Consider the following 213080-nt stretch of genomic DNA (forward strand, 5'->3'; position numbering starts at 1 on the left):
GGTCGGCAGGGCTCCGCCCTGCCGACCTCCTCCGCCTCGCGATGCACGGCACCGGACCCCGCTCCCTGATCCGGCCTGATCCAAACGAAAGACCCCAGCCGGTTCCGCCCCGGCCGGGCTCACGTCGGCCAACTTCCCTTTCCAGCCACGCGCTTTCCGTAAGCTACTCGCACGTAGAGGTGTTTGTGCCCTTGTGAAGGGCATATACCGGTCACCGCACAACTGCGCAGGCATGAAGGGAGCTTGCCGTGGCCAACGACGTCTCTGCGGGAAGCACCACGACCACCATCCTCGGCCGACTCGCCCTCGGTGTCACCCTGCTGGCCTTCGGCCTCGGGTACACCGAAGTCATCAACGGAGTGACGGCGAACGACTCGGTGACACTCGCTCACTATGTGGGCGGCGTCGCGCTGTTCGTCGCCGGACTGCTGGCCTTCCGCGATCGCGACACCGCGACCGGTACGGCCTACTGCGCGCTCGGCGCCCTCTGGTTCACCTGGGCCGTCTCGGCGGGCAGCCAGGTCTCCGGCAATGGCGCGGGGCTCTTCCTGCTCCTGTTCGCCCTCGTGGCCCTGACGTTGACGCTCGCCGGCGGCGACGTGCTCGGACAGGGCACCTACGGGCTGTTCTTCGTCTCCCTGGTGCTGCTCGCCATCGCGCTCTTCGCCGACAACGGCGGCTTGGCGAAGGTGGGCGGCTGGTTCGCCGTGGCGGCGGGAGCCGTCGCCTGGTACGCGGCCACGGCGGCGCTCGCCCACTGGCCCACGGAACTTCCGCGACGCGCTGCCGGCCGGGGGGTGACGGCCACCGGTTAGCCGCGCGGGCTGGGGGGGTTGGCATGCTCCCCGGCGACGGAGACGGACCCCCGCGTGATGGGTGGCACACGCGGGGGTCCGGTCTGTTGTTCTGCCCGTGCGGGTGCGTGGGGGCTGGTCGCGCCCCCATGGCGGAGCCGCATGTCGATGCGGCCCCGCGCCCTTTGGGGCGATCCGCTACTCCACCGTTACCGACTTGGCCAGGTTGCGGGGCTTGTCGATGTCCCGGCCCAGGGCCAGCGCCGTGTGGTAGGCGAGGAGTTGAAGGGGGAGGCCCATGAGGATCGGGTCCAGCTCGTCCTCGTTCTTGGGCACGACGATCGTCTGGTCGGCCTTCTCCTGCTCCTGGTGGGCGACGGCGAGGATCCTGCCGCTGCGGGCCTTGATCTCCTCCATGGCCGCGCGGTTCTTCTCCAGCAGGTCGTCGTCCGGCACGATCGCCACCGTCGGCAGGGCCGGCTCGATCAGGGCCAGCGGGCCGTGCTTGAGCTCGGAGGCCGGGTAGGCCTCGGCGTGGATGTAGGAGACCTCCTTGAGCTTCAGGGAGGCCTCACGGGCCACCGGGTAGCCCCGGACCCGGCCGATGAAGAGCATCGAGCGGGCGTCGGCGTAGTCCCGGGCCAGCCGCTCGATCTCCTCCTCCTGCTTCATGATCTCGGAGATCTGCGCCGGCAGCCTGCGCAGGCCCTCGATGATCCGCTTGCCGTCGCGCACCGACAGGTCGCGGATGCGGCCCAGGTGCAGGGCGAGCAGCGCGAAGGCGACGCAGGTGTTGGTGAAGCACTTGGTGGACACCACGCAGACCTCGGGCCCGGCGTGCACGTAGATGCCGCCGTCCGCCTCGCGGGCGATGGCGGAGCCCACCACGTTGACGACGCCGAGCACCCGCGCGCCCTTGCGCTTGAGCTCCTGCACGGCTGCCAGCACGTCGTACGTCTCACCGGACTGGGAGACCGCGATGTACAGCGTGTCGGGGTCGACCACCGCGTTGCGGTAGCGGAACTCGGAGGCCGGCTCGGCGTCGGCGGGGATGCGGGCCAGCTCCTCGATCATCTGGGCGCCGATCATGCCCGCGTGGTAGGAGGTGCCGCAGCCGAGGATCTTGACCCGGCGCACCGCGCGCGCCTCGCGGGCGTCGAGGTTGATGCCGCCGAGGTGCACGGTGGCGAACCGGTCGTCGATCCGGCCGCGCAGCACCCGGTCCACGGCCTCGGCCTGCTCGTGGATCTCCTTGTGCATGTAGGTGTCGTGGCCGCCCATGTCGTAGGAGGCGGCCTCCCACTCCACGGTGGTCGGCTCGGCGGTGGTGCGGGTGCCCTCGGTGGTGTACGTACGGAAGTCGTCGGCCTTGAGGGTGGCCATCTCGCCGTCGTCGAGGGTGACTATCTGGCGGGTGTGGGTGACCAGCGCCGCGATGTCGGAGGCGACGAACATCTCCTTCTCGCCGATGCCGAGCACGACCGGCGAGCCGTTGCGGGCCACCACGATGCGGTCGGTGAAGTCGGCGTGCAGGACGGCGATGCCGTAGGTGCCCTCGACCTGGCGGACGGCGGCGCGGACCCTCTCCTCCAGCGTCTCGGCCTCGGAGCGGGCGATGAGGTGGGTGAGCACCTCGGTGTCGGTCTCGGAGAGGAACTCCACGCCCTCCGCCTGGAGCTTGCGGCGCAGGTCGGAGGCGTTGTCGATGATGCCGTTGTGCACGACGGCGACCTTGTTGTCGGCCGACATGTGCGGGTGGGCGTTCACGTCGGAGGGGGCGCCGTGGGTGGCCCAGCGGGTGTGGGCGATGCCGGTGGTGCCCTTGAAGCGCGCCGGGACCTTGGCCTCCAGGTCGCGGACCCGGCCCTTGGCCTTGACCATCTTCAGGCCGGCCGTCTTCGGCGAGGTGACGGCGATGCCCGCGGAGTCGTAGCCGCGGTACTCCAGGCGCTGAAGGCCTTCCAGGAGCAGGGGGGCGACGTCACGCTTGCCGATGTATCCGACGATTCCGCACATACAGGTATCCCTCAGCCGTAGACGATCCGGCGCAGCTGCCGGAGGGAGAGTTCCGGCGGTGCCACCGCCCGGTATTTCAGGTCCGCCAAGATCCGTTCGAAGATCTCCGCGTTCACCTGGCCCTGGGCCTGGAGCTCGCGGTGGCGGCGACGGACGAACTCCTCGGTCGTCTCGTCGAAGTAGGCGAGCACGTCCTGGACCACCCGCAGCGCCTCGCCCCGGTTCAGGGGCGTGGACCGCGTCAGGTGATCAACAAGTTCGTCGTGCACCCGGTGGATTCTGGAGTAAGGGGCGGGCTTTCGCAAGAAACCTGCCCGATTTCGGGCAGGGGTATCGGTGGGAGGGGAGGGGCGAGGTGGCGGAGGCGCCCGGAGCGGTTCTCACATGCGTCTGAGGACCGCCTGCTTGGCCAGGGTGAACTCCTCGTCCGTGAGCACTCCTGTGCGGTGCAGTTCGCCCAGCTCGCGCAGCCGTCGCAGCAGGGCGTCGTGGTTCTCCCCGTCCCCGTCCGCGCCCTGGTCGGGGACCGCGGCCTCCACCGCGGCGGGCCCGCCGTCCACGGTCCCGTCCCATGGCGCGGACGGATGCGGCAGCCGGGCCTGCACGGCCGCCGCGACCAGCGCCATCAGCGGGTCCTTCTTGAAACCCCACAGTTCCACGGCGTTCGGGTCGTGCTTGGGCGGGACGCCGGCGGGCGCGCCCCGCACGCTGAGGCGCAGGAAGCCGTTCTCCAGCCCGGCGGCGGGCAGCCACTCCACCGCGGTGATGTCGGCGAGCGCTATCGTGCGGGCCCCGCCCGCGGCCTTGGCGTCCTCCGTCTTCCAGTTCCACTCCAGACGCACCCGCTCGCCGTCGAAGCTCGCCGTGCCGTCCCCGGCCGACACCGAGAGCGGCAGCGCGGGACCGGGCAGCAGGTACTCCGTCACCGGGACCGGGGGCACCTGCTCCAGCCGCAGGGCGTCACGGACCACGTCCACGAAGTATTCGGCGACCCCGTACCGCTCTGACTCGACCAGCAGCTGATAGGGGTCGTGCGGCTCGGTCAGCCGGCCCGCGGTCGCGTGCAGCAGCGGATCGGCGCCGTCGCGCAACCGCAGCCTGAGCCTCCCGGACCGCTTGCCCTGCTCGAACGAAACGCCCGCCAGAGCGGCGAGCGGTACGCGGATCTCACCCAGGGTCCGGCGCAGCAGACCGACGTTCTTGTCCCGTCCCGGGGTCAGTCTCAGGGCGTCGCCGTCCAGGACCCACGTGCCGTCGTTCTGGATGATTTCCGTCATGGGGAGATTGTTTCACCCCATCTGCGAGAGAGTGGTCTATACCGTCGGGGCTCATGGAGTCCCCGAGCCGAACGAAGGGAGCGCATGTGAGACGGCACCACAGCACGACTCCCCGCAGAATCCGGATGCCCAGGACGAGCCGGGCCCTGGGCGCGCTGCTGCTCGTGGCGGCCGCCGGAGCCTTCACCGTGGGCGCCGCGCCCGCCGGGAAGGCGGCGCCCGCAGCGGCCGCGACGCCGCTGGGCCAGGTGGTCCCGGCCCCCGCCTCCGTCCGGGCGGGCGGATCCCCGTACCGCATCACGGCGGGCACCCACATCCGCGTCGACGGCTCCCGTGGGGCGCGCCAGGTGGGGGAGTACCTCGCGGACGTCCTGCGGCCCTCCACCGGCTACCGCCTGCCGCTGACCACACAGGGCCAGGGCGGCATTCGGCTGCGGCTGGCCAAGGGGTCGTACGGCGCCGAGGGCTACCGGCTGGACAGCGCGGCGAGCGGGGTGACGATCACCGCCGGAAAGCCGGCCGGCCTCTTCCACGGTGTGCAGACCCTGCGGCAGCTGCTGCCCCCGGCCGTCGAGAAGAAATCCGTGCAGCCGGGCCCGTGGCTGGTCGCCGGCGGCACCATCAAGGACAGCCCGCGCTACGCCTACCGCGGCGCCATGCTCGACGTCTCCCGGCACTTCTTCACCGTCACGCAGGTCAAGCGCTACATCGACGAACTCGCCCTCTACAAGATCAACAAGCTGCATCTGCACCTGAGCGACGACCAGGGCTGGCGCATCGCCATCGACTCCTGGCCGCGCCTGGCGACCCACGGCGGCTCCACGCAGGTCGGCGGTGGCGGGGGCGGCCACTACACCAAGGCCGACTACAAGGAGATCGTCCGCTACGCCGCCTCCCGCCATCTGGAGGTCGTGCCCGAGATCGACATGCCCGGCCACACCAACGCGGCCCTCTCCTCCTACGCGGAGCTGAACTGCGACGGCGTGGCACCGCCGCTGTACACCGGCACCAACGTCGGGTTCAGCTCGCTGTGCGTGTCCAAGGACGTCACGTACGACTTCGTGGACGACGTCATCCGCGAGCTGGCCGCCCTCACCCCCGGCCGCTACCTGCACATCGGCGGCGACGAGGCGCACTCCACGAGCCACGACGACTACGTGAAGTTCATGAACCGGGTGCAGCCGATCGTCGCCAAGTACGGCAAGACGGTGATCGGCTGGCACCAGCTGACCGGCACCACCCCGGCCAAGGGCGCGCTCGCCCAGTACTGGGGCCTGGACTCCACCAGCGCCGCGGAGAAGGCCCAGGTCGCCCAGGCCGCGCAGAACGGCACCGGGCTGATCCTGTCCCCGGCCGACCGGGTGTACCTCGACATGAAGTACACCAAGGACACCCCGCTCGGACTGGCCTGGGCCGGCTACGTCGAGGTGCAGCGGTCCTACGACTGGGACCCGGGCAGCTACCTGCCGGGCGCGCCCGCCTCAGCGGTGCGCGGTGTCGAGGCCCCGCTGTGGTCGGAGACCCTGTCCACCTCCGCGCACATCGACGCCATGGCCTTCCCCCGGCTGCCCGGCGTCGCCGAACTCGGCTGGTCGCCCGCGGCCACGCACGACTGGAACACCTACAGGACGCGCCTGGCGGCCCAGGCGCCGCGCTGGGACGCGCTCGGGATCGGGTACTACCGCTCCCCGCAGGTGCCCTGGCCCGCGCAGTAGGAACAGCGGGGGAACACACGACGACGGGCACCCCGGAGGACCGTACTCCGGGGTGCCCGTCCGTCCGCGCCGGGGCTCACCGCCCCGCGAGGGGGTTCCGCAGGGTCCCGACCAGCTGGAGCGCCCCGGAGGGGTCCGCGAGGTCCACCATCTGCCGGTTGTCGCGCAGTTGGAGCCGGTTGAGGCAGGACAGCGCGAACTCGGGGGCGAACAGGTCGTACTGCCGGACCTTCCAGGCGAGTTCGGGCACCGACTCCTGGTACTCGCGGACCGTCTCGGCGACCGTCCGCCAGAAGCCGTCCTCCTCCAGGATCCCCTCGGTGGCGAGGCCCGCGGCCAGGAAGCGGAAGAAGCAGTCGAAGACGTCCGTGAAGAGGGACAGCAGCTTCTGGTCGTCCGGGACCTCCACCCGGATCCGCCGCACCTGGGGCGGCAGCGCGGCGTCCGGGTCCAGCACCGCGATCTCCTCAGCGATGTCCTTGAAGACCGCCCGCCGCACCTCGCCGTCCTCCAGCACCAGGATCACGTTCTCGCCGTGCGGCATGAACACCAGGTCGTAGGCGTAGAAGCTGTGCAGGAGAGGGGTGAGGTAGGCGCGCAGGTAGCCGCGCAGCCACTGCCGCGGGGACAGTCCGGAGCGCTCGATCAGGACACCCGCGAAGGACGCGCCCTCGTGATCGACGTGCAGCAGCGAGGCCATGGTGGCCAGGGACTCGTCCTCCCGCAGCGAGGGCACCGGGCTCTCGCGCCACAGCGCGGCCAGCATCTTCCGGTACGGCGAGTAGCGGTCCGTCGCCTCCTCGTACTCCAGGTGCCGGTAGCCGACGGCCGCCCGCTCGCGGATGATCGTCAGGCCGGTCGACTTCAGCACCGGGTCGTCGGCGATGAGCTGGGCCAGCCAGTCGTTGATGGCCGGGGTGGCCTCCATGTAGGCGGCCGACAGTCCGCGCATGAAGCCCATGTTGAGCACGGACAGCGCGGTCTTGACGTAGTGCCGGTGCGGGTTCGTGCGGTTGAAGAAGGTCCGGATGGACTGCTGGGCCAGGTACTCGTCGTCGCCCTCGCCCAGGCAGACCAGGTGCCGGCGGGCGATCTCGGCGGCGAAGGTGACGGTGAGCTTGTTCGACCACTGCCAGGGGTGGACGGGGATGAGCAGGTAGTCGGCGGGGTCGAGGCCCTGGCCGGTGAGGCGGGCGTGGAAACGCTCGACGGTCTCCGCGCCCAGCTCCTCGCGCAGGAAGGCCTCGTACTCGATGCCGACGCCCGCCGTGAAAGCCGCCCGTGAGCGGTGCGCGGCCAGCCACACCAGCCGGACGGGGCTCGCGGTCTCGGGGGCGTACGCCAGGTACTCGTGGCCCCCGAAGCCGAGCCGCCCGTTGTTGGCGACGAAGCAGGGGTGGCCCTCGGTCATGCCGCTCTCGATGTCCTGGAAGGAGCCCTTCGCCAGCTCGGCCGAGGTGACCCGCGGCTTGGCGAGCTTGTAGCAGGTGCTCGCCAGGGTGGAGGAGATCTCCTCCAGGTAGATCGGGAGGATCTCGTCGCTCAGCCCCAGTGACGCCTTGAACTCGATGAAGAAGTCCAGTGCGGCGAGCGGCAGTTCGGTGCCGTCGCGGTGGCGGGTGATCGAGTCCGGGTCCACCTGCCAGTGGTCGAGGGCGTGGCGGACGGCGGTGAAGCGGTAGCGGGTGAGGCCGTCGTCGGTGTGGACGGCCCAGTGGTCTCCGTCAGGCCGGGGAGCGAGCAGCCGCTCGTGCGTGAACTCGGCGAGCGCCTTGCGTATGAGCAGGCGGTTGGCGCTCTCCCAGCGTTCCGGGGAGAGGTGGGACACGGCGTCGGCGAGGGTCATGCCGTCACCCCCGTCGCCGCGGTGAAGTGCTCCCGGGTGCAGAAGCTCAGCAACGCCGTCTTCTCGGGTTTGCCGATCTCGCGCTCCGGCACGAACCCGACGGCCGTGTTCAGTCTCTGCACGGCCTTGTTGTGCACGTCGGGCTCCACCACGACCCGGCGCGTCGCCGGATCCTCGAACAGGTGCCGCAGCACGGCGGTGAGCACGGCCCGCGTGAACCCGTGCACCGGCGTGTCGGTCGGCGCGACCAGGAAGTGCATGCCGACGTCGCCCGGTTCCGGCTCGTACAGCCCCACCAGCTCGCGATGGGCCGGGTCGTACCTCTCCATCAGGAAGGCGGGCTCGCCGTCGTGCAGGCCGAGGAAGGCGTCGTGGTGGCGGTCGGCTGCGATCTCCACGTAGGCGCGCTCGACGTCCGTGAGCCTCGCGTCCTGCATCATCCAGAACGCCGCCTTGGGATGGGTGACCCAGCCGTGCAGCAGCTCGGCGTCCTTCAGCGGGTCGAGCGGACGGATCGTGAAGGTCATACGGCGAACTCCTGGAAAGCGATGGTCTTCTCGACCGGGTAGTGCTCGGTACCGAGCAGCTCGCGGATGATGCAGCTGTTGCGGTACGCGCCCATGCCCAGGTCGGGGCTGGTCACGCTGTGGGCGTGCACGCCGGCGTTCTGGAGGAAGACGCCCCGGCCGGTGACGTCGATGGCGTAGTTGCGGCCGATGTCGTGGTTGCCGTGGGAGTCGTAGCGCAGCCGGTCCCGGATCGGCTTCAGGAACTCCGGTTCGGCGTACCGGTAGCCGGTGGCCAGGACCAGGCCCTCGGAACGCAGCTCGAAGTCCTTCCCCTGCTCCTCCTGGCGGAAGGTGAGGGTGTACGCGCCGTCGTGGTGGGTCGCGCCGGTGAGCGCGGAGTTGGTGAGCAGGCGGGTGGGGACCGGGCCGCCGAGGTTCTTCTGGTAGAGCAGGTCGAAGATGTCGTCGATCAGGGTGCCGTCGATGCCCTTGAACAGGCCCTTCTGTTGCTCGGTGAGGCGGTAGCGGGTCTCCTCCGGCAGCGCGTGGTAGTAGTCGATGTACTCCGGGGAGGTCATCTCCAGCGTGAGCTTGGTGTACTCCAGCGGGAAGAAGCGCGGGGAGCGGGTGACCCAGGTCAGCCGGTAGCCGTGGACGTCGATCTCGCCGAGCAGGTCGTAGTAGATCTCGGCGGCGGACTGGCCGCTGCCCACCAGCGTGATCGACTCCTTGCGCTGGAGCGCCGCCTTGTGCTCCAGATAGCGGGAGTTGTGCAGGTGGTCGCCGGGCAGGTCGCGGCAGGCCTCGGGAAGGTACGGGGGTGTGCCCGTGCCGAGCACCAGCCGGCGGGCGCGGTACGCGGCTCCGGTGTGCGTCCGCACGGTGTACAGCTCGTCGCCGTCGTCGTACGTCACCTCGGTGACGGTCGTGCCGAAGCGGACGCTGCTCAGCCGGGACGCCGCCCAGCGGCAGTAGTCGTCGTACTCGACGCGCAGCGGGTAGAAGTTCTCCCGGATGTAGAACGAGTACAGGCGGCCCTTCTCCTTCAGGTAGTTGAGGAAGGAGAACGGGGAGGTCGGGTCGGCCAGGGTGACCAGGTCCGACATGAACGGGGTCTGGAGGTGGGCGCCGTCGAGGAACATTCCCGAGTGCCACTCGAAGTCGGGCTTGGACTCCAGGAAGACGCCGTTCAGTTCGGCGATCGGCTCGGTGAGGCAGGCCAGGCCGAGGTTGAAGGGGCCCAGGCCGATGCCCACGAAGTCGTAGGCGGTCTGGGGCTGTTCCGGGACCTCGGGGGCTTCGGTCGCTTCAGGACGCGCGGTCAAGGGACTCTCCCAGGTACTGCTCGGCGTGGCCGGCGATCAGGTCGAGGACGGCGGTGAGGTCGTCGGTGGTGGTCTCGGGGTTGAGCAGGGTGAACTTCAGGTAGTGGCGGCCGGCGACCTTGGTGCCCGCGACGGCCGCGGCGCCGGAGGCGAACAGGGCCTTGCGGGCGTAGAGGTTGGCGCGGTCGATCTCGGCCGGGTCGGTGACGGCCGCCGGGATGTAGCGGAAGACCAGGGTGGACAGCGCCGGCTCGACGACGACGTCGAAGCGCGGGTCGGAGGCGAGCAGTTTCCAGCCCGCGGCGGCCAGGTCGCACACCTCGTCGAAGAGCTGTCCGACGCCGTCGGCGCCCATCACGCGCAGGGTCATCCACAGTTTGAGGGCGTCGAAGCGGCGGGTGGTCTGGAGGGACTTGTCGACCTGGTTGGGGATGCGCTCGGTCACCGCGCGACGCGGGTTGAGGTAGTCCGCGTGATAGGTGGCGTGCCGCAGGACCGAGGCGTCACGGACCAGCACGGCGGAGGAACTCACCGGCTGGAAGAAGGACTTGTGGTAGTCGACGGTGACCGAGTCGGCGCGTTCGATGCCGGCGAGCAGGTCGCGCCGGGTGGGGGAGACCAGCAGGCCGCAGCCGTAGGCCGCGTCGACGTGCAGCCAGGTGCCGAACTGCCCGCACAGTTCCGCGATCTCGGGCAGCGGGTCGACGGAGCCGAAGTCGGTGGTGCCGGCGGTGGCGACCACGGCCATCGGGACCAGCCCGTCGCGGCGGCAGCGCTCCAGCTCGTGGGCGAGCGCGAGGGTCTGCATGCGCTGGTCGTGGTCGACGGGGACACAGACCACCGAATCGGGGCCCAGGCCCAGCAGCCGGGCTGACTTCCGCACGCTGAAGTGGCTTGCCTCGGAGGTGAGGATCCGCAGTTTGGAGACGGCGTCGCTCTTGGCCTCCTCACGGGCCAGCAGCAGCGCCTGGAGGTTGGACTGGGTGCCGCCGGAGGTGAACACGCCGTCGGCGTCGGGGCCGAGGCCGACGCGGGCGGCCGTCCAGTCGATGAGCTTGCGCTCGATCAGGGTGCCGCCCGCCGACTGGTCCCAGGTGTCGAGGGAGGAGTTGACGGCGGACAGGATGGCCTCGCCGAGCACCGCCGGGATGACGACCGGGCAGTTGAGGTGGGCGAGGTAGCGGGGGTGGTGGAAGTAGACGGCGTCCTGGAGGTAGACCTCCTCCAGCTCGTCGAGGGCCGCCGTGGTGTCGTTCAGGGGCCGGTCGAGGTCGATCCGCTCGATGCGGGGGGCGAGGGCGTCGGCGGTCACGCCCGTGAACGGCCGGTCGGTGGTGGCCAGTCGGGCGGCCACCCGCTCCACTCCTTCTTTCACGGACCGGCGGTAGTGCTCCGCGGTCAGGTCATTGAGCAGGTGTGAGCGCATGTGGGGGGTCCTCCGGTGGGTGGGGACGGTCCGAGCGGGACGGGAAAGCGGCGCCGTTCGTGCGCGACTCAACTTAGGTTAGCCTAACCTAAGTTGATCTAGGTCAAAGGCTGCCCCACCGTGACCGGTGTCACTCCTGCGCGCGCAACTGCTCCTCGCTCAGACCGTGCCGCCAGTAGCCCACGAAGGTGACGCGGCGCCGGTCGGTCCCGTGCTCGCCGACGAAGTGCCGGCGCAGCGCCCGGACGCACCCGGACTCGCCCGCGAGCCAGACGTAGGGCCGCGCGCCGGCCGGGAACCGGATGCCGCGCAGGGCGTCGAGCGCCATCGGGGGCCCCTCCGGGCGGCCCGACTCGCGCACCAGCCAGGTGACCTCGGCGTCGGCGTCGGTCACCACGTCCTGGATGTCGCCCATGTGCCCCACCTCCAGCCAGGCGCGCACCCGCGTGCCGGCCGGCAGGGACTCCAGGATCGCGGTCGCCGCGGGCACGGCGGTCTCGTCGCCCCACATCACCACCAGATCGGTGTCCTCGGGCGGGCGGAAGCGGATCGCCCGGTTGTCCGCGACCGCCGGACCGAGCAGCAGGACGCGGTCGCCCGGAGTGGCGCGGGCGGCCCAGCGGGAGGCGGGGCCGGCGGGCACCGCGGCGCCGGGCTCCATGCCGTGCAGGGCGAAGTCGATGTCGATCTCGTCGGGCCCGTCGGGTCCGCGGCGCAGGGACCGCAGGGTGTACGAGCGCATCACCGCCCGTACGTCGTCGGGGAGGTCGCGCCAGCCCTGCCACCACCCGTCCCCGAGTTCGAGCGGCACCACCGGCTCGGACTGGCCCGGGTGCGGCAGGAACAGGGAGAGGGACTGGTCGAGTCCATCGGAGTGGAAGGCGTGCAGGTCGGGCCCGGCGAAGGTGACCCGGACGAGAGACGGGCCGAGCCGCCTCGTCCGTACGACCTGGAGGGAGAAGAAACGGAACGGGGCGGCCACGGCCGTCGTCATGGGTGCTCCTGAGTCATCGTCAGGGTGCTTGTGTGTGGGGGGTGGTGGTGCGTGCCCGAGGGCGCGGGTCGGGTCAGGCGACCTTCTTCGCCGTCTCGATGGCCTTCGCGAGGTCCTCGAGCAGCGGGGCGCACTTGTCGTACGACAGGATCGGCTCGGGGTTGCGGGCGATGACCTGCTTCGCCTTGACCGCGGGCAGCTTCTTCCAGGTGCCCTGGGTGATGTCGGCGGGCTGGATCGCCGAGGTGCGGTTGTCCATCATGATGATGTCCGCCGTGTACTTGTTGGCGTTCTCCCAGCTCAGGGACTCGTACCAGCCGCCGCCCTGCTTCTTGGCGCTCTCCGGGGGCTCGACGAAGTTCACGCCGAGGGCCTTGAAGTACTCCAGGTCGACGGAGAGGTTGGTGCCGGAGACGTAGAACAGGTCCTGGCTCGCGGAGCCCGCCAGCACCTTGATGTCCGGCTTCGACCGGGCGGCGGCGCGCAGCCGGACGGCCGCGTCCTCGAACCGCTTCCTGGCCTGCTTCACCTTGTCGCCGGTGACGTCCGCGCCCAGCGACTCGGCCAGCGCGAGCATGCGCTCCAGCGGCTCCGTCAGCTGCCGGTCGTAGACGGAGATCCCCACGGTGGGGGCGCCGACGGCGAGGATCTTCTTCTTCGACTCCTCCGGGACGTACCAGAGGGTGCCCGCGTCGTCGAACATGGTGGAGACGAGCAGGTCGGGGGCGAGGGACGCGTACTTCTCGATGTTGAACTGGCCCCACTCGTTGCCGAGCACCGTCACCTTGCTGACGTCCATGTCGCCGGCCTGCACATCGGCCTTGCCGTCCTTGGTCGTCGTCGGGCCGAAGACGCCCTCGACCCGGACGCCGTAGTCGTGCAGCGCGGCGGCGACCCCGACGAAGGCGACGATCCGCGAGGGGGCCTTGCCGGTCTTCACGGTCTGCCCGCGGTCGTCCTTGAAGGCCCAGGGGCCGGACGCGCCGGCCGCCGCCTTGCCGCCCGAGCCGCCGCCTTTCGCGTCGCCGTCACCACAGGCTGCGAGTACGGCACCGAGGCCGAGGGCGCCGCCCGCGGCGAGGATGCCGCGGCGGGAGAGATGAGTGGCACGGGCGTTGGGCATGGGTGTGACTGCTTTCGAACGGGGCGGAGCGCCCGCCGGACAGGTTCGAAGGTAGGTTAGCCTAACCTCAGTTCCTGTCCAGGGGGCGGGTCGTCACGTCCGTGCCGGTCGGCGGCCCGTGCGCTGCCGGGGCGTCAGCTCGTCAGGCCCAGCTCCCTCGCGATCAGCATCCGCTGCACCTCGCTCGTGCCCTCGCCGATCTCGAGGATCTTGGAGTCGCGCCACATACGGGCCACCGGATACTCGTTCATGAAGCCGTAGCCACCGTGGACCTGGGTGGCGTCGCGGGCGTTGTCGACGGCGATCGTCGAGGAGTAGAGCTTGGCGAGCGCGGCCTCCTTCTTGAAGGGCTCGCCGGCCACCAGCCGGTAGGCGGCGTCGCGCCAGGCCAGGCGGGAGGTGTGGGCCTTCATCTCCATGTCGGCGATCTTGAACTGGATGGCCTGGTTGGAGCCGATGGGCTTGCCGAAGGCGTGCCGCTCCTTGGCGTACTTCACCGACTCGTCCACACAGCCCTGGGCCAGCCCGGTCGCCAGCGCCGCGATGGCGATCCGGCCCTCGTCGAGGATCCGCAGGAACTGCGCGTAGCCGCGGCCCTCCTCGCCCAGCAGGTTCGCCGCCGGCACCCGGACGTCGGCGAAGGACAGCTCACGGGTGTCGGACGCGTTCCAGCCGACCTTCGAGTAGGCGGGCGCCACCGTGAAGCCGGGCGTGCCGGAGGGGACGATGATCGCGGAGATCTGCGGGCGCCCGTCGGGCTTGTGGCCGGTCACCGCGGTCACGGTCACCAACCCGGTGATGTCCGTGCCCGAGTTGGTGATGAAGCACTTGGTGCCGTTGATCACCCACTCGTTGGTGTCCGGGTCCAGCCGGGCCGTCGTACGCGTCGCGCCCGCGTCCGAACCGCCGTCCGGCTCGGTGAGGCCGAAGGCGCCCAGCATCTCGCCGGAGCACAGCCGCGGCAGCCACTCGCGCTTCTGCTCCTCGGTGCCGAAGAGGTGGATCGGCATGGCGCCGAGCGAGACTCCGGCCTCCAGCGTGATGGCGACCGAGGAGTCCACCCGGGCCAGCTCCTCCAGCGCGATGCCCAGCGCCAGGTAGTCGCCGCCCATGCCGCCGTACTCCTCCGGGAACGGCAGCCCGAACAGGCCCATGCGGCCCATCTCCCGGACGATCTCGTACGGGAACTCGTGCCGCTCGTAGAAGTCGCCGATCTTCGGGGCGACGACGTCGTGGGCGAACTGCTCCACCGTGCGGCGGAGTTCCTCCAGCTCGGGGGAGAGACGGTGGTTCATCGTCGATCACTGCTCCTTGTGGGAGAGGGCACGGAGGGTGCGGGAGGGGCTGGGGCGGCCCAGCCGATCGGCCATCCACGCGCTGGTGGCGGTCAGGCGGCCGAGGTCGACTCCGGTCTCGATGCCGAGACCCTGCAACATCCACACGAGGTCCTCGGTGGCGAGGTTGCCGGTGGCGGACTTGGCGTACGGGCAGCCGCCGAGGCCGCCCGCGGAGGCGTCGACGGTGGTGACGCCGTGCTGGAGGGCGGCCAGGGTGTTGGCGAGGGCCTGGCCGTAGGTGTCGTGGAAGTGCACGCCGAGCGCGGAGGTCGGCACGTGCTGCTCGTTGAGCGTGGCCAGCACCTCCAGGACGTGCCCCGGGGTGGCGACGCCGATCGTGTCCCCGAGGCTCAGCTCGTCGCAGCCCATGTCCAGCAGCGCCCTGCACACGTGGGCGACCTGGTGGAGCGGGACGGCGCCCTCCCAGGGGTCGCCGAAGCACATGGAGACGTAGCCGCGGACGTGGGCGCCCTTCTCCTTCGCGCGGGTCACGACGGGTTCGAAGACCGCGAGCGACTCCTCCACCGTGCGGTTGAGGTTGGCCTTGGCGAAGGACTCGGTGGCGCTGGCGAAGACGGCGATGCGGTCCGCCCCCAGGGCGAGCGCGCGCTCCAGCCCGCGCGCATTGGGCACGAGGACCGGCAGACGCACCCCCTTCAGATCCTTGACCTGGGCGAACAGCGCCTCCGCGTCCGCCAGTTGGGGTACCCACTTCGGGTGGACGAAGCTGGTGGCCTCCACGGTGGTCAGGCCCGCGTCGGCGAGGCGGCGGATGAACTCCGCCTTGACCTCGGTCGGCACGGTCGCCTTCTCGTTCTGCAGTCCGTCGCGCGGTCCGACCTCGTGGATCCTGATCCGCGCGGGCAGGTCGGGGGCCGGGACCACCATCGGGAGGCCGGTGTCCGACGTGCTCAAGCGGTCCGAGGTACTCATGCCGTCTCCTCCTCCACGGGGGCGATGACCGCCAGGACCTGGTCCATGGCGACCGTCGTGCCCGGTGTGACGTCCAGCTCGGTGACGGTGCCGGCGTGCGGCGCGGAGATGACGTGCTCCATCTTCATCGCCTCGACGACCAGCAGGCTCTGCCCCGCGGCCACCTCGTCGCCGACCGCGACCTTCACCACCGTGACCGTGCCCGGCATGGGGGCGGTGAGCGAGTCGGCGCCGGAGTGGGCCGCGCGGCTGAGGGAGGCGGCCACCGGGTCGTGGTCGCGCACGTGCCAGGCGTCGCCGTCGCGGGCCAACCAGTCGGCGGCGCGGTGGAAGGTGTGGCGGACGCCGTCGAGAGTGACGGACACCGTGTCGTCGGTGACAGCGGCAGTGCCGCGCATCTGGTGAGTGACCGGTTCGAGTCCCGCCACGCGCAGCGGGAACGCCATCGGCTTCGGCTCCCCGCCCAGCCGCCAGCCGCTCGGCACGGAGAACGGGTCGGTCCAGCCCCCGCCCTTCGGCCGCAGGTCCTCCAGCCGTACGGCCGCGGCGGCCTCGTAGACCTCCTCCGGCACCTCCGCGGGGATCAGCTCGTCCGCCACCCGCTCCACCAGCCCGGTGTCCAACTCGCCCGCCACCACGTCCGGGTGGGCCAGCAGCCGGCGCAGGAACCCGGCGTTGGTCTGCACGCCCAGCGTGACCGTCCCGGCGAGGGCCGCCCGCAGTTTCCTGAGCGCGGTGGCGCGGTCCGGGCCGTGGGCGATCACCTTGGACAGCATCGGGTCGTACAGGCTGCCGACCTCCGTGCCCTCGCTGAGCCCGGAGTCGGTGCGCACGCCGTCTCCCTCCGGCTCGCGCAGCCCGAGCACCGTGCCGCCCGAGGGCAGGAACCCGCGGGCCGGGTCCTCCGCGCACAGGCGCGCCTCGATCGCGTGACCGGTCAGCCGGACGTCCTCCTGGGCGAACGCCAGCGGCTCGCCCGCCGCCACCCGCAGCTGCCACTCCACCAGGTCGAGCCCCGTGATCAGCTCGGTGACCGGGTGCTCCACCTGGAGGCGGGTGTTCATCTCCATGAAGAAGTACGACGCCGGGTCCTTGCCGGGGACGATGAACTCCACCGTGCCCGCACCCCGGTACCCGCAGGAGCGGGCCGCCTGGACCGCGGCCTCGCCCATCGCGGCCCTGGTCTCCTCGTCGAGGAGCACGCTCGGCGCCTCCTCGACGATCTTCTGATGGCGGCGCTGGAGGGAGCACTCGCGCTCGCCGAGGTGCACCACGTTGCCGTGGCCGTCGGCCAGGACCTGGATCTCGATGTGCCGGGGGCGGTCGACCCAGCGCTCGACCAGCAGGGTGTCGTCGCCGAAGGAGGCGCGGGCCTCACGGCGGGCGGCGGCGATCTCCTCGTCGATCAGGCCGGCGTCCCGCACCAGCCGCATGCCCTTGCCGCCGCCGCCGGCGGACGGCTTCAGCAGCACCGGCATACCGATCCCGCGGGCGGCTTCGGCGAGCTGGGCATCGGTGAGCCCGGAGCCGCTGGAACCGGGGACCACCGGCACCCCGGCGGCCTTCACCGTCTCCTTGGCGCGGATCTTGTCGCCCATGAGGGAGATCGCGTCGGCCGGAGGGCCGATGAAGACCAGCCCGGCCTCCTCGCAGGCGCGCGCGAACCCGGCGTTCTCCGCCAGGAAGCCGTACCCCGGGTGGACGGCCTGCGCGCCGGTACGGGCGGCGGCCTCCAGGATCCGCTCGACGGACAGATAGCTCTCGGCCGCGGGCGCCGGGCCGATCCGGACCGCCGTGTCGGCCTCCCGGACGTGCCGGGCGCCGGCGTCGGCGTCGGAGAAGACGGCCACCGAGCGCACGCCGAGCGCGCGCAGCGTACGGATGACCCGGACGGCGATCTCGCCCCGATTGGCCACCAGAACCGTTTCGAACATGGTCACGAGGTCCCCCCTCACATCCGGAAGACGCCGAACTGGGGGTCACCCAGCGGGGCGTTGGCGCACGCGGTCAGGGCCAGGCCCAGCACCTGGCGGGTCTCCAGCGGGTCGATCACGCCGTCGTCCCAGAGGCGGGCGGTGGCGTAGTAGGCGTTGCCCTGGTGCTCGTACTGGGCGCGGATGGGGGCCTTGAACGACTCCTCGTCCCGCGCCGGCCACTCCTCGCCGCGGGCTTCGAGCTGGTCCCGCTTGACGGTGGCGAGCACGGAGGCGGCCTGCTCGCCGCCCATGACGGAGATCTTGGCGTTCGGCCACATCCACAGGAAGCGGGGGGAGTAGGCCCGGCCGCACATGGAGTAGTTGCCCGCGCCGTACGAACCGCCGACCACGACGGTCAGCTTGGGCACGCGGGTGCAGGCGACCGCGGTGACCATCTTGGCGCCGTGCTTGGCGATGCCGCCCGCCTCGTAGTCCTTGCCCACCATGAAGCCCGAGATGTTCTGCAGGAACAGCAGCGGGATCCCGCGCTGGTCGCACAGCTCGATGAAGTGGGCGCCCTTCTGGGCGGACTCGGAGAACAGGATGCCGTTGTTGGCGACGATCCCGACCGGGTGGCCGTGGATCCGGGCGAAGCCGGTGACGAGGGTCTGCCCGAACTCGGCCTTGAACTCGGCGAAGCGGGAGCCGTCGACCACGCGCGCGATGATCTCGCGGACGTCGTAGGGGGTGCGGGGGTCGGCGGGCACCGCCCCGTACAGCCCGTGGGGGTCGATCTTGGGCTCGACCGCCTCGGTGATCTCCCAGGGCAGGGAACCGCGCGCGGGGAGGGTCGCCACGATGTTCCGCACGATGCGCAGGGCGTGGGCGTCGTCCTCGGCGAGGTGGTCGGTGACGCCGGAGATCCGGGAGTGGACCTCGCCGCCGCCGAGCTCCTCGGCGGTCACGACCTCGCCGGTGGCCGCCTTCACCAGCGGCGGCCCGCCCAGGAAGATCGTGCCCTGGTTGCGGACGATCACGGCCTCGTCGCTCATCGCCGGGACGTAGGCCCCGCCGGCCGTGCAGGAGCCGAGGACGGCGGCGATCTGCGGAATTCCGGCGCCCGACATCCGGGCCTGGTTGTAGAAGATCCGCCCGAAGTGCTCCCGGTCGGGGAAGACCTCGTCCTGCATGGGCAGGAAGGCGCCGCCGGAGTCGACCAGGTACAGGCAGGGCAGGCGGTTCTCCAGGGCCACCTCCTGGGCCCGCAGGTGCTTCTTCACCGTCATCGGGTAGTAGGTCCCGCCCTTGACGGTGGCGTCGTTGGCGACGATCACGCACTCGCGGCCGCCGACCCGTCCGATGCCGGCGATGACCCCGGCGGCCGGTGCCTGGTCCTCGTACATCCCGTCGGCGGCCAGCGGTGCCAGCTCCAGGAAGGGCGACCCGGCGTCGAGGAGGGTGTCCACGCGGTCGCGCGGCAGCAGCTTCCCGCGCGCGGTGTGCCGGGCGCGCGCCCTCTCGCCGCCGCCGAGCCGTGCGGCGGCGAGCTTGCCGCGCAGCTCCTCGGCGAGCGCGCGGTGTGCCTGTTCGTTGGCCCGCCAGGCCTCCGACGCGGGATCGGCCGCGCTCGTCAGCTCCGGTGCCTCGTGCATCCTTGCGGTCCCCTCACCCGGGTGGTCGGTGCGCCCGACTGTTAATGAGCGTTAACGTGTTTGCCTCCAGGTTAACGAGCGCTAACCTCCCTGTCTAGAATTACTTCCATGGCCACCCGAACCGATGCCCCCACCCGCCGCGAGCAGATCCTCAAGGAAGCCGCGAGGCTCTTCGCCGAACGCGGCTTCCACGGTGTCGGCGTCGACGAGATAGGCGCCGCCGTGGGCATCAGCGGGCCGGGTCTGTACCGGCACTTCGCGGGCAAGGACGCGATGCTCGCCGAGCTGCTGGTCGGCATCAGCGGTCAGCTCCTGACGGGGGCGAAGCGGCGTCTGGCCGAGGCCGACGGGGTGGCCGAGCCGGAGGCGGTGCTCGACTCCCTCATCGAGGGGCACATCGACTTCGCGCTCGACGACCGTCCCCTCATCACCTTGCACGACCGGGAGCTGGACCGCTTGCGGGAGAGCGACCGCAAGCTGGTGCGCCAGCTTCAGCGGCAGTACGTCGAGCTGTGGGTGGAGGTGGTCCGGCAGGTCCATCCGGATCTCGTCGAGCCGGCCGCGCGGTCGGCCGTGCACTCGGTGTTCGGGCTGCTGAACTCCACGCCGCATCTGGGGCGGGCGGGTGCCCTGCCGGGGCGGGGGGACACGGCGGAGTTGCTGCATCGGATGGCTCGGGGGGCGTTCGCGTCGGCGCCCGCGCCTGCGGCGGGCTGAGCGGTTTGCGGGTGCGGCCCGGCATGTGAGGGGGCTGTGCCCCATGCCCCCGGGGTGGAGGGGGGCGCCCCCGCCGCCCCTACCCGTCCCGTCCCGGGGGGCTTCACCCCCTGGACCCCCGTGGTTGCCTGCGGGTTCGTGGGGGCTGGGCGCGCGGTTCCCCGCGCCCCTGGTGGGCGAGGGGCTTCGCCCCCCGCCCGCTCCGGCTCGCCGCTTCCGTGACCTGTCTTACCCGGGCTGCTCTTTACGGCGTTGTGTACTCGCCGGTACGTTGGTGTGAGCAAGCGCTTAGACAGTCCGTGTGTGGAGGTGGCGGCGTGCGTCGTACGGTGTTCAGTGAGGATCACGAGGCGTTCCGGGAGACCCTCCGCGCCTTCATCGAGGCCGAGGTCGTACCGGTCTACGACGAGTGGTGCGCCGCCGGCCAGGTCCCGCGCGAGTTCTACCACCGGCTCGCCGAGCTCGGCCTGTTCGGCATCAACGTTCCCGAGGAGTACGGCGGCGCCGGACTCCAGACGCACCGGTTCGAGGCCGTCCAGTACGAGGAGACCGCCCGCGCGGGCGTCACCTTCGGCGGCTCCGGCGTCCACGTCCTGCTCGCGCTGCCCTACCTCAAGATGCTCGCCACCGACGAGCAGAAGAAGCGCTACCTGCCCAAGTTCGTCTCCGGCGAGGAGATGTGGGCCATCGCGATGACCGAGCCCGGCACCGGCTCCGACCTCGCGGGCATGAAGACCACCGCCCGGCTGAGCGAGGACGGCACGCACTACGTCCTCAACGGCGCCAAGACCTTCATCACCGGCGGCGTCCACGCCGACAAGGTCATCGTCTGCGCCCGCACCGCCGCCCCGACGGCCGAGGACCGCCGCCACGGCATCTCCCTGTTCGGCGTGGACACCCGGTCCGAGGGCTACTCGGTGGGCCGCAAGCTCGACAAGCTGGGCCTGAAGGCCTCCGACACCGCCGAGCTGGCGTTCGTCGATGTCAAGGTGCCGGTCGAGGACCTGCTCGGCGAGGAGAACAAGGGCTTCTCCTACCTCGGCGCCAACCTGCCCTCCGAGCGGTGGGGCATCGCCTTCGGCGCCTACGCGCAGGCCGGCGCCGCCGTCCGGTTCGCCAAGCAGTACGTGCAGGAGCGCACCGTCTTCGGCAAGCCGGTCGCCCACTTCCAGAACACCAAGTTCGAGCTGGCCGCCTGCCAGGCCGAGGTGGACGCGGCGCAGGCCGTCGCCGACCGCGCGCTGGACGCCCTCGACGCCGGTGAACTCACCCCCGCCGAGGCCGCCTCCGCCAAGCTGTTCTGCACCGAGGTGGCCCACCGCGTCATCGACCGCTGCCTCCAACTGCACGGCGGCTACGGCTACATGAACGAGTACCCGATCGCCCGCCTGTACGCGGACAACCGCGTCAACCGCATCTACGGCGGCACCAGCGAGATCATGAAGTCGATCATCGCCAAGGACATGGGCCTGTAAGGGCAGGACGGCGCATGAACCCAGCACTTCGGTCCCTGCTCGATCTGCTCGACCTGGAGCGGATCGAGCGGGACATCTTCCGCGGCCAGTCCCGCTACGCGGTCGTCCCGCGCGTCTTCGGCGGGCAGGTCGCGGCGCAGGCGCTGGTCGCAGCCGGGCGCACGGTCCCCGGGGACCGGCACGCGCACTCGCTGCACGCGTACTTCCTGCGCCCCGGCGACCCGGGCGCGCCCATCGTCTACACCGTGGACCGCATCCGCGACGGCCGCTCCTTCACCACCCGCCGGGTCGTCGCGGTCCAGCACGGGCAGCCCGTCTTCCACCTCTCGGCGTCCTTCCAGACGTACGAGGAGGGGCTGGAGCACCAGGCCCCCATGCCGCCCGCCCCGGACCCGGAGACCCTGCCCACCTCGCAGGAGCGGATGCGCGGCTACGACCACCTCCCGCGCCAGGTCGTGGAGCGGTTCCTGGAGGCCCGCGAGGCCGTCGACCTGCGCTACGCCGACGAGCCGCCGTACGGCAGGTTCGGCGAGGCGCGCGAGCCGCACTCCCAGGTGTGGTTCCGGGCCAACGGCAAGCTCGACGGCGACATCGACGAACCTCTCCTGCACGTCGTCCTCGCCACCTACGTCTCCGACATGACGCTGCTGGACTCCGTGCTGCTCGCGCACGGCCGCGGCGGCTGGGCGGTCGGCGACGTGGTCGGGGCCTCGCTGGACCACGCGATGTGGTTCCACCGGCCGTTCCGGGCCGACGAGTGGCTGCTGTACGACCAGGAGTCCCCCTCCGCGCACGGCGGCCGCGGCCTCGGCCAGGCCCGCATCTACACCCAGGACGGCCGGCTGGCGATCTCGGTGATCCAGGAGGGCGTGGTCCGCGTGCCCCGGTCCCAGACCCCTGACGGGTCCTAGCCCAGGCCCGCCCGGTCCAGCAGGTACGCCGTCATCGGGTCGTAGTACCGGGGGCTGACCACGTGGTCGTCGAGCGGCACGGTCACCTGGACGGTCCCCTCGGCCTCGGCGACGAACAGGGCCGGGTCGTTGCAGTCGGCGTAGCCGACCGAGTCCACGCCGTGCTGACCGGCGTATCCCGCCCAGCCGTGGTCGGCGACGACCAGGTCGGGCAGCGGGCGGCCCTCGCGCTCCAGGCCGGTGAGGACGGCCCGCATCGGCTCGCCGGAGTGGGTGTGCCACAGCGTGGCGCCGTGTTCCAGGACGGCCACGTCCGCGAACTGCATGACGTACCCCTCGTTCGTCTGGAGCCCGTCCGGGATCACCACGATCTCGCAGCCGGCGGCGTGCAGGGCGGCGGCGGTGGCGCGGTGCACGTCGAGCAGGCCGCCGGGGTGACCGGTGGCGAACAGGACCCGCTGACGGCTGTCGGCCGCCTTGCGCAGCCGGCCGGCCATCCGCTCCAGGGCGTCGACGGTCAGCTCGGGGTCGATGGTGTCCTGGCCGTAGCGGTGCTCCGGGTCGTCGTTGACGCCGACGCGCTCCGCCATCACCGCCAGCACGTCCTGCTCGTCGCTCCAGCGGTCGCCGAGCTCCAGACCGAGCCAGAAGTGGCGGTCGCCGTTCGCGAGCTTGCGGTAGTGGGAGAGGTTGTTCTCGCGAGGGGTGGCGACGTCCCCGGCGATACGGGTCCTCACGAGGTGGTCGACGAGCTCGGCGCGGCTGGGTGTCCCGGATATCGGCATGGCTCCCATTGTGGTGCAGCGCACTGCCCGCGTCGCCGGTGTCCCGGCCGCTGGGACGCGGGTCACGCCCGCCGCAGGGCGAACCACAGTTCCATGCGGACGTCGGGGTCGTCCAGGTCGGTGCCGAGGAGGGCGGCGCAGCGGGCGATGCGCTGGCGGACGGTGTTGCGGTGCACCGCCAGGGCGACCGCGGTGCGGTCCCAACTGCCGTGCAGGGACAGCCAGGTGCGCAGCGTCTCGATGAGCGCGGGAGCCGCGCGGAGCGGGGCGAGCAGCGCCTGGGCGTGGGCGTCGGCCTCGTCCCGCGGGAGCAGGTCGGTCAGGCCGGGGCGGGTGCCGTGGCCGACCAGGGCGGCGCGGGTGGCGCGGGCGCGGGCCAGGGCGCGGGCCGCCTGGGAGTCGGCCGTCGTCCAGTCGCCGGGGCCCACGGCGGTGCTCACCCCGAGGGCCCAGCCGGGCTGGGGGCCCGGCTCCCGCTCGGCGGGCAGGAGGACCCGTACGACCCCGTCGGCGAGGTCGACCAGCGCCGAGCCCAGCGCGGCGCCGAGCGCGGCGGCGGCCACGGCGTCGGCCGCCTGGGTCTCCGGCCGCGCGTGCACGACGACCCACCGTCCGGTCCCGAGCAGCGGCGCCACCTCCTCGGGCGCCGCGCCCAGCAGCACCCGCACCAGCGCCGAGGAGCGGGCCGCCCCCGTACCGCTGCGGTGCTCCCCGGTGAGCAGCGAGAGCAGCACGGCGGCCACGGACGCGATGGTGTGGTCCCCGGGTTCACGGCGCGGCGAGGACACCCCGAGCACGAAGCCCTGCCCGGCCCCGAGGGCGTAGGCGGCGAGATGGCTGCCGGCCACGGTGTCGGTGGCGGAGGAGGGCGCGGGCCGGCCCACGGGGGCGGCTGCCGGGGCGGGCCGGCCGGTCGGCAGCGGAGCCGGGGTCGCGGGCGTCCGGACGGGCGTGCCCGGCGGGGTCGTGGCCGCAGGCGCCGTGGTCGTCGGGGCCGGGCGGACCACGTCCGTCAGGTGGGCGAGCGCCTGGCGGGCCGCGTCGTGCGGGGCGCGGCCCGCCGAGGCGATCTCCGCGCCGTCCGGGCCGTACAGGGCCGCCCAGCCGGTCAGGCGCTGGGCCAGCTGACGCAGGACGGAGGGGACGGGGTCGGGGCGGGAGGCGGCGGCCGCGAGCCTCTGCTGCGCCTCCGTGACGCGGCGCAGTTCCGCCAGCCGGGCCTGCGCCATCAGCTGCCAGACGGCGCGGGCGACGCCGGAGAAGGTGGTCTGCGTCGGGACCTCCAGGAGCGGCAGGCCGTGGGCCTCGCAGGCCGCCACCAGAGTGCGCGGCACCGAGTCGTGCACCGGCGCCAGGCCGAAGCCGATGGCCGCGCCGCCCGCCGCGGCCACCCGGGAGACATAGGTGTCGAAGTACGGGCCGGTGGCGTCCGCCGGAGTGACGTGCACCCCGGCCGTCAGCAGCAGCTCGCCGCCCAGCAGATACGGGTAGGGGTCGGTCATCTCCGAGGTGTGCGCCCAGTGGATCACGGTGTCCCGGTCGGCCGGGCCGGCGATCAGGCGCAGCGCGAGGTCCTCCCGGGCCAGCAGCGCGGACAGCGGGATCGGTGGGGTCGGTGGGACCGCCGGGGGCAGTGACACGGATGCGTCCGGCACGATGTGCATTCCCTCCATACCGTCGCGACTCGAATGGATGAAAAGTACACTTCGCAGTCGCTTTTCGGCCACCTAGTGTCTAGGGGGCCGGCAGCCACGGGTACGGGCGATGTCCCCGCGAGCCCTTGCCGACGTCCACCCCCACATATCTGCACGACCCCATACATCTGCACGACACCGCCACCCGGATGTGCGCGAAGGAGGGCCCCACATGGCCGTCGACTACACAGTGATCGTCGTCTATCTCGCCGGCATGCTGGCCATGGGCTGGTGGGGCATGCGCCGCGCCAAGTCCAAGAGCGAGTTCCTGGTCGCGGGCCGCCGCCTGGGTCCCGCGATGTACTCCGGCACCATGGCGGCGATCGTCCTCGGCGGCGCGTCCACCATCGGCGGTGTCGGCCTCGGCTACAAGTACGGCCTCTCCGGTGCCTGGATGGTCTTCACCATCGGCCTCGGGATCCTCGCCCTCTCGGTCTTCTTCTCCGCGCGCATCGCGCGCCTGAAGGTCTACACCGTCTCCGAGATGCTCGACCTGCGCTACGGCGGCCGGGCCGGCGTCATCTCGGGCCTGGTGATGTGGGCGTACACCCTGATGCTGGCGGTGACCTCCACCATCGCGTACGCCACGATCTTCGACGTCCTGTTCGACCTGAACCGCACCGTCGCGATCATCCTCGGCGGCACGATCGTCGTCGCCTACTCCACCCTCGGCGGCATGTGGTCCATCACGCTGACCGACATGGTGCAGTTCGTGGTCAAGACGATCGGCGTGCTGCTCCTGCTGCTGCCCATCGCCGTCGTCAAGGCGGGCGGCTTCAGCGAGATGAAGGCCAAGCTGCCGACCTCGTACTTCGACCCGCTGGGCATCGGCGGCGAGACGATCTTCACCTACGTGCTGATCTACACCTTCGGCATGCTCATCGGCCAGGACATCTGGCAGCGCGTGTTCACCGCCCGCAGCGACACCACGGCCAAGTGGGGCGGCACCGTCGCCGGCACCTACTGCCTGGTCTACGCGATCGCCGGCGCGGTCATCGGCACCGCCGCCAAGGTGCTCTACCCCAACCTCGGCAGCCCCGACGACGCCTTCGCCACCATCGTCAAGGACGACCTGCCCATCGGCATCCGGGGCCTGGTGCTCGCCGCCGCCCTGGCCGCGGTGATGTCCACCTCCTCCGGCGCGCTGATCGCCTGCGCCACCGTCGCCAACAACGACATCTGGTCCCGGCTGCGCGGCGCGGTCCGCCGCGACGGGGATGCGCACGACGAGGTCAAGGGCAACCGCGCCTTCATCCTGATCATGGGCGTCGGCGTGATCTGCACCGCCATCGCGCTCAACAACGTCGTCGAGGCGCTGACCGTCGCCTACAACCTGCTCGTCGGCGGGCTGCTCGTGCCGATCCTCGGCGGACTGCTGTGGAAGCGCGGCACCGTGCAGGGCGCCCTCGCCTCCGTGATCGTCGGCGGCGCCGCGGTCATCGGCCTCATGGCGGCCTTCGGCATCCTCGCCAACGAGCCCGTCTACTACGGCCTGCTGTCCTCCCTGGCCGCCTACGTCGTCGTCTCCCTGGCGACGAAGCCGACCGACGAGGCCGTCCTCGCCGCCTGGCGCGAGCGGCTTGCCGGGCGCACCCCCGAACTCACGTCCGAGCCGGCCCCCGCTCACCAGTAGAGTCGATCACGAGCCAGTACATGCGCGACGAAGCGTAAGAAAGAAGGCATTTCAGTATGAGCAGCACCGAGACGCCCCGCGGTCCCGTCGACTCCTCCCGCGTTCCGCGGTACGCCGGCCTCGCGACTTTCGCCCGGCTGCCCCGCCTCGACGAGGTGGGCACCACCGACGTCGCCGTCGTGGGTGTGCCGTTCGACTCCGGCGTCTCGTACCGGCCGGGCGCCCGCTTCGGCGGCAACGCCATCCGTGAGGCGTCCCGGCTGCTGCGCCCCTACAACCCGGCGCAGGACGCCTCCCCGTTCGCCCTCGCCCAGGTCGCGGACGGCGGCGACATCGCCGTGAACCCGTTCAACATCAACGAGGCCGTCGAGACCATCGAGACCGCCGCCGACGACCTCCTCGGCACCGGCGCCCGGTTGATGACCCTCGGTGGCGACCACACCATCGCGCTGCCGCTGCTGCGGTCCGTCGCCAAGAAGCACGGCCCGGTCGCGCTGCTCCACTTCGACGCCCACCTCGACACCTGGGACACCTACTTCGGCGCCGAGTACACGCACGGCACCCCGTTCCGGCGGGCGGTGGAGGAGGGCATCCTCGACACCGAGGCCCTCTCCCACGTCGGCACCCGCGGCCCGCTGTACGGCAAGCAGGACCTCAGCGACGACGAGAAGATGGGCTTCGGCATCGTCACCTCCGCCGACGTCTACCGCCGCGGTGCCGACGAGGTGGCCGACCAGCTGCGGCAGCGCATCGGCGACCGCCCGCTGTACATCTCCATCGACATCGACTGCCTCGACCCCGCGCACGCCCCCGGCACCGGCACCCCCGAGGCCGGCGGCATGACCTCCCGCGAACTGCTGGAGATCCTGCGCGGCCTGGCCTCCTGCAACCTGGTGTCCGCCGACGTCGTCGAGGTGGCCCCGGCGTACGACCACGCCGAGATCACCTCGGTGGCCGCCTCCCACACGGCGTACGAACTGACCACGATCATGACCCGCCAGATCGCGGCGGCCCGGAAGGACGCGTAAGCGACGTGACGCACGACCACGACCTGGTACTCCGCCCGACACCCGCGCAGACGGAGGCCGCCCTCAACTCTCCCCCCGGCCGCAACGGCGGAGACCTGGTCGTGGAGACCCTGGCCGGGCTGGGCGCGACGACCGTCTTCGGCCTGCCCGGCCAGCACGCCCTCGGCATGTTCGACGCGCTGCGCCGCTCGGACCTCACGTACGTGGGCCTGCGGGTGGAGAACAACGCCGGCTTCGCCGCCGACGCCTACGGCCGGATCACCGGCGAGGCGGCACCGCTGCTGCTGTCGACCGGCCCGGGAGCGCTGACCTCGCTGGCCGCGCTCCAGGAGGCGGCGGCGGCCTCGGCCCCCGTGCTGGCCATCAGCAGCCAGATCCCGAGGGCGGGGCTCGGCGGCGGCCGTCACGGCTATCTGCACGAACTGCCCGACCAGGCCGCCTCGTTCCGCGGCGTGGTGAAGTCGGTCCACACGGTCCGTTCCCAGTCCCAGATCCCCTCCGCCATCGCGGCCGCCTGGAAGTCGGCGCTCACGGTCCCGCACGGGCCCGTGTGGGTGGAGATCCCGCAGGACGTGCTGCTGGACGCGACGAGCCTGCCCGTGGTCACGGCGCTGGACGCGACCCCGGAGGAGCTGGTCCCGCGTCCCGAACTGACCGCGGTGGCGGCCGACCTGCTGTCGAAGGCCGCGCGCCCGGCGGTCGTCGCGGGCGGGGGAGTGGTCCGCGCCGACGCGTCCGGCAAGCTGCTGGCCCTCGCGGAGCGGCTGAACGCCCCCGTCGTCACGACCTTCGGCGGCAAGGGAGCCTTCCCCTGGGAGCACCCGCTGTCCCTCCAGTCCTGGCTGGAGGACCGGCACACCACGGACTTCCTGGAGGACGCCGACGTCCTGCTGGTGGTCGGCTCGGGTCTCGGTGAACTCTCCTCCAACTACCACACGTTCAAGCCGCGCGGCCGGGTCATCCAGATCGAGGCCGACCTCGGCAAGCTGGAGTCCAACCACCCGGCGCTCGGCATCCACGCCGACGCCCGCCTGGCGCTCCAGGCCCTGCTGGAGACGGTGGACGAGCGCGCGGACGAGGGCGCCGCCGACCGCGTGCGCGAGGTCCTTGCCAAGGTCCGCGACCGGATCGCCGCCCAGGAACTCACCCTGGAGCAGGACGTGCTGGCGTCCGTCCGCCGCGCCCTGCCCGCCGGCTCGCCGTCCTTCTGGGACATGACGATCCTGGCGTACTGGGCCTGGTCGGCCTTCGACGCGAAGGCTCCCAACGCCATGCACTCGGCCCAGGGCGCCGGCGGCCTCGGCTACGGCTTCCCGGCGGCGCTGGGGGCAGCGGCCGCCGACCGCACCCGCCCGGTCCTGGCGGTGTCGGGCGACGGCGGCGCGCTGTACTCGATCGCGGAACTGGCCACCGCCCGCCAGTACGACCTGAACGTCACCTGGCTGATCGTCGACGACGGCGGCTACGGCATCCTCCGCGAGTACATGACCGACGCCTTCGGCCAGGCCACGGCGACGGAGCTCACCCGCCCCGACTACGTGGCCCTGGCCGAGTCCTTCGGGGTCCCGGGCGTCCGTACGACGCCCGAGAACCTGGAGACCGACCTGTCGAACGTCCTGGCCCAGCCGGGGCCCTCGGTGGTCGTCCTCCCGGCGGTGCTGCGGATGTTCGCGCCCACGCACCTGGCCTGAGAGGACGGCACACCCGCCCCGGAGGCGCTACTTCAGACGCAGCTCCTTCCACGTCTTCTTGCCGACGATGCCGTCGTACGGCTTGACGTGGTACTTCTTCTGGAACCAGACCACGGCGGCCTTGGTGTTCGTGCCGAAGTCGCCGTCGACCTTGAGCTTGGGCGTGTACGAGGTCGTCTGGTTGATCAGCGCCTGGACCTCCCGGGCCACGTCGCCCTTGCTGCCCTTGCGGACGGTGCCGTCGCCCTTGTAGTAGCCGCAGTAGTAGCCGAGGCTCTTCGTGTACGTGCACTTCTTCGCCGCGGCCGTGGTGGAGTGGGTGGTGACGCTCCCGGTCGCGTGGGCCGTGCCGGCGGTGGCCACGCCGCCCAGGAGGGCGAGCGTGGCGACGCCGATCCCGAGGGACCTGTGCGTTGCGCCGATGGTCATGGGTGTTCCCCGTTTCCTTGCTGGGTCCGGTTGTCGGCGCCGGGCGGGGACCGCGTCGTACGAACACGCCGCCCCGCCGGGCACCACCGACACTGCCCGCCGGCCGCGGGGGCGGGCCACAACCGCCGCCGGAATGCTGCCCACATGGGACGTCCCATGTCCTGACCTGCGGGGGCGTGCGGTGCGACGACGCAGTGGCGGGACGCGCGTCACGCCGGATGGCCGCTGAAAGCATCCTTTCGGGGGACGGTGCCGGGGAACCGGGCCGAGAACCCGCCGCATCTTCGGTAAAGAGTTGCTGGCAAACGGAAGAGATGTGGGGGACATGTCTCCTTGGAAGCAACTGCCGACCTCACTCGACCCCAGGACGCGCCAACTGGTCCTGCGACTCCGCCGGGTCAAGGACCACAGCGGACTCAGCCTGCAGGCACTGGCCGCCAGAACCGGGTACAGCCGTTCCTCCTGGGACCGGTACCTCAACGGCCGGGCCCTGCCTCCCCAGCGGGCCGTGGCCGCCTTCGCCCGCGCCTGTGCCGCCGACCCCGGCCGGCTGCTGGCCCTGCACGAGGTGGCCGCGGTGGCGCTGGACGGCGCCGCACGGGGCACGCGCGGCAAGGAGGCGGAGACACCCGAGGAGCCGGAGGAGCCGGCGGACGTGGGGAAGGGCACGCGGGACGGAGAGCCGGGGAGCGGTCGGCGGTCGTGGGTGGCCGTCCTGGCGGCGGCGTCCGTCACGGCCCTGCTGGCCCTGACCGCGCTGCTGGTGGCCGCCCCCTGGGACCACGGCGGGGCACCGGACCGGCCGGCGGCCGCGGCGGGGAGTTCCGCCACGGATCGGGACGGGCACCCGTTCGTGTTCCAGGCGGGCAAGGACTACTCGTGCCCGGTCCGGAGGGACAAGGACGGTCTGCTGTACGCCGGTTACAGCAACACCCGTACGGAGCTGCTCGGTGTGGGATCCGCGCAGTGGCCCGTCGTCGAGGCGCAGTGCCTGCTGCGGCACCACGGCTTCTCGCCGGGGCTCGCCGACGGGGCCTTCGGCAGCGGCACCGAGCGTGCGGTGCAGCGGCTCCAGCGGGACGCGCACATCGTCGTGGACGGGGTGGTCGGCGAGGACACCTGGGGAGTGCTGCGGCATGACGCCCGGTGACCGGCACCTGGAGTGCGACCGGCTGGCCGGGACGCTGCGCGGCCTGCGCGCCCGGACCGGTCTGAGCCTGGCCGGACTGGCGGACAAGACGCGGTACAGCAAGTCCTCCTGGGAGCGTTACCTCAACGGCAAGACGGTCCCGCCCCGGCAGGCCGTCGAGGCGCTGTGCGCCCTGGCGGGCGAGGATCCCGGCAGGCCGCTCGCCCTGTGGGAGCTGGCCGAGGCCGTGTGGAGCGGGCGTTCCGGGCGTCCGCCGCAGCCCGGACCGCCGACCGCCCGAGCCGAACTCCCCGCGCCCCGCCCGGCGTCACCTCCGGACCCCGCCGAGACCGGACCCACGAAGACAGGCGCGGCCCATTCCTCGGGAGACGACGCCGGGCCCGCCGAGGACGGCGCCGCGGCCCCGTCGGCGTCCCGTCGCGCCGCGTCCGGGGCGTCCGGTCGCGCGACTCGCCGGTTCCCGCACTCGCGTGTGCGCCGGGAGTTGGCCGTCGGAGGGCTCTGCGGTCTGGCCGCCGTCGCCGTCGCGGCGGCACTCGTGGTCGCCGGTGCCCTCGGAGCCGGTCACTGGCGGTCGGGCGGCTCTCCGGCGACGTCCGCCCTGACGGTTCCGGCGTCGCCGGGCTGCGAGGGCAGCGACTGCACGGGCAAGAACCCCGAGAGTTACGGGTGCGACGTCACACCCCCGCCGACGACGCTGCGACGGCAGGCCTTTCCCGGACGAACCGTGGTCAAGATCCGGCACGGTGCCGCCTGCCACGCGGTGTGGGCCCGTATCGATCTGGGGAGGGTCGGCGATCGGGTCGAGATCCGTATGCCGGGCCATGCTCCGCTGACGGCGGAGGTCAAGGACGAGTACGACGCGAAGGGTTCACTCTCCACTCCCATGATCGCCCTCGGACGCTCCGGCCCGGACGCCGCCAGCGCCTGCCTGGTACGCCGCCAGGAACGGCGCTGCTTCGGCCTGTACGACGCCGGCCCGCCCGGATGAGGGCGGCGACGGCCTGCCGCTGGTGGACGACGGCGGGTCAAATCTCGGGCAACTCGCACAACCATTCGCCGGATCCCGTACGTCAACTGGGCATGACTCACTCGACAACCCGACGCGCCAGAGTGCTCGCGGCGGGCGTGGGCGCCGGGATGCTGATTCCCTGCCTGGCCGCCGCGACGCCTGCCGCGGCCGCCGCACCCACGGTCAGCTGCACGTCCGGCAAGGCGGGCCTGGCAGCCAAGTTGGAGAAGGACATCACCGCGGCCATGAAGAGCCGCAAGGGCACCATCGCCGTCGGTCTGCGCGACCGCGGCACCAACACGACCTGCACGCTGCGCCAGTCGACCGCCTACGACTCGGCGAGCGTGGTCAAGGTCACCGTCCTCGCCACCCTGCTGTGGGACGCCAAGAAACACAACCGCTACCTCACCGCCCGCGAGACCGCGCTCGCCAAGGCCATGATCACCAAGTCGGACAACAACGCCACCTCCACCCTGTGGAAGCAGCTGGGCGTGACGAAGGTGAAGGGCTTCCTGACCGCGGCCGGCATGACCCAGACCAAGCCCGGCGCGAACGGCTACTGGGGACTGACCCAGATCACCGTGCGCGACGAGCAGAAGCTGCTCGCCCTGATCACGGCGAAGAACTCCGTGCTGAGCGACAACTCCCGCGCCTACATCCTCAAGCTCATGGGCCAGGTCGTCTCCTCCCAGCGCTGGGGCACGCCGGCCGGGGCGCCGTCCTCCGTCGCCGTGCACGTCAAGAACGGCTGGCTGTCGCGCTCCACCCACGGCTGGCGGGTGCACAGCGTCGGCACCTTCGACGGCGCCGGCCGCGACTACATGATCACGGTGCTCACCCAGGACAACAGCACCATGAACTACGGCGTCACCACCATCCAGAACATCGCCAAGGCCATCCACAAGGACCTCGTCCCCACGACCACGAACACGGTGCGCTACGCGCCGACCACCACACCGAAGGAGGCGTTCGTGGCGGTCCCCTCCGGCGGGTGACCCCTGGCCGCCGGGTGCGTTTGTCACGGAGGGATGAAATCCGCCGCCGCCCGCGTTGGTGTCTTCCGGAAGATCAGCTCTTGAGGGAGGCACCGACGTGGCAGCGCAGCCGGGGTGGGCGCGGAGACTGGCCGGGTACGCCTGGCGTTACCCCAAGGACGTCGTCCTCGCCCTCGGCGCCTCGCTCGGCGGCATGGCCGTCACGGCGCTCGTGCCGCTGATCACCAAGGTGATCATCGACGACGTGATAGGCGACCACAGCCGCCGTATGACCCCCTGGGCGGGCGCCCTGATCGCCGCCGCGCTCGTCGTCTACGTCCTCACCTACATCCGCCGCTACTACGGCGGCCGGCTCGCCCTCGACGTCCAGCACGACCTGCGGACGGAGATGTACGAGACGATCACCCGGCTCGACGGCAGACGCCAGGACGAGCTGTCCACCGGCCAGGTGGTCGGCCGCGCCACCAGCGACCTCCAGCTGATCCAGGGCCTGCTCTTCATGTTGCCGATGACCATCGGCAACGTACTGCTGTTCCTGATCTCCCTGGTGATCATGGCCTGGCTGTCGCTGCCGCTGACCCTGGTCGCCCTCGCCGTCGCCCCGGCCCTCGGCTGGATCGCCCGGCGCAGCCGCACCAAGCTCCACCCCGCCACCTGGTACGCCCAGGCACAGGCCGCCGCCGTGGCCGGCGTGGTCGACGGCGCGGTGAGCGGCGTCCGCGTGGTGAAGGGCTTCGGGCAGGAGGAGCAGGAGACCGCCAAGCTGCGCGAGGTCGGCCGCAGGCTGTTCGCCGGGCGGCTGCGCACCATCCGGCTGAACGCCCGGTTCACCCCCGCCCTCCAGGCCGTGCCCGCACTCGGCCAGGTCGCCATGCTGGCCCTCGGCGGCTGGCTCGCCGTGCGCGGGCACATCACGCTGGGCACGTTCGTCGCCTTCTCCGCCTACCTCGCCCAGCTCGTCGGCCCGGTCCGCATGCTCGCCATGGTGCTCACGGTCGGGCAGCAGGCCCGGGCCGGCACCGAACGCGTCCTGGAGCTGATCGACACCGAGCCCACCCTGACCGGGGGCACCAAGGAGCTGCCCGCCGACGCGCCCGCCACCGTCGAGTTCGACGACGTCTCCTTCGGCTACGCGGACGGCCACCCCGTCCTCCAGGGGCTGTCCTTCGGGATCCGCCCCGGCGAGACCCTGGCCGTCGTCGGCTCCTCCGGCTCCGGCAAGTCCACCGTCTCGCTGCTGCTGCCCCGCTTCTACGACGTCACCCACGGCGCTGTCCTCGTCGGCGGCCACGACGTGCGCGAGCTGACCCTGGACTCGCTCAGGGCCGCGATCGGCCTGGTGCCCGAGGACTCCTTCCTGTTCTCCGACACTGTCCGCGCCAACATCGCCTACGGCCGCCCCGACGCCACCCGGGAGCAGATCGAGGCCGCCGCCCGCGCCGCCCAGGCCGACCGTTTCATCTCGGAGCTGCCCGAGGGCTACGACACCAAGGTCGGCGAGCACGGTCTGACCCTCTCCGGCGGCCAGCGCCAGCGCGTCGCGTTGGCCCGCGCGATCCTCACCGACCCGCGCCTGCTCGTCCTGGACGACGCCACCTCCGCCGTGGACGCCCGAGTCGAGCACGAGATCCACGAGGCCCTGGCCCAGGTCATGGGGGGTCGCACGACCCTCCTCATCGCCCACCGCCGCTCCACCCTGAACCTCGCCGACCGCATCGCCGTCCTCGACCAGGGCCGCCTCGCCGACATCGGCACCCACGACGAACTCCAGGAGCGGTCCCCCCTCTACCGGCGCCTGCTCACCGACCCCGACGAGCTCGGCGGCGTCTCGCCCGGCCACGCCCAGCCCGCCGCTCCCCCGGAGGACGTCTCCGTAAGAGAGGAGCTGGACGCGGAGTTCGACGCCGAGCGAGGCATCACGCCCACGCTGTGGGCGGGGGACCGCGAGCCCCGGGACGCGGCGATGGCCGGCATGCCCGCCACCCCCGAACTGCTCGCCCAGGTCGCGGCGCTGCCGCCCGCCAGCGACATCCCCGACATCGACGAGCGGCGGGCCGTCAGCCCGGAGGACTCCTACGGCCTGCGCCGCCTGCTGCGCGGCTTCGGCCTGCCGCTCCTGGTCAGCCTGGGCCTGGTCGCCGTGGACGCCGGCATGGGCCTGCTGCTGCCGGTCATGATCCGGCACGGCATCGACCAGGGCGTCACACGGATGGCCCTGGGCGCCGTCTGGGCGGCCTCGCTGCTCGCCCTGCTCGCCGTGCTGGTGCAGTGGGCGGCGCAGATCGGCGAGACCCGGATGACCGGGCGGACCGGCGAGCGGGTGCTGTACTCGCTGCGCCTGAAGATCTTCTCCCAGCTCCAGCGGCTCGGCCTGGACTACTACGAGCGCGAGCTGACCGGCCGGATCATGACGCGGATGACGACGGACGTGGACGCGCTGTCGACATTCCTCCAGACCGGTCTGGTCACGGCGTTCGTCTCGGTCGTCACCTTCTTCGGCATCATGGTCGCCCTGCTGGTGATCGACGTACAGCTGGCGCTGGTCGTCTTCGCGACGCTGCCGCCGCTGGTCGTCGGCACGTTCTTCTTCCGCCGGGCGAGCGTGAAGGCGTACGAACTCGCCCGGGAGCGGGTGTCGGTGGTCAACGCCGACCTCCAGGAGTCGGTGGCCGGGCTGCGGATCGTGCAGGCCTTCCGGCGCGAGCGGGACGGCGGGCGGCGGTTCGCCGGGCGCAGCGACAGCTACCGCCAGGCGCGGATCCGCGGCCAGTGGCTGATCTCGGTCTACTTCCCGTTCGTGCAGCTGCTGTCCTCGGTCGCCGCGGCCTCGGTGCTGATCGCGGGCGCGGGCCGGGTGGAGGCGGCCACCCTGACCACGGGCGCCCTGGTGGCGTACCTGCTCTACATCGACCTGTTCTTCGCGCCCGTCCAGCAGCTCTCCCAGGTCTTCGACGGCTACCAGCAGGCCACCGTCTCCCTGGGGCGCATCCGGGAGCTGCTCCGGGAGCCGACGTCCACGAAGTCCGCCGCCGAGCCCCTCGACGTGCCCGCCCTGCGCGGCGAGATCGCCTTCGAGGACGTGCACTTCCGGTACGGTGCCGCCGACGCGGGCGAGGCGGCACTCACCGGCGTCGACCTGCGCGTCCCGGCCGGACAGACCGTGGCCTTCGTCGGCGAGACCGGCGCGGGCAAGTCGACCCTGGTGAAGCTGGTGGCCCGGTTCTACGACCCGACCGGTGGCCGGGTGACCGTCGACGGCACGGACGTCAGGGCGCTGGACCTCACCGCGTACCGGCACCGGCTCGGGGTCGTGCCGCAGGAGGCGTACCTCTTCCCGGGCACCGTCCGCGACGCCATCGCCTACGGCCGCCCCGACGCCACCGACGCCGAGGTGGAGGCCGCCGCGCGGGCGGTCGGCGCGCACGAGATGATCGCCACCCTTGAGGGCGGCTATCTGCACGAGGTCGCCGAGCGCGGACGCAATCTGTCGGCCGGTCAGCGTCAGCTGATCGCGCTGGCCCGCGCCGAACTCGTCGACCCCGACGTGCTGTTGCTCGACGAGGCGACCGCCGCGCTCGACCTGGCCACCGAGGCACAGGTCAACCAGGCCACCGACCGGCTCGCGGGTCGCCGTACGACACTGGTGGTCGCCCACCGGCTGACGACGGCCGCCCGCGCCGACCGGGTGGTGGTGATGGACCACGGCCGGGTCGCCGAGGACGGCACGCACGAGGAACTGCTGGCCCGCGACGGGCGGTACGCCGAGCTGTGGCGGACGTTCGTCGGCGCGGCCGAACCGGAGGAGCCGGTCAGCGCGACCCGCTGAGTCCGCGGGCGCAACCATCCGGCCCACGGGCCGCGTCCGTACATCCGTACACTTGTACGCTCGCGTCAGGGGGGACTGTGGACAGTGGTGTGACACGCCGGCGGCCGCTGGCGCTTGTGGCCGTGCTGACCGGGGCGGTGCTGCTGGCGTTCGCCGCGCCCGGCACCGCCCAGGCGGCCACCTCCTGCGCCGGCCGCGAGGTCAGAACGCTCTCCTTCGCCACCGGCACCGTCCACGTCCACAAGCGCGACGGTTACGTCTGCGCCCTCACCGTCGCCAGGAACCCCGGCCCCAAACGGCCGATGTCGGTGACGGTGCAGGCCCGCGGCAACCGTCCGGTCACCGACAAGGGCCGCTACTCCCGGCACGCCGGCCCGGTCACCGTGCACGCGGGCCACCGGTGCGTGCGGGTCGCCGGATCGGTGGGGTCGAAGTCGGTGCACACGGACTGGATCCTGTGCTGAACTCCTGAAACGCGTTCAGGTATTTTCCCTGCTGCCCTGGTGTGCACCCGAGTTGCTCCGATAGCTTCCGGCGAACATCTGTCTCATAGGGAGGGTGCATGCGCAAGGCGCTCAGATGGCTGCTCGCGCTCACAGTGTCCATCGGCACGCTGAGCACGGCGGGGGTGGCTACCGCGGCCCAGCCGGAGGCCACGAACGGCCCCGCAAGCAGCACGGAAGCCGACATACTGAACCAGCTCCTGGCCATTCCAGGCATGAGCCTGATCCAGGAGAAGCCCTACGCCGGCTACCGCTACTTCGTCCTCAACTACACCCAGCCGGTCGACCACCGCAATCCGTCGAAGGGCACCTTCCAGCAGCGGATCACCGTGCTGCACAAGGGAGCCGACCGCCCGACGGTCTTCTACACCGGCGGCTACAACGTCTCCACGACCCCCAGCCGCCGCGAGCCCACCCAGATCGTTGACGGCAACCAGGTCTCCATGGAGTACCGGTTCTTCACCCCGTCCCGGCCCGCCCCGGCCGACTGGTCCAAGCTCGACATCTGGCAGGCCGCCAGCGACCAGCACCGCATCTACCAGGCGCTGAAGCCGGTCTACTCCCACAACTGGATCGCCACCGGCGGCTCCAAGGGCGGTATGACGGCCACCTACTACAAGCGCTTCTACCCCGGTGACATGGACGGCGTGGTCGCCTACGTCGCGCCCAACGACGTGGTCGACAAGGAGGATTCCGCCTACGACCGCTTCTTCGCCACCGTCGGCACCAAGGAGTGCCGCGACCGGCTGAACGGCGTGCAGCGGGAGGCGCTGGTGCGCCGGTCCTCGCTGGAGAACAAGTACGCCGAGTTCGCCGCCGACAACGGTTACACCTTCACCACCATCGGCAACCTGGACAAGGCGTACGAGGCCGTCGTCCTCGACTACGTGTGGGGCTTTTGGCAGTACAGCCTGCTGAAGGACTGCGGCACCATCCCGGGTGACGCCAAGAACGCCACCGACCAGCAGATCTGGGACTCCGTCGACGCCATCTCCGGCTTCGACGCCTACACCGACCAGGGTCTCGAGACCTACACGCCGTACTACTACCAGGCCGGCACGCAGCTCGGCGCGCCGACCATCCAGTTCCCGCACATCGAGAAGAAGCTGATCCGCTACGGCTACCAGCCGCCGCGCAACTTCGTGCCGCGGTCCATCCCGATGAAGTTCCAGCCGTCGGCGATGCGTGACGTGGACACCTGGGTGCGCCAGCACGCGAACCACATGCTCTTCGTGTACGGGGAGAACGACCCGTGGGGCTCGGAGCGGTTCCGCCTCGGCAACGGGGCACGGGACTCGTACGTGTTCACGGCGCCCGGCATGAACCACGGGGCGAACGTCGCCGGTCTCGTGCCGGACGAGAAGGCGCTCTCCACGGCGAAGATCCTCGAGTGGGCCGGAGTCGCCACCCCGGCGGTCCAGGTGAACCCGTCGGTGGCCAAGCCGCTGGCCGGCTTCGACGCGAAGCTGGACGTGCGGGACGTGGAGCGCGAGCCGGCGCTCAGGCCGTGACGCGCCGGTCGGCACCCGCTGACACGCACGCGCTGACCGACCGACGCTGATCCATCGGTGGGCTGCGCCCGGAGTCACAGTTTCCGGGCGCAGCCCACCGGTTCGTCGCCGCCGATCCGGACGTACAGGGCGGTCGACGCCGGGCACTGGGCGCGGTCGCGCACCGCCCGTGTCACCCGGTACTCCGGCTTCCTCCCGCCCGTGCCGTCGCACGCGGTCTCCCGGACCTGGCCGCGGCCGGAGCCGTAGAGGCAGTCGCCGACGACGGTGCGCGGGCCGCCCCCGCCGCCGGGGTCGCCGGGGTGCGGCGGCTGGAGATTGCGCATGCAGGCGTAGCCCCGCGGGATCGCGCCGCCCTCCTGGCCGGCGGCGGCCGGCTGGGCGCCGATGTGCAGGACGAAGTCGGTGTCCGGCGGGCAGAGCGGGCCGTCGCCGGGCGGGCCGTCGTGGCGGGCGATCACCCGGGCCGCCGCCCGCTCCCCGGAGCACGGCACCTCGGTGAAGCTCGTCGTGCCGAAGGAACTGCACTCGCCCGGGCCGAGGAACACCGCGCCGTGACCGGAGGGCCGCGCGGAGGCCGGGACACCGCCCCGCTCCTGGCCGCCCGTGGACCCGGACGGCCGTCCGCAGCCCGTCAGCAGAGCCACGAGCAGCGCCGGCAGGGCGCACGCCACCCCCACGGACCATTTCCCGCGCATCGCCATCCCCCGGTCCACCCCCCCGGCCCAGCGTGGCCCGCCACAGCGGGGCCACGCCAGGCGTGCGGGGTGCTTCGGGCCGGTTGGCGGTGGCGCGCCGGGGGCGCGGCGTAAGCGCCGTACGCCCGACGCGCGAGGGCGGCTAGTACGACAGGCCGTACCCGATGGGGTACAGGACCCGCGCCGGGTCGTCCGCCCGCTGGACCGGCACCGGGAGCCTGCCGCGCGGCCGCACCTGCCCCGCGATCACCCGTGCGGCGGCGCGCAGTTCCACGTCGGTCCAGGAGTAGGCCGCCAAGTGGGCTGGAACCGTGGGGAGCTGGGCGATGTCGTAGGGGTTGCGGATCGCGACCGCGATCACCGGGCGGCCGGTGGCGACGAGCCGTTCCACCAGCGTCTTCTGGGAGCTGCCCGCCGTGACGTTGTACGTTCCGACCACGACCGCGTCCGCGTCCTGCGCCGCGGCCACCGCCTTGTCGGCGGTCGCCGCCGAAGGGGCGGTTCCCGTCGACAACGCCGTTGCCTGGAAACCGAGTTCGCTGAGGGCGGCGGCGAGCACTCCGGTGGGCGGGCCCGTGGTGCCCGACGGGGAGGCGGGGTCGGCGCCGACGACGAGCAGCTTCTTGTGGCTGCGGCGGGACAGCGGCAGCAGGCGGCCCTCGTTGGCCAGCAGGGTCGTGGTCCGCTCGGCGACGCGGTCGGCCGCCGCCAGGTGGGTGCCGATGCCCACGACACGGTCGACGTTCGCCTGGCTGACGTAGGGGTCGTCGAGCAGTCCCAGCTTCGCCTTCAGCCGCAGGACGCGCAGGATCGATTCGTCGAGCCGGGCCTCGGTCAGCTCGCCGGCGCGCACCGCGTTCAGCACCGCGTTCCAGGCCACGTCCAGCGAGGGCGGGTTGAGCAACTGGTCCACGCCCGCCTTCAGCGCCAGCACCGGCACCCGGTCGTCGCCGTACTTGGTGCGCACGCCGTCCATGCCGAGCGAGTCGGTCACCACGACGCCGTCGTAGCCGAGTTCGCCGCGCAGGATGCCGGTGAGGACCGGGTGGGAGAGGGTGGCCGGGTCGCCGGAGTCGTCCAGCGCCGGGAACTGGATGTGGGCGGTCATGATCGAGTCGATGCCGGCCTTGATCGCGGCCCGGAACGGCACCGCGTCCAGCTTCTCCCACAGTTCGCGGCTGTGCGTGATGACCGGGAAGCCGTAGTGGCTGTCGGTGGCGGTGTCCCCGTGCCCCGGGAAGTGCTTGGCGGTCGCCGCCACCTTGGAGCTCTGGTAGCCCTTCACCTCCGCGGCCACCAGCCCCGCCACCGCGTCCGGGTCGGCGCCGAAGGACCGTACGCCGATGACCGGGTTGGCCGGGTTGACGTTCACGTCGGCGTCGGGGGAGTAGTCCTGGTTGATGCCGAGGGCGCGCAGCTCCGCGCCCGAGATGCGGCCCAGGGTGTGGGCGTCCGCGGGCGAGCCGCCCGCGCCGATCGCCATGGCGCCCGGGAAGAGGGTCGCGGGCTTGCCCACGCGGCAGACGATGCCGTGCTCCTGGTCGGTGGCGACGAGCAGGGGCAGGCCGCGCGGCTGCCCGAGGGCCGCCTGCTGGATCCCGTTGGACAGGTCGGCGATCTGGTGCGGGTTCTGGGTGTTGTTGGCCCAGGCGAAGTAGATGATGCCGCCGACGCGGTACTTGGCGACCAGCTCGGCGGCCGTGCGGACGCCGATCTCCTTGAGGTTGGCGTCGATGTCGGCCTGCGTCGGGGCGGTGGCCGAGTGGCCGTAGACCCGCATCACGAAGAGCTGGCCGACCTTCTCCTCGAGCGTCATTCGGGAGATGAGGGCACGCAGCTTCTTGTCGTTGGAGGAAGCGGCGTGGGCGGTGCCGGTGCCCTGGACCGCCAGGGCGGCGGTGAGGCCGGCGGTGGCGGCGAGGAGGGTACGTCTGGAGGGAAGTGCGGTGGTTCCCGTGCTGGTGTCGTGCACGTGCGCCCCTTCCGGAGGAGATCCGCTGGAGTACCACTGAAGGAAACTTCCGAGGAGTCACCAATATCCGGGAAGTTTCTGCCAGTCAAGGGAGTGCACAGGAACCGGTGAGGGTCGCCGCCGGCGCTGCCGGAGGGGGCGCGCCGACGGCGGCGGGCTGCCGGCCGCGGTGCGGAGGAGAGGGTGGTCGGCGATCGCAGCCGTCGGCGAGGCCGACACCGCACCGCGCGGACTCCTCCGGCAGCCCACCGGTTGGACGGGCGGGAGCGGGGCCGGGTTCCCGGCCGGGCCCGGATTCGCGCAGGTCGGTGCGGGTGTGGCGGCGGGGCTCAGCGGGGCGTGTGGGCGGACACCTCGGGCCAGTGCTCCCGCAGGGTGCGCACCGTCTCCGCGATGGCCGGCCGGCGTGCGGCGCCCGTGCGCCACAGCGCGTACAACCGCCGTACGGGCATGGGGTCCAGCGGCACCTCCACGACCCCCTCGGGCAGCGGGCCCCGGCCCAGGCGCGGGATCAGCGCGACGCCCAGGCCCGCGGCGACCAGGGCGACCAGGGTCGGGTTCTCGTCGGCCTGGTGGACCACGTCCGGCTCGTGCCCCGCGGCGCGCAGGGTACGCAGCAGCCAGTCGCTGCACACCCGGCCCGGCGGCTGGCAGATCCACCGCTCGCCGCCCAGCTCCTCGCGCCGTACCCCCGTCCGCCCCGCGAACGGATGCCCGGCCGGCACCAGCAGGTCGCACAAGTCGTCCCCGATGACCGCCTGTTCCACTCCGGACGGCGCGGGCAGCGGGGCGATGTCCCAGTCGTGCGCGACGGCCAGGTCGACGGCGCCCTTGGCGACCAGGTCCACCGACAGATGCGGGTCGACCTCGCTGAGCCGGGCGTCCAGGGCCGGGTGCCGGCGGGCCAGGTCCGCGAGGACGCGGGGCATGAGCCCGCGCGCCGCCGAGGCGAACGCCGCCACCAGCAGCCGCCCGGCGGGGACCCCTCGCCGCTCCTCCAGCTCGGTCTCGGCCCGCTCCACGATCGCCAGCAACTCCCCAGCCGTGGTGACCAGTTGCTGTGCCTCGTCGGTGAGCCGCACCCCGCGCCCCTCGCGTTCGAGGAGTACGGTCCTGGTCTCCCGCTCCAGCTTGGCGATCTGCTGCGACACCGCCGACGAGGTGTACCCGAGCGCGGCGGCGGCCGCCCCGACGGTGCCGTGCACGGAGACGGCGTGCAGGGCACGCAGGCGCTGGAGATCGAGCACGGTTCCTCCGACGGGCCGAATGATTAGCGGTGCTTCACCCAATGGTGCAGCAATCATCGCTGGTGCTTCATGGTCCGTGGAAGTGATCCTCGGTACATGCGACCTTCCCATGTCCTGCTCGCCGTCCTCGTCGCCGCCGTCTGGGGGGTGAACTTCACCGTCATCGAGGTCGGCCTCGGCCACTTCCCGCCCCTGCTCTTCTCGGCCCTGCGCTTCCTGGCGGCCGCGCTCCCCGCCGTCTTCCTGGTGGGCCGGCCGAAGGTGGCGTGGAAATGGATCGTGGCGGTGGGACTGGTGCTCGGCGTCGCCAAGTTCGGGCTGCTGTTCGTCGGGATGGACGCCGGGATGCCCGCCGGGCTCTCCTCCCTGGTGCTCCAGATCCAGGCGGTGTTCACGGCCCTGTTCGCCTTCCTGGTGCTGGGCGAACGGCCCTCGGGCGTACGGGTGCTGGGCATGGGCGTTGCGCTCGGCGGCATCGGCGTCGCGGCCGTGGACGAGGGCACCGCGGGCCCCCTCGGCGCCTTCGTGCTCGTCGTCGCCGCGGCCGTCTGCTGGGGCGTCTCCAACGTCCTGACCCGCAAGGCCGCCTCACCGGACGCGCTGAACTTCATGGTCTGGGTGAGCACGGTCCCGGTCCTGCCACTGCTCGGCCTGTCGATGCTGCTGGAAGGCCCCTCCCGGGACCTGGCCGCGCTGCGCGCCCTGGACTGGCAGGGCGTGGGCACGGTCCTCTACGTCGCCTGGATCACCACGGTCTTCGGCTTCGGCGCCTGGGGCTGGCTGCTGCGCCGCCACCCGGCCTCCACGGTCGCGCCGTTCTCGCTGCTGGTCCCGGTCTTCGGCATGTCCTCGGCGGCGCTCTTCCTCGGTGAATCGGTGAGCCCCCTGCGCTGGTGCGCGGCGGCGCTGCTGGTCGGCGGGGTGGCGCTGACGTCGCTCGCACCGAGCCGCCGCCGCGAGCAGCCGCCGGCCCCGGCCCCGGCCCCGGCCCCGGCCCCGGAGGCCATCGTCCACGCCGAAGGCCCCGCGCCGTCGCACCCCGCAGGGCAGCCGCGGTGAGGCGACTTCGCGGGGCAGCCGCGGTGAGGCCGGCGGTGCCACCGGTGGCCGTCCGGCCCGGCCGAGGTCAGGCCGACTCGGTCAGCAGCCGGGCCAGATGCTCCCGCCCCGGACCGAGCAGGTCCGGCAACGGTGCCGCCGCCTCGTACCAGCGCTTCTCGTACTCCCAGCACAGCCAGCCGTCCCAGCCGTGGCGGGTGAGGACCTCCACGCACTCGGCGAGCGGCAGGGCGCCCGCGCCCAGGGGGAGGGGCGTCGTGTCGTCGGCCGAGGCGATGTCCTTGACCTGGACGTAGCCGAGGTACGGGGAGAGGGCGGCGAAGGTCTCCGGTGGCTGCTCGCCGCCCAGCCAGGTGTGCATCACGTCCCACAGGGCGCCGATCCAGCGGTGGCCGACCGGGCCGAGGACACGCAGGACGTCCGCGCCCGTGCGGTGCGAGTCGTGGGTCTCCAGCAGGACGCGGACGCCCAGGTCGGCGGCGTGTCCGGCGACGGCCGCCAGCCGCCGGGCGGCGACGGCGTCGCCCTCCGGGGCCGGCCGCCGCGGATCCGCGCCGGGAAACACCCGTACGAAGGAAGCGCCCAAGTCCCCGGCGAGTTCCAGGAGTTCGCGGATCTCACGGACCACGGCCGCGTCGTCGCCGGGCGCGGCGACCCGCGGGTACCCGGCGAGCCCCAGGATCTCGACCCCGCCCGCCTCGAACTCGGCGGCCACCTCGGCCCGTTCGGCGGCCCCGAGCCCGGGGTGCACCGGCTCCTCGGGATGGGCGCGCAGTTCGACACCGTGGTAGCCCTGCGCGGCGGCGAGCCGGACCACGTCCGGTACGGGCAGACCGGGCACACCCAGAGTGGAGAAGGCGAACTTCATGGGCACGGACCCTACTCCCTCTTCTCGTCTCGTCCTGCGCCCGGTTCGCCCAGATTCAGCCGCCAGTCCTGGCCCACCAGGTCCTTGCCGAAGGAGTGGTGCGGCTGCTCGGCGACCAGGGCGAAGCCGTGGCGCTGGTAGATGCGTCGGGCGCCGCCGAGCACGTCGTTGGTCCACAGCACCAGGTCCCGGTAGCCGGCCCCGCGCGCGAAGTCGACCACCGCACGCACCAGCCGGTCGCCGATGCCCAGTCCGCGCGCCTCGGGTCCGACGAGCAGCAGCCGCAGCCGGCCGGTGGCCGGAGCCTCGTCCCGTACGCACATCACGCACCCCACCGGCCGCCCGTCGAGCTCGGCGATCCACACCCGCTCCAGGGCCGGGTCGTGGTCCTCGGCGAAGCCGGCGACGATCCTCGCCACCAGGCCCTCGTAGTCGGCGTTCCAGCCGTACTCGGCGGCGTACACCGCGCCGTTGCGCTGCACGATCCAGCCCAGGTCGCCGGGTCCGGGCCCGCGCAGCACGACGTCCTCCGGCCGCGGCGCCCGCCCCTCCGACAGGATCTCCCGTACGGTGCGCATCGCGTCGGCCAGCCGCGGCCGGTCCGCCGGCGGTAGGCAGAGCAGCAGCCGGCCGACGGACTCCCGCGCCCGCTCCTCCAGCAGGCCGGCGGCGTCCCTGCCCCGCGGGGTGAGAGTGACGCTCCGGCGCCGGGGATCACGCTCGGACGGCCCGCGCTCGACCAGCCCCTCCCGCTCGAACTTGTTGAGGATCCGGCTCAGGTACCCGGCGTCCAGCGAGAGTTCGGCCCGCAGGTCGGCCGCGTCGGTCCGGGGCGCGTGCGCGAGCTCGTAGAGCACCCGGGACTCGGTGAGCGTGTAGGGGGCGTAGAGGTGGCGGCCGTAGTCGAGGGCGCCGATGGCGTTGGTGTAGAAGCGGTTGAACGCGCGGATGTCCTGGACGGTCATGTAGGGCCCCGTGGGTGAGGGGGTGGGAGACGGGCGCGGTTCCGCCGCCGGCCCGGACAGCACGGATACTTGACCCAGTCAGAGGAACCGCTCACCCCGAGGCTATCCCCGCGACGACCACCCGTCCACGACTCGCGCCCGCCTCACGCCCCCCGCGGTGCCCCCGTGGACCCCCGCACCATCAGCTCACCCGGGACGGTCGCGACCCCTCCGGACGGCGGCTCCTCGCGGCCCATCGCGATGCGGCCCGCGCGCGCCCCCGCTTCCGCGAGCGGGAGCCGGACCGTAGTGAGGGCGGGGACCGTGTCAACGCTGAAGGGCAGGTCGTCGAAGCCCGCCACCGAGACGTCCTGGGGGATGCGCAGACCGGACTCGCGCAGCGCGGCGCAGGCACCCAGGGCGACGGAGTCGTTCGCGGCGACGACCGCCGTGAGGGACGGGTCGCGGCGCAGCAGCTCCAGGGTGCCCTCGTGGCCGGAGGAGCGGTCGTACCGGCCGTGGACCGTACGGCCGGGGTCGTCCTCGATGCCCGCCGCCGCCAGCGCCTCCCGGTGGCCCTCCAGCCGGTGGCGGGTGGTCGTCCGCTCCTCGGGGCCCGCGATGTAGCCGAGTCGCCGGTGGCCCAGGGCGATCAGATGCTCCGTCAACCGCCGTCCGCCGCCCCGGTTGTCGAAGGCCAGCGCGATCGCCTGGGTGCCGGGCGCCGGCGGCCGCCCGCACAGCACCACGCGCGTCCCGGCGTCGGCCAGCTTGCGCAGCTTCGCCGAGACCGCCGCCGCGTGCGGCTCGTCCTCCACGGCCCCGCCGGTGAGCACCACCGCCGCCGCCCGCTGCCGTTGCAGCAGGGTCAGGTAGGTCAGCTCGCGGTCCGGTGAGCCGCCCGTGTTGCAGACCACCGCGAGCCGCTCCCCACCGGCCCGGCCGCCGGGGCCGCCGATCTCCGACTGGATGGCGCTCGCCATGATCCCGAAGAAGGGGTCGGCGATGTCGTTCACCAGGATGCCGACCAGGTCGGAGGTCGCGGCGGCCAGCGCGCTCGCGGGGCCGTTGAGCACGTAGTCCAGCTCGTCGACCGCCTTCAGCACCCGCTCCCGGGTGGAGGCGGCGACCGGGTAGTTGCCGTTCAGCACGCGCGACACCGTCGCGGGAGAGACCTGTGCGCGGGCCGCCACGTCCGCCAGGGTCACCGTCATCTCGTCGTCCTCCGGTCGCGCATCTCGTCGTCGTACGTGCCGTGCTCAGCCGGTACGTGCCACCTGCGGTCCGCCGCGGGGATGCGGCCGCTCAGGGTGTCGAGCAGACCTTACGGCCACCCGCCCCGCCCGTTCTCCCCCTCGAACGACCACGTCCTGGACGCGCTCTTGTCCGGACCGCTGTCCAGAGGCTAGCTTCTCTGTGTATAGAAAGCGCTTGCTGCAACGCTCACCAGTGCGACCACCGGGGGCGTACGCGGCGCGTGGACCGCGTACGAAGGGACTGACGTGACACGCAAGACGGTGCGGATCGCCATGAACGGCGTGACCGGTCGCATGGGGTACCGCCAGCATCTGGTCCGCTCGATCCTCGCCCTGCGCGAGCAGGGCGGACTCGACCTCGGCGACGGCACCGTGCTGTGGCCGGAACCGGTCCTGGTCGGCCGGCGCGAGCACGCCCTGCGGGCGCTCGCCGAGAAGCACGGCCTGGAACACGTCTCGACCGACCTGGACGCGGTCCTCGCCGACCCGGCGGTCGACATCTACTTCGACGCGCAGGTCACCTCGGCCCGCGAGGAGGCGATCAAGAGGGCGATCGCCGCCGGAAAGCACGTCTACACCGAGAAGCCCACCGCCACCGGCCTGGAGGGCGCCCTGGAGCTCGCCCGGCTCGCCCGCGAGGCCGGCGTCAAGCACGGCGTCGTCCAGGACAAGATCTTCCTGCCCGGACTGCTCAAGCTGAAGCGGCTGATCGACGGCGGCTTCTTCGGCCGGATCCTGTCCGTGCGCGGCGAGTTCGGCTACTGGGTCTTCGAGGGCGACTGGCAGGACGCCCAGCGCCCGTCCTGGAACTACCGTGCCGAGGACGGCGGCGGCATCGTCGTCGACATGTTCCCGCACTGGGAGTACGTGCTGCACGAGCTGTTCGGCCGGGTCACCTCCGTGCAGGCCCTCACCGCCACCCACATCCCCCAGCGCTGGGACGAGAACGGCAAGCCCTACGAGGCCACCGCCGACGACGCCGCCTACGGCGTCTTCGAGCTCGACGGCGGCGCGATCGCCCAGATCAACTCCTCCTGGGCGGTCCGCGTCAACCGCGACGAACTCGTCGAGTTCCAGGTGGACGGCACCGAGGGGTCGGCCGTCGCCGGCCTGCGCAACTGCCGCGTCCAGCACCGCTCCGCCACCCCCAAGCCGGTCTGGAACCCCGACATCCCCGCCACCGAGGCCTTCCGCGACCAGTGGCAGGAGGTGCCCGACAACCAGGACTTCGACAACGGCTTCAAGGCCCAGTGGGAGCTGTTCCTCAAGCACGTCTACGCGGACGCCCCCTACCACTGGGACCTGCTCGCCGGCGCCCGCGGCGTCCAGCTCGCCGAGCTGGGCCTGAAGTCCTCGGCCGAGGGCCGCCGCCTCGACGTACCGGAGATCCAGCTGTGACCGTCCGACTGCCCGGCGCGGGCGGGACGCTGCGGACCTACGAGCCCCGCACCGAGCCGCTCGCCCCCGCCCCGGGCACGCCCTTCACCTCCCGCACGGTCTTCTCGGCGGCGCACGTCGTCGCCGACCCGTTCGCGGATGTGTCGCCCGACTCGCCCGCCGCCGTCGACTGGGACGCCACCCTCGCCTTCCGCCGCCATCTGTGGGCCCACGGGCTCGGCGTCGCCGAGGCCATGGACACCGCGCAGCGCGGCATGGGCCTGGACTGGGCGGGCGCGGCCGAGCTGATCCGCCGGTCCGCGGCCGAGGCCCGCGGCGTCGGCGGGCGGATCGCCTGCGGCGTCGGCACCGACCAGCTCACCGGCGGCTCGCTCGCACGGATCCGGGCCGCGTACGAGGAGCAGCTCGCCGTCGTGGAGGAGGCGGGCGCCCAGGCGATCCTGATGGCCTCGCGCGCCCTGGCGGCCACGGCCGAGAGCCCGGAGGACTACCTGGAGGTCTACGGCCACCTGCTCCGCCAGGCCGCCGACCCGGTGATCCTGCACTGGCTCGGCCCCATGTTCGACCCGGCCCTGGAGGGCTACTGGGGCTCGGCCGACCTGGACGCGGCCACCGACACCTTCCTCGAGGTCATCGCCGCCCACCCCGACAAGGTCGACGGAGTGAAGATCTCGCTGCTGGACGCCCAGCGGGAGATCGACCTGCGCCGCCGCCTGCCGCAGGGCGTGCGCTGCTACACCGGCGACGACTTCAACTACCCGGAGCTGATCGCCGGCGACGAGCAGGGCTTCAGCCACGCGCTGCTCGGCATCTTCGACCCGCTCGGACCGCTGGCGGCCGAGGCGGTACGGGTTCTGGACACCGGGGACGTCAAGGGCTTCCGCGGCCTGCTCGACCCCACGGTCGAACTGTCCCGGCACCTCTTCCAGGCCCCCACCCGCTTCTACAAGACCGGCGTGGTGTTCCTGGCCTGGCTCGCCGGGCACCAGACGCACTTCACGATGGTCGGCGGCCTCCAGTCGGCCCGCTCCCTGCCGCACCTCGCCCGTGCCTACGAACTCGCCGACGGACTCGGCCTGTTCCCGGATCCGAAGCTCGCCGAGGAGCGGATGAAGAACCTGCTGTCGCTGTACGGGGTGAACCAATGAGCACGGGCCTGGAACGCTTCTCGATCAACCAGATGACGGTCAAGCAGCTGTCACTGCCGGAACTGGTGGACAACTGCCTGGAGTTGGGTGTGCCGGGCGTGGGCCTGTGGCGCGAACCGGTGCGGGCGTACGGGGTGGAGGCCGCCGCCAAGCTCGTACGGGACGCGGGCCTCACCGTCACCACCCTGTGCCGGGGCGGCTTCCTCACGGCGATCGACCCGGTCGAGCGGGCCGAGGCGCTGGGCGACAACCACGCGGCGATCGACGAGGCCGCGGCGCTCGGCACGGACACGCTGGTGCTGGTCTCCGGCGGACTGCCCGCCGGGAGCAAGGACCTGCGCGGGGCCCGTGAGCGCATCGCGGACGCCCTCGCCGTCCTCGGCCCGTACGCGGCCGAGCGCGGTGTCCGCCTGGCCATCGAGCCGCTGCACCCCATGTACGCCGCCGACCGCTGCGTGGTCTCCACCCTCGCCCAGGCGCTCGACCTCGCCGAGCGTTTCCCCGCCGACCAGGTCGGCGTCACCGTCGACACGTACCACATCTGGTGGGACGACACCGCTCCGGAGCAGATCGCGCGGGCGGGCACGGGCGGCCGCATCCACACCTTCCAGCTCGCCGACTGGACCACTCCGCTGCCCGAGGGCGTGCTCAACGGCCGCGGCCAGATCGGCGACGGCTCGATCGACATGCGGGAGTGGAAGCGGTACGTGGAGGCGGCCGGCTACACCGGCGCCATCGAAGTCGAGCTGTTCAACGATGAGTTGTGGGCCCGGGACGGACGGGAGGTACTGGCGGAGACGGCGGACCGGTTCGTGGCGCACGTGATCCAATGACCGTATGACGGAGAAGGACAGGAGCACGTCCCTGGGGCCGTTGGAACTGACCGACGGCCGCTGGGTGGTGGGGGACCCCAGTGGGCCGAAGGGCTACTGGGTCGAACTCCGCGCGGACGGGCTGTACCAGCACGAGCCGGACTCGGAGGGACAGCTGATCCCGTGGCCCAGGGTCATGCTGGGGATGCTCTTCACCCTGGGCGCCAAGTACCCGGCGAGGGGAAACTACTCCCCGATGGGAATGCTCGGCGGCCTGCCGGGACCCTGGAGGGGGCGGGGCAGCGGTTATCTGCACATGACGCTGCGACACCCCTACGAGGACTGGGTGGCCCGCTTCGACCGGCACCCGCGCTTCTACGGTGGCACCGAACTCGTTCTGTTTGAAGAACTGCTGAGACAGACCGTCCAGGCAGGCGAGGCGCACCTGTTCGGCGACCCGGCCTGGCTGGGCTCCGTGACCGGACAACTGGCCCTCCAGCGGCCCTGGTCGGCCCGCGCGATACGGGAGGCGGTGGCAGAGGCTCGGCAGGTCAGGCGGCGGCCGCGAGACGAAGAGGGAAGCCCCGGGAGCTCCTGACCACTGAGGACGCCGACCGGCTTGTTCCAAGGAAGGGGAGCAGTCAAAGGGCGTCGACCGCCGCCGCCGTGGGATAGGCCTCCTGTGCGCCCCTCCGGGTGACGGCGATCGCGCCGACCCGGGCCGCGTAGGCCGTCGCTTCCTCGAGGGTCGCGCCCGCGCCCAGCCGCCAGGCCAGCGCCGCGGTGAACGCGTCGCCCGCGCCGGTGGTGTCCACGGCGTCCACCTTCACCGACGGGACCCGGGCGACCCCGTCGGCGGACGCCACCAGCGCGCCCTCGCCGCCCAGGGTGATCACCACCGAGCGCGGGCCCAGGGCGAGCAGGTCCCGCGCCCAGCCCTCGGGGGTGTCGCCCGCCTCACTGCCGTCCAGGATCACCTGCGCCTCGTGCTCGTTCACGATCAGCGGGTCGCAGGCCGTCAGGAGCTCTGGCGGCAGGGGACGCGGCGGCGAGGGGTTCAGTACGAAACGGCTTCCCGGCGCCAGGTTCCGCACGACCTCCACGACCGTCTCCAGCGGGATCTCCAGCTGTGTCGAGATCACCCGGGAGGCCCGCAGGAGGGCGCCGGCCGCGCGGACGTCGTCGGGGGTGAGCCGGCCGTTGGCGCCCGGCGCGACCACGATGCTGTTGTCCCCGGACGGGTCCACCGTGATCAGCGCGACCCCGGTCGGCGCGCCGCCGACCAGCACGCCCACCGTGTCGACCCCGGCCGCGCGCTGGGAGTCGAGCAGCAGCCGGCCGTGGTCGTCGTCGCCGACCCGGGCCAGCAGGGCCGTGCGGGCCCCGAGCCGGGCGGCGGCCACCGCCTGGTTGGCGCCCTTGCCGCCCGGGTGGACGGCCAGGTCGGAGCCGAGCACCGTCTCCCCTGCCGCGGGCCGCCGCTCGACACGGGTCACCAGGTCGGCGTTGGCCGACCCGACGACCAGAAGGTCGTATTCGTACATGAGTGCTGCCTCCTCGCAGAGGGTGGTTCAGTGGTTCAGGGGGGTCGGCAGGTCAGCCGGTGAACCCGGCGGGCCTCGTCGGCGCGCTCACCGCGCCGATGACGACCTGCTGCCGGAGGACGGACAGCGGCAGCCACGGGCGGAGTCCTGTATGGCGGGGGTCCGTACGGCCGAGTCCTGTACGGCGGAGTCCAGCGCGGCGGCCGCCTCGCCGCACGAGCGGCGTACGACCAGCCGGGCGGGGAGCGTGACGGACCGCGCGGGCCGGCCCTCGATGCGGTCGACCAGGGCGCGTACGGCGGCCCGCCCCAGCTCGTCCGTGGGCTGGGCGATCGCGGTGATCGGCGGGTCGGTGTGCGGGAACCACGGGATGTCGTCGAACGCGGCCAGCGCGATGTCGTCGGGCACCCGCAGCCCACGCGCCCGGATGGCGTCCAACGCGCCGAGTGCCATCAGGTTGTCGGCGGCGAAGACGACCTCGGGAGGCACCGGCAGGTCCAGGAGGCGCTCGGTGACCCGCCGGCCGCTGCCGGCCTGGAAGTCGCCCTGGCCCGTGTACGCGTCCGGGAGAGGGATGCCGTAGGCGGCCAGCGCCTCGCGGAAGGCCTCCACGCGCTCGCGGCCGGTGGTGGTGGCCGCGGGCCCCGCGATGATCGCCAGCCGCCGGTGCCCGAGCCCGTGCAGGTGCGCGACGAGGTCCCGTACAGCCGCCCGGCCGTCCGCCCGGACCACGGGCACGTCCACGCCCTTGATCCACCGGTCCACGAACACCATCGGCGTGCCCGCGCGCGCCGCGTCCAGCATCAGCGGGGAGCCGCCGTCGGTGGGGGAGACCAGGAGGCCGTCGATACGCCGCTCGAGCAGGGTCCGTACGTGGTGGTCCTGGAGGTCGGGCCGCTCGTCGGCGTTCCCGATGATCACGCTGTAGCCGAGCGCGCGGGCCTCCTCCTCGACGGAGCGGGCCAGCTCGGTGAAGTACGGGTTGAGCACGTCGCTGATGACCAGGCCCAGGGTGCGGGTCTGGTCGGTGCGCAGGGACCGGGCGACGGCGTTCGGGCGGTAGCCGAGGGCCTCGACGGCGGCCAGCACGCGTGCGCGCGCGTCGGCGCTGACCGACGGGTGCTGGTTCAGGACGCGCGAGACCGTGGCGACGGACACGCCTGCCGCGGCGGCGACGTCCTTGATGCTCGCCATCGCCGTTCCACCTCCTCGTGGAATCGATTACACACTCGATTGGAAACGATTACACACGCGGCCGCAAGGGCCCGTTGCCGGATCGTTGCCCTGTGGGGCCCGGAAGTGGCGTGAAATCGCTCCCCGGCCGAGCGATGAGTCCACCCCCCGGCGTCAGTCATCACCCACGACAACGTCCGTCACAGGAAGGAATCCGCCATGACCGCCGCCGCCAAGGGCCCCGCGAGCTACTTCCCCTCCATCGAGAAGAAGTACGGCCGGCCGATCGCCGAGTGGAAGGGCCTCATCCGCTCCTCGCCGCTGACCAAGCACATGGAACTGGTCGACTGGCTCAAGTCCGAGCACGGCCTGGGGCACGGCCACGCGAACGCCCTGGTGGCCCACACCCTCGCCGAGGGCAGGGCCGGGTGAGCGGCGGGCTCCGCCGCCGGTCCGGGCGGCGGCCCCGTCGGCGCGGAGCAGGACCGCCCCGGCACGCCCGGCGGGGCTGTCACAGCCCGGCGGTACCGTCGGGTCATGACCACGGAGGCGAGTCGGAGCGGGCAGGCCGGTGCCGGCGAGCGGCGTCCGGCCGTGCTGGAGGGCGTGCTCGAGCGGATCACGTACGCCAACGAGGAGAACGGCTACACGGTGGCCCGCGTCGACACCGGGCGGGGCGCCGGTGATCTCCTCACGGTCGTCGGCGCGCTGCTCGGCGCCCAGGTCGGCGAGTCGCTGCGGATGGAGGGCCGCTGGGGCTCCCACCCGCAGTACGGCAAGCAGTTCCAGGTGGACAACTACACGACCCTGCTCCCGGCCACCGTCCAGGGCATCCGCCGCTATCTCGGCTCCGGCCTGGTCAAGGGCATCGGACCGGTCTTCGCCGACCGCATCACCCAGCACTTCGGCCTGGACACCCTGAAGGTCATCGAGGAGGAGCCCAAGCGCCTGATCGAGGTGCCCGGCCTCGGCCCCAAGCGGACCAGGAAGATCGCCGACGCCTGGGAGGAGCAGAAGGCGATCAAGGAGGTCATGCTCTTCCTCCAGACCGTCGAGGTCTCCACCTCGATCGCGGTGCGCATCTACAAGAAGTACGGCGACGCGTCGATCTCGGTGGTGAAGAACCAGCCGTACCGGCTGGCCGCCGACGTCTGGGGCATCGGCTTCCTGACCGCCGACAAGATCGCGCAGTCCGTCGGCATCCCGCACGACAGCCCGGAGCGGGTCAAGGCGGGCCTCCAGTACGCGCTGTCGCAGTCCACCGACCAGGGCCACTGCTTCCTGCCCGAGGAGCGGCTGATCACGGACGCGGTCAAGCTCCTCCAGGTGGACACCGGGCTCGTCATCGAGTGCCTCGCCGCACTGGCCGAGCCCCCCGAGGACGACGCCGACCCCGGCGTCGTACGGGAGAAGGTGCCCGGCCCGGACGGCGGTGAGGCGGTGACGGCGATCTACCTCGTGCCCTTCCACCGGGCAGAGCTGTCCCTGTCCGCCCAGCTGCTGCGCCTGCTGCGCGCCGACGCCGACCGGATGCCCGCCTTCCGGGACGTCGCCTGGGACAAGGCGCTGACCTGGCTGAAGGGCCGTACGGGGGCCGACCTCGCCCCCGAGCAGGAGGCGGCGGTCAGGCTGGCGCTGACCGAGAAGGTGGCCGTGCTGACCGGCGGCCCCGGCTGCGGCAAGTCCTTCACGGTGCGCTCGATCGTGGAGCTGGCGCGGGCCAGGAAGGCCAAGGTGGTGCTGGCCGCGCCCACCGGCCGGGCCGCCAAGCGCCTCTCGGAGCTCACCGGAGCCGAGGCCTCCACCGTGCACCGCCTGCTGGAGCTCAAGCCCGGCGGGGACGCGGCCTACGACCGGGACCGCCCGCTGGACGCCGACCTGGTGGTCGTGGACGAGGCGTCCATGCTGGACCTGCTGCTGGCCAACAAGCTGGTCAAGGCCGTGCCCCCGGGCGCGCACCTGCTGTTCGTCGGGGACGTGGACCAACTCCCCAGCGTGGGCGCCGGCGAGGTGCTGCGCGACCTGCTGGCCGACGGCAGCCCGGTGCCCGCCGTCCGCCTCACGCGCGTCTTCCGCCAGGCCCAGCAGTCGGGTGTGGTGACCAACGCGCACCGGATCAACGCCGGGCAGCACCCGCTGACCGACGGCATGAAGGACTTCTTCCTCTTCGTGGAGGACGACACCGAGGAGGCCGGCCGGCTCACCGTGGACGTGGCGGCGCGCCGGATCCCGGCCCGGTTCGGGCTCGACCCGCGCCGGGACGTGCAGGTGCTCGCGCCCATGCACCGGGGCCCGGCGGGCGCCGGCACGCTGAACGGCCTGCTCCAGCAGGCGGTCACCCCGGGCCGGCCCGACCTGCCGGAGAAGCGGTTCGGCGGCCGGGTCTTCCGCGTCGGAGACAAGGTCACCCAGATTCGCAACAATTACGAGAAGGGGAAGAACGGCGTCTTCAACGGCACCGTGGGCGTGGTCACCTCGCTCGACCCGGTCGACCAGCGCCTGACGGTGCTGACGGACGAGGACGAGGAGGTGCCGTACGAGTTCGACGAACTGGACGAACTGGCACACGCGTACGCGGTGACCATCCACCGCTCGCAGGGCAGCGAGTATCCGGCCGTGGTGATCCCGGTCACCACCGGCGCGTGGATGATGCTCCAGCGCAACCTGCTCTACACGGCGGTGACCAGGGCCAAGAAGCTGGTCGTCCTCGTCGGCTCGCGCAGGGCGATCGGCCAGGCGGTGCGCACGGTGTCGGCGGGGCGGCGCTGCACGGCGCTGGACTTCCGCCTCGGCGGCTGAAAACCGCCGTCCGGCGGGCCGGAAGCCGCTGTCTGACACCACGTCACAAAAAATGATCGATCAAATGAGTCGTAAAGGTCACACAGCACTTCCCGTGGCCGGAGCGAGGGGGCAGGATGAACAGGTTGACGGCACTGAGTGCCGTCAATGGGCCCAACGGTCGACCCCGAGTGCACTCTCCTGAGCCAAATGGGGGATGGTAGAGACAGTCAGGGCACCTCGAAGATGAGGCACTACGTCGGTGAGGGAAGACGTGAGCGACAACTCTGTAGTTCTGCGGTACGACGGCGGCGAGTACACCTACCCGGTGGTCGACAGCACCGTCGGCGACAAGGGCTTCGACATCGGGAAGCTGCGCGCCCAGACCGGTCTCGTGACCTTGGACAGCGGATACGGCAACACGGCCGCCTACAAATCCGCCATCACCTATCTCGACGGTGAGCAGGGCATCCTCCGGTACCGCGGCTACCCGATCGAGCAGCTGGCCGAGCGCTCCACCTTCCTGGAGGTGGCCTACCTGCTGATCAACGGTGAGCTGCCGACCGTCGACGAGCTCTCCTCGTTCAAGAACGAGGTCACGCAGCACACCCTGCTGCACGAGGACGTCAAGAACTTCTACACGGGCTTCCCGCGCGACGCCCACCCGATGGCGATGCTGTCGTCGGTCGTCTCGGCGCTGTCGACCTTCTACCAGGACAGCCACAACCCGTTCGACGAGAAGCAGCGCAACCTCTCCACGATCCGCCTGCTCGCCAAGCTCCCGACGATCGCGGCGTACGCGTACAAGAAGTCGATCGGTCACCCGTTCGTCTACCCGCGCAACGACCTCGGTTACGTCGAGAACTTCCTGCGCATGACCTTCTCGGTGCCCGCGCAGGAGTTCGAGCCGGACCCGGTCGTGGCCGCCGCGCTGGACAAGCTGCTGATCCTGCACGCCGACCACGAGCAGAACTGCTCGACCTCGACGGTCCGCCTGGTCGGCTCCTCGCAGGCCAACATGTTCGCGTCGATCTCGGCCGGCATCAGCGCCCTCTGGGGCCCGCTGCACGGCGGCGCCAACCAGTCCGTCCTGGAGATGCTCGAGGGTATCCGCGACTCGGGCAACGACGTCGACACCTTCATCCGCAAGGTGAAGAACAAGGAGGACGGCGTCCGCCTGATGGGCTTCGGCCACCGGGTCTACAAGAACTTCGACCCCCGCGCCAAGATCATCAAGGCCGCCGCGCACGACGTGCTCTCCGCGCTGGGCAAGGAGGACGAGCTCCTCGACATCGCCCTGAAGCTGGAGGAGCACGCCCTGTCCGACGACTACTTCGTCGAGCGCAAGCTCTACCCGAACGTCGACTTCTACACCGGCCTGATCTACCGGGCCATGGGCTTCCCGACCGAGATGTTCACGGTCCTGTTCGCCCTCGGCCGGCTGCCGGGCTGGATCGCCCAGTGGCACGAGATGATCAAGGAGCCGGGCTCCCGCATCGGCCGCCCGCGCCAGATCTACACGGGCGTGGTCGAGCGCGACTTCGTCCCGGTCGAGGAGCGCTGAGCCTCCCGGCGGCGCCACCGGCCCCGTAGCGTCACCGGCCCCGTATCCCGCGCGCGTGCGCGGGTGCGGGGCCTCGTGCTGTGCGGAGCGCCCCGGAGGCGTACCGGTACGGGAACGGACCACAGAGGAAACACGGCCCGGAAGGAGACCGCGGAAGCAAGGCTGCGAAAGAAGCGGAAGGCGCCCCGGCACGCCGGTCCCCCCACGGGCCGACGACCAGGGCGCCTTCCCATGTCCCGGTGCGGATTCCCCCCACGGGATCCGGCCGGGCGTTCAAGGACCAGCGCCTGAATCGCTGTGAGCACAACGAGCAGAACTCGTCGCACCTGGTGCTTGTGCGGTCTGCCGGGACGCGCACGCGCGGGAGGGCCGCTCAAAGCTCCCCGGTGTACGTGCCCCGGCAACGCACCTCTGAGGAAGTCCCCCAAGACATCCCCAGATGCCGGTCAGCGCCCCCCAAGACGCTGCCCGACATCGCCAACTTAGACCTTCGAACCCCTTCGATGGTTACGTTCACATCACTGTGATCTGCGTCTCTTGCATATGTCCGTTAGGTACGCAAGAGCCCAAGTATGGCGACAGGAACCCAAGCGTAAGGATGATGCGCGAGCCTTGTGAAGAGCTTATGTGAGGCGCGCGTTGGACTCTAGAGGGACTCTTACTTCGGTCTCGACTGCTTTTCATTCAGCGGAACGTGCGCAGCCGCAGACTGTTCGTCACCACGAACACCGACGAGAACGCCATCGCCGCTCCCGCGATCATCGGGTTGAGCAGTCCGGCGGCGGCCAGCGGCAGCGCGGCCACGTTGTAGCCGAAGGCCCACACGAGGTTGCCCTTGATGGTGGCCAGCGTCCTCCGGGACAGGCGGATGGCGTCCGCGGCCGCCCGGAGGTCCCCGCGCACCAGGGTCAGATCGCCCGCCTCGATGGCGGCGTCCGTCCCGGTTCCCATGGCCAGACCCAGGTCGGCGGTGGCGAGCGCGGCGGCGTCGTTGACCCCGTCGCCGACCATCGCCACCGTGCGCCCCTCGGCCCGCAGCCGCCTGACGGCCTCGACCTTCTCCTCGGGCAGCACCTCGGCGACCACGTCCTGCGGGTCGATTCCGACGGTCCGTGCCACGGCCTCGGCGACGGCACGGTTGTCGCCGGTCAGGAGGACCGGCCGCAGTCCCAGCGCGCGCAACTGCGCGACCGCCCGCGCGCTGGTCTCCTTGACCGCGTCCGCGACGGCGATGACACCGCGTGCCGCCCCGTCCCAGCCGACGACGACCGCCGTACGGCCCTCGCTCTCCGCCGCGCGCCGGGCACGGGCCACCTCCTCCGGCAGCTCGGCGGTGAGCTCGACGAGTCGTCCCACGGCCACGTCGTGGCCCTCCACGCGTCCGCGTACGCCGCGTCCGGGCACGTTCTCGAAGTGCTCGACCGAGGGCAGCGGTCCCACCCGTTCCTCGGCGCCGGCGGCCACGGCCCGCGCGATCGGGTGCTCGGAGGCGTGCTCCAGGGCGCCCGCGAGGCGCAGCAGCTGCTTCTCGTCGGTGCCCTCGGCGGCGTACACCTCCTGCAGGGTCATCCGGCCCGTGGTGACCGTTCCGGTCTTGTCCAGGACGACGGTGTCTACGCGGCGGGTGGACTCCAGCACCTCGGGACCCTTGATGAGGATGCCGAGCTGGGCACCCCGGCCGGTGCCGACCATCAGCGCGGTCGGCGTGGCCAGGCCCAGCGCGCACGGGCAGGCGATGATCAGCACCGCGACGGCCGCGGTGAACGCGGCGGTCACCTCACCGGTGGCGAACAGCCAGGCGAGCAGGGTGCCGACGGCGATGAGCAGGACGACCGGCACGAAGACCGCCGATATGCGGTCGGCCAGCCGCTGCACCTCGGCCTTGCCGCTCTGCGCGTCCTCGACGAGCTGCGCCATCCGCGCGAGCTGCGTGTCCGCGCCGATCCGGGTGGCCTCGACGACCAGCCGGCCGCCCGCGTTGACCGTGGCGCCGGTGACCGTGTCGCCGGGACCGACGTCGACGGGCACCGACTCGCCGGTGAGCATGGAGGCGTCGACCGCCGAGCTGCCCTCGACGACCGTGCCGTCGGTGGCGATCTTCTCACCGGGCCGCACGACGAACCGGTCCCCGACCGCCAGTGCGGTCACCGGGATCCTCGTCTCCACTCCGCCCCGCAGTACGGAGACGTCCTTCGCGCCCAGTTCCAGCAGCGCCCGCAGCGCCGCGCCCGCCCGCCGCTTGGAGCGGGCCTCCAGACAGCGGCCGAGCAGGATGAACGCGACGACCCCGGCGGCGACCTCCAGGTAGATCGTGGAGGCCGCGTCCACCCGGGAGACGGTGAGGCGGAACTCGTGGCGCATGCCCGGCATGCCCGCGTCGCCCAGGAACAGCGCCCACAGCGACCAGCCGAACGCGGCCAGGGTGCCGATCGAGACGAGGGTGTCCATGGTGGCCGCGCCGTGCCGGGCGTTGGTCAGGGCCGCCCGGTGGAACGGCAGCCCGCCCCAGACGACGACCGGCGCGGCGAGGGTGAGCGAGAGCCACTGCCAGTACGTGAACTGAAGGGCCGGGATCATCGCGAGCAGCACGACGGGGGCGGCGAGGAGCGCGGAGACGACCAGGCGTCCGCGCAGGGAGGCCGCTTCGGGATCCCGGGGCGCCCGCTCCGCGTCCGGCCGGGACTCCGCGTCCGCCGCCGGTTCGGGTGCCGGCGGCGGGGGCTCCTCCGCCGTGTAACCGGTCTTGACCACGGTGGCGATCAGATCGGCGACCGATACCCCGGTGGGGCAGGAGACCCTGGCCTTCTCCGTGGCGAAGTTGACCGTCGCGGTGACGCCGTCCATGCGGTTGAGCTTCTTCTCGACGCGGGCCGCGCAGGAGGCGCAGGTCATTCCCCCGATGAGCAGCTCGACCTCGGCGGCGCCCGGCCGGTCGGCCGTGGGCGTCTGCGGGGCGGCGTGGGTGTTCATCCTCGGAACTCCAGACGACGTACGGGCGGGTGGAGCGGCCCTCGTCAGGCCTCGCCGACGAGTTCGAAGCCGGCCTCGTCCACGGCGGCGCGCACCGCCTCCGTCTCCAGCGGGGAGGCGGAGACCACGGTGACCTCGCCGGTGGAGGCGACGGCCTTCACCGAGCTGACGCCGGGCAGTTCGGAGATCTCGGCGGACACGGAACCCTCGCAGTGTCCGCAGCTCATCCCGCTCACCTTGTAGACGGTGGTGACGGTGTCCGGGGTGCCGGTCTGGGCGGTCATGTCGTTCTCCTCGTCGTGGTGGGTGGGGCACAGGGGGCCACGGTGGCCCGCCATTTCTCAGACTATACCCCTAGGGGGTATGGATCCAAGGAACCGCGGCCGATGACCGAAGCCGGGTCGGGGCGGACCACCCGCCAGGCCGCCCGTGCCCGGGTTGTGCCCGCGTACTACGGTTTCGCCGGCGGCGGTGGGCCGCGGTGAACCGGACGGAAGGCGAGGCGGCGGGATGCGGGCTGTGGTGTTCGAGCGGTACGGGGAGCGGGCCGAGGTGCGCGAGGTGGCCGACCCGAGGCCCGCGGAGCACGGGGTCGTGGTGCGCGTCGAGGCGACCGGCCTGTGCCGCAGCGACTGGCACGGCTGGCAGGGCCACGACCCCGACGTCGCGCTGCCGCACGTGCCGGGGCACGAACTCGCCGGGACCGTCGAGGAGGTGGGCCCCCGGGTGACCCGCTGGCGGCCCGGCGACCGGGTGACCGTCCCCTTCGTCTGCGCCTGCGGCACCTGCCCCGCCTGCGCGGCCGGCGACCAGCAGGTGTGCGAGCGGCAGACCCAGCCGGGCTTCACGCACTGGGGCTCCTTCGCCCAGTACGTGGCGCTCGACCACGCCGACGTGAACCTGGTCGCCGTCCCCGAGGGCCTGTCCTTCGCCACGGCGGCCTCGCTCGGCTGCCGGTTCGCCACGGCGTACCGCGCGGTGGTCCAGCAGGGCCGGGCCGCCGCCGGCGACTGGGTCGCCGTGCACGGCTGCGGGGGCGTGGGCCTGTCGGCGGTGATGATCGCGGCGGCCGCGGGGGCGAGGGTGGTCGCGGTGGACGTGTCCGCCCGGGCCCTGGACCTGGCGCGAAGGTTCGGCGCCGCGCAGTGCGTGGACGCGTCCGACGGCGAGGACACGGCGGAGCGGGTGCGCGAGCTGACCGGTGGCGGCGCCCATCTCTCGCTCGACGCGCTCGGCTCACCCGCCACCTGCGCGGCCTCGGTGAACGGCCTGCGCCGCCGGGGCCGTCACGTCCAGGTCGGTCTGCTGCCCTCCACGACGGGCACCACCCCGGTGCCCATGGCGCGCGCGATCGCCCTGGAACTCGAACTCCTGGGCAGCCACGGCATGGCCGCGCACGCCTATCCGGAGATGCTGGAGCTGGTACGGGCCGGTGTGCTGCGCCCCGACCTGCTGGTGACGTCGGCCATCCCGCTGGCGGCCGTCCCGGACGCGCTCGCGGCGATGGGCACGGCACCGGGATCCGGGGTCACGGTCATCGAGCCGTGGAGCTGACATGACGGTGCCCCACCTCGCGTGGGGCACCGTCGGTCGAGGGGGCCGGGCCCGCGGCCCGGCGGCGTTTCAGTCGGCTCTGCGGCCGCGGTTGCCGGGCCGGGCGGCGACCCAGGCGCGGACGGTGTCGGCGTACCAGTAGGGCCTGCCGCTCTCCACGTGGTCGGGTGGCGGCAGCAGGCCGTGCTTGCGGTAGGACCGCACGGTGTCCGGCTGCACCCGGATGTGCGCCGCGATCTCCTTGTACGACCAGAGCCTTCGGTCGGTCATGACGTGCACCTCCCCGCGCGCACCACGGCGGCGGCCGGAGAGGCCGTCGGGGGAGCCGGGCGCCGCGCTGGCGATCTCCAAGCCTGTGATCGGTGAACGACCCGGAGTGCGCACCGGCAAGCGGCTGTCGGCCGGGTGTGACCGGGGGGCCGCGTACCCGCGACATGCGTGACACGGCGGAGGTTTTTGTGACAGAGCTGAAGCAAGAGACCTACCTGCCCGGGGGTTTACGCGACCGGATGGCGGACCCTGTCGTCCGTATGTCCGGACAAACCATTGACAGGGGTCCGTGCCCGGCACTAGAACCGGGGGAACCGGGGGAGTCGAGGCGAAGGGAAGCCGAGGGCAGCCGATGGCGTGCGACCTGATCACCGCGGGGCCGTACTCGCCGGCGCGCCCGGGACGGCCCGTCCGGCCAGGAGTTTCCCCACCCGGGCGGCGAGGCACGCCGGGTGCAGACCCGCACGCGCCCCGTGGCGCCCGGGCACGGTACGCCTCCGGCACAGAACGCCTCCGGCGCGGGACGCCGCTTCGCCCTGGCAGGAGCGAAGTGCGAGCGTCGACTCCCCGCCCGCTACGGCCCCGCGCCGGAGGTCCCGACAACCCGCCGCGGGGCGGCGGCCGCCCGCACTCCGCCGGACCGCGGAATCCGCATGCCGTCCTCAGCGGGGCGCGTGCGGCGGACACTCCCACATGTGTCTACGTGGAGACGGAAACCGCAGACACAGTGTCGGGCGCGTCCTGGGCGCGTGCCTGGTGGGATGTACCTGTGGCCGGGACCGCGACGCGCCCGTCGCCGGTCACGGCACACGAGCTCAACGAACGGCACGTTTCGACCCGTCGCCGCCATCTGTGAAGGAGTAACCGGGCATGACGAAGATCGTCAACCACTGGATCGGCGGGAAGACCGTCGAAGGCGCCTCGGGGACGTACGGGCCGGTCACGGACCCGGCGACCGGCGAGGTCACCACGAAGGTCGCGTTCGCCTCCGTGGAGGAGGTGGACGCCGCGGTCGCCGCCGCCAAGGACGCGTACCTGACCTGGGGCCAGTCCTCGCTGGCCCAGCGGACCTCGATCCTGTTCAAGTTCCGCGCGCTGTTGGACGCGCACCGCGACGAGATCGCCGAGCTGATCACCGCCGAGCACGGCAAGGTGCACTCCGACGCGCTCGGCGAGGTCGCGCGCGGCCTGGAGATCGTCGACCTGGCCTGCGGCATCAACGTCCAGCTCAAGGGCGAGCTGTCCACCCAGGTCGCCACCCGCGTCGACGTGGCCTCGATCCGGCAGCCGCTCGGCGTGGTCGCCGGCATCACGCCGTTCAACTTCCCGGCGATGGTCCCGATGTGGATGTTCCCCATCGCCATCGCGTGCGGCAACACCTTCGTGCTGAAGCCGAGCGAGAAGGACCCGTCGGCGTCCCTGAAGATCGCCGAGCTGCTGGCCGAGGCCGGGCTGCCCGACGGCGTCTTCAACGTCCTCCACGGCGACAAGGTGGCCGTGGACCGCCTCCTGGAGCACCCCGACGTCAAGGCGGTCTCCTTCGTCGGCTCCACCCCGATCGCGCGCTACATCCACACCACCGCCTCCGCGAACGGCAAGCGCGTGCAGGCCCTCGGCGGCGCCAAGAACCACATGCTGGTGCTGCCGGACGCCGACCTGGACGCGGCCGCCGACGCCGCCGTCTCGGCCGCGTACGGCTCGGCGGGCGAGCGCTGCATGGCCATCTCGGCCGTCGTCGCGGTCGGCGCGATCGGCGACGAGCTGGTGGAGAAGATCCGCGAGCGCGCCGAGAAGATCAAGATCGGTCCGGGCAGCGACCCGTCCTCCGAGATGGGCCCGCTGATCACCAAGGCGCACCGCGACAAGGTGGCCTCGTACGTGGAGAACGCCGCGGGCGAGGGCGCCGAGGTCGTCCTGGACGGCACCGGCTACACGGTCGAGGGCTTCGAGAACGGCCACTGGGTCGGCATCTCGCTGCTGGACAGGGTGTCGACCAGCGCCAAGGCCTACCAGGACGAGATCTTCGGCCCGGTGCTGTGCGTGCTGCGCGTGGACAGCTACGACGAGGGCGTGGCGCTCATCAACGCCTCGCCGTTCGGCAACGGCACCGCGATCTTCACCCGCGACGGCGGCGCCGCCCGCCGCTTCCAGCTGGAGATCGAGGCCGGCATGGTCGGCGTCAACGTGCCGATCCCGGTGCCGGTGGGCTACCACTCCTTCGGTGGCTGGAAGGACTCGCTCTTCGGCGACCACCACATCTACGGCAACGACGGCACGCACTTCTACACGCGCGGCAAGGTCGTCACCACCCGCTGGCCGGACCCGTCCGAGGCTCCGGCGGGCGTGGACCTCGGGTTCCCGCGCAACCACTGACCCCCGACCCCCGACCGTCGCCGCAGGCGATGACGAGGCCGTCCGCTATGCGGACGGCCTCATCTTTTTTCGGGTGCGCGCTACGGTTCCCGTACGCCCGTTAGGGCCCGAACAATGGGACCGTTCGACGAGTGAATCAGTTGTAGATCGCCGTTCCGCCGCGAATTCCGTAGGTTAACGGCCATTGACTCAGCGGTTTTCGTTGATGTTCGATATCCGGGCCGGGAGCGGACGAGAGTGCTTACGACCGCGAACCGCCGGAGGCGATAGCGCGCTCCCCGGCCCCCTCACCTGTTGCACAAGTCGATCGGAACCGCTGCATGACCGACATGCTCCGCTCTGTCGAGAACGCCGTCCCCGAAGTGGCCGGCAGTCCCACAGAGGCGACGGACAGCCCCACCAAGCTCAAGCGCTCCATCGGGGTCGTCGGCGGCACCCTCCTCACCCTCTCGTGCGTGACCCCCGCCTCCACGCTGTTCGTGGTCGTGCCCGACCTCCTCGGCACGCTCGGCACCGCCACCGCCCTCACCATCGCCATCGGCTCCCTGCTGTGCATCGCCGTGGCGTTCTGCTACTCGGAGCTGGGCACCCTCATCCCCAGCGCGGGCGGCGAGTACGCCATGGTCTCGACCATGGCCGGGCGGCTGGCGGGCTGGCTGGTCTTCGTGCTGTCCCTGCTCGTCGTCATGATCGTCCCGCCGGTGATCGCGATGGGCACCGCGGACTACCTGGCGCCGATCGTGCACCTCGACCCGGCCTGGACCGGCGCCGGGGTGATGCTGCTGGCCACCCTCGCCGGTCTGCTGGACCTGCGTGCCAACGCCTGGATCACCGGCATCTTCCTGGTCCTGGAGGTCATCGCGGCGGGCGTGGTCGCGCTGCTGGGCTTCGCGCACAGCCACCGGGGCGTCGGCAGCCTGGTCTCCATGCAGGTGGCCGGGGCGGACGGGCACACGGACGCCGTGACGGCCATGCTCGTCATCTCCGGGCTCGCCATCGCGCTCTTCGCCACCCAGGGCTTCTCCACCGCCGTCTACCTCTCCGAGGAGCTGGAGAACCCGCGCCGCAACGTCGCCCGCACGGTGCTCGCCACCCTCGCCATCTCCTCCGTGATCATCCTTGTGCCGGTCGTCGCCATCACCATGGGCGCCTCGGACATCAAGGAGCTGACCGACGGCAACCTGAGCTCGATGGTGATCGCCTGGTCCAACTCCGCGGTCGGCACCTTCGTCAGCCTCTGCGTGGCCCTGGCGATCATCAACGCCGGCATCGTCATGGTCATCCAGAACTCCCGTGTGCTGTTCGCCTCCGCCCGCGACAAGGCCTGGCCCTCGGCGGTGAACAACGTCTTCTCCCGGCTCGGCCGCTTCGGCTCCCCCTGGGTCGCCACCCTCGCGGTCGGTGTCCCCGGCGCGCTGCTGTGCTTCGTCAACCTGGACACCCTGTACGGCGTCACGGGCGTCTCGGTGACCGGCATGTACCTGCTCGTCGCGGTCGCCGCGCTGCTGTCCCGCCGCGGCTCCCACAAGCACACGGCCGCCTGGCGGATGCCGCTGTGGCCGGCCGTGCCCGTGCTGCTCATCGCGTTCCTCGCCTACATCCTCAGCCGGCAGGAGATCATCTACCTGCTGTGGACCGGCGGCATCATGGCGGTCGCCACCCTCTACTGGGCCTTCTACCTCCGCCCTCGCCGCGACACCCGCTGGCTGGTGTCGATCCCGGAGGACACCCAGCCGTAAGACGACGGGCCGCGTACCGCGTCCGCGGTACGCCACGGCGGCCCCGTACTCCCCGAGTAGGTGCCGAGGTTCGGTCCGGCGGCGGCTTCGGTTGCCGGTGGCGGACCGTACCGTGGAGGACATGGATCTTCGACTGCCCGGATTGCGCGGGCTGCCGCGGAGGCCCCGGCGCCTGCTGGCCGCCGGGGCCGCCGTCGTCGTCCTGGCCGGTGCCGGCACATGGACGGCGATCGCCTCCGACGACCCGCCCCCGGTGCACCGCACCGACCGGATGATGACCACGGGCGACGGGGTGCGGATCGACACCTCGTACTTCACCCCGGCCACGTCCGGCCGCCACCCCGCCGTCCTGCTCGGGCACGGCTTCGGAGGCAGCAAGGACGACGTACGGCGGCAGGCGCAGGACCTCGCCAGGGACGGATACGCGGTGCTGACCTGGTCGGCGCGCGGCTTCGGCAGATCCACCGGCAAGATCGGGCTGAACGACCCCGAGGGCGAGGTCGCCGACGTCTCCAAGCTGATCGACTGGCTCGCGCGGCAGCCCGAGGTGCTGCTCGACGGGCCCGGCGACCCGCGCGTGGGCGTGGCCGGAGCCTCCTACGGCGGAGCGATCTCCCTGCTCGCCGCCGGACACGACCGCAGGGTGGACGCCATCGCCCCGGCGATCACCTACTGGAACCTCGCGGACGCGCTCTTCCCGGGCGGCGTCTTCAAGAAGTTGTGGGCGGGCGCCTTCATCAACTCCGGCGGCGGATGCGCCAAGTTCGAGCCCGCGCTGTGCCGGATGTACGAGCGGGTCGCCGAGTCGGGCAAGCCGGACGCGGAGGCGCGCGCACTGCTCCAGGAGCGCTCGCCGTCCGCCGTCGCCGACCGCATCAAGGTGCCGACCCTGCTGGTGCAGGGCCAGACCGACTCCCTCTTCCCGCTCGGCCAGGCCGACGCCGCCGCCAGGGCGATCCGGGCGAACGGCGCCCCGGTCGACGTCGACTGGATCGCGGGCGGCCACGACGGCGGCGACATGGAGACCGGCCGGGTCCAGGCACGCGTGCAGAACTGGTTCGACCGGTACCTCAAGGGCGACAAGAACGCCGGCACGGGCCCCGCCTTCCGCATCACCCGCACCGGCGGGGTCGACTCCACCGACGGCCGGGCCCTGCTGCGGGGCGCGAGCGGCAGCGCGTATCCGGGGCTGGAGGGCGGGCAGCGGTCCATCGCCCTGCGCGGAGGCGAGCGGCGCTTCGAGAACCCCGCCGGAGCCAACCCGCCCGCCGTGTCCTCCCTGCCGGGCCTCGGCGGCTCCGGGGGCCTGGCCCAGCTGTCCTCGCTCGGCGTCGGGGTGTCCCTCGACTTCCCCGGCCAGTACGCGCGGTTCGACTCCGCGCCGCTCGGCGGCGGCCTGCGCATCACCGGTTCGCCCACGGTGACCGTCCACGTCACCTCGACCACCGACGACGCGGTGCTCTTCGCCAAGCTGTACGACGTCGGACCGGGCAAGGAGCAGCCGGTGCTGCCCGCCCAGCTGGTGGCCCCCGTGCGTGTCGACGGCGCCAAGGCCGGCAAGGACGTCACCCTCACCCTCCCGGCGATCGACCACGAGGTGCAGAAGGGCCACCGGCTCCGCCTGGTGCTCGCCTCCACCGACCTCGGCTACGCCTCACCGGCCGCCCCCGCGACGTACACCGTCGGCCTGAAGAGCGACCTGAAGGTGCCGACCGCACCGGGCGTGACCACCGCGGCGGCCCCGCTGCCCGGCTGGGTGTGGTGGCTGCCGGCGGCCGGTGCGGTGGTCGCGCTCGCCCTGCTGCTGACCTCCCGCCGCCGTACCGCCGCGCCCGCTCCCGACCCGGAGTCGGCCGACGTCCCGCTGCGGATCACGGGCCTGAGCAAGCGGTACGCGAGGTCGGCGGACCGGTACGCGGTACGGGACCTGTCGTTCCAGGTGGACAAGGGCCAGGTCCTCGGCCTGCTCGGGCCGAACGGCGCGGGCAAGACGACCACCCTGCGCATGCTGATGGGCCTGATCCAGCCGGACGCCGGCGAGATCCGCGTCTTCGGCCACGCCGTCCGGCCCGGAGCGCCCGTGCTGTCGCGGGTCGGCGCCTTCGTCGAGGGCGCCGGCTTCCTGCCCCATCTGTCCGGCCGGGAGAACCTGGAGCTGTACTGGCGGGCCACCGGCCGCCCGGCCGAGGACGCGCACCTGGACGAGGCCCTCCGGATCGCCGGCCTCGGCGACGCGCTGGCCCGCGCGGTACGCACCTACTCGCAGGGCATGCGCCAGCGCCTGGCGATCGCGCAGGCCATGCTGGGCCTGCCGGACCTGCTGATCCTGGACGAGCCGACCAACGGCCTCGACCCGCCCCAGATCCGCGAGATGCGCGAGGTGATGATCCGTTACGCGGCCGGCGGCCGCACGGTGATCGTCTCCAGCCATCTGCTCTCGGAGGTCGAACAGTCCTGCACGCACCTGGTCGTGATGGACCGGGGGCGGCTGGTGCAGGCGGGTCCGGTCGGCGAGATCGTCGGCTCCGGGGACACCCTGCTGGTCGGCACCGCCACCCCGGTGGAGGACCCGGTCGTGGAGAAGGTGTCCGCCCTGCCGGGCATCGCCTCGGCACTGCGGACCGAGGACGGCCTCCTGGTCCGGCTGGAGACCGGCGGCACGGCGCGGGACCTGGTCGTGGAGCTGGTGCGGCTGGAGGTGCCCGTCGTCTCGGTCGGCCCCCACCGCCGACTCGAAGACGCCTTCCTCACCCTGATCGGAGGTTCCGCATGAGCACGCTCGCCGAGAGCACCGAGGTCGCCTCCGGTTACCGGGCGGCCCGCACCCTGCCCCTGAGGGTGGAGCTGGTGCGGCAGTTCAAGCGGCGCCGCACGCTCGTCATGGGCGGCATCCTGGCCGCGCTGCCCTTCGTGCTGGCCGTCGCCTTCGCGATCGGCGGCGGTCCGGGCGGCCGCAGCGGCCGGGTGACGCTGATGGACACGGCCACCGCGTCCGGGGCCAACTTCGCCGCGGTGAACCTGTTCGTCTCGGCGGGCTTCCTGCTGGTGATCCCGGTGGCGCTGTTCTGCGGGGACACGGTGGCCTCGGAGGCGAGCTGGTCCTCCCTGCGCTACCTGCTCGCCGCGCCCGTGCCGCGGGCCCGGCTGCTGTGGTCCAAGCTCGTCGTCGGACTCGGGCTGAGCCTGGCGGCGATGCTGCTGCTGCCGCTGGTGGCGCTCGCCGTCGGCACGGCCGCCTACGGCTGGGGCCCGCTGGAGATCCCCACCGGCGGCGCGCTGGACGCGGGGACGGCGGCGCAGCGGCTGCTGGTGGTCGTGGCGTACATCTTCGTGTCGCAACTGGTCACCGCGGCGCTGGCGTTCTGGCTGTCCACCAGGACGGACGCGCCGCTCGGCGCCGTGGGCGGGGCGGTCGGCCTGACCATCGTGGGCAACGTCCTGGACGCCGTCACGGCCCTCGGGCACTGGCGCGACTTCCTGCCGGCGCACTGGCAGTACGCCTGGGCCGACGCCGTGCAGCCGCACCCCGAGTGGTCCGGGATGATCCAGGGCACGGCGGTCTCCGTCAGCTACGCGCTGGTGCTGTTCGCCCTGGCCTTCCGCGGGTTCGCCCGCAAGGACGTGGTGTCCTAACCGCAGACGTTGTCGCACTGCCGGTTCCGCCGGTTCTGCCGGTCCGGCAGGATCGGCGGAACCGGTATGTTCCGGACCTCGGCCACTTGGCTTTCCGAGGAAGCCCGTCGCACCGGAGTGCTGTGGTCAACTGCGCGGCCACACCCTGGTTTCTCCCCTTCACCCCGCCGGTCGGCGGCGCGGACTGCTTGTGTGTTTTTTGGACTCCGTGATTTTCCGGAGTTTTGAATGCGGTGGCGTCCAAGCGGGTGAACCCCCGCAACCAAACATGCGGCTCCGGGTTGATGAGGGCGTAGGACTTGCGTCGCTACGAGGAAAGGAACGCGCAGTGCTCAAGAAGGCAGAGGTCGCCGCGGCGGCCGCCGCTTCTGTCGGGCACTACGAGTCCGCCGTTCTCGCTGACCCGGGGGACGCTCGACAAGCTGTGCCTCGGCACGGGCGACACCAGCGCCGGCGTGCTGCGGGCCGTCAACTCGGACCAGCAGAACCAGCAGTGTTCGGACACCTCCACTCGGGCCGAGCGGAACGCCTTGCTTTCGCACCTCCTGGACAACCTGTCGGCTCTCTCCGCCAATACCGGGAGCTGAGCCGGGTCAGGTGGCCCATGGACCCTCGCCGATTCTGCCGAGGACTGCCCGTGCCTTTCCGAAGAACTCTTTCCGGCAATGCAGTCGAGGGTGAATCGTATGGTCGCGAGGGTCAATCGAGTGAAGTGCTCGGCGACTCACGTTCCACATTTTCCCATTACGGCTGTTCCTCGTTCAGCATCACGACCGTATCGGTTGTGTTCAATCGGTTTCTGACCGTCATCGGGGCCTCGTCCCCAAGAAGGGAACATTTCATGAAGAAGAGCGTTGCTGTCGTCACCGGCGCCCTCGTGGCCCTGGGCATGGCCGGCCCCGCCTTCGCCGACTCCGGGGCCACGGGTACCGCCGCGAACTCCCCGGGTGTGCTCTCGGGCAACGTCATCCAGGTTCCCGTGCACGTTCCGGTCAATGCCTGCGGCAACACCGTCAACGTCATCGCGCTGCTGAACCCGACGTTCGGCAACACCTGCGCCAACGGCTGACCGTCCGGCGCACCCAGCCGTACCGGCTGTGTCACGGCCGGCCTTGGACATCGATCTCCCGCCCAAGGCCGGCCTTCCCACTTCTTCAAGCCGCATCGACCGAGCGGCTGCAAGCAGGAAGACAACGAGATTGCGACAGACTCTGAGCAGGGGAGTGTTCGCGGCCGCCGCCGCGACGAGTTTGCTGACCCTGTGCGGCAGCTCCGCCCTGGCCGACTCGCAGGCCGACGGCGCCGCGTCCAACTCGCCCGGCGTGCTGTCCGGGAACACCATCCAGGCACCGGTCTCGGTGCCGGTGAACGTCTGCGGCAACACCGTGGACGTGGTGGCGGTGCTCAACCCGGCGTTCGGCAACAGCTGCGGCAACGGCTCACCGGCGGCCCCGCCGGTGACGGTGCCGGCACCACCCAGTGTCACGCCGTCGACCGACGACGGCTCCACGACGCTGCCTCCCGTGTCCACGCCCACGCCGGACTCCGGCACGTCGAGCACGGACACCCCGCCGCGCGTGGTGGACGAGGTGGTGGCCGAGCCGCAGCGTGCCCAGACCCTGCCGGCTCCGGCGGTCCTCGAGAACGCCACGCCTGACGCGGCCCCGCAGCTGGCCGAGACCGGCACCGGCGCCCTGCTGGCGTCCTCGGCCGCCAGCGCGGCCCTGATCGCGGGCGGCGTGATCCTCTACCGCCGCGGCCGGGCGGCGACGCACCGCTAGGGCTGGATCCCCGGGCCGGCGAAGCGGCCCCCTACGGGTGCCGGACATGCTGTCCGGCACCCGTTCTTGTCTTCCCTGACGACAGGCCCGCCCGTCGTGCCGACGTCGGTCGCGCTCGCCTTCCTGCCGGCAGGCGGGTTTGCCCTCCTGACGGCCGGTGGGCTCGCCTTCCCGCCGGCAGGCGTGCGCGTCTTGCTGACCGCCGGCGGGCTCAGGGCTCATCTTCTTGCCGGGCGTCGCACTCGCCCTTCTGGCGCCAGGTGGGTTCGCGCTTGTCCTCCTGAAGGCCGACGGGCTTGTCCGGCTGGGACCGGCGGGCGCGTCTTCCTGCCGGCCGTCGCGTTCGTCCTGCCGACGGCCACGCGCTCGCCTGCCTGGCGTCCGGGCGCACTTGTGTCGCCGCCGCCCGCCGCCCGCGGCCGGCCGACCGCCAGTCTCGGCCCCGCGCCGGTCCTGGCCCGCCGCCGGTCCTGCCTCGCCTCCGGCGCTGGCCGGCCCCCGGCCCCCGACCGCTGCGGGTCCTGTGTCTGCTGCTGGTCCTGGTTCGCCGCTGGTCGTCGCCCGCTCCCAGCCCGGCCCGCTCCCAGCCCCGGCCCGCCTCCCGTCCGGGCCTGCTTCCGGTATGGCCCGCCGCTGGCCCTGCCTCGCCTCTGGCGCTGGTCGGTCCCCGGCCCCCGACCGCTGCTGGTCCTGGCCTGCTTCCGGTCCTGGTCCGCCCCCGCCCTCGGCCGGCACCCGGTCATGGACCGTCCCCGCCCCCGGTCGGCACCCGGTCATGGGCCGTCCCCGCCCCCGGTCGGCACCCGGTCATGGACCGTCCCCGCCCCCGGCCGGCACCCGGTCGTGGTGCGCTCCCGGAGGCGGGGCGTGGACCGGCTCGCCGTGTGCGCGGAGACTTTTGAGATCACCCCTTTGGCGGCACAACTCGCGGGACTGCCACGCGTTGACACAACGCCGGGCATCCCCGCCCGGGTGTTTTTGCGTCAATCCAAGGAGCACTTCTCCATGTCGCGTATCGCCAAGGGCCTGGTCCTTACCTCCGTCGCCGCCGCGGCCGTCGCCGGTGGTGCCGGCATCGCCGCCGCCAGCAGCGGCGCGACCGGCGGCGCCGCCAACTCCCCGGGCGTGCTGTCGGGCAACGTCATCCAGCTTCCCGTGCACGTCCCGGTCAACGTCTGCGGCAACACCATCGACGTCATCGGCGTGCTGAACCCGACGTTCGGCAACGCCTGCGTCAACGGCTGACATCCGCGCGCGTTCCTCCGTCCGGCCGCCTTCCCCGGTTCCTCCGTGGGACGGCGGCCGGACGCGTAGCCGATCCCCCGTGTCGCAGATCCCGTATCAGAACGCGGCGAATTCGGGCCGCCGGGGTTTCCGGTCCGGCCGGGGCTCGTTGGGCAGGGCGACGCAATCCCCCGCGGTGACCGACGTCGCCGAAGAAAGGAACACGACGATGAAGTCCCTGAAGGCTGCCGCCGTCCTCGCCGGATCCCTGGCCCTCACCGGCGCCGCCGCGCCCGCGTTCGCCCAGAGTGCCGCCGACCTCACGCCCAACAGCCTCAACGGCGCCGTGAACACGCTCACCAAGGGCCCCGTCGACGTCATGCCGCTCCAGCACCAGTCCAACGCCCTCAACACCGAGAACCAGGACTCGCTGCTCCACACGGTGAACGGCGCCACCCAGACCCTGAACGCCCCCAAGCCGCTCCTCGGCGGCCTGGCGCTGCAGCGCTGAGCCGCGTGAGGCGTGAGCTCGGCGCCTCCGTACCGGCCGGACCCGTCGTACTACTGCGGCACTCGGGGGAAGCCCGTGCTGAAGGTGGCGTCAGGATCGTTGGGCGGTACGGACGTCGAGCCCCGAACCCGGAAAGGGACCGTACCTGACATGAAGTCGACCACTCGAGGAACCCTCGCCGCCCTCATCACGGGCGTCGCCGCAGCCATGGGCGCGGCAGCGACCCCCGCCGCCGCGGCCGGCACGGTTCCCGTCCCCGTCCCGCTGGAGGGCGCGGAGGCGGTCCTCGGCACGGAACTGCCCGAGGTCGGCGGACAGCTGCCGCTGCCCGCGGCGGGCGTGCCGGAGCCCCCGCGCTTCGTCCAGGGACGGCTCCTGCCCGAGCGCGCCGTGCCACGGCTGCCGGTCGACGGCGGGCTGCCCGGCGCGGAGCTGCGCGCCCCGCTGGCCCACACCCTCGACGACGGCTTCGACCACGTCGGCGTCGGCCTGCCCGCCTCCGACGTGCGGACCCTGACCCCGGGCCTCTCCCTGGACGCCCCCCTGACCGCCCCGACCCCCGGCGAACTGCCCGCCCTGAAGCAGCCGGAGCTGTCCGTCCTCGCCCCCGTACTGCGCACCGCCCCGGGAGCCGACCTGACGGCCAGTCCCGGCCTGTAGCGGCAACGGGGACGTCAGCCGTCCGACGTGGGCCGGCGTCCGCCGAGGCGCGCGGTGACCTGGGCGGCGGACTCGCGCACCGTCTCGCCCAGTACCGGAAGCCCTTCGGGGGAGACCCGGAACCGGGGCGCGGAGACCAGGACCGAGGCGACCGCCTCGCCGCGGTGGTCGAAGACCGGGGCGGCGACGCCCACTTCCTCCACCGAGGTCTCGCCGTAGTTGACGGCGTAGCCGCGCTCGGCGCTCTCCGCGAGGCGGAGCAGATAGGCGTCGACCGCCGCGTCGCTGAGCCCGGGGTGGACCACGGCCCCGCTGGTGACCAGGGCCCGTACGCGCTCGGAGGGCAGCCGGCTGAGGAACACCTGCACCGAGGAACTCGCCGCCGTCTGGTAGCGGGTCCCCAGCGGAGTGCTGTGCTTGACCTCGTGCCGGCTCGCCACCTGCTCCACGCAGACCGCCTCGGCGCCGTTCCACACCAGCAGCGCCGCGGTCTCCCCGGTGCGGTGACTCAGCTCCTGGAGCACCGGATACGCCGCCCGGCGCACATCGAGGTCGGCCAGCAGCGGACCCGCCATCGCGATCACGCCGAGCCCCAGCCGGAACCGCCGGGAGCCCGGGTCGCGCTCGACCAGGCCGTCCTGCTCCAGCGTGGCGAGGATGCGGGACACGGTGGACTTGTGCAGTCCGACCCGGGTGGCGATCTCGGTGACGCCCAGCTCGGGCTCGTCGACGCTGAAGGTGCGCAGCACCCCGATGCCGTTGCGCAGCACGGTCATACCGCGCCCGGAGCCGGCCGCGCCGTTGTCGGGGATCTCGTCCGTCGTATTGCCTGCCATGGTGCGCTCCATCATGCCCTTGCCGGAATGCCGACCGGGACACAGGGAGCAAAATGGAGGAGTGATCGCACAATCCCGTCGATCCCTCCGGCGCGGCGGGCGCGACAACTCGCCGACGCCGCCCACGGGGCGGCTGCGGTCACTGTTCAGGCCGCGCACCGTCGCGGGCCAGGTGTTCCTGCTGCAAGTGGTCATCGCGGTACTGATCGTCGCCGCGGCACTGGTCGCCCTCGTGCTCCAGGCCGGTGACGACAGCACCAAGGACGCCCGGGAACGCTCCCTGGGCATCGCCGAGACGCTGGCGTACGCGCCGGACACGCTGAAGGCCATGACCGGCCCCAACCCCAGCAAGGTGCTGCAGCCCGTCGCGCACAAGATCATGAAGGAGACCGACGTCGACCTCGTCGTCATCTACTCGAAGGACGGGATCCGCTACACCCACCCCAACCCGGCCTTCATCGGCAAACCGGTCCTCGGCGTCCGCAGGCCGCCGCCCTCCCCCGTCACCCAGACCATCCAGACCACCCAGGGACGCTCGGTGGTCTCGTACGTCCCCGTCATCAAGCCGGGCGGCGGGGCCGTCGGCACCGTCGCGGTCGCGATCACGGTCCAGAAGGTGGAGACCATGGCGGGCCGGCAGCTTCCGGTCCTGCTGGGGACGGCGGCCGGGGCGCTGGTCCTGGCCGCGGCCGGCACGGCGCTGGTGAGCCGGCGGCTGCTGCGCCAGACCCACGGCCTGGGACCGGCCGAGATGACGCGGATGTACGACCACCACGACGCCGTGCTGCACGCGGTGCGCGAGGGCGTGCTGATCGTCGGGGGCGACGGCCAGCTGCTGCTCGCCAACGACGAGGCGCTGCGGCTGCTGGATCTGCCGCCGGACGCGGAGGGGCACAAGGTCACCGACCTGCCCCTGGACGCCGGAATCGCCGAACTGCTGACGTCGGAGCGCACGGCCAGCGACGAGGTCCACCTCACAGCCGACCGCCTCCTCGCGGTCAACAAACGGCCCACCGCCCCGTACGGCGGGTACGAGGGGAGTGTGGTGACGCTCAGGGACACCACGGAACTGCGGGCGCTGTCGGGACGCGCCGAGGTGGCGCGCGAGCGCCTGAAGCTCCTCTACGACGCGGGCATGAAGATCGGCACCACCCTGGACGTGTCGCGCACCGCGCAGGAACTGGCGGACGTGGCCGTTCCCCGCTTCGCCGACGTCGTCACCGTCGAACTGGCCGAGGAGGTCCTGGGCGGCCAGGAGCCGACCGGGGCGATCAGCGGCGAGGTGCGCCGGGCCGCGGTGCGGGGCCGTCCCGGGTACCAGCCGCTGGTGGAGGTGGGCCGACGGCTCAGTTTCGCGCCCGGCTCACCGCAGGCCCGGTGCGTGGAGAGCGGCCGAGGGGTGCTCGAGACGGAGCTGACGCAAGCCCGGGAGTGGCAGGTGGCGGATCCCGATCGCGCGCGGCGCGTCCTGGAGCGCGGCTTCCACTCCCTGATCGCGGTGCCGCTGCGCGCCCGCGGCACGGTACTGGGGGTGGTGGACTTCTGGCGCTGCCGGGAGGAGGCCTTCGACGCGGAGGACGTACCGTTCGCCGAGGAACTGGCCGCCCGGGCCGCCGTCGCTCTCGACAACGCCCGCCGCTACACCCGCGAGCACACCATGGCGGTCACCCTGCAACGCAGCCTGCTGCCCCGTGGCCTGCCCGAATACAGCGCCCTGGAGGTGGCCTACCGCTATCTGCCGGCCCAGGCGGGGGTGGGCGGGGACTGGTTCGACGTGATCGAACTGTCCGGTGCCCGGGTGGCCCTGGTGGTCGGCGACGTGGTGGGACACGGGCTGCACGCGGCGGCCACCATGGGACGGCTGCGCACCGCTGTGCACAACTTCTCCTCCCTGGACCTCGCCCCGGACGAGCTGCTGGCCCGCCTGGACGACCTGGTGGCCCGGCTCGACCGGGACGGCGCGGCCGCGGGCGGTGAGGAGGGGCTCGCGGGGGCCACCTGCCTGTACGCCGTCTACGACCCGTCCTCGGGCACCTGCTCCCTGGCCAGGGCCGGCCACCCGCCGCCCGCACTCGTCGGCCCGGACGGCAGCGTGGCCTTCGCCGACCTGCCCGCGGGACCGCCCCTCGGCCTGGGCGGCCTGCCCTTCGAGGCCACCGAACTGCGGCTGCCCGAGGGGAGCCAGCTGGTCCTCTACACAGACGGGCTCGTCCAGGACCGCGAACGGGACATCGGCGCCGGCCTCGAACTCCTGCGTGCCGCGCTGGCCCATCCCGACCGGCCCCCGGAGCAGACCTGCCGGGCGGTGCTCGACGCCCTTCCCCCGGACCACGCCATCGACGACATCGCCCTGCTGGTGGCCCGTACCCGCGTACTCGATCCCGATCTGGTCGCCGACTGGGACGTGCCGGCCGATCCCGCGGCCGTCTCCCGCGTCCGCGCCGACGTCGCCCGGCAGCTGAAGGACTGGGGTCTGGAGGCCGCGAGCTTCACCACCGAACTCGTCCTCAGCGAACTGGTCACCAACGCCATCCGTTACGGCAGTGCCCCCATCCACGTCCGCCTGCTGCGCGACCGCAAGCTGATCTGCGAGGTCTCCGACGGCAGCAGCACCTCGCCCCACCTGCGGTACGCGGCGACGACGGACGAGGGCGGACGCGGTCTGTTCCTGGTCGCCCGATACGCCGAGCGCTGGGGAACCCGGTACACCCCCACCGGCAAGGTCATCTGGACCGAGCAGCCCCTGCACGGCGGGGCGGGGCCGGCCGACGGCCTCGGGGGCGACGAGCTGCTCGACCAGTGGGACGACGGCACGCTGTGACACGGCCCTGACCGCCCCCTGCCCGCCGGGCACCGGGTTCTTGTCCGCGGGGATGTCCGCCCCACGGGCGGCACCGGCGCACACCTGCGGAATCAGCGCCTGACGTGGTTGCTGTCCAGGGGTGACCTGGTGTCCCGCTGTGCCGGGATGGCGGCGAGCGTGCGCACCGACGCACCCGCCCGGTGTCCGTCGGTCACCGCGCACAGCGCGCGGGCCGCCTCGTTGAAGCGGACGGCGGACGGCGGATCGCTCGGGCCCAGCAGGTGCCGCTTGAGCTCGGCGCGGGCCTCGGCGTGGGTGTCCTTCTCGGGGTGGCGCACGGACTCCAGCAGGGCCGGTACGGCGGAGGCGTCCGGAGTGAGGACGGCGCCTGCCCGGACGGTGGGGAAGGTGTCGCGGAACTCCTGCTCCGGAAGGCCGCTGGTGTTGGCGACGGCGTACGGCTTCTCGCTCGCCAGATAGTCGGATATGACGCTGGAGACATCGCTGACCAGCAGGTCGACCACGTTGAAGCAGGCGTAGACGGTCGGCCGCGCCTCGGTGATGATGTGGTGCTCCCCCGCGGGGAACGAGGCCCAGTACGCGGTCTCCCAGGCGGCGGTCGCGGCGGCCACGGCCGCGGCCCGACCGGATTCCGGGACCGTCTGGAGCAGCATCCGCTCCGCGTTGTCCGCGCTCGCCCGGAACGAGGACGTGGTCAGCCGGTCGAGTTCGGCGGTCCGCCGGGCCAGCTCCGCCGCCGCGGAGGGCGTGGGCCGCTCATCGGCGTGTTCCGCGGCACGGAGGATGTTCGCGGCGCGGATCATCCCCTGGATCCGGGCGTTCGCGGTTGCCGCCCGGGGATCGACCGAGCCGGTCAGCGGGTGCGGTTTGTACAGGAGCCGGACCCCCGGGTCGGCCAGGAGGGCGCGGACGATGTTCTCGCCGGCCTCGACGACCGAGGTGTTGCCCGGGTTGCCGTCCCACCCCTCCCACGTGGGGGCGTAGAGAACCGTGGTGTACGGGCCCACGGGCGCACCGGCGTACGGCTCGATCGCGTCCAGCTGCGGGCGTCCGATCTCCACGACGTCGCCGTCGTCGACACCCACGTGCGCCAGGGCGTACCGCTCGCGCGCCGCGGGACCGGCCACCCACACCTCGTCGTACGCCTTCGCATACGGATTGCAGCTGGACGGCTTGTCGCTCTCGCCGTGGTTGACGAACGCGTGCTTGATGGTGGGGATGCGCAACACCTGCGAGGTCTTCCCGGAGTTCGACGGGTGGATCATCACCGTCAGGGTCGAGTGCTCCAGCCTCATCAGGTCGGCGACCTTCGGCAGACACACGATCGGGATGTCGGTGGACGCGATCTGGTTCACCATGAAGCGCTCACGCAGCACGATCAGCGGGCGGCCCTCCAGCCGGGCCAGCGGCTCCAGCCACATGTCCGCCTGATAGGCCGAGCTCGTGCTGCCGGAGAAGTACATGCCCACCGTCGGCCGGTACTCCGCGAGCCAGGCGTCGAACCACTCCAGCGCCTGCTCGCTCGTCACCGGCCTGCGTCCCGGGAGCAGCCGCAGCAGCAGTATGCCGATGGCCACCAGGGCGAGGGCGGCGGACAGGGCGATTCCCGCGACGGCCCACCAGACCGAGCCGCCCACCGCCGCGGCCAGCAGTCCGGCCGCCGAGGGCAGACCGAACGCGAGGAGCCGCTGCCCGGAGCGCTGCGTCAGCAGCGCCGGGGGAGCGGGGCTCAGCAGCAGTGGCGAGGCATCGATGTTCCGGGTCACCACGGGCAGGGCGCGGGTGCGGCGTACGAGGATCGCAAGCGCCTGGGACGCGAAATGCAGGGTGTAGAAGAGCAGCAGGCCGCAGACCAGAGCCAGGTATTTCGTCTCGTAGTCCTCGTCGCTGATGCGGATCAGGCCGGTCACCAGCAGAAGGTCCCGGAGGACTTGGCGCACGGTCACGGTCGCGTGCAGCTTCCCGAGGGCGGTGGTCACGTTCCGCTGCCACCGGTGCAGGGCCATGTCCGCCGCCAGCCCGGCAGCGGTGGAGGCCACGAGCAGGGGAACGCCGGGGAGGAGGGCACCCACTGCCTGAGCGGCGAACGACAGGGCGAGCACTGCGGGCAGGAGGAGGCGCGCGGCGGCGGTGCGCAACCGAGCGGGCGGGGGCATTGCTGACAACTTCGCGGGCTCCAGGCCAATCACCATCCCTGAGCACGGACTTGCTGACTTGCGCGCTCAGATGGCCGCGGGCCGGAAGCCGATGCGTACGGATGTTTTCCTTCAAATTTCAGCGGACTTTACCTACGCCGCATCCTTGACTCCAGGGAGGCCAGGAGGATTTTGTTTGAAGGAACAGTGCATCGATGTGCCCGATGTGACGCTCAAGTAACCGGGTGGAACTCCTCGCAAATTGCGTGGCGTGGCTGTGCGAAGCGCCTGCGGAAATGTGTAATGGAAAGAGTAAGGATCAAGGGGGCGAGGGTGGCGGCTCGGCGTCTTCGAACGCGCACGCCGCTGAGCTGCTCCGATGCTCCGTGTGGTGCCGAATCCGGGTGTCGTTCCTGTCTTCGAACCCGATGAATGGCGACTGTAGGGTGGATTTGCCGGTGCTGTGATCAGTCTTTGTATTCCTTGGTGGGCGAGACATCGAATACGCGGCGATCTCACCACAAGTGAAGATTTCACAACGGGCACATTCGGTCATTGCGTCGACGATCTGACTCCGGAATGCAGGAATGGGAGACCGCCTACTGCGGAGGCGACTTTCGACCGGCTGCGCAGGCCCCCTGCCGGCGGCGTTCGAGGAGGGTGAGGAGCGGGCCGGTCATGGCAGTGGTGACCAGGGCCATCACCACCGTGATCGAGTACAGGTCCTGGTCGAGCGACGGGGGGCACCTACGCCGCCGCACGGCTCGGCCGCCTGCCGGCCCGTTCGGCGGCCGTGCTCGCCATCCTGATGAACACCCGCGGCCTGACGGAGCTGGTGATGCTCTCCGTCGGCCTCCAACTGGGCCTGGCGGCCTTCTCCGCGACGGGCAGCCACTTCACCCACGTCTGCACGTCACCAGGAGCGAGTTCGACCAACTCCTGCTCGACAACGCCCGGAAGCTCGGCGCCACGGTCCACGAGGCGGCCCAGGTCACCGAGATCCTGCGCGACGAGACCGGCAGGGTGACTGGGGTGGCGTACACGCAGGACGGTGAGCCCCGTCGGGCCACCGGCCGCTTCGTGGTCGACGCCTCCGGACAGGGCCGTGTGCTGACCCGTCAGATGACGGAGAACCTGGCAGGAGGACCTGAGGGCCCGGTGGCAGCCGGACAGCCTCGGGGCCTCCCCGTGAGAACCTTGCCTTTCGGTTGGTCAGCCCGCTGCCGGGCTCTGCGGGACCTACGCTCGCGTGAACCCGTGGCTCCGCTCCACTTTCGCCACATGCAGCGTGTAGCTCTGGTACCACTCGGCTTGCCCGCGCTTCTGCGCCGCGCGGTGCTCGGCGTTGCTCCGCCACTGAGTGAGGGCGTCGGCGTCGCGGAAGTACCCGACGGTGATGCCCAGCCCGCCAGGAGTCTGCGCGTGGTCCATCCCCAGGAACCCGGGGACGTCCTTCACCAGGTCTTCCATGCGTGCGTTGGTCTCGCTGTAACCGCTCTGGTCCTGGGTTCGCACCGTAGTGAAGACAGCCACGTAGTAGGGCGGTTCATAGGCCTCGACGGGCGCGACAGGGGCTTCCGAGTGATCGCTCATGGCGCCACCGTAAAGCGGGACGCGCCCAACGATCCAGCGTCGTTCCTGAACGGGAGCCGTCATGAAGCATGCGATACGGCGATGCATCTTGCGGGCCACCCCCCTCCCCAAGTCCGCACCAGGCCGCGGCCCTCCTCGACTGGATCCGGCGCCGGCCGCCCGAAGGCAGGCGCCCGGAGGCAGGCGCCTGCACGCGTTTTTCGCCACGTTGTACTACTGCGGTCCGCGTCCCGAGGAAGCAGTGGCCATTCGGGTGAAAGATGTGACGTTGCCCCCTCCTTGCGCCGAGGACCAGTGGAGTGAACCTCGGATCCACGCGGCGACGCCGGAGGTCGGCAAGCAGTGGACCGGCACGGGGGAGCTTCCCGATCTCAAGAGGCGGCTCGAAGCCGCGGAGGATGCTGCCGGACGTCGGCTGACCGTCCCGGCTGAGAACTTCGACACGTATGCGACACGGCCACCCGCGAAAACCCGGTGACAGCCGGACAGCCCCGGAGTCTTCCCATGATCGTCGGAGGAGTGCCCGGGGCTTCTTCGTGTGCGGTGAAACCCGGCCTGACCAGCGAAAAGCCCTCCCACTGGGGAGGGCTGTCACAGGCGCCCCCGGCAGGACTCGAACCTGCGGCCAAGCGCTTAGAAGGCGCCTAGTGCATACCACTGCCTCCCTGTGCTGACCTGCTTGGACCTGCCCCTGAACCGTGGGGTTTGCGGAACTTCGACTCGCATTCGACAGACGATGGTGAAGCACTTCAGCTTGACTATGAGTCATGAAGCTTGAGCGGAAGAGCCCGTGGGCCGCAAACCATCATCGGGCGGGCGCGGCCTCCGCACGTGGCGAGTGCGCCTGGGGGCACCGTGCCCCAAACCAGCGGCGTGGAGCGTGTGGGTCACCGATGCCGGGGGCGAAACGTCGTGGGCTGTTTGTGCGGAGCATGCTGCCGCATCCGCTGTGTTGTCCACCGCGTCCGGAGCCGATTAGTCCACGGCTCCGGAGGGTGAGGGTCTACGACGAAGCCGGTGGTTCTCCCGAGCCATTGACTGCCCTGACTAGACGTGAGGTTGACTGCACTGTGCGAGGGGGGAAGGCTGTGGGCACCTACCGGCAGACGGTCGTGGACCCGGACGCCTCAGCGGAGGAGGCGGTTGCGCGGGGTCAACGTGGCAGGAACTGGTTGGAGGCGGAAGGCTTCATCCGCCCGGTGCCGTGGCAGGACGATGTGGCGTATCTGGCCGGGCCGCGCTTCACTGCTGGTGGCTGCGGCTCGTCTGTCACTGCCGGTCGCCGCTGGTCGGCCTCGGGCACCCTCGCACGGCCCAGGGACGGCCCAGCGGCCCCAAGGTCGACCGAGATCGGGCCGTGACTGTGGATGTCAGACAGTCCTGGGGACGATGCTCACCGCGCGGTAGTCGTACCCGTCCTGCTTGAAGCCGGGCGCTTCCCAGATGAGATCGACTTCTTGCCCTGGTGACAGCGTGCGAAAGCCGGGCCCCTGAATGTCGGAGTAGTGGCCGAAGCACCCTCCGGGAGTCTCGGGCGAGTCGAGCACGCCCCACCCCTCCTCGTCCCTCCACTCACGCACAGTCGCAGTCACGGCTGCGGGGACCTTACTGGTCCCTCTGCGGCGACGCATTTACCTCTCCCCTCACCTATTCCACAAGATCACAAAAGGCCTGACCTGTCAGACTCACACGGTCCTCCGCAGGATGCACTGTGCCACCAGCAAGTCAAGAGGCGCGAAAGATGTACCACCTGTGGTACAGACCTCCGCGCTGAGAACGAGCAAGCTGGTGCTCAGGTCGTCGGCGCCTCAAGGCCTAGCGATTTACCTTCCCTGGTAAAGACGCCAACTCTCGCAGGGGAGATCCTGGCGGGCGAAGCAAGGAGGCGGCCCATGTGCAGTGGATTCCGGAGACGGTCTCCCTGAAACGGCGCGATCACCGGCTGATCGGGATCTCGTAGACGATCTCGCAGTGTGCGGCGGGCACGACGATGTCCGCCGTCTCTACGGGCTGCCCCTGGTCGCTGTAGTACGTCCGCCGGATGTGTGTGACAAGTGCGGCCTTCTGGATGCCCAGGAGCGACGCTTCCTCGGCGGTCGCCTGTCGCGGCTCCGGCTGCTCCACGGTGTGGCTGACGGTGACGCCGATCGCGGCCATGCGGTTCACAACGCCCGCCCCCGCATGGGGGCCTCCCTCGGGGAGGACGACGAGAGTGCCCGCGGTGAGGTCGTACGGCTCCCAGCTCGTCGACAGCTGCACCGGTCTGCCGTCCGCCAGGAACTCGTACGTGGTCCGGACGCATAGCTCGCCCTCGGCGATGCCCAGTCGCGCCGCGATCTCTGCCGGTGCCGGCACCTTGGCGTCGGTCCGGCTCTCCCAATCCCCCTGCCTGCCCACGGCCTTCATGTCCGCCCGGAACGGCGACCCGTCGGGCCGCTCCCGCGCCGACGAACGGACCACCCGCACCCGCTGCCGGGGCTCGGCAACATACGTGCCCGAACCGGCGCGGCCCTCCAGTACGCCCTGGGAGATCAGCAACTCCTGTGCCCGGCGGACCACGTTCTCGCCCACGCCGCACTCCTGACCGATCTGGGCGCGGGAGGGCAGGCGGTCTCCCGGTTCCCACTCGTTCTCCGCGATCCGCCGCCGGAGTTCGTCGGCGATGCGGAGATAGGGCGGCTGCTCAGGCATATGGAAAATCTAGTCCACTAGCTCTAATCTAGTTAACTAACTTCACTCAAAGTGATCGCCGGTGACGGAGGCTGCCCTGTGCCCGCTTCGGGAGTTAGCGCGGCGGCCATCGCCGCCCGGCTGTCCGCCCTCGGGCTTCTCACGCGAGTGGAGGAACACCCCCGACACACGTCGGTCGAAGCGGAGGTGCCGGAATCGCTCTCCGCCGAGTCATGGCGGGAGGTCCTGGAAGTGGTGGCCGAGGCCGATCGGTTCGGGCTCCTCGCCACCAGCTTGAACGGCCGCACCCTCTGGGCGGTCGTACGCAAAGCGGTCCCCACGACGGGCGATGTCGGGGGACCGAGCCATCAGCGATAGGAGCTGAGCAGCGTGCTCAACCGTATCCGCCGTGCCGTCTGGCTCACCAGAGCGCGGTACATCCCCAAGGGCAGGCACCGCCGCCCCTTAACGCCCACCCGGCCGTCGGCCGCTCCCGCCCCCTCCGCGTCCGCTGTCGGGGCGACGGTCATCCTGGGGCGGGCCTCCGACAGCGCGAACCACCGGCACTCGCTCACGGGCGAGGACATCGCGCTCGTTCGCCCGTACGTGCTGGCCTGGGAGAAGCGCGTGCGGACGCGCTCAGTGGTCGTCGCTCTCCATCTGCCGGCCGATGCCTGGTCGGCCCTCGCGGGGGCCCACTGATGCCTCCTCGCCAACAGCTTTACATCACGGACGCCTCGGCCGCCCCCTACCGATCGACCGCATGCCGGATCGGCACGCACCTCGCTTGCGCGGAGTCCTCCCCGGCATCAGCGCCGGTCGACGTCCCGGTGATCTACGAGGCGTGCGACTGCCCGTGTCACTTGGCGTCCGACCGGTCCACGCCTGCGGAGGTGAAGCGGTGAGCGAACGGGTGCTCGGCGGCGTGCTGGTCTCCAACATCGAGGTCACCGCGACCACGGTGCAGCGTGGCGACATCATCCAGCTCGGCGGTCAAGCCTGCCGGGTGAGGGACCTCTTCCAACTTCCTCAAGGCGCCAAGCAACTCCTCTTCGAGTCGGGCGAGTTGCTGACCATACACACGCGAACTCGGCTCGCAGCCGTGCGGATGCTGAGAAGGCGGTGATCGGTACCGTGTCTTCTCGCCATCATGACATCGCCGACGATCTCCGGCACCAGATCACGACCGGTCGCATCAAGCCCGACGACCGCCTGCTGTCCGAGGCCGGCCTCGCCGACCGGTACAAGGTCAGTACGGTGACGCTACGGAGTGCCCTCGCGGTCCTCCAGGGTGAAGGCCTCGTCGAGAAGATCCACGGCAAGGGGAACTTCGTTCGTCGCCCACCCCGCAAGATCATGTACGTCGGGGGATGGGGAACGCTGGACCCGTGGACCGCCGCTGATGCGGCTCTGCGTGTCACCGTTCGCAGCACCACGGTTCAGGCAGACGGGTATCTGACCACCTTGCTGAAGGTGCCCACGGGCAGCCCTCTCGTCGAGTTCTTCTGCGTCAGCCACGAGGGAGAATCACCGCACGGCCTGGCCCGCATCTACATCCCGCGCGACCTGGCACCGGCCGGAGTGCTCGACGACGAATCCTCGTGCTGGGAGGCGGTCACGAGATTCGCCGTCCTCGGCCCGCCGCCGGCCGCTGTGCGGGAGACCATCTGTGCCCGCCCACCGACACCGGACGAAGCATCGACCCTCCGGACCAGCTCCGCAGCGGCAGTACTCGCGATCACACGCGTCGGGACCGATCTCACCGGGCGAGTCGTCGAGGCCGCGCTCCTGGTGTTCCCTGGGGATCGCGTCGAGGCGGTCTTCACCACCCACCACGTGACCGATGAGAGGCAGACGCAAGGATGACGGCACCGAACGAACTGCGCCTCCTCCCGTGGGCGGGACCAGAGGGAAAGCCCTGCTACCTGAGCACCGACGACAGGCACGGCTTCATGTCCCGCCTAGCGGACAACATTGAAGCGGTCCAACTCGGCACGGCGGCCGAACTGCTGGAGCAGGCCTCGGAAACCCTCGACGACCAGGACGCGGGCCCGGAGGACCTGCGACGGTTGGCGGAGGAACTGACCGGGGCTTTGCGGGACGTGCTCCGCATTGCGACCAGCCGCGGTCACCTCCTGCTGGGCGGCGAACCTCCCCGCTCCTGAAGCGGCGGCCGCAAACGGCGCCTGCCGACGACGACTTCCGTTCCACATCCACGGGGAGAGGAGCCCGGTCACCCGCCCGGGTTCCTCTCCCCGTCCCGTCATGTCGGCCATTGAGGTCTGGTGAGCTGGTCAGGCGGCCTTCGAGGGCCGTTGTCGGGTGGTTGCGAAACGGTGGTTGCTGTACCTGCCTGCTGTGCAGCAACTGCCTTGCCTGTCGGAAATCGGCGGTGCTCACTCGGTCTCGCTACTTGGGTCGCCTTCTACTGCTCCGGCCGATGAACTGACTGGGATGCCGCGTGGCGCGGGCGAGGAGCTCGTTCCTGCGGTTGTGATTGGAACTGTCGGGCGGGTATCTCCGTCACATGGACTCAGGGACAGCGGCAGTGGTTGGTGCGGCCATCGGCATGCTGGGTGGTGCCGGGGGTGGTTGGCTCACACTCGTTGGTCAAGCTCGACAGCAGGAACGCCAGCAGCGAATAGACCAGCAGCACCGGTTGGAGGAGGTGCGCCGGGAGGCATACAGCGCATGCCTCAGTGCGTCGAAACAGGTATCGGCCCGCTGGTGGAGGGTTGCGGTTCGGCTCCGCACAAATGGCACCACGATGGAGCAGTGGGAGACGGAAGCCGTGGAGGCGCATGCGGCATGGGCGCCGTTCAGCGCGGCGGTAGCCGCCGTTGCAGTCGCGGGCCCTGGCCCTGTGGCGGAGGCAGCTGAAGACCTGCGGCGCGCCATGTACGTGCTGGACCAAGCGGCAGTCGACTGGCACGAAGCCGCTCGCGTAGCAGGTCGCGGCAATCTCGCCGAGTTGGACGAGAAATACATGGAAGCGGTGGCAGCCAAACGAGTGCCCGGAAAGGTCTTCCAGCAGGCAGCCCGGAAGGCGCTCAACGCTGAAGCGTGAGTCGGATGGCGGCCCCTACCTCCACGGTCAGCACCCCGGATCGGCGCCCTCAGCTTGGGAAGCTGCGATCATTTGTGGCTGGTTCGAGCACTGACCTAGGTGAACGGCCGAGATGTGCCTCGTCGGACCCGGCTGCTTTCAGAGTCGTTCCCCGCTGCTCCCCGCTCGATCTGGTGCGGTTTGGGGGCGGTCGTGGACCGGCGCACTGGCAGCCAAGTATGGCGCCGCTGCCAGACGATCACAGTCTGACCCTTCCCAATCACCCTATGCGATCGGTACGGTGCTCCTTCCAGGGGCGAGCCTTGATCTTGGCATGCGGGGGGCGCATGAAAAAGCTGTGGGTCAGGCACATCAAGGATGCGCTACACACAGGTTTCGCGGATCACATTGATATGAGTGATTACGAGAAGGCTAGCTCTTCTATCCGCGAGAAGGCGTTCCTGAGTCGCTCCCTAGCAGCTCTAGCCGTTCAGAGGTTTACCGAGCTCTCAGCGGAGCAAGCGGCCGCCACCGTTGTGGATGGTAGTCATGACAACGGAATTGACGCCATTGCGATTGACGCTACACAACACAGGGTAATTCTTGTTCAGTCCAAATGGGACGGGTCTGGAGACGGCAGTCTTGGACTAGGTGATTCGAGGAACTTCATTGCCGGATTCAAGGACCTCCTCGACACGAAGTTTGATCGCTTCACCCCGCGACTGAGGGCCAACGAAGAGCAGATCACTGCCGCGCTCGACGATGTCGATGTCACGTTCGTCCTTGTCGTGGCCACGACCGGCCGAACAGAGTTGGCGAAACCGTCTACTGCGGTTTTTCAGGACGTGCTTGACGAGATGAACGAGACTCAGCAGCTAGTTGAGGTGGAGATGCTGGGCCTGACCGAGTTTCATTCTTTTGTCGCTGAGGGGCTGGGTGGCTCGCGAATTGATCTTCATGCCCAATTGGAGAATTGGGGAACTGTAAGTGAGCCGTATGAAGCTTATTACGGAGTTGTGGCGGCTTTAAATGTTGCCCAGTGGTATGAACGTTTTGGTGACCGATTGTTCTCACAGAACATCCGAAAGGCTCTTGGCAACACCAGTGTGAACGACGCCCTAGCGAATACCATCTTGGACCATCCTCACCATTTTTGGTATTTCAATAATGGCGTGACAGCTCTCTGTGAGAGCATCAAGAAGACGCCTCGCGGCGCGGCAACGCGCACTTTCGGTGATTTTTCGCTCACCGGGGTTAGCATCGTGAATGGTGCTCAGACTGTGGCCAGTATCCATAAGGCGTGGCAGAGGAGTGGGAGTTCACTCGACGGTGCAATGGTGTGGGTACGCTTCATTAATCTCGAAGCCTGCCCAGCTGGCTTTGCGACGGCAGTCACTAGGGCCACAAATACGCAAAACAGTGTGGAGACGCGAGACTTTGTGGCCTTGGACCCGCAGCAGGATCGCTTGCGTACCGAATTGGTGCTTTCACTGAAGAAGACGTATGCGATCAAACGCGGAGAGCCTGTACCCAGCGCCGAGAACGGCTGTACAGTGGTAGATGCCACCATTGCTCTGGCGTGCGCGAATCGTGAACCAAGTTTGGCAGTCCTTGCAAAGAGTAAGGTCGGAAGCCTTTGGGAGTCAACGGAAAAGCCCCCGTACCGCACGCTGTTTAACCCAACTGTGGGACCGTATCGTGTTTGGAGATGCGTTGAGGTCATGCGCTACGTCGACCTCGCGTTGTCTGATCTAAAAAGGAAGCTCGACGGGCGTCCGCGGTCCGTCTGTCTCCAGGGTAACCGTCTGGTACTTCACCTGGTTTTCCGAGAAATCGACTTGCAGCGCATCGATGACGCCGAGTACGACTGGTCTTCACAACTGAGGCGGGTTCCGGCACTCACTGAAAAAGCCCTCTCTTCTCTCGTGAAACATGTCGATGATGTCTATCCGAGCAGCTACGTGACAAGTCTCTTCAAGAACATCACGAAATGCCGTGACCTCGTTCATAGAGTTCGCGATGACTGGCCCAAAGACTCCGATGAAAGATGACCTGAGTAACAGGGCGACGATTCAGTGCCACAGCTGGGCTGGCCGTCAGTTCAGCCACAACTGATCACCGCCCGTGACCTGTGGCCGCATAAACGATCAGCCTCCTGATCTGCTGCTGAGCTGTCGGCTCCAGTCAACCAATCTTCAGGGGGGCGCATGCAGTGGTCGGCAGTTATGGTGACGGCTGTGGGAACGGTGCTTGGTGTGGTCAGCACTCTTGTTGCTGACCACGTCCGGTGGCGGTGCAATATGAGGAACTGGCCGCCGGCATTTCCGGGCTTGGGGAGGCTGTGCGCCTGCAAGGACGCACGCTGATGCTCGTCCGCGGCCACCTGATCTACCCCCTCCGCTACGCGAAGAGAGACGTGCCCGTCACGGCTGCACGTCTCCGCCGGGCCACAGGCTTCCGAGCAGACCTGATCTGTCGCCACGGTCCGCCACCCAGGCAGCAGGCATTCGACCTGGACTGGGGAGAACTCGATGCTTCCGAGGTGCATCCAGATCTGGAGCTGCTTCCCGAAGGCGTGCAGCTCGTCCTCGTCGCCTACACCTGCTCCATGGAGAAGGGCGTCATGCGCATCGAGTGGGGATCCGCGGAGCTGCGCCGCGAGGACCGGTACTTGATCGGCACCGTCACGAGCCGCTGCCCATCGCAGATTGACCCGGAGCGGTGAGCGGGCGAATACAAGCGTCAACGGCTCACGACGCCAGTTCTCCGGGCTTGGGCAGTCGCAGATCAACTTCGGTAGCCCAGGCCAGAGCGGGTTGGGGGCGGTCGCCGGTAGGTACCGACTGTCAGTGTTGGTCGGCCTCGGACGGCCCAGGGCGCTCACCTTTCGTGATCACCACTGCGTAAGGGCGGACGTGACTGGTGACACCCTCCCGAAGTCAGCGTGGCTGTACCGGGCCTCCACGTGGCCGCCCGCAGCCGTCCGTCGGCATCTACCGGCGCGTTGACTATGCCGAATGGTGATACGTCATGACGGTGGAACATAATGCAGGACACGACACCACGCGGTGTGGGATCATCATTTCCTCAGCGTCCACGCGATCTCCGGAAGAATGATGACTGCCGATAGCAACCCAGCGGACTCCCTGAAGCCAAATTCTCCATTGCTTGCCCTGGAGAAAAAAATCCAGGCGGAGGGCATCTCCTGCGAATGGGTGGCGATGTGGGACGAATCAGTATGCCTGCAGATTAACGTTGCGTCTGGAAGGAGCTCTCGCGCTGCGCTGATTTCTGAGAAAAATGCACTCATGTGCTTAGAGATGGATTTCACGAAAATTCGCGCCCTCGGCGAGTACGAAGCATTTGAGGCATTGGGTGAAGATCCCTGTATCGAAGTTGCCCTTTCGGCCAACAGCGGGCCAACTCACCGTCTGGTGGAGCGTATCCCTGGATGGGTAACTGCAGATCCTGCGAAGCCACGTGCCAGAAATATGGGATCCGTTACAATAACCGGCACTAGGGGCGAGGGTTGGTCTGCGGAGCTCAGTCCACCCTCCGAAAGATTCGATATTCTGTCCAGCTTTGGGGCCGTCACTCTCAAACTGAAGGGGCGACAGCACAGTACTTACAATGAGGCTTTGGCGTTTCTCGAAAGCGCGGGCAACGCCATCCTCTTCGAGCTCGATCTGAAGTATGGCCTTTCATTCACCTTCCGGCGAATGCGGCCCGTGGGTGCAATGAGATTTGGTCGGCGGACTCACCAAAATGCAAGCGCTCCTACGCTACCTAAGCTTCAGTACGCCGCTGAGCCTCTGAGTCTCTACCGGTACGCCCGGTCAGCGGTGGGCATGCCCTTGCTTGAGTTCCTCGCCTACTATCAGGTACTCGAATACTACTTCTCTCGTTACAGCCAGCGAGATCTTCTCGATAAGCTGCGCAACGAGTTGCGTGATCCAAACTTTAGAGCGGATGATGAGCGTCACTTGTCGCGCATCCTGCGGATTACACGTCAACCTGGAAGGGGGTATGGAGACGAGCGTAGCCAGCTGAAGGCAACGGTTAGGTATTGCGTTTCCGAAGATGCAATTGCAGATTTTTTCTCGGCGAATCCTGAAGTCCTTGGGCACTTTGGCGCTAAGAGGCAAGTAATTGTAGGGCTAGAGCCAGTAGACCCGAAACGGAAAAAGGGAGACCTAGCCGACTTGCTTTGCGAGAGGATCTATGAAATCAGGTGTCGAGTGGTTCACACGAAGGAAGACGGCGGAGGTCAGGTGGACTCACTACTGATGCCTTTCTCGCCTGAAGCCGAGTCTCTCCGTGCCGAGAATGTACTCATGCGGTTCCTGGCACAGAAGGTGCTCATTGCAGGCGCTGTCGATCTGCCCGCATGAAAGCTCCCAGGTCGGCGGAGCGGCTTTGGGCTGGAGTTTCAATGACCGAGTCAAGGGCGCATGCGGCACTCGATCAGTTCTTCTGGAAGGGCTAGGCCTCTGACCTGCGGCCGCGTGATCGCTCAACGCTGAGACCCGCCGCTTAGCTGCGGGCGGTTGTCAGCGTTGGTCGTCGTTGAGCGCCCTTCGACGGCCCCGACACGGCCCGGCGGCTAGCGGCGTCCGTAGTCCGACGGGGATTTCCCGAGGCGCCAGTCGCTTGGCTTCTGCGTCCGCATGGATTCCCTCGCCGCCGCGTCTGCACGCGCTAGGCGCTCAGCCCGCTCTACCTCGCGCTGTGGCTGGTTGTTGATGTTCTTGGCCCGCAGCTTGTGTAGGCAAGCCAGGTGGTATGTGCGCTGCTTGGGCGCCTTGGAAGTTGCCTGGCCGGGCTTTATGTACATGCTGCAGTAGGCACAACGCTGCATCTGTCCTACCCCCAGACTGCCTAGCTCCTTGCAGCCATCATGGTCTGGAAACAGGTATGACGCACGCGGTTCCGCGAAACGGCCGCCAAGAAACGAGGAGGCGCTCTGACCTGTGAGCGAGAGGTGCGTGACCACGCGGTCGGCGGAGTCTCAATGGGCGTGGCAAGCGCCGGCAACTGCGGTCAGTAGCCGGTCTACTGATCATCGGTCCGGCTGACCAGCAGGACCGAAGAAGCCCACGGCTCTGACCAGTTCAGATGCCGTGGGCTTCTGTCGTTGTCGGTCGGCGTCGGCTGGCCTTGGACGGCCCAGAGACGGCCCGGCGTCTCGTTCTCGTAGAGGGGGCTGCACCCAGCCCAGCGAGTGCCAAAGCGCTCACTTGGTTCGCCTCTGCGTTGGCCGGGCCTGGGAATGTGAGTCCGGGCGTTCCGACCACAGCCGGTCTGGGCGCGCCAGGGCAGTAGCGTCCACGGAACCTCCAGCATCGATAAACACACTGCGGCGCAGGGTACTTGGCAGTGCTGTACAGCAAGCCTGGGCTACAGCGGTGCAAGTGCTCGCTCTGATACAGACGGTGGCTGAGCGCTATGTGAGACCCGTAGGGTGGCTCTGGCTGCCAGAGCCGGCAGGTTGCCCCACCCTTGAGAGGACGCAGGTGTCACCTCGTACTCGCGCCAAACTCGTCGCCGTCCTTGCCGGTGCGGCTGCTGTCATCGTTGTGCTGCTGCCAGTCAGCTTCAACAGCGACGGCGTGAGGTACTCATGTGGATCAGCGGTCTCAGCGGCATTTCACAGATGGCCCGGTTGCCGGGACGCTGCCCCTCCTTATCTGATCGCTGCAGTCGTCATTGCTGCCGTTGGCGCCGTAGTTGCCCTCGCCATGGCGAATAAGGATCACTGAGCCACGCCGACTCGGGCTGGTGTATTCCACCCTCCGCATCCCCATCTGGCTCCGGCATGTGCGGCCTCTCTGTCCCGAAGCAACTTGAGCGGGTGGCTGATCTTGGGCTGCTACCCCTCTCGCCTGTTGCGGTGGTCCGCAGGCGTCCGTACCTGTCCGCCGCTGTTCTTCGGGTTGTCGCGCAGTTAGGCCGCCGTCCGGGTGAGGGCCTTTCAGCGAGCAACCATGAGAAGCGCCAGCGCTGAAGTGAGACGCGTGCCCGGACCACAGCCAGCACCACAAGCCTCCGACGCAGAACCCCACTGTTTGTGGAGCTGAGATGCTTGATCAGCCGCGATCAGATACTCAGCGTGACTGGGACGGCTGCTTAGTGGTGTCCTCGGCACTACGCTCCGTCGCTACGCTGCACCTACGGTGACGGAGCGTAGTGCCGAGGACCCGGGATGTTTGATTGCTTTGCGGGAAGATGGGGGATGCTTGGGTGAATCTTGACCTTTGTGGATCTGGAACGCCCAGGTCACGCGGGTTTGGGGATGTGGCAGATCCACAACCAACACCGCTAGGCTCACTTTGTGGATCTGACTGAGCTGGTTACCGTCATTGCCGATCTCCGAAGTGAAGGCAGCGACTTCGCGGAGGTCGAAGTCAAGCGTGCCGCTGACGGGTTTCCCCAGAGCGTTGCGCCGACCATCTCTGCGTTCGCCAATACTCCAGGTGGCGGGACCTTGATCTTCGGTCTGGATGAATCCGATAACTTTAGCTCTGTGGGCGTTTACGATTCAGCGGCTTGCAAAGCTGCGCTGGCGTCATTGTCGCGTAATGGGATCGAGCCAGCGGTAAATCCTCGTATGTGGGATTTCAACTTCGAGGGTAAGTCGATAGTTGCGGCACAAATTGACGAGCTTGCTAGCTCGGTTAAGCCTTGTCGCGTCAAGGGGACGGGGAAGGCTTATCTCCGCTCGTATGACGGGGACTATGAACTCTCTGAGCTGGAGGAGCAGGCTTTCATCGCGAATCGCGATACGCCGCGATTCGATCAGGCCGTAGCGGGTGACTCCAGCAAGGAGGATTTGGATGGCGCCCTAGTCGAGTCGTATATCGAGAACTGTCGGGCCACGTCTCCGGCCCTTGCCCGATTTGATCGAGATGAGATCCTGTTTCGTACCGGCGTTGTTGCGGGCCCTGATCGTCGGCCCACGGTAGCCGGCCTCCTTGCGTTGGGTATCTATCCGCAGCAATTTTTTCCGAACTTGGTGATCCAAGCTAGCGTAACTCCGGGTCCTAACGATCCCCCCGGTACGCGAGCTGTCGACGCTAAGAGGTTCGATGGGCCCATTCCTCTTATGCTTGAGCAGGCGTTGAGCTGGGTTCAGAGAAACACAAGGACTAGAGTGCGCTTTGGCTATGACGGTCATGGCAGGGATGAGTCGGAATATCCGGTTGAGGCTGTTCGTGAACTCTTGTCGAATGCTCTGATCCACCGAGATCTGGGCCCTTACGCGCTGGGCGAGGCCATTACCCTCAAGATTGACAACAGTCAGCTCATCCTGAGTAACCCTGGAGGGCTTTGGGGCCTGAGTGTAGATCGGTTGGGTCTTACCGGGGTGACCTCTGCGCGCAACGGATACCTTGTGCGGATTTGCCAGAACGTTCGCTATTCGCGAGGCCAGCGAGTGGTGGAAGCCCTCGCGTCGGGCATTCCTACAGTTCTTAGGTCCCTCCAGGAGGCTGGTATGGTGCCTCCGCGTTTTCACGATCAGGGTGTTAGGTTTACGGTGCGTGTACCCAACCACACCCTTTTGGCTCCTGCCGATCTTGAGTGGTTGGCTTCGCTCAATCCTTCCGCGCCTCTCAGTGATATTCAGAGGCACGCTCTTGTTGCGATGAGGCACGGCACGCGCTGGACAAATAAGACTCTTCGTGACGCCTTCCCCATGGACTCGCTCGAAGCGCGAAATACGCTCGCCGGGCTGGTTGATGCGCAAGTCGCGGAGGCTGTTGGTGAGCGAGGGGGAAGGATCTATCAACTCGCCTCAAACCTCACTGAAGGGCTGCGCTCCGAGCAACAGAGTATTCCGCTGGGGACCGAGGAGAGTGCGGCGCCAAGTGAGCCTGCTGATGATTCTGTGGGTGTTGAGGAAGATGTGACTCCGCGCTCGCGAGGTGCGCGACGCGAGAACGCAAGCAGAATTGCCGAATTTCTGATGAACGGTCCTTCATCGGTAAGTGACATTCGTGATGCTACGGGGCTTTCGATTCGGCAGGTCGAATATGCAATGGAACTGTTGAGGACGGAAGGGAAGGTCGTTCTGTTGGGGAAGCGTGGCGACCGGAGCAGCCGCTGGTCCTTGTCTCAGGTTGGACCCGTCGGGGAGAGCTAACAGAGGTCGGTGGAACGGCTTTGGGCTGGAGCTTCCGGCGCGTCGGGCAGTCTGTGGACCTGCCTGGCGGGCCTGGACCCGACCACCCTCGGCGACCTGCTGCGGGTGGCAACGCAGACCGGCCGGCTCTTCGACAAGGCGCCGAAGGCAGTGGCCGGGGTACGGGCCGTCTCCTTCCCGGCCGAGCTGCTCGCCGAGGTGACGCGCCACCTGGAGCAGTTCGCCGCTCCCGGCCGTGACGGTCACGTCTTCGTCGGGCCCCAGGGCGGGCAGTTGCGGCGGAGCAACTTCCGGGACGACTGGGTCAAGGCCCGGAAGGCTACGGGCGTCTCGGCCGAGCTGCAGCGGGCACTGAGCCCAGGTTGGCCGCTTGCTGGCCTCACGCTTTCTGGCCCTTGAGAACGCTTGCGGCAAGGTCGTCGACGGCCCGACGGAGGTCTCGCTCCGACAGTGAATCTTTGGGGCCGAACCGCTCGACGTAGAGCGTTGCTCCACCACCTATGTCAACGGTGAGCTGAGCCTTCCAGGCGTCGCCGTACATGACTTGGCGGGCAGCGGCACGCCCCTCGATCAGCAGCGGTTCCGCCTTCTCTGGGATTACGTCTGTACCATCCACCGTCTGCTGCAAAGACGCTGTGGTGGGGTAGAAGGCGACCACGAACCCAGCTGGTTCAGCGGCGCCGTCCTCCGTCATCATCAGATAGCAGGAGGCGCCACCCTTCTCCTCAGCCATAGGAGATGCCTCTCTGATGCTGAGCTGCTGTTGCGTCGCACCGCTCACGAGATTGCAGACAGTTTTCTTGCTGACCCCGGCAATGATCGGAGCGCTTCCAGGCGTCGAGGCGCTCGTAGACCTAGAGGAGTGCGCAATGGCATAGCCGAGGCCGGCGCCGACAGCAAGAGAGATCACTGCGGTGAGGGCCAACATGCTCGTTGCGGGGCTACGACGGCGCTGTGTGAGAGCCGAAGCTGCTTCCTTGGGGGAGCCCACGGCTGGGCCACTGTCGTGAGCTGAGGTGTCCTCGCTGGCCATGGCGAGAGCATCACATCGGCACCGTGGCCGATGCCGTGATGATGCCTGATCGTTACGGGTCGAACGGCGAGCCATCAGCTTGGGAAGCTGCGATCATTTGTCGCGGATTCGGACGCTGACCTGGGCGAACGGTCGGGCCAGTCGCCTCTTCGGGCTCGGTTGCTTTCACCGTGATTCCCCGGTGCTCCCCGCTTGATCTGGTGCGTTTGTGGCGCGCGCCCAGGTCATGTGCGTCGCGCTTCGGCTTTGCCTGCTTCAGTCAGCGTCCATGTGTCGCGCGGACTGCCGCGCTCAAGAAGGCCATCCCGAACAAGATCCTTACGTTCCCATGCAACGAGGTTCTGCCATCTCGGTTCAGGTCTGGTCCTGCAAGGTCGCCAGTCCTCTTCCGAGAGCCTGGACCCGTACAACTCCTCGATGCGCCGGATGGTGGCTTGCTTGGACGCGGTGCCACCGAGTTGGTAAAGGGCGACCAAGATCTGCGGCCGGAAGGCCTTCTGGGGAGTCTCTGCCATGGCTCGCAGGCTAGTGACTCACCGAGGTCGGCGGAGCCTCAATGGCCGAGTCAACTGGAGTCCGCCGTCCATCGGTTGAGGACGACGGACTCCGTCGGACACAAGTTTTGCGCTCCAGCCTCATCCTTATCAGGTCGATGACCTGGGGTACGCGATCTCCAAAACTTCCGTCTGTTGTCCTTGTCAGCCCGCCGCCAAGGTTCATCGGTGATCGGCAGGATCCGCCGCTGTTGGTGTCAGGCATTGATGTCATCGACCACCGTGAGGCTTGACAGCGCTCGCGTACTTCCGCCCTCAGGCTCTCAGAAGAGTCGTGGTTGATCACCGAAAGCCTTGAGCCAGTCGATTAGCTCTATGGAGCTACGGACGAAGGCCCGTGCCGCTTGGGCACTGACAACCTGCTCACCGTGGGCGGCGCGGTTCCGCAGCCTACTCATCTCCACGATGGAGTTCCTGATGTCCGGGGGGAGCGGCAAGGCCTCTACAAGCTGCCTGGTCGGCCGCCGGCGCTCTACGGTCGGCAGCTCCCTGTCTTCGAGACGCCGCAGCTCGCTCTCCACTCCGATGAACGCTGCAACGACGGCAGCATGAGGATTGTTGTCCGTCAACAAGATCAGAGCGTCGTCCTCGTCTGGAGCTGTCCGAAGATACCCGCGCACCAGATGATGTCGCGACTGGTCAGCAGCCTCTTCGGCGGGTGGTTCCGCGGCTCCGCCTGCACTGGGGCCTGACGGCTCGGGGCCTTCAAGCGCGTCGCCCGGCGGGTGGCTGAGGACAGCTACCTCTGCGCCCTCGCTCGCCTCCAATACTCGCTCGGAGAACTCGGCGTCGATCCCCGGGCCGCTCAGCAGCCTTATTCGCCGTATGAGGTCTTTGAACTGCCCGCGAAAGCCGTACACGATGGCCAACGTAGTGACGGGCCAGATCAGGACCTTCAGGTAGTCCAACACCATGCGGGCGACATCCACTTGCACATCATCTCGGACAAGCGGTCTCTGCGAAGCGGTTTGCCGTTACCTCTGTCATGAGACGCGCAGGCAAGAGCACAGCTAAACCACCACTCTCCCCAGCTCCCATCCCGTCCGCCGTCGACCCACACACCGTGGAGCGGGCGTGGTTCCTGGCGTCCAGGTGGAGCGCGCCACTGTACGAACGACCTGGACGCCAGGGGCCGCGTCTGCTCGGCTCTGCCTGGGTCGACGGTGGACGGGATGGGAGCCCTCAACGCACGCCACGCATGGGCCCGCGGTCGGGAACGGCGCCCCCTCCATCCCGGTGCCGGCCGATCCCCCGCCGGAGGCATGGTCTTGACCGTGGCGGCGTAGTTCAGTGCTCGACTCATGGCCCTTCGGCCCTATCCACATGTGGGCGCGCGTCGGCGGCGGCAGCGCCGAGCGGGCCGAAGGCAGGAGCGCGGGCGCAGCCAGAGCCGGGAAGCGCGCCCGGCGGAGCGGAGCGCAGCCGGGGCTTGATGAAGTAGGGAAAGTCTTATCCCTCGGCCGGATGGGCCTCTTGTCGGTACTCGTCGAACAGGCTGAAGAACAGCTCGACCGCAGGTACGCCGGCCTTTTGTGCCTCGCGTTCGATCTCGACAGCCCAGCTAAGGGAGCTGTGACGGCCGAGCCGCTGCCACAGCCACTCGGCGAAGGGGCCCTGAGTGCCGGGGCTCCAGAAGGCGAAGTCTTCCTCGGCACCGTGCACGGCCATCGCGGCTCGGTAGCCGACGAGCATGGAGTCCAAGTGCTGGAGTGAGCGGCCGCGTAGCCACATACCGGGGCGGAGGCGAATCTCATCGAGGAACTCATGGACGCTGGACAGTTCTGTGAGCTGCCTCGGTTGCCGACGTGCGTTGTCCGCTTCTGTCATCGGGTGAGCAACTGCCTGCCGTCATGGCTGCGTACGTGGGGGCCATTGCCGTCCAAGGCGTCCAAGAGCCTGACCGCGAAGGCCTCGGACATGCGCTCGCTGACCTCGTCGGGTGTGAGCCAGGAGACGGCCGTGGACTCGCTTGAGGTGCGTTCGGTGCCGCCGGAGGGCTTGCAGCGGAAGACCAGGGCGACGACGCCGCGGGTCATGTTCTTGTAGACGCCGGTGAGTTCGTCGACCTCGATGTGGATGCCGGTCTCCTCCAGGACCTCGCGGGCCACGCCGGCCTCGGGGGTCTCGTCGAGTTCGAGGATGCCGCCGGGGAGTTCCCAGGTGCCGTTGTCGGCTCGGCGGATCGCCAGGAGGCGGCCGTCCCCGCGCACCACTACTCCGGCCACGGACACGGAGTGTAGGGGGGACGGTGTCGCTTCCTGTGGTTGACTCATGTAGAGGAGCATAGGAGGCAGAGAAGGACTATGGGAACTGCGGCTGGAGGGGTCGGTTCCGGGCCTCGATATGTGCAGATCGCGGACGAGATCATGCAGCAGATCCGGGCGGGTGTCCTGAAGCCTGGCGACATGGTGCCGAGCGAGTCCGAGCTGGTGGAGCGCTATGGCGTGTCCGGCGGGACGATCCGTAAGGCCATGGTCGAGGTGCGGGCGAGCGGGCTGGTCGAGACCCGGCACGGCAAGGGCTCGATCGTGAAGAACCGGCCTCCCGTGCGGCACCGCTCCTCCGATCGCTTCCGGCGTTCGCTCCGGCAGGGCGGGAAAGCGGCCTACCTCGCCGAGTCCACGCAGTCCGGCGCCACCGCCAAAGTCAGCGTCCTCTACATCGGTCCCATGGAGGCGCCCGAGGGCGCCGCCGAGCGTTTGGGCGTCCCCGTCGGCACTCAGGTGCTCGCCCGCCGACGCCTCTACTTCCGCAACGGCACCCCTGTCGAGACCGCCACGTCCTACCTTCCCTGGGACGTCGTGAAGGAGATCCCGGAGTTGTTCGCCGAGAATCCCGGCGGCGGTGGCATCTATGCCCGACTCGAAGACCATGGGCATGAGTTCGCGGAGTTCGTGGAGACGCTCCAAGCGCGGCCGGCCTCCAAGGCGGAAGCCTCGGAGCTGGCATTGAGCCCGGGGGCGCCCGTCGTCCACCTGATCCGGGAGGCTCGTACGACCGCGGGTCTCGTGGTCGAGGTGTGCGACACCCTCATGGCCGCTGACCAGTTCGTTTTCGAGTACCGGATCCCTGCCGCCGACTGACACACCCTCAACTTCCCGCAGCCCGTCACGGGTTCTTCTTCGTGGCGGGTTGACTCATGTATAGGAGTCGGGCACTCTTCTTCATGTCACTCCTACACATGAGTGACGAAGTCCCGCATCTATAGAGGAGTGGTTTCCGTGCGTCAGATTCCCGTCGACACCTCCGGCGCGATCGTGATGGTCGCCAAGTCCCCGCAGGTCAAGGTGCGTGACCGTCGTACCGGCGAGATCGCCACCGACGCCGAGACCGGGGCGAAGCTGATGACGGTCGACGTGATGTTCGCGGCGAACGAGGAGGTGGAGATCCTTTCCGTCACGGTCCCGGAGCCCGGGATCAGCGGCGAGCTGTCCATGGGCACGCCGGTCGCGCTCACCGGCCTGATCGCCCGGCCCTGGGAGAACGACTTCAACGGCCAGAAGCGGCACGGCATCGCGTTCCGTGCGGTCGCGGTCACCTCGCTCGCCGACGTCGCCGCAAGGCCCGAGGCGGCCTGATCATGACCGGCTTCACGGTCGCCCTGGTGCTGGTCGCCGCCGCCGCGGGACTCCTGCGGTGGCGGCGCCCCGCCTGGTATTGGTTGACCTTCGGGGTCACGCTGGCCGTGGTGCGGGTCCTGGTCCGGTACGGCTCCGTCATGGACGCCTGCGGACTGACCGTCCCGCCCGCGCGGTGGCGGCTCGTCCTTGCCAGAGCCACCAACCGGCCGATACCGGAGTCCCGCCCGCCGCGCATCCTCCGGCTGCGGCCGACTCGTACCGGCCTGGTTCTCCGGCTCAAGCTCCGCCCCGGCCAGGACGCCTTCGACATCGCCGCCGCCTCGGACCGGCTCCGGCACTCGTTCTCGATGAACGGCGTGACCTCGCGGGAACTGCGCTCCGGCGTCGTAGAGGTGCGGATGACCGGCTACGACGTGCTCAAGCGGGTGCAGATGCCGGCCGAGACCGATTCCCGGCCCATGCGGGTGCCGGTCGCCCTGCGGCAGGACGGTTCGGTGCACTACCGCGACTACCGGGCGGTACCCCATGCCCTCACCCTCGGAGCCACGGAGTCCGGCAAGTCTGTCTACCAACGCAACCTGGTCGCCGGACTCGCACCGATGGACGTCGCCCTCGTCGGCATCGACTGCAAGCAGGGGGTCGAACTGTTCCCGCTGGCCCGCCGGTTCTCCGCGCTGGCCGACGACCCCGACACCGCCGCCGAAGTACTCGATGCGCTCGTGGCCCGGATGGAACGCGTCTATCAGCTCATCCGGGCTCAGCAACGCATCACCGCTGACGTGCCGGATGCGGAGATCGCCGCCGACATCTGGGATTTGCCGGCAGACGTGCGTCCAGTCCCGGTCGTGGTCCTGGTCGACGAGGTCGCCGAACTCGCCCTGTACGCCAACAAGGAGGAGGAGAGGCGCCGGGACCGCGTCATCACCGCCCTGGTCCGCCTCGCCCAACTCGGCCGCGCGGCCGGCATCTACCTCGAGATCTGCGGGCAGCGCTTCGGCTCCGAACTCGGCAAGGGCATCACGATGCTCCGCGCCCAACTCACCAGCCGTACCGCCCACCGCGTCAACGACGAGACATCCGCCAACATGGCTTTCGGCGACATCTCCCCGGACGCCGTCCTCGCCGCCATCCAGATCCCGGCCGAGATGCGAGGGCTCGCCATCGCGGGCGACTCCTCCGGAGGGTGGCACCGCATCCGCGCCCCGCACACCTCGCTCCGCCAAGCCGTGAACATCTGCAACCGGCACGCCGACCAGACCCCGGACCTGCCCGAACTGGCCTCTTTCCGGACCGCCTTCGGCTCCGAAGCCGTGCCCGTGCCGCTGGTCAAACCCTCCTCGGCCGCTGCCTGATCTCTCCGATCCTCACCGGTCGGCGTGACCGCCTTCGCGCCAGGTCCCTACCCCCGCCATGCCCAAAGAAGGGAGAACCCACCATGTGCCCGAACTGCGAGGACTTCGCCCGGACCGTGCTCCTGCTCGGCCAACTCGCCTTGTACGCCGACATGGCCGGCGCCGACCTCGACTTCGTGGAAGCCGTCAGTCCGTCCCTGGCCGTCTCGCTGCCCGAGCCGCCGCTCGACACGTTCCCGTCCGACGACGACCCCGACGGCGGCCCCGACCACTCGGGTGACTCCTGATGGGCGCCCGTCACGGTCTCCGGGTCGACGCGGTCCTGGTTCAGGCCGTGATCGCCGGTGCCCTGTCCTTCGCCCACCTGCACGACCTCGCCGCGGCTGCCGGACAGAACGGCTGGAAGGCGTGGGCCTACCCGGTCAGTGTCGACCTGCTCCTGGTCGCGGCCTGGCGGCGCCTGCGCAGTGAGGGCCCGTCCCGGCTGGCCTGGTGCTGGTTCGTCGTCGCGCTGTTCGCCTCGCTCGGTGCCAACGTCGCCACAGCCGGGTTCCTCGACCTCACCGACCCGCCCGCCCTGCTCCGCCTCGGCATCGCCGGATGGCCCGCAGTCGCCTTCCTCGGTGGAACGCTCCTCGCTCACTCGTCGGCTGCGGAGTCGGAGCCGGTTCCGCCGGCACCCGTCGCGGACACGCGGGACGCCGTGCCCCCGGCCGAGCAGCCGGTACCGGACACCGAACGCGCGACGGTCACGGAAGCTCTGCCTGTACCCGACACCGCAGCAGCCCAGGAAGCCCACGCCTCCTCCGCCCCGGTGCCTGCTCCTCCGGTCCCCGCCGTGCTGGTCGACCACGCCCGCAAGGTCGCCGACGAGTACCGCACCCGCACCGGATCCCCGATCGACCCCGACACCCTGCGCTCCCGCCTCGGCGTTCCGCCCCACCTCGCCGACGCCATCGCCGCCCACCTCGCCTGACCAGGAAGGAGACACCGCCATGTCCGCCCGGGACAACTTCCACTCCGTGATGCGGATCGGCCCCGTGCAGATCGGCACCCACCGCGACCGCAACGGCAGGACCACGCACGCCGCCGTCTGCACCGCCGACCGCTGCGGCTGGTCCACCGACTACTCCAGCCACACCGCCGCCCAGCTCGCCGCCCGCACCCACCGCTGCGCCGTCCGCTAGGAGACACAGCCCATGGACGTCCCCCTCTGGTTCGCCCTGCTGGCCGTCGGCTACCTCGGCGTCAAGCTCATCCGCCCGCCCTGGTGGCTCATCGCCGTGCTGCTCCTCGGCGGCTACCTCCTCGCCGACAGCCTCCTGGCCCCCGTCATCGACGCCGCTGTCAGGTAACCCGCCCGCGAAAGGAGATCCGCCCATGTTCCGGCCCAAGCTCCCGGTCATGCCGCAGCCCACCGGCCCGGCCACCCCGCCCACGGTCGTCGAGCCGACCAGCATCACCCCGGGCACCCCGGTCCCGCCGCCGGTGCCCGTCGCCCCCGCCTCGTCCCGCCCGGTCGTCCAGGTCACGCCCGGCACCGCGCTCGCCCTCGTCGGCGGTGGCACGGCCGTCGTCCTGGTCCTCGGCGCCGTCCTGGTCTCTCTGCTCCTGGCAGTCGCCATCACCGGCGCCTCGGTCGCCGTCTGCGCGGTCGTCCTGCGCTCCCTGCTCGCGTCCGACGCCAAGCGACGCTGACCGGCTCCCGGGCGGCCTCGATACCGCCAAGCATCCGCCGCCCGGGCGCCGTCCCTGTCCGATCTCGCAACCGGAAGGAACCCCCAGCATGGCCCACCGCGCCTCACCCGCGACACCGAGCGCGCCCACGCCAGACACATTGCTCGACCCCACCACCCTCCGGGACGTGCTCCGGGTGGCCTCGGCCTCCGACTACGCCCGCTGGGAAGACCAGGTCCGCCGCACCGGCGGCTGCGCCGACCCGATCCACCTCACCGGCTGGATCCTCCACAAGGACAAGACCACCGGCGAGACCCTGCACCACTACTCCACCGCGAACGAGCCGGGCGGACGCCTCCGCCTCGCCTGCGGCAACCGCCGCGCCTCCCGCTGCCCGGCTTGCGCCTGGACCTACGCGGGCGACACCTACCACCTGATCCGCGCCGGCCTGGCCGGGGACGCCCGCCGCGACATCCCCGCCGCCGTCCGGGATCACCCCCGCGTCTTCGCCACCCTCACCGCCCCCTCGTTCGGCCCGGTCCACAACCGCCCCGACCACGGCACCTGCCGCTGCGGCACCCGGCACGCTTCCGACGCCCCGGAGTTGGGCACCGCCCTCGACCCGGACACATACGACTACGCGGGCGCCGTGCTGTTCAACAACCACGCCGGACAGCTCTGGCAGCGCTTCACCACCCGGCTACGTCGCGAACTCGCCGCCCGTGTCGGCCTTCCTCGCCGAGAGCTCGCCGAACACCTTCGCGTCTCGTACGGCAAGGTCGCCGAGTTCCAGAAGCGCGGGGCCCTGCACTTCCACGCCGTCGTACGCCTCGATGGCCCGGAGGGTCCCGGGACGCCGCCGCCCGCCTGGGCCACGGTCGACCTCCTCACGGACGCGATGCGCGCCGCCGCCGCGCACTCGTACGCGTCCGTCTCGGTCCCGGCAGCCGGTGACCAGCCGACCAGGACGTTCCGATGGGGTCGACAGCTCGACGTCCGCCCGGTCAAGGCCTTCGGCGACGGCTCCGACATCACCGAACAGGCCGTCGCCTCGTACGTGGCCAAGTACGCCACCAAGGCCGCAGAGAACACCGGCACCCTGGACCGCCGCATCGGCGAACTCGCCGAACTCGACCGCCACCAAGTCCCCGACCACACCCGTCGGCTCATCACCGCGTGCCGCGACCTGGACGCCCTGTATCCGGACCGGCGCCTCTGGGCCTGGGCGCACATGCTCGGCTTCCGCGGGCACTTCTCGTCCAAGTCGCGCACCTACTCCACGACCCTCGGCGCCCTCCGCCAGGAACGCGCCGACTACCGCGCCGCCCAGGAAGCATCCGCCCTGGGCCTCGACGACCGGGAGCCGGACACGGTCCTCGTCCTGACGGACTGGCAGTACGCCGGTCACGGCCACACACCGGGCGAAGCCGCCCTCGCCGCGACCGTCGCGCGTGACCTCCAGACCAACCGTGAGACCGCTCGCGACGCCCTCCTGAGCGAAGGGAGCACGACATGACCACGGCCATCCGGTCACGCAGCATGCTCACCCTCGCGGAGGTCTGCGAGGAACTGGCCATCTCGCGCTCGACCTTCTACGACTGGCGAGCCAAGCGGCGTGCGCCGCGTTGCATCAAGCTCCCGAACGGTGACCTCAGGATCCGGCGGAGCGACCTCGAACACTGGCTCGACGACCGTGAGGACGCCGCCTGATGGAGACGACGTACGAGGTCAAGATCTACAAGATCCTCACGTACAAGGGCGCCCGGAAGTCCACCTACACGGTGCGCTGGATGGTGGCGGGCAAGCGCTGGCGTGAGCCGTTCGGCACTGTCGCGCTCGCCGAGGGCTTCCGCTCCGAACTCATCACGGCGACCGGCAAGGGGGAGGCGTTCGTCATCGCGACCGGCCTGCCGGTATCGCATCGCTCCAAGTCGGCCGCCATGAGCTGGTACAAGTTCGCCGTCGAGTACGTGGACGCGCGCTGGGCCCAACTCGGCGGCAACAGCCGGAAGAACCTCGCCAAGACCCTGACCGCGACCACCGTGGCGCTCCTGCGCGTCAAGCCCGCTCAGTTCGAACCCGCTGCGGTGCGTACCGCCCTGCGCGAATGGGCGTTCAACACGAACCGGCGCGGTGCGGCTCCCGGCGACGTCGAGAGCATCCTCAGGTGGGTGGAGCGGAACTCGCTTCCCGTCTCGGCCTGGGAGGACCCGGACAAGGTCGACGAGGTCTTACGAGCCCTCGACACACGCCTCGACGGCAGGCAGGCCGCCGCCTGGTCCCGCAAGCGGCATCGCCGGATCCTGAACGTCGCCATGAAGCACGCGATACGGCGGCGCATCCTGCGGGCCAACCCCCTTCCCAAGGGGAAGGACACGACCGCTGCCACCAGGACCACCAACGCCGTGGACAAGCGGTCCTTGATGAGCCCGGACCAGGCCGCGGCCCTCCTCGACTGGATCCGGCGTCGGCCGCGCGGTGGCAGACGCCTGCACGCGTTTTTCGCCACGCTGTACTACTGCGGTCCGCGTCCCGAGGAGGCAGTGGCCATCCGGGTGAAAGATGTGACCTTGTCCGCTCCTGATGCCGCAGACCAGTGGAGTGAACTTCTGTTCCACACGGCGACGCCGGAGGTCGGCAAGCAGTGGACCGACACGGGGGAGATCCACGAAGAGCGTGACCTGAAGGGCCGTGCCGAGGGGGAGACCCGCACCGTGCCGGGGCATCCCGCTCTGACGCGCATCCTGCGACAGCACATCGAGGACGAGCGGCTCCAGCCGGGTGACCTGCTCTTCCAGGGGGAGAACGGCGGCATCCTCGCGGGCTCCGTCATCCGCCGGGCCTGGCACGGCGCGCGCAAGACGGTGCTGGCTCCCCACGTCTTCGAATCGCCGACGGGCAAGCGCGTGTACGACAACCGGCACACGCGCCTGACGAAGTGGCTCAACGACGGGATGCCGCCCGCTCAGGTGGCGGACTGGGCCGGCAACAGCGTTCCGGTGCTTCTGGCCACGTACGCCCGCTGTGTCGAAGGGCAGCTTCCTGATCTCAAGAGGCGGCTCGAAGCCGCGGGGGACCTCCCCGATCCGCCGGACATCGGCTGACCGTCCCCGCCGAGAACTTCGACACGTATTCGACACGGCCACCCGCTAAAACCCGGTGACAGCCGGACAGCCCCGGAGCCTTCCCATGATCGTCGGGGGAGTGCCCGGGGTTTCGCGGTGCGCCGTGAAACCCGGTCTGACCAGCAAAAAGCCCTCCCGAGAGGGAGGGCTGTCACAGGCGCCCCCGGCAGGACTCGAACCTGCGGCCAAGCGCTTAGAAGGCGCCTGCTCTATCCACTGAGCTACGGGGGCCTGGTGTGGTGGCCTCTGTCGCGGTGCCCTGGTGGGGGCTGATCCGTGACATCGCCGGGGACAAGGATAGGGCTCCCGGATCCATGTCCCGGTTGCTTCGCCTCCGTGGCTCAATGTGGAGGTTCGGTGAAGCGGTCCTGATAATCGCAGGCGGGTACGAATCGTGCATCGCTTTTGACGTCCGGCGCACCTGGTGTTGTGCACTCGTTATGCCTGGACTGTACCCGCGTCCCAGTCGTCCCTTCCGTCCGTTGTGTCCAATCGGCGCGCAGACATGCTCATATGCTTCAGAATTCCCCTAAAATTGGGCATTCTTCGCATGTGGTGACCTTGGACGTACGGCCTCAGCTGCTCGACGCACTCTCCGCCCTGCGCGACCGTGTCGCCGCCGCACGCTTCCCGCTGCCCCTGGCGGGGGCTCCGCGCGCGCGTGCCAACCGCGACGAACTGCTCGCTCAACTCGACGACTACTTGGTGCCCCGGCTGAGAAGGCCCCAAGCGCCGTTGCTGGCGGTCATCGGGGGGTCGACAGGCGCCGGGAAGTCGACCCTCGTCAACTCGCTCGTCGGACGGCGGGTCAGCGAGGCGAGCGTGCTGCGGCCGACCACACGGACCCCGGTGCTGGTCTGTCATCCGGAGGACCACCACTGGTTCAGTGGGATGCGCGTCCTGCCGGACCTCACGCGCGTGTGGGTGCCCAGAGGCGACCCCGCCGGCGACGACCTCCTGATGAAGGAGAGCACCCCTTCCCGGGTGCTGCGCGTGGAGACCGTCGACACCCTGCCCCCCGGTCTCGCGCTCCTCGACGCGCCCGACGTCGACTCGCTGATCGCCGACAACCGCGTCCTGGCCGCCGAGCTGATCTGCGCGGCCGACATCTGGGTCATGGTCACCACGGCGTCCCGGTACGCCGACGCGGTCCCGTGGCACCTGCTGCGCGCGGCCAAGGAGTACGACGCCACGCTGGTGACCGTGCTGGACCGGGTGCCGCACCAGGTCGCCTCCGAGGTCTCCCGCCAGTACGGGGCGCTGCTCACCAAGGCCGGACTCGGCGAGGTACCGCGGTTCACCGTGCCCGAGCTGCCCGAGTCGGCCTGGGGCGGGGGCCTGCTGCCCGCCAGTGCCGTCGCGCAGCTGCGCACCTGGCTGGTCCACCAGACCCAGGACTCCGCGGCCCGGCAGTACGTCATGGCCCGCACGGCCCAGGGGCTCCTCGACTCGCTGAAGTCCCGGATGCCCGAGCTGGCCGGTGCCGCCGCCGCCCAGTACGCCGCCGCGCTGCGGCTCACCTCGGCCGTCGAGACCGCCTACGACAGCGAGCACACGCGCGTGCGTGGACGGCTCCAGGCCGGGGCGGTGCTCGCCGGGGACGCCCTGAAGAGGTGGCGCGCCTTCCCCCTGGACTGCTCCGCCGGGGAACTGCTCGACGCGCTCGTGGAGAGTCTGGGCTCCCTGCTGCTGTGCGCGGTCACCGCCGCCGACGAGCGCGTGGACGACGCCTGGCGGCACGAGCAGGCCGCCACGGCGCCGGGGCTCACCGACCGCGACCGCGCCGCGGAGAGCGCCGAGCAACGCATCGGGCTGGCCGTACGGCGCTGGCGGCGGGAGCTGGAGGAGCACGCCGAGGACGAGGTGCGCCGGCTGGACCGGAACGTCGCGCCGGACGCCGAGGCCGTCGCTGCCCTGGCCGCCACCGGACTGCTGGGAGGCCGCCGGGCGCGGTCGGCGGGGGAGGGCCTCGCCGAACGGATCGGCGCGCACGGAGCACTGCGGCTGCGCGACCGCGCCGGGCGGCTGCTCACCGAACACCTGGACCGGGTGATCCACGCCGAGCGCGAGCGCCGTCTGGCCCCGCTGGACGCTCTCGGCGTACACCCCGAGCCCCAGGCCGAACTCATCGCCGCGCTGTCCGTACTGCTGAAGGAGAGGTGACCGGTGACCGCCGTCACTGACCAGGACCGAACGGAACACACCGATCAGACGCAGGGCACCGTCCTCAGGGACGGAGAGACGGACGGAGGGCCGGGTGGGGAGAGGGCGAGCGGGGAGACCTGGATGCGCGACAGGGCGGCAGACGCCAGGGCCGAGGGCGGCCACGGCGCCGAAGGCGTGCCCGAGGCCGGAGACGCGACGTCCGGGGACGCCAGGGGCCACCGGGTCCCCGGGGCGGCCGCCTCCGACCACCTGGTGACCGGGCAGGTCACCATGATGAAAAAGGTCGCCGCCGCCCACGCGCGCGTGGAGCACGACGACTGCGACGCGCGCGGGACGGCCGACGGCACATGGAGGAGTACGGAGGCCGAGGGCGCCTGGGACGACGGGCTGATCGCGCGCCGTGCCGCCGAGACGGACACCACTGCCGAACTCGTACCCGCGGAGCCCCGGACCGCCCGGCAGCCGGGCGTGCCCCCGCTGGCGTACGACGGACCGCTGCGGTCCCGGCTCGACGCGCTGCGCGAGCTCGTGGGCCTGTCCCGCACCCGGCTCGACAGCCAGACCCTCGCGGAGGCGGGCCGTGTCCTCGACGAGGCCGCGGCGCGGCGCCGGCTCTCCGGGCAGCACACCGTCGTCGCCATCGCCGGCGCCACCGGGAGCGGCAAGTCCCAGCTGTTCAACGCCCTCGCCGGCGTCGCCATCTCGGAGACCGGAGTACGGCGGCCGACCACCGCGGCGCCCATCGCGTGCAGCTGGAGCGACGGGGCGGCCAGTCTCATCGACCGGCTCGGCATCCCGGGTCGGCTGCGCAGGCGCCCGGTGCAGGCCCCGGACGCCGACCCGCAGCTGCGCGGCCTGGTCCTGGTCGACCTGCCCGACCACGACTCGGCGGCCGTGCAGCACCGCGAGCACGTGGACCGCATCCTGCGGCTCGTCGACGCCGTCATCTGGGTCGTCGACCCGGAGAAGTACGGCGACGCCGTCCTCCACGAGCGCTACCTGCGGCCCATGGCCGGCCACGCGGAGGTCATGTTCGTCGTCCTCAACCAGGTCGACCGGCTGCCCGGCGAGGCCGCCGACCAGGTCCTCGACGATCTGCGACGGCTGCTCGACGAGGACGGGATCGCCCTCGGCGAGTACGGCGAGTCGGGCGCGACCGTGCTCGCGCTGTCCGCGCTCACCGGGCACGGCGTCGGTGAGCTGCGCGAGGCGCTCGGTCAGTTCGTGGCCGAGCGTGGAGCCGCCGTGCGGCGCATCTCGGCCGACGTGGACGCCGCGGCGCAGCGCCTGCGGCCCGTCTACGCCGCTCGGTCGAACGTCGGGCTCAGCGAGGAGGCGCGCGAGGAGTTCGCGGCCCGGCTCGCGGACGCGGTGGGCGCCACCGCCGCCGGCGAGGCGGCCGAGCGGGCCTGGCTGCGCAACGCCAACAAGGCCTGCGGCACGCCCTGGCTGCGGCTGTGGCGGTGGTGCCGGATCCGGCGCGAGGCGCCCACCGGACGGTTCCTGCTGCGCAACCAGCAGGACGAGGAGGCCACCGCGCGGCAGCGTGTCGAACACGCGGTGCGCACGGTGGCCGACCAGGCCTCGGCAGGCATGCCGGGGCCGTGGGCGCAGGCCGTGCGTGAGGCCGCCGTACGCGGTGCGCACGGGCTGCCCGAGGCGCTGGACCAGCTGGCGGCGCGGGCCGGGCTGCCCTCGGGGCGGCCGCCGCGCCCGGGCTGGTGGCCCCTCGCGGTGCTCGTGCAGGCGGCGATGACGATCCTTCAGGTCGCCGGTGGTCTGTGGCTGGTGGGCCAGATCGTCGGGGTGACGGTGCCGAACCTGGGGATGCCGGTGCTGCTCATGCTGGCCGGCATCGTGGGCGGGCCGCTCGTGGAGTGGAGCTGCCGGATCGCGGCGCGCGGACCCGCACGGCGGTACGGCCAGGATGCCGAGCGCCGACTACGGGAGGCGGCCTCGGGGTGCGGCCGGGCCCGGGTGCTGGATCCGGTGGCGGCGGAGCTCCTGCGGTACCGGGAAGTCCGGGAGCAGTACGCGCTGGTGCGGGGAGCGGGGGTCGGATGACGGGCGGTCATCGCCCGCGAGGGTGACGGAGTTTTCCCCAGGCAGGCGGTGGTCCACAGGGCTCGGCGGGCTCGGCCCGGACGGAGGCACTCTGGTTCCGCGGCGATCGCGACGGACGCGGTCGTCACGGCAGAGGCAGCCGTACGGGACGGGCCCGTACGCGTGTCCGCCCGGACCGAGCGGCCGGGCGAGGGAGGGGATTCGACGATGAACGAGACGATCGTGTGCACCGTGGGCAACGTGGCGACGCAGCCGGTGCACCGGGAGTTGCCCTCGGGCGCCTCGGCGCGGTTCCGACTGGCGGTGACCTCGCGCTACTGGGACCGGGAGAAGAGCGCCTGGACGGACGGCCACACCAACTTCTTCACGGTGTGGGCCAATCGCCAGCTCGCCGCCAACGCGGTGGCGTCGCTGACCGTGGGCGACCCCGTCATCGTGCAGGGCAGGCTGAAGGTGCGTACCGAGAGCCGCGACGGCACCAGCCGGACCTGGGCGGACATCGACGCCCTGGCGATCGGCCACGACCTGGCGCGGGGCACGTCGGCCTTCCGGCGCACGGCCAGGACGGAGCCGCAGACGGCGAGTCCGCCGCCGCGGCCGGAGCCCGCGTGGGAGGCGGCCGCCGCGGACTCGGAGGTTCCACGGGAGCCGGAGCCACAGCCGGTGCCGGAGCCACAGCCGGAGCCGGTCGCGGCGGTGTGCTGAAGGGAGTGTGCCGAGCCATCCGGCCGGACTGCCGGTCGTCATTGCCGCTCATCGGCGTACGCGCCCGGGATGCGCCCGGGAACTCCCCAGAGGACTCCTCGACGAGCCCCGCTCACAGGGGCCCGGTGATCTTGGCGATAACGATTGCGATTCGGATCGGCGATCTGACGATACGACAGCGAAGTCCTGGTGTGCGGGATCCATAGGATGCCGGACACAGCTCTCTGGGCTTGTCTCTGGGCTTTGAGGTTTCTGCCGGTGGGACCAGACCCCCACGTCAACGGGTCCTGCTCGAAGGGGAATTCTGTGTGTGCTTGGTACTCTGCGCCGCCCGCGCGCAGGCGGGGGGCGGCCCGGCTCGCCGCCGCCACCCTGGTCTCCGGATTCGTCGCAGCCGGTGTGCTGGCCGCCGCAGGCCCGGCCGTCGCCGACGACATGCCGCAGAGTCCGGGCGGTGCGACCGCCACCATCGGCGGCCTGAAGACCTACGGCACCGCCGTCATCCATGACGACGGCGGTGACCACCAGGTCTCGGCGGGCCTGTTCGAGATGTCCGTCGACGGCGGCGGGACCCTGCAGACCTACTGCATCGACGTGCACAACCCCACGCAGCGGGACGCCAAGTACCGGGAGACGCCCTGGAGCGGCACCTCGCTGGCCGCCAACAAGAACGCCGGGAAGATCCGCTGGATCCTGGAGAACTCCTACCCGCAGGTCAATGATCTCGCGGCGCTCGCCGCCAAGGCCGGCGTCGGGAACCTCACCGAGCAGGACGCGGCGGCCGGCACCCAGGTGGCCATATGGCGCTACTCCGACGGCGCGGACGTCGACGCGGCCGACCCACGGGCCGAGAAGCTCGCGGACTACCTGGAGGAGAGCGCCCGCGCCCTGCCCGAGCCGCGGGCCTCGCTCACCCTCGACCCGGCCGCCGTCTCCGGTCGTCCGGGCGAGCGGGTCGGCCCGGTGACCGTGCACACCAACGCGAGCAGCGTGACCCTGACACCTCCCGCGGGCGCCGCCACGAGCGGCGTGCGGATCGTCGGCAAGGACGGCAAGGAGATCACGTCCGCAAGGGACGGCAGCCAGGTGTTCTTCGACGTGCCCGAGGACGCCGGGGACGGCTCGGCGACGCTGACCGCGCAGGCCTCCACCTCCGTGCCGGTCGGACGTGCCTTCGCCTCCGACAGCCGCAGCCAGACCCAGATCCTGGCCGGTTCCAGCGAGTCAACGGTCGCCGCCACCAGCGGCGCGACCTGGGCCGCCGAGGGCGCGATACCCGCCCTGTCCGCGGTGAAGAACTGCGCCAAGGGCGCCCTGGACATCACCGCGGCCAACAAGGGCGACGAGCCGTTCACCTTCGAGCTGATGGACACCCGCTACAGCATCGCCGCGGGGGCGTCCGAGACGATCACCATCCCGCTCCAGGAGGACCAGGCCTACGACTTCACGATCAGGGGCCCGGGCGGCCACGCGGAGCGCTTCGCCGGCGTCCTCGACTGCCGGACCCAGGGCAGCCCGGGCGGCGCCGTGACCCAGACCGTCGGAGAACCGACCCCCGTCACGGCGGGCGGCGGCACCTCGCCCAACCCCAACCTCGCCGAGACCGGCGGCACCAGCACCACCCCGCTGATCGCCGCCACCGGCCTCAGCCTGCTGGTTCTGGGTGCCACGGCCCTGAGCATCGTCCACAAGAGGAAGGGCGCCGGGAACTGATCTAGCGTGGTGGGGGGACATCGAGCGGATGCCCGGCACCGGCCGTTGAACGGGGTGTGACATGACCGTGCGAGCGAGCAGGACGGACCCCGGTACGGCGGCTGCCGGCGCACCGGCTCCGATCACGAAGTCCCACGGCGCCCGCGCCGCGGCCGAGCGGGTCGTCTCGGGCGATTCGGTGAGCGTCTCCCTGGGCGGTCTCCGCTTCGAACTGCCGCCGCGGGACCAGCTCGCCTACCTCGCGGGCCTCGGCCTCCTCACGGCTTTCGACCTCATCGAATGGCCGGTCGCGCTCGCCATCGCCGTCGGCCACGAACTGGCCCGCAGCCATCGCGGCAAAACCCTGCGCGAGTTCGGCGACGCCCTGGAACAGGCCTGAGCGCGCACCCGCGTGCTGGATGTCCGAATGGTGATCAGGGCCGTGACCTGTGCGTACTCGGCAGGGAAGCCCTGATCACCGATCACTGCGGTTCGACCGTGCCAGTGAACGCGGGACGTTCACCAAGCGGGGCGCGGTCGTGATGTTCAAGGCAACCCCTCACCCCGTCACCCCAGGTACGGAAGACAAGATCACCGCCACTGCGGCCAGGGCCGCCGATACCGCCCTGCCTCCCGTCTCCGTCGGCCCCAGGCCGGCCGCCACCTCCGCCATGCGCGGGACCGTCTTCGCCGGGCCCTCGTCGGGGAGAGCCAGGTCGTGCAGGCCCGCGTGGTGGAGCAGGGTGATCAGTTCTGCCGCCCCCTGTGCCGGGGATGCTCCGGCCAGTACCACCGCGGCCAGTTCGCCATGCAGCGCGGCCGGTACCGACGGGTCCGTGACCGGGTAGCGGTGGGAGCCGAAGGCACCCAGTATCTTGCGGCCCTCCCGGCGAACCAGGCCCTTCGCCAGCAGGCCGTCGTAGGCGGCCGTCAAGGCCTGGTCGCGTACGGCCAGGAGCCATGCCTGGGGCTTCGCCTCCGGGTGCTGCCGAATCTGCCCGGTCACCGCCGACGCCAACGGATCTTCCTCCGAAGGCTGCTGTACGGCGACCAGCCGACCGTCGCGGTCCACCACCCCGCCGGACAGCACGAGCCGTAGCAGTGGTGCCGCCGCGACGGCGCATCCCACCCTCAACTGCTCCCGCGGCGTTCCGTCCCGCGTGTCCAGCCCGAGCAGCACGATCTGCTCGCTCACTGTCAGTCCCGCGTCCATCGGCCCCGCTTTCCCCTCACAACGCACGGCGTCCGCCGCACGGTTCCGCCCGTTCCGGCCCGCGCACGAACGCCCGGAGCCGGCGCTGGTTGCTGTACAGCAGCGGAGTACAGCAACCCCCAGGGCCAACCACAGCCAACCGCCGGCAGTCCGCCATGACCGCGCGACCAGCGTCCTGGACGTAGGTTGACCGTGACCGCTCAGAGCACAGCGGCTTACTTGGGGGCGCTCCGCGGACGAAAAGGATCAGCGTCCGAAACGCAGCTCCCCCAGCGGACCACCCGTCCTGCTGTGTGCAAAGTGATCGCCACCGGGCCGTCCGTGGGCCGTGCGAGGGTGCCCGAGGCTGATCAATGACGACCGGCAGTGACAGACCAGCGCCAGCCGCCAGCAGCGAAACCCCAGGTCAGAGCCCCCCGGCCGCACGGGTTTCCGCGTAGGGGTGGCGGTACGGCAAGATGGGGTGTATCTGCCCACTGCCTGATTTCAAGCTGCCGGACGGTTTCTCTTGGCTGAGTTCATTTACACCATGCGCAAGGCGCGCAAGGCGCACGGCGACAAGGTGATTCTCGACGACGTCACCCTGAACTTCCTGCCGGGTGCCAAGATCGGCGTCGTCGGCCCGAACGGTGCCGGTAAGTCGACCGTGCTGAAGATCATGGCGGGGCTGGAGCAGCCGTCCAACGGTGACGCGTACCTGTCGCCCGGCTACACCGTCGGCATCCTGCTGCAGGAGCCCCCGCTGACCGAGGGGAAGACGGTCCTGGAGAACGTCCAGGAGGGCGTGGCCGAGATCAAGGGCAAGCTCGACCGGTTCAACGAGATCGCCGAGCAGATGGCCACCGACTACTCGGACGCGCTGCTGGAGGAGATGGGCAAGCTCCAGGAGGAGCTCGACCACGCCAACGCGTGGGACCTCGACGCCCAGCTCGAGCAGGCCATGGACGCCCTGGGCTGCCCGCCCGGCGACTGGCCCGTCACCACCCTCTCCGGTGGTGAGCGCCGCCGTGTCGCGCTGTGCAAGCTGCTCCTCGAGCAGCCCGACCTGCTGCTCCTCGACGAGCCCACCAACCACCTCGACGCCGAGTCGGTGAACTGGCTGGAGCAGCACCTGGCCAAGTACGAGGGCACCGTCGTGGCCGTCACCCACGACCGGTACTTCCTGGACAACGTGGCCGGCTGGATCTGCGAGGTGGACCGCGGCCGGCTGCACGGCTACGAGGGCAACTACTCCAAGTACCTGGAGACGAAGGCCTCCCGTCTGAAGGTCGAGGGCCAGAAGGACGCCAAGCGGCAGAAGCGGCTCAAGGACGAGCTGGAGTGGGTGCGCTCCAACGCCAAGGGGCGGCAGGCCAAGTCCAAGGCGCGTCTGGCCCGCTACGAGGAGATGGCCGCCGAGGCCGAGAAGATGCGGAAGCTGGACTTCGAGGAGATCCAGATCCCGCCGGGCCCGCGCCTGGGCAGCATCGTCGTCGAGGTCAACAACCTCAGCAAGGCCTTCGGCGAGAAGGTCCTCATCGACGACCTCTCCTTCACGCTGCCCCGCAACGGCATCGTCGGCGTCATCGGTCCGAACGGCGCGGGCAAGACCACGCTGTTCAAGATGATCCAGGGCTTTGAGCAGCCGGACTCCGGCAGCATCAAGGTCGGCGAAACGGTCAAGATCTCCTACGTCGACCAGAGTCGCGGGAACATCGACCCGAAGAAGACGCTGTGGGCCGTCGTCTCCGACGAGCTGGACTACATCAACGTCGGCCAGGTCGAGATGCCGTCCCGGGCGTACGTGTCCGCGTTCGGCTTCAAGGGCCCGGACCAGCAGAAGCCCGCCGGTGTGCTCTCCGGCGGTGAGCGCAACCGCCTCAACCTGGCGCTCACCCTGAAGCAGGGCGGCAACCTGCTGCTCCTCGACGAGCCGACCAACGACCTCGACGTCGAGACCCTGTCCAGCCTGGAGAACGCGCTCCTCGAGTTCCCCGGCTGCGCCGTCGTCGTCTCCCACGACCGGTGGTTCCTGGACCGCGTGGCGACGCACATCCTCGCCTACGAGGGCGAGTCCAAGTGGTTCTGGTTCGAGGGCAACTTCGAGTCGTACGAGAAGAACAAGATCGAGCGGCTCGGCCCGGACGCCGCACGGCCGCACCGCGCCACCTACAAGAAGCTGACCCGGGGCTGATCGAAGCAGATGCGCCACATCTACCGCTGCCCGCTGCGCTGGGCGGACATGGACGCGTACGGCCACGTCAACAACGTGGTGTTCCTCCGCTACCTGGAGGAGGCACGCATCGATTTCCTGTTCCGCCCGGACAAGGAGTTCAAGCAGGGGTCCGTGGTGGCGCGTCACGAGATCGACTACAAGCGCCAGCTCGTCCACCGGCACGCGCCGGTGGACGTCGAGCTGTGGGTCACCGAGATCAGGGCGGCGTCCTTCACCCTCACCTACGAGGTCAAGGACGGCGACCAGATCTATGTCCGCGCCTCGACGGTGATCGTGCCGTTCGACTTCGAGGCGCAGCGTCCGCGCCGGATCACCGCGGAGGAGCGCGAGTTCCTCCAGGAGTACACCGACGACGCCGGCACCGGTGACGACGCCGCGGTCGCGGGCGACAAGGAGGAGGCCGTCGCCGCATGACGGCCCTCCACCTCGCCGATGAGACGGAGGCGGCCGACCTGGCCGCCTTCCTCTCCCGGCTGCTGCACTACGACCGTTCCGCCGCGGTGCGCCTCCAGGCGTCGGGCACGGCGCTCGCCGTCTTCGGACGGCCGGCGTCCTTCGAGGTGCTGGCGGTGCGCGCGGTGCGGCTCGCCGAGCCGTACCGGAACGACCCGGACGCCACCCTCGACGTGACCGTCTCCGCCGGTGAACTGCTGGAGTCCGTCGACGAGTCGGCGGCCACGGCCGCTGTCCCGGCGGCGGTGACCGGACCGCCGTGGGCGGGCGTGCTGCCGCCGCGCGGCGGCTGGCGGGCGGAGCCGGGGCTGCCCCCGGCCGGGGCCCTGGGTGCCATGGTGGCCGCCGCGGTCGCCGAGTTCCGCTCCCGTACGCGAGAGTTGGCGCAGGAGCAGCGCACGCGCGCCGAACTCGACCGGATCGGGCGGGAGATCTGGTCCCGGCTGGTCGGCGAGACCCAACTGCCCGTGCGCGCCGTGCACGCGGCACAGTCGCTGCGGTTCCTCAGGCCCCCCGTCGCCGTCGGCGAGGGGGACTCCGCGAGGCTCCCGGCGACCCCCGGCACGGAGGATCTCGCGCTGCTGTCGTCGGGGACGTGGCTGCGGCTGCGCACCCCCTACGGTTCGATCGCGGTACGGCGGCCGGAGGCCGGACTCGGCTCCCTGGACGTCAGCGTCCGCTGAACGCGGCGGCTCAGCTTCCCTCGCTGTCGTCCGGCCGCACCGCGATGTGGTCGGGCTCCAGCTCCAGCGCCACCCGGTCCCGCATCCTCAGGGCCTGGGTGTACTCGGCGGGCAGTTGCAGACGGCCGGCCCGGTCGAGCATGGCGTACTCGCGGCTCACCAGCTTCTCGTCGCCGGTCGCCGCGTCCACCTCGCTGCGGCGCAGCACCTCGGTGGAGGTGCGGCCGTCGCGGATGGCGACCGTGCGGCGGACCTCGCCGGCGACCGCCTGGTCGTGGGTGACGATGACGATGGTCGTGCCCAGATGCTCGTTGGCGGTGCGGAAGGCGGCGAAGACCTGCTCGCCGGTGTGGGAGTCCAGTTCACCGGTGGGCTCGTCGGCGAGCAGCACCGCGGGGTTGTTGGCGAGGGCCACCGCGATCGCCACGCGCTGCTGCTGGCCGCCCGACATCTGGTGCGGGCGGTGCTCCCGGCAGTGACCCATCTCCAGCAACTCCAGCAGTTCCAGGGCGCGTTCGGCCTTGGCGCGGCGGCTGCGCCCGCGGGTGCCGGACAACTGCATGGGCAGGGCAACGTTCTGCGCCGCCGTCAGGTAGGGGAGCAGGTTGCGGGAGGTCTGCTGCCAGACGAAGCCGACGACCTCGCGGCGGTAGCGCAGGCGGTCCTTCGCGGTCATGGCGAGCAGGTCGTGATCCCCGACCCGGGCCGCGCCGGCCGTGGGGGTGTCCAGCCCGGCGAGGATGTTCATCAGGGTGGACTTGCCGCTGCCGGACGCGCCGACGAGGGCCATCAGCTCGCCCTCGCGGACCAGCAGGTCCAGGCCCTGGAGAGCCTGGACCTCCACGCCGTCGGCGGTGAAGATGCGGACCAGACGGTCGCAGCTGATCAGCGCGTCGTGGCCGTAGGCCGGGCGGGTGCGGTTCGCGGTGGCCCGCTCGGCCAGGTCGGCCAGGGTGGGGTTCGTCGTCATCGGGGCTCTCCTGCGCGGCGGCTACGGCGACTGTGGCGGTCCGGTTGGTTCATCTCGCGTCCCCCGCTCTCAACTCCCGCACCGATCCCTTGCGTCCCGTCCACCACGCCTGGCTCACAGCGATCGCCACGGTCAGCAGCAGCACCGCCGTCGCCGGCAGGGCCAGCGAGAGCGGGTCGGTGCGCAGCGCGTTCCCACCGGTGGCCACTGTCGTCGACGGCAGTGCGATGGCCGTCAGGTCGATGCCGGGGGAGAGCAGCAGGACGGTCGCCCAGCCCGTCAGCGCTCCGCCCGCCGCGGCGAGCAGTGCCTGGGGCAGGGACTCCAGGACGAGCAGGCGGCGGCCCTGCGCGCGGGTGAGGCCCATGGTGCGCAGGCGGGCGAGGAGCGCGGCACGCTCGGGCGCGGCGCGCAGCAGGGCGAGCAGCAGGGCCAGGACGGCGTAGCCGGCGCCGGCGGCCACCGCCACCGCGTAGACGCGCTCGGCGCCGGACTGGAGAGGCGAGTCGACGTACTGGGCCCGTTCCTCGGAACGCAGGTGCAAGGACGCCGACTTGCCCACCGTCCGGCGCAGGGCGCCGGCGTCCGGGTGGCCGGTCAGGAGCAGCGTGTTCGTACGGGCCGTCTCGCGGCTCAGCCCGGCCCGGTCCACGACCAGGAAGCTGGTGCCGACCAGGGCCGGGGTCCGGTCCCGGACGGTGACGATCCGGACGGTGACGTCGGTGCCGTCGCCCAGCATCACGCTGAAGGGCTGCTTGCCGAACATCTCGGCGATGGTGGGGGAGGCCAGTGCCGGCAGCGGGTCCCGGGGGCCGTCGGCCGGCCGCCGCAACTGCCGCTCGGGAAAGGCGCCGAGCCCGGTGCTCCTGGCCAGGGATGCGTAGGACGCCGGGTCGACGCCCGCCAGGGACACCCGGGTCAGGTCCGTTCCCGCCTTGGCCTGGTAGTCCGCGCTCACTTCGGTGAGTTCCCGCACGCCCGGTGTCCGGCGGACCCGGTCGGACAGTCCGGCCGGCAGCGCTTCGGTTCCCTCGACGCGGGCCTCGGCGCCGACGGCGAGGAGAGCCGCTTGGTCGCGGGCACCGGCCACCCCGGCCAGTACGGAGCCTCCGAAGGCGGCGGTGGTGAGCGCGGTCAGCAGCGCCAGCAGGGGCAGCATCGCCGGGACGGACGTACGGCCCGCACGGGCCAGGGACAGATGACCCACCGCCCCGCGCAGCCGGCCGGCCGGACGCATCAGCCAGCGCAGCGGCAACGGGTACAGGCGGACCAGCAGCAGCGCCGCGATCACGCCCACCAGCACCGGGGCCAGGAACACCAGCTGGTCCCCCGACCCGCCCGAGGCACCGGCATCCTCCGACGGCCCCGAGACCCCGTACCGCCGCAGCGCCTCCACCGCTCCCGCCGCGATCACCAGCAGCGTCAACTCGGCGACCGTGCGGCGCTGGGAGGGACGTACGGACACCGTGTCCTCGCGCGGTCCGTGGACGCTGACCGCGCGGTGGACGACCAGAGCGCGCACGGGCAGCGCGGCACAGGCGACGGCGGTGACCGCGGCGGCCGCGAGGACCGCGTAACCCAGGCGGCCTTCGGGGACCGCGAGCAGGGCCGCACCGAGTCCGAGTGCGCCGGCGGGCACGGCGACCACCGCCGTCTCGGCGAGCAGCCGGCCGGCCAGACCGGGCAGGGAGGCGCCGCGGGCGCGCAGCAGGGTGAGTTCGAAGCGGCGGCGGTCGGCGGCCAGGCCACCGGCCATCAGCAGGACCACCGCGGCGACCGTCCCGCTGCCGAAGGCGGCGACCGCGACCAGCGGGGTGATGCCGGAACTCAGGCGGCCGTAGGAGATGAGGACGTCGTCGAGGTCCGTGTCCACCTGCGTGACCGGGTCGGTGGCCGCACGCACTTGTACCAGGCCCGGCCCGGACTTCAGGTTCGCGACCGCGGACTTCAGGCCCTCGAGGTCGTGGGCCTGGAGGGCGCGGGTCTCGGGAGCCACCTGCCAGTAGCGCAAGGGGGTTCCCACGGTGCCCAGCAGAGCGGGGGCGGCCTCGGACGGCAGGAGCAGTGCGCCGAGCCAGTACATCGGTGGTTCGGGCTCGTCCGAGGGCACCTGGACCAGGGCCGGGGTGCGCAGCAGCGGCGCGGTCGACCAGTAGGCGCCGTCGGGCTCGCGCGGGGTGACGATGCCGGTGACGCGGACCGCGAGCGACGGGCCGGACACGGCCGGTACGTGGATGACCGAACCGACCTCGATGTGCAGGCTCTTGGCCGTCGCGGCGCTCACGGCGGCCTCCACGTCCGGGGTCGAGGCCGTCACCCGCCCGGTCGCCCGCGGCATCCGGCCCGCGTGCAGCGAGGAGTGCTCGGCCAGTCCACTGGGTGCGACCAGGCGCACTTTCGCGGGCAGCCCGCTGGGCCTGGGGATCCAGCGGTCGGGGACGGGGAGGTCGGTGCCGTTCACCACCCCGTACAACGACTGGCCGGGGTCGGCGACGAGCGGGCGCGGAATGGCGCCGAGGACCTTGGTGTGCTGCCGGCCCAGGGCCGGCGGGAGCAGCGCCTGTTCCCGTTGCCGGTCCGGGGCCTCGGGCACCGGGGCGTACATCGTCAAGGTGGTGCGTGGCGGGGTGGCCCGATCGACGGCCTGGGCCAGACCGGCGTTCTCGTACCGGTCGAGCGCGCGGGGGAACGCGGCCGCAAGGCACGCGGTCAGCGCGACCAGCAGGGCGAGGGCGGCCGCGGCACCCGGCGCGGTGCGCAGGCGTACCCGGACCCAGGCGGGAGTGACGGCGTTCAGCTCACTCACCTCCGCGGTCTCGAAGGGACAGCGCCGGGTCGGGCCGGCGCAGGGTCAGCACCGCCGTGACGACGAGCGGCGCGGCGGCGACGGCCGCCAGCAGCAGGACCACCCGAGCGGCCGGCAGTTCGACCAGGACGGTCGGCAGCGGTTTCGCGGCCTGCCCGGTCAGCACGATCAGTGGGATCACCGTGCGGGCCAGTACGGTGCCCAGAACCACGCCGACCGCCAGCGCCAGGGCCACCAGCACGCCCTGCTCGGCCGCGAGTGTCCGGGCCAGTTGGCGGCGCGGGGCGCCCATCGCACGCAGGAGGGCGAACTCGGCGTCCCGCTCCCTCCGGGCCCCGACAGCCCCGACCAGGAAGCCGACGGCGGCCAGCGCCGCCGCGGCCGCGGCAGCCGCGGTGAAGGCGGCCGCGGGCCCGGCGCCGAACGGGTCGTCGTGCAACTGGGCGGCGATCTCGTCCCGCACGATCACTCGCGCCGGGTCGATGTCGGGCAGGGCCCGCAGGGCCGCGGCCACGGCCGCCGCCCGGTGGGCGTCGGCGTTCAGCCACCATTCGGTGGGCGCGGCCCGGTCGCCGGAGTGTGACTGGAGCAGCCGGTTGACCGACCGCAGGTCCATCAGCAGACCTCCGCCGTCGTGCGCGGCGTCCGGGGAACCGCCCTGATCGGCAGTGCCCGTGGTCGGCAGCGCCCGCACCGAACGCACGATCCGGACCGGAACGTTCTGGCCGCCGACGGTCACGTCCACCCGCTGCCCCTCGCGTGCGCCCGTGGAGTCCAGGAAGCGGTCGGTCGCCACGGCCGCGACCTCCGGCTGCGCGGGCTGCGCCACCTGGAGCCGCACGGTCACCGAGCCCGTCACCCAGGGCTGGTCGTGCGGCACGTAGCCGGTGCCGTAGGTGACGGTCAGCGGGCGGGTCGACGTCACGGCCGCCTTGGCCGGGGAGGTGCCGTCGTCGCCGTCGGGAGTGGAGGCGATGTTGTTGCCGATCGAGGTCGCCTTCCAGGCCGTCGGCGCACTCAGTCGCCGTACCGTCCCGTCGGTGCCGGTGGCGGTCACCTCGGAGACGGTGAGGCGGTGCCGCTCGGCGACGTCGACGGGCTGGTTGAGGGACAGGTCGAGACCGATCAGGGTCAGGCGGCCCGCGTCCGCGGGGAGGTCCAGGTCCAGGGGGTGGGAGCGGCCGTCGGCGGGCAGCGTGCCCAGCGGCATGCGGTACGGGACTCCGCGACCGTCCTCGACGGTGACTCCCATGTCCACCGGCATCCTCGTGCCGGAGCCGTGGATGCCCGCGGTCAGCCGCAGGCGGGCCGTCCCGGCGGGCAGCTTCAGCCCCGCCGTCGGGCTCTTGGGCGCGAGCCCCGCCAGCAGTGGCCGTACGGAATCGGACGCGAGGTCGGGGCGCAGCAGCATCGTGTCCGCCGCGTTCGCGGTGTCCAGCGCGAGCACGGTCGCGGCGCGGTTGCCGGACAGCGGCAGCGTGGCGCGGACGGCGGGGGCGGCGGCGCTCACGTGCGGGAGGCCCGCGTACTGCTCGGTGCGGCCGAGGTCCCCCTCCCCGGCGGCCAGTACGCGCACCGGCGCACCCGCCCGGAAGTCCGCCTGGTCGTCCTGCGAGCGGTCCCAGGAAGCTCCCTGACCGATCGCCAGCATGCCCAGCGCGATGGCGAGTACGAGCAGCAGCACCGGCCCGGCCCCGCGCATCGGGCGGCGGCTGAACTGCCAGCCCGCCAGCGCGGCCGGCAGTCCGCGGCCACCGGTCGCGCGACGCTCGGCCAGCCGGGCCACCGGCGGCAGCAGCCGCAGGGTCAGCACCGTTCCGGCCAGCAGGGCCAGTGCGGGCGCGATGACCAGGAGCGGGTCGATGCCGAGCGCGCCCGTGAGGTCGCCGCCGACCGCGCCGGAGGGCTGCCGGTTCAGCTGCCAGTACGCCACACCGGCCACCGCCAGCAGTCCCAGGTCCGCGCCGGCGCGCAGCGGCGCGGGCAGCGTACGGGCCCGCGAGCCGGTCGTGAACGACGAGGTCAGCGCGGGCAGCGTCACCGCCATCGCGCAGCCCAGCGCCACGGCCGCCGCCACCAGCCAGACCCCCGGCCGCCCGGTCGCGGAGACGTCCGGGTGCAGTCCGATCCGGGCCAGGGCGCCCTGCCCGGCCAGCAGCCTGGTCAGCGGTCCCGCCAGCAGCGGTGCGCAGGCCACGGCGGGCACGGCGAGCAGCAGCGCCTCGGTGGCGGCGAGGCCGGCGATCCGGGCGCGGGAGCCGCCGCGGGCCCGCAGCAGGCGGGTCTCCCCGCCGCGTTCGGTGCTCAGCAGCCGGGCGACCAGCAGCAGCGCGTAGCCGGCGAGCAGCGCCAGCTGGAGCACGGCGATCATCAGGGTGGAACGGGCCACGAGCAGGGAGCGGTCGATCCGGTCCAGGACGGCGGGCAGCGAGGACGTGACCTCCGGTGTGCCGCTCACCGCCGTGGACGTGCGCAGGGACGCGGCACTCTCGCGCACCGCGTCGCGCAGCGCCCCGATCCGTCCGGTCGTCAGCGTGGAGAAGTCCGCCGACGCCTGCCACGCGGTCTGTCCCGCGCTCACTCTGCCGCCGGTGACGACGGCGGGGTCGGTCAGCAGCGGCCCGTACATCGTGAAACCGACCTTGCGGACGCCGCGGCCGTCCAGATCGTCCAGCCGCCAGTACGGCGCGTCGGCGTGGACGGGGCGGTAGAGCCCGGTGATCCGCACCTGGGCCTTCCGGCCGTCGAGGCGGTCGGTGAGGTTGAGCCGGGCGCCGGGCTTCAGCCCGAGGCGCTGCGCGGCGGTCTGCGGCAGCGCGACCTCGAGGTCACCCGTCGCCGTCTCACCGGGGAGGCGTCCGGAGACGAGCCGCACCTGGGTGGGGTCCATCGCCGCGAGGTACGTCAGGTCCGGGTCGCCCGAGCGCTCCGCCGGGGGCCGCAGGGACAGGGGCAGGCCGTAGGGGCCGGAGCGCACCAGGGTGCGCACGGTGACCGGCAGTCCGTCGAAGGCCTTGCGGGCCTGCTCGCCTACGGCGGTGTCGGCGGCCGCGCGCTTCTCGGACGGTGTGTCGACGCGGACGACCAAGGTGGCGTCGGCGGCGTTGCGCGGGTCCCGCAGGGAGTGGCGCAACGCCGCGTCGCCGATCGCGCCGGAGTAGGCGGTGAGTGTCGCCAGTACCGCCGTGGTCAGCAGCACCGTGAGCAACGCGGCTGCCAGCAGCAACCGGTGCGCCCGCGCACGCAGCAGGACGAATCCAGTGAACCCCGCCACCCGGCTCCCCCTGCCGTTGTCCAGACCTTTTCGGTGATGTTGTCAGAGGGAGTGCGGCGCGGGTAACCGTTGGTGGGCCGAGCTTGACCGGATCGTGATCGGAATCCGGCGCCGGATGACCGGAATCCGGTACTCAGGTTTCTGTGTGGCGGCTCAGTCGGGTGTGTTCACCATCGACGCCGCCGCGTACGTCAGGTAGTTCCACAGCGTCTGCTCGTGCTCCTGCGACAGGCCGAGCTCGTCGACGGCCACCCGCATGTGCCGCAGCCAGGCGTCGTGCGCCGCCCGGTCGACCCGGAAGGGCGCGTGCCGCATCCGCAGCCGCGGATGGCCGCGCCGCTCGCCGTACGTCGTCGGACCGCCCCAGTACTGGATCAGGAACAGCCGCAGCCGCTCCTCGGCCGGTTCCAGATCCTCCTCGGGATACATCGCCCGCAACTCGGGATCCCCGGCCACCCCCTCGTAGAAACGGTGGACCAGCCGGCGGAAGGTCTCCTCGCCGCCGACCTGCTCGTAGAAGGTCTGCTCCTGAAGCGTGCCACGCCGAATCTCATTCACCCGTCCATGCTCTCAGACGGCCGGACGGAGGACCGGAGGCCTAGGACCTGCCCGGATGACAGGGCCTGGACTTCCGGGTTCCCGACGTGTTCCGGACGAGAGACCCTAGCCGCGCCTGATCGTGATCGTCGTCCAGGCGCCCACGTGCACGCGGTCGCCGTCCTGGAGGGGGACCGGCACGAAGGGCTGGATGGGGTCCTCCGAGCCGTTGACCGTGGTGCCGTTGGTCGAGTTCTGGTCGACCACCGCCCAGCTGCCGTCGGGCTGCTGGACCAGCACCGCGTGCTGGTGGGAGACGCCCGGGTCCTCCGGCGGGACCGACAGGTCGATGTCGGGGGTGTCGCCGGTGGAGTGCCGGCGGCGGCCGATGGTGACCTGGTTGCCGGTGAGCGTGCGCTGCTGCTCGGGCGAGTACGCGGGCAGGTTCAGACCCGCGGCCTCGGGGCCGGAGCGCTGCATCATCGCCATGAAGTAGTCGCGGTCCGGGCCGATCGTCGCCGTCCAGGTCGCGGGCTGCTGCGGCTGCTGCGGGAAGGCCGGTCCCGGCGGGGCCTGGGTGACACCCGGCTGCGGGTAGCCGTAGCCGTAGCCGCCCGCCTGGCCGGGGCCGGGACGGCCGGGGACGCCCGGACCGGAGGGGCCCGTGGACGACGGCGGGGAGATCACCCAGTCGTCGTCACCGCCGTGCTGCGGCCGACCGGTCTCCTGCGGGAACCCGGGCGGTGCCGGCGGGCCGGGCTGCTGGAACGCCTGCGGGGCACCACCGGGCGCTCCGGGGGCACCGGGCGGCGGCGGAACCGGCCGTGACGGGTCGCCGCCGAAGTTCGGTGGGCCGGGGCGGCCGGGGGGCTCGGTGCCGAAGTTCGGGGGTCCGGGGCGGCCGGGAGGCTCGGTGCCGAAGTGGGGCGGGCCGGGGCGGCCCGGGGGCTCGGTGCCGAAGGGCGGGGCGTGCGGGATCGGCTCGGCGGGCCGGTTCACCTGGGACGGCCGGGAGCCCTGGTACTCGAACGTGTCGCCGCCGAAGGCCTGACCGGGCGGCTGCGGGAAACGCGGGCCGGGACCGGGACCGGGCGGCGCGGCGGGCGTGTACGAGGTCGCCGTGTTCGTCAGGAAGTTCCACCGGCACTCCTCGCAGAACGGCGCGCCGCCCTCACGGGGCGTACGGCACTGCGGGCAGAGCTCCGGCTCGGGGTTCGGTACGGCGGACAGGTGCGGGCGCCCACCGGGCACGCCGGGCGCACCCGGCTGACCGGGGCCGCCGGGCCCCGGCGCGGGCGGGAAGCCGTAGCCCCCGACCGGAGGCGGCGGGGGAGGCGGAGGCACGGCACCGGCCATGCGGTGACCGCACACCTCGCACCAGTCGTCGGAACCCGACTGGTGTCCGTTCGGGCAGGTCGGCATGTCGGCGCTTCCCCCTCTCCTTCTCCGGCCGGTGCGGCCGGATTTCTCCCACCCCGAGGGGTCGGGCTCGCTGTCCTGGGCGGTCTTCCCGTGTCACTTCTTCACGCGAACGGTCTTGGTGGACCGGGTTTCGAGAGTCATCTCGTCGGCCTCGTCGACCTTCGCTTTCAGTCGCACAGTACCCGTCGCGGCGTCGACCACGTCCACCACCTTCGCAAGCAGTTTCGCAGTATCCGCGTTCCCCGAGGCTCCGGCGAGCTGAACAGCGCGGCCCAGCTTGGCCGTTGCTCCATCGAAATCGCCTGCTTTACGAAGGTCGAGGCCCTGCTGGATGGCCTGCGCCAGTTCGGCCTGCCCGGTGTAGTGGGCCACCTGCGGATTGATCGAGGTGGAGGCGGTCATGTCGTCGGTCCACACGGCCCGTACCAGGCCCTGGGCGCCGAGGTTCTGCACCGTGCCGTCCGGTTTGGGCACCACCAGGGAGATCCGGGCGGCGAGCATCTCCTGCCCGATGCCGGCCGCGGGCACCTCCACACAGAGGTGGTAGTCGCGGGACTCGTCCCCCCAGGATCCGGTGGGATAGTCCCCGGCGCGCGGGCCCGCCTCGGCCCGGCGGTCGGTCAACTCCTCAACGGATGGAGCGACTTGTTTGACGAACTTGATGGTCGTGCCCACCGGCGTCCATACCCGCAGCCAGACGTCCGCGACCTCCTTGCCCATCGCCGTCTCCATCATCCGCGTGAAGTCGGCGGCCAGGCCCGCCGGGTCGGCGACGATGTCGGCGGTGCCGAGCAGCGCGGAGGCGATCTGTGTGACTTCTTTCACTTCCCAGTCGGTGCCCACGCCCCGCGCGTCACATGTGAAGCGTCCCGCGCATGCGTCGAGTGTCCGCCGGAGGTCCTCGGGCGACTCGTGCTCGTTGCGGCCGTCGGTGAGCAGGATCCCGTGCCGGATGGCGACGTCGGCCGAGGACAGCAGCCGGTCGGCCAGCCGCAGCCAGGTGCCGATGGCCGTGCCGCCGCCCGCGCTGAGCCTGCGCAGCGCCTGCTTGGCCTGGTCGCGGGTGGTCACGTCGGCGACCGCGAGCCGGCCGCCGCCCGGATAGACCTCCTTGGCCACGTGCGTGCCGCCGATCACCGCGAAGTGCACACCGTCGCGCAGGGTGTCGATCGCGGCGGCCGTGGCGTCCCGGGCGTTGCGCATCTTGGTCGGCGGATAGTCCATCGAACCCGAGCAGTCGACCATGAGCGCCACCGCGGCGGACGGTCCCTGCCCGGGCGTGTACAGGTGCGGTGCCGCGACCGCGCTGCCGATCGTGCCGCCGCCGGTCGCGCTGACCGTGACGATCGAGTTGACCTCCCGGCCGCCCTCCGGCAGGTACTCGTTCTGGTACACGTCCACCGCGAACTGCGGCACGCTGGGCTTCGAGAAATTCGCCATGCTGTCCCAGATCCCCCTCTGGACCCCGTGAACGGGGACGACGACTGTGGACGGACCGGCCCCCGCCGGCCCGCGGAGCTTCCCCGCGCCGAGGGCTCGGCCGGGGGGTCTCGTCACGCGCCCCCGCGTACGTCCCTCAGGCCGATCCTGCCCCCTGCGGCGTGGCCGGGAACGGCAGGACGGCCACTGTTACGTTGTCGTGGCCCCCGCCGTCCAGGGCGTGGCCGACCAGGACCCGGGCGCTGTGCAGTGGGCGCACGGCGGCGTCGAGGGGGACGGCCTCGGCCATCTCCCGGGCCGTCTCGGCGTAGTTCCACAGCCCGTCCGTGCACACCACGACCACTCCCGGCCGGTCCGGCTTGAAGGAGGCGGTGTGCGGCTCCAGTTCGTAGGCGTCCGCGCCGAGCCAGCCGGTGATCGCGTGGGCGCGCTCGTCGGCGTACGCCTCCGCCTCGGACATCAGGCCCGCGGAGACCATCTGCGCGGCCCACGAGTCGTCCTCGGTGAGCCGGGCCGGGGGCGCGCCGCGGTCCACCGGGACCCAGTAGGCGCGGCTGTCGCCGACCCAGCCGACGACCAGCAGTCCGGAGGTGACCACCGCGCCGACGAACGTGCAGGCCGGCGCGTTCTGGTGGGCGGAGTGCCGGCCGGCCGGCGCGGGCTCCCCGGCGATCGCGTCGACCGCCTGCGCGGCGGCGACGATCGCGTCGTGCATGGCCTGCTGCGGGTGCGTGCCGCGGGGCAGCGCGGCCAGCAGCGACTTGCTCGCCGCTCGGGAGGCGGCCAGGGAGGCGTCGTCGGGGCGGGTCGCGGAGGACACGCCGTCGCAGACGATCGCCGCGAGGGCGGGAGAGCCGTCGGGCAGCGCGGTACGGCCGAGGGCGAAGGCGTCCTCGTTGCGGTGGTGGCGCAGGCCGCGGTCGCTGACGGCGGCGATCGGGCCCGACTCCTGTTCCATGTGGTCGCGTTCGCGCGGCTGGGCGTGCCCGCAGTTCTCGCAGTAGCCGTCGCTGTCGACCCGGCCGGCCCGGCAGGCCACGCACACCGTGGTGGCCTCGCCCGGGGCGCCGTCGCCCGGGCTGCCCTCGGCCGGAGCGGCGGTGTCGGAGTCGGCGGGCACGCGCGGGTCCGGCGCCTGCAGCGGGTACTCGTCGGGCTCCGCCGGCCGGTCGAACCGCACGCCCGAGGCGGACGCCCCTTGCTGCTGTGGCTGTCCCTGTGGCTGCGGACCTTGGCCTTGTGGCTGTCCCTGTGGCTGCGGACCTTGGCCTTGCGGCTGCGGCTGTGGCTGCGGACCCTGGCCTTGCGGCTGCTGCTGAACTGCGGCCTGTGCGTGGGCCTGCAGCTGCGGCTGCGGCTGCGGCTGCGGCCGGCCCGTCGCCCGGGCCTCGGCTGGTGGCTGTGGCTGCGGCTGGGGTTGACCCGTCTGTGGCTGCTGCGGGGACTGCGCCACCGGATGCGGCCGCTGCTGGACCGCCGCCTGCACTGCCGCCTGGGCCTGCGCCTGGGACTGGGCTTGAGCCTGCGCCTGTGCCTGCCGTGCCGGTGCCGGCAGCGGGGAGCCGCTCGAGTCCGTGCCCGGCAGGTCCGTCGGCAGATGCAGCCGTGGCGGGGCCTCGGACGCGTCCGGGTGCGGTGCGCGCGGCCATACGGCGTCGTCGGCACGCTCGCCGGGGCCGGCCGGGCGCGGCACCGCGCCGCGGTCCATGGTGAGCGTCGGCGTGTCGCCCGGTCCCTCGGCGGCCGCGGACAGGTCGTACCCGCACGCGCCGCAGAAGCGGTCACCCGATTCGAGCGGCTCCGCACAGCTCGGGCACTTCGGCAGCGCGGCCTGCTGGTGCATCTGCGACATCAACTACACCCACGTCCGGGGGCGGTAACGGTTGGCACGTTCCACCAGGTCGATCCTCTCCTCGCCACCGGGCGCCAGCCGGGCCAGCGTGCGGTACGAACGCTCCAGGCCGAAGCGGAGTCCCCGCTCGTCCAGATCGCTCCCGAGCAGCACCCGCCGGGCGGCCGGGTCGGTGGCCCGGCCCCCGGAGAGTACCCAGTCCAGGGCGCAGCCGAGGACTTCCGCCGACAACAGCTCGCGCCGCGCCGGGTCCAGACCGTAGGCCTGAAGTGCCTCGACCTGCCCGGAGGCGGCCGTCAGATCGTCCAGGAACGGCGTGTCGGACGCCGCCGCCGTACGGTGCCTCAGCCGTGCCCGTACGGCCGCCACGCGCGCCGCCGTGTAGTGGATCGAGGACTCCGGAACGGACTCCAGGGTCCGTACCGCGCCGGGCCGTTCGCCGGTGGCGAGCTGCACGCGGGCCAGCCCGAACGCGGCGCTGACCTGGCTCGGGTCGGTCGACCACACCAGGCGGTAGTACTCGGCGGCGTTGTCGAGCTGGCCGAGCACCTCGGCGCACAGACCGAGCGCCAGCTTCGGCGCGACCTCACCGGGGAAGGCGTCGTAGACCGCGTCGAAGGCGAGGGCCGCCTCCTCGTGGTCGCCGGTGACCAGGGAGGCCACGCCCCGGTACCAGACGACCCGCCAGTCGTCCGGGTTCCGCTGCTCCAGTTGGCGCAGGACCTCCAGCGCGGTGGCCGGTTCGCCGGTCTCCAGCCGGGCCCTGACCTGGCGCAGCCGGGTCTCGGCCGACTGCGAGGGCGCCGCCGCGAGCGCGTGCGCCAGTTCCCCGGGCGCGGACGTCAACAGGCCTGCCAGAAAACCCGCGTTCGGGTCACTCGGGTCGACGTGGGGGACCGGCAGGGCGAGCGCGGCGGCGGGCGTGTCGACGGGCTTGACGAGCGCCGGGAGAGCCGGGAGAGCCGGGGCGTTCGGCGTGTCCGGGACGCCGTGGCCGTGCGCGGTACCGGCCGCGAGGGCCGGGGCCGATCCGCGCGAGCGTGTCGCCCGCGCTCCCAGCCGGGACACGTCCCCGTCCAGCCTCGGGAACAACTCCGTGTCCGTCACCCGCAGTTCCGGGCCGAAAAGCGTCGAAAGAGCCGGCCGGGCCCGGCCGGTCTGGAGGGACACGACCTCCCGCAGCACGCCCGTGAGCTGCTCCGCCATCTCCTGCGCCGAGGCGAACCGGCGGGCCGGGTCGGGGTCGGTGGCACGGACCAGCAGGCGGTAGAAGGACTCGTACTGGCGGAAGACCTCGATGTTGTCGGGGTCGGGCAGGGAGTCCGCGAAGACGTTCGTGTAGCCCTGGAAGTCGAAGGTGAGGACGGCGAGCGTACGGCCCACCGTGTACAGGTCGCTGGCCACCGACGGGCCGACCTCGGCGACCTCGGGCGCCTGGTAGCCGACCGTGCCGTAGATGGCCGACTCGTCGTCGTCCATACGGCGCACCGCGCCCATGTCGATCAGCTTGAGCTGGTCCTCGGTCTGGATCGCGTTGTCGACCTTGAAGTCGCAGTACAGCAGGTTGCGGCTGTGCAGATGACCGAGCGCCTCCAGCGCCTCGATCCCGTACGCGCAGGCCTGCTCCACCGGCAGCGGGTCGCGTCTGCTCTCCGGGGTGCGACGGGAGTTGGCGATCTCCTTCAGCGACTTGCCGCCGACGTACTCCATCACGATGTAGCCGTCGAGGGAGCCGGTGCGCTGGTCGAGGTGCTCGACGAAGTTGTAGATCCGCACGATGTTGGCGTGCTCGATCTCCGCCAGGAACCGCCGCTCGGAGATCGCCGCCGCCATCGCGTCCTGGTCGCCGGTGTCCAGCAGGCCCTTGAGGACCACCCAGCGGTCGGACACGGCCCGGTCCACGGCGAGGTAGATCCAGCCCAGGCCGCCGTGCGCCAGACAGCCCACGACCTCGTACTGGCCGTGGACGATGTCCCCGGCCCTCAGCTTGGGCATGAAGGAGTACGGGTGCCCGCACTTGGTGCAGAAGCCCTCCGTACGGCCCGGGCGGTCCCCCCGCGCGCGCCCGACCGGCGCACCGCAGTCCGAGCGCGAGCAGAACCGCTTGCGCTCCGGCACCTCGGGGTTCTCCAGCACCATCGAACGCGGGTCCGGCCGCGGCACCTGCGGCACCTGCACCAGACCCGCGCCCAGCCGGCCGCGGCCGGAGGAGCCCGTCGTGGAGCCGGAGCTGCGCACCGACACCGACCGGCCGGTCGCCTTGCCCGACAGCGAGCGCGAGAGCCGTCCCGACACCGAGCGGCGCGATTTCGACGACTGCGACGACGTACGGGAACTGCGGGCGCTGGAGGCCGAGCCGCCGCTGCCCACCGAACCCCGCGAGTCCCCGCCGCCGGTGACGCCGGTGGGCGGCGAGCCCACCATGCCGGTCGTCGAGACGACCGGCGCGAGACCGCACGTGTCGCAGTACAGCTCGCCGCCGCCGACGTCCTCGTACGACCCGCCGCAGCCCGGCCGCTGACAGGTCTGCCCCGCCTGACTCATGACTCCCCCTACCGTCCCTCGGGCCCGCCCTGCTCCGGCACCCGCGAGCCGCCGAGCGACTCGGCCGCCGCCTGCTGGTAGCGCAGCACGGCCTGTTCGGCCACCCGCAGGTCGCAGGGCGCGCTCCACAGCATGCGGCGCGCCGCGTCGTACCGCTCGACCAGCAGCGGGTCCTCCGCCAGGCCGTGCCGGGCGACCTTCGCCTTGTACGCGTCCAGCCGCCCGCGCAGCTCGGCACGGACCGCCAGCGGCGCGGTGACCGCCGTCAACGACTCGCGGGCGCGCTGAAGTTCGTCCTCCGCCTTCTGCTCCAGCGACTCCAGCAGCGGCGACAGCCGGTGCCACCGGGCCTGCCTGCGGTACTCGGCGGCCGTCGCCAGCTGCTCCTGAAGGGCGGTCGGCGGACCGCTGACCACCGGTACCTCCGTGGCGGCGATCTTCGCCAGCACCTCACCGCGCGCGGTGCGCGCCTCGGCGAGCGTGCGGTCCGCGCGCGAGAGCACGTCCCGCAGCCTGATCAGCCGCTGCTCGGCATCCTGCCGGACCCCGAGCACGGCGTTGATCTCCCGGCGCACCTCGTCCAGCGCCCGCGCCTCCCGGTCGTACACCGTGGTGTCCGGCCGTCCGCCGCCCGGCGCCGAACTGCCCTGCGCGGGCACCCAGAAGGCGAGCGGATCGGAGATCACCTCCGCGCGCAGCCTCGTCAGCGTGCGCGTGACGCGCTCCAGGTCGTCGCCCGCCGGATGCTCGCCGGGGCGGACGCCGACCGAGTGCGCGAGCCGGCGGGTGCGCTGGAGCTCCGCGGCCAGCAGATCGATCCGCGCGGGCAGCGCCGACCACACCGCGTCGGCGGCGACCACCATGTCCAGACCGGTCGCGTACAGCTCGTTCATCCGGTCCACCAGCGTGGCCAGGGAGAAGCTCTGGCTGAGCCGGCCCGGACCGGGCAGGGCGGGCGCGCCCGCGGCGGCCGCGCCGGGGACGGTGACGGCCTCTCCGCGCAGCAGCCCGGTCAGCTCCACCAGGTCCTCGCGGCTGGACCAGCGGCGGCGGGCGCGGATCTCACGGGCGGTGCGCAGCGCGCCGCTGTAGGCGTCGAAGTACGCCCACAGCAGCGTGATCGACGCGTCGGTGGCCGCCCAGCGCTCCTCGGTGACGCCGGTCAGCTCGGCGCCTTCCAGGAGTCTGCGGCCCGCGTGGTCCTGAAGGGCGAGCAGCGAGGTCTCGATGGCCTCGTGCTCCGCGTCGAGCCGCGCCAGCGCACGGTCCACCTCGTCCCGGTCCATGACGGGCCCGGCGGGGTCCGTGACGCCCATCGATCACCTCTCGCTGCTGCGTGTCGCCTGTGTGCTGCCGGTTCTGCTGCTCCGTCGGTGCCGCGCCGGCCGGTGACCGGTCACCGGTAGCTCGGCGTCGGCGCGGTGGCCGACGGTGAGTCCTTACCCAGCGTGGCGGACAGCCACGTCCCGTACGACGCCTTCCAGCCTCCGTCCTTGCGGTAGTTCTCCAGTGTCCGGTTGACCTGGCGGACCAGGTCGTCGGCACCGAGCTTCATGGCCACACCGTAGAACTCCTTGGTGAAGGAGGCGCCCTTCAAGGCCACCGTGGGGTCCTGCGCGGCCTGGCTGGCGGCGAGCGCGCCGTCCGTCACCACCGCGTCCACCTCGCCGAGTTGGAGCCGCACCAGGCAGTCCAGCTGGTTGGGGACGGTGGTGGTGATGTCGGTGGACGCGGGGAGCCTGCCGTCCCTGGTGTCGGCGGACAGGTGGTCGTAGGCCGTGGAGCCGGTCGCCGAGCAGATCCTCTTCCCGGCGAGGGAACCGTCGTAGCCGGTGATGCCGGAGGTCTTGGGGGCCAGGACCTGCTGGCCGGTCAGGAAGTAGGGGGCGGAGAACGCCACCTGCTTCAGCCGGTCGCAGGTGATGGTCATGGTGCGCACCACCATGTCCACCCGGCCGCTGCGGATCGCGGGTATCCGCTCGTTGGTGGGGATGGCCTTGAACTGGACCTTGTTCGCGTCGCCGAGGATGTCCTCGGCGATGCGGTGCACGAGGTCGATGTCGAAGCCCTCCAGCGCGCCGGAGGCGTTGTTCGGGTTGCGGTAGCCCCAGCGGTAGCTGTTCTGGTCGACGCCGACCGACAGATAGCCGCGCGACCGGATGGCGCTCAGCGTGGGGCCGCCGGCGCCGGACGGGGACGGGCTCAGGTTCTGCGCCTGGCTGTCCTGGCAGTTGTCCGCCTTGGACTGCGTGCCCTGAGCGGCTCGGGAGCCGCTTGCGGCGGGGCCGCCGCCGCCCTGCGGCTGGGTGCGGGGCAGCAGGAGGACGAAGGCCAGTGCCAGGGCGCAGACGGCCGCCATCGCGCCGACACCGCCCCAGCCCTTCAGGCCGGCCCGCAGACGTCGTGCTCGCATCGCCACGCCCCCTTTCACCGCTGCCACGCTCCCTTTCACCGGTACTCCGAAAGCCTGCGCCCGATGCCCAGCACCGCGCCGGCCGCGCCGAACACCGCGAGCACCGCGGAGCCGACCGGCAGGCCCGTCATCGCGGCCCGGCCGTCCTCCGCGGCCTGCCGGAACCGGCCCGTCTCATGGGTGAGCGCCGACGCGAGGGAGGCGTCGACGTTGTCGAAGCACTCACCCGTCGACTCCGTCCGGTCCTTGGCGGTGGTGCCGATGACCCGGTCGCGTGCCTTCTGGTAGTCGCCGGAGTCGTTGGCCTGGCGGGCCAGTTCGTGTCGTTGCTTCCACACCTTCATCGACTCGTTCGCCGTGTCCACCGGCTTTCTGCCCCCCGGGTCCTCGGCGAGGGCGCCGGCCCGGGACAGCGTCCGGGCGAGGGTGCCGAGTTCCTGGTCGTACGCCCAGTCGTAGGCGTCCATGACCGTGCCGTCCTTCAGCGTCTTGGTCTCCGCGCCGCGGCTGACGAGGGTCAGGTTCTCGTCGCTGCGTGCCTTGAGGGAGGCGATACGGGCGTCGTGCAGCACGTTCAGCGAGCGCACGCCGTGCGTGTAGGAGCCGTTGAGTCCCGCGCGCGCGACGCTGTGGCCGATCACCAGCCACAGCAGGACGACGGTGGTGGCGGCGGTCGCGGCGACCAGGCCGTGGTTCAGCACCCGGTTCGTGCGCCGGTAGTTGCGCCGCTGGGCCCAGGCGAGGGCGGCCAGGGCGACGACGCCGAGGGCGATCGCGGCCCACGGGTACGGTGTCGCGTCCCCGTAGTCGGAGCGGAGCCGCTGGTTCTCCTTCTGGTACAGGTCCTCGGCCGCCGGGAGCATCTCGTCCTGCATGGTCTCGTTGGCGGCGCGCAGGTACGCGCCGCCCACCGGGAAGCCCTGGCGGTTGTTGGCGCGGGCGGACTCGACCAGGCCCTTGTAGCGCGGCAGGAGCTCGTTGAGCTTGGTGATGGTGGCCGCGGAGGGGCTGCCGGGGGCGGAGTTGGCGGCGGCGGTGACCAGCTTGGCGGCGGCCGTGCGGACATCGGACTCGTAGCGCTCGCGGGTGGCCTTCGTCTCCTGGAGACCGGCCAGGTAGCCACTGGTCGCCATGGTGTTGGCGTCGGCGAGCGAGCGGTAGATGTCCGCCGCGTCGGAGCTGAGCGGCTGGCTGCGGTGCAGGACGTCGTCGGCGGCCGAGGAGCGGTCGGTGGCCTGGAGGGCGGTGACGGCGCCGAAGGCCAGGACGAGAAGGGCGATGACGGCGCCGATGACGCGGAGGCGGCCGGGCTCCGTGGTGGCGGCGGCGCGCAGGCGTTCGGCGCCCTCCGCGAAGGCGGTGCGGCGCGGGGGCGCGGGGGGCCGCGCGGCGGGAGCGGGGACCGCGGGCTGCGGCGGAACCGCCGGCAGGGTGGGCAGGCCCGGGCCCGGCGGTGCCGAACTGCTCGTCGGCGGTTGTGTCACTGCTGACCTCCCCCGTGGTCATCCGTCGCCGCAAGTATCGCTGCCGGGACCGGCATCCGCACCGGCCTTCACCGGAACTCGGCCGGGCCGCAGTGCGCCCGCCCCGTACCACCCCTTGCCCATGAATACGCCGGGGGAACCAGTTCGGTTCCCCCGGCCGCGCTCGCGGGATGCCCACCGTCGGGATGCCCACCGTCCCTCACTGTTCGAAGTGGGCCCGCACCCTTTCCCGGGCCGCCGCCGGCGCTCCCACGTGGTCCAGGCCCAGGAGGGCGGCGCCCAGGACCGGACGGGCCGTGACGACCCGCGGCACCGCTTTGGGGGCGCGGGCGGCGAGCAGGTCGCGTACGGCGTCGTCGAGCCGGGGGTGGCGGGCGGCGAGGACACTGCCGCCGAGGAGGACCGGTGTCTCCTCGTCGAGCAGACCGAGGCGGGTCAGGGCGACCGTGGCCATGGCCACCACCTCCTCGGCCTGGCGGTCGACGATCGTGCGGGCGATCGGATCGCCCTGGTCGGCCGTGGTGAACAGGACCGGGGCCAGTTCGTGGCGGCGGTGATGGTCGACGTGCCCCAGGTGCAGCGCCTCGATGAGGGCGTACACGGAGGCCAGCCCGAAGTGGGCGGGGAGGGTGCGGGACAGGGCGGTGGGCGCGCCGCGGCCGTCCTCCGCGCGGGCCGCGTACCACAGGGCCTCCTCCGCCAGGCCCCAGCCGCCGCCCCAGTCGCCGGAGACGCGGCCGAGCGCGGGGAAGCGCGCGGTGCGGCCGTCCGGGAGCATGCCGACGCAGTTGATGCCGGCGCCGCAGACGACCGCGACCCCGCGCGGTTCGGCCACGCCCGCGCGCAGGATCGCGAACGTGTCGTTGCGGACCTCCACCGTCGTGCCCCACGCGCGCGCGTGCAGGGCGGACGCCAACTGCTCCTCCTCCACCGGGAGATCGGCGTTGGCCAGGCATGCCGAGACATGGCCGGCGGCGGTGACGCCGGCCTGCGCGTACGCCCGCCGGACCGTTTCCTCCAGGGCGTCCACCGCGGTCCCGACACCCACGGCCGGCGGCCGGAACCCGCCGCCGCGGGCCGTGGCGAGGACGTGCCCGTCGGCCGCCACCACCGCCACGTCGGTCTTGCTGTTGCCCGCGTCGATGGCGAGGACGCTTGCGGTCAGGCCCACGCGAGGTACTCCCGGTTGTGCGCGACGAGTTGGTCGGTGAGGGCCTCGGCGTAGGCGTACTGGCCGATCAGGGGGTGCGCGAGGAGGGCGCGGAAGACCCGGTCCCGGCCGCCGCGCAGGGCCGCCTCCAGGGCCAGGTCCTCGTACGCCGTCACGTCCGCCATCAGGCCCGCGTACAGCGGGTCCACGTCGGAGACGGGGAGGGGGACCGGGCCCTTGGAACCCACCGCCGCCTGCACCTCGATCACGGCGTCGTCCGGGAGGAAGGGCAGGGTGCCCTTGTTGTACGTGTTCACCACCTGGTACGGGTTGCCCCCTCCGCCCAGCAGGGCCGCCGCCAGGTCCACGGCCGCCTCCGAGTAGTAGGCGCCGCCCCGCCCGGCCAGCAGGGCAGGCTTCTCCACCAGGGCCGGGTCGCCGTACATCGCCAGCAGCTCCCGCTCCATCGCCGCCACTTCGGCCGCCCGGGACGGCTTGGTGCGCAGCTCCTCCACGACCTCGTCGTGCGCGTAGTAGTAGCGCAGGTAGTAGGAGGGCACCACGCCCAGGCGGTCCAGGAGCGGGCGGGGCAGGCGCAGGCCGCCGGCGATCGACTCGCCGTGCTCGGCCAGGAGCGCGGGCAGTACGTCCTCGCCCTCCGGGCCGCCCAGACGCACCCCCGTCTCCCAGGTGAGATGGTTCAGGCCCACGTGGTCCAGGTGGACGTCGGCGGGCGCGACGCCGAGCATCTGCGCGAACTTGCGCTGGAAGCCGATCGCCACGTTGCACAGGCCGACCGCCCGGTGGCCGGCCTGGAGCAGGGCGCGGGTGACGATGCCGACCGGGTTGGTGAAGTCGATGATCCAGGCGTTCGGGTTCGTGCGGCGGACCCGGTCGGCGATGTCCAGGACCACCGGGACCGTGCGCAGCGCCTTGGCCAGACCGCCCGCGCCGGTGGTCTCCTGGCCCACGCAGCCGCACTCCAGGGGCCATGTCTCGTCCTGCTGCCGGGCCGCCTGGCCGCCGACGCGCAGCTGGAGCAGTACCGCGTCGGCGCCGTCGACGGCCGCGTCCAGGTCGGAGGTGGTGACGACACGGCCGGGGTGGCCCTGGTGGGCGAAGATGCGGCGGGCCAGTCCGCCCACCAGCTCCAGCCGGTCCGTCGCCGGGTCCACGAGCACGAGTTCCTCGACGGGCAGGGTGTCCCTCAGACGCGCGAAACCGTCGACGAGTTCGGGGGTGTAGGTCGAGCCGCCGCCGACCACGGTGAGTTTCATGCTGTTCAACCCTTCACTCCGGTGAGTGTGACGCCCTCGACGAACGCCTTCTGGGCGAAGAAGAACACGAGGATCACTGGGGCCATGACCAGAACGGTCGCGGCCATGGTGAGGTTCCAGTCGGTGTGGTGGGCGCCCTTGAAGGACTCCAGTCCGTAGGACAGGGTCCAAGCGCCCGGGTTCTCCGAGGCGTAGATCTGCGGGCCGAAGTAGTCGTTCCAGGCGTAGAAGAACTGGAAGAGGGCGACGGCCGCGAGACCGGGTCTGGCCATGGGGACGACGACCTTCAGCAGGGTGCGCAGCTCGCCGCAGCCGTCGACCCTCGCCGCGTCCAGGTACTCGTTCGGAATGGTCGTCAGGAACTGCCGCAGCAGGAAGACGGAGAACGCGTCGCCGAACGCCATCGGGATGATCAGCGGCCACAGCGTGCCGGACAGGTCCAGCTGCTTGGCCCAGAACAGGTACATCGGGATGATGATCACCTGCGGGGGCAGCATCATCATCGAGATCACCAGCATGAGCGACAGGTTGCGGCCCCGGAAGCGGAACTTCGCCAGCGCGTACGCCACGGGCAGCGAGGACGCGACCGTCAGGACCGTGCCGAGACCGGCGTAGACCAGCGTGTTCCGCCACCAGGTCAGGAAGCCCGGGGTGTCGAGGACCCTCTTGTAGTTGCCCCACTCCCAGGTGTGCGGGACCAGGTCGCGGCTGAGGGCCTGGCTGTCGCTCATCAGCGAGGTCAGCAGGACGAACACGAAGGGCAGGACGAAGAACAGCGCGGCCGCCACGCCCAGCGAGTGGACCGCGATCCACTCCAGCACCGCCCTGCGGCGGGCCGTGCGCTCGGCGGGGGAGGGCCGTGCCTTCGACCCCACCGGCTTGTCGAGCACTTGGGCCATCGTCAGTCACCTGCCTGGATGAGACCGCCCCGGCGCCGCATCAGGAACGCGGTGAACACCATCGACAGGGCGAACAGCACCAGCGCCACCACGCAGGCCGAGCCGTAGTCGAAGCGCTGGAAGCCGAGGTTGTACACGAGCTGGGGGAGGGTGAGCGTGGACTTGTCCGGGTAGCCGGGCTCGAACTGGGTGCCCGCGCCCTGGATCACGCCCGAGGCGACCTTTCCGGCGATCAGCGGCTGGGTGTAGTACTGCATCGTCTGGATCACGCCCGTGACCACCGCGAACATCACGATCGGCGAGATGTTCGGCAGCGTGACGTACCGGAAGCGCTGCCAGGGCGAGGCGCCGTCCAGCTCCGCGGCCTCGTACTGCTCCGTGGGTACGTCGAGCAGCGCGGCCATGAAGATGACCATCAGGTCGCCCACGCCCCACAGGGCGAGCATCGTCAGGGCCGGTTTGGACCAGGCGGGGTCGTTGAACCAGCCGGGCGCGGAGATCCCGACCCCCTCCAGCAGGGAGTTGACCGGGCCCGTGCCGGGGTTGAGGAGGAAGGCGAAGGCCATGGTCGCCGCCACCGGCGGGGCCAGGTAGGGCAGGTAGAACAGGGTGCGGAAGACTCCCGTGCCCGTCCTGATCCTGGTGATCAGCAGGCCCACGCCGAGTCCGAAGACCACGCGCAGGCTCACCATCACCAGTACCAGCCACAGGGTGTTGCGCAGGGCCGGCCAGAACAGCGGGTAGTTCTGGAAGACGTACGTCCAGTTCCCGGTGCCGCGCCAGGTCGGCGGCTGGAAGCCGTCGTAGCGCACGAACGAGAAGTAGACGGTGGAGATCAGCGGATACGCGAAGAAGACCGCGAAGCCGATCAGCCACGGCGACATGAAGGCGAGGGTCTTCAGCGCCGAACGGCGGCGCTTGGACGCCAGGGTGACGGTGGTCATGCGCGCCTACTTCGCCTGCGCGATGTCCGTGTCGATCTGCTGGGCCGCCTTGCGCAGGCCGGCCTTGAGATCCTTCGCCCGGCCGCTCTCGTAGTCGTAGCCGAACTGCTGGATCGTCACCAGGTACTGGCCGCCGTTGACGGAGGCGGGCGTCGTGGTCGACTGCGGGTCGGCGGCGATGTCCAGGAAGGTCTTGAAGCGTGGGTCGTACTTCAGCTTCGGGGACTTCAGCGCGGCCAGCGTGGAGGGCACGTTGTGGATGTCGTTGGCGAAGCCGACCACCGCGTCGGTGTCCGTGGTCATGTACTTCACCAGTTCCCACGCCGCGTTCTGCTTCTTGCTGGTGGCGGCGATGCCGGCGATGGTGCCGGTGATGTAGCCCTTGCCGTACTGGTCGGCCTGGTCGTCGGGGACGGGCAGCGGGGCGACGCCTATCTCGAACTTCGGCTTGGCCTCCTCGGCCATGCCCAGCCGCCACTCGCCGTCGAGCTGCATGGCCACCTGGCCGGTGTGGAAGGGGTGCTTGGGGCCCCACTCGTCGCCGAGGGTGGCGCGGTACTTCTCCAGCTTCCGGTAGCCGCCGAGTTCGTCCACGAGCCGCTTCTGAAGGGTGAAGCCCTTCTCGAACGCGGGGTCCTTCGCCAGGTTCGACGTGCCGCTGGAGTCGAAGTACGCCGGGGAGAACTGCGCGAAGTAGTGCTCGGTCGTCGACTCCCAGCCGTGGTAGTTCGGCATGAAGCCGAGCTGCCGGTAGCCGTCGCCCTGGGGGATCGTCAGCTTCTTGGCGTCGGCCTCGAACTCGGACCAGGTCCTCGGGGGGTTCTCGATGCCCGCGGCGGCGAAGGCGTCCTTGTTGTAGTAGAGGCCGTAGGCGTCGCCCAGCAGCGGCACCGTGCAGCGCTTGCCGTCGAACTGGGCGTACTCGTTCATCGCCTTCGGGAAGGTCTTCTCCGGGTCTGTGCCCGTCTTCTCGAAGAACGGGTTGAGATCGACCAGCGCGCCCGAGGAGCAGAACTTGCCGACGTTGTTGGTGGTGAAGGAGGAGATCACGTCGGGCGCCTTGTCGCCGCCGGTGCGCAGCGCCTGGTTGATCTTGTCGTCGGTCATGTTGCCGACGACGTTGACACGGATGTTGGGGTGCGCCTTCCGGAAGCCGTCGATCAGCGACGTGACGGCCTTCACCTCGCTCGGATCGCTCCAGGCGTGCCAGAAGTTGACGGTGGTGTCCTTCGACGCGTCGTCGTTCGCGCCGGCGTCGGGCTGACCGGTACAGGCGGTGGCGAGCAGCGCCATGGCGGCGGAGGCAGCGAGGGCGAGGGCCGCTTTCCGGGACACTTCGGGCATGGCTGGATCTCCCTGGGACGGGCGGGCGGTGAGGGAAGGGGCGGGGCGGGTACGGCAGCCGGTACGGCGGTCAGCGCGAGGTGTCGAAGACCTCGTCGCGGGTTTTCGCGAGCGCGCTCTCCAACGCGCCGCGCAGCACGGGGTGTTCACGGACGTCGCCGACCACCAGGCGGGGCCGGGAGGCGGCCAGTTCCTCCAGTTCGGCCTGGACCAGGGCGCGCAGCACCTCGCCGCCGGCGGTGAGCGAGGCGCCGCTGAGGACGACGAGTTCGGGGTCGAGGACGGAGACGAGGGAGGCGAGACCGGTCGCGAGCCGGGTCGCGTACGTCGTCAGGAGCGTGCGGTGGGGGCCGGTGGCGTGGTCGGCGGCGCGGGCGACGAGTTCGGCGGCGGCCTCGGCGGAGGACCCCGTGGGCAGGTCCTCGATGCCCAGCTCGCGGGCCATCTTCGGCAGCGCCTGCGAGCCGGCCAGTTCCTGGTAGCCGCCGCTGTTGGCCCTGGTGACCTGGCGGACCAGCGGGGTGCCCGGCACCGGCAGGAAGCCGACCTCGCCGGCACCGCCGGTCCAGCCGCGGTGCAGCCGGCCGCCGAGCACCAGGGCGGCGCCCAGGCCCTCCTGGTTCCACAGCAGCACGAAGTCCCGGTGGCCGCGGGCCGCGCCTAGCCGCTGCTCGGCCATGGCCACGAGGTTGACGTCGTTCTCGTACTCCACCGCCATCGGCAGGGCGGCGGCGAGTTCGTCGAGCAGGGTGGGGGAGTGCCAGCCGGGCAGATGGGAGGCGTAGCGCAGGCGGCCGGTGTTGGGGTCGAAGGCGCCGGGGGTGCCGATGACCAGCCGGTGCACGTCGCCGCGGGCCAGCCCCGCCGCCTCCACCGCGCCGTCGAGGGCGTCGGTGACCTGTCGTGCGACGGGCTGGGACGGGCGCCGGCCGGGGGTCGGCAGCTCGTACTCGCCGACGGTGCGGCCGGTGATGTCGGCGACGGCGGCGCGGATGCGGAGGGGAGTGACGTCCAGCCCGGCGGCGTGGGCGGCGGCCGGGTTGACCGCGTACAGCTGGGCGTTGGGGCCCGGGCGTCCCTCGCTGGTCCCCGTGGCGAGAACCAGCCCGGCGGACTCCAGGCGGGCCAGCAGCTGGGAGGCGGTCGGCTTGGACAGGCCGGTCAGCTTGCCGATCCTGGTGCGCGACAGCGGCCCGTGCTCCAGCAGGAGGTCCAGGGCGGCGCGGTCGTTCATGGCGCGCAGGACCCGCGGGGTGCCCGGCGTGCCGGCGGCTCCTGACATAGTCGGCACCTGCCTTCCCCTGGACATCACTGTTAGGAAAGTTTCCTATTCGGGTGGGAGGAAGGTATGCCCGGGGCGAAGCGAACGTCAAGGGAAAAGCGGCCCCGGCAGCGGAGCGGTTGCCCGCGGGGCGGCGAGGGGTGTGTGCGGCGGGAGCCCGGTCCGGTCAGTCCTTGACGAACGGCGCCGTGTCCAGCGTGGGGTACGGCGCCGGGAGGGGGAGCGGATCGCCGAGGTCGACCTTGGCCTCGCCGTCGTAGTACGCCTTGGTGGGGTCCTCGTCGGGGAGCACGGGGGTGGTGTAGCAGTGGGCGGTCCGGGTCTCGCGGTTGACCAGGACGTAGACGGAGACGCCTGCGGCGGCGTAGGTGCGGAGCTTGGGGCCGGTGTCCGTCCAGTGGTTGCTCGACGTCACCTCGCCGACGAGGGCGATCATGTCGACGGGGTACCAGCCCTTGTGGGTCTTGCGGTAGGACTCGTCGAGTTCGGAGGCCTTGCGTCGCCGGACGTAGAAGTCCGGAATGAGCAGGGCCATGGTGCCGCCGTCCCTGTTGGCGGCGCGACAACCGTTGCCCATGCCCGCCAGTTCGAACCCGGCGTTGAAGAACTGGACCGCGAGCGTGAAGGCGCCGTCGTTGTGATGGTCGTTCGGCTGTGGAGGCACGATGACCGTCCCCTCGATGTACTCCGGCCGAATCGGCATCGGCGACGCCTTTTCGATCGCGTTCAACAGGTCGATGGGGTCCACCTGCGTCATCACCGGCTCCATGATCGGTTCGGCGCTCATCGCTGGTCTCCTTGTCGCGCTGGGGTGAGGCTACGCCCGCGCCGGGTGCCCCGGCAGAACGATGGAGCGTGCGGGGCGCGCCGCACGGTGGGATCCGCACCCCTTCACTCGAACGAGTGTGCTGAACCGTTCCGTCCCTCTTTCGTACACGCGAGAGGCGGCGCCCGGGGCTTTCCGGGCGCCGCCTCTTTCGCCGTGAGGGTGCGGTTGTTCTACTTCGACAGCGACGGCGGCGGGATCGGCGAGGCCGCCAGGGACTGCGGGGAGGTGGTGCTGGCGAACGCCGAGGGGGCCGACATGCCCGCCGTCGGGTCGGCTGCCGGGGCCTCTTCCGCCGGGGCCGTCGCGTCGCCCACGATCCTGATGCCGGCCACGTCGAAGGCGCGCTTGACACGCCAGCGCAGCTCCCGCTCGACGGTCACCGACTTGCCCGGCATGGTCTTGGCGGTGACGCGGACGACCATGGAGTCGATCAGCACGCTGTCCAGGCCGAGCACCTCGATCGGGCTCCACAGGAGCTCGTTCCAGGGCTCCTCCTTGCTCATCCGCTCGGCGACCTCGTCGAGGGTGGCCTTCACCCTGTCCAGGTCCTCGTCCGTCCTGACGGTGACGTCGACGCCGGCCGTGGCCCAGCCCTGGGAGAGATTGCCGATGCGCTTGATCTCGCCGTTGCGGACGTACCAGATCTCGCCGTTCGCCCCGCGCAGCTTGGTCACGCGCAGTCCGACCTCGATCACCTCGCCGGCGGCGACGCCCGCGTCGATCGAGTCGCCGACGCCGTACTGGTCCTCCAGGATCATGAAGACGCCGGAGAGGAAGTCGGTGACCAGGTTGCGGGCGCCGAAACCGATCGCCACACCGGCCACACCGGCCGAGGCCAGCAGGGGGGCCAGGTTGATCTCGAAGGTGGACAGCACCATCAGCGCCGCCGTGCCCATGATCAGGAAGCTCGTCACCGAGCGCAGCACCGAGCCGATCGCCTGCGAGCGCTGCCGGCGGCGCTCGGCGTTGACCAGCAGCCCGCCCAGCGCGGTGCCGTCCACCGCCTGGGCGGTACGGGCCATGCGGTCTATGACCTTGGTGATCGCCCGCCGGACCACCCCTCTCAGCACCGCCGCGATCACCAGGATCAGCAGGATCTTCAGGCCGATGGCGAGCCACGTGGACCAGTTCTGCTCGACCCAGCTGGCGGCGTTCGTCGCGGTCTCGTGGGCGTCCTGGAACGTCGGGACCGTCAGAGCCGGCGACTCGGAGGGCGACGGCGACGGCGACGGACCGGCGGCCGGCAGGGCGGCGGGCAAGGACACGGCAGGTACCTCCAGGTGCATCCGCCCTCCGGCACGGGGTCAATATCGACTGGGTCACGAAGAGATCACCGGACGGGCAGAACCACCACACTAACGGGGCAGGGTGTGTGGGTTCCCGTGAAGTTCGGGGAAGGGCGCATGGGGACACGGTGACCACCGGCCTCTGAACAGGCTGTGTGAAGGGGCCGTGGTCCGGGGGATGAATGAGATGTGGTCGAAAACACTCCCAGCCCGTTACCGGGACATGGTGGCGCGTTCACCAGGCATGAGGGGAAACTGACTGCAGGCAGCCCCGGCGCGAGCCACGCGCCGCCGGCGTACAAGGAGGCATCCGTGCCGCATGTCCTGGTCCTCAACGCGTCGTACGAGCCGCTCGGCGTCGTACCGCTCCGCCGCGCGCTCGTCCTCGTCCTCGAGAACAAGGCAGTCTGCCTCGAGGAGTCCGGCGCCTATCTGCACAGCGCAACCGTTACCGTCCCCGCACCCAGCGTGGTCCGGCTCAAGCGTTTCGTGCGGGTTCCCTACCGGGGGCCCGTTCCTCTGACCCGCAGGGCGCTGTTCGCGCGCGACGGGGGCCGGTGCATGTACTGCGGTGGCATCGCCACCAGCGTCGACCACGTCATCCCGCGCTCGCGCGGGGGCAAACACGTCTGGGACAACGTGGTGGCCTCCTGCCGCCGCTGCAACCATGTCAAGGCCGACCGCCACCTGGTCGAGCTCGGCTGGCGCCTGCGCCACAAGCCGGCCCCGCCCACAGGCCTGGCCTGGCGCATCATCGGCACCGGGCATAGGGACCCGCGCTGGCTGCCCTACCTGCAGCCGTACGGCGCGGACGACGCCCTGGCCCGGATCGACGGCATCTCCGCCTGACGATTCCGGGCCTTCGCATTGCCGCCGGGTGCGACGCCCGGCCCGCGTCCTGTTCGGGTACGCGGGCCGGGCGTCACACCCGGCCCCAGCCGAACCAGCTCGCGCGGGACGAGCGGGACGTCACCGTCCGTCCGATGGTGAAAATCGGCCCGTCGCCCGATGTGCCCCGGGTCTGGTGGACTCACCTTCTACGGTCGGCCGAGAAAAGAACAAGGAGCATCCCCAGCGTCAACAGCCCCACCGCCACCGCCCACGATGTTCCATTCCCGGTGCCGGCACGCGGCCATTCCCACCACTGTGCATGAGTGCCCTCAAGGTCCGGGGTTCCCAAGAGGAAGGCCGGGATGGTCTGGCCGAGGGGCAGAAGCCAGGAGAGCCTGAAGCCCAGCAATGCGGCGGAGATGCCCGCCAGGCCCGTAAAACCCAAGGTATTCCTGAAAGCCAAGGGCAGTGCGTCCGGTTCGCCGGAGAGGAGCAGGGCGACGCAGGACAGGAAAACCGCGGTCCCCAGTGCCGCAGCCAGGTGCCAAGCGAGCACGTGGCTGCGGGGGCGGGCCGACGCCCCGGAGAAGTCAGCCATTCCGTCGATGGCCGAGATGAGCACGCCGATGCCCAGGAGCAACGGCATGAACGCGGCGCCGGATGCGGGAATGGGCTTACCACCGCTCACGTTCGGGAAGAGGACAGCATGTCCTCCCCACCAGGTGAGTGCCACGGTACAGACCACCATGAACGCCAAGGACCGCGCGCTGTGATGCGACCGCAGGTGGGAGCGCAGCGGTGAGAATGCGCGATCGCCGGTCAGCATGACGCCCGCATCTCACGTGCCCACCGCTTCGCCTGGGTCACTTGATCGGCGTTGGGCAGGGTGAGGGCCCGGCGAACCTCCGACTGCCATCCCGTGTCTCCCGAGTACACGTAGTCGGGCAGCTTGCTGGAGCCCGTGACACGTGCCTCCATCCACGCCTCCAGCCGGAGTCCCGCGTACATCCTTCGTTCGGCCTTTTCCTCAGGCTCCTCTTCGCACCAGGTTTTGTGCGGGGACGTCAGTTCCAGAAGCATGGTGTGCAGAAGGTCCCTTTGACCGTGGTCGAGCGTGAAGCCACCCAAGCCGTTTCGCTCCAGGCCTTGCTCCGTATAGCGTTCCGGGGCGGGCAGAACGCCCTGAGCAGCCGCGATGACCTTCTGTGCAGCGTCGACGGCTCCGTCGAGTCGTTTCGCGTGCTCGGGCCACACGCACACGGTGCTTCCGCCGCCCGGGGCGCAGACCGGCGTTTCGGGCCGGCGGTTCTCCAGGAGGGAGCTGTCGTTGCCCGGCATGGCGGCCATGCAGACCAGCGTGGCAACGGAGAAGAAGCCGCCGGCGGTTGCCGCGCCCTTCAGGCGCGTGTCCCTGCTCATCAGCGCGCTGACGGTGCACATGGCCGCGACGGCGAACACGGTGACCACGAGTCGCCATGCCATGTGCGTGGCCGACAGGCGCACGTCGACGGCGTGGTAGAAGACCACATCGGCGAGTGGAGAGGACTGCGATCCGAAGACCAGGCTGAAGAGGAGAAACCCTCCGACTGCGGCAATCGCACCGGTGAAGCGGCTGGGCAGCACGCGGCCGATGAAGTGTCCGAGCGCCAGGGCGAACACCACTCCGGAGACCCCGAAAAGAACGTACTCGGGCCACGGCCCGCCTGGCGCCCCTGCCGTGGCGGCCCAGGCGGACACGGTACAGAGGAGATAGACCGCGCCGAGCCATACGGTGTCGGCGGCCAGCCGGGTCAGTTCCACCTGATAGGGAGGGCGCGCGGCAAGAATCGTTTCCGAGCCGCTGCGGCGGAACTGGGAGGACCTGTGGGCCGCGATGCCGACCGCGGCCACCATCAGGGGAATGGCGGCGCGGGTCGCCGCGGCGGAGGTCTCCGGCCAGGAGCCCCTCCACTCGCCTCCCACGAGGAAGACCATGGCGGCGGAGGCGATGAGCAGAGGAAGTACCGTCCAGCGGACGGGAGTCCGACGAAGTTCGACCAGGAATCCGCTCATGACGCATCAGTCACGTGTGAAGCCGACCTGCTCAAGGCCGAGGCATAACCCTGTTCGAGGGGTGTGTCCCCAGGAGAACCGGGAGTGGCCAACTTCTCCAGTTCGGTCGGTGTGCCGACGAACCGAAGGGTGCCCTCATGCAGAACGCCTATGCGCGAACAGGTGTGAGCGACGTCTTCAACCAGGTGTGTGCTGAGCAGGACACAGCTGGCCTCTGCCAGGTCCCGGATCAGTTCCCTGAACCTGACCCGCTGATGCGGATCGAGACCTGTGGTCGGCTCGTCAAGAATCACCAGTCCGGGGCGTCCTGCAATCGCCTGGGCGATCCCCGCTCGACGCAGCATGCCTCCGGACAACCTCCGCAGCGGGGTGCTGGCCTGCTCGCCGAGCTCCACCCGCTCGATTGCTTCCGCAGCCACTACCGGAATGCGGCTCCGGGGAACCTCACGCAGCCAAGCACAGTGCCTCACGAAATCGACGACTGTGAAGTCTGCGGGGTAGGCAAAGCTCTGGGGAAGGAACCCGATCTCACGCCGCGCTGCTCGGAGCTCCTTCGCCGTGGTGATCTCTTTCCCGAACACCCGGACGCTCCCTGACGTGGGCCTGCTCACCGTGGCCAGACTCCGCAGGAGCGTGCTCTTGCCCGCGCCGTTGGGTCCCAGAAGCCCGAAGGCTCCCGCGTCGAGTTCAAGGTCGAGTCCACGAACGACCGGTTTACGCTTGTATCCCTGGTGGAGGGAATTTACTTCTAGCAGCGGCATGTGTGATCCTATGGGACAGCGCTGGGGCGTACTTTCACTACGCCCCAGCGCGTTCGTTCACGCAGCGTCAGAGGAGCTCGACGACGACCTTCTCGATGCTGAAGGTGCAGTCCGGCACGTAGACCCGGACGGTGCCGCTCTTCTGGTCGACGCGCTGTGAGTACTTGTCCGACTCGAAGTTGCAGACGGCCTTGGCGCGCCACACGCCGGAGCCGGTGCACTCGGCCCAGCCGCCGGTGTTGCCCGCACTGGTCTTGCAGGACAGGGCCTGAGCGCCGGCCTCGGCAGCCGAAGCGGACGTTGCCCCGAACAGCAGGGCAGCGCCCGCGAGTGCGGCGCCTATGGTTGCAGCTCTCTTGCGCATGAAGAATTCCTCCCCTAGGCATGCAAAAATCCCTTAAAGGGATTAGACATCGAGGTGCTCCCGACGCCCAGATGAACATATCCTGCATGCGGGGATTCAGGGCGCCATTCGTAGATCTTGGCTAAAACCACCCCCCTGATCATCGCGATTTTGCGTCGAATCGCCAGTAAATTGGCCACGAAGTCCCGCGGTAAAGGTAAGTATTCAGCCTGCGAGCTCGAGAAGCTCGGCCCAGGGCTTTGTCGGCGTAGCCGCGTGAGGTCCGGTTGTTCCGGTCCCGGGTCCCCGGGTCCCCGGGACCGGAGGATCACGCGTACCGCAGCTCCGCCGGGCGGACCGAGCGGTGGAGCAGGGACAGGGACGCGGCCGTGGCCAGCAGGCAGGTGGCGTACACGCCGGCGGGGACCAGGAGTGATGTGTAGGGCACGGTCCCGGTGGTGAAGGCTCCGTAGCAGATGCCGATCGCCAGGCCGCCGATGCCCGCCACGAGTACGGCCGGGGCCAGGGGCAGGGCGGTTTCCAGCAGGAGGGCCCGGGCGAGCACCCGGATGGGTACTCCGGCGGCCACCTGCGCGGCCAGGGCCCGGCGCCGGGTGGCGACGGACTCGGCGGTACCGACGGCGAGCGCCGTGAGGACGATCGCGAGGGCGAGGGCGATGGCTGCGGCCGTGAGGTTCAGACCCGTCGTGTAGAAGGAGGCGTCCTCGGCGAAACCGTGCGTGTCGTCCGCGGTCCCCAGCTCCGCGAGCAGCGCCTGCCGCACCCCCATGAACCCGGTCCCGACCACCGTCACCAGCAGCACCGCCGCATGGGTGCGGGCCGCCGCCCACGGGTCGTCCCGCAGCCGTTCCGCCGCGATCAGCACCGCCGGGGAGCCGGTCCGGGCCGCGAGCAGCCGGCCGGTCAGCCGGGACAGGGCGCCCGTGAGCCACACCGCGCCCGCGCCGACGGCCAGGACCGCCGCCATGACGATGACTGGGCCCCTCGACGAATGCCGGGAGCCGGCGGTCGTACCGGCCACCGCCCCCAGCGCCACCACGCCCACGACCAGCAGTCCGCCCACGAACAGCAGCGCCGGACCACGCCCCGAGCGCGTAGGGCTCCGCCGCACCCACCCCAGTGGTGAGGCCACCACGCGGCGCAGCGCCAGCACCCCGGCCGCCATGCCCAGCGCCGGTACCACGACCGCCACCAGCGCCATCCCGGCCCAGGCCGACGCGGTCGGCCGCTCCCACACGGCCACCAGCACCGCCGCCGCCCCGGCCGTGGCGAGCGCCGAGCCCAGCAGACAGGCGAGCCCGGTCTCCAGCGCGGCGATCCGCCGCACCCGGCCCGGCTCCGCGCCCGCCAGCCGCAGCACGGCCGTCCGCCGGTCGCGGTGGACCGCGCCGATCCGGGCGCACTGCCCGAGGAAGCCGAGGACGGGCACCAGCAGGAGCAGCAGGGAGACGATCACTCCGGAGCGCTCGCCGGGCTGGTCGAGCAGGCCGTTGCCGAAGGACAGGCGGTACTGCCCGCGTACCGTGGCCAGGACGGCGGCCGCCAGGCCCAGCCCCGTCGCGCACATCGCGCCCACCGCCGTGAGCGCGATCCGCCACCACTCCCGCCGGTCCGAACCCCGCACGAGCAGCCAGGCCAGCCGCAGATCGGTCCTCACGCGAGCACCCCCGACGCGACCGTCACGCCGTCCTGCAACCGCACCTCGCGGTCGGCGTACGCCGCCATCTGGGCGTCGTGCGTGATCAGCAGCACCGCCGTGCCCGCCTCCCGGGCGGCTCCCACCAGGGCCGCCATCACCTGTTCGCTCGCCAGCGAATCCAGTGCCCCCGTCGGCTCGTCCGCGAACACCACCCTCGGTGCGGTCACCAACGCCCGTGCCAGCGCCACGCGCTGCGCCTGTCCTCCGCTCAACTCCCCGGGCCGCGCGGCCTCCTGCTCCCGCACGCCGAACCGCTCCAGCCATGCCCCCGCCTGCTCCTGGGCCGCCCCCCGCGCGGTCCCGGCCAGCATCAGCGGCAGCGCGACGTTGTCCACGGCGGTCAACTCGGGGATCAGCTGGCCGAACTGGAACACCACCCCGAAGTCGGTGCGGCGCAGCTCGCTCAGGCGCCGCTCCGGCAGTCCGTCGACACGTTCCTCGCGGTACGTCACCGAGCCCGCGTCCGGCCGGACGATGCCCGCCAGGCAGTGCAGCAGTGTGGACTTCCCGCTGCCGCTGGCGCCGGTCACGGCGACGATCTCGCCCTCGCGCAGCTCCAGGCACGCCCCGCGCAGCGCCGGGGTCCTGCCATGGGACTTGACGAGGTCTCGGGCCACCAGAAGCGGCACCGGAGGGTTGCTCATGCTCGGTCGACCTCCACGGTCAGAGCGGTCAAAGTGGTGAGCCGGGCCTGGGTGGTGGTCATCCAGCGCAGGTCGGCGTCGAGGTGGTTGAGGGCGTAGTCCGCCGAGAGCACCGTCGTCAGGTCGGCGCCCGGGGCGGTCTTGACCGCCGTCAGCTCCCGCATCCGCTCCATGTGCGCGGCGCGTTGCGCGAGCAGGTGGGCGGCGGGGTCGCCGCCGGTGAGGATCGCCACGACGACCTTCGCGAAGATCTCGTTCGTCACGAAGGGCGCGGGAGGCGTGACCTGCCCGGCCCAGACGGCCACGTCCTGGGAGCCCTCGGCCGTGAGGCGGTACAGCGTGCGCTCCGGGCCGCCGTCGGAGTCGGTGCCCTCCACCTGGGCCAGTCCGTCGCGGATCAGCCGCTGCAAGGTCGTGTAGACCTGCCCGTAGGCCAGCGGGCGGGCTTGCGGGAAGTGTTCGTCGTGGCGTCGCTTCAGGTCGTAGCCATGGCTCGGCCCTCCGGCGAGCAGGCCCAGCAGGATGTGGCGGGTGCTCATGCGCTCAGTATGTACTGAGTACATGTACTGAGTGAATAGTGATCTCCGGAAAATCCCGCCGGACGATTCCGCCGGACGATCTGAACGCGTCGGCTGCCCGGTGGGCTCAGTCCGCGACCGCGTACGCCTCCACCGACCAGAGCGAATAGCCGTACTGGGTGGCTCGTTTGTCGCCCTGCACGCGGATGTAGCGGACGTCCCGCGCGTCCATGCGCACGGTTTCGCGGCCGCCGGTGCTGTCGCGGACGGTGGTGGCGGTGCGCCAGCGGCGGCCGTCGGGGGAGACCTGGACGCGGTAGGCGGAGGGGTGGGCGTCCTGCCAGTGGAGGGCGACCTTGCCCAGGCGCACCGCGTGCGGCAGCTCCACCTGCCACCAGGCGCCGTCGTCGACGGGGGAGGACCAGCGGGTGTCCGGGTTGCCGTCGATCGCGGCGGAGGCCGGGAAGTCGGAGGTCTCGTCGGCGGAGGAGCTCGCCGTGCCGGTGCGCGCCAGGTCGGAGCCGGCGGTGCGCGGGAAGGCGCGGACCGTGAGGGTGCGGGTCACCCCGGCGAAGGTGACGCGGATGTCGTACGCGCGTGCGGGCGTGGCGGGCGGCACGGTCACCTCGACGGGTACGTCCACCGTGGTGCCGCGGGGCACGGTGAACGAGGTGGCGGGAACACGGACCTCGATGCCCTCGGGAGCCTCGACGGTGATCTTGCCCCGTACGTCGGCCGGACGGCCGGAGGACAGCCGGGCGGTCAGCCGCTCCGTGCCGCCGATCTCCGCGTCGGCCTCGGCGCGCGGCAGCTCCAGGTCCGCGACCGGGGTGTCGGCGAACCAGGGGACCAGGTGGCGCACCCGGGTCGGGTAGGCGCCGGTCACGCGGACGGCGTCGACGCGGGTGCCGGCCGGCGGGGGAGTGGGCTGCACGAGGGCCGGCGGGCGCGTCCAGAGGCCCGGAGCCGGGGAGACCGGCGGCCAGAGGGCAGGCGGGTGTGTCACCGGGCCGCCCGGGGACGGGGACTGCGTGGTCTCCAGCTCCGTCGCGCCCCCCTGCGCCAGCGATCCCACCCGGCGCCAGCCCTGTCCGGGGACGTGGACCTCGACGTCACCGATGGTTCCGGGGTCGCTGAGGACCGTCACGGCGGTGAGGGCGCGGGCGTGCGGGAAACGGATCGTGCGGCCGTCCGGCGCCCCGTCCGGGTCCGCCTCCGGCTCGTGCGCCAGGCCCGCCCAGGTCTCGTACTCCTGCCGCGCCCGGTCGAGGAAGGGGTCCAGTACGCCCTTGCCGACCGTCACATCGGCCTGCTTGGCCTCGGCCCGCAACCGGTCCAGCGTCCGGTACGCGCTCCAGGCCCCCGCCGCGTCGCCCGCGCGCTGGGCGCGGAGCATGTCGAGCGCCGCCTCGCCCGCCTTGCCGTAGCGGGCCAACTGCGCGGACCACGGCGCGACTTCGGCCGCCAGGGTGCCCTCGCCGGCCAGTCCGCGCGGCAGCTCGCGCAGCACCGTGAAGGCGGCGCGCAGCCGCTGCTCGGCACGCTCGTTCGCGGCCCGGTCCGTCGTCGTACGGGCCTGCCACAGGTCCGCGATCAGCGGGCGCAGATACGCCGACTCGGTGCCGCCGAGCACCGAGGACGCGTCGTTGCCGGCCAGGGCCGACAGCGCCTCGTGGCGCCGCGCGTTGCCCCCCGCGAGGTCGGCGATGGCCGCCTGCCAGGACTCCTCGGGGCGGTAGTCGCGGGGGTTCCAGGCGTAGTCGGCCGCCGTGAACAGCGGGATGCGGGAGGCCTCCGCCTGCTCCATCGCGTTGGCCAGCAGGGCGGCCGAGCCGCTGGCGACGGCCGGTTCACGCCCGGTGTACGGGCCGAGGAAGATCCGGTCCTCGGCGTAGTCGTTGACCGGGTAGTTGTCCATGGTGACCAGCGGATGCGCGAACGCGGCGCGGGCGTCGGCCAGTTCGTCGCCGGTGATGGTCCTCGGCACCACGCCCACCCCGGTCCAGGCGACGTGCACCGACGCGTCCAGCGCGGTCGCCAGCGCCCGCCGGTAGGGCGTCGCGCCGTCCTCGTAGAACTCCGTCGGCATCAACGACAGCGGCGCCGCGTCCGGATGACGTTCCGCCAGGTGGCGGGCGACCTCGTTGGCCACCCGCGCCTGCGCCCGTGCCGCCGCGTCCGGGCCGGAGCCGAAACGGGCCGGGTCCGCGCCGCAGTGCCACTCGCTGTAGCTGACGTTCTGGAACTGGAGCTGGAACGCCCGGAAACCGAGCTCCCACATGGCGTCCAGCTTGCGGGTCAGCGCCCGTACGTCGTCGTCCGAGGCGAAGCACAGCGACTGGCCCGGCGCCACCGCCCAGCCGAGCGTGACGTGGTTGGCGCTCGCCCGGTCGGCCAGCTCCCGGAAGGCGGCCCGCTGCATGGCCGGGTACTGCTCGCGCCAGCGCTCCTGGCGGTAGAGGTCGTCGCCCGCGGCGTACAGGTACCGGTTCTGCTTGGTGCGGCCCATGAAGTCCAGCTGGGCGAGCCGCTGCTGCTGCGTCCACGCGGTGCCGTAGAAGCCCTCGGTGGTGCCGCGCACGGCGGTGCCCGGCCAGTCCCGGACGGTCACGCCGGGGACGGTTCCGTCGGGGCGCAGCAGCTGCCGCAGCGTCTGCACGGCGTGGAACAGGCCGTCCTCGCCTGCGCCGGTGAGCGTCAGGGCGCCGCCGCCGGTGGTGAGGAGGTAGCCGCCGGAGGGCAGCGCGTGCCGAGGGTCGCCGTGCGCCCGCTCGGTGTACGCGCGCACCACCAGGGCGCCCGCCGGAACCGGGTCCGTGACGGCGAGGTCCGTGACCGACCGGGTCCCGGCCCCGTACAGCAGCGAGCGCAGCGCGCTCAGGGCGTACGGGTCTGCCTCCGTGTCGGTGACGAGGGCGACGTCCCGGTCGGCGACCTTCACCGCGCCGCCGGTCGTCCGCAGGGACTGCGGGCGCGGCCACACCGCGGGGCCGGAGGAGTCCGCGGCGGGGTGCTCCGGCTTCGCAGCCGGGAGGCCGGCGCCCGGGTCGGGCGCCGACGGCGCCGCGACGGCCGCGGGTGCGGCTCCCAGTGTTCCGGCCATGACGGCGAACGCGAGTGCGGCCGCGCTCTTCCCATGCCCCATACCGCGCCGACGCCGCACGGCCCCTCCTCGTCGATCGGCCTTCGCCGGGCGGGGCCGAAGGCAGTGTCGAAGAGTCCTGACCACACCATCCCTGCGGGAAGGTGTCAACGAGAGTGGCCGTTGTGCCGTGATTGCCCCAACCTGGTGAAGGGGAATGTGACCAGCGGCACGTAGGTCGTTCTCATACGTCTGCCGCGGCGAGCACTGGGTAGGGCTGCGGTAATCCCCTTGATGCCGTACTCGACAAGGAGGCCCCCGTGGCCGCACCGGCACACCTTCTGCTCTCGGCCCTGTCCAAACACGTGGCGGAGCCGCCCGCCGACCACCTGCTGCCCGCCGACCCCGGCCTGAGCGTGTTCGGCGCGGAGGGCACCCGCGCCGACGTCCCACTGACCAGCGAGCCGCCGCTGCCCGACGCCGAGCCGCTGACCAGCGAGCCGCCGCTCGCCGAGCCGGCCCCCCTGACCAGCGAATCGGTCGCCGAGTCGGCCGGACAGGACCCCTGTCGAGCGGAGTTGTAGATGACGGAACCGCGGCCGGACGAACCTCCCGGACCTTCCGAAGCTCCCGGATCTTCCGGAGGATCTCCCGGATCTCTCGGTGACGAGCTGACCCGGCTCGCCGCGCTGCACGGCGTCGCCACCTCCTACAGCCCCTCCCTGGGCCGTACGGTCACCGCCTCCGCCGACGCGGTCGTCGCGGCCCTGGCCGCCCTGGACGTCGACGCGAGCACCCCCGCGGCCGCCCGCGCCGCGCTCACCGCCCGCGAACGGGAACGGGACGAACGGCTGCTGCCGCCGACGGTGGTGTGCTGGCTGGGCCCCACGGACAGTCCCACCGGCGGCTCCACGGACGGCCCCACCGGCGGTCCCGCGACGGATCCTGTCACCGACGGCGACCCCGCGGCCGAGGCGGACGCCGGGCTGCCGCCGCCGGCCCTCGCCGGGCTGCCGCCCGGCACCCGGCTGGACGTCGAGACCGAGCGGGGCGGGACCCGCTCCTGGGTGCAGGGTGTGGACGGGACGGACCGCCTGGACCGCCTTCCGCCGGGCGTCCACCGACTGACCGCCACCGCCCCCGACGGCCGCACCGGGCAGGCGCACCTGATCGCCGCCCCGCCCCGGCTGCCCACTCCGGCGGGACGCTCGTACGGGCTGCTCGTCCAGCTGTACTCCCTCCTCTCCCACCGCTCCTGGGGCATGGGCGACCTCGGTGACCTCGCCGAGCTGAGCGGCTGGGCCGGACGGGCGCTGGGTGCCGGATTCGTGCAGGTCAACCCGCTGCACGCGGCCGTGCCCGGACCACCCGCCGACCCGTCCCCCTACCGCCCCTCCTCGCGCCGCTTCCCCGACCCGGTGCACCTGCGCGTCGAGGACGTCCCGGAGTTCGCGTACGTCGAGGAGCAGGACCGGCTGCGGCCCTTGCCGGAGCGGGCCGGCCGGCTGCGCGCCGCCGTACTGGACGAGGGCGCCCTGATCGACCGGGACGCGGTGTGGGAGCTCAAGCGGGAGGCGCTGGAGCTGGTGCGGCGGGTGCCGCTCGGTCCCGGCCGCCGCGCCGCCTACGCCGACTTCCTCGCCGGGCAGGGCCGGGCCCTGGAGGACCACGCCACCTGGTACGCCCTCGCCGAGGTGCACGGCTCGGACTGGAGCCGGTGGCCCGAGGGGCTGCGGGACCCGCGCTCGGCGGAGACGGCCCGCGCCCGCGCCGCGCTGGCGGACCGCGTCGACTTTCACTCCTGGCTCGCCTGGCTCACCGACGCCCAGCTCACCGCCGCCCAGCGCACGGCTCGCGAGGCGGGCATGGGGATCGGGATCGTGCACGACCTCGCCGTGGGCGTGCATCCCGGCGGGGCCGACGCCTGGGCGCAGCGGGACCACTTCGCGGCCGGCATGTCGGTCGGCGCGCCGCCGGACGCCTTCAACGCGCGCGGTCAGGACTGGGGCCTGCCGCCCTGGCGCCCCGACCGCCTCGCCGTCTCCGGCTACGCGCCCTTCCGCCGGCTGCTGCGCGCCCTGTTCCGCTACGCGGGCGCCCTGCGCATCGACCACGTCATGGGCCTGTTCCGGCTGTGGTGGATCCCGCAGGGCCTGCCGCCCACCGAGGGCACGTACGTCCGCTACGACGCCGAGGCCATGCTCGCCGTGCTGGTGCTGGAGGCCTCGCGGGCGGGGGCCGTGGTGATCGGCGAGGACCTCGGGACGGTGGAGCCCGGAGTGCGGGAGACCCTGGACCGGCGCGGGGTGCTCGGCACCTCGGTGCTGTGGTTCGAACGGGACTGGGAGGGGTCGGGCCGCCCGCTGCCCCCCGAACGCTGGCGCGCGGACTGCCTGGCCACCGCCACCACCCACGACCTGCCGTCCACCGCGGCCCGCCTCACCGGCGAGCACGTCGAACTGCGCCACCGCCTCGGCCTGCTCACCCGTCCCCTGGAGGAGGAGCGCGCGGAGGCCGCCGCGGACACCAGCGAGTGGCTGGCCCTGCTGGCGGAGCTGGGCCTGCTGCGAGGCACGGACGGCGGTGCCGGCGGCTGCTCGGAGGAGGCCGGGATCCAGGCCGTCCACCGCTTCCTGCTGCGCACCCCGGCCCGCATGATCGGCCTGTGGCTGCCCGACACGGTCGGCGACCGGCGTCCGCAGAACCTGCCCGGAACCTGGGACCAGTACCCGAACTGGCGCCTGCCCGTCGCCGACGCCGACGGCCGCCCGGTGACCCTGGAGGACCTCGCCGCGTCCCCCCGGCTGCACGCCCTGACGGACGTGCTGCGGACGGACGCTCGGGCCGCGCCGGGCGCCGCGGGCTGACCGCCGGGCCACGCGCGCCGGTGCCGGACAGTGCGGATACGGCACCCCGGGCGCGCGACCCGTTTCGGGGTTCGCTACGTTTGCACCGTGGACAAGAAGAACGCCCTGCGCGCCGGCGCTCTGGCCGCCGGTACGACGCTGATGATGCTGCTCATGTCGTCTCCCGCGCTCGCGCTGACCCGCGACGACGGCGACGACCCCGGCCCGGGCCTGAGCGTCGTCCAGACGCTGGGTCTGTTCGTCGGTCTCCCTCTCCTGCTGTTCCTGGTCATCACCGGTCTGGTCATGGTTCTGGACAAGTCCAAGGACCGGCAGCCGCGCGCGAGCCGGGACGTGGACGTCAAGGCCTGACCGAGTCCTCCTCCCGCCGCGGGCCCGTCCGCAGCACACTTCCTCCGAGGGCGTCGACCTCGCCGTACGTACGCGCACAGCCGCCGTACGTGGGCGAGGTGGGCGCCCTGGGTGCGTTGCGGGACCGGCGGGCCGGGCGACTGCGGGATCACCGGCCGGCTCCTACGCCGGCGCTCCCGGTGACTCCGATGTCCCGGCCATCAGCTCCCTGAGCAGAGCGGCCAGTTCGCCCGCCCGTTCGGCGTCCAGGGCGGACAGCGCCTCCGTCTGCGCGGCCAGTCCCGCGCCGACCGCCTCGTCGATGAGGCGCAGCCCCTTGTCGGTCAGCGTGACCTTGAGGCCGCGGCGGTCGTGCGGATCCGGCGAGCGGCGCAGCAGCCCCGCGGCCTCGAGCTTGTCCAGCCGCCCGGTCATCCCACCCGTGGTGAGCATGAGCGTCGCCGAGAGCTGCCGGGGCGAGAGGGTGTAGGGCTCGCCGGCCCGGCGCAGCGTGGCCAGCACGTCGAACTCGCCCCGCGAGATCCCGAACGGCGCGTACGCCTTCTCCATCCGGTCTCCCATCGCGCGCGAGAGCCGGAAGATCCGCCCGAAGACCTCCATCCCCGCGGTGTCGAGATCGGGCCGCACGGCCGCCCACTGGCCGATGATCGCGTCGACGGCGTCCCTGCGCTGCTGGGGGCGTTCACTCATGGACCGAGTATCCGCCGCCTCACGGTCGACCGCAAGAAAGTAGCTTGACGCTAAGTAGCTTGTGGCTAAGCTATTTGCATGACCGTCTCCCGGCGTCCCGCCGCCACCTGGTCCCTCGCCGCCCTCACCGCCCTCGCCCCCATCTCCTGGGGCACCACCTACGCCGTCACCACCGAGTTCCTGCCGCCCGGCCGGCCGCTCTTCACGGCGCTGGCCCGGGCCCTGCCCGCCGGGCTGCTGCTGCTCGCGCTGGCCCGGGTGCTGCCGAAGGGCGCCTGGTGGTGGAAGGCGGCGGTCCTCGGCGCGCTGAACATCGGCGCCTTCTTCCCGCTGCTGTTCCTGTCCGCGTACCGCCTGCCGGGCGGGATGGCGGCGGTCGTCGGCTCGGTCGGACCGCTGTTCGTCATGGGGCTCTCGGCACCGCTGCTGGGGCAGCGGCCGACGGGGCGGGCGCTGCTCACCGGGGTCGTGGCCGCGTTCGGGGTCAGCCTCGTCGTGCTGAGGGCGGCCGGGGCGCTGGACGGCGTGGGTGTCGCCGCCGCCCTCGCCTCCACCGCCTCGATGTCCACCGGCACCGTGCTGGCCAAGAGGTGGGGCCGCCCGGCCGGCGTGAGTCCGCTCGCGCTCACCGGCTGGCAGCTCACCGCGGGCGGACTGCTGATCGCGCCCCTCGCCCTGCTGGCCGAGGGGCCGCCGCCCGCGCTGGACGCCCGGGCCCTCGGCGGCTACGCCTATCTCGCCCTGGCCAACACGGCGCTCGCCTACTGGCTCTGGTTCCGCGGCATCGGCAGGCTCTCCGCCACCCGGGTCACCTTCCTCGGCCCGCTGTCACCGCTCACCGCCGCCGTGGTCGGCTGGGCCGTCCTGGGGCAGGCGCTCACCCCGGTCCAGCTCGTCGGCATGGCGCTGGCGTTCGGGGCGACGCTGGCGGGACAGCTCGGCGCCGCCCGCCCGGCGGCCGCACCGCCGCAACCATTCAGTTCCACTGAAAGGAATGCTCGTCAAGATTCGATGGACCTGACTGGTTCGGTGCTGCGACGGTAGAGCGGACCCCGCTCACCCCATCAGCGAGAGGACCTACGTGGCCGACGTCCGCCCCCGGACCACCACACCGCCCCCAGCCACGGGCAGCCGCACCACCGCCCGCCCCACCGCCACGAGCGGCCCGAGGGCGGGCGCCCCCGCTCTCGGAACCGCGCTCGCCGCCCTCGCCACCGTCGTCTGGGCCGGCAGCTTCGTCACCTCGCGCGCGCTGCACGACAGCGTGCCGCCGGTGCAGCACGCGTTCTGGCGCTGGGTGGTGGCACTGGCCGCCGTCGCCCCGTTCGGCGCCCGCATGGCCTGGCGGCAGCGGGCACTGATCCGGCGCCACTTCGGCTATGTGCTGCTGACCTCCCTCCTCGGCGTCGCCGTCTACAACACCCTGGTCAACCAGGCAGGCCTGACCACCCCGGCGGCCAACATGGGCATGATCATGGCGGCCTCGCCGGTGCTGATGGCGGTCTTCGAACGGGCGAGCGGTTTACGGCTCGGAGCGCGCCGGGTCGTGGGGCTGCTGACCGCCTGCGCGGGTGTGCTGCTGCTCGTGGGTGGGGGAGGGGTGGCGTCGTTCACGGCCGGGGACCTGTGGATGATCGTCGCGGCCTGCTGCTTCGGTTCCTACAGCGCCCTGCTGCGCCGCCGCCCCGCCGAGTTCGACGGCGTCGCCTTCCTGTTCACCACGTTCCTGTTCGGCACCGTGCTGCTCCTGCCCGCGCAGGCCGTCAGCCTCGCGGTCCAGGGCGGCTTCGAACCGGCCCCCGGCACGGTGCTGCCCCTGCTCTACGTCGGCGTCATGTCCTCCGCCGTGGCGTTCTTCGCCTGGGGCAAGGCGATCGCCCTCGTCGGCCCGACCCGCGCCGGACTCGTGTACTACCTGCAACCGGTCTGCGTGGCCCTGCTGTCGTGGGCCCTGCTCGGAGAGGCGATCGGCCCCCGGCAGGCGCTGTGCATGGCGCTGATCCTGGGCGGGGTGGTCCTCGGGACGGCTTCGCGCCGCTGAGGGAACCCGCGCGGGAACTCCGCACGGCGGCCCCGTACGGCCCGTATAGGTTGCCGCCATGGCCGAGTGGGAGATCCGGAAGCTGCTGATCCTGCGGACCCTGCGGGAGCAGGGGACCGTGACCGCGACGGCCGAGGCGCTGCGGATGACGCCGTCCGCCGTCTCGCAGCAGCTGACCAACCTGTCCAGGCAGCTCGGGGTGGAACTGTTGCAGGCGCAGGGGCGGCGGGTGCGGCTCACGGACGCGGCGCGGCTCGTACTGCGGCACGCCGAGGCCGTGTTCGAACAACTGGAGCGCGCGGACGCCGAGTTGGCCGCGTATGCCAAGGGCGAGGCGGGTGAGGTGCGGGTGGGTGCCTTCTCCACCGCGGTGCCCGCGCTCGTGGTGCCGGCGGTACGGGCGCTGCGCGGCACGCATCCGGCGGTGACCGTCCGGGTCCGGGAGACGGAGGCGGGCGAGGCCTACGAGCTGCTGGCGGCCGGGGAGGTCGACCTCGCGCTGTCCCTGGCCGCGCAGGCGCCCAGCACGGTGGACCCGCGGTTCACGCTGGTGCCGCTGCTCGCCGACCCGCTCGACCTCGCCCTGCCGCCGGGGCACCGGCTGGCCTCGGCGGCCCGGGTACGGCTCGCCGAGCTGGCGGAGGAGGCGTGGATCTTCGGCGGCAGCGGACCCTGGTCGGACATCACGCGCGCGGCCTGCGAGGCGGCCGGGTTCAGCCCGTACCAGGGCCACTCGGCGGCCGGCTGGACGGCGATCCTGGCGATGGTGGAGGCGGGGATGGGCGTGGCACTCGTCCCGCGCATGGCGGCGGTGAGCAGAGAGGGCGTCGTGATGCGCGCCCTGGCCGCCGACCGGCCGTACCGGCATGTGGTGGCGGCCGTGCGCAAGGGGGCGCGGGACGCGCCCGCGCCCGCGAGGGTGCTGGAGGCACTGCGGTCCGCGGCCGCCGGGCTCGCCCGCCCCGAGTGACGGGAAAGGCGGAGACCGGAAGGGAAAGGGGCGCCCGGTCGAACACCGGGCGCCCCCTGCCGCCGCACGGGCGGTGGTACGGCATCGCCGTACCGGCGGTCTTAGGACTGGGCCGCCGCGTCCGCCGCCTGGGCCTTCAGGGCGCGCTCGACGCCCGCCCGCGACTCCGAGACCAGCCGGCGCAGCGCCGCGTTCGGCTCGGCCGAGACCAGCCACTCGTCGGTCGTGCGCAGGATGTCCTCGGACACCTGGATCGACGGGTAGAGGCCGACCGCGATCTGCTGGGCCATCTCGTGGGAGCGGGCGCCCCAGATGTCCTTGACCACCTCGAAGTACCGGTCGGCGTAGGCCGCCAGCAGCTCGCGCTGGTCGGTCTGGACGAAGCCCGCGATGACCGCCTCCTGGACGGCGTTCGGGAGCTTGTCGGACTCGACGACCGACGCCCAGGCCTCCGCCTTGGCCTCCTCGGTCGGGCGGGCGGCGCGGGCGGTGGCCGCGTGCCGCTCACCGGCCGCGGTCCTGTCGCGCTCGTACTCGCCCGCGATCTCCGCCTCGTCGAACCGGCCGACGGCCGCGAGCCGCTCCACGAACGCCCAGCGCAGCTCCGTGTCGACGACCAGGCCCTCGATGGTGTGCGAGCCGTCCAGCAGGGACTCGAGCAGGTCCAGCTGCTCCGGGGTACGGGCGGTCGCCGCGAAGGCGCGCGCCCACGCCAGCTGGTGGTCGCTGCCCTCCTCCGCCGCGCGCAGATGGGCCAGCGTGGCGTCGGTCCAGCGGGTGAGCAGGGCCTCGTGGGCGGCCGGGTCGGCGTACAGGTCGACGGCCAGCTTCACCTGGCGGTGCAGTGACTGCACGACACCGATGTCGGACTCCTTGCCGATCCCGGACAGCACCAGCGACAGGTAGTCGCGGGTCGCCAGCTCCCCGTCCCGGGTCATGTCCCAGGCCGACGCCCAGCACAGGGCGCGCGGCAGCGAGGACTCGAAGTCGCCCAGGTGCTCGGTGACGACGGCCAGCGACCCCTCGTCCAGGCGCACCTTGGCGTACGACAGGTCGTCGTCGTTGAGCAGGATCACCGCCGGGCGGGGCCGGCCGGCCAGCTGCGGCACGGCGGTCAGCTCGCCGTCCACGTCCAGTTCGATCCGGCCGTCCGCGGCGCGCACCAGCTTGCCGCTCGCCTCGTCGAGGTCGTACAGGCCGACCGCGATCCGGTGCGGGCGCAGGGTCGGCTCGCCCTTCGCGCCGGCGGGCAGGGCGGGGGCCTCCTGGCGGATGGCGAAGGAGGTGATGACGCCCTGGGCGTCGGTCTCGATCTCCGGGCGCAGGATGTTGATGCCGGCCGTCTCCAGCCACTTCTTCGACCAGGTCTTCAGATCGCGCCCGGAGGTCTCCTCCAGCGCGCCCAGCAGGTCGGACAGGCGCGTGTTGCCATAGGCGTGCCGCTTGAAGTACGCCTGCACGCCACGGAAGAACTCGTCCATGCCGACGTAGGCCACCAGCTGCTTGAGGACGCTCGCGCCCTTGGCGTAGGTGATGCCGTCGAAGTTGACGAGCACGTCGTCCAGGTCGCGGATCTCCGCCATGATCGGGTGGGTGGACGGCAGCTGGTCCTGCCGGTACGCCCAAGTCTTCATCTGGTTGGCGAACGTGGTCCACGAGTGCGGCCACTTCGAGCCGGGGGCGTACGCCATGCAGGCGGCCTCGGCGTAGGTGGCGAACGACTCGTTCAGCCACAGGTCGTTCCACCACTCCATGGTGACCAGGTCGCCGAACCACATGTGGGCCAGCTCGTGCAGGATCGTGGTGGCCCGCGCCTCGTACGCCGCGTCGGTCACCTTGGACCGGAAGACGTACTGGTCGCGGATGGTGACCGCGCCCGCGTTCTCCATCGCGCCCGCGTTGAACTCCGGCACGAAGAGCTGGTCGTACTTCTCGAACGGGTAGGCGTAGTCGAACTTCTCCTGGAACCAGTCGAAGCCCTGCCGGGTCACCTCGAAGATCGCGTCCGCGTCGAGGAACTCGGCGAGCGAGGGCCGGCAGTAGATGCCGAGCGGGACCGACTGCCCGTCCTTCTCGTACACGCTGTGCACGCTGTGGTACGGGCCGACGATCAGCGCCGTGATGTACGTCGAGATGCGCGGCGTCGGCTCGAACACCCAGACGTTGTTCTCGGGCTCGGGGGTCGGCGAGTTGGACACGACCGTCCAGCCCTCGGGCGCCTTGACCGTGAACTGGAAGGTGGCCTTCAGGTCCGGCTGCTCGAAGTTGGCGAAGACCCGGCGGGCGTCCGGGACCTCGAACTGGGTGTAGAGGTAGGCCTGGTCGTCGACCGGGTCGACGAAGCGGTGCAGGCCCTCACCGGTGTTGGTGTACGCGCAGTCGGCGACGACGCGCAGCACGTTGCGGCCCCGGAGCAGGCCCGGCAGGGCGATCCGGGAGTCCTCGAAGACCTCGGCGGGGTCGAGGGGGTCGCCGTTGAGGGTCACCTCGTGGACGGTCGGGGCCACCAGGTCGACGAAGGAGGCGGCGCCGTCCTCGGCGACGTCGAAGCGCACCGTGGTCACGGACCGGTAGGTGCCGCCCTCCTGCGCGCCGGAGAGGTCGAGATCGATCTCGTACGAGTCAACGGTGAGCAGCTTCGCCCGCTGCTGCGCCTCTTCGCGAGTCAGGTTTGTGCCAGGCACGCGGTCATCTCCTCGTGATGTGTGGATTGCGCCATCCTTCCACGTGACCCGCGCGGAACGCGACGACCGGATCCCGCCGGTGACCGGGGCGGCGGGGCGTGAGGCTGAGGGCATGACGACAGTGAGCGAAACGACGGGACACAGCGCACGTGCCATCGCCCCGGCCGTGCTGGCGCGGCTGCGGGAACGGGACGACGCCGGACGTCCGGCGGCCCCGTTCACCGACGAGGAGGGCGGCGCGCCTCTGCGCTGCTGCCTGCGCAGGAGTGAGCCGGGGGAGCGGATCGCGCTGGTCTCCTACGCCCCGCTGCGGCGCTGGGCGGCGGAGACGGGCGCCGCTGTGGGCGCGTACGACGAGCAGGGGCCGGTCTTCATCCACGCGCGGGAGTGCGCGGGGCCGGCCGGTGAAGGCCACCCGTTCACCAACGCCCACCGTGTGGTCCGGCGCTACGGCGCCGACGGGCACATCCTGGGCGGGCGGCTGGTCGGGGAGGGCTCCCCCCGGTTCGACGCGGCCTTCGCGGAGGCGTTCGACGACCCGGCCGTGGCGCTCGTCCACGTCCGGGCCGTCGAGTACGGCTGCTTCCTCTACGAGGTGCGCAGGAACCAAGTGGGCACCGACTAGCCCTTGAGCTCCGCCGCCACCAGCTCCGCGATCTGCACCGCGTTCAGGGCCGCGCCCTTGCGGAGGTTGTCGTTGGAGATGAACAGGGCCAGGCCGTTGTCCACCGTCTCGTCGCGGCGGATGCGGCCGACGTACGACGGGTCCTGGCCGGCCGCCTGGAGCGGCGTCGGGATGTCGGAGAGGGCGACACCGGGGGCCCCGCCCAGCAGCTCGGTCGCGCGCTCCACGCTGAGCGGGCGCGCGAAACGGGCGTTGACCTGGAGGGAGTGGCCGGTGAAGACGGGCACGCGCACGCAGGTGCCGGACACCTTCAGCTCCGGGATCTCCAGGATCTTGCGGGACTCGTTGCGGAGCTTCTGCTCCTCGTCGGTCTCGTTCAGGCCGTCCTCGACGAGGTTGCCCGCGAAGGGGAGCACGTTGAAGGCGATCGGGCGCTTGTAGACGGACGGCTCGGGGAAGTCCACGGCCGCGCCGTCGTGGGTCAGCCTGTCGGCGTCCGCGACGACCTTCTGGGTCTGGCCGTGCAGCTCGGCGACGCCCGCGACGCCCGAGCCGGACACCGCCTGGTAGGTGGCGACGACCAGCGCCTGAAGGCCCGCCTCCGCGTGCAGCGGCTTGAGGACCGGCATCGCGGCCATCGTGGTGCAGTTCGGGTTGGCGATGATGCCCTTGGGACGGTCGGTGATCGCGTGGGGATTCACCTCGGACACCACCAGCGGGACGTCCGGGTCCTTGCGCCACGCCGAGGAGTTGTCGATCACCACGGCGCCCTGCGCGGCGACCTTCTCGGCCAGCGCCTTCGAGGTCGCGCCGCCCGCCGAGAACAGCACGATGTCCAGGCCGGTGTAGTCCGCGGTGGCCGCGTCCTCCACCGTGACCCCGTCGAGGACCGTCCCCGCCGAGCGGGCCGAGGCGAACAGGCGCAGCTCGGTGACCGGGAAATCGCGCTCCGTGAGGATCCCGCGCATGACCGTGCCGACCTGACCGGTGGCTCCGACGATTCCGATCCTCACGGCGACTCCTTCTGCTCACTTCACTGGCTCCGCGTACGTGGTACGCGCAGGACGGTTCCATCATGCGTCTGTCCCGGGTCCGTCTGTCCAATCCATTGCCCACGGAGTGGGACGGCCAGGTGGGCGGGCTCCGCCGGAAACGCAAGGGGCGGGCTCCGAAGTGGAGCCCGCCCCGCCGTTCACGTACCGGAGGTGGAGACCGCCGTTACGGGACGACCTTGCCGATCTTCACGCTGCCGAGGCCCGCGGCGGTGCCACGGGTGTTCAGCACCTGCACCTCGCCGAAGAACTCGCGGCCCGCGGGGGCCGGCTGGTTCGCGACGACGTCGGCGGAGATCTGCGCCGTGCCGTTCGGGGCGAGCGTGTACACCTTCGCCTCGTCGACCTTGACCGAGCCGAGCGCCGCCGAGTAGTACACGTCCCGGTAGTCGTAGGCCGTGGTGCCGGCCGGCACCGAGTAGGCGTCGATCAGGACGGTGTACGTGCCCGCGGCGGGCTTGGCGATGGAGACGGACTCCTCCGAGCCGCCCGCGGCCGAGTAGGCGACGCGCGTGCCGGCGGCGTTGTACACGTACAGGTCCAGGTCGGCACCGGCGTCCGAGACGTTGCCGATGGCGACGTCCAGGCGCTCGGCACCGGCGGGGACGACCACCGTCATGGTCTTGGAATCACCGTCGGCGATGGTGGGGCGGTCCGACTTCGACGAGCCCAGCGAGCCGCCCTTCAGCTTGGCGTCCAGCCCGGCGAGCTTGTTCGTCAGCGTCCAGGACACGGGGGCCGGAGTACCGGCCTTCGCCTCGTCGACCGTCTGCACCGCGGGGCTGAAGTCCAGCCCGTAGACCGCCGCGTTCAGCGTGTACGGGTTGTCCAGCAGCGGCGAGGTACGACGCGACTCGACCTCGATCTCCCACACTCCCGGCATCGGCTTGGCGTACGAACGCACGTCCGGACGGCAGGTGTTGGCCGGGTTGTTGTAGTTCGGGTAGCAGTACGGCGTCGACGTGTTGTCCACCGGGGTGCCGTACGGGTGGATTGCGATGAAGCGGGTCTGGCTGCCGTCCTTGAGACCGCTCATCGAGACCTCGAGGGTCTTCGCACCCTCCGGGACGGTCACGAAGTACGACGTGGTGCTGTTGCGCTGCGCGACGCCCGACACCGAGTAGGTGTAGGACGGCTTGGCGATCTCCGTGGAGACCACGACGGTCAGCATGATCTGCTTGTCCACGCCCTCGGTGCGGCGGTCGTCGACCTCGAGGATCGCGCTGTGCACACCGGCGGAGGCGGGACGCGCCTCGATCTTGACCGTCACCGGCTTGTTCAGCGGCAGCGAGACCTCGTCGTCGCCGAGGATCTTGAAGGTGCCGTCGTCGTTCTTCAGGCCCAGCTTGTGCTTGACCGAACCGGCCGGGCCCGTCGTACGGGTGACCTGGACCTCGTAGGTCTTCTTCTGGCCCTTCTTCAGGCCGCCCTCGCGGTCGTACAGGCCGGTGCCGAAGTCGGGGGTCTTCAGGGCCCAGGACAGCGAGGTGTTGACCGGGGCCTTGACCGTGTACTCGTGCGCCGAGGCGCCCTTCTCGATCGACTTCCAGGCCTTGACGATGTCCATCAGGCCCGCGCCCTCGCTGTGCGGCTGCTCGCCCTTGATGTGCTGGGCGGTCGAGGTCAGCGCGGTGCGCAGCGTCGCCGGGGTGAGGTCGATGTGCTTCTGCTTGGCCGCCGACAGCAGCAGCGCGGACGCGCCGGCCGCCTGCGGGGAAGCCATCGAGGTGCCCTGGAGCATCGAGTAGCCGGCCGGCAGCGAGTAGCCGGCCTCGGCGACCGGGCCGCCGGGCAGCCAGGTCTGGGTGGTGTTGATGGCCGCGCCGGGCGCGGAGATGATCGGCGTGAAGCCGCCGTCCTCACGCGGGCCGCGCGAGGAGAACGGCATCATGGCGTACTTCTTGTCCACGACGGAGCCGTAGTTGGCCGCCCAGGTCTCCTTGGAGATGGTCGCGCCGACCGAGATGACCTTGTTGGCGAGGCTGGGGTCGCCGATGGTGTTCAGGCCCGGGCCGCTGTTGCCCGCCGAGATGACGAGCTGCACGCCGTAGGTGTCGATGAGCCGGGTGTACAGCTCCGCGCGGGCGTTGTTGCCGTCGTTGAGCGCCGGCAGGCCGCCGATGGACATGTTGACGATGTCCACGCCGCGGTTGACGACGAGGTCGATCATGCCCTCGGTGAGCGCGACGTTGGTGCAGCTGCCGCTCCAGGTGCAGGCCCGGGAGGAGACGATCTTCGCGCCCGGGGCGGCGCCGTTCATCTTGCCGCCGAACAGGCTGTTGGCGGCGGTGATGCCGGCGACGTGCGTGCCGTGCTCGGACTCGATCACGCCGATGTTGACGAAGTCGGCCTTCTTGCCGATCCAGGACCCGCCGTAGGGGTCCATCGCCACGTCCTTGCGGATCTCCACGACGAACGGCACGCGCAGGTCGGCGCCGGTCTCCGGGTCCTTCTTGTCCTGGCCGAAGTAGCCGACCTGGTAGCCGTCCTTGTACGGCTTCATCGGAACGTCGTCCGTGAAGTCGTTGTTGTTGTTCAGGTCGACGCGGACGGTGCCGGTCGCCGGGTCGTACAGGACGCCCCACACGCTGGTGGTCCTGCCGTCGCGGTCCAGGTCGCCGTCGGCGTCGCCGCCCTTGGTCGCGGACTCGCTGAAGGTGTTGAACAGGAAGGAGCCCGCCGGGGTCTTCCAGGTCTTGCCGCCCGAGGTGAACTGGGGGCCCGTGACGGTGGTGGTCATCGGGCGCCAGGTGCCGTCGCTGTCGACGATCGGGTCGGTCGCGGTGACCCAGTCGACGATCTTGCGCTCACCGGTGGTGGTCTTCTGGAGCGCCGGGTGGCCGAGGTCCACGCCGGAGTCGAGGACGCCGATGGTGACGCCCCGGCCGTCCGCCTTCGGGTTCTTCTTCACGAAGTCGACGGCGCCCGTCTCGAAGGACGGGTTGTACGGGTTCTCGGCGGGGGTGTTCTTGTCCGGCGCCGGGTAGGTGCCCTTGTCCTTCCCCTTGCCCTTGTCCTTGCCCTGGGGGGCGTCGGCCTCGGGCCTCGGGTCGTCGAGCGGGATGTCCTGCTTGAGGTCGATGGCCTGCACGGAGGACAGCTTCGCGGCGGCGGCGATCGCCGAGTCCGCCTTGTCCGTCGGCACGGTGGCGCGGACGTAGCCGAGCTTGTCGTAGGCGCGGCCCACGGCGCCGCCGTCGATCGCGTCCAGCTGCTTGGCGACCTGCGCGGTCTGCCCGGGCGCGGTCGCGATCATCATGGTGACGTTCTTGGCGCCCTCGGCCTTGGCCTCGGCGAGCAGTTCGGCGTCGACCGAACCGAGTTTGTCGCCCGCCGGCTTGACGGTCGGGTCGGTGGACGCGGGGCCGTCCTGGGCGACGGCCAGGGGTATCGGGCCGGCCACGGAGAGCGCGGCCACCACGCCGGCGGCCATGGCGATGCGGGCCAGGCGTCTCGCGCCCGTGAGCGGTGCGCGCTGGGGGTCGGGGGTCATCGGCATCCCTTGCAGGTAAAGGAACCAAGCGAGGTGCGATCGGGGTCGATCGCGATCGTCCGGATTTCGGAGTCGGATGATCGCTCAGCTTTACCCAAAGGAAAGATGTTTGACGAGACTTGGTCCTGGCGGGATGGAGGCATGGCGTACTTCCGCCATGCGCCACGAGGGGCATAGGGGCCCAAACCGTGGCGCTTCCCTCAGTGCCGCAGGAGGACAACCACTGCTGCCGGAACGGGCGTTCACCCGGCCGCGCGCGGGGCCCCGTCCTCGCCGATTCACACCGGACAGCCCCCTTCCTGCCGTAACGTCCACCCATGAACAAGGAGTTGAGGGTGGCGGCCTACGCCGTGTGTGTGCGGGACGGACGGCTGCTGCTGGCCCGCTGGGTGGCGGGCGACGGCACCCGGCGGTGGACCCTGCCCGGCGGTGGCATGGAACACGGCGAGGACCCCTACGACACGGTGGTGCGCGAGGCCGAGGAGGAGACCGGCTACACCGTCGAACCGGTCGCCCTCCTGGGCCTGGACTCCGTCCGCCGCAACTACCCGCGCCCCCTGGGCGCCCAGGCCGACTTCCACGGCCTGCGCATCCTCTACGAGGGCCGTGTCACCGGCGGCGAACTGCGCCACGAGACGGGCGGCTCCACGGACCGGGCCGCCTGGCACCCCCTGGACGCGGTACCCGCACTGCGCCGCGTCGGCCTGGTCGACGTGGGCCTGCGCCTGTGGCACGACCGCCCGCCTGCGGGAAACCCCACCTGACGGCACCCGCCTGCCGCCCCGGCCGTCCGCGACGCACGCCCGTACGTCCCGTGGTGTGCGCGGAGGGGCCGCCGGAACGTGGTCCGGCGGCCCCTCCTCTCCCCCTCCTGACGTGCCCCCGGCGGGCGCTCGGTCACTACCGGGGAAGCACCACCACGCGCGCGGCCGGGTCGCGGCCGGTGGCCGCCATCAGGGCGGTGCGGACGACGGTCGCCTGCTGGTACAGGGACTCCCGCAGCTTTCGGGGGGTGAGGTGGACGACCGTGATGCCCAGCCGCTCCAGGTGCTCGCGCTTGCGGGCGTACTCGGAGCACAGGGCCTCGTCGGCCGGCCGGCCGCCCTGGCGGGGTGCGCGGGTGTCCAGCTCCAGCGCGACCGCCTGCTCCGGCCAGTACGCGTCCACGCCGCCGAGACGGGGGCCGCCCGGCAGCCGCAGGTCCACGTTCCAGACCGGGTCCGGCAGCCCGTGCTCACGCACCATCCGGTACAGCCGGTCCTCCGCGAGCGCCCGGCCCTCGGCCAGCAGCAGGCCCACCGCGTCCACCACGTGCGGCCGGTCCAGCAGCCCGGCCCCGGTCAGCTCGCGGACCACGGCGGACGGTTCGCAGTACCCGCCGCGCACCGCCTCCGTCAGCAGCCGCTGTACCGTGCCCGCGTCGGACAGACCGGCGACCGCGTCCGCCAGGGCGCGCGGCACCGGGGCCACCGGCAGACCCGTGACCGCCTCGGCGGCGGGCAGGCCGGCCGCCCGGACGATCCGCGCGCAGCCGGCCGAGCGCAGCCGCCGGCCGCGCGCCACCAGGACGTCGATCTGCTCCAGGGCCGGCAGGGCGGGCGACGTGGCGAAGCCGTGCAGGGTGAGCGCCGCCAGACCGGTGACCATCACCTCCGCGTACACCGGGCGGTGCGGATCCTCGGCGGTCGGCTGCGCCGGCACCCCGGCGGCCGTGCGCGGGAGCGGTCCGCGCGCCGCGTACAGGAGCACCGCGTGCAGCCGCTCCTCACTGGTCGGTGGGCCCGGATGCAGCAGGAACACGCCCGGCAGGAGTTGTTGCCAGGGTCCTCCGGCACGGCACCGCACGGCCGTCACGGCCGCCGGTACTCCGTGCTCGCGCAGCTGCGCGGTGGTCAGGACCTGGCGGGGCGCCTCGGCGAGGTGGTGCAGGGGGCGGGGGGAGAGCGGGGTTTCGTGGTTCATGTACGGCACGTTTCCCGCGCCGTGACCGGCCCTCAACCGGTGTTACACGCCCGTTGACAAACATGGACAAGCTCGCCCTGAAGGACGGTTGTTCGGATGCCGGAAACCCCTGGTCCCGTCGTGGGTGGACCAGGGGTTACGGCGAGCCGGGCACGCATCCTGTAACAGCTACGGCGTGCCCGACCCTTGGCCAGAACTACGGGTCAGCCGGCGGACGTTCCGGCCGCCGCGTCACGCGCCTGTCCACGCAGCGCCCGGGCCAGGTCGTCCCGGGCCTCCAGCACCAGGCGGCGCAGGGCGGGAGCGGCGCCCTCGTGCGCGGCGAGCCACGCGTCGGCCGCCTCCAGGGTCTCCGGCGAGTCCTGCAACGCCGGGAACAGCCCCCGTACGACGTCCATGCCGATCTGGATGGACCGCTCCGTCCACACCCGCTCGATCGCCTCGAAGTACCTCGGCGTGTACGGCGCGAGCAGCTCCCGCTGGGAGGCCTGCCCGAAGCCCGCGATGGTCGCCTCCACCAGCGCGTTCGACAACGCGTCCGAGTCGACCACCTGCTCCCAGGCCCGCGCCTTGACGGCGGCCGAGGGCCGCGCGGCCAGGCAGCGCACCTGGTGCCGCTTGCCGGAGGCGGTGTCGTCCCGGGCGAGTTCGGCGGCGAGCACCTTCTCGTCCGCCACCCCGTGCGCCGCCAGCGGCTCCAGGAACGCCCAGCGCAGCTCCTGGTCGACCTCCAGGCCGGCGATCTCCTCCGTGCCGTCCAGCAGGCCCTTCAGCAGTTCCAGGTCGTCCGGCGCCGAGGCCGCCGTGGCGAAGAAGCGCGCCCACGCGAGCTGGTGCTCGCTGCCCGGCTCGGCCTGCCGCAGCTCGGCCAGCGCGCCCTCGGCCAGCGCCCGCCCGCCGGTCTCCCGCCACTGCGGCGCCGCGTAGTGCACCAGCGCGGACTCCGCCCAGGCGTGCAGCATCTGGAGCACGCCGATGTCGGTCTCACGCCCGGCGAAGCGCAGCACCAGGCCCACGAAGTCCCGCGCCGGCAGCAGCGCGTCCCGGGTCAGGTTCCACAGCGCCGACCAGCACAGCGCGCGGGCCAGCGGGTCGGTCAGGCCGCCCAGGTGCTCCCGCAGGGTCGCCAGCGAGGTCTCGTCGAAGCGGATCTTGCAGTAGGTCAGGTCGTCGTCGTTGACCAGCACCAGATCGGGCGCGTCCGCACCCGCCAGCTCGGACACCACCGTACGGGCGCCGGCCACGTCGGTCTCGGCGCGCGCGTACCGCTCCAGCGCCCCCACCTGGGACCGCTGGTACAGGCCCACCGCCACCCGGTGCGGGCGCAGCTCCGGGTGGCCCGCCGGGGCAATGACAGAGGCCTCCTGCACCACGGCCAGCTCCTCGATCCGGCCGTCGGCCCCCAGCACCACCTGCGGGGTCAGCGAGTTGACCCCGGCCGTCTGAAGCCACGACCGCGCCCACGCGCCCATGTCACGGCCGCTGGTCTCCTCCAGCACCGCGAGCAGGTCTCCCAGCCGGGTGTTGCCGTAGGCATGCCGCTTGAAGTAGCGCCGCGCGCCCTCCAGGAACGCGTCCTGGCCGACGTAGGCCACCAGCTGCTTGAGCACCGAGGCGCCCTTGGCGTAGGTGATGCCGTCGAAGTTCAGCTTGGCGTCCTGGAGGTCGCGGATGTCCGCGGTGACCGGGTGCGTGGAGGGCAGCTGGTCCGCGCGGTACGCCCAGGCCTTGCGGCGGTTGGCGAAGGTGATCCAGCCGTCCGTGAAGCGGGTCGCGCCGACCAGCGAGAACGAGCCCATGAAGTCGGCGAAGGACTCCTTCAGCCACAGGTCGTCCCACCACTCCATGGTGACCAGGTCGCCGAACCACATGTGCGCCATCTCGTGCAGGATCACATTGGCCCGGGCCTCGTAGGAGGCCTGCGTGACCTTCCCGCGGAAGATGTACTCCTCCCGGAAGGTGACCAGGCCCGGGTTCTCCATCGCGCCGAGGTTGTACTCGGGCACGAACGCCTGGTCGTACTTGCCGAACGGGTACGGGTAGTCGAAGTGGTCGTGGAAGAAGTCCAGGCCCTGCTTGGTGACCAGGAAGACGTCCTCGGCGTCGAAGTGCTTGGCGAGCCCCTTGCGGCACAGCGCGCCCAGCGGGATCTCCAGCCGCGTACCGTCCTCGAACACCCGCTCGTAGGAGTCCGTCACCCGGTGGTACGGGCCCGCGACCACGCAGGTGATGTACGTCGAGATCGGCTTGGTCTCGGCGAACCGCCACACCCCGTCCTGCCGCTCGCCGACGCCGTTGCTCCACACCGTCCAGTCCTCGGGCGCCCGCACCTCGAAGCGGAACGGCGCCTTCAGGTCGGGCTGCTCGAAGTTGGCGAAGACCCGGCGGGAGTCGGCGGGCTCGTACTGCGTGTAGAGGTAGACCTCGCCGTCCTCCGGGTCGACGAAGCGGTGCAGGCCCTCGCCGGTGCGCGAGTAGGCGCACTGCGCGTCCACGACGAGCTCGTTGTCGGCGGACAGGTCCTCCAGGAGGATCCGGGAGCCGTCGAAGACCTCGCTGGGGTCGAGGTCCCTGCCGTTGAGCGAGACGGCGGTGACGCTCGGCGCGAGCAGGTCCGCGAAGCTCGACGCGCCCGGCTCGTTGCAGCGGAACCGGATCGTCGTCACGGACCGGAACGTCCGCGGACCGTTCCCGGTGTCCTCGCCCACCGCGGACCGCACGTCCAGGGACACCTCGTACCCGTCGACGGACAGCAGGGCGGCCCGCTCCCGGGCCTCGTCGCGGGACAGATTCTCACCGGGCACAGGCGGCACTCCCTCGGAAGTTTTCACGATGTGGACAGCACCGATCCTGCCATGCGGGTTTGCCGCGCGGCAGCCGGGAATGCCGTGCACGACCGTCGATGTTGGCAGTTCAACGACCCTTTACCGAGGAGAGCCATGTCCGAGACCGCCCCCGCCGCGACCCCGTCGTCCGGCAAGACTCCCGTCGACTTCTGGTTCGACCCGCTGTGCCCCTGGGCCTGGATGACGTCCCGGTGGGTGCTGGAAGTGGAGAAGGTGCGGGACATCGAGGTCCGCTGGCACATCATGAGCCTCGCGGTGCTCAACGAGCCGAGGCTGGACGAACTGCCCGAGGAGTACCGGGAGCTGCTGACCACCAAGGCGTGGGGGCCGGTACGGGTGGTCACCGCGGCCTGGCAGAAGCACGGCGAGGACGTCCTCGGCCCGCTCTACACCGCGCTCGGCACCCGCTTCCACAACCGGGGCGAGGGCCCCACCCGCGAGGCCGTCGTCGCCGCGCTCGACGAGGTGGGCCTGCCCGCCGACCTGATCGACTACGCCGACCAGGAGAACTTCGAGTTCGACGCCGAACTGCGCGCCTCGCACAAGGAGGGCATCGAGAAGGTCGGCCAGGACGTCGGCACCCCGGTCATCGCGGTCCCCGGCCCGGACGGCGAGCAGATCGCCTTCTTCGGCCCGGTCGTCACCCCCACCCCCAAGGGCGAGCAGGCCGCCCGGCTCTGGGACGGCACCCTCGCGGTCGCCTCCGTCCCCGGCTTCTACGAGATCAAGCGCACCCGCACGGCGGGACCGGACTTCGGCAACCTGTGACCCGGCCGGTCAGCGGAAGCTCTCGGGGAGGCTGAAGCCCTTCTTCTGGGCCCAGCGCGGCTGGACCCACAGGCAGCGCCCCTTGGGGCCCTGGCTCTCGCACCGCCACCAGCCGTGGCCGTCCCGCACTCCGCGTGCCTCGTTGATGTGCTTCGCCTCGTCCGGGCCCACCTTGCCGAAGGGGTGCGGCTTCTTCTCGGGGCAGTCGGGGCAGTGGATGTAGTCCGGCATGCGCGCCTCCGGTCCGGTCGTCGGATCGCTGTACGATTCGCCCGAATTGAGATCGTAAGGGGGCGTGTGTCGCGCCGCGAGCCCGGAACCGGCCCCGCCGGGGCCCGGAACCGGTCCTGCCGGGGCGGCATCCGAACGCGGAACCCCCGCGAGACACGTTCTCGCGGGGGTTTCCTTTACGCCTGCCGGGTGAAGGGCGAAGGGTGAGCAGGCGGTCACGAGGCCGGACGGTCCCGGACGGCGTTCCGGGATGCGTCAGCTCCCGGCGCGCCTGCGCTGCCGGATGTACCCGGCCGCCGCCAGGAACAGCGTCATGGCGCCCGTCGAGTACAGCTGCACCCGCGTGCCGGACTCCCCGGCCATCAGGGCGAAGACCGCCGCCATGCCGGCCAGGGCCACCCAGGTCAGCCACGGGAACGCCCACATCCGGACCACCAGCTTCTCCGGCGCCTCCTGCTCCAGCCTGCGGCGCAGCCGCAGTTGCGAGACGGCGATGAAGATCCAGACGACGAGGATCACCGCGCCGATCATGTTCAGCAGCCAGGGGAAGACGTCGTTGGGCCGCCAGTAGCTCAGCAGCACGCAGACGAAACCGAAGACGGAGCTGGCCAGCACCGCGATCCGCGGCACCCCGCCGGAGACCTTCGCCAGCGCCTTCGGGCCCTGACCGCGCTCGACCAGCGAGTACGCGATGCGCGAGGAGCCGTAGATGTTGGCGTTCATCGCGCTCAGCAGCGCGACCAGCACCACCACGTTCATCAGCTGACCGGCCCCCGGGATGCCGAGGTGGTCCAGCGCGGCAACGTACGGGCCCTTCGCGACGACCTCCTCGGAGTCCCAGGGGACGAGCGTGACGATCACCGCCATGGAGCCGACGTAGAACAGCGCGATGCGCCACATCGCCGTGCGCACGGCGCTCGCCACGCCGCGGATCGGGTTCTCCGACTCGGCCGCCGCGATGGTGACCGTCTCCAGGCCGCCGTAGGCGAAGACCGAGGCGAGCAGGCCGATGACCAGGCCGTGGCCGCCGTGCGGCAGGAAGTCGGTGAGGTTCGAGGCGCCCGGGGAGTCCGTGCCGGGCAGCACGCCCGCGACGGCCAGCACACCGAGGACCAGGAACAGGGCGATCGCGCCGACCTTCAGCGCGGCGAACCAGAACTCGAACTCGCCGAAGTTCTTCACCGCGGCCAGGTTCGTGCCGCAGAACACCACCATGAACAGCGCCACCCACACCCACTCCGGCGTGCCCGGCAGCCACCCGGTGACGATCTTCGCGGCGCCCATGCCCTCCAGGCCGACCGCGGTGCACAGCAGCACCCAGAACGACCAGCCCGCGGTGAACCCGGCCCATGGACCGAACGCCCGCTCGGCGTGCGCGGAGAACGAGCCCGACGACGGGTACGCGGCCGACATCTCGCCCAGCATCCGCATGACCAGCATCACGAGCGCGCCGGACAGGGCGTAGGCGACGACGATCGAGGGGCCGGCGGCGGCGATGCCCGCGCCGGAACCGACGAAGAGGCCGGCGCCGATCACACCGCCGAGGGCGATCATCGACAGGTGGCGCTGCTTGAGGCCGTGGGACAGGGAGACGTCGTCCGCCCGCGGAGGCGCCGATGGGGGTCCCCCCTGCTCCGGCGAGGCCGAGAGCTCGGGGGAGGTGGTGTCGCGTGGCATGGGGGGAGGCCCGTCCGGTGGGGGGCAGATGCGAAAACCCCCACAGTCTGGGCGGCCGCTCCACCGCGACGGAGCGCCCGCTCACCATCCGGACGTGCTCTGTGCGCAGAGTGAGACGGTGATTACCCGCGCGGGGTTGTCGCGGCCGGTGTGCGGCGCGCGGCACCGCTCTTGATCCAGTCGCCGAGCCGTTTGGTGGGACCCTACAGTCGCCGTGCCCTCGGCCCGAGTGGCGGAAACCGCGCCACCTCAGTGACAGGCGTCACGTCCCGCAGGGTGTACGGCGTTTCCTTTGTGCGAAACCGACCAAGCGTCCGTTCCCCCCTTGTCGACCGCTGACGGTGATCGCCGCGCCGCCGCTGGGATAGCGTCACGCTGTCCCGAACTGCCCTCACTCCGCGGAGTCCCCATGAGCACCGCTGCCGCCACCCCCGCCCGTACCGGGGTCGTCCTCGCCGACCTGCTGCCCGCGTCCCGTGTCCGGGACGTGGCCCTCGTGGTGGGCGGCGCCGCGCTCACCGGCCTCGCCGCCCAGATCGCGGTGCCCGTCCCGCACTCCCCGGTGCCGGTGACCGGTCAGACCTTCGCGGCGCTGCTCGTGGGCACCACGCTGGGCGCCGGCCGCGGTTTCCTCGCCCTCGCGCTGTACGTGCTCGCGGGCGCGGCGGGCGTGCCGTGGTTCGCGGGCGGTGCCTCGGGCGCGGGCTCCGTCTCCTTCGGCTACGTCCTCGGCATGCTGCTCGCCGCCACCGTCGTGGGCGCCCTGGCCCGCCGCGGCGGTGACCGCAACGTCTGGCGCACGGCCGGCACGATGGTGCTGGGCCAGGCGATCATCTACGCGGTCGGCGTGCCCTACCTGGCCCTGGCCACCGGCATGTCCACGTCCGCCGCGCTCGCCGCCGGCCTCACGCCGTTCGTGATCGGCGACGTCCTCAAGGCCGCCCTGGCGATGGGCCTGCTGCCCACCGCCTGGAAGCTGGCCGGGAAGTGACCGTCCGCTTCGCGATGCCGTAGTTCCCGCCGGTTCCTGCGAAAGCCCGAGAAAACCCGCGAAAGCCCGCCGGAATCCCGCGAATATCCCGCGGAAATCCCGCGGAATCCTACGAAAGAGGCCCGCCGCGTCGCCCTGCGACGTTCCCCGGCGGGCCTCTTCCGCGTTCCGGACCGTCAGACCTGCCTGCGCCTGCCGGGCCCTGCCGCGACCGTCGTCAGCCGGCCGCGACCTTGTCCGTCTCCTCGGCGGCCGGGGCCGCGACCGCCGTGCGGCCGCTCCCGAGCCTCTGCTTGACGAAGGAGATCACCAGCACGATCGCCGCGACCAGCAGCGACAGCAGCACGGTCTCGCGGCCGTCGTGCTCGGTGTCGGTCAGCATGTAGCCGAAGACGAAGACGATCAGCCCGGCCGCCGCCCACGTCAGATACGGGTACAGCCACATCTTCACGACCAGCTTCTCCGGCGCCTCCCGCTGGATGATCTTCCGCATCCGCAGCTGCGAGAAGCAGATCACCAGCCAGACGAACAGGGCGACCGCGCCGGAGGAGTTGACGAGGAACAGGAACACGGAGTCCGGGAACCTGTAGTTGAAGAACACGGCCACGAAGCCGAACACGACCGACGAGACGATCGCGGCCATCGGCACACCGCGGCGGGTGGTCCGTGCGAACGCCTTCGGCGCGTCCCCGCGCTCGCCGAGCGAGAAGGCCATCCGGGAGGCGGTGTAGAGGCCGGAGTTGAGGCAGGAAAGCACCGACGTCAGCACGATGAAGTTCATGATCTGACCGGCGTGCGGGATGCCGAGGGAGTCGAGGGCGGCCACGTAGGAGCCCTTCTCGGTGATCGCCTTGTCGTTCCAGGGGAGCAGGGCGACCACGACGAAGACGGAACCGAGGTAGAAGACGCCGATACGCCAGATGATGCTGTTGGTCGACTTGGTGACGGCGCGCTGCGGGTCCTCCGACTCGCCCGCCGCGAGGGTGGCGATCTCGCTGCCCATGAAGGAGAAGACGACGAGCAGTACACCGGTCATGATGGCGCCGGGCCCGTTCGGCAGGAACCCGCCGTGGTCGGTGAGGTTGCCGAGCCCTGCCTTGTCGCTGTGCACGCCGGGCAGTACGCCGAAGACGGCCAGCCCGCCGACGACGATGAACGCGGCGATCGCCACGACCTTGATCCCGGCGAACCAGAACTCGAACTCGCCGTAGGAGCCGACGGAGACGAGGTTGGTGGCGGTCAGCACCACCATGACGATGAGGGCCCAGCCCCACTGGGGCACGGCCGGCACCCAGCCGGAGAGGATCTTGGCGCCCGCCGTCGCCTCCACGGCCAGCACGACGACCCAGAAGAACCAGTACAGCCAGCCGATGGAGAACCCGGCCCAGCCGCCGAGCGCCCGGTCGGCGTGCGCGGAGAAGGAACCGGAGGTGGGGTTGGCGGCGGACATCTCGCCGAGCATGCGCATCACGAGGACGACGAGAGTGCCCACGAGTGCGTAGGAGAGGAGGATGCCCGGTCCGGCGGTGGCGATGGCCGAGCTGGAACCGACGAAGAGACCGGCGCCGATGACACCGCCGATGGCGATCATCGACAGATGGCGGTTCTTGAGCCCGGCCTGGAGCCCCGAACCGGGGCCCTCGGGGTTCGTATGGCCGCTTCCGGTCTCCGAAAGGGTCGGCTGCGAAGTCATGGGGGGAATTCCTTTGCTCGGGTGGAGCGCTGCCCCGTACGAGCGGTGTACGGGATGCTCCAGTGAAACGGAGGCATTGGAATCCGTGAACCTTCGAAATGTAATTGTTACTTGAGGTTTCTTTGAGCTTTGAAAGATTAGCCACATTTTTCTTGTGGATGTGATAGTGCACGTGACCCGGCGCTGCCGCCCGCATTCCGCCATGTCACACTCGGACCATGCGCGTGTATCTCGGCTCCGACCATGCGGGCTTCGAACTCAAGAACCACCTCGTCGAGTGGCTCAAGGCGGCGGGCCACGAGCCCGTCGACTGCGGACCGCACATCTACGACGCCCAGGACGACTACCCGCCCTTCTGCCTGCGCGCCGCGGAGCGCACGGCCGCGGACCCCGACTCCCTCGGCATCGTGATCGGCGGCTCCGGCAACGGCGAGCAGATCGCGGCGAACAAGGTCAAGGGCGTGCGCGCGGCCCTCGCCTGGAGCGAGGAGACGGCCTCCCTCGGCCGCCAGCACAACAACGCGAACGTCGTCGCGGTGGGCGCGCGCATGCACACCACGGAGGAGGCGACGAAGTTCGTCGAGACCTTCCTCGGCACGCCCTTCTCCGGCGACGAGCGCCACATCCGCCGCATCGACATGCTCACGGCCTACGAATCGTCGGGCGACCTCCCCCCGATCCCGGCCCACCACCCCCAGCAGTAACCGCCTCACCGCCCAAGGCACGGCGCCCTGAGGGGAGCCGTGCCGCCACCTTGCGGGTCGGCTCAGCCCTCGGCGGGTGCGGGGAGGCGGGAGTCCCCGCTGGAGATCCCGGCCGAGTTCTGCCAGGGGCGCAGGGGACGGAGTCCCCGCGGGGGTCGGGGGCGCAGCCTCAGGCTCGGCACCCTTTCACCCACCGAGACCGGCGGGTGGGTGGGAAACGGGGTCCGGGGCGCAGCCCCAGGGCCGGTGCCCCCTCCACCCGCCGAGTCGGGCGGGCGGGGGGCAAAGAACCGCAAGAAGGGACACCCCGTGCCAGAGGGGCACACCATCCACCGCCTCGCACAGGACTACGCCGCCCACTTCTCAGGCCGGCAGGCCCGCGTCAGCAGCCCCCAGGGCAAGTTCTCCACCTCGGCCACGCTCCTCACCGGAGCGGAGCTCACCCGCACGGAAGCCCACGGCAAACACCTCTTCCTCCGCTTCCGCGACAGCGACTGGATCCACATCCACCTCGGCCTCTTCGGCAAGGTCACCTTCGGCGGCGCCCCCGCACCCCCGCCCACGGACACCGTCCGCCTCCGCCTCGCCAACGCCACCTCGTACGTCGACCTGCGCGGCCCCACCACCTGCGCCCTGATCACCGACGCCGAGAAACAGGCCGTGCACGACCGCCTCGGCCCCGACCCCCTGCGCCCCGACGCCGACCCGGACCAGGCCTACGCCCGCATACGCCGCAGCCGTACGACCATCGCCGCCCTGCTGATGGACCAGAAGATCGTCGCCGGCGTCGGCAACGTCTACCGCGCCGAGGTCCTCTTCCGGCACCGCGTCGACCCCTACCGCCCCGGCAGGGACCTCACTCCGGCCGAGTGGGACGCCATCTGGGCCGACCTCGTCGCCCTCATGCGCGAGGGCGTCCGCACCAACCGCATCGACACCGTCCGCCCCGAGCACACCCCCGAGGCCATGGGCCGCCCGCCCCGCGTCGACGACCACGGCGGCGAGGTCTACGTCTACCGCCGTACCGCCCTGCCCTGCCACATCTGCGGCACGGACATCCGCACCGCCGGCCTCGCCGCCCGCAACCTCTTCTGGTGCCCCGCCTGCCAGCAGCCCGCGAAGGCGGGATGAGACGCCCGTCTCAGAATCCGTGCGGCAGCCACGGCGCCACCGCCGAGCCGAACGCCACCGACGTCCGGGACAGCGCCCCCCGCCGCAGCTCCCGTACCCGCCCGGCCGCCGCCAGCCCGGACAGCGGCACGCCGCCGAGGTACGCCGCCCCCAACTCTCTTACGGACAAAGAGAGTTCGGCCGCGTCCGAGGTCCGCTCGCAGGACGCCCCCTTCGCGTCTCCGGTCAGCCGCCACCGCCCGGCGTTCCAGGGGCAGAAGTCGTCCGCCACCTCCAACACCACGTCCACCGGCGTCTGGTAGGTCCGCGCGGCGAGCGCGGCGCCCACGTCCACGAGCCGTACGTACAGCACGTCCCGCAGCTGCGGCCGGCACCGCCGGATGTCGGACACCAGGTACTGCCAGGCGTCGTCGGCCGGCCGCTCCCGCACGATCAGCGTCGAGGTCAGGTCGATGCCGAACAGGAAGCGCCACAGAGCCGCGTCGCTCTCCGGGTCCAGCGCGTCCAGGTCGTTCAGGAGCACCGTGCCCTCGTGCCCGCCGACGCCCCAGCCGGGCTTGACGCGATAGCGGGCGTACCCCGTGACCTCGCCCGCCCGCTCGGCGACCACGCACTGCAGCGGCGAGGCGCCGTCCCGTGCGCTCTCCGGGTCGATCAGCGCCAGCCGCCCCCAGCCGGGCTGCCGGGCCGGCATCCCGGGCCGACGGGGCACCAGCCGCGCGTACACCGCCTCGCAGTCGTCCAGCACGTCGGCGGGCGCCGCGTACCGCAGGCGTACGTCGTCCGTGCCGGCCGGGACCGTCAGACCGGCCCGGTCGGTGTCGATCTCGGCGCTGAGCTGGAAGGTCGCCGCGCCGTACCCGAAGCGGCCGTAGATCGCCGGCTCGGAGGCGGTCAGTACCGCCAGCGGCTCGCCCCAGGCGCGCACGTCGTCCAGCTGCCGACGCATCATCGACGTCAGCACGCCGCGCCGCCGGTGCGTGGCGGCCACGCTCACCATCGTGATGCCGGCCGCCGGCAGCGAGTCGCCGCCCGGCACGGTGATCCGGAAGCGGAACGCCCCCGCCGTGCCCACACACATGTCCCCGTCCCAGACACCCAGGGAACGGTCCGGCTCGGTGAGGGACTTCCAGGCCTCCCGCTCCTCGGCCGGCTCCGGGACCCCTCCGAAGGCGCGGATCAGGTTGTCGTACCAGCGGTCCCACTCGTCCCGCCGCAGCACCCTCGGCTCGGTCGCACGCTCAGTCGCCATGCGCCATGCCTACCAGCGCGCCACGGACCGGGCGAACGAATTTCGCACAGGTGGCAGCGAGACGGCCGCCGGTGAAGTTCACTGTGAATCCGAGCCTCGGACGGGGGACAAGTGGGACCTCCCGTGCCAAGCGTCAGGTCCGATGGATAGGGTCCCCAACTAATGGCAGCAGGACGACAGCGGCGCGCGGAAGCCGAGACGTTCACGGCCCGGTTGAAGATGCAGTGGCACCGGGCCCGCGTCGGCGTGCGCAGAGCCGCCGTCGACTACTTCCGCGGGGACGGCTCGGACTGGATCGCGCTCGGCGGTCTGCTGCTGACCATCCCGCTGATCCTGCTGCTGACGCTCGCCAACTCGGTGTGGTTCTCCCCGGTCGCGCTGGTGCTGCCCATCGTCGCCGGCGGGCTGCTGCTGCGCCCGGCGAGCCTGCTCGGCCTGTACGCCGCCGCGGCCACGGCGCTGATCGTGGAGTCGGTGCGGCTCGGGCCGTACACCGAGGGCCCGTCCCGGGTGACCCCGGGCGTGGTGCTCGTGGTCGCCGCCTGCGGCTTCTTCGGGCTGATCATCGCCCAGTTCCGCAGCCGGGTCGGCGTGCCCTGGCGGCGCGGCGGCACCATGCTGTTCGACCTGCGCGAACGCATCCGCGTCCAGAGCAAGCTGCCGCAGCTGCCCGGAAGCTGGCACCACGAGATGGCGCTGCGCCCGGCCGGCGGCCAGTCCTTCTCCGGCGACTTCGTGGTCGCCGCCCGTACGAACGGCGGCCGCACCCTGGAGGTCGTGCTCACGGACGTCTCCGGCAAGGGCATGGACGCGGGCTCGCGGGCGCTGCTGCTGTCGGGCGCGTTCGGCGGTCTGCTCGGCAGCCTGCCCCCGCACGCGTTCCTGCCCGCCGCCAACGGCTACCTGCTGCGCCAGGACTGGGACGAGGGCTTCGCGACCTCCATCCATCTGGTGCTGGACCTGGACTCCGGCGACTACGAGCTGTACTCCGCGGGGCATCCGCCGGGCCTCCAGCTCAGCGCGGGCAGCGGCCGCTGGGAGGAGAAGGCCGCCGAGGGCCCGCTCCTCGGCGTGTACGACGGCGCCCAGTTCGACCCGGTCAAGGGCTCCCTGCGCGCCGGGGACGTCCTGATGCTGTTCACCGACGGCCTGGTGGAGACGTCCGATCGCGACATCGTCGAGGGCATCGACCGCCTCACCGGCGAGGCCGACCGCTATGTCGCCGGCGGCTTCCACGGCGCCGCCTGGCACCTGATCGAGGCGGTGGCGAAGGACGTCAACGACGACCGCGCCCTGCTCCTGATCTGCCGCGAGGGCCCCACGGCCCTGGCGGCACGCTGACACACTGGGCAGGTGACCGACACGCCCCGCACCCCGCGCACCATGTCCCCGGCCGAGGTCGAGACCGTCGCCAGGGCCGCTCACCAGGGGCAGACCGACAAGGCGGGCCGGCCCTACGCCGAGCACCTGCGGGCCGTCGCCGAGGGTGTACGGGTCCGGGGCGGCGACGGCGAGCAGATCGCGGCGGCCTGGCTGCACGACTCCGTGGAGGACGGCGCCCTGACCGAAGAGTGGCTGCGCGAGGCCGCGCTGAGCCGCCGTACGAAGGACATCGTGCTGGCGGTCACCAAGCGGGCGGGCGAGGACCCGGAGGCCTACGCGCGGCGGATCCTCGCCACGCCCGGCGCGCTGCTGGTGAAGGAGGCGGACCTGGCGCACAACGCCGACCCGGTCCGCCTCGCGGTCCTCGACGAGGCCACCCGCACCCGGCTGACCGGGAAGTACGCACGGATGCGCGCACTTCTCGGGCTCCCGCACGGCCCTCTCAGGCGCTGACCGAGCCGGCCTTCTCCCACTGCGGCCACTGTGCCTCCCGGCGCTCGCGGGCCTGCTCGCCCGCGTCCTGCCGGAAGGCCCACTTCATCTCGGGCTCCATGACGCAGCGGAAGACCCGCCGCACGGGGCGCGTGCACAGCAGGGTGATGACCGTCGCCGCCACGACGGTGACGAGGATCTCGCCGAGCGGACGGTGCAGCCAGGCGTGGTCGAACCAGCCCTGGAAGCCGGCGCCCTTGATGACGAAGCCGTGCAGCAGGTAGCCGTACAGCGTGCCCGCGCCGAGCGCCGTGCACCACATCCGCCGGCCCGGCACCCAGGCGAAGAAGCAGGCGGTCAGCACCAGCGAGCAGCCGAACAGCGCCAGCGTCATCACCGGGCCGGCCCACCAGGGCGCGCCCAGATCCTGCGCGGCGTCACGGTGGTAGAACCAGGAGGAGTTCATCCGGGGCGCCGCCCACCAGGCGGTGACCAGCGCCGCTGCGAACACCGGTACCGCCGCGATCCGCACCGAACGGCGGCGCACCAGCCGGAAGTGCTCGGCCTTCATCGACAATCCCAGCACGAAGAACGGCAGGAACTGCAGCACCCGCTGAAGGTCCAGGTCGTCGCCGATGGACGAGCCGGCCGACGCCAGCATGGCGATGACGAGCGCGAGCGGAAGCGGCCGGCGGACCAGTTTCCAGAGGGGGGCGGTCAGCCGCCAGATGAACAGGGCGCACAGGAACCAGGTCAGGTACCAGGGGTCGAGGAGGCTGATGTCCTGTTCGGGGCTTTGGCCCGCGTAGCGCTTGAAGAGGGAGAGGGCGGTCTCGAAGACGACGTAGGGAACCGCGACACCGGTGATCAGCCGCTTGAGCCGGTCGGGCCGGGCGTCGAAACTGCGCGAGAAGTAGCCGGAGATGACGATGAAGGCCGGCATGTGGAAGGCGTACACGAACATGTACAGGCTTCGCAGGACGCGGCTGTCGTCCATGAGCGGTGCCCAGGAGTGACCCGCTGCCACCAGCACGATCGCCAGGTATTTGGCGTTGTCGAAGAACGCGTCGCGCTGTTTGGCCGGTCTTCCGTCCGACTCGCCCGGTCGGCGCGGACTCGGTACCGCGGGAGCCGGCGACTGTGCCGGGGGGAGCGGCGTTCTGTTCTGACCGGGGGACGAGGCAGCGTGGAACATCTGAGGCACCCTAGTGTTGTCCGCGGGTTTCCGTAAAAGCGCCGACGTCATACGCCGGTTATTCGCTGCGGCTACCCCCTATTTGATGAAGTCGGCATGCCGTCACGGGTGATGGCCGACACATCTCATGTGCCCATCGTGTGGGCAGTCGCACCCCCAATGTCCGGACACATCCTGATGAGTTGGTGCAGGAGTTCACGTTCTGGGCGACGATTCGAATTCCTTGCGAACATCATGTGCAGACGTGTAAAAGGTCTCGCTGAATTCTCTGCGGAGGCGGTGCGCCGAACGGTGCCGAATTGCCTTGCGGATCACGGTCGGAGAAGCGTCCCGCCCCAAGGGGCGCGATCCCGGGAGCGGACGGTTTGGCCGATGATGTGTCAGCCGCCGCATAGGGGAGCCGGGTTGGTGGCACGATGGTTCCAGCGGGGTGCGCGGGGCTGGGCGTCCGCGGGCCGGGAGAGCGACCGACCGAGGGTGTGATCAGTTGTGGCCATTTCACTGTCAGTGGTGCTGATGTTGGCGATCATCCTGGTGGTGCTGCTCCGAGGGGGCTCCATCAAGGCGGGCCCGGCCATCGTCGCCATACTCTTCGGCTTCTTCCTCGCCTCCACCGGAATGGCGCCGTCGATCAGCCGCTTCCTGAACTCGATAGCGCACACGATCAACTCGATCAGCTTCTGACGGGCAGGTGACGTGCCGCTGACCCGGCGCGACGGGGCGCGAGCCGTCCGTGCCCACGGAAACGATCAGGGCCAGGTCGGAGGAAACATCCTCCGACCTGGCCCTGAGCCGTACAGAGCGGGCGACGGGAATCGAACCCGCGTAGCCAGTTTGGAAGACTGGGGCTCTACCATTGAGCTACGCCCGCACACAAGGCGCCGCTGGTCTGCCGACCGCGGCACACAAGGCATCGTAGCGGGTCGTGCGCCGTGGACGCACACTCCGTTCCCGTGAGGTCCCCGCGAGCCACTGCCGCACCGCGTTCGCGCCCGGCGCGTTCCCGGCGGTCGTGGAATGCGGCGTCCGCACTGCCTGCGGGCATGTACCCTACCTGTCGCACCAGACGGGGTGTGGCGCAGCTTGGTAGCGCGTCCGCTTTGGGAGCGGAAGGCCGTGGGTTCAAATCCCGCCACCCCGACCATCCGCCGGCCGCCGGTCGGCGTCACCACGCGTGATCGCCTTTGGGGGCGCGGAGTGGCTGCGGTTACTATGCAAACTGCGCGCCCGTGTGTCCGGTCCTGCTGGGCCTGCGAACTCCTCCGGGCGGGGCGAAATCCGCCGGACCTGTCTGGCCCCGGCAGAATCCAAGCAGTCAGCCACAAGGAGACCGAACCGTGAAGAGCGCCGTGGAGACCCTGAACCCGACCCGGGTTCGGCTCACTGTCGAGGTGCCCTTCGAGGAGCTCAAGGACAGCCTCGACGCGGCGTACAAGAAGATCAACCAGCAGGTCACGGTGAAGGGCTTCCGCAAGGGCAAGATCCCGGCCCGCGTCATCGACCAGCGGTTCGGCCGCGGTGCGGTTCTGGAGGAGGCCGTCAACGACGCGCTGCCGAAGTTCTACACCGAGGCGGTCAACGAGGCGGAGCTGAACCCGCTGGGCCAGCCCGAGGTCGACATCACCGAGCTGAAGGACGGCGAGACGCTGAACTTCACCGCCGAGGTCGACATCCGCCCGGCCATCGAGATCCCGGACTACTCCGGCATCGAGGTCGAGGTCGAGGCCGTCGAGGTCAGCGACGAGGACGTCGACAAGGCCGTCGAGCAGCTGCGCGAGCGCTTCGCCTCGACGAGCCCGGTCGAGCGCGCCGCCGAGGACGGCGACGTGGTCACCATCGACCTGGAGGCCAAGGTCGACGGCGAGGTCCTCGAGGACGGCGTGGCCAACGGCGTCTCCTACACCATCGGCTCCGGCGAGCTGCTGGACGGCATCGACGACGCCGTGAAGGGGCTGGAGGCCGGTGGCGAGGCCACCTTCACCTCCGAGCTCAAGGGCGGCTCCGCGGCCGGCAAGGAGGCCGAGGTCTCCGTCAAGGTCACCCAGGTCGCCGCGCGCGAACTGCCCGAGCTGGACGACGACTTCGCGCAGCTCGCCTCGGAGTTCGACACCCTCGAGGAGCTGCGCGCGGACAGCCGCAAGCGCCTGGAGAACATGAAGCAGTACGACCAGGCCACGCAGGCCCAGGAGCGCGTCCTGGACAAGCTGCTCGAGCTGGTCGAGGTCCCGGTCCCCGAGAAGCTGCTCGAGGACGAGATCAACACCCGCAAGCACAACCTGGAGCACCACCAGCTCGGCCAGATGGGCCTCGCCCTCGACAAGTACCTGGAGATCCAGGGCAAGACCGCCGAGGAGTTCGAGACCGAGACCCGTGACGCCGCGGTCAAGGGCATCAAGACCCAGTTCGTCCTCGACGAGCTGGTCAAGACGGAGAAGCTCAACGTCAACCAGGAGGAGCTCACCGAGCACCTCATGCGGCGCGCCGCCTCCTCCGGCATGTCGCCCGACCAGTTCGCCCAGGCGGTCGTCGAGCAGAACCAGGTTCCGCTGCTGGTCGGCGAGGTCGCCCGCGGCAAGGCCCTGGCCGTCGTGGTCGAGGCCGCGACCGTGAAGGACACCAACGGCGAGATCGTCGACCTGGACGACGAGGAGGACGAGGCGGAGACCGCCGACGCCGCCGCCGAGGGCGAGGGCGAGGAGAAGGCCGAGGCCTGATCCGTACGGCATACGGATGCGCGCGGAGGACGGGCCCCGGGTACGTTGGTGACCTGGGGCCCGTTCGCTTTTCCGGAGGCCGCGCGCTACGCCCCCGGCGAACACTCCCCCCAGCGGGATTCGCCGAAGGGAGCCGCGCGTTAGGGTCCATGAGTACGGGGGCAGGGGAGTCCCCAGCCCCTGGCAGGAACACGTGAGACGGCCCGGCGCCGTCGTAAGACGAGCAGGTGGATACGTGACGAATCTGATGCCCTCCGCCGCCGGCGAGCCTTCCATCGGTGGTGGCCTCGGCGACCAGGTCTACAACCGGCTGCTCAACGAGCGGATCATCTTCCTCGGCCAGCCGGTCGACGACGACATCGCGAACAAGATCACCGCACAGCTGCTGCTCCTTGCCGCGGATCCGGACAAGGACATCTACCTGTACATCAACAGCCCCGGCGGCTCGATCACGGCCGGCATGGCGATCTACGACACCATGCAGTACATCAAGAACGACGTGGTGACCATCGCCATGGGCCTCGCGGCCTCGATGGGCCAGTTCCTGCTCAGCGCGGGCACCCCCGGCAAGCGCTTCGCGCTGCCGAACGCCGAGATCCTGATCCACCAGCCCTCCGCCGGTCTGGCCGGCTCGGCCTCGGACATCAAGATTCACGCCGAGCGGCTGCTGCACACCAAGAAGCGCATGGCCGAGCTGACCTCCTTCCACACCGGCCAGTCCGTCGAGCAGATCACCCGCGACTCCGACCGCGACCGCTGGTTCGACGCCCACGAGGCCAAGGAGTACGGCCTCATCGACGACGTCATCACCTCGGCCGCCGGCATGCCGGGCGGCGGTGGCACCGGGGCCTGAGCCGCTCCCACGGGGCCCACGAGGCCCCCTGAGGCGCTCCCGTGGAGTTCCCGGCCCCGTGCGGGTGTCCGAGACCTCCGCGCAGCCCAGCCAGCCCCAGCCGACCGCCCAGCCCTTTTCCAGGAGACACCGTGAACGACTTCCCCGGCAGTGGCCTCTACGACCGTACGCGTGCCGAGTACACCGGCCCCACGGCCGAGTCCCGCTATGTCATCCCGCGCTTCGTGGAACGCACCTCCCAGGGCATCCGCGAGTACGACCCGTACGCGAAGCTCTTCGAGGAGCGCGTGATCTTCCTCGGCGTCCAGATCGACGACGCCTCCGCCAACGACGTCATGGCGCAGCTGCTGTGCCTGGAGTCGATGGACCCGGACCGGGACATCTCGGTCTACATCAACAGCCCCGGCGGTTCCTTCACGGCGCTGACCGCCATTTACGACACCATGCAGTTCGTGAAGCCCGACATCCAGACCGTGTGCATGGGCCAGGCCGCCTCGGCCGCCGCCATCCTGCTGGCCGCGGGCACGCCGGGCAAGCGTATGGCGCTGCCCAACGCCCGGGTGCTGATCCACCAGCCGTACAGCGAGACCGGTCGCGGTCAGGTCTCCGACCTGGAGATCGCCGCCAACGAGATCCTCCGGATGCGTGCGCAGCTGGAGGAGATGCTGGCCAAGCACTCCAGCACGCCGATCGAGAAGATCCGTGAGGACATCGAGCGCGACAAGATCCTCACGGCCGAGGAGGCTCTGTCGTACGGGCTGATCGACCAGATCATCTCGACCCGGAAGATGAACAACGCGTCCGTCCGCTGACGGGAGGCAGTATCGTCTGCCACTCCTTGGCACGGTGCACGTCAAAGCGAACCGTGCCAAGGGGGGCCCGAACGAGGGGCCCGGCAAGGTACCGTCGACATAAGGCAGCACCAGGAGCCGCTGGACGTAGGCGTCTCCCAGGCGAAGGGGAAGCACACCGTGGCACGCATCGGTGACGGCGGCGATCTGCTCAAGTGCTCGTTCTGCGGCAAGAGCCAGAAGCAGGTCAAGAAGCTCATCGCAGGGCCCGGTGTGTACATCTGCGACGAGTGCATCGATCTCTGCAACGAGATCATCGAGGAGGAACTCGCGGAGACCAGCGAGGTGCGCTGGGAGGAACTGCCCAAGCCCCGCGAGATCTACGAGTTCCTGGACGGGTACGTCGTCGGCCAGGAGGCCGCGAAGAAAGCCCTGTCCGTCGCGGTGTACAACCACTACAAGCGCGTCCAGGCCGGCGAGAACGGCGGCGCGCAGGGCCGTGACGACGGCATCGAGCTCGCCAAGTCCAACATCCTTCTGCTGGGCCCCACGGGCTCCGGCAAGACCCTGCTGGCCCAGACGCTGGCCCGCATGCTGAACGTCCCGTTCGCCATCGCCGACGCCACGGCGCTGACGGAGGCGGGGTACGTCGGTGAGGACGTCGAGAACATCCTGCTGAAGCTGATCCAGGCGGCCGACTACGACGTCAAGAAGGCCGAGACCGGGATCATCTACATCGACGAGATCGACAAGGTCGCGCGGAAGAGTGAAAACCCGTCCATCACGCGGGACGTGTCGGGCGAGGGCGTCCAGCAGGCCCTGCTGAAGATCCTCGAGGGGACCACGGCCTCGGTTCCGCCCCAGGGCGGCCGCAAGCACCCCCACCAGGAGTTCATCCAGATCGACACGACGAACGTCCTGTTCATCGTGGGCGGCGCCTTCGCGGGCCTGGAGAAGATCATCGAGGGCCGGGCGGGCGCCAAGGGCATCGGCTTCGGCGCGACGATCCGTTCCAAGCGGGAGCTGGAGACCAAGGACCAGTTCGAGGACGTCATGCCCGAGGACCTGGTCAAGTTCGGCATGATCCCGGAGTTCATCGGCCGGCTGCCGGTGATCACCTCGGTCCACAACCTGGACCGCGAGGCGCTCCTGAAGATCCTGGTCGAGCCGCGCAACGCCCTGGTCAAGCAGTACCAGCGCCTGTTCGAACTCGACGGCGTGGAGCTGGACTTCGAGCGCGAGGCCCTGGAGGCCATCGCCGACCAGGCCATCCTCCGCCAGACCGGCGCCCGTGGCCTGCGCGCCATCATGGAGGAGGTGCTCCAGGGCGTGATGTACGAGGTCCCGTCCCGCAAGGACGTGGCCCGCGTGGTCATCACGGCCGACGTCGTCCTCTCCAACGTCAACCCGACCCTGATCCCGCGCGACGCGCGCGGCCGCGGTCCGGGCGAGCAGAAGACGGCGTAACCGCCGCGCGGGAACGACGAATCCGCACGAACAACGAGGAAGGGGCCCCGGTCGACCGACCGGGGCCCCTTCCTCGTCTGCCGGGTGCCGGCGTCAGGCCTTGACGCGCACGTCCTTGCGGAGCTTGGCCGCGGTCGCGGCCGCGTCCTCGGGGCTGCTCGCCTTGCCGGTCATGGCGGATGCGAAGTCGACCGGCATCACCAGTCCGAGGGTGCTGTGGTCACCCCAGATGCAGACCGGCATCGTCATGTCCTTGGGAGCGCCGGCCGTGCCGCCCGACGTGCCCAGGTCGACCTTGATCTCCTGGCACTTGAGAACGGCGCCGTCGAGGCCGCTCGGGCTGTACGCCTTCGGGCTGCCGAGGAGCTCTCCGCCGTCGCTCTTCTCCTTCTCGGCGTTCTTCTTCATGTCCGCGAACATGTTGTCGACGGCCTTCTCGGGGTCGTCGATGGTGCCGTAGACGCCGCCGAAGCTGATCTGCTTCAGGGCGAGCGGGTTGCTCTTGTCCCCCGACTGGTAACCGGCGCTGACGTCCTTCGGGTTCTTCACGCCCCAGTTCTCGGCGTCCTTCAGATCCGACTTGGACATGCCGTCGTTCCCGGAGTCGTCGCTCTTCTTGTACTGGCCGTCGAGCACCGTCTCGGGCGTGATCAGCTTGTGTGGGCCGTCGTCCGCGACGCCGCCCCCGCCACTCCCGCCGATCAGGCCGATCGCGAAGAACGCGATCACCGCGATGACCGCGACGACCGCCACCGCGCCGATGATCAGGCCCGTCTTCTTGCCGCCGCCACCGGGGGCCGGAGGCTGCGGGGCGGCGCCATAGGGAGGCTGGCCGTACGGGGGCTGCTGGCCGTAGGGGTTCGGCTGGGGCGGGACGCCCGGGGCGGCGGGCTGCTGCGGGTAGCCGTAACCGGGCTGCGGCTGGGCGGGAGGGGCCTGCTGGGGGTAGCCGTAGCCGGGCTGGGGCGGTCCCTGTGGTGGCTGCTGGCCGTAGGGACCAGGCTGGCCGTACGGCCCCGGCTGCTGGGGCTGCCCGCCGTACGGGCCCGGCTGGTTGTTGCTCATTTCCTGGGTTCCCCTCCAGATGCTTATGTGTCCCTGACATCCTGGCCCAGGTACGGCGATGCCATGTCGTCGGGGTTGCCACCGTTACGAAACAAATGCGGTTCGGGACAGCGCCGTGACGCCTCTAAACTGGCCCCGTGACCGACAACGCTCAGCAGCAGACACCAGCGCCCGACACCGAACTGCCGACCCAGTACGCGCCGGCCGACGTAGAGGGGCCGCTGTACGAGCGCTGGGTAGAGCGGGGTTACTTCGAGGCGGACGAGAAGAGCGACAAGCCGCCGTTCACCGTCGTCATCCCGCCGCCGAACGTCACCGGCTCGCTCCACCTGGGGCACGCCTTCGAGCACACGCTCATCGACGCCCTCACGCGCCGCAAGCGCATGCAGGGTCACGAGACGCTGTGGCAGCCCGGCATGGACCACGCCGGCATCGCCACCCAGAACGTCGTCGAGCGCGAACTCGGCAAGGAGGGCAAGTCCCGGCACGACCTCGGCCGCGAGGCCTTCGTCGAGCGCGTCTGGCAGTGGAAGAACGAGTCCGGCGGGCAGATCTCCGGCCAGATGCGCCGCCTCGGCGACGGCGTCGCCTGGTCGCGCGAGCGCTTCACCATGGACGAGGGGTTGTCGCAGGCCGTTCAGACCATCTTCAAGCGGCTCTACGACGACGAGTTGATCTACCGCGCCGAGCGCATCATCAACTGGTGCCCCCGGTGCCTGACCGCCATCTCCGACATCGAGGTCGAGTACCAGGACGACGACGGCGAGTTGGTCTCGATGAAGTACGGCGACGGGGACGACACCATCGTCGTCGCCACCACCCGTGCCGAGACCATGCTCGGTGACACCGCCGTCGCCGTTCACCCCGACGACGAGCGCTACCGCCACCTCGTCGGCAAGCTCATCAAGCTGCCGCTCACCGACCGTTCCATCCCGGTCGTCGCGGACGAGCACGTCGACCCCGAGTTCGGCACCGGCGCCGTCAAGGTCACCCCGGCCCACGACCCGAACGACTTCGAGATCGGCCGGCGCCACGACCTGCCCGCCATCACCGTGATGGACGAGCACGCCGTCATCACCGTCCACGGCCCCTTCCAGGGCCTGGACCGCTTCGAGGCCCGCTCCGCCATCGTCGGCGCGCTGCGCGCCGAGGGCCGGATCGTCGCCGAGAAGCGCCCGTACGTCCACTCCGTCGGCCACTGCTCGCGCTGCAAGACCACCGTCGAGCCGCGCCTGTCCATGCAGTGGTGGGTCAAGGTCGGTCCGCTGGCCAAGGCCGCCGGCGACGCCGTCCGGGACGGCCGCGTCAAGATCCATCCGCAGGAGATGGAGAAGCGGTACTTCGACTGGGTCGACAACCTCCACGACTGGTGCATCTCACGGCAGTTGTGGTGGGGCCACCGCATCCCCGTCTGGTACGGGCCGAACGGCGAGGTCGTCTGCGTCGGACCCGACGAGCAGCCGCCCGGCACCGAGGCCGAGGGCTGGAAGCAGGACACCGACGTCCTCGACACCTGGTTCTCCTCCGGCCTGTGGCCGTTCTCCACCCTCGGCTGGCCCGAGCAGACCGAGAGCCTCGCGAAGTTCTACCCGAACTCCGTCCTGGTCACCGGCTACGACATCCTCTTCTTCTGGGTCGCCCGGATGATGATGTTCGGCCTGTACGCGATGGACGGCACCCCGCCGTTCCACACCATCGCCCTGCACGGCATGGTCCGCGACCAGTTCGGCAAGAAGATGTCGAAGTCCTTCGGCAACGCGGTCAACCCGCTGGACTGGATGGACAAGTACGGCTCCGACGCCCTCCGGTTCACCCTGGCCCGCGGCGCCAACCCCGGTGTCGACGTGCCGATCGGCGAGGACTGGGTCCAGGGTTCGCGCAACTTCGCCAACAAGATCTGGAACGCCACCCGTTTCGCGCTGATGAACGGCGCGACGGTGGACGGACCGCTGCCGGACGCCTCGAAGATGTCGGCGACCGACCGCTGGATCCTGTCCCGGCTGAACTCGGTCGTCGCCGAAGTCGACGCGTACTACGAGGACTTCCAGTTCGCCAAGCTGTCGGACGCCCTGTTCCACTTCGCCTGGGACGAGGTCTTCGACTGGTACGTCGAGCTGTCCAAGACGACGTTCCAGGCGGGCGGCGAGCCGGCCGAGGTCTCCAAGCGCGTCCTGGGCGAGGTCCTGGACGTCACGCTGAAGCTGCTGCACCCGGTGGTCCCGTTCGTCACGGAGACGCTGTGGACGACGCTGACGGGCGGTGAGTCCGTCGTCATCGCCGAGTGGCCGACCGACAGCGGCTTCCGGGACGCGGCCGCCGAGCGGGAGATCGAGACCCTCCAGTCCGTCATCACCGAGGTCCGCCGCTTCCGCGCCGACCAGGGGCTCCAGCCGGGCCAGCGCGTCCCGGCCAGCCTGGCCCTGGACGGCACGGCGCTGGCCACGCACGAGCCGGCCATCCGGCAGCTGCTGCGCCTCCAGCCGGAGGGCGACGGATTCACCGCCACGGCGACGCTGCCGGTCGCGGGTGTCGAGGTCGCGCTGGACCTGTCCGGGGCGATCGACGTCGCCGCGGAGCGCAAGCGGCTGGCGAAGGATCTGGCGGCCGCGGAGAAGGAGAAGGCCCAGGCGAACGGCAAGCTCGGCAACGAGGCGTTCCTGGCGAAGGCGCCCGACCACGTGGTCGAGAAGATCCGTACGCGGCTGGCCAAGGCCGAGGAGGACATCACACGGATCGCGGCGCAGCTGGAGCGGCTGCCGCAGGGCTAGTACGCAGCCCGCGGGCACCCGTGCCGCTGGGGGGGCGCGCGCGGGCACAGAACGAAGGCCCCCGGAGTCACGTGACTCCGGGGGCCTTCGCCCAGAATGTCGGCGACCCTCCGTACACTTGGCCCCGTGAGTGAGCTCCCCCCGGACAGCAGCGGCCAGTCAGACCCTCTCGACACCTTCGACGAGATCATCGCCACGGAGACCGAACGCGACCCTGATCTCGCGGTCATCGAGGCCGGCAGCCGCACCCTGCGGACCCAGGGCGGTCCGTCGCAGGCGGACGTACCCGGGCGCCCGGAGGACCCCGAGGTCGACAAGGCGCTGCGCGAGGTCGAAGGGGAGCTGGCCACCCGCTGGGGCGAGACCAAGCTGGAGCCCTCGGTCAGCCGGATCGCCGCGCTGATGGACGTCCTGGGCGAGCCGCAGCGGTCCTACCCGTCCATCCACATCACCGGCACCAACGGCAAGACCTCCACCGCCCGCATGATCGAGGCCCTGCTCGGCGCCTTCGACCTGCGCACCGGCCGGTACACCTCCCCGCACGTGCAGTCGATCACCGAGCGGATCAGCCTGGACGGTGCCCCGATCTCCGCCGAGCGGTTCGTCGAGACGTACCACGACATCAAGCCGTACGTGGAGATGATCGACGCCTCGCAGGAGTACCGGCTGTCCTTCTTCGAGGTGCTGACCGGCATGGCGTACGCCGCCTTCGCCGACGCGCCGGTCGACGTGGCCGTCGTGGAGGTCGGGATGGGCGGCAGCTGGGACGCCACGAACGTCATCGACGGTGACGTCGCCGTGGTGACCCCCATCGACCTGGATCACACCGACCGCCTGGGCACCACGCCCGGCGAGATCGCCGGGGAGAAGGCCGGCATCATCAAGCAGGACGCGACGGTGATCATGGCCCAGCAGCCGGTGGACGCCGCGCAGGTCCTGCTGAAGAAGGCCGTGGAGGTGGACGCGACGGTCGCCCGCGAGGGGCTGGAGTTCGGTGTCGTGGCCCGCCGGGTGGCCGTGGGCGGGCAGCTGCTGACCCTGCGCGGCCTGGGCGGCGACTACACCGAGGTGTACCTGCCGCTGCACGGCCCCCACCAGGCGCACAACGCCGCCGTGGCGCTCGCCGCCGTCGAGGCGTTCTTCGGCGTCGGCGCGCAGCGCGCCCAGCCGCTGGACGTGGACACCGTGCGCAAGGCGTTCGCGGCCGTGTCCTCGCCGGGCCGGATGGAGGTCGTACGGCGCTCGCCGACCGTGGTGCTGGACGCCGCGCACAACCCGGCGGGCGCGCGGGTGACCGCCGAGGCGGTCCGGGAGGCGTTCGACTTCAGCCGGCTGATCGGGGTGGTCGGGGCCAGCGGCGACAAGAACGTGCGCGGTCTGCTGGAGGCCTTCGAGCCGATCTTCGCGGAGATCGTGGTCACGCAGAACTCCAGCCACCGCGCGATGGACGCCGATGAGCTGGCCGCGCTCGCCGTCGAGGTGTTCGGCGAGGAGCGGGTCCAGGTCGAGCCGCGGCTGCCGGACGCGCTGGAGGCCGCGATCACGCTCGCCGAGGAGGAGGGCGAGTTCGCCGGCGGCGGTGTGCTCGTCACCGGCTCCGTCATCACCGTCGGTGAGGCCCGACTGCTCCTGGGGAGGGGCTGACTTCTCGTGCGTACGCTGTGTTCCTCGACCCTGATCGGCGAGTTCTTCGTCATCGGCTTCGCCGCGCTGGTCGCGATGAAGGACCCCGGCCTGTCCATGGCGACCGTGTGGACGGTCAGCGGCATCGCGATGCTGCTGTGCCTGCTGCTGTGCGGTGTGGTGACCCGGCCCGCCGGTGTGATCCTCGGCTGGGTGCTCCAGTTCGCGCTGATCGCGTCCGGCCTGGTCGTGCCGATGATGTACTTCCTCGGTGCGGTCTTCGCGGCGCTGTGGTGGGCGTCGGTGCACTTCGGGCGGAAGATCGAGGAGGCCAAGGCCAGGTTCGCGGCCCAGGCCGCCGAGGTCGGCCCTCCGGCTGACGCTGCGTGACAGGAGCGGTGACACGCCCTGTAACCTCGTCCCACCGCACATCTGCCAGGTGAAGGAGCCACCCGTGACCCAGCGCACCCTCGTCATCCTCAAGCCCGACGCCGTCCGTCGTGGCCTGACCGGCGAGATCATCAGCCGTATCGAGCGCAAGGCCGGCTGGCAGATCACCGCGCTGGACCTGCGCACCCTGGACGCGGAGACCCTGGAGCAGCACTACGGCGAGCACAAGGGCAAGCCCTTCTACGAGCCGCTGATGGTGTTCATGGCCTCCGGTCCGGTCGTCGTCATGATCGTCGAGGGCGAGCGGGTCATCGAGGGCGTGCGCGCGCTGGCCGGCCCGACCGACCCGATCGCCGCCGCTCCGGGTTCGATCCGAGGCGACTACGGCGTGATCGTCCGGGAGAACCTGATCCACGCCTCCGACTCCGAGGAGTCCGCCGAGCGCGAGGTGAAGATCTTCTTCCCCGGCCGCGGCTGACCTCCGAGCGCCTTCCCCGGCCCCGCCGAGCTGACATACCGTCAGCTCGGCCGCCCGCCTGGCCTGGGCGGCCGCACGAATCCGGCCGCCCGGTGGCATATGCGGTGCCGATCGGGGGAACGAGTGCCCCCGATGGACCGTCTCCAGAAGCGAGGCGGTACGCCATCTGCTGACAATGGCGGAGACCCTCGCGCAGTGTTCGTGCGGGCGCGTCTACGATGGAAGCCTTCACGTCACAGCACCCGCTTCGCCGTACCTGAAATGCCGTCAAACGCTCCCAGGGAAGGCCAGACGAATCCTGATGGGGAACTCAATGTCGTTCATCGGCCGTGACATGGCTGTCGACCTCGGGACCGCCAACACGCTGGTGTACGTCAGGGGTCGCGGGATCGTACTCAATGAGCCGTCCGTCGTCGCGATCAACACCAACACCGGTGGGATCCTCGCGGTCGGCGCCGAGGCGAAGAAGATGATCGGGCGCACGCCGGGCAACATCGTCGCCGTGCGTCCGCTCAAGGACGGCGTGATCGCTGACTTCGAGATCACCGAGCGGATGCTCCGCTACTTCATTCTGAAGATCCACAAGCGACGGTATCTGGCTCGTCCGCGCGTTGTCGTCTGCGTGCCCTCCGGTATCACCGGCGTCGAGCGCCGCGCCGTCATCGAGGCCTCGTCCCAGGCCGGCGCGCGCCAGGTGCACATCATCGAGGAGCCGATGGCCGCGGCCATCGGCTCCGGCCTGCCGGTCCACGAGGCCACGGGCAACATGGTGGTGGACATCGGCGGCGGCACCACGGAGGTCGCGGTCATCTCGCTCGGCGGCATCGTCACCGCCCAGTCCATCCGCGTCGCGGGCGACGAGCTGGACAACGCCATCATCCAGCACGTCAAGAAGGAGTACTCGCTCCTGCTGGGCGAGCGGACGGCCGAACAGATCAAGCTCACGATCGGTTCGGCGTACGACCTCGACTCCGACGAGCACACCGAAATCCGCGGCCGTGACCTCGTCTCCGGGCTGCCGAAGACCGTCGTCATCTCGGCCGCCGAGGTGCGCAGGGCGATCGAGGAACCGGTCAACGCGATCGTCGACGCGGTCAAGACCACCCTCGACAAGTGCCCGCCGGAGCTGTCCGGCGACATCATGGACCGCGGAATCGTTCTGACCGGCGGCGGAGCTCTGCTGCGCGGCCTGGACGAGCGGCTGCGCAGTGAGACCGGCATGCCGATCCACATTGCCGAGGACCCCCTGGACAGCGTGGCGCTCGGCTCGGGCAAGTGCGTCGAGGAGTTCGAGGCACTCCAGCAGGTCCTGGATGCCCAGCCCCGCAGATGACACAACTCAGCTACTCCGCCGTACGAGATGATCTTTTCTCGTGCGGCGGATCGTTGATATAGAGGCATAAGCTCCCGCAAACGGGGCCCTGAATTTGCGCACGCAGACCGCGCTTCGCCGGGGCCACCCAGTTCCTATGAGGAAGGGCACGGCCGCCGCACGTGAGGGACACGAAAGAGAGCCGGCTGCTCCTGGTGCTGCTGATCGCCATCGCGTTCGCACTGATCACGGTGGACATCCGCGGCGGGGAGAACTCCCCGGTGGACGGTGCCCGGCGGGCCGCCGCCACCGTCTTCGGTCCGATCGAGAACGGCGTGTCGGCCGCGGTGAACCCGGTCGGCGACGCGGTCTCCGCGGTCCGCGACTCCGGCGAGCGCCACGACCGGCTCGTCGCGCTGGAGAAGGAGAACGCCGCCCTCAAGGCCGAACTCGGCAGCGACGACCGCAAACGCAGCCGTCTCACCCAGCTGAACAAGATGCTCAAGCTGGCCGGCGACGGCCAGTACGGCATCAAGGGCGCCCAGGTCATCGCCATAGGGGCGTCCCAGGGCTTCTCCTGGACCATCACCATCGACGCCGGCGCCAACGACGGCCTCCAGCGCGACATGACCGTCCTCAACGCCGACGGACTGGTCGGCCGCGTCACCACCGTGGGCCCCAGCACCTCCACCGTGCTGCTCGCCAACGACCCCGACTTCACCGTCGGCACCCGTATGGAGGGCAGCGACGAACTCGGCTTCGCCTCCGGCCAGGGCGACCGCCCCCTGCGCGTGCAACTCCTCAACGGCAAGGCGGACGTGAAGAAGGGCGACCGCCTGGTCACCTTCGGCTCCCAGGGCGACAAGCCCTTCGTGCCGGGCGTCCCGGTCGGTGTCGTCTCCCGCGTCGACCCCTCCGGCGGCGACCTGACCCGCACCGTCTACGTCACGCCGTTCGTCGGCTTCACCAAGCTCGACGTCGTCGGCGTCGTCGTCCAGGCCCCGAAGAAGGACCCGCGTGACGAGGTCCTGCCGCCGAAACCCAAGCCGACCCCGACGCCCACGGTGACCGTGACGGTCACCCCGTCCGCCGACGCCTACGCCAACGACTATCCGCAGCAGTAGGAGCTTCACGTCCCATGCGCCCCAACCGGATCCTGCTCTCCAGCGCGCTGGTCGTCGTCGCCCTGGTGATCCAGGTGAGTGTCCTGTCCCGGCTGCACCTGCCCGGAGCCGTCCCCGACCTGCTCCTGCTCACCGTCCTCGGCCTGGCCATGGTCTACGGCCACATCGGCGGCGCCCTGGTCGGCTTCGGCGCCGGACTGCTCGCCGACATCGCCCCGCCCGCCGACCACGCCGCCGGCCGCTACGCCCTCGTACTGTGCGTCATCGGCTACCTCGCCGGACTCATCAAACCCGAGACCGGCCAGGTCAAGTCGGCCACCGGCCCCATGGCCGTGGTGGTGGCCGCCGCCATCGGCTCCACCCTCCTGTACGCGGGCGTCGGCGCCCTCGTCGGCGACACCGCCGCCCGCCATGTCGGCCTGGGCGGACTGCTGCTGACGGCCGCCGTGTACGACCTGCTGCTCGCCCCCTTCGTCGTGCCCGGGATCATGTGGCTGGCCAGGCGCGCGGAGAACGATCCGCTCGCCGACTCCGGCTCCGCCTCCAAGAAGACCGACATCTCCTCCGGCTGGCTCTCCTCCGGCACCGGACTGAGCATCGGGGGCCGGCGCGGCGCGCTCGGCAGTCTGAAGGCCAAGGCCCGCACCCGCACCACTCGGGTCGGCCGCATCAAGGGGGTCAAGCGGCTGTGACAGCACGGCAGTCGGCCGCCCCGCCGGCCGCACAGGTCCGTTACACGCTCTGAGAGGGGGAGGCAGCACCCGTGACCGCCCACCCGTCTCCCACCACTTTTCCAAGGAATGGGCTTCGCCCATGACAAATATTCCTGAAACCGGTCGGACCCCACGCGTCCAGACCCGGCTCGTCGTCATCCAGATCCTCGTCCTCTCCCTGCTCGGCACGCTCGGCGGCCGGCTGTGGTACCTCCAGATCCGCGAGGGCGCCCACTACCAGAAGGAGGCCTCCGGCAACCACGTCCAGCAGGTCGTCCAGCCCGCCGTGCGCGGCTCCATCCTGGACGCCCGCGGTGTGCCGCTCGCCGACAACGAGACCCGGCTGGTGGTCTCCGCCTCCCGTACCGACCTGCTCAAGCAGAAGGACGACGGCAAGGCGGTCCTCACCAAGCTCGCCGGCGTCCTCGGCATGGACGTCGACGAGGTCATGCAGAAGGTCCGGCTGTGCGACGCCCAGACCCCGCAGCCCTGCTGGAACGGCTCGCCGTACCAGCCCATCCCCGTCACCGACGAGGCCACCCCGCGCCAGGCCCTGCAGATCCGCGAACGCGCCGAGGACTTCCCCGGCATCACCGCCGAACCCGCGGCCGTGCGCCGCTACACCGGGCCCGGCAAGTCCAACTCCGCGCAGGTCCTCGGCTACCTCTCACCGGTCACCGACGACGAGATCCAGAAGGCCAAGGACACCGACTCGCCCTACCTGCGCTCCGACATGGTCGGCCGCTCCGGCCTCGAACGGCAGTACGACCGGGAGTTGCGCGGCAAGGCCGGCGTCACCCGCTACGAGGTCGACAACCTCGGCCGCGTCATCGGCAAGTCCAAGTCGGACGCCGCCGAATCCGGCTCCAGCCTGGTCACCAGCATCGACTCCCGCGTCCAACGGATCGCCGAGTACGAGCTGGACAAGGCGATGAAGGCCGCCCGGGCCCAGTGGGACAAAATCACCGAGAGCAACTACAAGGCCGACTCCGGGGCCGTCGTCGTGATGGAGGCCAAGACCGGCCGTGTCGTCGCCATGGCGTCCGCCCCCACGTACGACCCGAACGTCTGGGTCGGCGGCATCTCCGCCAAGGACTACAAGGCGCTCACCGGCAAGGACTCCGACTACCCGCTGCTCAACCGGGCCATCCAGGGGCAGTCCGCGCCCGGCTCGACCTTCAAGGTGGTCTCCACGGCCGCCGCGGTCGAGGCCGGCTACGACTTCAACGGCAACTACCCGTGCACCAGCTCCTACTCGGTCGGCAGCCAGGTCTTCAAGAACTTCGAGGGGGAGAGCTTCGGCCCGATCTCACTCGGCCGGGCCCTGGAGGTCTCCTGCGACACCGTCTTCTACTACCTCTCGGACACCGAGTGGAAGAAGGACGGTGGCATCAACCCCAAGAAGGGGCAGCCGAAGGACTACTTCTACAAGACCGCCCACCAGTTCGGCCTCGGCAAGGAGACCGGCATCGACCTGCCGGGCGAGGTCACCGGCCGCGTCCCCGACCGCCAGTGGAAGCAGCGGTACTGGGAGGCCAACAAGGACGCCTGGTGCAAGACCGGCAAGAAGGACGGCAGCTACGTCGAGAAGATCGCCTACGAGAACTGCCTCGAGGGCAACAGGATGCGCGAGGGCGACTCGATCAACTACTCCATCGGCCAGGGCGACACCCTCCTCACCCCCGTCCAGGAGGCCGTCATCTACGGGGCGATCTCCAACGGCGGCACCATGTACACGCCGAGCATCGGCAAGGCGATCGTCAGCTCCGACGGCAAGCACATCACCGAGATCCAGCCGAAGTCCCACGGCAAGCTGCCCATCACCAAGGCCACCCGCGACATGATGGACCAGGCCCTCGCCGGCGTGGCCACCCGCGGTACCGCCGCCTGGAAGTTCGGCGGCTGGCCGCAGGACAAGATCCCGCTGCACGCCAAGACCGGTACCGCCGAGGTCTACGGCAAGCAGACCACCTCCTGGCTGGCCACCTACACCAAGGACTACACGGTCATCATGACCATCGCCCAGGCCGGTACCGGCTCGGGCGCCTCCGGTGAGGCCGTCCGCAACATCTACAGCGCCATGTACGGCGTCCAGGCCGACGGCTCCATCGACAACAAGAAGGCCTTGCTGGGCACCCCGCAGAAGAGCCTGCCGCAGATCCGGCCCGACGGCTCGATCGCCGCCCCGAAGGTCCCCGCCGACCCGGCCAAGGACCAGGAGGAGATCGCCAAGCAGGCCGCCGAGCAGGCCGGGCAGGGCGGTATCGCGCCGAACGACCAGCAGGGCGGCGCCGCACCCAACGACCAGCAGCCGCCGGCGACCACCGCCTCGCCCCCCACAGGCAACAGCAACACCCGCAGGCGCCAGCGTCGAAGGGGAAGCCGGAGGATGACCGCATGACCGGCGCGAACAGCTTCTCCATCTCCGGATACGGCCCCGAACGGGGCGGCTGGACACGGGTCTTCGCCCGTGACTCGGCCGCCCGCCGGCTCGACTGGCCGATACTGTTCTGCGCGCTGGCGCTGTCCTTGATCGGCGCCGCCCTGATCTACTCCGCCACCCGCAACCGCACCGGCATCAACCAGGGCGACCCGTACTACTTCCTGATCCGGCACCTCACGAACACCGGCATCGGGTTCGCCCTGATGATCGGCACTGTCTGGCTCGGCCACCGCACCCTGCGCAACGTCGTGCCCATCCTGTACGGGCTCTCGGTCCTCGGGGTGCTGCTGGTACTCACCCCGCTCGGCGCCACCATCAACGGCAACCGCAACTGGATCGTCCTCGGCGGCGGCTTCTCCCTCCAGCCCTCCGAGTTCGTGAAGGTCACGATCATCCTGGGCATGGCGATGCTGCTCGCGGCCCGGGTCGACGCGGGCGACAAGATGTACCCCGACCACCGCACGGTCCTTCAGGCGCTCGGCCTGGCCGCCGTACCGATCATGGTCGTGCTGCTCATGCCCGACCTCGGCACGGTGCTGGTCCTGCTGACCATCATCCTGGGCGTGCTGCTCGCCTCCGGCACCTCAAACCGCTGGGTCTTCGGCCTGCTCACCGCGGGTGTCCTGGGCTGCATCGCCGTCTGGCAGCTGCACATCCTGGACGAGTACCAGATCAACCGGTTCGCCGCCTTCGCCAACCCCAGCCTCGACCCGGCCGGCGTCGGCTACAACACCAACCAGGCCCGCATCGCCATCGGCTCCGGCGGCCTGTCCGGCGCGGGCCTCTTCCACGGCTCCCAGACCACCGGCCAGTTCGTCCCCGAACAGCAGACCGACTTCGTCTTCACGGTCGCGGGCGAGGAACTCGGCTTCCTCGGCGCCGGCCTGATCATCCTGCTGCTCGGCATCGTGCTCTGGCGCGCCTGCCGCATCGCCCGCGAGACGACCGAGCTGTACGGCACGATCGTCGCCGCCGGAATCGTCGCCTGGTTCGCCTTCCAGTCCTTCGAGAACATCGGCATGACCCTGGGCATCATGCCGGTCACCGGCCTGCCCCTGCCCTTCGTCTCCTACGGCGGCTCGTCGATGTTCGCGGTCTGGGTGGCGGTCGGACTGCTCCAGTCGATCAGAGTGCAGCGGCCCATGTCGGCGTAGCGGCGGCGACCCGCGCCCGGACCCCTGCCGCCGGGGCCGGACCCGCACTAGATTCGGGTCATGGCGGACATCAAGGCGAAAAGGGAGATCGAGCGGAAGTACGAGGCCGGCGACGGCGGACTCCCCGACCTGACCGGCGTCGGCCCGGTGGCGGCCGTCGTCGACCAGGGCGTCGCCGAACTCGACGCCGTCTACTACGACACCCCCGACGAACGCCTCACCGCCGACGGACTCACCCTGCGCCGCCGCACCGGCGGCGCCGACGCCGGCTGGCACCTGAAGTTCCCGGTCAGCCCCGGCGTACGCGACGAGATCCACGCCCCCCTCTCCGACACCGTGCCCCCCGCCCTCGCCGGACTCGTCCGCTCCCGCGTCCGCGACGCCGAACTGCTCCCACTGGTCCGCATCCGCTCCTGCCGGGGGATCAGCCACCTCGTCGACGCCGACGGCACCCCGCTCGCCGAGGTCGCCGTCGACGCCGTACGGGCCGAACGGCTGACCGGTCACGGCGGCGCCGCCCAGTGGACCGAGATCGAGGTGGAACTCGCCGACGACGGCGACCCGGCGCTCCTCGACGCCGTCGGCAAACGCCTGCGCAAGGCGGGCGTACGCCCCTCCCCGGCGGCCTCCAAACTGGCCCGCGCCCTGACCGAGACCGCCCCGCCGGACCGCCCCCGCCCCACGGCGGCCGGCCACGCGGCCCCCACGACGGCCGGCGACCACGTCCTCGCCTACCTGCGCGCCCAGCGCGACGCCCTCGTCGCACTCGACCCCGCCGTACGCCGGGACGAGTACGACTCCGTCCACCAAATGCGCGTCGCCACCCGCCGCCTGCGCAGCGCCCTGCGCACCTACCGCAAGGTCCTGGACCGGACCACCACCGACCCGGTCCGCGCGGAACTGAAATGGCTCGGCACCGAACTCGGGCTCGGCCGCGACCAGGAAGTCCTCGCCGAGCGCCTCACCACCGGCCTCGACGAACTGCCCTACACCCTGATCACCGGCCCCGTCCGCACCCGGCTGCGCACCTGGTCGCGGAGCGCCCGCGGCGACGCGCGCCGCCGCCTCCTCGCCGACCTCGACAGCGACCGTCACCTGGCCCTCCTCGACACACTCGACGCCCTGCTGGCCGACCCGCCGCTGCGCCCGGCCGCCGCCGGGAAGCCGGCCAAGGTGATCACCAAGGCCGTGCACAAGGACTTCGCGGCGCTCTCCGCCCTGCTCCGGCACGCCCTCGACCTGCCACCCGGCCACGACCGCGACCTCGCCCTGCACGAGGCCCGCAAGAAGGCCAAGGCCACCCGGTACGCGGCCGAGGCGGCCGTACCCGCCCTCGGCGATCCGGCCGTCGGCCTGGTGAAGGCGGCGAAGTCGCTGCAGAGCCTGCTCGGCGACCATCAGGACAGTGTCATGGCCCGCCGGACCCTGCGCGAGCTGGCCGGCCAGGCGCACGAGGCGGGGGAGAGCGCGTTCACGTACGGGGTGCTCCACGGACGCGAGGAGCAGAGTGCGGCCGAGCTGGAGGCCCGGCTGCCGGAAACCTGGCGGGCGATCGAGAAGGGGACGGCCCTCTGAGCGCTCCCGCGACCGCCTGCCGGGCGTTCGGGACAGGTCCGGGACCGGGTTACGCTTGGGGGTCCCCCCTGTCAGCTCACGAAGGTCCGTCGAGATGCCTGCCGAAGCCGCCGAGACCGTCGAGTCTGTGTTCCCGCAGCTCGAAGCTCTGCTCCCGCATGTGCAGAAGCCGATCCAGTACGTCGGCGGAGAACTCAACTCCACGGTCAAGCCCTGGGAGTCCTGTGACGTCCGCTGGGCGCTCATGTACCCGGACGCCTACGAGGTCGGCCTGCCCAACCAGGGCGTCATGATCCTCTACGAGGTCCTCAACGAGCGCGAGGGTGTCCTGGCCGAGCGCACCTACAGCGTGTGGCCCGACCTGGAGGCGCTGATGCGGGAGCACGGCGTCCCGCAGTTCACGGTGGACGGCCACCGCCCGGTGAAGGCCTTCGACGTCTTCGGCCTGTCCTTCTCCACGGAGCTGGGCTACACGAACATGCTGACGGCCCTGGACCTGGCCGGAATCCCGCTGGAGGCCAGGGACCGCACGATCGACGACCCGATCGTGATGGCGGGCGGCCACGCCGCCTTCAACCCCGAGCCGATCGCCGACTTCATCGACTGCGCGGTCATCGGCGACGGCGAGCAGGCGGTGCTGGAGGTCACGGAGATCATCCGCGCCTGGAAGGCGGAGGGCCGCCCGGGCGGGCGCGAGGAACTCCTCTTCCGCCTGGCGAGGACGGGCGGGGTGTACGTGCCCGGCTTCTACGACGTCGAGTACCTCCCCGACGGCCGTATCGGCCGCGTGGTCCCCAACAAGTCGGGCGTCCCGTGGCGTGTGTCGAAGCACACGGTGATGGACCTGGACGAGTGGCCGTACCCCAAGCAGCCGCTGGTGCCGCTGGCGGAGACGGTCCACGAGCGCATGTCGGTCGAGATCTTCCGCGGCTGCACGCGGGGGTGCCGCTTCTGCCAGGCCGGCATGATCACCCGCCCGGTGCGCGAGCGCTCCATCACGGGCATCGGCGACATGGTGGAGGCCGGCCTGAAGGCGACCGGCTTCGAGGAGGTGGGCCTGCTCTCCCTGTCCTCGGCCGACCACTCGGAGATCGGCGACGTCGCCAAGGGCCTCGCCGACCGCTACGAGGCCGACAAGATCGGCCTCTCGCTGCCCTCCACCCGTGTGGACGCCTTCAACATCGACCTGGCGAACGAGCTGACCCGCAACGGCCGCCGCTCGGGCCTCACCTTCGCCCCGGAGGGCGGCTCGGAGCGCATCCGCAAGGTCATCAACAAGATGGTCTCGGAGGACGACCTGATCCGCACCGTCGCCACGGCGTACGGCAACGGCTGGCGCCAGGTGAAGCTGTACTTCATGTGCGGTCTGCCCACGGAGACGGACGAGGACGTCCTCCAGATCGCCGACATGGCGACCCGCGTGATCCAGAAGGGCCGCGAGGTGTCCGGCTCCAACGACATCCGCTGCACGGTCTCGATCGGCGGCTTCGTCCCCAAGCCGCACACCCCGTTCCAGTGGGCGCCCCAGCTCTCCTCCGAGGGGACGGACGCCCGCCTGGAGAAGCTCCGCGACAAGATCCGCGGCGACAAGAAGTACGGCCGCTCGATCGGCTTCCGCTACCACGACGGCAAGCCCGGCATCGTCGAGGGCCTGCTCTCGCGCGGCGACCGCCGGATCGGCGCCGTCATCCGCGCGGTCTACGACGACGGCGGCCGCTTCGACGGCTGGCGCGAGCACTTCTCCTACGACCGCTGGATGGCCGGCGCGGACAAGGCCCTCGCCCCCTTCGGCGTGGACGTCGACTGGTACACCACCCGCGAGCGCACCTACGAGGAGGTCCTCCCCTGGGACCACCTCGACTCCGGTCTCGACAAGGACTGGCTCTGGGAGGACTGGCAGGACGCCCTCGACGAGACCGAGGTCGAGGACTGCCGCTGGACCCCCTGCTTCGATTGTGGGGTATGTCCCCAGATGGATACTTGGGTACAAGTAGGCCCGACCGGCAAGAAGTTGCTGCCGCTGACGGTCAAGAACGCAGCTCAGGCGCCCACTTCGAGTGGTCACGAGCACTGAGGTGAGCGAGGCGCTCGATCGGGTAATGGAGGCGCTGGCGGGGGCGAGTGAGGACGAGGTGGTTGCTGCGCTTGCTGCCGTGGCTGCTTCGCGTCCTCGCTCGTCCGTTCCGCAGGCCGCCCTCCGGACACCGCTGCCAGGCCCTGGAAGTGGCACGCAGATCGTGTCCGAGGTGGAGTGGGTCTGAGGCTCATCCCCTCCTGGTCCCAAGGAGGCCTAGGAGGGGCCGGTGGCATGTGAGTGCAGGGGCTTCGGCCCCGATCGGCTGGTGAGTCCGCGCTCGGCACACAGCGGGGCGCAGGGGCCGGCGCAGAGAGTGCAACTGCCACCTGGGAGCTCCTCAGCCGTCCAGTCCGAGGTTGAGTGGGTCTGACGCGCGGCAAGGAATCTGTCGTCCGGTAGAGATGTCGGCCGGTTTCGGGAGGCGGGGCTGAGCCGATGGGGTAGCCGATGGCCATGGCTTCCTTTGCTTGTCGGCTCCGTCGGCCTTATACGTTCAACGACCGTACAGGGCCTTGGAGTTCTATGCTGAAGCTGTCATGGAACCGGTAAGCATTGGGGCCCGGCTCGCATCGAGCATCGTTGTCCCGTTGGTGAAGAAACTGTTTGTGGCGGATGGCCCCGGCGCAGGCCTAGTCGATCGGCCTGTGCGCATCTCCAAACTGGTGTCGTTTCGCGGCGAGAAACGGACTCTTGCTGACGCCGAACTCCGCAAGATCGCAGAAGAGTTGGTGGATCGCGCGGCGCGGTCGACCGGCGTGTCGGAGCGCCTGCCCGGCTTCGAGCAGCGGGCGGTGGTGAACGCGGTCACACACTCATTGAGCGCCTTGGGTCATATCGACATGGACGACGTCCAAGCTGTCCAACTCGGCTATCTGGAACTCTCTCGACGCCTTCGGTCAAGCAACCAGGCTGCCACGATCGGACTGTCGAGTGATGCGGTGCTGCTTCACACAAACGTGGTGGATACGGCCTGCCTGCACATCCTGCACTTCTTTACCACGAGGTCCACCTTCGTACCCCGCACGCTCGTTGAGCAGAGTCGCCGGATCGAAGAACTGTCCTCGAAGATCGATACGCTGATCCTGCGAACGCCTTCCCCGGCGGACGGCAGCTTCGAGGAGCGCTATGCGCGCTACATCTCCAAGAAACATGGCAAGCTGACCATCTTCGGTCTTGATCTGTCCGAAGCGTCGGCGTCATGGCCTCTTGACGCGGCCTATCTGAGCTTAGAGGCCACGGAGACCGCGGTCGGCGAGATTCCGTTGGTGCTCCCTGCCGAACAGGTCTTGGCCGGGCGTGACCGGGTGCTGTTGCGAGGAGTGGCGGGTTCCGGGAAAACCACGCTTGTGCAGTGGCTGGCGATCAGTGCCGCTCGTAACGACCTCGACGAACGCCTCCTTTACCTCCACGGCTTGGTGCCGTTCGTGCTGCCCATGCGGTCCCTGACCCGTGCCGGGGCAAGGCTCCCCATGCCGGACGAGTTCCTTTCGGCGGTAGGGTGCCCGATCGCCCACGCCCAGCCCACGGGCTGGTACGACCGTGTGCTGACTGCGGGACGTGGGCTGATGCTGGTCGACGGGATCGACGAGATGCCCGAGGAGGAACGCGAGGAAGCCCGCAACTGGCTGCGGGACCTCATCGGTTCCTACCCGAAGAACCGTTGGCTTGTCACTTCGCGCCCCTCGGCCGTGCGAGAACACTGGCTGGCAGACGAAAAGTTCTCGGAACTGGACCTGGCTCCCATGAGTCGTGATGATGTCGCCGCATTCATCAGACGCTGGCACAAAGCGGCCGGCAGCGCAGACGCATATGGCAAAGAACTCCTCTACGCCGTACGGGCTAAGCAGGAACTCGCTCGGCTCGCCACCAATCCCCTCATGTGCGCATTGATCTGTGCACTGCATCGTGATCGGAGGGGCTACCTCCCCGACGGACGTAAGGAGCTCTACGACGCGGCGCTGTCCATGCTGCTTTCCCGGAGAGACCGCGAACGCGGCATCTACAAAACGGGCGACATGCGTATCGGCGAATCCCACCAGGTCCAGCTGATCCAGAAATTGGCGTACTGGCTGATTCGTAACGGCCGTTCAGAAATGGACGCGCAGGATGCTCTGGACCTGCTGTCCCAAGCGGTGAGGGCGATGCCACGCATCGCCGAACAGGGCACGTTGAAGCAGATCTACCGATACCTGCTCGTCCGAAGTGGGTTGCTCATCGAGCCCGTTGAAGGCACCATGCAGTTCATTCACAGGACCTTTCAGGACTATCTCGGAGCCAGAGCCGCCGTAGAGAACCTTGATTTCGACTTCCTTGGTGGTAACGCCCACCTTGACCAGTGGGAGGACGTCATCCGCATGGCCGTGGCTCATGCCCGCCCGGGAGAGCGCACTCGACTGCTCACAGGATTGATCGAACGCGGTGACGCTTCGAAGGACACCCGCCACCGACTCCATCTGTTGGCTGCGGCCTGCTTGGACGACGCTACCGAACTGGATCCCGCCGTTCGAACCGAGGTGCAGCATCGTGCTGAGAAGCTCATTCCGCCCCACTCGGTCGCCAAGGCCCGTGCGCTAGCAGATGTCGGTCCAGTTGTGTTGGAATTGCTGCAGGGTCCGGAGGGCCTCACCGACGACGAGGCCTACTTTACTGTCCTCACCGCTAGCCGCATCGGAACCGACGCCGCGATCCCGGTGCTGACCCGTTTCCGGACCGCGGACGACCTACGAGTACGTGCCGAACTGGCCCTCGCTTGGAGCCGGTTCGACACGGAACGCTACGCCGATGAGGTCATCGCGCACTTGCAGGAGGACGACCTCTATTTCGTGGTTTCAAGCAGTCAAGAACTCTGGGCCCTGCGCCGTTTCGGCGGGAGATCCTTCTTGAAAATCACATCGCCCCTCAAGCCCGAGGAAATCCAATATTCCTGCGTAACTGACCGCCTCATGGGGCTTTGTGTCGCGGCAGATCTGCGTTGCTCCTGGGAGTGGCTGGTCGCGTTTCCCTATCTCACCGACCTGACCTTGGAGACCCCCCTTCTCGACGTCGATGTGAGTTCGCTGCGACATGTGCGCTCCCTTCGCACGCTTCGGGTGCCAGCAGCAGCGAGGATTGTCGGTGCGGAACTGTTGCCTCCGACCCTGGAGATTATCGGCACGGGCTGATTTGCCCCCATGGTCGGAAGGGCTCGGTGCTCACAGCCCGCAGTTCGACTCACGGCCGCAATTGAGTGACAGCGACAAGAAGATGTTGCCGCTGTCGGTCTTCCGGAGAAGACCGACAGCCGGGCTGCTCGCCCCCGTAAGGGATCACGAGGCGGACGGCCACCGAGCTTCGGGCCGGCGCGGCGATGGAGCTATGCGTGATATCAGGGGCGAAGTGCTTTACTCTCACGTGGCGTCATGCCGTGCTGGTCATCTGACTTCGCACATGATCGACCGGACAGCTCCTAGCAGCGGATGACCATCAACTGGGCGTCTGCTGCTTGCGCTACGCCGCATAGATCGCCTGGCTGACGCACGCTGAGTACCACATGTGGGCATTGCGTACCTGAAGCCGTTGACGGATCCACTGCTGCATACCCTGCGACTGCTCGTCTTGGACGGCTTCAGGGTGGGCGAGAAGGAGAAAAAGGATGTCACGAGCTAGCACCAAGTGATCGTGAATCAGCCCTGCCGCAGTGATGACGTGGTCTTGTCCCCTTGGGTATACGTCGGACAAGTAGCTGCTCTCAACCTCCCTCATCACCCTGAAGATCACTTGCCGGGACGCAGGATCCCCGCTGGGGGACCCCCCGTCCCGAAGCGTCTGCACCATGTCGTCGAAGGCATCGCAGGCCGCGTTGATCTTGGCCGTGTACTTGCCGTAGCTTTCCCTCCGGTCAGCCTCGTGCCTGTGCCCCCGCTCCTCCACAGCAGTTTGCTTGACGGTAGCGCGCTCTGAATGCCCTGCCGCAACCGCCACTATGAGTGCTGACGTCGAACTCAATAAGCCAGCAATGGCAGCAGCCCAGACCGCCGCGGTCCCTTGATCCATAGCTACATATTTTGCCGCAGGCATGCCAACTTGGTCACCCATACGCTCCAAGTGAGGAGGCAGCACATGACAAGGACGTCTGCCGGCATGCCTGCCCTCGCCACTCCTTGACCTTCCTCTAGCCGAGAGCGGTCCACGCTGCGGCGACACGCTCAAGCACTGTCGCGTCGGATGGTGTGTTCGTGTCCATGGCGGGAACCTGCGGCAGGTATCCCAGTCCGGCCCAGCAGGGGTGCGCGGCTTCTGGTCCAACCTACCCCGGATGCAGTGCTGTTGGTGAAAATGGCACGGCAGGGAAGTCGTTGCCTCGTCGAGTAATCTGAATGTGTGGCAGAAGAGGCAGAGGAAGTTTTCGAAGAGCCTGAGGGAAGCAACGCGAACGGTATTGCGTTCAGTGGTGTCGCTCCGAAGCCAACGTTGGGCTTGGGTGGGGGAGCGTCGAGCATCCTCGGCGAGGTCGCCAAGTATCAGAAGTCGGGGCGCAGGACGGTCTCGTTCGCCACTCAGTTGGGCTTGGGTGGGGGAGCGTCGAGCATCCTCGGCGAGGTCGCCAAGTATCAGAAGTCGGGGCGCAGGACGGTCTCGTTCGCCACTCAGTTGGGC

The 213080-nt window shown here is 70.8% G+C and carries 174 protein-coding genes, 3 tRNA genes and 4 pseudogenes; 100 read left to right on the plus strand and 81 right to left on the minus strand.

Annotation, left to right across the window (positions count from 1 at the left end):
* Positions 1-248: 248 nt before the first annotated feature.
* Positions 249-815 (plus strand): GPR1/FUN34/YaaH family transporter, encoded by a 567-nt coding sequence (locus tag ACIQMV_RS12485; RefSeq protein WP_384179238.1) that lies wholly within the window; start codon positions 249-251, stop codon positions 813-815.
* A 177-nt stretch (positions 816-992) separates the two neighbouring features.
* Here ACIQMV_RS12485 and glmS read toward each other — a convergent pair whose 3' ends face one another.
* The 3 genes from glmS to ACIQMV_RS12500 form a co-directional block, all read right to left on the minus strand.
* Positions 993-2810: a glutamine--fructose-6-phosphate transaminase (isomerizing) gene (glmS, locus tag ACIQMV_RS12490; protein ID WP_141360654.1), complete on the minus strand. Its 1818-nt coding sequence runs from the start codon at positions 2808-2810 to the stop codon at positions 993-995.
* An 11-nt stretch (positions 2811-2821) separates the two neighbouring features.
* Positions 2822-3079: a hypothetical protein gene (locus ACIQMV_RS12495; RefSeq protein WP_402592618.1), complete on the minus strand. Its 258-nt coding sequence runs from the start codon at positions 3077-3079 to the stop codon at positions 2822-2824.
* Positions 3080-3190: 111 nt separating this feature from the next.
* Positions 3191-4087, minus strand: a complete 897-nt coding sequence (locus ACIQMV_RS12500; RefSeq protein WP_402592619.1) for a DUF4429 domain-containing protein — start codon at positions 4085-4087, stop codon at positions 3191-3193.
* 125 nt (positions 4088-4212) lie between these two features.
* Between ACIQMV_RS12500 and ACIQMV_RS12505 the strand changes: the two genes are divergently transcribed.
* A complete protein-coding gene (locus ACIQMV_RS12505; RefSeq protein WP_402592620.1) occupies positions 4213-5802 on the plus strand; it encodes a beta-N-acetylhexosaminidase in 1590 nt (529 codons plus the stop codon).
* Positions 5803-5878: 76 nt separating this feature from the next.
* On the opposite strand, the gene ACIQMV_RS12510 is transcribed toward ACIQMV_RS12505, so the two are convergent.
* From ACIQMV_RS12510 to ACIQMV_RS12555, 10 genes are all read right to left on the minus strand, one after another.
* Positions 5879-7648: an IucA/IucC family protein gene (locus tag ACIQMV_RS12510; RefSeq protein WP_402592621.1), complete on the minus strand. Its 1770-nt coding sequence runs from the start codon at positions 7646-7648 to the stop codon at positions 5879-5881.
* Positions 7645-8175, minus strand: a complete 531-nt coding sequence (locus ACIQMV_RS12515; RefSeq protein ID WP_402592622.1) for a GNAT family N-acetyltransferase — start codon at positions 8173-8175, stop codon at positions 7645-7647. Before ACIQMV_RS12515 ends, ACIQMV_RS12510 begins: the two co-directional genes overlap by 4 nt.
* Positions 8172-9482, minus strand: coding sequence for a lysine N(6)-hydroxylase/L-ornithine N(5)-oxygenase family protein (locus ACIQMV_RS12520; RefSeq protein ID WP_402592623.1), 1311 nt, complete (start codon positions 9480-9482; stop codon positions 8172-8174). Before ACIQMV_RS12520 ends, ACIQMV_RS12515 begins: the two co-directional genes overlap by 4 nt.
* Complete coding sequence (gene desA, locus ACIQMV_RS12525; RefSeq protein WP_402592624.1) at positions 9466-10908, minus strand: lysine decarboxylase DesA; 1443 nt, start codon at positions 10906-10908, stop codon at positions 9466-9468. Before desA ends, ACIQMV_RS12520 begins: the two co-directional genes overlap by 17 nt.
* Before the next feature lie 130 nt (positions 10909-11038).
* Positions 11039-11902, minus strand: a complete 864-nt coding sequence (locus tag ACIQMV_RS12530) for a siderophore-interacting protein (protein ID WP_402592625.1) — start codon at positions 11900-11902, stop codon at positions 11039-11041.
* A gap of 73 nt (positions 11903-11975) precedes the next feature.
* Positions 11976-13025 carry an ABC transporter substrate-binding protein gene (locus ACIQMV_RS12535; RefSeq protein ID WP_402592626.1) on the minus strand — a complete coding sequence of 350 codons (1050 nt, stop codon included), beginning with the start codon at positions 13023-13025 and terminating at the stop codon, positions 11976-11978.
* 134 nt (positions 13026-13159) lie between these two features.
* Positions 13160-14320: an acyl-CoA dehydrogenase family protein gene (locus ACIQMV_RS12540; RefSeq protein ID WP_141360663.1), complete on the minus strand. Its 1161-nt coding sequence runs from the start codon at positions 14318-14320 to the stop codon at positions 13160-13162.
* 6 nt (positions 14321-14326) lie between these two features.
* Positions 14327-15295 (minus strand): hydroxymethylglutaryl-CoA lyase, encoded by a 969-nt coding sequence (locus ACIQMV_RS12545; RefSeq protein WP_402592627.1) that lies wholly within the window; start codon positions 15293-15295, stop codon positions 14327-14329.
* On the minus strand, positions 15292-17229 hold the full coding sequence (locus tag ACIQMV_RS12550; RefSeq protein WP_402592905.1) for a biotin carboxylase N-terminal domain-containing protein: 1938 nt from the start codon (positions 17227-17229) through the stop codon (positions 15292-15294). Before ACIQMV_RS12550 ends, ACIQMV_RS12545 begins: the two co-directional genes overlap by 4 nt.
* A 17-nt stretch (positions 17230-17246) precedes the next feature.
* Positions 17247-18863 (minus strand): carboxyl transferase domain-containing protein, encoded by a 1617-nt coding sequence (locus ACIQMV_RS12555; protein WP_402592628.1) that lies wholly within the window; start codon positions 18861-18863, stop codon positions 17247-17249.
* A gap of 108 nt (positions 18864-18971) precedes the next feature.
* On the opposite strand from ACIQMV_RS12555, the gene ACIQMV_RS12560 reads away from it, so the two are divergent.
* The 3 genes from ACIQMV_RS12560 to ACIQMV_RS12570 all read left to right on the plus strand — a co-directional run bounded on the left by ACIQMV_RS12560 (position 18972) and on the right by ACIQMV_RS12570 (position 21966).
* Complete coding sequence (locus tag ACIQMV_RS12560; RefSeq protein ID WP_402592629.1) at positions 18972-19580, plus strand: TetR/AcrR family transcriptional regulator; 609 nt, start codon at positions 18972-18974, stop codon at positions 19578-19580.
* Between the two features lie 317 nt (positions 19581-19897).
* Positions 19898-21055: an acyl-CoA dehydrogenase family protein gene (locus ACIQMV_RS12565; RefSeq protein ID WP_402592630.1), complete on the plus strand. Its 1158-nt coding sequence runs from the start codon at positions 19898-19900 to the stop codon at positions 21053-21055.
* A 14-nt stretch (positions 21056-21069) separates the two neighbouring features.
* A complete protein-coding gene (locus ACIQMV_RS12570; RefSeq protein WP_402592631.1) occupies positions 21070-21966 on the plus strand; it encodes an acyl-CoA thioesterase in 897 nt (298 codons plus the stop codon).
* On the opposite strand, the gene ACIQMV_RS12575 is transcribed toward ACIQMV_RS12570, so the two are convergent.
* Both ACIQMV_RS12575 and ACIQMV_RS12580 read right to left on the minus strand, forming a co-directional pair.
* Positions 21963-22751, minus strand: coding sequence for a phosphatase (locus ACIQMV_RS12575; RefSeq protein ID WP_402592632.1), 789 nt, complete (start codon positions 22749-22751; stop codon positions 21963-21965). The two genes, ACIQMV_RS12570 and ACIQMV_RS12575, sit on opposite strands and share 4 nt — an antisense overlap.
* Positions 22752-22813: 62 nt before the next feature.
* Positions 22814-24424, minus strand: a complete 1611-nt coding sequence (locus tag ACIQMV_RS12580) for a PucR family transcriptional regulator ligand-binding domain-containing protein (RefSeq protein WP_402592633.1) — start codon at positions 24422-24424, stop codon at positions 22814-22816.
* 193 nt (positions 24425-24617) lie between these two features.
* Here ACIQMV_RS12580 and ACIQMV_RS12585 point away from each other — a divergent pair, with 193 nt between their 5' ends.
* The 3 genes from ACIQMV_RS12585 to ACIQMV_RS12595 are packed head-to-tail and all read left to right on the plus strand — an operon-like array spanning position 24618 to position 28797.
* Positions 24618-26078 carry a sodium:solute symporter gene (locus ACIQMV_RS12585; protein ID WP_376501350.1) on the plus strand — a complete coding sequence of 487 codons (1461 nt, stop codon included), beginning with the start codon at positions 24618-24620 and terminating at the stop codon, positions 26076-26078.
* Positions 26079-26134: 56 nt separating this feature from the next.
* Positions 26135-27106: an agmatinase gene (gene speB, locus ACIQMV_RS12590; protein WP_402592634.1), complete on the plus strand. Its 972-nt coding sequence runs from the start codon at positions 26135-26137 to the stop codon at positions 27104-27106.
* 5 nt (positions 27107-27111) lie between these two features.
* Complete coding sequence (locus ACIQMV_RS12595) at positions 27112-28797, plus strand: thiamine pyrophosphate-binding protein (protein WP_402592635.1); 1686 nt, start codon at positions 27112-27114, stop codon at positions 28795-28797.
* 27 nt (positions 28798-28824) lie between these two features.
* On the opposite strand, the gene ACIQMV_RS12600 is transcribed toward ACIQMV_RS12595, so the two are convergent.
* Positions 28825-29226, minus strand: coding sequence for a peptidoglycan-binding protein (locus ACIQMV_RS12600; RefSeq protein WP_402592636.1), 402 nt, complete (start codon positions 29224-29226; stop codon positions 28825-28827).
* 325 nt (positions 29227-29551) lie between these two features.
* Between ACIQMV_RS12600 and ACIQMV_RS12605 the strand changes: the two genes are divergently transcribed.
* The 6 genes from ACIQMV_RS12605 (at position 29552) to ACIQMV_RS12630 (ending at position 38223) form a co-directional block, all read left to right on the plus strand.
* Entirely contained in the window at positions 29552-30376 is an 825-nt protein-coding gene (locus ACIQMV_RS12605) for a helix-turn-helix domain-containing protein (protein WP_402592637.1), read from the plus strand.
* Complete coding sequence (locus ACIQMV_RS12610) at positions 30363-31367, plus strand: helix-turn-helix domain-containing protein (protein ID WP_402592638.1); 1005 nt, start codon at positions 30363-30365, stop codon at positions 31365-31367. The genes ACIQMV_RS12605 and ACIQMV_RS12610 overlap by 14 nt, the downstream gene beginning before the upstream one ends.
* Positions 31368-31516: 149 nt before the next feature.
* Entirely contained in the window at positions 31517-32383 is an 867-nt protein-coding gene (locus ACIQMV_RS12615) for a serine hydrolase (RefSeq protein ID WP_401775107.1), read from the plus strand.
* 97 nt (positions 32384-32480) lie between these two features.
* A complete protein-coding gene (locus tag ACIQMV_RS12620; protein WP_402592639.1) occupies positions 32481-36209 on the plus strand; it encodes an ABC transporter ATP-binding protein in 3729 nt (1242 codons plus the stop codon).
* 77 nt (positions 36210-36286) lie between these two features.
* Positions 36287-36673: a hypothetical protein gene (locus ACIQMV_RS12625; RefSeq protein ID WP_141360686.1), complete on the plus strand. Its 387-nt coding sequence runs from the start codon at positions 36287-36289 to the stop codon at positions 36671-36673.
* A 98-nt stretch (positions 36674-36771) separates the two neighbouring features.
* The gene (locus ACIQMV_RS12630) at positions 36772-38223 is read left to right on the plus strand and encodes a S28 family serine protease (protein ID WP_402592640.1); all 1452 of its coding nucleotides are present in this window, start codon (positions 36772-36774) and stop codon (positions 38221-38223) included.
* A gap of 74 nt (positions 38224-38297) precedes the next feature.
* Here the strand turns inward: ACIQMV_RS12630 and ACIQMV_RS12635 are convergent, their stop codons facing one another.
* From ACIQMV_RS12635 to ACIQMV_RS12645, 3 genes are all read right to left on the minus strand, one after another.
* Entirely contained in the window at positions 38298-38921 is a 624-nt protein-coding gene (locus tag ACIQMV_RS12635; protein WP_401774937.1) for a hypothetical protein, read from the minus strand.
* Positions 38922-39063: 142 nt separating this feature from the next.
* Positions 39064-40893 (minus strand): glycoside hydrolase family 3 protein, encoded by a 1830-nt coding sequence (locus ACIQMV_RS12640; protein WP_402592641.1) that lies wholly within the window; start codon positions 40891-40893, stop codon positions 39064-39066.
* Positions 40894-41222: 329 nt separating this feature from the next.
* Positions 41223-42140: a LysR family transcriptional regulator gene (locus tag ACIQMV_RS12645; protein ID WP_402592642.1), complete on the minus strand. Its 918-nt coding sequence runs from the start codon at positions 42138-42140 to the stop codon at positions 41223-41225.
* Positions 42141-42236: 96 nt separating this feature from the next.
* Here ACIQMV_RS12645 and ACIQMV_RS12650 point away from each other — a divergent pair, with 96 nt between their 5' ends.
* A complete protein-coding gene (locus ACIQMV_RS12650; protein WP_402592643.1) occupies positions 42237-43199 on the plus strand; it encodes an EamA family transporter in 963 nt (320 codons plus the stop codon).
* Positions 43200-43266: 67 nt separating this feature from the next.
* Here ACIQMV_RS12650 and ACIQMV_RS12655 read toward each other — a convergent pair whose 3' ends face one another.
* From ACIQMV_RS12655 to ACIQMV_RS12665, 3 genes are all read right to left on the minus strand, one after another.
* Positions 43267-44067 carry a sugar phosphate isomerase/epimerase family protein gene (locus ACIQMV_RS12655; RefSeq protein ID WP_402592906.1) on the minus strand — a complete coding sequence of 267 codons (801 nt, stop codon included), beginning with the start codon at positions 44065-44067 and terminating at the stop codon, positions 43267-43269.
* Positions 44068-44078: 11 nt separating this feature from the next.
* Entirely contained in the window at positions 44079-45032 is a 954-nt protein-coding gene (locus tag ACIQMV_RS12660) for a GNAT family N-acetyltransferase (protein ID WP_402592644.1), read from the minus strand.
* Between the two features lie 143 nt (positions 45033-45175).
* Positions 45176-46225: a LacI family DNA-binding transcriptional regulator gene (locus tag ACIQMV_RS12665; protein WP_384172715.1), complete on the minus strand. Its 1050-nt coding sequence runs from the start codon at positions 46223-46225 to the stop codon at positions 45176-45178.
* A 288-nt stretch (positions 46226-46513) separates the two neighbouring features.
* Between ACIQMV_RS12665 and ACIQMV_RS12670 the strand changes: the two genes are divergently transcribed.
* From ACIQMV_RS12670 to ACIQMV_RS12685, 4 genes are read left to right on the plus strand one after another with little or no spacing between them, the layout of a single operon-like run.
* A complete protein-coding gene (locus tag ACIQMV_RS12670) occupies positions 46514-47665 on the plus strand; it encodes a Gfo/Idh/MocA family protein (protein WP_172632960.1) in 1152 nt (383 codons plus the stop codon).
* Complete coding sequence (locus tag ACIQMV_RS12675) at positions 47662-48813, plus strand: dihydrodipicolinate synthase family protein (protein WP_402592645.1); 1152 nt, start codon at positions 47662-47664, stop codon at positions 48811-48813. The genes ACIQMV_RS12670 and ACIQMV_RS12675 overlap by 4 nt, the downstream gene beginning before the upstream one ends.
* Positions 48810-49646, plus strand: a complete 837-nt coding sequence (locus ACIQMV_RS12680) for a sugar phosphate isomerase/epimerase family protein (protein WP_402592646.1) — start codon at positions 48810-48812, stop codon at positions 49644-49646. The genes ACIQMV_RS12675 and ACIQMV_RS12680 overlap by 4 nt, the downstream gene beginning before the upstream one ends.
* Positions 49647-49650: 4 nt before the next feature.
* Positions 49651-50223: a hypothetical protein gene (locus ACIQMV_RS12685; protein WP_402592647.1), complete on the plus strand. Its 573-nt coding sequence runs from the start codon at positions 49651-49653 to the stop codon at positions 50221-50223.
* A 43-nt stretch (positions 50224-50266) separates the two neighbouring features.
* On the opposite strand, the gene ACIQMV_RS12690 is transcribed toward ACIQMV_RS12685, so the two are convergent.
* Both ACIQMV_RS12690 and ACIQMV_RS12695 read right to left on the minus strand, forming a co-directional pair.
* Complete coding sequence (locus ACIQMV_RS12690; RefSeq protein ID WP_402592648.1) at positions 50267-51169, minus strand: ribokinase; 903 nt, start codon at positions 51167-51169, stop codon at positions 50267-50269.
* A gap of 87 nt (positions 51170-51256) precedes the next feature.
* Positions 51257-52363 (minus strand): LacI family DNA-binding transcriptional regulator, encoded by a 1107-nt coding sequence (locus ACIQMV_RS12695; protein WP_402592649.1) that lies wholly within the window; start codon positions 52361-52363, stop codon positions 51257-51259.
* Positions 52364-52561: 198 nt separating this feature from the next.
* Between ACIQMV_RS12695 and ACIQMV_RS12700 the strand changes: the two genes are divergently transcribed.
* From ACIQMV_RS12700 to ACIQMV_RS12710, 3 genes are all read left to right on the plus strand, one after another.
* A complete protein-coding gene (locus ACIQMV_RS12700; protein WP_141360710.1) occupies positions 52562-52774 on the plus strand; it encodes a DUF4287 domain-containing protein in 213 nt (70 codons plus the stop codon).
* A 105-nt stretch (positions 52775-52879) separates the two neighbouring features.
* The gene (locus ACIQMV_RS12705) at positions 52880-55141 is read left to right on the plus strand and encodes an ATP-dependent RecD-like DNA helicase (protein ID WP_402592650.1); all 2262 of its coding nucleotides are present in this window, start codon (positions 52880-52882) and stop codon (positions 55139-55141) included.
* Positions 55142-55394: 253 nt separating this feature from the next.
* The gene (locus ACIQMV_RS12710) at positions 55395-56684 is read left to right on the plus strand and encodes a citrate synthase (RefSeq protein WP_141360714.1); all 1290 of its coding nucleotides are present in this window, start codon (positions 55395-55397) and stop codon (positions 56682-56684) included.
* 684 nt (positions 56685-57368) lie between these two features.
* Here ACIQMV_RS12710 and ACIQMV_RS12715 read toward each other — a convergent pair.
* Both ACIQMV_RS12715 and ACIQMV_RS12720 read right to left on the minus strand, forming a co-directional pair.
* The gene (locus ACIQMV_RS12715; RefSeq protein ID WP_402592651.1) at positions 57369-59654 is read right to left on the minus strand and encodes a heavy metal translocating P-type ATPase; all 2286 of its coding nucleotides are present in this window, start codon (positions 59652-59654) and stop codon (positions 57369-57371) included.
* 44 nt (positions 59655-59698) lie between these two features.
* On the minus strand, positions 59699-59938 hold the full coding sequence (locus ACIQMV_RS12720; RefSeq protein ID WP_141366633.1) for a heavy-metal-associated domain-containing protein: 240 nt from the start codon (positions 59936-59938) through the stop codon (positions 59699-59701).
* Positions 59939-60164: 226 nt separating this feature from the next.
* On the opposite strand from ACIQMV_RS12720, the gene ACIQMV_RS12725 reads away from it, so the two are divergent.
* Positions 60165-61208, plus strand: a complete 1044-nt coding sequence (locus ACIQMV_RS12725; RefSeq protein WP_402592652.1) for a zinc-dependent alcohol dehydrogenase family protein — start codon at positions 60165-60167, stop codon at positions 61206-61208.
* A gap of 69 nt (positions 61209-61277) precedes the next feature.
* Here ACIQMV_RS12725 and ACIQMV_RS12730 read toward each other — a convergent pair whose 3' ends face one another.
* Complete coding sequence (locus ACIQMV_RS12730; RefSeq protein WP_141360721.1) at positions 61278-61478, minus strand: AlpA family transcriptional regulator; 201 nt, start codon at positions 61476-61478, stop codon at positions 61278-61280.
* 500 nt (positions 61479-61978) lie between these two features.
* Here ACIQMV_RS12730 and ACIQMV_RS12735 point away from each other — a divergent pair.
* From ACIQMV_RS12735 to ACIQMV_RS12785, 11 genes and pseudogenes are all read left to right on the plus strand, one after another.
* Positions 61979-62095 (plus strand): annotated as a pseudogene (locus tag ACIQMV_RS12735) (5-deoxy-glucuronate isomerase); the annotation flags it as partial.
* Between the two features lie 44 nt (positions 62096-62139).
* Positions 62140-62334 (plus strand): annotated as a pseudogene (locus tag ACIQMV_RS12740) (3D-(3,5/4)-trihydroxycyclohexane-1,2-dione acylhydrolase (decyclizing)); the annotation flags it as partial.
* A gap of 14 nt (positions 62335-62348) precedes the next feature.
* Positions 62349-63851: a CoA-acylating methylmalonate-semialdehyde dehydrogenase gene (gene mmsA, locus ACIQMV_RS12745; protein ID WP_402592653.1), complete on the plus strand. Its 1503-nt coding sequence runs from the start codon at positions 62349-62351 to the stop codon at positions 63849-63851.
* 320 nt (positions 63852-64171) lie between these two features.
* Positions 64172-65590 (plus strand): APC family permease, encoded by a 1419-nt coding sequence (locus ACIQMV_RS12750; protein ID WP_402592654.1) that lies wholly within the window; start codon positions 64172-64174, stop codon positions 65588-65590.
* A 121-nt stretch (positions 65591-65711) separates the two neighbouring features.
* Positions 65712-68363: a CocE/NonD family hydrolase gene (locus tag ACIQMV_RS12755; protein ID WP_402592655.1), complete on the plus strand. Its 2652-nt coding sequence runs from the start codon at positions 65712-65714 to the stop codon at positions 68361-68363.
* Positions 68360-69223 carry an ABC transporter permease gene (locus ACIQMV_RS12760; protein ID WP_402592656.1) on the plus strand — a complete coding sequence of 288 codons (864 nt, stop codon included), beginning with the start codon at positions 68360-68362 and terminating at the stop codon, positions 69221-69223. The genes ACIQMV_RS12755 and ACIQMV_RS12760 overlap by 4 nt, the downstream gene beginning before the upstream one ends.
* 841 nt (positions 69224-70064) lie before the next feature.
* Positions 70065-70292, plus strand: coding sequence for a chaplin (locus tag ACIQMV_RS12765; RefSeq protein WP_141360730.1), 228 nt, complete (start codon positions 70065-70067; stop codon positions 70290-70292).
* A gap of 130 nt (positions 70293-70422) precedes the next feature.
* Complete coding sequence (locus ACIQMV_RS12770) at positions 70423-71004, plus strand: chaplin (protein WP_402592657.1); 582 nt, start codon at positions 70423-70425, stop codon at positions 71002-71004.
* Positions 71005-72009: 1005 nt separating this feature from the next.
* Positions 72010-72249 carry a chaplin gene (locus tag ACIQMV_RS12775; RefSeq protein WP_172632962.1) on the plus strand — a complete coding sequence of 80 codons (240 nt, stop codon included), beginning with the start codon at positions 72010-72012 and terminating at the stop codon, positions 72247-72249.
* 208 nt (positions 72250-72457) lie between these two features.
* The gene (locus ACIQMV_RS12780; protein WP_401774985.1) at positions 72458-72739 is read left to right on the plus strand and encodes a hypothetical protein; all 282 of its coding nucleotides are present in this window, start codon (positions 72458-72460) and stop codon (positions 72737-72739) included.
* A 150-nt stretch (positions 72740-72889) separates the two neighbouring features.
* Positions 72890-73399: a hypothetical protein gene (locus ACIQMV_RS12785; protein WP_402592658.1), complete on the plus strand. Its 510-nt coding sequence runs from the start codon at positions 72890-72892 to the stop codon at positions 73397-73399.
* A 14-nt stretch (positions 73400-73413) separates the two neighbouring features.
* Here the strand turns inward: ACIQMV_RS12785 and ACIQMV_RS12790 are convergent, their stop codons facing one another.
* Positions 73414-74235 carry an IclR family transcriptional regulator gene (locus ACIQMV_RS12790; RefSeq protein WP_141360736.1) on the minus strand — a complete coding sequence of 274 codons (822 nt, stop codon included), beginning with the start codon at positions 74233-74235 and terminating at the stop codon, positions 73414-73416.
* A 13-nt stretch (positions 74236-74248) separates the two neighbouring features.
* Here ACIQMV_RS12790 and ACIQMV_RS12795 point away from each other — a divergent pair, with 13 nt between their 5' ends.
* On the plus strand, positions 74249-77056 hold the full coding sequence (locus ACIQMV_RS12795; protein ID WP_402592659.1) for a SpoIIE family protein phosphatase: 2808 nt from the start codon (positions 74249-74251) through the stop codon (positions 77054-77056).
* A 92-nt stretch (positions 77057-77148) separates the two neighbouring features.
* Here the strand turns inward: ACIQMV_RS12795 and ACIQMV_RS12800 are convergent, their stop codons facing one another.
* Positions 77149-79215, minus strand: coding sequence for a hypothetical protein (locus tag ACIQMV_RS12800; RefSeq protein WP_402592660.1), 2067 nt, complete (start codon positions 79213-79215; stop codon positions 77149-77151).
* 721 nt (positions 79216-79936) lie between these two features.
* Between ACIQMV_RS12800 and ACIQMV_RS12805 the strand changes: the two are divergent.
* A pseudogene (locus ACIQMV_RS12805) lies at positions 79937-80059 on the plus strand (cation/H(+) antiporter); the annotation flags it as partial.
* 74 nt (positions 80060-80133) lie between these two features.
* Positions 80134-80259, plus strand: a pseudogene (locus tag ACIQMV_RS12810) (hypothetical protein); the annotation flags it as partial.
* Positions 80260-80433: 174 nt separating this feature from the next.
* On the opposite strand, the gene ACIQMV_RS12815 reads toward ACIQMV_RS12810, so the two are convergent.
* The 3 genes from ACIQMV_RS12815 to ACIQMV_RS12825 all read right to left on the minus strand — a co-directional run bounded on the left by ACIQMV_RS12815 (position 80434) and on the right by ACIQMV_RS12825 (position 83478).
* On the minus strand, positions 80434-80787 hold the full coding sequence (locus ACIQMV_RS12815; RefSeq protein ID WP_141360740.1) for an antibiotic biosynthesis monooxygenase: 354 nt from the start codon (positions 80785-80787) through the stop codon (positions 80434-80436).
* Positions 80788-82157: 1370 nt separating this feature from the next.
* Positions 82158-82418 (minus strand): cold-shock protein, encoded by a 261-nt coding sequence (locus ACIQMV_RS12820; protein ID WP_402592661.1) that lies wholly within the window; start codon positions 82416-82418, stop codon positions 82158-82160.
* Between the two features lie 304 nt (positions 82419-82722).
* Positions 82723-83478, minus strand: coding sequence for a GntR family transcriptional regulator (locus tag ACIQMV_RS12825; RefSeq protein ID WP_402592662.1), 756 nt, complete (start codon positions 83476-83478; stop codon positions 82723-82725).
* 78 nt (positions 83479-83556) lie between these two features.
* Here ACIQMV_RS12825 and ACIQMV_RS12830 point away from each other — a divergent pair, with 78 nt between their 5' ends.
* The 4 genes from ACIQMV_RS12830 to ACIQMV_RS12845 all read left to right on the plus strand — a co-directional run bounded on the left by ACIQMV_RS12830 (position 83557) and on the right by ACIQMV_RS12845 (position 85622).
* Positions 83557-83835 (plus strand): hypothetical protein, encoded by a 279-nt coding sequence (locus ACIQMV_RS12830; protein WP_161243595.1) that lies wholly within the window; start codon positions 83557-83559, stop codon positions 83833-83835.
* A 523-nt stretch (positions 83836-84358) separates the two neighbouring features.
* A complete protein-coding gene (locus ACIQMV_RS12835; RefSeq protein ID WP_402592663.1) occupies positions 84359-84583 on the plus strand; it encodes a hypothetical protein in 225 nt (74 codons plus the stop codon).
* Positions 84580-85323 carry a GntR family transcriptional regulator gene (locus tag ACIQMV_RS12840; protein ID WP_402592664.1) on the plus strand — a complete coding sequence of 248 codons (744 nt, stop codon included), beginning with the start codon at positions 84580-84582 and terminating at the stop codon, positions 85321-85323. The genes ACIQMV_RS12835 and ACIQMV_RS12840 overlap by 4 nt, the downstream gene beginning before the upstream one ends.
* Positions 85320-85622: a hypothetical protein gene (locus ACIQMV_RS12845; RefSeq protein ID WP_402592665.1), complete on the plus strand. Its 303-nt coding sequence runs from the start codon at positions 85320-85322 to the stop codon at positions 85620-85622. The genes ACIQMV_RS12840 and ACIQMV_RS12845 overlap by 4 nt, the downstream gene beginning before the upstream one ends.
* A 368-nt stretch (positions 85623-85990) precedes the next feature.
* On the opposite strand, the gene ACIQMV_RS12850 is transcribed toward ACIQMV_RS12845, so the two are convergent.
* Positions 85991-86113 (minus strand): hypothetical protein, encoded by a 123-nt coding sequence (locus ACIQMV_RS12850; RefSeq protein WP_402592666.1) that lies wholly within the window; start codon positions 86111-86113, stop codon positions 85991-85993.
* A 111-nt stretch (positions 86114-86224) separates the two neighbouring features.
* Here ACIQMV_RS12850 and ACIQMV_RS12855 point away from each other — a divergent pair, with 111 nt between their 5' ends.
* The 6 genes from ACIQMV_RS12855 to ACIQMV_RS12880 all read left to right on the plus strand — a co-directional run bounded on the left by ACIQMV_RS12855 (position 86225) and on the right by ACIQMV_RS12880 (position 95042).
* Complete coding sequence (locus ACIQMV_RS12855; RefSeq protein WP_402592667.1) at positions 86225-86524, plus strand: hypothetical protein; 300 nt, start codon at positions 86225-86227, stop codon at positions 86522-86524.
* Positions 86525-86850: 326 nt separating this feature from the next.
* Positions 86851-88554: an AIPR family protein gene (locus ACIQMV_RS12860; protein ID WP_402592668.1), complete on the plus strand. Its 1704-nt coding sequence runs from the start codon at positions 86851-86853 to the stop codon at positions 88552-88554.
* Between the two features lie 236 nt (positions 88555-88790).
* Positions 88791-89228: a hypothetical protein gene (locus ACIQMV_RS12865; protein WP_402592669.1), complete on the plus strand. Its 438-nt coding sequence runs from the start codon at positions 88791-88793 to the stop codon at positions 89226-89228.
* A gap of 391 nt (positions 89229-89619) precedes the next feature.
* Positions 89620-90894 carry a hypothetical protein gene (locus tag ACIQMV_RS12870; RefSeq protein ID WP_402592670.1) on the plus strand — a complete coding sequence of 425 codons (1275 nt, stop codon included), beginning with the start codon at positions 89620-89622 and terminating at the stop codon, positions 90892-90894.
* A gap of 1940 nt (positions 90895-92834) precedes the next feature.
* The gene (locus ACIQMV_RS12875; protein WP_402592671.1) at positions 92835-94643 is read left to right on the plus strand and encodes an RNA-binding domain-containing protein; all 1809 of its coding nucleotides are present in this window, start codon (positions 92835-92837) and stop codon (positions 94641-94643) included.
* 9 nt (positions 94644-94652) lie between these two features.
* Positions 94653-95042 (plus strand): hypothetical protein, encoded by a 390-nt coding sequence (locus ACIQMV_RS12880; RefSeq protein ID WP_402592672.1) that lies wholly within the window; start codon positions 94653-94655, stop codon positions 95040-95042.
* On the opposite strand, the gene ACIQMV_RS12885 is transcribed toward ACIQMV_RS12880, so the two are convergent.
* The 5 genes from ACIQMV_RS12885 to ACIQMV_RS12905 form a co-directional block, all read right to left on the minus strand.
* Positions 95023-95676 carry a hypothetical protein gene (locus tag ACIQMV_RS12885; RefSeq protein ID WP_402592673.1) on the minus strand — a complete coding sequence of 218 codons (654 nt, stop codon included), beginning with the start codon at positions 95674-95676 and terminating at the stop codon, positions 95023-95025. The two genes, ACIQMV_RS12880 and ACIQMV_RS12885, sit on opposite strands and share 20 nt — an antisense overlap.
* 224 nt (positions 95677-95900) lie before the next feature.
* Entirely contained in the window at positions 95901-96191 is a 291-nt protein-coding gene (locus ACIQMV_RS12890; RefSeq protein ID WP_402592674.1) for a winged helix-turn-helix domain-containing protein, read from the minus strand.
* 302 nt (positions 96192-96493) lie between these two features.
* Positions 96494-97159 carry a hypothetical protein gene (locus ACIQMV_RS12895; protein WP_402592675.1) on the minus strand — a complete coding sequence of 222 codons (666 nt, stop codon included), beginning with the start codon at positions 97157-97159 and terminating at the stop codon, positions 96494-96496.
* Between the two features lie 520 nt (positions 97160-97679).
* On the minus strand, positions 97680-97931 hold the full coding sequence (locus ACIQMV_RS12900) for a hypothetical protein (RefSeq protein ID WP_402592676.1): 252 nt from the start codon (positions 97929-97931) through the stop codon (positions 97680-97682).
* Positions 97932-98053: 122 nt separating this feature from the next.
* A complete protein-coding gene (locus tag ACIQMV_RS12905; protein ID WP_402592677.1) occupies positions 98054-98515 on the minus strand; it encodes an NUDIX hydrolase in 462 nt (153 codons plus the stop codon).
* 18 nt (positions 98516-98533) lie between these two features.
* Here ACIQMV_RS12905 and ACIQMV_RS12910 point away from each other — a divergent pair, with 18 nt between their 5' ends.
* The 11 genes from ACIQMV_RS12910 to ACIQMV_RS12960 all read left to right on the plus strand — a co-directional run bounded on the left by ACIQMV_RS12910 (position 98534) and on the right by ACIQMV_RS12960 (position 105944).
* Positions 98534-99313: a GntR family transcriptional regulator gene (locus tag ACIQMV_RS12910; protein ID WP_402592678.1), complete on the plus strand. Its 780-nt coding sequence runs from the start codon at positions 98534-98536 to the stop codon at positions 99311-99313.
* Positions 99314-99451: 138 nt separating this feature from the next.
* Positions 99452-99808 carry a hypothetical protein gene (locus tag ACIQMV_RS12915; RefSeq protein ID WP_402592679.1) on the plus strand — a complete coding sequence of 119 codons (357 nt, stop codon included), beginning with the start codon at positions 99452-99454 and terminating at the stop codon, positions 99806-99808.
* 2 nt (positions 99809-99810) lie between these two features.
* Positions 99811-101163 (plus strand): FtsK/SpoIIIE domain-containing protein, encoded by a 1353-nt coding sequence (locus ACIQMV_RS12920; protein ID WP_402592680.1) that lies wholly within the window; start codon positions 99811-99813, stop codon positions 101161-101163.
* Between the two features lie 83 nt (positions 101164-101246).
* On the plus strand, positions 101247-101450 hold the full coding sequence (locus ACIQMV_RS12925; protein ID WP_402592681.1) for a hypothetical protein: 204 nt from the start codon (positions 101247-101249) through the stop codon (positions 101448-101450).
* The gene (locus tag ACIQMV_RS12930) at positions 101450-102139 is read left to right on the plus strand and encodes a DUF2637 domain-containing protein (RefSeq protein WP_402592682.1); all 690 of its coding nucleotides are present in this window, start codon (positions 101450-101452) and stop codon (positions 102137-102139) included. Before ACIQMV_RS12925 ends, ACIQMV_RS12930 begins: the two co-directional genes overlap by 1 nt.
* Before the next feature lie 19 nt (positions 102140-102158).
* Positions 102159-102350 (plus strand): mobile element transfer protein, encoded by a 192-nt coding sequence (locus ACIQMV_RS12935; protein WP_402592683.1) that lies wholly within the window; start codon positions 102159-102161, stop codon positions 102348-102350.
* Positions 102351-102362: 12 nt separating this feature from the next.
* Positions 102363-102518: a hypothetical protein gene (locus tag ACIQMV_RS12940; RefSeq protein WP_402592684.1), complete on the plus strand. Its 156-nt coding sequence runs from the start codon at positions 102363-102365 to the stop codon at positions 102516-102518.
* A gap of 25 nt (positions 102519-102543) precedes the next feature.
* Complete coding sequence (locus ACIQMV_RS12945; RefSeq protein WP_402592685.1) at positions 102544-102861, plus strand: SpdD-like protein; 318 nt, start codon at positions 102544-102546, stop codon at positions 102859-102861.
* Positions 102862-102949: 88 nt separating this feature from the next.
* Positions 102950-104356 carry a replication initiator protein RepSA gene (repSA, locus tag ACIQMV_RS12950; protein WP_402592686.1) on the plus strand — a complete coding sequence of 469 codons (1407 nt, stop codon included), beginning with the start codon at positions 102950-102952 and terminating at the stop codon, positions 104354-104356.
* Complete coding sequence (locus ACIQMV_RS12955; RefSeq protein WP_402497129.1) at positions 104353-104550, plus strand: helix-turn-helix transcriptional regulator; 198 nt, start codon at positions 104353-104355, stop codon at positions 104548-104550. The genes repSA and ACIQMV_RS12955 overlap by 4 nt, the downstream gene beginning before the upstream one ends.
* A complete protein-coding gene (locus ACIQMV_RS12960) occupies positions 104550-105944 on the plus strand; it encodes a tyrosine-type recombinase/integrase (protein WP_402592687.1) in 1395 nt (464 codons plus the stop codon). The genes ACIQMV_RS12955 and ACIQMV_RS12960 overlap by 1 nt, the downstream gene beginning before the upstream one ends.
* A gap of 179 nt (positions 105945-106123) precedes the next feature.
* Here the strand turns inward: ACIQMV_RS12960 and ACIQMV_RS12965 are convergent.
* A tRNA-Arg gene (locus tag ACIQMV_RS12965) sits at positions 106124-106196 on the minus strand.
* A gap of 321 nt (positions 106197-106517) precedes the next feature.
* Between ACIQMV_RS12965 and ACIQMV_RS12970 the strand changes: the two genes are divergently transcribed.
* From ACIQMV_RS12970 to ACIQMV_RS12990, 5 genes are all read left to right on the plus strand, one after another.
* Positions 106518-108128, plus strand: a complete 1611-nt coding sequence (locus ACIQMV_RS12970) for a dynamin family protein (protein ID WP_402592688.1) — start codon at positions 106518-106520, stop codon at positions 108126-108128.
* A gap of 3 nt (positions 108129-108131) precedes the next feature.
* Positions 108132-110195 (plus strand): GTPase, encoded by a 2064-nt coding sequence (locus ACIQMV_RS12975; RefSeq protein ID WP_402592689.1) that lies wholly within the window; start codon positions 108132-108134, stop codon positions 110193-110195.
* 207 nt (positions 110196-110402) lie between these two features.
* A complete protein-coding gene (locus ACIQMV_RS12980; RefSeq protein ID WP_402592690.1) occupies positions 110403-110900 on the plus strand; it encodes a single-stranded DNA-binding protein in 498 nt (165 codons plus the stop codon).
* 306 nt (positions 110901-111206) lie between these two features.
* Positions 111207-112613: a Cys-Gln thioester bond-forming surface protein gene (locus ACIQMV_RS12985; protein WP_402592691.1), complete on the plus strand. Its 1407-nt coding sequence runs from the start codon at positions 111207-111209 to the stop codon at positions 112611-112613.
* A gap of 61 nt (positions 112614-112674) precedes the next feature.
* A complete protein-coding gene (locus tag ACIQMV_RS12990; RefSeq protein ID WP_402592692.1) occupies positions 112675-112992 on the plus strand; it encodes a hypothetical protein in 318 nt (105 codons plus the stop codon).
* Between the two features lie 159 nt (positions 112993-113151).
* Here ACIQMV_RS12990 and ACIQMV_RS12995 read toward each other — a convergent pair whose 3' ends face one another.
* Complete coding sequence (locus ACIQMV_RS12995) at positions 113152-113805, minus strand: GPP34 family phosphoprotein (protein ID WP_402592693.1); 654 nt, start codon at positions 113803-113805, stop codon at positions 113152-113154.
* A gap of 508 nt (positions 113806-114313) precedes the next feature.
* Here ACIQMV_RS12995 and ettA point away from each other — a divergent pair.
* Genes ettA through ACIQMV_RS13010 form a run of 3 tightly spaced genes read left to right on the plus strand, consistent with a single transcriptional unit; the run spans position 114314 to position 117156 of the window.
* Positions 114314-115978: an energy-dependent translational throttle protein EttA gene (gene ettA / locus ACIQMV_RS13000; RefSeq protein WP_402592694.1), complete on the plus strand. Its 1665-nt coding sequence runs from the start codon at positions 114314-114316 to the stop codon at positions 115976-115978.
* Positions 115979-115987: 9 nt separating this feature from the next.
* Positions 115988-116434 (plus strand): thioesterase family protein, encoded by a 447-nt coding sequence (locus ACIQMV_RS13005; RefSeq protein ID WP_141360806.1) that lies wholly within the window; start codon positions 115988-115990, stop codon positions 116432-116434.
* Complete coding sequence (locus ACIQMV_RS13010) at positions 116431-117156, plus strand: hypothetical protein (protein ID WP_402592695.1); 726 nt, start codon at positions 116431-116433, stop codon at positions 117154-117156. Before ACIQMV_RS13005 ends, ACIQMV_RS13010 begins: the two co-directional genes overlap by 4 nt.
* Positions 117157-117166: 10 nt before the next feature.
* Here the strand turns inward: ACIQMV_RS13010 and ACIQMV_RS13015 are convergent, their stop codons facing one another.
* From ACIQMV_RS13015 to ACIQMV_RS13105, 19 genes are all read right to left on the minus strand, one after another.
* Positions 117167-118126: an ABC transporter ATP-binding protein gene (locus ACIQMV_RS13015; RefSeq protein WP_402592696.1), complete on the minus strand. Its 960-nt coding sequence runs from the start codon at positions 118124-118126 to the stop codon at positions 117167-117169.
* Positions 118127-118175: 49 nt separating this feature from the next.
* On the minus strand, positions 118176-120923 hold the full coding sequence (locus ACIQMV_RS13020; protein ID WP_402592907.1) for an ABC transporter permease: 2748 nt from the start codon (positions 120921-120923) through the stop codon (positions 118176-118178).
* A gap of 1 nt (position 120924) precedes the next feature.
* A complete protein-coding gene (locus ACIQMV_RS13025; protein ID WP_402592697.1) occupies positions 120925-124206 on the minus strand; it encodes an FtsX-like permease family protein in 3282 nt (1093 codons plus the stop codon).
* Between the two features lie 153 nt (positions 124207-124359).
* Complete coding sequence (locus ACIQMV_RS13030; RefSeq protein WP_141360814.1) at positions 124360-124764, minus strand: globin; 405 nt, start codon at positions 124762-124764, stop codon at positions 124360-124362.
* Between the two features lie 105 nt (positions 124765-124869).
* The gene (locus tag ACIQMV_RS13035) at positions 124870-126165 is read right to left on the minus strand and encodes an FHA domain-containing protein (protein ID WP_402592698.1); all 1296 of its coding nucleotides are present in this window, start codon (positions 126163-126165) and stop codon (positions 124870-124872) included.
* Positions 126166-126258: 93 nt separating this feature from the next.
* Positions 126259-127605 carry a VWA domain-containing protein gene (locus tag ACIQMV_RS13040; protein ID WP_402592699.1) on the minus strand — a complete coding sequence of 449 codons (1347 nt, stop codon included), beginning with the start codon at positions 127603-127605 and terminating at the stop codon, positions 126259-126261.
* A 136-nt stretch (positions 127606-127741) separates the two neighbouring features.
* Positions 127742-129457, minus strand: coding sequence for a PP2C family serine/threonine-protein phosphatase (locus ACIQMV_RS13045; protein WP_402592700.1), 1716 nt, complete (start codon positions 129455-129457; stop codon positions 127742-127744).
* Between the two features lie 3 nt (positions 129458-129460).
* Positions 129461-132001, minus strand: a complete 2541-nt coding sequence (locus tag ACIQMV_RS13050; RefSeq protein ID WP_402592701.1) for a tetratricopeptide repeat protein — start codon at positions 131999-132001, stop codon at positions 129461-129463.
* Between the two features lie 8 nt (positions 132002-132009).
* Positions 132010-133317, minus strand: a complete 1308-nt coding sequence (locus tag ACIQMV_RS13055) for a hypothetical protein (protein WP_402592702.1) — start codon at positions 133315-133317, stop codon at positions 132010-132012.
* Positions 133318-133397: 80 nt separating this feature from the next.
* Positions 133398-134414, minus strand: a complete 1017-nt coding sequence (locus ACIQMV_RS13060) for a glutamate ABC transporter substrate-binding protein (protein WP_402592703.1) — start codon at positions 134412-134414, stop codon at positions 133398-133400.
* Positions 134415-134449: 35 nt separating this feature from the next.
* Positions 134450-135898 carry a hypothetical protein gene (locus ACIQMV_RS13065; protein ID WP_402592704.1) on the minus strand — a complete coding sequence of 483 codons (1449 nt, stop codon included), beginning with the start codon at positions 135896-135898 and terminating at the stop codon, positions 134450-134452.
* Positions 135899-136097: 199 nt separating this feature from the next.
* Entirely contained in the window at positions 136098-137069 is a 972-nt protein-coding gene (locus ACIQMV_RS13070) for an N-acetylglucosamine kinase (RefSeq protein ID WP_402592705.1), read from the minus strand.
* The gene (locus ACIQMV_RS13075) at positions 137060-138325 is read right to left on the minus strand and encodes a 6-phospho-beta-glucosidase (RefSeq protein ID WP_402592706.1); all 1266 of its coding nucleotides are present in this window, start codon (positions 138323-138325) and stop codon (positions 137060-137062) included. Before ACIQMV_RS13075 ends, ACIQMV_RS13070 begins: the two co-directional genes overlap by 10 nt.
* 5 nt (positions 138326-138330) lie before the next feature.
* Complete coding sequence (locus ACIQMV_RS13080; protein ID WP_402592707.1) at positions 138331-139224, minus strand: carbohydrate ABC transporter permease; 894 nt, start codon at positions 139222-139224, stop codon at positions 138331-138333.
* A gap of 2 nt (positions 139225-139226) precedes the next feature.
* Complete coding sequence (locus tag ACIQMV_RS13085; protein WP_402592708.1) at positions 139227-140168, minus strand: carbohydrate ABC transporter permease; 942 nt, start codon at positions 140166-140168, stop codon at positions 139227-139229.
* Positions 140169-140174: 6 nt separating this feature from the next.
* Positions 140175-141512 (minus strand): ABC transporter substrate-binding protein, encoded by a 1338-nt coding sequence (locus ACIQMV_RS13090; RefSeq protein WP_402592709.1) that lies wholly within the window; start codon positions 141510-141512, stop codon positions 140175-140177.
* Positions 141513-141582: 70 nt separating this feature from the next.
* A complete protein-coding gene (locus ACIQMV_RS13095; RefSeq protein ID WP_402592710.1) occupies positions 141583-142794 on the minus strand; it encodes an ROK family protein in 1212 nt (403 codons plus the stop codon).
* 166 nt (positions 142795-142960) lie between these two features.
* The gene (locus tag ACIQMV_RS13100) at positions 142961-143581 is read right to left on the minus strand and encodes a Uma2 family endonuclease (RefSeq protein WP_402592711.1); all 621 of its coding nucleotides are present in this window, start codon (positions 143579-143581) and stop codon (positions 142961-142963) included.
* Positions 143582-143793: 212 nt separating this feature from the next.
* Positions 143794-144909, minus strand: a complete 1116-nt coding sequence (locus ACIQMV_RS13105) for a mechanosensitive ion channel family protein (RefSeq protein ID WP_402592712.1) — start codon at positions 144907-144909, stop codon at positions 143794-143796.
* A 312-nt stretch (positions 144910-145221) separates the two neighbouring features.
* On the opposite strand from ACIQMV_RS13105, the gene ACIQMV_RS13110 reads away from it, so the two are divergent.
* On the plus strand, positions 145222-145758 hold the full coding sequence (locus ACIQMV_RS13110) for an HNH endonuclease (protein WP_141360845.1): 537 nt from the start codon (positions 145222-145224) through the stop codon (positions 145756-145758).
* 181 nt (positions 145759-145939) lie between these two features.
* On the opposite strand, the gene ACIQMV_RS13115 is transcribed toward ACIQMV_RS13110, so the two are convergent.
* The 8 genes from ACIQMV_RS13115 to ACIQMV_RS13150 form a co-directional block, all read right to left on the minus strand.
* Positions 145940-146566 (minus strand): hypothetical protein, encoded by a 627-nt coding sequence (locus tag ACIQMV_RS13115; protein ID WP_402592713.1) that lies wholly within the window; start codon positions 146564-146566, stop codon positions 145940-145942.
* The gene (locus ACIQMV_RS13120) at positions 146560-147792 is read right to left on the minus strand and encodes a hypothetical protein (protein ID WP_402592714.1); all 1233 of its coding nucleotides are present in this window, start codon (positions 147790-147792) and stop codon (positions 146560-146562) included. The genes ACIQMV_RS13115 and ACIQMV_RS13120 overlap by 7 nt, the downstream gene beginning before the upstream one ends.
* Positions 147789-148553 (minus strand): ABC transporter ATP-binding protein, encoded by a 765-nt coding sequence (locus tag ACIQMV_RS13125; RefSeq protein WP_402592715.1) that lies wholly within the window; start codon positions 148551-148553, stop codon positions 147789-147791. The genes ACIQMV_RS13120 and ACIQMV_RS13125 overlap by 4 nt, the downstream gene beginning before the upstream one ends.
* Positions 148554-148620: 67 nt before the next feature.
* Entirely contained in the window at positions 148621-148917 is a 297-nt protein-coding gene (locus ACIQMV_RS13130) for a hypothetical protein (protein WP_141360851.1), read from the minus strand.
* Positions 148918-149224: 307 nt separating this feature from the next.
* Entirely contained in the window at positions 149225-150574 is a 1350-nt protein-coding gene (locus tag ACIQMV_RS13135; protein WP_402592716.1) for an ABC transporter permease, read from the minus strand.
* Positions 150571-151260 (minus strand): ABC transporter ATP-binding protein, encoded by a 690-nt coding sequence (locus tag ACIQMV_RS13140; RefSeq protein ID WP_402592717.1) that lies wholly within the window; start codon positions 151258-151260, stop codon positions 150571-150573. The genes ACIQMV_RS13135 and ACIQMV_RS13140 overlap by 4 nt, the downstream gene beginning before the upstream one ends.
* Entirely contained in the window at positions 151257-151799 is a 543-nt protein-coding gene (locus ACIQMV_RS13145) for a PadR family transcriptional regulator (RefSeq protein ID WP_402592718.1), read from the minus strand. The genes ACIQMV_RS13140 and ACIQMV_RS13145 overlap by 4 nt, the downstream gene beginning before the upstream one ends.
* A gap of 106 nt (positions 151800-151905) precedes the next feature.
* On the minus strand, positions 151906-154923 hold the full coding sequence (locus ACIQMV_RS13150) for a beta-N-acetylglucosaminidase domain-containing protein (RefSeq protein ID WP_402592908.1): 3018 nt from the start codon (positions 154921-154923) through the stop codon (positions 151906-151908).
* 257 nt (positions 154924-155180) lie between these two features.
* Between ACIQMV_RS13150 and ACIQMV_RS13155 the strand changes: the two genes are divergently transcribed.
* The 3 genes from ACIQMV_RS13155 (at position 155181) to ACIQMV_RS13165 (ending at position 158078) form a co-directional block, all read left to right on the plus strand.
* Positions 155181-155444 (plus strand): hypothetical protein, encoded by a 264-nt coding sequence (locus ACIQMV_RS13155; RefSeq protein WP_141360859.1) that lies wholly within the window; start codon positions 155181-155183, stop codon positions 155442-155444.
* Positions 155445-157727, plus strand: coding sequence for a 4-alpha-glucanotransferase (gene malQ, locus ACIQMV_RS13160; RefSeq protein ID WP_402592719.1), 2283 nt, complete (start codon positions 155445-155447; stop codon positions 157725-157727). It begins immediately after the preceding gene.
* An 87-nt stretch (positions 157728-157814) separates the two neighbouring features.
* Positions 157815-158078 carry a hypothetical protein gene (locus ACIQMV_RS13165; protein WP_225075172.1) on the plus strand — a complete coding sequence of 88 codons (264 nt, stop codon included), beginning with the start codon at positions 157815-157817 and terminating at the stop codon, positions 158076-158078.
* Positions 158079-158240: 162 nt separating this feature from the next.
* On the opposite strand, the gene ACIQMV_RS13170 is transcribed toward ACIQMV_RS13165, so the two are convergent.
* Entirely contained in the window at positions 158241-158768 is a 528-nt protein-coding gene (locus tag ACIQMV_RS13170; protein WP_402592720.1) for a MarR family winged helix-turn-helix transcriptional regulator, read from the minus strand.
* A 78-nt stretch (positions 158769-158846) separates the two neighbouring features.
* On the opposite strand from ACIQMV_RS13170, the gene ACIQMV_RS13175 reads away from it, so the two are divergent.
* From ACIQMV_RS13175 to ACIQMV_RS13185, 3 genes are read left to right on the plus strand one after another with little or no spacing between them, the layout of a single operon-like run.
* Entirely contained in the window at positions 158847-159812 is a 966-nt protein-coding gene (locus tag ACIQMV_RS13175) for an EamA family transporter (RefSeq protein ID WP_402592721.1), read from the plus strand.
* Positions 159813-159849: 37 nt separating this feature from the next.
* Positions 159850-160809, plus strand: a complete 960-nt coding sequence (locus ACIQMV_RS13180; RefSeq protein WP_402592722.1) for a DMT family transporter — start codon at positions 159850-159852, stop codon at positions 160807-160809.
* 58 nt (positions 160810-160867) lie between these two features.
* Positions 160868-161779 (plus strand): LysR substrate-binding domain-containing protein, encoded by a 912-nt coding sequence (locus tag ACIQMV_RS13185; RefSeq protein ID WP_141360870.1) that lies wholly within the window; start codon positions 160868-160870, stop codon positions 161777-161779.
* Positions 161780-161880: 101 nt separating this feature from the next.
* Here the strand turns inward: ACIQMV_RS13185 and pepN (ACIQMV_RS13190) are convergent, their stop codons facing one another.
* Positions 161881-164463: an aminopeptidase N gene (gene pepN, locus ACIQMV_RS13190; protein ID WP_402592723.1), complete on the minus strand. Its 2583-nt coding sequence runs from the start codon at positions 164461-164463 to the stop codon at positions 161881-161883.
* Positions 164464-164575: 112 nt separating this feature from the next.
* Between pepN (ACIQMV_RS13190) and ACIQMV_RS13195 the strand changes: the two genes are divergently transcribed.
* The gene (locus tag ACIQMV_RS13195) at positions 164576-165088 is read left to right on the plus strand and encodes a DUF1203 domain-containing protein (RefSeq protein ID WP_402592724.1); all 513 of its coding nucleotides are present in this window, start codon (positions 164576-164578) and stop codon (positions 165086-165088) included.
* Here the strand turns inward: ACIQMV_RS13195 and ACIQMV_RS13200 are convergent.
* Positions 165085-166101, minus strand: coding sequence for an aspartate-semialdehyde dehydrogenase (locus tag ACIQMV_RS13200; RefSeq protein ID WP_402592725.1), 1017 nt, complete (start codon positions 166099-166101; stop codon positions 165085-165087). The genes ACIQMV_RS13195 and ACIQMV_RS13200 overlap by 4 nt on opposite strands.
* 205 nt (positions 166102-166306) lie before the next feature.
* On the minus strand, positions 166307-169633 hold the full coding sequence (locus tag ACIQMV_RS13205; protein ID WP_401775068.1) for a S8 family serine peptidase: 3327 nt from the start codon (positions 169631-169633) through the stop codon (positions 166307-166309).
* A 317-nt stretch (positions 169634-169950) separates the two neighbouring features.
* Between ACIQMV_RS13205 and ACIQMV_RS13210 the strand changes: the two genes are divergently transcribed.
* A complete protein-coding gene (locus ACIQMV_RS13210; protein ID WP_141360880.1) occupies positions 169951-170397 on the plus strand; it encodes an NUDIX hydrolase in 447 nt (148 codons plus the stop codon).
* Positions 170398-170533: 136 nt separating this feature from the next.
* Here ACIQMV_RS13210 and ACIQMV_RS13215 read toward each other — a convergent pair whose 3' ends face one another.
* Positions 170534-171595 carry a hypothetical protein gene (locus tag ACIQMV_RS13215; protein WP_402592726.1) on the minus strand — a complete coding sequence of 354 codons (1062 nt, stop codon included), beginning with the start codon at positions 171593-171595 and terminating at the stop codon, positions 170534-170536.
* 203 nt (positions 171596-171798) lie between these two features.
* A complete protein-coding gene (gene pepN, locus ACIQMV_RS13220) occupies positions 171799-174399 on the minus strand; it encodes an aminopeptidase N (protein WP_402592727.1) in 2601 nt (866 codons plus the stop codon).
* A gap of 135 nt (positions 174400-174534) precedes the next feature.
* Here pepN (ACIQMV_RS13220) and ACIQMV_RS13225 point away from each other — a divergent pair, with 135 nt between their 5' ends.
* On the plus strand, positions 174535-175209 hold the full coding sequence (locus ACIQMV_RS13225) for a DsbA family protein (protein WP_141360886.1): 675 nt from the start codon (positions 174535-174537) through the stop codon (positions 175207-175209).
* A gap of 9 nt (positions 175210-175218) precedes the next feature.
* Here ACIQMV_RS13225 and ACIQMV_RS13230 read toward each other — a convergent pair whose 3' ends face one another.
* Together ACIQMV_RS13230 and ACIQMV_RS13235 are read right to left on the minus strand one after the other, a co-directional pair.
* Positions 175219-175440 (minus strand): hypothetical protein, encoded by a 222-nt coding sequence (locus ACIQMV_RS13230; RefSeq protein WP_401775076.1) that lies wholly within the window; start codon positions 175438-175440, stop codon positions 175219-175221.
* A gap of 255 nt (positions 175441-175695) precedes the next feature.
* The gene (locus ACIQMV_RS13235) at positions 175696-177117 is read right to left on the minus strand and encodes an amino acid permease (RefSeq protein WP_402592728.1); all 1422 of its coding nucleotides are present in this window, start codon (positions 177115-177117) and stop codon (positions 175696-175698) included.
* Positions 177118-177526: 409 nt separating this feature from the next.
* Here ACIQMV_RS13235 and ACIQMV_RS13240 point away from each other — a divergent pair, with 409 nt between their 5' ends.
* Complete coding sequence (locus tag ACIQMV_RS13240; RefSeq protein ID WP_402592729.1) at positions 177527-178108, plus strand: biotin transporter BioY; 582 nt, start codon at positions 177527-177529, stop codon at positions 178106-178108.
* A 217-nt stretch (positions 178109-178325) separates the two neighbouring features.
* On the opposite strand, the gene ACIQMV_RS13245 is transcribed toward ACIQMV_RS13240, so the two are convergent.
* Entirely contained in the window at positions 178326-179801 is a 1476-nt protein-coding gene (locus ACIQMV_RS13245; protein ID WP_401775084.1) for an amino acid permease, read from the minus strand.
* Positions 179802-180019: 218 nt separating this feature from the next.
* On the opposite strand from ACIQMV_RS13245, the gene ACIQMV_RS13250 reads away from it, so the two are divergent.
* Together ACIQMV_RS13250 and ACIQMV_RS13255 are read left to right on the plus strand one after the other, a co-directional pair.
* Positions 180020-180505 carry a ribose-5-phosphate isomerase gene (locus ACIQMV_RS13250; protein WP_402592730.1) on the plus strand — a complete coding sequence of 162 codons (486 nt, stop codon included), beginning with the start codon at positions 180020-180022 and terminating at the stop codon, positions 180503-180505.
* Positions 180506-180814: 309 nt separating this feature from the next.
* Positions 180815-181636 (plus strand): Fpg/Nei family DNA glycosylase, encoded by an 822-nt coding sequence (locus ACIQMV_RS13255; protein WP_402592731.1) that lies wholly within the window; start codon positions 180815-180817, stop codon positions 181634-181636.
* Between the two features lie 10 nt (positions 181637-181646).
* Here the strand turns inward: ACIQMV_RS13255 and ACIQMV_RS13260 are convergent, their stop codons facing one another.
* Positions 181647-182888, minus strand: coding sequence for a GNAT family N-acetyltransferase (locus tag ACIQMV_RS13260; RefSeq protein ID WP_402592732.1), 1242 nt, complete (start codon positions 182886-182888; stop codon positions 181647-181649).
* Positions 182889-183050: 162 nt separating this feature from the next.
* Between ACIQMV_RS13260 and ACIQMV_RS13265 the strand changes: the two genes are divergently transcribed.
* Together ACIQMV_RS13265 and ACIQMV_RS13270 are read left to right on the plus strand one after the other, a co-directional pair.
* Positions 183051-184229, plus strand: a complete 1179-nt coding sequence (locus ACIQMV_RS13265) for a PP2C family protein-serine/threonine phosphatase (protein WP_402592733.1) — start codon at positions 183051-183053, stop codon at positions 184227-184229.
* Between the two features lie 42 nt (positions 184230-184271).
* A complete protein-coding gene (locus ACIQMV_RS13270; RefSeq protein ID WP_401775122.1) occupies positions 184272-184724 on the plus strand; it encodes an HD domain-containing protein in 453 nt (150 codons plus the stop codon).
* On the opposite strand, the gene ACIQMV_RS13275 is transcribed toward ACIQMV_RS13270, so the two are convergent.
* Entirely contained in the window at positions 184714-185898 is a 1185-nt protein-coding gene (locus ACIQMV_RS13275) for an acyltransferase family protein (protein WP_402592734.1), read from the minus strand. The genes ACIQMV_RS13270 and ACIQMV_RS13275 overlap by 11 nt on opposite strands.
* A 489-nt stretch (positions 185899-186387) precedes the next feature.
* On the opposite strand from ACIQMV_RS13275, the gene ACIQMV_RS13280 reads away from it, so the two are divergent.
* Positions 186388-186582, plus strand: a complete 195-nt coding sequence (locus tag ACIQMV_RS13280; RefSeq protein ID WP_141360905.1) for a hypothetical protein — start codon at positions 186388-186390, stop codon at positions 186580-186582.
* A 116-nt stretch (positions 186583-186698) separates the two neighbouring features.
* Here the strand turns inward: ACIQMV_RS13280 and ACIQMV_RS13285 are convergent.
* Positions 186699-186769: transfer RNA gene (locus tag ACIQMV_RS13285), tRNA-Gly, on the minus strand.
* Positions 186770-186965: 196 nt separating this feature from the next.
* Between ACIQMV_RS13285 and ACIQMV_RS13290 the strand changes: the two genes are divergently transcribed.
* The 5 genes from ACIQMV_RS13290 to clpX all read left to right on the plus strand — a co-directional run bounded on the left by ACIQMV_RS13290 (position 186966) and on the right by clpX (position 191723).
* Positions 186966-187042: transfer RNA gene (locus ACIQMV_RS13290), tRNA-Pro, on the plus strand.
* A 193-nt stretch (positions 187043-187235) separates the two neighbouring features.
* Positions 187236-188612, plus strand: a complete 1377-nt coding sequence (tig, locus tag ACIQMV_RS13295; protein WP_402592735.1) for a trigger factor — start codon at positions 187236-187238, stop codon at positions 188610-188612.
* Positions 188613-188859: 247 nt separating this feature from the next.
* Entirely contained in the window at positions 188860-189465 is a 606-nt protein-coding gene (locus ACIQMV_RS13300; RefSeq protein ID WP_172633231.1) for an ATP-dependent Clp protease proteolytic subunit, read from the plus strand.
* A gap of 131 nt (positions 189466-189596) precedes the next feature.
* Positions 189597-190277 carry an ATP-dependent Clp protease proteolytic subunit gene (locus ACIQMV_RS13305; protein ID WP_402592736.1) on the plus strand — a complete coding sequence of 227 codons (681 nt, stop codon included), beginning with the start codon at positions 189597-189599 and terminating at the stop codon, positions 190275-190277.
* A 159-nt stretch (positions 190278-190436) separates the two neighbouring features.
* Complete coding sequence (gene clpX / locus ACIQMV_RS13310; protein ID WP_100566838.1) at positions 190437-191723, plus strand: ATP-dependent Clp protease ATP-binding subunit ClpX; 1287 nt, start codon at positions 190437-190439, stop codon at positions 191721-191723.
* A gap of 93 nt (positions 191724-191816) precedes the next feature.
* Here the strand turns inward: clpX and ACIQMV_RS13315 are convergent, their stop codons facing one another.
* A complete protein-coding gene (locus ACIQMV_RS13315) occupies positions 191817-192788 on the minus strand; it encodes a hypothetical protein (RefSeq protein WP_402592737.1) in 972 nt (323 codons plus the stop codon).
* A gap of 137 nt (positions 192789-192925) precedes the next feature.
* Between ACIQMV_RS13315 and ACIQMV_RS13320 the strand changes: the two genes are divergently transcribed.
* From ACIQMV_RS13320 to ACIQMV_RS13375, 12 genes are all read left to right on the plus strand, one after another.
* Entirely contained in the window at positions 192926-195556 is a 2631-nt protein-coding gene (locus tag ACIQMV_RS13320) for a valine--tRNA ligase (protein WP_402592738.1), read from the plus strand.
* A 96-nt stretch (positions 195557-195652) separates the two neighbouring features.
* Entirely contained in the window at positions 195653-197200 is a 1548-nt protein-coding gene (locus tag ACIQMV_RS13325; protein WP_402592739.1) for a bifunctional folylpolyglutamate synthase/dihydrofolate synthase, read from the plus strand.
* Positions 197201-197206: 6 nt separating this feature from the next.
* Complete coding sequence (locus ACIQMV_RS13330; RefSeq protein ID WP_141360918.1) at positions 197207-197569, plus strand: DUF4233 domain-containing protein; 363 nt, start codon at positions 197207-197209, stop codon at positions 197567-197569.
* A 64-nt stretch (positions 197570-197633) separates the two neighbouring features.
* Complete coding sequence (gene ndk, locus ACIQMV_RS13335) at positions 197634-198047, plus strand: nucleoside-diphosphate kinase (RefSeq protein ID WP_402592740.1); 414 nt, start codon at positions 197634-197636, stop codon at positions 198045-198047.
* Between the two features lie 313 nt (positions 198048-198360).
* Positions 198361-199380 carry a rod shape-determining protein gene (locus tag ACIQMV_RS13340; RefSeq protein WP_100566843.1) on the plus strand — a complete coding sequence of 340 codons (1020 nt, stop codon included), beginning with the start codon at positions 198361-198363 and terminating at the stop codon, positions 199378-199380.
* 161 nt (positions 199381-199541) lie between these two features.
* Positions 199542-200483, plus strand: a complete 942-nt coding sequence (gene mreC / locus ACIQMV_RS13345; protein WP_402592741.1) for a rod shape-determining protein MreC — start codon at positions 199542-199544, stop codon at positions 200481-200483.
* A 14-nt stretch (positions 200484-200497) separates the two neighbouring features.
* Positions 200498-201175, plus strand: coding sequence for a rod shape-determining protein MreD (gene mreD / locus ACIQMV_RS13350; RefSeq protein WP_402592742.1), 678 nt, complete (start codon positions 200498-200500; stop codon positions 201173-201175).
* 121 nt (positions 201176-201296) lie between these two features.
* The gene (gene mrdA / locus ACIQMV_RS13355; RefSeq protein ID WP_402592743.1) at positions 201297-203597 is read left to right on the plus strand and encodes a penicillin-binding protein 2; all 2301 of its coding nucleotides are present in this window, start codon (positions 201297-201299) and stop codon (positions 203595-203597) included.
* Positions 203594-204793, plus strand: coding sequence for a rod shape-determining protein RodA (gene rodA / locus ACIQMV_RS13360; protein WP_402592744.1), 1200 nt, complete (start codon positions 203594-203596; stop codon positions 204791-204793). The genes mrdA and rodA overlap by 4 nt, the downstream gene beginning before the upstream one ends.
* A 60-nt stretch (positions 204794-204853) precedes the next feature.
* Positions 204854-206368 carry a CHAD domain-containing protein gene (locus ACIQMV_RS13365; RefSeq protein ID WP_402592745.1) on the plus strand — a complete coding sequence of 505 codons (1515 nt, stop codon included), beginning with the start codon at positions 204854-204856 and terminating at the stop codon, positions 206366-206368.
* Positions 206369-206462: 94 nt separating this feature from the next.
* Complete coding sequence (locus tag ACIQMV_RS13370; RefSeq protein WP_402592746.1) at positions 206463-208442, plus strand: TIGR03960 family B12-binding radical SAM protein; 1980 nt, start codon at positions 206463-206465, stop codon at positions 208440-208442.
* 539 nt (positions 208443-208981) lie between these two features.
* Positions 208982-211606 (plus strand): NACHT domain-containing protein, encoded by a 2625-nt coding sequence (locus tag ACIQMV_RS13375; protein WP_402592909.1) that lies wholly within the window; start codon positions 208982-208984, stop codon positions 211604-211606.
* Between the two features lie 325 nt (positions 211607-211931).
* Here ACIQMV_RS13375 and ACIQMV_RS13380 read toward each other — a convergent pair whose 3' ends face one another.
* Positions 211932-212477: a hypothetical protein gene (locus ACIQMV_RS13380; protein ID WP_402592747.1), complete on the minus strand. Its 546-nt coding sequence runs from the start codon at positions 212475-212477 to the stop codon at positions 211932-211934.
* 327 nt (positions 212478-212804) lie between these two features.
* Here ACIQMV_RS13380 and ACIQMV_RS13385 point away from each other — a divergent pair.
* Positions 212805-213080, plus strand: a 276-nt coding sequence (locus tag ACIQMV_RS13385) for a hypothetical protein (RefSeq protein ID WP_402592748.1), incomplete at its 3' end; no start/stop codon positions are given.

Origin of the sequence: Streptomyces sp. NPDC091412, assembly GCF_044756885.1 — a bacterium.
In the GTDB taxonomy this organism is placed as follows: Bacteria; Actinomycetota; Actinomycetes; order Streptomycetales; family Streptomycetaceae; genus Streptomyces.

Excerpts from the sequence above, each read along its gene's own strand:
- ACIQMV_RS13245 (WP_401775084.1), bottom strand. The coding sequence starts at position 179,801 with ATGACTTCGCAGCCGACCCTTTCGGAGACCGGAAGCGGCCATACGAAC.
- ACIQMV_RS12905 (WP_402592677.1), bottom strand. The coding sequence starts at position 98,515 with ATGCTCCTCTACATGAGTCAACCACAGGAAGCGACACCGTCCCCCCTA.
- ACIQMV_RS13045 (WP_402592700.1), bottom strand. The coding sequence starts at position 129,457 with ATGTCGCAGATGCACCAGCAGGCCGCGCTGCCGAAGTGCCCGAGCTGT.
- ACIQMV_RS13115 (WP_402592713.1), bottom strand. The coding sequence starts at position 146,566 with ATGCTGACCGGCGATCGCGCATTCTCACCGCTGCGCTCCCACCTGCGG.
- ACIQMV_RS12825 (WP_402592662.1), bottom strand. The coding sequence starts at position 83,478 with ATGCCTGAGCAGCCGCCCTATCTCCGCATCGCCGACGAACTCCGGCGG.
- ACIQMV_RS12730 (WP_141360721.1), bottom strand. The coding sequence starts at position 61,478 with ATGACCGACCGAAGGCTCTGGTCGTACAAGGAGATCGCGGCGCACATC.
- ACIQMV_RS12530 (WP_402592625.1), bottom strand. The coding sequence starts at position 11,902 with ATGACGACGGCCGTGGCCGCCCCGTTCCGTTTCTTCTCCCTCCAGGTC.
- ACIQMV_RS13140 (WP_402592717.1), bottom strand. The coding sequence starts at position 151,260 with ATGAGCAACCCTCCGGTGCCGCTTCTGGTGGCCCGAGACCTCGTCAAG.
- ACIQMV_RS13090 (WP_402592709.1), bottom strand. The coding sequence starts at position 141,512 with ATGCCCGAAGTGTCCCGGAAAGCGGCCCTCGCCCTCGCTGCCTCCGCC.
- ACIQMV_RS13185 (WP_141360870.1), top strand. The coding sequence starts at position 160,868 with ATGGCCGAGTGGGAGATCCGGAAGCTGCTGATCCTGCGGACCCTGCGG.
- ACIQMV_RS12665 (WP_384172715.1), bottom strand. The coding sequence starts at position 46,225 with ATGACGGTGACCCTGGCGGACGTGGCGGCCCGCGCACAGGTCTCTCCC.
- ACIQMV_RS13240 (WP_402592729.1), top strand. The coding sequence starts at position 177,527 with ATGAGCACCGCTGCCGCCACCCCCGCCCGTACCGGGGTCGTCCTCGCC.
- ACIQMV_RS13265 (WP_402592733.1), top strand. The coding sequence starts at position 183,051 with ATGGCAGCAGGACGACAGCGGCGCGCGGAAGCCGAGACGTTCACGGCC.
- ACIQMV_RS13080 (WP_402592707.1), bottom strand. The coding sequence starts at position 139,224 with ATGGCCCAAGTGCTCGACAAGCCGGTGGGGTCGAAGGCACGGCCCTCC.
- ACIQMV_RS13085 (WP_402592708.1), bottom strand. The coding sequence starts at position 140,168 with ATGACCACCGTCACCCTGGCGTCCAAGCGCCGCCGTTCGGCGCTGAAG.
- ACIQMV_RS12765 (WP_141360730.1), top strand. The coding sequence starts at position 70,065 with ATGAAGAAGAGCGTTGCTGTCGTCACCGGCGCCCTCGTGGCCCTGGGC.
- ACIQMV_RS12760 (WP_402592656.1), top strand. The coding sequence starts at position 68,360 with ATGAGCACGCTCGCCGAGAGCACCGAGGTCGCCTCCGGTTACCGGGCG.
- ACIQMV_RS12585 (WP_376501350.1), top strand. The coding sequence starts at position 24,618 with ATGGCCGTCGACTACACAGTGATCGTCGTCTATCTCGCCGGCATGCTG.
- ACIQMV_RS12750 (WP_402592654.1), top strand. The coding sequence starts at position 64,172 with ATGACCGACATGCTCCGCTCTGTCGAGAACGCCGTCCCCGAAGTGGCC.
- ACIQMV_RS12780 (WP_401774985.1), top strand. The coding sequence starts at position 72,458 with ATGAAGTCCCTGAAGGCTGCCGCCGTCCTCGCCGGATCCCTGGCCCTC.
- ACIQMV_RS13060 (WP_402592703.1), bottom strand. The coding sequence starts at position 134,414 with ATGCGAGCACGACGTCTGCGGGCCGGCCTGAAGGGCTGGGGCGGTGTC.
- ACIQMV_RS12655 (WP_402592906.1), bottom strand. The coding sequence starts at position 44,067 with ATGAAGTTCGCCTTCTCCACTCTGGGTGTGCCCGGTCTGCCCGTACCG.
- mmsA (WP_402592653.1), top strand. The coding sequence starts at position 62,349 with ATGACGAAGATCGTCAACCACTGGATCGGCGGGAAGACCGTCGAAGGC.
- ACIQMV_RS13125 (WP_402592715.1), bottom strand. The coding sequence starts at position 148,553 with ATGCCGCTGCTAGAAGTAAATTCCCTCCACCAGGGATACAAGCGTAAA.
- ACIQMV_RS12615 (WP_401775107.1), top strand. The coding sequence starts at position 31,517 with ATGCTGATTCCCTGCCTGGCCGCCGCGACGCCTGCCGCGGCCGCCGCA.
- ACIQMV_RS13215 (WP_402592726.1), bottom strand. The coding sequence starts at position 171,595 with ATGAACCACGAAACCCCGCTCTCCCCCCGCCCCCTGCACCACCTCGCC.
- ACIQMV_RS13095 (WP_402592710.1), bottom strand. The coding sequence starts at position 142,794 with ATGTCAGGAGCCGCCGGCACGCCGGGCACCCCGCGGGTCCTGCGCGCC.
- ACIQMV_RS13225 (WP_141360886.1), top strand. The coding sequence starts at position 174,535 with ATGTCCGAGACCGCCCCCGCCGCGACCCCGTCGTCCGGCAAGACTCCC.
- ACIQMV_RS13325 (WP_402592739.1), top strand. The coding sequence starts at position 195,653 with ATGTCGGCGACCCTCCGTACACTTGGCCCCGTGAGTGAGCTCCCCCCG.
- mrdA (WP_402592743.1), top strand. The coding sequence starts at position 201,297 with ATGACAAATATTCCTGAAACCGGTCGGACCCCACGCGTCCAGACCCGG.
- ACIQMV_RS13075 (WP_402592706.1), bottom strand. The coding sequence starts at position 138,325 with ATGAAACTCACCGTGGTCGGCGGCGGCTCGACCTACACCCCCGAACTC.
- ACIQMV_RS13300 (WP_172633231.1), top strand. The coding sequence starts at position 188,860 with ATGCCCTCCGCCGCCGGCGAGCCTTCCATCGGTGGTGGCCTCGGCGAC.
- ACIQMV_RS13230 (WP_401775076.1), bottom strand. The coding sequence starts at position 175,440 with ATGCCGGACTACATCCACTGCCCCGACTGCCCCGAGAAGAAGCCGCAC.
- ACIQMV_RS12580 (WP_402592633.1), bottom strand. The coding sequence starts at position 24,424 with ATGGAGGGAATGCACATCGTGCCGGACGCATCCGTGTCACTGCCCCCG.
- ACIQMV_RS13055 (WP_402592702.1), bottom strand. The coding sequence starts at position 133,317 with ATGGGCGTCACGGACCCCGCCGGGCCCGTCATGGACCGGGACGAGGTG.
- ACIQMV_RS13260 (WP_402592732.1), bottom strand. The coding sequence starts at position 182,888 with ATGGCGACTGAGCGTGCGACCGAGCCGAGGGTGCTGCGGCGGGACGAG.
- ACIQMV_RS13340 (WP_100566843.1), top strand. The coding sequence starts at position 198,361 with ATGTCGTTCATCGGCCGTGACATGGCTGTCGACCTCGGGACCGCCAAC.
- ACIQMV_RS13145 (WP_402592718.1), bottom strand. The coding sequence starts at position 151,799 with ATGAGCACCCGCCACATCCTGCTGGGCCTGCTCGCCGGAGGGCCGAGC.
- mreD (WP_402592742.1), top strand. The coding sequence starts at position 200,498 with ATGCGCCCCAACCGGATCCTGCTCTCCAGCGCGCTGGTCGTCGTCGCC.
- ACIQMV_RS13010 (WP_402592695.1), top strand. The coding sequence starts at position 116,431 with ATGACGGCCCTCCACCTCGCCGATGAGACGGAGGCGGCCGACCTGGCC.
- ACIQMV_RS12570 (WP_402592631.1), top strand. The coding sequence starts at position 21,070 with ATGAACCCAGCACTTCGGTCCCTGCTCGATCTGCTCGACCTGGAGCGG.
- ACIQMV_RS12505 (WP_402592620.1), top strand. The coding sequence starts at position 4,213 with ATGCCCAGGACGAGCCGGGCCCTGGGCGCGCTGCTGCTCGTGGCGGCC.
- ACIQMV_RS13130 (WP_141360851.1), bottom strand. The coding sequence starts at position 148,917 with ATGCGCAAGAGAGCTGCAACCATAGGCGCCGCACTCGCGGGCGCTGCC.
- ACIQMV_RS13365 (WP_402592745.1), top strand. The coding sequence starts at position 204,854 with ATGGCGGACATCAAGGCGAAAAGGGAGATCGAGCGGAAGTACGAGGCC.
- ACIQMV_RS13040 (WP_402592699.1), bottom strand. The coding sequence starts at position 127,605 with ATGGCGAATTTCTCGAAGCCCAGCGTGCCGCAGTTCGCGGTGGACGTG.
- ACIQMV_RS13120 (WP_402592714.1), bottom strand. The coding sequence starts at position 147,792 with ATGAGCGGATTCCTGGTCGAACTTCGTCGGACTCCCGTCCGCTGGACG.
- ACIQMV_RS12885 (WP_402592673.1), bottom strand. The coding sequence starts at position 95,676 with ATGGCCAGCGAGGACACCTCAGCTCACGACAGTGGCCCAGCCGTGGGC.
- ACIQMV_RS12630 (WP_402592640.1), top strand. The coding sequence starts at position 36,772 with ATGCGCAAGGCGCTCAGATGGCTGCTCGCGCTCACAGTGTCCATCGGC.
- ACIQMV_RS12945 (WP_402592685.1), top strand. The coding sequence starts at position 102,544 with ATGTTCCGGCCCAAGCTCCCGGTCATGCCGCAGCCCACCGGCCCGGCC.
- ACIQMV_RS12785 (WP_402592658.1), top strand. The coding sequence starts at position 72,890 with ATGAAGTCGACCACTCGAGGAACCCTCGCCGCCCTCATCACGGGCGTC.
- ACIQMV_RS13175 (WP_402592721.1), top strand. The coding sequence starts at position 158,847 with ATGACCGTCTCCCGGCGTCCCGCCGCCACCTGGTCCCTCGCCGCCCTC.
- ACIQMV_RS13170 (WP_402592720.1), bottom strand. The coding sequence starts at position 158,768 with ATGAGTGAACGCCCCCAGCAGCGCAGGGACGCCGTCGACGCGATCATC.
- ACIQMV_RS12925 (WP_402592681.1), top strand. The coding sequence starts at position 101,247 with ATGTGCCCGAACTGCGAGGACTTCGCCCGGACCGTGCTCCTGCTCGGC.
- ACIQMV_RS12960 (WP_402592687.1), top strand. The coding sequence starts at position 104,550 with ATGGAGACGACGTACGAGGTCAAGATCTACAAGATCCTCACGTACAAG.
- desA (WP_402592624.1), bottom strand. The coding sequence starts at position 10,908 with ATGCGCTCACACCTGCTCAATGACCTGACCGCGGAGCACTACCGCCGG.
- ACIQMV_RS12910 (WP_402592678.1), top strand. The coding sequence starts at position 98,534 with ATGGGAACTGCGGCTGGAGGGGTCGGTTCCGGGCCTCGATATGTGCAG.
- ACIQMV_RS12775 (WP_172632962.1), top strand. The coding sequence starts at position 72,010 with ATGTCGCGTATCGCCAAGGGCCTGGTCCTTACCTCCGTCGCCGCCGCG.
- ACIQMV_RS12800 (WP_402592660.1), bottom strand. The coding sequence starts at position 79,215 with ATGCCCCCGCCCGCTCGGTTGCGCACCGCCGCCGCGCGCCTCCTCCTG.
- ACIQMV_RS13210 (WP_141360880.1), top strand. The coding sequence starts at position 169,951 with ATGAACAAGGAGTTGAGGGTGGCGGCCTACGCCGTGTGTGTGCGGGAC.
- ACIQMV_RS12575 (WP_402592632.1), bottom strand. The coding sequence starts at position 22,751 with ATGCCGATATCCGGGACACCCAGCCGCGCCGAGCTCGTCGACCACCTC.
- ACIQMV_RS12560 (WP_402592629.1), top strand. The coding sequence starts at position 18,972 with ATGGCCACCCGAACCGATGCCCCCACCCGCCGCGAGCAGATCCTCAAG.
- ACIQMV_RS12535 (WP_402592626.1), bottom strand. The coding sequence starts at position 13,025 with ATGCCCAACGCCCGTGCCACTCATCTCTCCCGCCGCGGCATCCTCGCC.
- ACIQMV_RS13100 (WP_402592711.1), bottom strand. The coding sequence starts at position 143,581 with ATGAGCGCCGAACCGATCATGGAGCCGGTGATGACGCAGGTGGACCCC.
- ACIQMV_RS12940 (WP_402592684.1), top strand. The coding sequence starts at position 102,363 with ATGGACGTCCCCCTCTGGTTCGCCCTGCTGGCCGTCGGCTACCTCGGC.
- ACIQMV_RS12700 (WP_141360710.1), top strand. The coding sequence starts at position 52,562 with ATGACCGCCGCCGCCAAGGGCCCCGCGAGCTACTTCCCCTCCATCGAG.
- ACIQMV_RS12935 (WP_402592683.1), top strand. The coding sequence starts at position 102,159 with ATGTCCGCCCGGGACAACTTCCACTCCGTGATGCGGATCGGCCCCGTG.
- ACIQMV_RS12500 (WP_402592619.1), bottom strand. The coding sequence starts at position 4,087 with ATGACGGAAATCATCCAGAACGACGGCACGTGGGTCCTGGACGGCGAC.
- ACIQMV_RS13150 (WP_402592908.1), bottom strand. The coding sequence starts at position 154,923 with ATGGGGCATGGGAAGAGCGCGGCCGCACTCGCGTTCGCCGTCATGGCC.
- ACIQMV_RS12705 (WP_402592650.1), top strand. The coding sequence starts at position 52,880 with ATGACCACGGAGGCGAGTCGGAGCGGGCAGGCCGGTGCCGGCGAGCGG.
- ACIQMV_RS12715 (WP_402592651.1), bottom strand. The coding sequence starts at position 59,654 with ATGAACACCCACGCCGCCCCGCAGACGCCCACGGCCGACCGGCCGGGC.
- ACIQMV_RS12650 (WP_402592643.1), top strand. The coding sequence starts at position 42,237 with ATGCGACCTTCCCATGTCCTGCTCGCCGTCCTCGTCGCCGCCGTCTGG.
- ACIQMV_RS13195 (WP_402592724.1), top strand. The coding sequence starts at position 164,576 with ATGACGACAGTGAGCGAAACGACGGGACACAGCGCACGTGCCATCGCC.
- ACIQMV_RS12855 (WP_402592667.1), top strand. The coding sequence starts at position 86,225 with ATGGAGCAGTGGGAGACGGAAGCCGTGGAGGCGCATGCGGCATGGGCG.
- ACIQMV_RS12725 (WP_402592652.1), top strand. The coding sequence starts at position 60,165 with ATGCGGGCTGTGGTGTTCGAGCGGTACGGGGAGCGGGCCGAGGTGCGC.
- ACIQMV_RS12605 (WP_402592637.1), top strand. The coding sequence starts at position 29,552 with ATGTCTCCTTGGAAGCAACTGCCGACCTCACTCGACCCCAGGACGCGC.
- ACIQMV_RS13380 (WP_402592747.1), bottom strand. The coding sequence starts at position 212,477 with ATGGATCAAGGGACCGCGGCGGTCTGGGCTGCTGCCATTGCTGGCTTA.
- ACIQMV_RS12600 (WP_402592636.1), bottom strand. The coding sequence starts at position 29,226 with ATGACCATCGGCGCAACGCACAGGTCCCTCGGGATCGGCGTCGCCACG.
- ACIQMV_RS12755 (WP_402592655.1), top strand. The coding sequence starts at position 65,712 with ATGGATCTTCGACTGCCCGGATTGCGCGGGCTGCCGCGGAGGCCCCGG.
- ACIQMV_RS12845 (WP_402592665.1), top strand. The coding sequence starts at position 85,320 with ATGACGGCACCGAACGAACTGCGCCTCCTCCCGTGGGCGGGACCAGAG.
- ACIQMV_RS12920 (WP_402592680.1), top strand. The coding sequence starts at position 99,811 with ATGACCGGCTTCACGGTCGCCCTGGTGCTGGTCGCCGCCGCCGCGGGA.
- ACIQMV_RS13235 (WP_402592728.1), bottom strand. The coding sequence starts at position 177,117 with ATGCCACGCGACACCACCTCCCCCGAGCTCTCGGCCTCGCCGGAGCAG.
- ACIQMV_RS12515 (WP_402592622.1), bottom strand. The coding sequence starts at position 8,175 with ATGACCTTCACGATCCGTCCGCTCGACCCGCTGAAGGACGCCGAGCTG.
- ACIQMV_RS13270 (WP_401775122.1), top strand. The coding sequence starts at position 184,272 with ATGTCCCCGGCCGAGGTCGAGACCGTCGCCAGGGCCGCTCACCAGGGG.
- ACIQMV_RS12610 (WP_402592638.1), top strand. The coding sequence starts at position 30,363 with ATGACGCCCGGTGACCGGCACCTGGAGTGCGACCGGCTGGCCGGGACG.
- glmS (WP_141360654.1), bottom strand. The coding sequence starts at position 2,810 with ATGTGCGGAATCGTCGGATACATCGGCAAGCGTGACGTCGCCCCCCTG.
- ACIQMV_RS12790 (WP_141360736.1), bottom strand. The coding sequence starts at position 74,235 with ATGGCAGGCAATACGACGGACGAGATCCCCGACAACGGCGCGGCCGGC.
- ACIQMV_RS12545 (WP_402592627.1), bottom strand. The coding sequence starts at position 15,295 with ATGAGTACCTCGGACCGCTTGAGCACGTCGGACACCGGCCTCCCGATG.
- ACIQMV_RS12550 (WP_402592905.1), bottom strand. The coding sequence starts at position 17,229 with ATGTTCGAAACGGTTCTGGTGGCCAATCGGGGCGAGATCGCCGTCCGG.
- ACIQMV_RS13105 (WP_402592712.1), bottom strand. The coding sequence starts at position 144,909 with ATGCACCTGGAGGTACCTGCCGTGTCCTTGCCCGCCGCCCTGCCGGCC.
- ACIQMV_RS13315 (WP_402592737.1), bottom strand. The coding sequence starts at position 192,788 with ATGAGCAACAACCAGCCGGGCCCGTACGGCGGGCAGCCCCAGCAGCCG.
- ACIQMV_RS12890 (WP_402592674.1), bottom strand. The coding sequence starts at position 96,191 with ATGGCAGAGACTCCCCAGAAGGCCTTCCGGCCGCAGATCTTGGTCGCC.
- ACIQMV_RS12690 (WP_402592648.1), bottom strand. The coding sequence starts at position 51,169 with ATGTACGAATACGACCTTCTGGTCGTCGGGTCGGCCAACGCCGACCTG.
- ACIQMV_RS12995 (WP_402592693.1), bottom strand. The coding sequence starts at position 113,805 with ATGGACGCGGGACTGACAGTGAGCGAGCAGATCGTGCTGCTCGGGCTG.
- ACIQMV_RS12685 (WP_402592647.1), top strand. The coding sequence starts at position 49,651 with ATGACGGAGAAGGACAGGAGCACGTCCCTGGGGCCGTTGGAACTGACC.
- rodA (WP_402592744.1), top strand. The coding sequence starts at position 203,594 with ATGACCGGCGCGAACAGCTTCTCCATCTCCGGATACGGCCCCGAACGG.
- ACIQMV_RS12815 (WP_141360740.1), bottom strand. The coding sequence starts at position 80,787 with ATGAGCGATCACTCGGAAGCCCCTGTCGCGCCCGTCGAGGCCTATGAA.
- ACIQMV_RS12720 (WP_141366633.1), bottom strand. The coding sequence starts at position 59,938 with ATGACCGCCCAGACCGGCACCCCGGACACCGTCACCACCGTCTACAAG.
- ACIQMV_RS13205 (WP_401775068.1), bottom strand. The coding sequence starts at position 169,633 with ATGACCCCCGACCCCCAGCGCGCACCGCTCACGGGCGCGAGACGCCTG.
- ACIQMV_RS13035 (WP_402592698.1), bottom strand. The coding sequence starts at position 126,165 with ATGCCGACCTGCCCGAACGGACACCAGTCGGGTTCCGACGACTGGTGC.
- speB (WP_402592634.1), top strand. The coding sequence starts at position 26,135 with ATGAGCAGCACCGAGACGCCCCGCGGTCCCGTCGACTCCTCCCGCGTT.
- ACIQMV_RS12555 (WP_402592628.1), bottom strand. The coding sequence starts at position 18,863 with ATGCACGAGGCACCGGAGCTGACGAGCGCGGCCGATCCCGCGTCGGAG.
- repSA (WP_402592686.1), top strand. The coding sequence starts at position 102,950 with ATGGCCCACCGCGCCTCACCCGCGACACCGAGCGCGCCCACGCCAGAC.
- ACIQMV_RS12540 (WP_141360663.1), bottom strand. The coding sequence starts at position 14,320 with ATGAACCACCGTCTCTCCCCCGAGCTGGAGGAACTCCGCCGCACGGTG.
- ACIQMV_RS12955 (WP_402497129.1), top strand. The coding sequence starts at position 104,353 with ATGACCACGGCCATCCGGTCACGCAGCATGCTCACCCTCGCGGAGGTC.
- ACIQMV_RS12990 (WP_402592692.1), top strand. The coding sequence starts at position 112,675 with ATGACCGTGCGAGCGAGCAGGACGGACCCCGGTACGGCGGCTGCCGGC.
- ACIQMV_RS12795 (WP_402592659.1), top strand. The coding sequence starts at position 74,249 with ATGCCCTTGCCGGAATGCCGACCGGGACACAGGGAGCAAAATGGAGGA.
- ACIQMV_RS12635 (WP_401774937.1), bottom strand. The coding sequence starts at position 38,921 with ATGCGCGGGAAATGGTCCGTGGGGGTGGCGTGCGCCCTGCCGGCGCTG.
- ACIQMV_RS13275 (WP_402592734.1), bottom strand. The coding sequence starts at position 185,898 with ATGTTCCACGCTGCCTCGTCCCCCGGTCAGAACAGAACGCCGCTCCCC.
- ACIQMV_RS12820 (WP_402592661.1), bottom strand. The coding sequence starts at position 82,418 with ATGCGTCGCCGCAGAGGGACCAGTAAGGTCCCCGCAGCCGTGACTGCG.
- ACIQMV_RS12870 (WP_402592670.1), top strand. The coding sequence starts at position 89,620 with ATGACTGCCGATAGCAACCCAGCGGACTCCCTGAAGCCAAATTCTCCA.
- ACIQMV_RS13375 (WP_402592909.1), top strand. The coding sequence starts at position 208,982 with ATGGAACCGGTAAGCATTGGGGCCCGGCTCGCATCGAGCATCGTTGTC.
- ACIQMV_RS12510 (WP_402592621.1), bottom strand. The coding sequence starts at position 7,648 with ATGACCCTCGCCGACGCCGTGTCCCACCTCTCCCCGGAACGCTGGGAG.
- ACIQMV_RS12680 (WP_402592646.1), top strand. The coding sequence starts at position 48,810 with ATGAGCACGGGCCTGGAACGCTTCTCGATCAACCAGATGACGGTCAAG.
- ACIQMV_RS12660 (WP_402592644.1), bottom strand. The coding sequence starts at position 45,032 with ATGACCGTCCAGGACATCCGCGCGTTCAACCGCTTCTACACCAACGCC.
- ACIQMV_RS13370 (WP_402592746.1), top strand. The coding sequence starts at position 206,463 with ATGCCTGCCGAAGCCGCCGAGACCGTCGAGTCTGTGTTCCCGCAGCTC.
- ACIQMV_RS13005 (WP_141360806.1), top strand. The coding sequence starts at position 115,988 with ATGCGCCACATCTACCGCTGCCCGCTGCGCTGGGCGGACATGGACGCG.
- ACIQMV_RS12695 (WP_402592649.1), bottom strand. The coding sequence starts at position 52,363 with ATGGCGAGCATCAAGGACGTCGCCGCCGCGGCAGGCGTGTCCGTCGCC.
- ACIQMV_RS12860 (WP_402592668.1), top strand. The coding sequence starts at position 86,851 with ATGAAAAAGCTGTGGGTCAGGCACATCAAGGATGCGCTACACACAGGT.
- malQ (WP_402592719.1), top strand. The coding sequence starts at position 155,445 with ATGACGGAACCGCGGCCGGACGAACCTCCCGGACCTTCCGAAGCTCCC.
- ACIQMV_RS12980 (WP_402592690.1), top strand. The coding sequence starts at position 110,403 with ATGAACGAGACGATCGTGTGCACCGTGGGCAACGTGGCGACGCAGCCG.
- ACIQMV_RS12930 (WP_402592682.1), top strand. The coding sequence starts at position 101,450 with ATGGGCGCCCGTCACGGTCTCCGGGTCGACGCGGTCCTGGTTCAGGCC.
- ACIQMV_RS13015 (WP_402592696.1), bottom strand. The coding sequence starts at position 118,126 with ATGACGACGAACCCCACCCTGGCCGACCTGGCCGAGCGGGCCACCGCG.
- ACIQMV_RS13250 (WP_402592730.1), top strand. The coding sequence starts at position 180,020 with ATGCGCGTGTATCTCGGCTCCGACCATGCGGGCTTCGAACTCAAGAAC.
- ACIQMV_RS13050 (WP_402592701.1), bottom strand. The coding sequence starts at position 132,001 with ATGAGTCAGGCGGGGCAGACCTGTCAGCGGCCGGGCTGCGGCGGGTCG.